Consider the following 230,686-nt stretch of genomic DNA (forward strand, 5'->3'; position numbering starts at 1 on the left):
CTGAATCAGCTGTAACCATGGCGGGTAGCCATCCTTTCTCAACAGGTATGGATCTGTGTCTGGTACATAACGGTTCTTTGTCAAACCACAACCGTCTGCGTCAGGAACTGAAACGTGAAGGCATTCACTTTGAAACTGAAAACGATTCAGAAGTGGCTGCAGGCTACCTGACATACCGCTTACAACAAGGCGATAGTCTGACTGAAGCCTTAGAGCATGCCTTGGACGACCTGGATGGTTTCTTCACGTTCACCATCGGTACTAAAGATGGCTTTGCTGTCGTTCGTGACCCAATTGCCTGCAAACCAGCAGTGATTGCAGAAACGGATGATTACGTGGCTATGGCCTCTGAATATCAGGCTCTAACAACATTACCTGGCATTGAAAACGCCAAAGTTTGGGAACCAGAGCCTTCAAAAGTCTATGTTTGGGAACGTACCACGCACTAAGCAATGGTGTATGAGGAGAATATAAATGAGTACTAAATCTGTAGCAGAATCAGTGACCACATCCGGCAAGCAAACGGTGGATTTGGCACAACAAACAGTTCGTGACTTGAATCAGGCTCTGCATGATCAAAACAAAGAACTGACCATTGCTGAATGGGAAGTATTAAACCCAAAAGGGGAGCATAACCTGGCTGTCGGTCTTGATCAGAAGCTTAAAGTCGATATCTTTGGCCCGGTTGGTTACTACTGTGCGGGTATGAATAAAGAAGCCGACATCACCGTTCATGGCCATGCTGGTCAAGGCATTGCTGAAAACATGATGTCAGGCAGCGTGCGTGTCAAAGGTAACGCTTCATCAGCAGCTGGTGCGACAGCGCATGGTGGCTTTTTGGTGATTGAAGGTGATGCCGGCTCACGTTGCGGTATCTCGATGAAAGGTATTGATATCGTTGTAAAAGGCAATGTCGGTCATATGAGCTGCTTTATGGGCCAAGCTGGTTCACTAGTGGTATGTGGTGATGCCGGTGATGCGCTGGGTGACTCGCTTTACGAAGTGCATATCTATGTAAAAGGTTCTGTGAAATCACTGGGTGCTGACTGCATCGAAAAAGAAATGCGTCAGGAACACCTGGATGAACTGTCGGCTTTACTAGAAAAAGCCGGTGTGGATGAAGATCCAAAAGCCTTCAAACGTTATGGTTCAGCTCGTCAGTTGTACAACTTCAAAGTTGATAACGCGAGTGCTTATTAATTGCTGATATTGCGAGGAAATAGAAATGACTGAAAAGAAAAAATACATGACCGTACCGCGCGAGTCAGCGACGTTTGATAAATTGACGATGGCTGAAATCCGTCGCGCTGCTGATACGGGTATTTATGATATCCGTGGTGCCGGTGCCAAACGTAAATTGCCACATTTTGACGATTTGCTGTTCTTGGGCGCAAGTATGTCTCGTTACCCATTGGAAGGTTATCGTGAAAAATGTAATACCTCTGTGACTTTAGGTACTCGTTTTGCGAAAAAGCCTATCACTATTGATACGCCTGTCACGATTGCCGGTATGAGCTTCGGCGCGTTGTCTGCCTATGCTAAAGAAGCCTTAGGCCGTGGCGCCTCTGCTGTAGGCACATCTACCACGACAGGTGATGGTGGTATGACGCCAGAAGAGCGTGGTCAATCAAGCAAACTGGTTTACCAATACCTGCCATCACGTTATGGCATGAACCCAGACGACTTACGAAAAGCGGATGCGATCGAAGTGGTACTAGGCCAAGGTGCAAAACCAGGTGGCGGCGGTATGTTACTGGGTCAAAAGATCACTGAACGTGTTGCCCAAATGCGTACATTGCCCATGGGCGTAGACCAACGTTCAGCATGTCGTCATCCTGACTGGACGGGTCCTGACGATCTGGAAATCAAGATCAAAGAACTACGTGAAATCACAGACTGGCAAGTGCCTATCTACATCAAAGTCGGTGCAACACGTACTTACTATGATGTGAAGCTGGCGGTGAAAGCCGGGGCTGACGTTATCGTGGTCGACGGTATGCAAGGTGGTACAGCGGCAACGCAAGACGTGTTTATCGAACATGTCGGTATCCCAACTATGGCAGCGATTCCTCAAGCGGTTCAAGCCTTACAAGAAATGGGCATGCACCGTAAGGTTCAGCTGATTGTGTCTGGTGGTATCCGTAATGGTGCTGACGTCGCGAAATGTATGGCTTTAGGTGCTGACGCTGTCGCTATCGGTACCGCTGCATTGGTGGCATTAGGTGATAACGATCCTAAATGGGAAGAAGAGTACCAAAAACTGGGTTCGACAGCTGGTGCCTACGATGACTGGCACGAAGGTCGTGACCCGGCTGGTATTTCTACTCAGGATCCAGAGCTCATGAAACGCTTTGATCCAGTTGAAGGTGGTCGTCGTCTGGCTAACTACTTGCGTGTTCTGACACTGGAAGCACAAACCTTAGCGCGTGCTTGCGGCAAAAATGACCTGCGTCATCTGGAACCAGAAGACTTAGTCGCTTTGACAGTGGAATCAGCGGCAATGGCACGTGTGCCATTAGCTGGTACAAGCTGGATTCCAGGTACACACACATTCTAAACAAATGGTGTAGTGCCATTGATAGTTAAAAACTGGTGTTACAAAGACAACGTGGCTTAGTGCGATCCTTACCCCGTCAAACTAAGTCACGTTGTCTGAGTAACATTGGTTTTATAACAAAAATCATATTTATTAAAACGCTGTTTTAATCAAAACGACGTATTTAAAACAACCAAGGGGTAATGCTCTAATCCCAAGGTAGTAACCCTTCTTTGGCATTTTTTTACCCTTTGAACTCAGTGATACTGAAACTGAATTTTGTTTTAGTTGAGCCATTTTTCAGTTGATTCAACCGGTGTGTGAATCATAAAAACTAAGGATACATAATGAATCTTCCACTAACGCATCGACTTGAAGATGTCCAAAATACGCCCGACAAACGTCAACTCATCATTGATAAAGTCGGTATCAAGTCACTGCGTTATCCGGTTTTATTCCAATCAACGACAGAAACACCGATTCGTGTTGTCGCCGAATTTAATATGTATGTGCATTTAGCGGCCGATGTAAAAGGTACGCATATGTCACGTTTCATCGAATTACTGGAACGCCCTGATTCCGTTTTCAGCCTAAGTAACATGCCTGTATTTATGACCGATATGCTGGAATTACTAGGCGCCAAACAGGGCCATGTCAGCCTGAGATTCCCTTATTTCATCAGCAAAGCTGCACCTGTATCAGGTGTGAAAAGCTTTATGGATTATGACATCACGCTGACAGCCGATTACAAAGACGAACTGGAACTGACCGTCAAAGCTGAAATCCCCGTGACCAGCCTTTGCCCATGTTCTAAGAAGATTTCAGACTACGGTGCGCATAACCAACGTTCACTGGTTACTGTTGAAGCACGCATCAATGAAAATATGACACTGGATGCCCTAATTCAACTGATTGAAGAACAAGCATCTAGTCAGCTCTATGGCTTGTTGAAACGTCCAGATGAAAAGTATGTCACCGAGTTTGCTTACGATAATCCTAAGTTTGTTGAGGATTTAGTCAGAGATATCGCTGTCGCATTAGCTCAGCAAAATGATGTGTCGGGCTTTAGAGTCGAATGTGAAAACTTCGAATCTATTCACAATCATTCTGCCTACGCCGTAATTGACCAGTTATAAGGAGTTTTAGACTCATGCCAGAATCCACGTTGAAATCTTATTCTCAAGTCTCTCCGCTCGCGACGACTGAGGAGATTATTGAGGACATTCGACAAGGCAAAATGGTCGTCTTGATGGATGATGAAGACCGTGAGAATGAAGGCGATCTGGTTATGGCGGCCAGTCATGTGACATCAGAAGCCATTAATTTTATGGCGATGCATGCGCGTGGTTTAATCTGCCTGACGTTGACTGAACAACGCTGTGAGCAATTAAATTTACCCTTAATGGTTAAGCAAAATAAAGCTGGGTTTGAAACCAACTTCACGCTGTCGATTGAAGCAGCTGAAGGCGTGACGACAGGTATTTCAACACAAGACCGAGCTGTGACTATTCAAGCGGCAGTCGCGGCTAATGCGACGGCTGATGATATCGTCAGTCCGGGTCATATTTTCCCTGTGATGGCGCGAAGTGGCGGCGTGTTAACACGTGCAGGTCATACTGAAGCAGGGTGTGACTTAGCCGCGATGGCAGGTGAAGAACCCGCTGCGGTTATCTGCGAAATCATGAATGACGATGGCACCATGGCGCGTTTACCCGACCTGATTGAGTTTGCTAAACAACATGATTTAAAGGTTGGCACCATTGCTGACCTTATCGAGTATCGTCATCAGCATGAGCAAAATGTGGTTCGTCTGAGCGAGCGTGATATGCACACCATGCTGGGTTCATTCCGTCGTCATGATTATCTGGACAAAACAACGGGCATGAAACATCTGGCACTGGTTTACGGTGCACCTGTCGCTGGTGAAGAAACCTTAGTTAGAGTTCACGCACCGTTTAACACGATGGATCTGCTGGATGATGATCGTCATGGTCACACTTGGAGCGTGGCGGAAGCCATGCAGCATATACAACAAGAGGGCGCAGGTGTTCTTGTGTTACTTCACGGTGATGAAGGTGAATGGGAGCGACTCATTCAGTCAGACCGAAATTATGCAGAAGAGTATGTGCTTAAACACTATGGTGTCGGTGCTCAGATATTAAGAGATTTAGGCGTCACAGAAATGCGCTTGATGACATGGCCAAGAAAATTACCCTCGATGAGTGGTTTTGGCTTGAGCGTGACTGATTATGTGTTGCCTGAAGATCTTGCTGAAAAATTAGCGACATCAGCTGCCGTCTGATGTCGGTGACTATCAGCTTCATAATTTTAAATTAACGAATGAAATACAAGGGCTGTTTATGGCTTGGCTAGCATTAGTAGTAGCGGGATTACTGGAAGTCGTCTGGGCGGCGGGATTGAAATACTCAGAAGGTCTGACCAAGTTAGGGCCCAGTCTGCTGGCTCTGGTCACCGTTGCGTTGAGTTTGTGGTTATTGGGGGTGGCCATGAAAACACTACCACTAGGCACTGCCTATGGCGTTTGGGTAGGCATCGGTGCGATTGGCACCGTGATTTTCGGTATTGTGTTTTTATCCGAGCCAGCCACGATAGCGCGTATATTCAGTATTTTATTAATTCTATCGGGCATCATTGGGCTAAAAATCTCTCATTAAAATAAGCCAATGGCCTTTTCCGACTTACATCAGTGTATTGCTGGGGGAATTCTGTCTGTTGTAGGTTCAACACAGTCTTGAACCCGCTAAGGCAACAAAACAGCAATCAGTGTGAGGCTGCGGGGTTATTCTTTGTTATCACGCTTATCGGCTACCGCTTCATCATGGAATAGTAGTGCGATAAATGTATTGTCGATGTGCCCGAATGAGGTTTTCCATTGCTGAGTATTAAAAGATTTAACATGCCGTGCATGAGCGATCTCTAACCCTTTTCGACATAAAACTACTTATCCAGTTTACCTAGCCCTTGATATCGCTGATTTCTAAGTACACCTATAAAAGCAATATATAGATTTCTTTTTGTAGAGAAATCGCTTTTCAATTAAAAAGAAACATATATATTGCTAATGTATAAAAAAGAAACTAATATGTTTCCTATAAATGGATAGAAATATATATGTTTCATTATGAATTCACTACTCGACCAGATCAAAAAGCGCCGTATTGCATTGGAACTCAAGCAACACGATATGATGCTGCGCGCTGGTATATCACGCCAGCAATATCAGCGACTGGAATCCAGAGGCAATCCGCGCCTTGATACGCTTGAACTTATTGCCAAGGGGCTTAAAAGTGAGTTATTGCTGATACCACAGGAAAAACTACAAGATGTGCTGGCGGTATTGGCTGACGATAACTCGTCATCAACTAAACCAAATACGACGGGCAAAGAAAAAAGTAGCTCATTGGCTGATGATCCATGGCAGGGATTGCTGGGAGAAAATGAATGAGCACAGACAGCAATGATGAAGTAAACGTATTACAACTCTCCATCCACGGTGTATTGGTCGGCTATCTCGCTGGATTTAAGAGTGGCCGTAATGTATTGAGCATTGCAGACTCATTTAAAAATGATCCTGAGCGCCCGACCTTCAGCCTCATCACTCAACCTTCATTTCCTAAAGCGGCCGAGATCATGGCCGAGCCATGGGCTAGGAATCAACGGTTACATCCTGTGCTTTCAAACCTGCTACCAGAAGGCTCTTTACGCGAGCTAATCGCACAAGGCTTGAAGGTGCACGTTGATAATGAATTTCACATTCTCTCGTATCTTGGTGAAGACTTGCCGGGTGCTATCGAAGCCACGCCGATGGAACCCGAAGATGTTCCTGGTTACATCCTCAGGGCTTATGGCAAGGCTAGAGCGGTTAAGCTCGATAAAGTTATCCAAGAAAACAAGTTTTCCTTAGCTGGCGTGCAAATGAAATTTTCCATGAAGGAAAAAGATGGGCGCTATAACTTATCGAAGGGCAATGTGCTGGGTGACTGGATTATCAAAACACCCTCAACCAAGCACAAGTTTGTGCCACTGAATGAATATACTGCCATGTCACTGGCAGGGATGGTCGGCATTGATATTCCTGAGATCAAACTGGTTGACCTGGATAAGCTTGATAATCTGCCACAAATTAACTTACCCGATGAAAAGCAAGCCTTTGCTATTAAGCGATTTGATCGTGACGATGACCAGCGTATTCACATGGAAGACTTTGCACAAATTCTGGTGAAGTATCCGCACGAAAAATACACTTCTGCCAATTATGAGAATATCGGCAAAGTCATTTATGACTTTTCTGGCGACGGCCTTGCGGACGCACAACAGTTCGCAAGACGATTACTGGTGAATATTCTTTTAGCTAATGGCGATGCCCATCTAAAAAACTGGAGCTTTTTGTATCCTGATAAGGTGACGCCGCGACTTTCTCCTGCATACGATATCGTCACAACGAGTGTGTATATCGAAAATGAAACCAAATATGCACTCAACCTCGGTAAAACCAAAGAATGGTATACAGTCACCATGGAGCATTTTCAATCATGGGCAGAGAAATCTGGCATTCCATGGCGAGCGATTAAACCTCACTTAGATGACACAATGGCAAAAGCTAGAGAGTTATGGCCTGAAGCGCTGAAAACACAAGCAATGGATGAAGCACATAAAGATCATCTCAGAACGCATTGGGCCAGGCTTCAGAACGATTTTAAGATTGAAGTCAAACAGTGACAGTTCTTAGCTAACGGATAAGTAAGATACACCGCACATTATTGATAGATATGAATTAATAGGGGGACGGGGTGTTTGACGCATTACTTAGGTGTCAATGCACGCCCTCAGTTTGAAATGCTGTAATTATCAAGTTGGCTATTTCCCTGAGCCCTACTGGGCTGACTCGTCAATTCTGTCAGCCTCCTTGATTCTACCTTGATTCCTGTAAGTCCTTTTTCAGTATGAAACCGCAAAGCCCAAAAATACAGAATACAGACAATAGTACAATCCCAAAATCAACAGAGCTGGCAGACTCTAGTAAGAAGCTGCTGGTGTACATCATCAATAAGAAGACAATGAATGAAAAAATAATGTATGTAGTAAATCCCCAATATTTTTTCCAGAGAATGCCAATGCCTGATAATGATGACAATCCAGCCATTGCGAATACGAGTATAGTTAACGGCAATGTATATTCGTTAATCATCATTGCGTAGAGACTATAAAAACCCCATGCTATTAAAAGCAGGCCAATAAGTACTGATGCGCATCTTCGAATGATCATATTTTTCTGTTGCTTTAACGCGTAATAAACCAATAGTGTCAGAGTGTTTGATTCCTGACCCTTTTTATTCTGAATTATTTATTTCGTAAGTTTCTTACTAAAAAAGAGTTATTGGGGCCACGTCTAAGTTCAAATAAGTCAATGGCTTTAAACAAGCTACTAAGATTTTTAAAGCCATAATTTCGGGTATCAAATGAGGTTTTATTAGAAATATTTGAGCCTACTGGGCCAAGCGCTGCCCAGCCTTCTTCGTCTTCTGTTGCCTCAATGGCCTGTCGCAGAAGATTAATTAACTTACTATCCGATTTAATATTTTTCGGTTTAACGATTGTTGTGGTTTTTTCTTTTTCTTCATCCAAGAAAAGAAACTTAGAACAAGCGTTCACAAATGCTGATGGTGTTTTTCGTTCACCAAATCCCAATACCACCTTCCCTTCAGATAATGCTCTGGTCACCATCGGCGTAAAATCACAATCCGATGATACAAAACACATCACATCAATTTGCTTGGTATACATTACATCCATTGCATCAATCACCAGTGCAATATCCGACGCATTTTTCCCCTTGGTTAAATCATATTGCTGTATGGGTTGAATGGCATATTCATGTAACAGATCTTCCCACGCCTTTAACGTAGGCGACTTCCAGTTACCATAAGCCTTACGAATAGTAACTACACCATAGTTGGCGACTTCGCTCAACACATCTTCAAACTTACTCGCGGGCGCATTATCAGCATCAATAAATAATGCTATTTTTTGTTTTAACTCATCCATGTTAGTACCTTAAGACGGTTCAGGTTTATAAAGAAATCAAACATTTTGACACTATTGAGCCAAGAGGTATTCAGTTTGCTTCTTGCTCGTTGCGTCTGAAGCTTTGCTTTGTTAAACATTGCTCCCTTCGCTGATTGCTGAACAGATACCATATGCACTAAGACCAAGAACAACCCAAAATAAAAAGCCTATAAATACAACAATAACCCCATCTGGATTAGGATCATTCTTGGTCAGTTGTTTGCAGATGAAATAACCTGGACCCTTTAGCAATAATTCTAAAATGATTTCTAGAAGCATGTAGCCCAAGAAGCGGGCAATAACTTTAAAAATACCACCAGCGACATCCTCTATCATGTTATTCCTTAATTACCAATTTGGTTACGCCATGATTTAGTCTTGAGTATCTATTTCAATCTCTTCCACAATAAACCCGAGGTTGCCTTTGAGTCCAAATAGCGTTGCTTTTAGGTTTCCTTCTGGAAATTTATTATACGAATGTTCAGAAATACTAAATCGGAAGAGAGTTATAGTAGGGCTACCTACAAGTCGTAACTCGAAATTATAACCATTAAAGTAGCTTCTTCTTCCATGGCGAGTCTTAGTTTTGTAAACCTGTTGCTGTTGTTCAAACTCTTGTCCTGTTAATTTGGTTAACTGATAAGGAATGACCGAGGCAAGAATCATCCAATACGTGCCAATTAGCAGGAGGGGGAATATCAATATAGAAGCTAACTTATTTGTTAGAGGCATAGTCTTTACATCTGTCCCGACACGTTGCTTGGCCTTTATTTTTATAATAATGATGGCTGCACAAAATAATAGGGAAATGGCAGTAGCTGTATAGAGTGAAAATAAGCTGATTGTTGGATCGACTATAAAATTATTCACACAGATTAATTGCAGGAGGGCAATACAAAATGAACAGAGTAAAACAATTCCCAGAATACGTAGCTCACGAGGAGTGTCTTTTTTCCAAAAACGTGCTTTAGTTTTCATCATCTATTAACTGAGATAGATGAATACGTCTAGACGTAATGAAGTGTCATTAATTTTTGAGATTAATATACAGAAATCCTTTTCAGTCCTAATCACGGTATTACCTCAATCCTTTGTTACTATTTAAATGCTAATCCATGTGTGCGATTTTAAAAATCAAATGCTCTGACCTTATTGATTTGGAAACAAGATAACAAAAGCTCGGCACTATTTTTCCCGCCTAGTTCAATTTTTTGCCTTATAACTTCAAGCTTTGAAATTAATTTATCTTATAGTCAATATGTTATGGTTGCCGAAAATGAATTATGAGGCCACCAGTTTAATATTTATTATGAGGCCAGTGGCCTTATAAAAAACACTGTTATGTCGAAGAAACCATATGAATACATCACTTGAAGACTTCTTTATAGTTCGTGAACAACAGCTGTTTCGAATTAGAAATGGTAAAGAAAAATTAATGTGTATAGCTTATCCAGAGCTTGTAGATATTACTAATGAAGGCAATAAATCTTCTCCTATAGCCATTTATCATTTTCATATTCACTCAAACACAGACTCAAACTTCGTGAGCATCTCTCTTCCTGGAAATAAGCTGGCAACTAAAGCCGCCTTGTCTAACCTCATGGCCAGTAAAATTCCATTTGCCAAATTTTGGGGCAATCAAAATGATTTTGATAATTTTTTAAGGCAATCTTTTAATGAATACTTTTCAAAAAATAAAGTCACATAACAAAAAAATTAAGTTTGCTCACTATCGTTCGCGGGACTGCGATATCGCGCAGCCCATTATTTAGGCCTTATGAGTAGGTACACCATTGATAAATAGTCTGCTATCACGATCTGCTGAACTCGAAAGCAGACTCTTGGAGTTTTTCGCGCTCGCTCCTTTTAATGATTCGGAAAGAGTCATGGCTAGTAGAGTCATGTGTAGTATTGCATTCGAGCATGCTGAAAGCGCGAAGATGCTGATTTCGGGTGGCAATCTCACCTCCGCGACGGGACTTGTTCGTCTTCAGTATGAGGCTTTGGTCAGGGCAATGTGGCTTCTCTACGCGGCTTCCGACACCGTCGTTTCTAAGTTGACCAGTGAGCTGACACAAGAGGCAGCAAATAAAGCGAATAGGCTTCCGATGCTCAGCGAAATGCTCGAGAAATTACAGGGTAAAGCACCCCAGGAGCTGGTGAATATGCTGCTGGAATTTAAAGAGCACTCTTGGAAGCCTCTAAGTTCGTTCATCCACGGCGGTATTCATGCAATCCACCGCCATAGTAAAGGCTATCCACTTCCTTTACTCGAGCAGATGGTCCGAATATCCAATGGTGTGTCAGTAATGGTAGGAATGCTACTGGTCATATTGCATGGCGGTGGTGCGCAGCGTGGCAAAATGCCACTTATTCAAAGAGAATTTGCTGACTGTCTACCTGACACCAAGTCGCAAATCTGATAACAAGGTGGTCAACGGGATGCCAACTACGCTGCGCTCCGTCGTCGCCCTTACCTAAATCGTTAGGCATAAATATTAATATCTATATTACAAGGCTTCTAATATTTGGGCTGAACGCAATTTTAGGTTTTGTGTTGGGTGTAAAACCATTTGATTGCTGAAACAGACTGGTTGCCAAAATTATGTTGGGTAGGGCAATCTGACAAGCTAATGAGCGCTTATTAATACTTTGTAGCGCTAAGGATTTCCAGCTCAATTCCATATATAGCAGGAATGAAACATGTACGAAGTATGTTGACGCATAGCTTTAAGATTGAAGAAGCATTGCGCACAGACTTTGAATAACGTTATTTTATCCAGCACCGGGTAGGTACTTGATTGACCCGATGCGATTTATTTACATGAGGAAACAGATTTGGCAGATATACATGGGGCAGGTGTTCGTGACGATATTGATGGTAATGGCTTTCGGGTTGGTATCGTTGTCTCGCGGTTTAATTCTGAGATTTGCACGGCGCTGTTAAATGCCTGCGTGGATCAGTTAAAAGCCAGCAACGTTCAGGAGCAGGACATTCAAGTGTTGTCAGTGCCGGGTGCATTGGAAATCCCGATGGTCATGCATGAACTGGCTTTAAAAGGTAACTGTGACGGTCTGGTGGCTTTAGGCTGCATCATCCGTGGTGATACTTATCATTTTGAAATAGTGGCCAATGAGTCAGCCCGTGCTTGCACAGATATTCAGATAGGGACTGGCATTCCTTTAGCCAATGCCATATTGACGACGGATACTGAGCAACAAGCTAAGGATCGCATGACCATTAAAGGTCGTGAAGCGGCATTAGTAATTATCGAAATGATTCAAACCTTAAAGACTTTGCATTCTGAGTAGTTTTTTTAGTGAGTTCATTTCTTTCAATTGAGTGAAGGTGTTGATACAGGGGCTTTAGTGGTTTTACCCACTATGGAGTACCCCATCATGAGAATTTTTATGACAGGCTGATTTCGGTAAGTTTTTTACATTGAATTCGTTCTATGTAACCGGAGTTAGTCCATGAACAATCCCTTACCCAAAGAAAGCATCACCCGAAACTCTGTGCTCAATGTTCGTCATAAGGAACTTGGGTCAACACTGGATGGCGAAATATGGAATGGCATGCCCATTCCATGGAGCTATCATTCAGATGTGAATGATGAGGTCGTTGCTGTCCGCACCCGGGCAGGATTATATGATGTGTCTGGTCTCAACATAGTTAATGTATCGGGGCCAGCCGCATTAAAAATTCTCGACAAGTTGGTGACCATTGATGTCACAAAGCTCGAACCTGGTACTTCTCGACTGGCTGGTGAAGTAAATGAAGAAGGCGCGCTAGTCGATGACATCATGGTCATCTGTGATGACAAAGAACATTACCGTTTATCGCATGGTAGCGGGGCTACTCAGCAAACATTAGCTGAACTTGCCAAAGGCGAAGGTGTTACGGTTGAGCAGGATTATGATGTACATATCCTGTCACTTCAGGGCCCACGCTCTATCGATATTCTTGATCCTGAGCTGGATTTCAATCTGGCCGAATTACCCTATTTCAAACATATCAAAACCACCTTATTTGGTCGTGAAGTGATTCTCGCTCGCGGCGGTTATTCCGGTGAGCGTGGTTACGAAGTCTATTGTTCCGCTGCTGACGCAGTGTATCTGTGGGACATGATTCTGGAAAAAGGTCAGCCATTCGGTGCCATCCCGGCATCATGGGATTCTCTCGATCTGACCCGCGTTGAAGCGGCCTTACTTTTCTTCCCGTTTGATATGCCTGAAGGCGACACCACTCCGTGGGAAGTCAATATGGACTGGTGTGTGGATTTAGATAAACCCGGTGATTACATCGGTAAAGAAGCGGTGCTTAAGTTAAAAGGCAGAGAACGCTTCAAACAAATCGGTCTGGAATGTCGGGCTAAACAAGCGGTAGAAGTCGGTGCGAAATTATTCATTGATGGCAAAGAAGTGGGTGTCGTGACCAGTGCCAGCTACAGCCAATATCTGATGAAGTCTTTGGCGATGGCCCATATCAAACCGGAATACAGCCAACTTGGCACCACAGTGACAGTGGCCGACGGTGATAAGGTTAAAGCGACCATCGTCAAAATGCCTTTTTATGATCCTATGCGTGTTCGCACTCACCCTGAGTAAATTGAGGAATAGATGATGGAAAAAGGTTACTCAATTACAACCAAACCGATATACGGCACCTTGGTCTGGCAAAAAAAGCGACACATCATGTGGTGGTAGTCGGTGGTGAAGGGGGCGGTAAAGCCTTGCTGAAATTATTCCAGCAAATGGTGCCGAAGCAACCGGTATCCGTGTTTTATCTAGCCGAGGATGATGCAAGTAAAAAATACGTCAGCACGGTTGAAGACATGTCTGGTGAGTCCATTACTGTTTGCGACTCGCTGGAAGCCTTAACAACATCGCTAAAGACTGAGCTGACCAATTGTTATATGGGCACACAGTTCTATGTGGCGGGTGAAGAAAAATTGATCTGGCCGGTCGCCAAGGTGCTGACTGAATATGGCGTCGATGACCGTAATATTTTCAAAGAACAGACAGGTTCTTTAGCCAGACGCGTGTTCTGCGTGCATTGCGAAACGATTAATGAGGATGTTCACCACAATATTCATCAATGTGTGAATTGTGGCCTTAATTTATTCGTTCGTGATCATTTCTCCCGTCATTGGGGTGCCTATATGGGCTTTATGGTCGATGGTGAAACACCCGGCGAGATTCCAGCAGCACAGGAGGTTTACCCATGAGTGCTTTAAAAGTCAAAGTCACGGCTGTTGAACAAGTGGCTGAGCAAATCAAACATTTTACAATGGTCGCTGAAGATGGCAGCCCATTACCGTACTTCTCGGGTGGCAGCCATGTGGTTGTGTCGATGGATATCGATGGCCGGACTCATCGTAACGCTTATTCTTTGATGGGCCCGACTAACGATAACAGCGCTTATCAGATCGCGGTGCGTAAACAGGAAAAATCACGCGGTGGCTCCGTGTTCATGCATGAGAAAGTCGAGCCCGGCACTTTATTAGAAATATCGATGCCGACCAACTTATTCTCGATTCATCGTCTGGCGAAAAAACACATTCTGGTGGCCGGTGGTATTGGTATTACGCCTTTCTTGTCACAGATCACTGATTTAAATCGTATCGGCCATGACTATGAGCTGCATTACGCTTATCGCAGTGCAGAACATGCGGCTTTCCGTGAGGAAATTGAAAAGTTATGCGGCGATAAAGCGTTTTTCTATCCTGAAAATGAAACTGGCCGACTCAATGTCACGGAGTTATTGAGCAAACAACCCTTGGGTTCACATGTGTATGTCTGTGGTCCTGATCCGATGGTAAATGGTCTGGAATTGATCGCCTCAGAACTCGGCTGGCCTGAAACGTCAGTACATAGCGAGAAGTTCTTAGCACCAGCCAGTGGTGCGCCATTCACTGTCAGCTTGTTGCAGTCTAATACCGAAGTGGTTGTGCCTAGTGACCTCAGTATGTTGGAAGCGATGGAAGAAGCCGGTATCGATGCGCCTTATATGTGTCGTGGTGGTGCCTGTGGTCGCTGTGAGGTGGAAGTCGTTGAATGTGATGGTGAGTTAGTTCATCACGATGAATATCTGTCCGATGCTGAGCGTGTCGCTGCTAAGAAAATTTTACCTTGTGTCTCGCGTGCAAACTGTTCACGCATGGTCATCAATTTGTGAGGAATGAACGATGAATATGGCATTTAATGAAGAAACATTTCGTGGTGATTTCACGTTTAGAAACTCGCCAGAATCAGTAAGACGTTTTCCTTATCCGTTTGAAGAAGACGAGTATATGTACAGCGTTAACATTGAACAGCACACATCTGGTGAGCCTGGTTCTGTGTTTGAACACCCGATTGATGTCGACGAACACTATGTGGCCGAATGTAAAGAACGTGCCATTGTATTAAGTGAAGATCACACACGCTGTGTGGCTTTACCTCATATGATGGATGCTCAGTGGGATACGCTGGAATTAGTGATGACATCACTATCAGAAAGCTATCCATCTGAGTTTCAGTTAACTATTGATGGTGATAACTGGCACTGGGTGAATAAGCCTCTAGGCATTGAAGATCACTTTGTATTTGGCGATGTGTCTACCTTACCGATGGAGCCATTTGAATATGTGATGCGTCAGGTTCAGGGTGACTGGGTGGTCATGGATCAACGTGATAATGATCTCTATGCTGACTTAGGTATGGTCACAGGTCAGGCCGACTGGTCAGTGGCTTTTGATGCCGGCATGTCATTTAAAGAATGGCACGCACCTGTGCCTCATGCGCCAGAGATGGGGATTTTTGATCGCGCACTGAAATATTTATTACACCTGCAATATGGCAGCCCGGTTCGTCGTACTAACTGGCGTATGTGTGTGAATCCACGACTTGATACTTCATCAGAAACCTATGATGTGTGGGGAACAGATAACGTGTCGGCTACCAAAGAAAACGCCGGTGACAAAGTCTTTTTACGTGTAGAGCTACAAGCACTATTCAGGCTGCCACGAAGTAATGCGATTGCCTTTAGTATCCGTACTTATATGGTGAGTTTGGCAGACTTGGCTACTTACCCACGTTGGGCGAAACGTTTGAACCGTGTTTTACGCAGTCTGCATCCGGACCTGGCGGAATACAAAGGTTTGAACAGCTTCAAACAACCGGTACTGGATTGGCTCGAACCATTGGATGATGGCGCCTTTTTGGAAAAAGGTGTTCATCCGGAGTAAGAGATAAAGCCAGTGTAGTCTTTTTTACTTGTTTCATAAGCGGCAGCAGAGAATCATGGACGACTCTCTGTTATTGCTTTTCTAAAAAATACTAGTTTTAAAACAATTTCTTAAGTTCTCTAAACTCCCAGGCTAAATAGATCAGATTATCTTTATTTGAGCATTCAGTGGATGCGCTTATTTGGTCTCTGGAAATAAGACTATTGGCTGATCAGCATGCCACTGTTCATATTTCACCATGACATTGGCAAACAAATCACTGTGTAAAAATTCACTCAGCCAGTCTCTGACCAGGGGATAGGGTGACTGTTCGAACCAGTCTTTATCAACAAAGGCGAACTGACGAATAAAAGGTAATAGAGCAATGTCTGCCATCGTCCATTTTTCAGTGAGCAGGCAACCATTTTTTGCTAATAAGGATTCCAATTTTTGTAAGGTCGCCTCACCTTGCTCACGGTAATACAGTTCTGGGTATTCTGGGTAACGATCGGCATATTTATAGCGATCAAGATAATACTTAAACTCACCATCATTATTAGCAATCAGTTCGTCACAGTGCTGTTTTTGTTGATGTGTGAGCGTTTGATACCACTCCTCGGGGTCTCGCTTTTCCAGTGCCCAACGCATAATGTCGATACTTTCGTCGATAACTTTTCCTGTTTCGGTCTGTAGAACAGGCACAGTCCCTTTTGGGGAAATAGCTAATAATTCTGCAGGTTTATCTTTTAATACCACTTCGCGAAGTTCGGTTTTAATACCGCTGGCAGCGAGCGCTAACCTGGCTCGCATAGCGTAAGGACAACGACGAAAGCTGTATAAAGTCGGGTACCGCATTGAGTAAGAATTCCGGTTTGAATAAAACGCCAGTATAGACAATCAAAGCAGATGACTGTAAATTAGCAAATTCTAATATAGTTATTGAGAACACCATGGAACAGTCATTATTAAGGTGGACCGCTTTTATCACATTGCTGTTGTCAGCCAGTTTTAATATTAACGCGGAGGGGCTGCCCCATACCGAAGCGGTCTATAAAAACTATGCTCGACAGTGGACTTATGATGGCAGTGTTGAAGCTATCAATCAGGCAACTGTTTCGTCGCGTGTTTCTGCGCAAGTGGCAGAGATTTTTTATGACGTGAATGACCGGGTAGAAAAGGGCGCGCTGATTTTACGTTTTAACGACGAAGAAATTAAAACCCGTTTATGGCAAGCAGAAGCGAACCTGCTGGCCGAACAAGCCCAGTTAAAAGAAGTACAGGCGAGATATACCGAGGCCGCAGCGGAAGCCAAACGAATCAGTGATTTATACCAACGCAAACAAGTGACACGTTCTGCGCTGGATAAAGCCGAAGCCGATAAAGCTGCGACAGCGGCGCGGGTCAATGTATTAAATGCTCAAATCAAAGCCCGCCAAGCGGAAGTCGAGCAGGCTAAAGTTGAGCTGTCATATACCGAAGTCCGGGCACCCTATGCTGGTGTGATGACCAAGCGCTGGATTGAAGTGGGTGAAATGGCAACGCCCGGTCAGCGCTTAATGTCAGGCCTGTCACTGAATGATTTGCGTGTGGTTTTTTCCGTGCCACAGAAACAATTAACAGAGGTGATGGCGGCCAAGCTGGATGTGCTTTTACCTTCAGGCGAGCATTTAACACAGCTTGATAAAACCTTCATTCCAGCTGCAGATCCACAGACTCACAGTTTCCATATCCGTTTGGATTTACCACAAAAAATCAATGATGTTTTCCCTGGCATGACGACTAAAGTCACCGCTTATGGCCGTGAGCAGCCGGTACTCGTGATTCCAAAACAGGCCTTGGTAAAACGGTCTGAAGTGGATGGGGTTTATGTGCTCGCGAAGCAACAGCTTGTATTCAGACAAGTCAGAGTTGGGATGGAATATGAAGATGGCTGGGTTGAAGTCTTATCCGGTATCGATGCCGGAGAACAAGTGATGACTCAGCCAGATAGGGCTTTAGTGTATTTGCAGCAGCAACATGACTGAATCTAAGCCAACATTGGGGATGTCCGGTCGTATCGCCGCATTATTTCAGGACAATGCCCTGACGCCGTTGATGGCATTGCTGGCCTTATTGCTGGGGATATTTGCGTTGATGGTGACGCCACGTGAAGAAGAGCCGCAGATTGATGTCACTATGGCAGATATTTTCATTGCTTACCCCGGTGCGTCAGCCAAGGAAGTAGAGAGTTTGATAGCGACACCAGCGGAGCAGGTGGTCAGTGAAATTGCTGGTCTGAAACACGTGTATTCAGTATCGAAGCCAGGGCTGGCTATCATCACTGCTCAGTTTGAAGTCGGTGAGAAACGTACCGATGCGATTGTACGTTTATACAATAAAATTTATTCCAATCTGGATTGGCTGCCTGAAAACTTGGGTGTGTCACAACCTATTATTAAACCCAAAGGCATTGATGATGTGCCGATTCTGACACTCACTCTATGGCGTGAAAGCCAGCAGGATTCCAGTCAGTTAAAACAGTTAGCTCAGTCCTTGGAAGTAGAACTGAAGCGGGTTGATGGAACACGGGATATTTATACTGTTGGCGGTGCTGATACCGTAGTGAATATCACCTTAGATCCAGAGGCTATGGCGGCATATCACATGGATAATCATCGCTTGAGTCAGGCGTTGGCAGCCGCTAATCAATCGGCTGAGGCCGGGACGACTGTACAAAATAATCAAATGACAAGTGTTCAGGCAGGTCAGTTTATCGTTTCCACTGACACGCTGAAATCACTCATTGTCGGTGTTTTTAATGACCAGCCAGTGTATTTAACGGATGTGGCTGATATTTATCTTGGTCCAGAGCAACCGCGTCAGTATGTGTGGTTTGGCACCGGACCTGCCGCAGCAGACAAACAGATTAAAGCTCAGGGTGAATATGATGCCGTCACCATTGCCATTGCCAAACAGCCCGGAACTAATGCCGCGGATATTGCTGAGCTGGTTCTGCAGCAGGTAACAGCATTAAAAGGCGTGATGATTGCGGATGATGTGCAGGTGACCGTCACGCGTAATTATGGTGAAACGGCGGATCAAAAGGCTGATACGCTGATCCATAAACTTATTTTTGTCACGGTGGCTGTGATTTTATTGGTGTTATTTGCACTGGGCTGGCGAGAGGCCATCATCGTTGGCGTAGCGGTGGTGATTACCTTATTACTGATGTTATTTGCTTCGTGGGCATGGGGTTTTACTTTAAATCGGGTGTCGTTGTTCGCCTTAATTTTTTCTATTGGCATTCTGGTAGATGATGCGATTGTGGTGGTGGAGAATATTCATCGTCATATTCAACAAGAAAAATTAAGCTTAAAACAAGCGATTCCAGTCGCTGTCGATGAGGTGGGGCAGCCAACAATATTGGCGACTTTAGCCGTGATCGCAGCCTTATTACCCATGGCCTTTGTCAGCGGTTTGATGGGCCCGTATATGAGCCCGATTCCGATTAATGCCAGCATGGGCATGCTGCTGTCATTAATGGTGGCCTATGTCGTGACACCATGGATGGTGTTGAAGATGCTTTCACATTCTCGTTCGGCCAAGCATGAGCAAGTTGCCGAGTCCCAATATGACGCGGTTTTTCAGCGTGTTTTGAGCCCCTTTCTATTACATGAACATGCTGCCCGCCGCCGAAAATTACTGTGGGGTGGACTTATTTTGCTGGTTATTGTGTCTGTTGGTCTGGCAGCAATGAAACTGGTCATTCTGAAAATGCTGCCGTTTGATAATAAGTCTGAAGTGCAGATTGTGATTGATATGCCTGAAGGCTCGCCATTAGAAAAAACAGCAGCAGTCACCCGTGCGTTGACAGATTATCTGTCGACCGTTGACGATGTGACTGATTATCAGGCCTATGTCGGCACAGCTTCGCCGATTAATTTTAATGGTCTGGTGCGTCAGTATTATTTACGTGAAGGCTGGCATCAGGCAGATATTCAAATCAACCTCAGAGATAAACATCAGCGTGATGAACATAGCCATTCTTTAGCACTGAAGCTAAGAGAACCACTAACAGTGATTGCTAGGAAATGGGACGCGCGTATCAAGGTCGTTGAAGTGCCGGCGGGGCCACCTGTGTTATCACCCATTGTGGCGGAGTTGTATGGCTTGAGTGAACAACAGCGACAAAATCAGGCATCACAACTTGTTAAGGTGTTTGAGCAAACTGATGGCATTGTCGATATTGATAGCAGCATTGAGGCGAAAGCCGACAGACAGATCATTAATGTGGATAGAAATAAAGCGAGCTTATTTGGCCTGAGTCAGCAACAGATTGTTGAAGCTATTCAGTTAGCGCTGACTGGCAAGGATGTAGGGTATCTACACGATGATAATGTGAAATACGCCATACCATTGCGATTGCAATGGCCAATCGAGGATAAAGCGAACCTTGATGCTGTATTGAATATGAAGCTCATCAATCAACAAGGTGATCTGATTCGTTTAGCTGACGTCGTTAATGTGGTGGAGGAGGAACATCAACAAACGCTTTACCACAAAGACTTACAAGCCGTGACTTACGTCACAGCGGATATGGCTGGCAAGGTCGATAGTCCCTTGTATGGCATGTTTTCGGTGTATCAGCAATTAGAGAACATACCGATTCAGCAATATTTGGTTTCAGTACCGAGTCTGGCCTTACAAGATTCATTGAAATGGGACGGGGAATGGCAAATTACCTATGAGACGTTTCGTGATATGGGATTAGCCTATGCCATAGGCATTATTCTGATTTATCTGCTGATTGTGGCGCAGTTTCGATCTTATTTATTGCCCTTGATTATTATGGTGCCGATTCCGCTGACCGTGATTGGTGTCATGCCCGGGCATGCTTTATTAGGCGCACCTTTTACAGCAACATCGATGATTGGCATGATTGCAATGGCAGGGATTATCGTGCGTAACTCTATTTTGTTAGTCGATTTTATCCGTCAGGCGATGGCTGAAGGCATCACGGCTGAGAAGGCAGTAATTGCCGCTGCTGCAACCCGTGCTAAGCCTATTATTCTGACTGCGCTGGCTGCGATGGTAGGGGCGGTATTTATTCTCGATGACCCTATATTTAATGGTTTGGCTATTGCCTTATTATTCGGAATTCTGGTGTCGACTTTATTAACCTTATTGGTCATTCCGTTGCTGTATTACAGCTATATCAAGACTCGATAAGGGTCATGGCGCCTGTGAGTTCACCTTCGCGTAGACGTTCTGCCTGACGTTTTAATGTATGACGAATGAGCACATTACGATCCATTTCATCCATATGAGTGAAGGCCATACGCAATAAATAAGGTGTTTCAGCAGGTGCTTGTTCGATTTTGTCACAGCCAATCACCGTTGCCAGAGTGTGAATAGTGCTGGCTGAGGGTTTTAGCTGCATAAAGAGTTCAACATAATCTCTTGGCTTGATAGGGGTAGCGACCAATAAGGCAACACCACCCCCACTCAAGTTTACGTCTGTCAGCTTGTCAGGATTGATAGGATTATTGTGACGTTCAATACGTTGTGCAATCAGGTTGACCTTGTCATCTAATAAGCGCAGTGCACGTGCAATTTCACGATCATGCTGACTGATTTGGTCTAATAAGTGTGAAAACACGTTTTGCATCGTACGAAGCTGAGCCCGTTCAGAATCACCATCACTTTCTGATGATTGTGAAATACGTTTGGCGACTTCACCGACGTGCGTTTTTTCCACAGGTTTGTACTCAATGACTACCGAGTCATTGATTCGAAAAAACTCACGTCTGTCTGAACCTGGATGTTGCATCACTCTCTACCATTATCCTTAAAAGCTTAATGTCACTTAATCGGCCTGAATATAAGATTCTTTATATCATGTTCAGACTAAGTTGCCAGCATTAAAGGTTTTCAGAGGCGTAATCAGCCAGTCTTGAACGCTCACCACGGAGCAGCGTAATGTGACCACTGTGCTGCCAATATTTAAAGTGATCAACCACATAGGTCAGGCCAGATGTTGTTTCGCTCAGGTACGGTGTATCAATTTGAGCGATGTTACCTAAACAGACAATTTTGGTACCTGGACCGGCACGCGTAATCAATGTTTTCATCTGTTTCGAGGTTAAGTTTTGCGCTTCATCGATGATTAAAAAGCGATTCAGGAAGGTGCGGCCGCGCATAAAGTTGAGCGAACGGATTTTAATCCATCGCTGTAATAAATCGTTAGTGGCCTGACGACCCCATTCGCCACCTTCTGTTTTATTTAATACCTCAAGGTTATCCATTAATGCGCCCATCCAAGGGGTCATTTTTTCTTCTTCGGTGCCTGGTAAGAAACCGATATCTTCACCGACAGGCACGGTAACCCGTGTCATGATAATTTCACTGTAGCGCTTGTGTTCGACAGTCTGCGTTAAGGCTGCTGCTAATGTCAGTAAGGTTTTACCAGTACCGGCCTGACCCAATAAGCTGACAAAATCCACTTCAGGATCCATTAATAAATTCAGTGCGAAATTCTGTTCGCGATTACGGGCGGTAATGCCCCAGATGGCATGATTATCTTTGCGGTAATCGTTAATGAGTTGAATATCTGCACTGGTTTCAGTGACGGAACGCACCACGGCTTCAATATTATGATCTTCACCTGGAGAGTAAATAAGCTGGTTCGGATACCAGTCTTTAACCACATCGCCTTCAACTTCATAGAAGGTCTGCCCATCCGCTGTCCATGATTCCAGACGATTCAAATCATCCCAGAAATCCGCATTGAGCTCGCTGGCACCGCGATAGAGCAGATCCACATCATCCAGCACTTTATCGTTGTAATAGTCTTCGGCACAGATACCTAAAACGGTGGCTTTAATCCGTAAGTTGATATCTTTTGAAACCAGAATAATGGTGTGATCTTTAATGGCTGCCTGTAAGGCAATCGCCACACTCAAAATAGCGTTATCGCCCTGATGGCTGGGGAGTTCTTTAGGTAATTCCTGCTCCATTTGGGTGGTCTGGAAAAACAGACGACCGCTGGCATTAGGCATATCACCACTGTTCACGCTGGGTAGAGGAATGCCTTTGGTAATGGCTTCATTATCTTCAGCCTGCAGTAATAAATCATCGAGGAACCGACTGACCTGGCGTACATTACGGGAGACTTCAGATAAGCCTTTTTTACCACGATCGAGTTCTTCTAATACAACCATGGGTAAGTAGATATCATGCTCATCAAAACGGAATAAAGCCGTTGGGTCATGCATCAATACATTGGTGTCCAGAATAAACAGACGTTTACCTTCGGCGGGACGTTTGATCATTGGTTCGAGATCCTCTTTGGTTAGTTGGAGACCTGAGGTTGATTATGGTGCAAGAAATCACTGATGCAAAGAGTGAATAAAGATTATTTTGCCAATGTCATCCCTATAAACGTACTACCACTTCACAACTGGATATTTAGTGTTAATATGAAAAGCCTTCCTCAAACAATTTATATCCGAATATTTAGCTATCACTCTGCTTTGATAGGCGGGATTCTTTTCTGAATGTATTTCCTATCTTATTGATTGTTAAGATCTCTATGTCTTTTTCCTTAGACATGCCTAAATTGCTCAGTCGGTAATGATTGACCGCTTTGCTCTGACTTGAAAGTCATTTCCATCTCCTGAAAAGACAGTAAAAAAGTTCTGTTTTTGCAGCAAGCTGATATTGAAAAACAGGGCTTTTGCGATAACGCTGCATTAACGATCTAGGAGTCAATCCCAATTATCACTAGGATGTCTTGTTCTGCATGAGCAGCGAGATTAGTGTTATCGGATGAGTTAGGTGGGTGTTCTGAATCTTGTTTGAGTAATGAGTCCTCCTATACCTATGTAGACATCTAAGGAGGTTGATTCCCATGAAATTAAAACCAATGTTGTATGCCGTGTTGGCTGGTTTATCCGTATCAAGTGTGGCTGTTGCAGATGTGACATTCGATGATTTAATTGGCACCTGGTATGCCGAAACCCAACATGATGGCGAAACCATGAAATGGTTAGTCAAACGTGAGCCTGATCAAAGTTATGCGGCATTATTTCTAGTCTGTGATGGTGAAAACCTGTCATGGGTTCAAAAAGAGCGTGGTCAATGGAAGATGGAAGGGGACGAAATGCACACGGTCATTGCTGCTTTTCAGGATATGAATGGTAGTCCTTCTGATCAGATCGGTAAGCAAATTCATTATGAGAATCTCGAGTTAGCTGATGACGAGCTGAACTATGAACAGAAAGGTAACGATAATACATACAGCTTTAACCGCGTGAAAGATGGCTATCAAGTCAGCTGTCAATAATCGAAAACAGGTCAGTCTGAATCAGGCTGACCTGTTTAGGTTTAAACACATGCAATATGTGTTTAAGCTAGTCATATTGTGGTTATCAGTATCGACGAAGACGTATCAAGCCGATGAAACCAGACAGTAATAACCAGAATGCAGCGGGTATGGGGACGGCTGAGATATTAGCGCCATAAAGGTATTGAATACCGGCGATATCGTCAGCTTGAAGGCCGTTCAGTGAAGGATTATAAAAAGGTCCCATTACTGATTTAGATGCCTCGGAGTGCCCCAGTCCAAGTGAGTGCCCGATTTCATGTAAGGCTACCCAGAAAATACTGATACCATCTATGAGGCTATCGATACTCCATGTTTCTGCACTATCAAAATGCAGATCACCACCTGCAGAGAAATACCAGTGGGTATCTGGATAAAAGGCATGCGCTAATACCCCGCTCGGGCCATCAATCGCTTCACCTCCAATTCGAATATCACCTGATGTTGTGAGTGTATTAAAGTTAGCACCATCATCTGCTATTTCAATAAAATTGAGGTTAGCGACACTACTCCAGGCATTAAAAGCTTTTTTAATTTCTTGCTGAAAACCCGTGGGCATAAAACTGTTTAGTGGAGAGCAAACCGCTTGGTCACATTCTTCACCACCCAGCATGAAGCTATAACTAATCGTTGCCCCGGTACCCAATGTGGGGTCGCCCCACTTTTTTATCGGACCGGGAGAGATGGTGTAAGCATTGGCTGTGGAAATAAAAAAGAATAAACAAAATAGGCTTAAAAAGAGTTTCACTGAAGTCATCCTTGTCTTAAGTTTGGTGTAAATTAGCTGTCCAGCTAATGTGAAATTTATCACATTTTTCGGCTTCATAGTCTAGCCATTAATATCACTTCCTGTCTGCTTGGATAAGCAAACGAATGAGGACAATCAAAAAATATTCTGATGGATGAGCTCGATAAAATGATATGGCAAACGGTTGATGCTATTCCTTATGGTCAAGTCATGACCTATGGGCAAATTGCAATCAGTTGTGGTTACCCGGGGTATGCCCGCTACGTAGGTACCGTTCTTAAAAAACTTCCACCAGACACACATTTGCCCTGGCACCGCGTTGTCAATGCTCAAGGACGATCTTCTTTTCCAGAGGGAAGTGAGAAATACCGGGAGCAGTTACAGAGGCTCCTCGCTGAAAATATTGTAGTGAATAACGGCAAGATAGCCTTATCGGTTTATCAGTATCAGTAAGGTCAGCCCTCATTTTGCCAATGAGGATGTGGATATATTAATAAGAGTATTTATGGTAACAAGCGCCACTGATACCATATGTGTTTAAATTTCTGAGAACATCATGCAAGGTTTAATCTTAGCCGTTCTGGCTTATACCATCTGGGGGCTTTTTCCTCTCTTTTTCAGTTTCCTGAGTCACGTGTCACCGATTGAAGTTACGGCGCATCGGATTATCTGGTCACTGGTAGCGACTTTGACCGTGGGCCTGGCCTTAAGACGTGGCAAGCATTTATGGGAAGCGTTACATAATAAAACGACCTTACTCTGGCTTGGTGGCTCAGCGGTGTTTATTGCGATTAACTGGCTGGTCTATATCTGGGCCGTTGGGCAGCATCGTGTGCTTGAAGCCAGTTTAGGTTACTTCATCATGCCTCTAGTGAGTTTATTGATGGGGAGGCTTTTGCTAAAAGAGTCGCTGCATCCTTTACAGGCCATAGCTGGGGGCATTGCTTTTCTAGCCGTGCTCTGGGAGTTGTGGTCGTTTGGCAGCTTACCGTGGGTAGGCGTGGTGCTCTCATTTGCTTTTGCATTCTATGGGCTGATACGTAAGGTGCACCCGATTGATGGGATAAATGGATTAACCATCGAAGCGTTGTGGTTAATGCCTTTTGTTTTGTTGTGGATTGGCTGGCAGTCAAATTCAACAGAATCGATATTACAATTCGGCGAAGATACAACGACGACCGTTTTGCTCATTAGCTCTGGTTTTCTGACGGCATTGCCTTTGGTTTTATTTGCCATGGCCACTCGTCGCATCAATTTATCTATTGTCGGTTTTATAATGTATATCAATCCGACCATACAATTTTTGATTGGTGTCTACGTGCTAGATGAGCATTTCCCCCAAGCCAGATTAGTCACGTTTATTCTTGTTTGGTCGGCTATGGTGCTGTTTATGATGGGGATGTGGCAGTTACAAAAACAGAAACGACCTGCGTCATAAGTTTTGGCTGATCTATTCACTACATCAACCAACCGGCAGCGCCGTTGTTTTGATAGGTGACTTCATGACAAACGAGGTATGAACTCCTGTCACACCCTCAATGCGCGTTAATTTATTGAGCAGGAATTGTTGATAGGCATCCATATCTTTCACAATCACCTTTAATAAATAATCGGCAGATTGGCCGGTAATGAGGTGACATTCGAGTACCTCAGGATAGCTGGCAAGTGTGGTCTCCAGTGCTTCAAAACGCTCCGGTGTGTGTTTATCCATACTGATACCAATAAAAGCCATCAGGGTTAGACCTAATTTTTTGGCATTCAATAAAGCCACGTAACCGTCAATTAAGCCTTTTTCTTCCATTTGTTTGACGCGACGTAAACAGGGGGACGGTGAGAGCTTGATAGCTTCGGCTAATTCCTGGTTGGTGATGCGTCCGTCAGCCTGTAATTTTTGCAGGATCATGATGTCGTATTTATCGAGGTTGTCAGACATGTAATTTCCAAATTAATTTTTATTGTGGTTATATATTTCAATATTTGTATTATTTAAGCAATATTATTCTTTTTTAAGTCGGTTTTATGCAAATATAGCAATTTAATTCCATAGTGACTTCTTTATACTATTTCACATGGCTGGAACTGATAGCCGATGCGTCAAAAGCGCAGCTGGCACGATGAACTGACATGATCAAAACTCATGAAAGGCCCATCGGAAAAGTATGAATTAACCCCGTTCATATGGTGAGTCAGGCAAATTTGTTTCAGCAACTTGTGTGTCATTAATAGTTATTGTCAGGAGTCAGACATGATTAGTCAGCCCGCTCAAAAATATCGTCGCTTTGATGCTATCCAATTGCCTGATCGGCAGTGGCCCAATGTGGTATTGGATAAAGCCCCAATCTGGATGAGTACAGATTTACGTGACGGTAATCAGGCTTTGATTGATCCGATGTCTGTTGATGCCAAAATGCGGTTTTTCCTGGCCTTGGTGGATATGGGCTTTAAAGAAATTGAGGTTGGTTTTCCATCAGCCTCAGAAACGGACTTTAATTTTGTACGTCGTCTGATTGACGAAAATCGTATTCCTGATGATGTCACGATTGAAGTGTTAACGCAGGCCAGAGAGGATTTAATTGCCCGAACCGTGGAATCCTTGAAAGGTGCCAAACGTGCTATTTTGCATATGTATAACCCGATTGCCCCTGCTTTTCGTGAAATTGTCTATCGCACTGATAAGGCTGGGGTGAAAGAGATCGCTGAGCGTGGAACGCGTTGGGTGAAAGAGATGACGGCAAAACAGCCAGAAACCGAATGGGTATACCAATATTCACCGGAGACCTTTTCCAGTGCGGAAATGGAGTTTGCGAAAGAGGTTTGTGACGCGGTGACGTCCATCTGGCAGCCAACACCAGAACATAAGATGATCATCAACTTGCCGGCAACAGTAGAAATGGCGACGCCGAATACCTATGCCGATCAGGTGGAATGGATGCATCGCCATTTAAATCAACGCGACAGCATTATTCTGAGTGTGCACCCACATAATGATCGCGGCACGGCGGTAGCAGCAGCTGAGTTAGCTGTCATGGCGGGTGCTGATCGTGTGGAAGGTTGTTTATTTGGTAATGGTGAACGCACGGGTAATGTGGACTTGATCACCTTGGCGATGAATTTATATTCGCAGGGAATTCATCCTGAGCTTGATTTCACTCAGATGGATCAGATCCGACAATTGTTTGAAGAAGCCACACAATTGCCCGTGCATCCGCGTCATCCTTATGCGGGTGAATTAGTGTTTACGGCTTTTTCTGGCTCGCATCAGGATGCGATTAAAAAAGGATTGGCCGTACAAAAAGCGGATGACTATTGGCAGGTACCTTATTTACCCATTGATCCAGCCGATGTAAATCGTAGTTACGATGCTGTGGTGAGGGTCAACAGTCAGTCTGGCAAAGGTGGCGTGAGTTTCTTGTTACAGCAACATGCCGGCTTTGAATTACCACGTCGTTTGCAGATTGAGTTCAGTAAAGTGGTTCAAAAGGTCAGTGACAGCAGTGGTCGTGAGATTAACGCTGAGAATATCGTCTCACTGTTTGATGATGAATACGTGCAAGTGAACAGTCCTTATCAATATATGGGAAGTCATATCGTCGATGAAGAAAGTCATCAAGTCATGAGCCATGTGGTGGTGAAATATGAGCAACAGCGTATTGAGTTAAAGGGACAAGGCAATGGACCATTGGATGCTGTGGCCAAAGCTATCTCAGAGCATATCGGTGAAACAGTGACTGTCGCGGATTATCATGAACACGGCATGACGGCCGGTTCTGACGCAACAGCGGTGAGCTATGTTGAAGTCAAGATGGGAGAGTATGCAACCGTGTTCGGTGTGGGGCAGGATAAAAACATCACTACTTCAGCGATAAAAGCATTATTAAACGGAGTCAATCGCTTTATGAATACTGGCACTTCTGTAGCCGTTGATAAAAAAGCAGTCAGTTAATCAGTGATATCCTGAGTCAGCTGTAAGGATTGTCTTGACTAGCGTTAAGAATAATCATTGAATAAATGATGTGAGTGTGAGTTGTTGATTATTAAGGTTATTTTGTTTCTTGGCGATTTGATCTCATATGAATAATTCGTTAGGGTAGGAATCAGTCCTGAATGATAAATTCAAAATTCAGGCTCTTTTTACCGATGTTTGATGGTTCAAACAAAGGAGAAAATAATGTTAAGCAAACAATTTACAACATTGTTATCAGTAGTATTCACGCTTCTATTCGCATCAAGTATGGCGTTTGCGAATGAGCATAAAGACTCTCATGAAGGAGCGAAACATCCCGCCCATGAAATGGGAGAGTCAGTCGACACTCATAAAGATAAAAAAATGAGTGAAGACTACAAAGAAAATATGAAAGAAGCTGAAGATGCAGCTAACGCTCCTCATCCTGCACATGAAATGGATGAAAACGAGGAGCTTCAGGAACGAGGTCAATAACCGTTTCTGAATGGGATTAAGTCCCATTAAAGCGATTAAACGCCGCATATTGATTGAAATATGCGGCGTTTTTTTATGTCACTAAAACAAGTCTCTATTGAATAAGCTTGAATTAAGGCGTTGCGTCTATATTAATACTTAACATTCTTATTGCATCAATGAACAACAACAGGACCGTGTTATGCGACAATTCCGCTTTATTTTTCTATTCACCATGGTTTATTTCTTGTCGGCATGTGCGAGCTTGTCGCCTGAATTTGAACAACCTCAAGTCAATATCACTTCGTTTAATCTGGCGCCGTCCTCAACTGCCTCAGCACCTACTTTCCTTATCGGTTTACAAGTGATTAATCCTAATCGACAAGCGCTACCATTGAAGGGGATGAGCTACTCCGTTGAGGTAGATGGTTATCGGATATTGAGTGGAGCGGAACCGGATTTACCGCGAGTTGCGGCATACGGCACCGAAGAATTTACAATCCAAGCAGTACCAGATTTGCTTGGTAGTGCGAAATTGATTAGTCAGTTAATGTCTCATCATCAGGATGCGGTTAAATATCGATTTAAGGCACGTTTGGATATCGGTAGTCTTTTTCCATTTATTGACATTGAAGAAGCTGGAGAGTTGAGTTTAAAACGGCCATCATCATCTCAATAAATTCACTGTCATTTCGTGCTCTTCAGAGCATTTGTTGCTATGTTTAGTCCATAGATCACTGATAAAAGCGCCTTTATGAATTCGATAAGTATGTTGTTTTTGTTAAGCGGAACCTTGATTGCTTTAAGCATTCTGGCCAGCCGCTTATCTTCTATTTTTGGTTTGCCATTGCTGATCATTTTCCTGGCACTAGGCATGCTGGCTGGAGAAGATGGCATATTAGGTATTCAGTTTGATAATTATTCCGTGGCATTCGTTATCGGTCATTTGGCACTCGCCATGATTTTGCTCGATGGCGGTATGCGTACTCGCCTCAAAACATTTCGTGTCGGCTTTAAACCTGCTTTATCCATGGCAACGATAGGTGTGTTTATCACCAGCGGTGTGGTGGGGTTAATAGCCATGTGGATATTTAATCTAACACTGGTTGAAGGCTTATTGATTGGTGCGATTGTAGGGTCGACAGATGCCGCTGCAGTCTTTTCTATGTTGCGTGGTCAGGGCATTAATATCAACGAACGAGTTGGGGCGACACTAGAAATCGAGTCTGGCACCAACGATCCGATGGCGATTTTTCTTACATTGATGTTCATCCAGTTATTGATTAGTGATGAAAACACTGTGCTAGGTAATGTACTGTTTTTCCTTCAACAATTCGGCTTTGGTATTGGTATTGGTCTCTTAGGTGGCTGGTTAGTTAAGCGTTTATTGGCAAGACTGGAGTTAATGCCAGGCTTGTACTCACTGTTGGCATTAGCATTGGGGTTTAGTATTTTTGGTTTAGCGTCCTGGATGGGGGGCAGTGGTTTTCTGGCTATCTATCTCTGTGGTTTGATGATAGGCAGTGAAAACACCCGTCAATTACAGCATATTTTGCCAGTGTATGATGGTCTGGCCTGGTTAAGCCAGATTGGTTTATTCCTGGTGCTGGGTTTGCTGGTCACTCCAAGCGAATTAATGGAATATGCTTTACCCTCACTCGTGATAGCCTTAGCCCTGATATTCATTGCAAGGCCACTGGCAGTTATTCTCTCCGTAAAACCGTTTTTTAAATTCCGCTGGCGTGAAATTGGTTTTATTTCCTGGGTGGGATTACGAGGAGCTGTGCCTATCGTGCTGGCGATCTTTCCTGTCATAGGTGGGGTAGATAATGCCCCGATGTATTTTAATGTGGCGTTTGCAGTTGTGTTGCTATCGCTACTCATTCAAGGCGGCACTCTATTACCCATGGCAAAATGGATGCGAGTGCAGATCCCCAAAAAAGCCAGCCCGAGACAACGTGGTTCTTTAGGTATTTTGCCTGAGCGCGATTTTGAAATGTTTGTCTATAAAGTAGAGAACCAACGTCTCGACGACCAACCTATTCGTTTACTTCGTTTTCCATCTGGCGCGATGATTTCTGCCTTATTCCGGCATGAGGAGATGATTCATCCTAAAGGCAGTACGCGTCTAAAACTAGGCGATATTCTATGCGTGATCAGCCGTGAGGAGGACTTAGATAATCTAAATGAATTATTTAATGGCGATACTCAGCTGAATCAGAAGCAATTAGCTTTTTTGGTTCTTTTGTTCTCAATGGTGAGGCAATGTTAGTGGATATCGCTAAAGCCTATGGTTTGACGATCAGTCCCCAGGAAGTGGGTGTGAGTTTAGGCGAGTTTATTGCACGGCGGGTGGGGGGCACCCTGTTGTAGGTGATGACATAGATTGGCACGGCATTCATTGGGTCGTGAATGAGGTTGATGGAGACACCGTGAAAAAGGTCGGAATGCGTTTATATTAGAAAAAATGGAAATAGTTCATGTTTCCTCTCATTAAACATTGTTTTCTAAGCCGCTTTCTGTCATATTTTGCGCATCATCATTTTTTGGTGCCCTGTTGTCATTCATAGAACATTTTCTGGCTGCTGTTTAATGAAGAACTATCTGCCTAGTGTATGCCTGTTTGAGTCTTTCACTGTAAAGGTTTAGCTTGATTTTTCAGCTGATAAACATGATGCGATGTTGACGGGGAACCGCTTTGTGTGGAGTCAGTATGAATTTATCTATTCAGCAACGGTTTAGCTTATGGGCTGGACTCAGTCTACTTTCTGTTGTGCTCGTGACCGCCTTGGTAGCGATGTATAACTTTGGCAAAATTAATCAATCACTCACAGAATACAATAGCGAACTGACAAAAAATCAGGCGGAATCTTATCTCGGACTACTCGCCAGTGATACCAGTGCCAGCCTGCTCGTCCCTCTGGAGAAAGCATTGAACGTGGCCACATCTACGTCGATGTCCATGCAATCGTTAGCCAGTGCTTCTAATACTATAGACAAACGTCAACTGGCTTTGGATACCCTAAAAAAGACCTTGAATCTGAGTCCTAATTTCTTGGGTACCTATGTTGCCTTTGAACCCAATAAGTTTGATTTTTCAGATGCTTTGTATCCATCAACCGTTGGTAGTGATGAGAGTGGCCGGTTTCTACCCTATGTGATTAATGGCGATAATGATGGTTTCACCGTCGAGAGTTTAGTTGGATTAGAAGACCAGACGCTTGACGATAATGGTGTGAGAGCCGGTGAATATTATTTATGTCCCAAAGAGTCCAACAAAAGCTGCGTCGTTGACCCTTATATCTATCCGATAAATGGGAAGGATGTATTGCTAACCAGTATGGTTGTACCAGTAACGAAGAATGGTAATTTTATTGGTATGACAGGGATTGATATCAGTGCTGACTTCCTACAGTCCAATATCGTGAAAGTCGATAAACAGCTCTATGACGGCGCTGGTGAGATTTTATTAGTTAGTCCAAAGGGCGTCATTGTTGCTGATAGTGAGAATCCAGAATTAGTCGGGAAAAATTTGAAGTCAATCGACGCTGATCTTGTGAGTAAAATTAAGAATCTATCCATGTCAGATGAGAGTACTATTTTTGCTGCTGATGATGCTTTGAAAGTGTTAAAACCTTTTAAGCTAGGTGATACGGGTGCTCACTGGACTGTTTATATCTCCGTGCCTGAGTCCGTTATTTATGCTGATCTTCAGCAACAACAAGCCTTTATGGATCAGCAACAATCACGCTTTATCAGTCAGACGACTCTGCTGGGCTTTTTGTTTGCGATGATTGGTGTGGTCATTGTCTGGTTTGTTGCCAAAAGCAGTGTCAAGCCCCTGCATGATATGACCGGTATTGTTGGTAAACTGGCCGGAGGCGAAGGGGATCTGACACAACAAATCACTGTCTCCCGCCAGGATGAAACCAGTAAGCTGGCAAATTTATTGAATACCTTTATTCAAAAACTACAGACTTTGATTAAGGGGATGTTGCCGATTGGTAACCGTATAAGCGCCTTATCTGCTCAAGGTAAGCAAATTAGCCAACAAACCAGTGATCAGATGAATGAACAGAGCAGTTTACTGGATCAGATGGTCTCTGCAGTCACTGAAATGTCGGCTTCAGCTCAGCAGATTGCTGGTAACGCAGAGCGCACCGCAACATTAGTCAGTGATGCGCATCAATCAACAGAAGCGGGTGCGGATCTGGTGAGTCAGAATGCCCAATCAATCAGTGATGTGAAAAATAGTGTTCAACTCTCTGAAGCTGCATTGGATCAACTAGTCAAGAATAGTGGCGCCATTGCAGAGATTCTGGTCGAAATTCAGGGCATTGCTGAACAAACAAACCTATTAGCTTTGAATGCTGCGATTGAAGCGGCCAGAGCCGGTGAAAAAGGTCGTGGTTTTGCCGTGGTGGCAGATGAGGTGAGAGCGTTGGCGAATCGTTCACAATCAGCGACTGTGGAGATTCAAAATCGTTTGGCCTTACTGAACCAAGGAAATAAAGAAGCCTCTGTCGCTATGAAGAAAAGTGGCGAGCAGGTTGAGCATAGCGTGGAATTAGCGCATTCTGCTGCCAGCGCTTTAATCAAAATTAGAACCGCGATTGATGAAGTCTCTGAGATGACCTTACAGATTGCATCAGCCACAGAAGAGCAAAGCAATGTTTGTGAAAATGTCAGTGAAAATCTAACCCGTATTTCGGATTTGGTTCAGCAGACAGCTGAGGGTGCAAAAGAACTCAGTCAGGTCGGTAGCGATTTGGATGCCACAGCCAATGAGTTACAAACAGGCTTATCGTCATTTAAGGTATAAATTCTAATGCTCAGCCAGTAGCGATGCTGGCTGAGTTAAATCTGTCACAGTTCAAAAGTCGTGATGAGTATCTGGTATAATCGTGCGATTTTTATAATCGCTTTACCAGATGGGAAATCTGCTTTAAATGACTGTGCATCAACAAATTAAATCCTTACTTGAGCAACGTATTCTGATTCTAGACGGTGGAATGGGGACGTTGATCCAAAGTTATAAACTGGAAGAAAAAGATTTTCGTGGTGCGCGATTTGCAGATCATCCCTGTGATGTAAAAGGCAATAACGATCTTTTGTCTTTGACCCAGCCGCAAATTATTCGCGATATCCATCGTGCCTATTTTGAAGCCGGTGCGGATATTGTTGAAACGAACACCTTTAATGGTACATCAATTGCCATGGCTGATTACCAGATGGAAGATCTGGTGTATGAGTTAAATAAAGTCTCAGCCGAATTAGCTAAAGAAGTGGCTGATGAATTTACGGCTAACAACCCAGACAAGCCACGTTTTGTCACCGGTGTATTGGGCCCAACTAACCGCACGGCCAGTATCTCTCCTGATGTGAATAATCCAGGCTTTCGAAATGTCAGTTTTGATGAACTGGTTGATGCATACATGGAAGCCATTCGTGGTTTGGTTGATGGCGGTGCTGATTTGTTGCTGGTCGAAACGGTGTTTGACACCTTAAATGCCAAAGCCGCCTTGTTTGCGATTGATCAGTTCTGCGAACGAAATGGTGTACATATCCCGGTCATGATTTCAGGCACGATTACTGATGCCAGTGGTCGTACACTTTCAGGCCAAACGGCCGAAGCATTCTGGAACTCGCTGGCGCATATCCAGCCTCTGAGTATTGGCCTGAACTGTGCACTGGGTGCGGAGCAGTTACGTCAGTACGTGGAAGAGTTAGCCAATGTAGTGACTTGTCATATCAGTGCTCACCCCAATGCAGGCTTACCTAATGAGTTCGGTGAGTATGATGAATCACCAGAAGTCATGGCAGCACAGATTAAAGAATGGGCTGAGTCTGGTTTCTTAAACATTGTCGGTGGCTGTTGCGGTACCGCCCCTGCTCATATCAAAGCGATTGCTGATGCAGTAGAGGGTATTCATCCTCGTCAGCCAAAGAAGAATCTACATCACTGCCGATTGAGTGGTTTAGAACCCCTGAATATCACCCCTGACAGTTTATTTGTGAATGTAGGCGAACGGACCAATGTCACGGGCTCGGCGCGTTTCGCCAAGCTAATCAAAGAAGGCGACTACGATACGGCACTGGAAGTGGCACGTCAGCAAGTAGAAAACGGTGCTCAAATCATTGACATCAATATGGATGAGGGCATGCTGGACTCGAAAGAGGCCATGGTCACCTTCCTTAACTTACTCGCTGCTGAACCAGATATCAGCCGTGTGCCTATCATGATTGACTCATCTAAATGGGACGTTATCGAGGCAGGTCTGAAATGTATTCAAGGTAAAGGCATTGTTAACTCCATCAGCCTGAAAGAGGGTGAAGATAAATTTATCGAACAGGCTAAATTGGTTCGCCGTTATGGTGCAGCGGTGATTGTAATGGCCTTTGATGAAGTCGGTCAGGCCGATACACGTGAACGTAAGCTGGAAATTTGTCGACGTTCCTATGAGGTGCTGACAGAGAAAGTTCATTTCCCACCAGAAGATATCATCTTCGATCCCAACATCTTTGCCGTCGCCACAGGTATTGAAGAGCATAATAATTACGCCGTCGATTTTATTGAGGCTGTTCACGATATTAAACAAAGTCTGCCACATGCGCTGATCAGTGGTGGTGTTTCCAACGTCTCATTCTCATTCCGTGGTAACAATCCGGTGCGTGAAGCGATTCATGCGGTTTTCCTCTACCACGCGATTAAAGCGGGCATGGATATGGGGATTGTTAATGCTGGCCAGCTGGCTATCTATGATGATCTGCCTGAAGAATTGCGTGAAGCCGTAGAAGATGTCGTGCAAAACCGCCGTGAAGATTCTACTGACCGATTGCTGGAACTCGCCGAAAAATACAAAGGCGAAGGTGGCAGTGTGGCTAAGCAGGAAGACTTGGCCTGGCGTGAGCTACCTGTCGTCAAGCGTCTTGAGCATGCTTTGGTAAAAGGCATTGCGGATTATGTTGAAGACGATACAGAAGAAGCACGCCAACAATTTGCCAAACCACTGGAAGTGATTGAAGGGCCGTTGATGGACGGTATGAACGTGGTCGGTGACTTGTTTGGTGAAGGTAAGATGTTTTTACCGCAAGTGGTCAAATCTGCCCGTGTAATGAAAAAAGCAGTCGCTTATCTGATGCCTTTCATTGAAGCGGCTAAAGAAGAAGGCGATACCAGCAAAAATAACGGCAAGATTTTGATGGCCACCGTCAAAGGTGACGTTCATGATATCGGTAAAAATATCGTGGGCGTGGTCCTGCAATGTAATAACTTTGAAGTTATAGATCTTGGCGTGATGGTGCCAGCGCAGAAAATTCTGGATACGGCACGCGAAGAAAAAGTCGATATTATCGGCTTGTCTGGTCTGATTACGCCATCACTTGATGAAATGGTGCATGTCGCGAAAGAAATGGAGCGACTAGGCATGGAAACTCCACTGATGATTGGTGGGGCTACCACTTCCTTAATCCATACCGCCGTGAAAATTGAACCGAACTATCATGGCTGCAGTATCTATGTAAAAGACGCGTCACGTGCTGTGGGTGTGGCTCAGCGTTTAGTCACCAAAGATACACGTGATGCCTTTATTGCTGATCTGAAAAAAGACTATGAAGAGAAGCGTTCAAGACATAAGGGACGTAAGAGCAGTCGACGTCAATTAAGTATTACTGAAGCACGAGCGAATAAAACCAAGATTGACTGGGCCGCTTATCAACCAACCAAACCTGCTAAATTGGGTCTGGAGGTGTTTGATGACTATCCTCTGGCTGAATTGGTGGATCGCATTGATTGGACGCCTTTTTTCCAATCCTGGGAGCTGGCTGGCAAGTACCCCCGTATTCTGACCGACGAAGTGGTTGGCGAGCACGCCACACATCTATTTGAAGATGCACAAAAAATGTTGCAGCAAATCGTCGATGAGAAATGGCTGACAGCCAAAGCGGTCATTGGCCTTTTTGCGGCGAATAGCGTGAATGACGATGATATTGAAGTGTATCGTGACGATAGCCGTGATGAGGTATTGATGACGTTGCATAGCTTGCGTCAACAAACCGAGCGTCCACCTGGTCGTCCAAATGCCGCTTTAGCCGATTTTATCGCGCCAAAAGATACGGGCGTCAATGATTATATTGGGGCGTTTGCCGTAACGGCAGGCATTGGCATTGATGAGCACGTTGCACGCTTTGAAGAAGATCATGACGACTATCACAGCATTATGCTGAAAGCGCTGGCGGATCGTCTGGCAGAAGCCTTTGCAGAACGCATGCATGAACGGGTTCGAAAAGAATTCTGGGGTTATGCTAAAGAAGAGCAATTAGACAATGATGCCTTGATTGATGAGAAATATCAGGGCATTCGTCCGGCACCAGGTTATCCTGCCTGTCCGGATCATACTGAGAAAGGTCTGTTATGGGAGCTGATTGATCCTGTTACCCATGCCGATATGACCATTACAGAAAGTTATGCCATGTTGCCAACTGCCGCTGTCAGTGGGTTCTATTTTGCCCACCCTGAGTCACGTTATTTTGGCTTGGGTAAAATCGACCAGGATCAGGTGGAAGACTATGCTGAGCGAAAAGGTTGGGATAAACAAACAGCTGAACGTTGGTTGGGACCGGCATTATCTTATGATGGAGATGACTAATGACGGTAAATGAGAATGACATTATTGATCTTCAAACGCGTTTAGCATTCCAGGATGGTTTGCTGGAAGACTTGAATCAAGTGATTATTGGCCAGCAAGATCAAATTTCTCGCTTAGAACTTGCCATTGAAACCTTAAAGGTGCAAATGCGTACTATGCAGACCTCAATGCATCAGAGTAATAATGGTCAGGAACATGAGATACCACCGCATTATTGAACCATAAAGTATGTCACTGCCACAGCGTCACTGTTGGATCATACAAGGCGATACCGAATGGCTTTATCAGCAGGCATACGCTTTGTACCAGTCTGTGTCGTCATCAAGCTGTTTTTGGTTAAGTGATGCTGAACACACCAATCAGGCAGTGCATGTTAAACAGGCTCACCAGCATTTAGGGCAAGAGTGTGAGTTATTACTTTTTGAGGTAAGCAATAAGTTTGATGCCGATGCCTTCGGCACAGTCGTTGGCTGTGTCAAAGCTGGTGGCACTGTCGTTATTTTATTAAACAGTACATTATCATCGACCCGATGGTTGAGACGATTTCTTCGAACTGCAACTGACTTTCCAGCAATTCAACAATTCCATCAGCCGCAGTCTTTACCCTCTATATCCAAATTACACGCTAAGAATATAACCACCACTATTATCGAGCCCACACAAGAGCAAGAGCAGGCGATAGCGTTGGTTCAGAGGGTAGTCACGGGGCATCGCCGTCGCCCGTTAGTGTTAACAGCGGATCGAGGTCGGGGGAAAAGTGCCTTATTGGGCATGGCTGCCGCTGAGTTGCTCAAAGCTGGAAAACAACATGTCCTGGTCACAGCACCAAGCTCGGCTAATATCCAGACGTTACTCTTTCATGCCCATCAGCAATTACCATCAAGTAAGTTAAGTGCAATATCAGTGACATGGCAGGATGCCATGATTGAATTTATGGCACCAGATGCCATTTTACAGGCACAACCGACTACTGATTTATTGATCATCGATGAAGCTGCTGCTATCCCAGCTAATATGTTGGAGCAATACCTGATTCAATATTCGCGTTTGGTGTTCAGCTCAACTATCCATGGTTATGAAGGCACCGGGCGAGGGTTTGCTTTACGGTTTTATAAAACACTGGATAAGTTAGCACCGGACTGGCGAGCTTTAAGCCTAAAACAGCCTATCCGCTGGGATGAGGGAGATATCGTTGAGCAGTTCTCTTTTGCGGCTTTATTACTGGATGCTGAGCCGATTGATAGGCAAGAGATTGACGATGCAACCCTAAATGAGCTGAACTATGTTCAGCTTGAACAAGGGCAGTTATTAAATGATGAAAGTCTGCTCAGGCAAGTCTTCGGTTTAATGGCTTTGGCGCATTATCGTACACGACCTTCTGATTTACAGATGTTATTGGACCAGCCTGATATACGAATAGGTGTTTTACGTTTTCAGGGTAAAGTCGTCGCCACACTGTGGACTATCGCAGAACCGCAGCTTGAGGACACGCTTGCTCAGGCTGTTTATGACGGTCAACGGCGGTTGAAAGGCCATTTGCTGCCACAATCTTTATTAGTGCATACGGGAATCATTGATGCGGCACAGTGTGACTATCAGCGTATTAGTCGTATAGCGGTACACCCTGACTTTCAGCAGAAAGGTTGGGGACAGTATTTATTAAAATGCGCTGTTGCCGAAATGACTGATGACACCGATGTGGTGGGAGTGAGTTTTGCGATGTCGGAGGATTTGTTACATTTCTGGCACAAAGCCGGATTTGAAGCTGTTCGGCTGGGTCAACATCGCGATGAAGTGTCCGGTAGTTTATCGGTGATGATGTTAAAAGCACTGACACCAAGTGGTCAGACTTTGGTTGAGAAGGCCCGTAAAATATTAGCTTGTCAGTGGTCGTTTTTATTAAGCAGACAATGGGATGAGCTGGATGCTGAGTCGGTAATTCAGATTAGCCAGACACTGCTTGATGATGAAACATTCAGTATTGATGTGTTGCCGCAGATACAGAGTTTTGCATTCAAGCAGCGTCCTTATGAGTCCTCGGAGTGGGCGTTATGGCAGTGGTTCAGGTCTCAACTATCCAGCCCAGGATTTGAACAGTTACATAAAGAGCAGCAACAATTATTAATTATGTTGATTCTGCAAGGTTTACCATTTGATAAAGCCGCTAAGCAACTCAAACTATCAGGTCGAAAACAGCTAATTACACAATTAAGAAAAGCGGTAAGTCAATTACTCGATATCGAAGCAGATATTAATTCATAAGCAGTTTGACTATCACCCCACCAACTAACCAGATACCTGATAAAGCAACAAGTGTATTCATTACAACTTTTCCTAAAGAAAGTGACGTCCGATGATGGTGACCTGATTGTGACTGTTTCCAGTTATAAAACAGATAGCTTGAGATAAGTAAAAAGCCAATATTTAAAAAGAAATTATAGTTGAGTTTGAAATGGTCTTGCTCAGCAGGTGATGACCAGTTTTCAGGATTAGGTAATACATCAAATAATTGAAAGCCATAATGAAGTAACAGTGATGTTATTACCAGGCAGATAAACAGCATCATAAGGATGAATAGGGCCATTTTCCAACCGTAATATTTGGCATTAATACGAAGTACTGGCAGAACGACCATATCAGAAAAAATAAAAGCCATCACACCAGCGAAAGCCACCCCTTGGCCGTACAAAACAGCAGCCAGAGGAATATTCCCCATTGAGCCAATGAAAGTGAAAAAAGCAGCAACTGGACCCACTAATGTTTGTTGTAAGACTGACCAGAAGTCTGGATTGTCTGTGCCTGCGCCGATGAACAGCCATTGAAAAAAGCATCAGGAACAAAAGCGGAGATAATACCGGCAACCGTAAAGCCAATCAGCACATCTTTCCATACCATTTGCCATTCCATGACATATTTCTGACTGATTTGTTGCCAGATATCTCGGCTAAACAGCCGTGACCAGGTATGTCCCTCAGATTCATTTGCCTGCATATCCTCAGATTGATTATCACGAGCCTGCTTTATCAGGGATTTAGGGTTGGTTAAGTAAATAAACAACCAAGCGATCAGAATTAATAGAATTGCGCCTAGGTATTCACCAATAACAAATTGCCAGCCTAGAAAAATGGCGATGACAAAACCCAGTTCAATAACCAGATTCGTTGAAGCCAGCATATAAGCCATAGAAGCGGCGAAAGTGGCGCCTTTTTGAAATAAGGCACGTGTGGTGGACAAAGCAGCAAAACTGCATGAGCTAGATATAAAGCCGAATAGTGTGCCTGTAGATATAGATTTAAGATCATCGCCTCCCATAAGCTTTCGCATTTCTTTTCGAGAGACCATGACTTGAATAATACTGCTGACGATGTAGCCAAATATAAATGCCCACAAGGCCATCCAGAAAAAACCAAGACTGGTTAGAGAGGCTTCAGACCATTTTTCCAATAGTTGCAAAATAATCTCCCCTAGAAGGTATAAATCTACCGTATCAGGAGATGGAAATAAGGTAAACCTCGCCCGATGCTAAAACCTTAATATTAAGCGGTGTGAGACTTTCCCCCGGCAGGGGCCTGAAAAGCAGTAACCGTCTTCCAGTTGAAACAAAGCACCGTGAGTTGAACATTGGATATGTGTTCCTTCCAGCGACATAAACTGATCGGGTTGCCAGTTCAGTGGGATACCTAAATGAGGACAAAAATTTAAATAAGCTCGCACCTCACCATCTTGTTTCAGTAAAAAACAGTCCAGTGTTTTATCGTCTTCCAGCTCAATGTTAAACCCCCGCGTTTGGTATTCCTTGAGCTCATTTTTATTACAAAGATAGATTTCTGTCATAACGGTAATAAATTCTCCAGTCCTTCCTGGCCACATTTTTTGCCTGCCAGGCGACAAGCAAATGAAAGTGTCTCTTCATCAGTTAGTTGTTTTATCATTCCAGAAATGATGCCGGCATTAAATGTATCTCCGGCGGCGAGCGTATCAATCACGTCGTTAGGAGGGAAAGCTGGACTAAAAATGAGCACATCATGGTTTTTTAACCAAGCCCCTGTTTCACCCCAGGTACAAGTCATAAGACTCGGCAGGGATAAACTCTGAAGAAACAGCTCAGCGGAGTCATATCCCTGACTAAGCACATAAGGTTTAGAGAATAACAGTACATCTGCCAGAGGAAACAGTTTTTCTATACCTTCACGTGGTTTCTCTATTTCCAGAGAACAAGGTAAGTGTGGGTAATGTGTTTTTAACCATCGCAGCATTTTGTCGAGCTCATCGACATTTCTACCTTCAAAATGAATCCAGTCAAAGCCAGCCAGATCTTGCTGTGAAAAAAGTGAAAATCCAGCTCGGGACAATCACGGTAGTGCACGATGGTGCGACTGCCTGTTGACTTGCTCACCGTGATGTAAGAGGTCGGTAACTTACCTGTAGAGAGTTGCTTACAGAATCGATAGCTGATCTGATGAACGTCTAGATCGTGTTTAACAATAGCGGCATCGCTTTCGTCAATCAACACGCCAGACCAGGCGCATTGATGGCCTAACTGACTGAGAACGACCAGTGTATTTGTCGCATTTCCACCACGTCGAATACTCTGGCTGATAGCTCTGATCTCATCATCTTCGTGAGGATAGCCGTTAACACGGTTGATGATATCTATGGTGGCGATACCGACAGCTAAAATATTTGCCATAAAGTGAAGCCGGCCCTTTAGGGCCGGTATCTGTGTTGATGGATTAGATGTTATCGAAAACAGCACCGACGGCATTGGTGATTTCATCAATATCACCTGTGCCAGGAATGGCGTGAAGCTTATGCTGTCTTTGATAGTAACCAATTAATGGCGCAGTCTGTTCTTCGTATACTTTCAGACGATTACCAATGGTTTCTTCATTATCATCAGCGCGCTGAAATAATTCGCCGCCACAGCTATCACATTGGTCTTCTTTTTTAGGTGGTGACAGGTGGATATTATAAATGGCACCACAGTCTTTACAGGTACGACGACCAGTTAAACGTTGCATTAACTCTTCAAAAGGCACGTCCAGTAACACAACACCCTGCAAAGGTTGGCCTAATTGCTCAAGCATGCTGTCTAAGGCTTCTGCCTGGGCAATATTGCGTGGGAATCCATCAAGAATGTAACCATCTTGAGCATCTTCTTCTGATAAACGCTCGCGAATCAGACCGATAACAATATCATCCGATACCAGAGCACCCGCATCCATCGCGCTTTTGGCTTGTTTGCCTAACTCTGATCCCGCTTTTACTGCCGCACGCAGTAAATCACCCGTAGAGATTTGTGGAATATTGAATTTCTTTGATAACACAACGCCTTGTGTGCCTTTACCGGAGCCTGGGGCACCGAGAAGAACCGTTCTCATTGTTAGCCTCTTAAATAGATTAATTTTATGTTGAACTCTAATGCTCAGTCATCATAACGGATTCCAAACGCTGGATTTGTTTGGCAACCTGCCTGAGTAAATCCGGAATTTGGTATTCATTCAAGCCCAGCAAATCCCAAGCTGCTGGGTCTAGCGGAGGAACATGGCTGTCGCCACTATGTCCGAAGGGCACGGAAGATACCAAGATGTCGGCAATATGTACAACTGCTGCATCAATCAAGAACTCATCCGCATCGGAAGGAGAGTGGTGATAACGTGCGACTTCCTGAAGTGATTTTGGCAGACGCCAGGCTTTAGTCAGTGCTTCACCTACGTGAGTATGATCAAACCCCATTGCCCGCTGCTCGGCTTCAAAAATAATTTCATGGCCAAACTCAGCACTGTTAATCGCTTCACGCGCTAGTTCGGGGACTGTCTGATAAATAACCAAACTACCAATATTGTGAAGCAGGCCGGCAATAAAAAAACGCTCACTCGAACGTTGGCCACATTCTTCAGCCAACAGCTTGCTGGCAATCGCACTGGCAAAACTATGGCGCCAAAACTCATTCATATTGATCAATGAGGTAGGAATGCCTCTGAATGAATTCAGTACCGATGTCGCTAGAATTAGATTAGTCAGCTCACGTGTACCTATAATGGTGATGGCTCGCGAGATTGTATTTATTTGAGAGGGAAAGCCATAAAAAGGGCTGTTCACGATTTTTAACAGACGTGTTGCTAATGCCGGATCGGTATTAATGACCGCACTGATATCATCGATACTACTATCGGGGTCTTCCATTAGCTCATTGAGCTGTGTGTAAGTAGTGGGTGGTGAAACGAGTTCCAGTGATTTGTTGACCAGTGATTCAGCTGTGAGGCTCATGTTTGCTCCTCCTGCTCATTTTCCAAGTCTAACTGCATTTCATACAGTGCTTTCATGAGGGGGTGACTCAGATCAACATAGCGAAAGCGTTCATCACGCTCTTCGCGTTGGGCTTCAGTTAATTCAATGGTGTCTGCCATATTATTTCACACTCCATGATGCCTTCTCACTGACGAATTGAGAGATAGATGCGCCGAGCTTGCCTGCAAACTGATCAAGGTAGTTTGGACGCGGGGTGTAATCAACAATATCTTCTGCGCCCAGAATATCACGTGCCACAGTACTGGTGTTTGCTAAACCATCAATCAAACCAAGATCGACAGCTTGCTCTCCCGACCAGAACAGTCCAGAGAATAAATCATCATTATTTGCCAATCTATCGCCACGACCTTCCTTTACTACGTCAATAAATTGCTGATGAATGGTGTCTAGCATATTGTGGGCATGTTCGAGATCAGCCTCTTTCATCGGCAGGAATGGGTCTAAGAATGCTTTGTGTTCACCAGCGGTTAAAGAACGTCTTTCGACACCCACCTTGTCAATCAAATCAGTAAAACCAAAACCATCCATTCTCACGCCAATTGAGCCGACTATACTGGCTTTATCTGCATAAATTTTGTCAGCTGCTACGGCGATGTAGTAACCGCCTGAGGCACAGACATCTTGAATAACAGCATAGACGGGAAAATCAGGGCGTGTTTTTTTGAGGCGCTGAATTTCATCATTGACGATACCTGACTGAACAGGGCTGCCGCCGGGGGTATTCATTCTCAGGATTAAACCTTTGGCTGATTGATCTTCAAAAGCGTTACGAATACCCGTAACAATACTGTCAGCATTCGCTTCGGATTCACTGGCGATAGGGCCACTGATTTCAACCATGGCCGTGTGGGGGCCAGTAGCAGAAGATAATTGTTTGGGTGAGTAACTTAGAATTAGAAAGGCGATAAGATATAAAAAAATCAGGCCTTTAAAGACATATCCCCAGCGGCGTTTGTTACGCTGTTCTCTTATGGCTGCAAACGCCAAATCTCTCAGAACATTGCGTTCCCAAGTCTGATCTTCCTTGCTGTTGCTTGTATTTTCCGAATTATTATTAGGTGGGAAATCGCCAAATGTTGCCATGTTTATCTATCCTGAAAAAAACATAAGTATGCCATCATATCAAAACTCTGTGTCAGGACGAGCTAACCACTTCTCAACTTGATATAGATCATGAACAATGGCTCTGGGGTTCGCTGCTTTAAGAGTGAGTTCTGGGTGTGCACCATGAGTGATTCCGAGACTGTCAGCACCGGCATTATGGGCCATCATTAAGTCGAACTCTGTATCACCTATCATCAGCGTTTGGTCAGAAGTGACACCAGCATAATCCATCAGTTCCATCAGCATTTGTGGGTGTGGCTTTGAATGGCATTCATCAGCGCAGCGGGTTGATACAAACAAGTCACCCAACCCTGTTTGTTGGAGGGCTCTATCCAAGCCTCTACGACTTTTTCCTGTGGCCACGCCTAACAGAATATTTTGTTCATTAAGTCGACCTAGCAAGGCTTCAGCATGGGCAAAAAGCGGTGTTGACTCCGGCGTGTTTACCCAGGTTTGACGATAGCAGTCAGCTAATGCTGTCCAGGTTGCCGCATCAGCATCTGGATAGAGTGTTTGCACTGCTTCATGTAATCCCAGCCCGATAATATGGCTGACTTGCGTATCTGACAGTGGTTCTAAAGATAAGGTTGAAATAGCTCGGTGCATACAATGAGTGATGTGTGCCGTTGAATCCATCAAGGTGCCGTCCCAATCAAATATGATGAGCTGGTAGTCCATTATGCATGCTCCATGTGTGAAACAACGCTCACCAGGTTGTCTGGAAGAGGGGCCTCCAATAGAAGTGGCTCATTGCTGATGGGATGTCTGATACCCAGACGCCAAGCGTGAAGAAATAAGCGTTTCAGGCCATAGCTTTTCATGGTTTTATTGAATTCGCGATCGCCATATTTGTCATCACCTGCAACAGGGTGACCAGACCAGGCTGAATGGACACGTATCTGATGAGTTCTGCCAGTAAAGAGTTTGACCTCAGTCAGCTGGGCAAGGCTAAAAGCTTGTTTTGTGATAAATAAGGTTTTGGCTTTTTTCCTGCAGAGTCGACTTTGACCATGCGTTCACCGGAAGAGACGGTATTTTTTTGAAGAGGTTGTTCGACGTAGAGTTCATCTTGCCTGATTTCACCTTTTAATAAGGTTAAATAACGTTTGTCGATTTCATCAGAAAGCATTTGTTGTTGTAGACTCAATAGACATTCACGAGTTTTTGCTATTAACAAACAACCTGATGTGTCACGATCGAGGCGGTGAACTAACTCGATAAATTCTAATTCAGGTTTTATCAGTCTGAAGGCTTCGATGACGCCCATTTGAATCTGAGTGCCTGCATGAACGGCCAGACCTGAGGGTTTATTCAACACCAGCATGGATTCGTCTTCAAAAATGATGCAAGCGAGTAACTGCTGTTTTAATGCGTCTGAAATCTCTGTTGGCTGATTTTTTTCAGATACCTGCAAGGGTGGCACACGAATAGAGTCACCAGCCTGGATTTTATAGGTTTGTTTAATACGGCCTTTATTGACACGCACTTCACCTTTCCGGATGGCACGATAGATCCGACTTTTTGGCACACCTTTTTCAAGTGTAAGCAAAAAATTATCGATACGCTGCCCAGCTTGAGATGCGCTTATTTCAATAAATTGTACTTTTTGTGACTGAGGTTTGTGAGCTGCCATAGAAATAGGTTAAATTTTGAGTTGCTGAGATGGCAATAGACTGCTATATTCGAACGTTGGTCCGTGCGTAAAATGAGGTCAGTATACCTACTTTTGTCCACGATGACTGAATTTTGCGTCGCGCCCTCGAAAAAGAGGTTGATGCGGCGCCCGGTAAACAAATATATATCTTCGCTGGACAGGGGTTCAGCGGGTGGGCTCATAGGGAGCCCTTGTAAGAATATCAGGTTCCCATGTCTTGATTGCCATCAAAACGAGTAGAAAGACGCATCAGACAGGACGACAATTAAGTAATTAATATAAACAAAAACGGTTCAGATTTTAGGCTTGAAGGTAAGCTAAGAAACCAATGAAAGTTGCAGAACACTATTGCAACCCGATGAAAGAAAAAGATGACTCATGTTCGCCTTGATGGGATGGCGCATGAAAGAAACGATACGATAGACAATTAATTACTGAACAACAGACATCGTCGCTCTGTAAAGCCCGACTGGCTAACGCGTCCCCTACGATGGTGGGCGGCAGGATATGCGAACCTCAACATTGAGGTTAGTGCATGAAACGAATTTTAATCAACGCAACACATGAAGAAGAGTTGCGTGTGGCAATGGTCGATGGCCAACGCCTATTTGATCTGGATATTGATACCCCATCCAGAGAACAGAAAAAAGGTAACATCTATAAAGGAAAAATCACTCGAGTAGAGCCGAGCTTGGAAGCTGTTTTTGTTGACTATGGTGCAGAAAGACAAGGCTTTTTGCCACTGAAAGAAATTTCAAAAACGTACTTTAAAAAACGTGATGATTCTGATGACAACAATGGGCGTCTCAACGTTCAGGATGTGCTTTCTGTTGGTCAGGAATTAGTTGTCCAAATCGAAAAAGAAGAGCGTGGCAATAAAGGTGCGGCTCTGACGACTTTTATCAGCTTGGCTGGTCGTTATTTAGTTCTGATGCCCAACAGTCCTCGTGCAGGCGGTATTTCTCGTCGGATTGAAGGGGATGACCGTGCAGAGTTGCAAGAAGCTTTACGCTCCTTAGAAGTCCCGGAAGGCATGGGCATGATAGTGCGAACTGCTGGTGTTGGAAAACAGCCAGAAGAGTTGCAGTGGGATCTTGAGTATCTTGTCCAGCTCTGGACGGCTATTGACGTGGCTGTCAAAGATCGCAACGCGCCATTTTTGGTTTACCAGGAAAGCAATATTATTATCCGTGCCTTACGTGATTACTTGCGTAAAGACATTGGTGAAATTCTGGTGGATTCGCCTGAAGTGTATCAAACAGGCTATGACTTTATGCGCATGGTTATGCCGCATGAACTCAGTAAATTTAAACTGTACCAGGATAGAGTGCCGCTATTCACTCGTTATCAAGTTGAAAGCCAGATTGAGAGCGCTTTTCGACATGAAGTGCGTTTACCATCCGGTGGCGCATTAGTTATCGATCCCACGGAAGCGTTGATCTCGATTGATGTTAACTCAGCACGCGCGAATAAAGGCGGTGATATAGAGGAAACAGCACTTAACACCAACCTGGAAGCTGCCGAAGAAATTGCACGTCAGTTAAGATTACGCGATCTGGGTGGTTTGGTCGTTATTGACTTTATCGATATGGGGCCTAGCCGTAATCAGCGCGAAGTTGAAAATCGCCTGCGTGAACATCTGAAAGCCGATCGTGCACGTGTTCAGGTTGGTCGGATATCTCGTTTCGGTTTGCTGGAAATGTCTCGCCAGCGTTTGCGTCCTGCTCTTGGTGACGCCCATCAGGAAATTTGCCCACGTTGTGCTGGTCTTGGCCATGTGCGTGGTGTGGAATCCTTGGGGCTGGCGGTATTACGCCTGATTGAGGAAGAAGCAACTAAGGATAAGGTCACGCAATTAATCGTTCAACTGCCTGTACCTGTTGCCACGTTCATTCTTAATGATAAACGCGAACAAGTCGATATTATTGAAAAGCGTCACGGTGTGAAAGTGGTGTTGATACCGAATCCACACCTTGAAACACCTCATTACGATATCGAACGTATCAAAGATGGCGGTGAGCGAAATGAAGTCAGTCACCAGCTTATCTCTCAACCAGAACAAGAGGTTCCGGTAGTATTACGCGATAAACCCGTCATGGAACAACCAGCAGTGAAGGGAATATCACCCGCAGCACCTGCACCGGTGATTGTTAAGGAAAAAGAGCCTGAACAAAAACCTAGCCTGCTGAAACGTTTGTTAAATGTGCTGACAGGAAAAAGTGAGCCAGAGAAGGAAGAAAAGCCTGTCGTGGATACAAAAAAAGAAAAAGCTCACCAGAACAACGCACACAGAATCGTCGAGGACGTGGTCGTTCTAAGAATAATTCAGCAAATAATCAGAATCAGGAATCTGCTGATAATAATGAACGTAAAAAACCACGCCGTAGAAATGATAAAAATACGGACAATACTGAGCAGAAGAAGACTGAATCAGCAAATCCAGTAAAAGAAGAGGCTGCTTCAGACAATAATGACGATAAGCAGACACGTAGCAGTAATGGTCGACGCTCACGTCGTGGAGGCCGTCGCCGTCGTCCTGCTCGCGCTGAAAATACATCACCTGAGAATAATAACTCAGCTGAAACTCAGAAAGGCAACATTGCTCCACCGCCGCCACCTGAGGTTAATGGCAATGCCGTTCCTGAGCCTGAGCCAGAAGTGAATGGTAATGTGATTAAGGCAGAAAAAGAGCCCGAAGTGGATGGCAACAAAGTACCTGCCTCAAAACCACGCAGACCACGTTCGTCAGGCCCGACAAATAGACGTCGACGTCCGAGTGATAAGGATAAAGCAGAAGCGGCTGCTGCTAATAATGCTTCTAGCAACGAGGATGCTGCAAAACCAGCTCCCAAGCCAGAAGCGACAGATAAGCCTGTTGATAAAAAGGTAGAAAAACCAGCTGAGGAAAAAAACCGGTGGTAGAAAAAATTCGTCTTCGGATGATAATGGCTCTGAAAAGAAAAATAAGGCCAAATCTGAAGCGAGTGAGACGAATGCCACGCAAGAGTAATATTCCGCATGAAGAACTGCTGGCCTTAATTGGCCAGCAGGTTTCGTATCAACAACAACGTTGTGAGATTATTGAGTTGTTGGATGGCGCTGAATTAATCCTGCAAGTGCTCGAATCGGGCCACAACATTCAGCCCAATCAATATGGCGAAGGACACCGACCGGTGCCAGTAACGTATACCCTACCTGTATTTGATGGTGAGGGAAATTTACACGCTGAGCTTATTGCCGCAGGTTTAGATAAGTTACTCTGCCAATAACTGCCTGACTTCAATTAAGTCTGCTTCTGTATCTACCCCATGTCCGGCACTAATAAGAGCTTCTGACATGTGGATTTTCTTCCCGTGGAATAATACACGTAACTGTTCCAATGATTCTTCCGTTTCAAGCAAACACGGCGTCATCCCTGCGTAGTTTTTCAAGAAGTGAGCGCGGTAACCATATAAGCCAATATGGCGATAATGAGGAAGTTTTGGTGGTAATTCCGTTTTGTGAAAGTGATCTCGCATCCACGGAATAGGAGCACGGCTGAAATATAAAGCATAGCCTTGATTATCCATTACCACTTTGACCACATTAGGATCGAATACTTGTTTATCTTGATGAATTCGACTAAATAGCGAAGCCATATCTGCTTCTTTGTGTTGAGCCAGGTCTGCAGCAACCTGATTAATCAGTAAGGCAGGTAAACAAGGCTCATCACCTTGTACATTAATCACTATTTCCTCATCATTGAACTGGCGTTTTTCAACAACTTCGGCCAGTCTGTCTGTTCCGGAGCGATGAGTCTCCGCCGTCAAACATACATCGGCATCAAAAGCGGTCACTGTGTCAGCAATACGTTCATCATCTGTTGCGATAATGACCTTGTCAGCATCACTCTCCAGAGCACGTTCATAGACATGTTGAATCATGGGTTTACCAGCAATATCCATTAGCGGTTTACCTGGCAGGCGACTTGATGCATAACGAGCTGGAATAATGATATTAAAGCTCATTCATTAGACCTCTTCATCTGCTGGCATTTGACGTGCTTCCTCTATCAACATGACGGGAATATCGTCTTTAACCGGATAAGCAAGACGGCAAGCTTTACAAATTAATTCCTGAGACTCTTTTTTATAATGCAATTTACCTTTACAAGCAGGGCAGGCGAGTATCTCTAAAAGCGCGTTATCCATTAGATCGTTCCTTTAATATTTGGTGAATAGCCGGAAATACAGGGCTATCGAGTGTGGCCTCAACCGGCAAATACCACATATTTTTGTGAGCAAAAGACTGACATTTTACGGCATCTTTCTCGGTCATTAGAATGGGGAGGTCATCATAAAATCTCAGGTCATCCGGTAAATACTGATGATGATCAGCAAAGTCGTGAGGGTGAACAATAATGTCATGAGCGGTTAAAGAATCAAAAAACCGCTTAGGATGACCAATTCCGGCGACCCCATGGACCTCTTTATGCTGGAAATAGCTTAATGGCACGGTCACGGTCTCATCATGTAAATTGATCCACTGCATAGGGGTTAGCTGCATGGAATGACCATGTTCATCACTAGAGCCATTATAGATAATCAAATCAACAGAATTTAAACGAGACAAGGGTTCCCGCAGTGGACCTACCGGCAGGCACTGTTTATTTCCAAAACGTCTTTTACCATCGATAATCACAATTTCCAGGTCACGTGCTAATGCATAGTGTTGCATACCATCATCAGAAATGATCACATTACAATGATGCTGGCTGAGCAGATGAATTGCTGCTTGTGGACGATCAGGATTAACGACGACCGGACATGCTGTGCGTTTTGCGATAAGTACGGGTTCATCACCACATTGTTTTGCATTGCTGTTTGCTGTGACTTCTAATGGATATTTTCTGCTGGCGCCACCATAACCACGACTGATAATCCCTGGCTTATAACCCGCTTGGCTAAGCTGTTGAGCCAACCATATAACAAAGGGTGTTTTACCGGTGCCGCCAACCGTAATATTGCCCACAACAATGACTGGTACAGGCATGGTGTGCTTGGTCAGCAAGTTTTGACGATAAGCCCACCGACGACAGAATATGACAAGCCGATATAACCAGCTAAGCGGTAATAAAAGCCAATATCTGGTGCCGGACTGATACCAACTGTCAGTTAACCAGCGCATGATGATCAGTCATCCTGAAATTGTAGACGATACAACTCGGCATAGTGTTTGCCATTAGCTAATAATTGCTGGTGAGTACCTGTTTCAAGAATTTCACCATCATGCATGACAATAATTTTATTGGCTTTTTCGATGGTAGATAGGCGATGAGCAATGACCAGCGTAGTGCGTTCACGCATAAGCTCTTCAAACGCCGCCTGGATATGGCGTTCAGCCTCAGTATCCAAGGCAGAGGTGGCTTCATCCAGAATCAGAATAGGTGAGTTTCGGAGCAGTGCCCTTGCAATAGCCAGACGTTGTCGTTGTCCGCCGGATAACAGTACCCCATTTTCACCAACTTCAGTGTGTAGTCCCTGAGGGAGTTTCTGAATGAATTCCCAGGCGTGAGCTGACTTAGCGGCTTGTATAATCGCTTCTTCACTAACGTCACCTGCCTGACCATAACTGATGTTGTTAGCTATCGTGTCGTTAAACAAGACAACTTGTTGGTTAACCAGAGACAATTGTTTACGCAAATCTTTTAATGTGAGCTGACTGATATCAACGCCATCAATCAGAATTTGTCCTTTTTCAATATTGTAAAACCGTGCCAGCAAGCTGACTAATGTGGTTTTACCACTGCCTGAATGGCCAACAAAAGCGATGGTTTGTCCAGGTTCTGCATGAAAAGAAATATCATTGAGTACGCTTCCTTTACCTTCATCGTAACTGAAGCTGACGTGACGGTATTCAATCTGCCCTTTGGCACGGTCCATGGTGAGTGTGCCATTGTCATGCTCAGGTTCTTCATCCAGTAAGGTGAAAATACTCTCGGCTGCTGCGATACCTGCCTGTAGTTTTGAGTTTATTTTTGTTAAACGCTTTAACGGTGTCAGCAGCATAAACATTGCCGTGATAAAGGAAATGAAGCTCCCGACTGTGATGGCTTCAAGTACTTCTGGCAGCGTGGCCAGATAAATGACGACAGCAAGGCCTAACACAGTAATTAACTGAATCACCGGCTCACTACAGGCATCCGTGGCTATCTTTTTCATTTGCTGGCCACGGTTTTTTCTGTTGATACGATCAAACCGTTCAGTTTCATACACTTGACTACCAAATGTTTTGACTTCGCGATGCGCTTCAATGATTTCTCCACAGACATGACTGACATTGCCCATAGAACCCTGAATTTCTTTACTGATTCGACGAAACCGTATGCTGACAAAATAAACCAGAACAGCCACAAAGGGGACGGTCACTAAAATGATCAGAGACAGGAAACCATTCAGATAAATCATCCAGGCAATCAGACCAATGATCGTTAATGTGTCACGTATAACAGTCAAAATAGCATCAGTAGCCGCGCCCGCAACTTGCTCGACATCGTAAAGCAGTTTGGACATAAGCTGACCAGAGTTATTTTTGTCGTAAAAACTCGCAGGTAGCGTAATGAGTTTTTCAAACATTTCTTCACGTAAGGTTTTAATGACATTACGTGCAATCCAGCCCAATCCATATGTCGTCAGAAAATTAGCCACACCCCGGATAAAGAACAAACCGATGAGCATCAGTGGCACGTACTTAATCGTAGTGGGATCTTTTTCTACAAAGCTGCCATCAAGTAGAGGTTTCATTAAGGCGGCCATGCCGGTTTCTGTGCCGGCAAAGACAATCATCGCCAATATCGATATCAGAAAAGCCAGCCAATAGGGTTTAACGTAGTTTAATAAACGCTTGTAAAGCTGGACGGCTGTCAGGGTGACAGGTGTTTGACTCATTGATTATTCCGCAGTTGTTTGACGTGTCGCCAGGGTCAATTTGGTGTAGCCGAGTTGTTGTGCTGTATCCATCGCTGTGACGATAAGTTGATATTCTGCTTTGGCATCAGCACTAATAATCACATGAGGATCATTTTGTTCACCAACAACGCGTTTTAACACCTCGGCTAGCCCAGCGGAGGTGACGTTAGTGACTGCCTGATCATTGATAAGGACTTTACCATCCGCTTGTATCACAATATCGATAGGATCGATCTGCTCAGCCATGGCTTCGCCCGTCGCCTCAGGTAGGTCTACTTTTAAAGAGCTTTCACGAATAAAACTGGTGGAGACCATAAAAAACAATAACAGCAGAAAAACGACGTCAATCATCGGGGTCAGATTGACATCGGGTTCCTCAGAGCGTTTTGGTGATAGATTCACGTCTTGCTTCCTCATCTGGATCATACTGACGGTCACCATGCAGAATCTCGATAAGCTGCATCGCTTGTTCTTCCATGCCTACCACTAACATATTAATTTTACCGCGGAAATAGCGATAAAAAATCAAACTAGGAATGGCGACAGCCAGGCCGGTAGCCGTGGTAATCAAAGCTTCTGAAATACCACCTGCCAGCACTTCAGGATTGCCCACTCCGGCGGTGGTAATAACGGCGAAGACTTTAATCATGCCTAAAACCGTACCCAATAAGCCCAGTAATGGAGAAATGGCTGCGATTGTTCCCAATGTGTTGAGATTGCGCTCTAGGGCCACGGTGACATGACGTCCAATGTCCTCAATACTTTCTTTCGTTATTTCACGTGAACTGTTGCGGTTGACGAGGCCAGCAGCCAGAATCTGGCCAAGAGGGGAGTTGCTTTGCAGTGCTTTGATGCGATGTTCATCAACCTGATTAAACTTTAACCATTGCCAAATTTGGGTAATGAGCTCCTTGGGGGCAATGCGTTTCTTTTGTAGGCTCCAAAAACGTTCTGCGATGATAGCAATGGCAATGACCGAGCAGATAAATAGCGGGATCATTAACCAACCGCCTGCTTTAAACAATTCCAGCATGATGTCAGTCTCAGTTGTTTAAATGAAAATAGCGCTCATGATACGTGAAAATTGACTTACTCAGTAGCTTTCGACGTCCACAATTGTTCTTGTTGTTGACGCCAGAATATTGGACTATCGCCTCTACCGAAGAGGATAGCGCCATTCAAGTCGGTTCTGAGAATGGTACTAGGAATGTTTCTGTAGCGATCAGCTACGTCAGTCACAGGAAAACCATACCGATTACGGAAACCAACAGAAAAAACAGCATACTTTGGAGATATGGACTCGATGAAATGACGGCTGGAAGATGTTTTACTACCGTGATGAGGTACAAGTAACACATCGGATTTAAGCGATTTTCCATAGCTGGATACTAATATTTGTTCGCCTTGTTTTTCAATATCACCGGGTAATAATACTGACAGATTTTTGCCTTTTATCTGGAGGACACAGGAACGTTCATTGTCCGAGCCTGATTGATTTTGAAACGGATGCAAAATTTTAAATTCAACCTGATCCCATTGCCAGTGTTGGCCCGCGGTACAGAAGGTGGTGACTTTATGCTCTAGGGGTTGGCTGGTCATGATTTGTGTGACGTTTATATGCTTGAGAATGCCAGATAAGCCACCGATATGATCATTGTCACCATGACTGATGATAACCATATCAACATCATCAATGTCTCGATAACGTAAAAAAGGCACCACAACAGCTTCACCAGTATTAAAGCTCTGACTGTATTTCGGTCCTGTATCAAAGATTAGAGTGTGATGTGTTGTTTCGATGACAGAAGCCAGGCCTTGTCCGACATCTAAAACGCTGACAAAAACATCCCCCGAAGCCGGGCGGTCAGTCTTGTAAAACAAAAGAGGCATTAACAACAAGATAGCGAGATATTTTCCTGGAAAGCCCCTAGGCAACAACATGAATAAAAGAGACAGCGCCAACATGACCAGTATTGGCCAGGGATAAACTGGTGTTTGCCAGCTGGCAAATGACAAGTGACTTAGCCAGGACAAAATAGACCAGAGACAGTTGAGTAAATAATCTGCCGCTGCTAACAATAATGATGAAAGCTTCATGCTGAGCGGCAAGAGCATCATAGCCAGGATAATCAGCGGCACAATCAATACACTCACCAGAGGGACTGCCATCAGATTGCCTATAGGGGATACGACAGATACATCGTTAAAGAAAATGATCAGTAGCGGTATCAGTGCCACAGCCATGAGGAAATGAATTTTCAGCCAGGCCAGTTTGATACCTGGGAAACGCTGAGTGCAACTCATCAAAATGATCGCAACGGCACCAAAGGATAACCAAAACCCTGCGTTTAACACGGCAAAAGGATCAAGGAATAAAACAATCATGCAGGCGAGTGACAACACATGTGAGGGATAGAATGCACGTTTAAAGAATACAGCTAGCATAGCCAGACTCACCATAATCAATGCACGTTGAGTGGGAATGGATAAGCCTGCCAGGCAAGCATAAAAAATAGCAGTGTACAGTCCGCCCAGTGCGCCTATTCTGTGCGCGGGGATTCGAACGGATGTCAACGGACAATAGCGCCAGAAAGCGCTTGTCAGTAAAAAACCTAAAGCGGAGGCCAGTCCGATATGCAAGCCTGAGATCGCCATCAGATGACTGGTGCCCGTGTCGCGTAATACTTGCCATTGGGTTTGATTGATATCGTCACGTTGGCCTATAGCTAAACCGAGTATTAAAGGTAATTGTTCCGCTTGAGGAATGAGTGACCGAATATGCTGTTCGAGCTCAGAGCGCCAGGCATTGATCTGCCATTGAGATGATGTGGCCAGTCGCTGATTATCTTCTGCTTTTTTTATATAACCCGTTGCGCCAATGCCTTTGCTGAATAACCATTTTTCATAATCAAAACCACCGGGATTCATCATGCCATAGGGTGGTTTGAGTTTGACAGTGAACTGCCAGTGCTCTCCAGCTTGGGGGATGTCTTCAGGTGGGTAATACCAGCTGAGTTTTATTTTTTGGGGAGGGATGAATCTTCTGGACAAAATTCAAAACTAATATGGTGATGACCTGTCTGAGGTATGGAGGCGATAAGCCCTTGTACTTGCGTTGTTTTTGCAGGCGTGTCTGCAGCTAGTTTGTTTTGAATAGCTGATTGAGCTTGAAATGCACACCACAATAGTCCGACAATAAAACCTAAAATCCATAGTTTTCGATAATAGGCTAATGCCACGAAAAACAATAATAGTAAGCTCCCTATTACCAGAGGACTGCTTACATATAGACCAAGCAATGTGCCGAGCAAAAATGCAATGGCAGTTTTATTCATATATCCCTATAATGACGCCCGACTTAGCATGTTACTGAGACGCTATGCCTCGTAAATTCCTAAAACGCATCATGCCAGATCACAACACGATGCGCGAACATCCACATCTGCGTAAGTTTGGTCAGCGACTAACTGAACCACGTTTATGGCATACCAATCGACGCTCTATTTCAGGTGGGGTGGCGTTAGGGCTGTTTGTTGGGTTTATGCCGATTCCTGGTCAAATGTTTATTGCAGCGGCATTAGCCATTTTATTCCGGGTGAATCTTCCTATTGCAGCGATGGGTGTTTGGATTACTAATCCTTTCACCATGGCACCTATTTTTTTCTACGCCTATAAACTCGGGGCTTGGGTATTGAGTATCCCCATGGGCGCCCCAGCTTTTAGTCTGACTTGGGAATGGTTTTCAAAAGAGTTTCTGGCCATATGGCAACCACTACTCTTAGGTTGCACAATTCTAGGACTGGTATCCGCCATAGCGGGGATTCTTTTTGTTCGAATAGGTTGGCGACTGGTTGTTATCCATACATGGACACAACGTCAGCGCCAACAAAAAGATAAATCAGGCTCCTGAAGCCAGACAGCCATCAATCAATGTCAGTTGTTGATCCATTTTAGCGGCAAGCCCTGTATCGTGAGTCACGATCACCAATGCCGTGCCAAAATCTTCATTTAATTTCAGAATCAGATCAAAAATCCCTTGAGCTGTTCGATGATCCAGATTGCCCGTTGGCTCATCCGCCAGTAAGCAGGCGGGTTCGGTGATTAATGCTCTGGCCAGGGCTGCCCGTTGGCGTTCACCACCCGATAATTCACTGGGTTTATGTTGAAAGCGATGGGCTAGTCCGACTTTATCAAGCAGTTCAGTCGCTTGTTCTTGAGCTGAGGTGGGTGACATGCCTCCAATCACTAATGGCATAGCGACATTTTCAACAGCCGTAAACTCTGGCAGCAAATGATGAAATTGATACACAAAACCCAACTGCTGATTACGTAATCGACTTGCCGCTTTATTTTTCATGGCGTGAATATCTTGACCTTGCACCAGTACCTGGCCCTCTGTGGGGGAGTCAAGTCCACCAAGGATATGTAATAAGGTGCTTTTACCAGAACCAGAACTGCCGATAATGGCAATACGATCAGAACGGTTTACAGTCAGGTTCACATTATTCAGCACATCGGTTTTTAACTGACCATCTGTAAAAGATTTTGATAATTGGCTGGCAGATAATACTGCTTGATTAGTCATAACGAAGCGCCTCGGCCGGTTTAATCTGTGATGCACGCCAGGAAGGGTAAAGCGTGGAAAGAATCGATAAGACAAAAGCCGTGATAGCAATGACGGTGACATCACTCCATTCTAGCTGTGATGGCAAACTACTGATGTAATACACATCTGCAGGCATGAATTGATACCCGAGCAGTTTTTCTAAACTGGCGATCAAAGACTCAATATTCCAGGCCAGCAGCACGCCACCAACAACACCCATGGCGGTACCGATTAAACCGATTAACGTGCCTTGCACCATAAAGATACCCATAACGCTGCGTGGACTCATACCCAAGGTACGCAATATAGCGATATCAGATTGTTTGTCGGTGACCATCATCACTAAGGTCGATACGATATTAAATGCTGCTACTGCCACGATAAGCATCAGGATGACAAACATCACTGTTTTTTCTGTTTTTAGGGCGCGGAAAAAATTGGCGTGCTGGAATGTCCAGTCAGCAGCTCGATAATTAACGGGAACATCCTGCATGACTTTGCGAAGTAGTTGTGGTGCCTTGAAGACATCATCAAACTTTAAGCGTAAGCCAGTGACGCGATCGGGAATTTTGAATAATTTAGCGGCATCGTTGATATTCATCACGGCTAGACCGCTGTCATATTCATACATACCTATTTCAAAAATACCGACAACGGTTAAACGTTTAAGACGAGGAATCACGCCTGCGGGTGTGGGACTAACGTGTGGTGTGATCATGGTGATTTTGTCACCGGTTGTCACGCCCATAGCGGAAGCTAAATCTTTACCTAAGACAATGCCAAAGCTACCGTCAGTTAAATCAGCTAATTTGCCTTGAATGATTTTCTCACCAATCGTAGAAACACTTTGTTCCATATCGGCATCAATACCGCGAACCAGCGTGCCTCTGACACGGCTTCCCTGACTGAGCATGGCCTGACCCTCTACAAATGGAGCTGAGGCAATCACGTCGGGATCATGCTTAATTAAATCCTGTAAATCTGGCCAGTCTCTCAGCGTGCCATCCTCGCCAGTGATGAACGCATGTGAGGTCATACCGAGAATGCGATCTTTCAGTTCTTTTTCAAACCCATTCATGACAGACAGCACGGTGATGAGAGCGGCTACACCTAATGCCACACCGAGCATGGAGGTTAATGAAATAAAAGAAATGAAGTGATTACGACGTTTGGCGCGTGTATAACGCATGCCGATATAGAGACTGAGCGGTCTGAACATAATGTCGCCAATAGTGATGAGAGAGAAAACTGATCCTGCTAAGCAGGATCAGTCCATGTTTCGCCTTTTATGATTTCGCGAAGACGGTTTTGGTTCCTTCTGGTGAACCCAGTAACAGGACATCTGCTGGGCGCATCGCAAATAAACCGTTGGTGACTACACCGACGATATCATTCAGTGTTTTTTCTAATTTAATAGGTTCCATGATATCTAAACCATGAACATCCAGAATTACGTTGCCATTATCTGTGATCACACCTTCACGATAGACAGGTTGACCACCCAGCTTGACGATTTCACGAGCAACGTAGCTGCGTGCCATTGGAATGACTTCCACAGGAAGAGGGAATTTACCCAGAACGTCGACAAGTTTAGATGCATCAGCAATACAAACAAATTGTTTACTGGCTGCGGCAATGATTTTTTCACGTGTCAGCGCACCGCCACCACCTTTGACCAATTCGAGTAAGTGGTTAGACTCGTCTGCGCCATCGACATACACTTCGATGTCGTTGCAATCATTTAAATCAAATACTTTGATGCCATTCGCTTCTAATTTTTGTGTTGAGGCTTCTGAGCTTGATACTGCGCCTTCAATACGATCTTTGATGGTGGCCAGCGCATCAATGAAGTGATTCACGGTAGAGCCTGTGCCAACACCGACAATTCCGTTACCTTTGATGTACTCAAGCGCTGCCCACGCAGCTTGTTTTTTCATTTCATCAGCATTCATATGCAGCTTCCTTTGTTTCAATACACTTAAAAATTATCCCGGCAATTATAGAGATAAATGGCGGTCAATGGTAACGTAAGCGATTGCTTAGAAAATGATGACAGGATTTAGCTGTTGATCACTGAGTCTTTTTTTCAACATAACTGACTGATTTGGGCTGAAATGCTGACTGGATACGTAGAAAAAATTCTTAAAGCGCGCGTTTATGATGTGGCAAATGAGACACCTCTTGAGGTTATGCCTCGTTTATCGAAGAGATTAAGCAACACGATTTTGCTTAAACGAGAAGATCTTCAACCGGTTTTTTCATTTAAATTACGCGGCGCTTACAATCGTATGAGTCAGTTATCTGCTGATGAGCGAGAACGTGGCGTTGTTTGTGCCTCAGCGGGCAATCATGCGCAAGGCGTAGCGCTGGCAGCGAATAAAATGAATATTCCTGCTTTGATTGTCATGCCCAAAACTACACCACCTATCAAGGTGGAGTCGGTGCGGGCTTATGGTGCGGAAATTAAACTGCACGGCAATAGTTATGACGATGCCAGTGCTTATGCCTTATCCGTTGCTGAGAAAGATGGTCGCACTTTTATTCACCCTTATGATGATCCTGAAGTCATTGCTGGACAAGGCACGATTGCGATGGAGATTATCCGTCAACACCCTGATCCTATTCATGCCGTATTTGTGCCTGTCGGTGGCGGTGGATTGATATCCGGTGTGTCGGCTTATATCAAGGCATTCTGGCCAGACATTAAAATCGTTGCGGTTGAACCGGCCGATGCAGCTAGCCTGAAAGCGGCGCTGGAGGCGGATGAGCGTGTCAAACTGGATCAAGTCGGATTGTTTGCTGATGGCACGGCGGTCAGACAAATTGGTGTCGAACCTTTCAGAATCTGTCGTGAAACAGTGGATGAGGTCGTGACTGTCAGTAGTGATGAGTTATGTGCAGCCATTATGGATATCTTTCAGGACACGCGCTCTATTGCTGAGCCATCTGGCGCACTCGCCGTGGCTGGCGTGAAGAAATACTTAGCCAACAACCCAATGGAAAATCAGCAACTCGTTGCCATCAATAGTGGTGCCAATATTAATTTTGATCGTCTACGTCATGTTGCTGAACGCTCTGAAATTGGTGAGCGTCGAGAAGTCTTGTTTGCCACTAAAATTGATGAACAACCAGGCAGCTTCCAAAAATTCTGTAAAACACTGGGTGAACGAGGGATTACCGAATTTAATTATCGTTACGCTGATGACAAACAAGCTCAGGTTTTTGTTGGTGTCAGAATGAACGGCCAGGAAGAAGAACGCCAACAATTATTTTCTCAGCTGGATCAAGCTGGGTATGACTGGGTTGATTTCACCGATAATGAAACTGCCAAGTTACATGTACGTTATATGGTCGGTGGTCATGCCCCTCAGGTAGATAATGAACGTCTAATTCGTTTTGAATTTCCAGAGCGCCCTGGCGCCTTACTACGGTTTCTAACGCGCATTGGTCAGCGCTGGAATATCAGCCTTTTCCATTACCGTAATCATGGGGCTGATTATGGTCGTGTGCTGGTGGGCATTCAGGTGGGTGATGATTATAAACAGGAGTTCCAAATCTTTTTGGATACGCTTGGATACACTTACTGGGAAGAGACCGACAATCCTGCTTACGATCTGTTTCTGAAGTAATAAGACAGCCACGGCAGTCATTTTATGCTGCCGTGGCTTTGGGCTTTATTGATTGAGTTTGATACTGCCGCGAATGTTCACTGAAATTTCGTTACTGCCGCCGGCTAATGCAGCTGGTGCAGCTTTGACTCTCATATCCGCTGACATCATATTGGCGCGTTCCATCATTGGCATTGGGGTAAATGAATTACCATCAATGGATATGGACACAATTTCATAACCACTGCGATCAAATTCAGTGCTGATGAGTTGTGCTTTATCTTTGAATTTGCTGATAGCTTGTTTAAGTAAATCTGTTTTGACTTTTTCAGCACGATCGTCTGAGACCATAAACTGCATAGATTGAATATTGGCTAGTGTATTGATGTCCGCAATAAACTGACTCATTTGATCAAACTGGCGGGTTTCAAGCGTCAATTGCTGACTAACGCGCCAGCTGGCAATTTTGCCCTCATCATAAACGGGCTGCGTGGTGTAATTGGATGTTTCAGCTTGAATCGCATTGAAGTTTTTCACCGCATCCAGAACCAGCGCTGTTTTTTTGTTGACCATATCAGTTAATTTGGCAGGGTCTTTTCCTTGTTCAAATACTTGTAAACGCGTAATTAGTTCGTCATTTTCAACATCCATGCTGGCGCTGGTATCGAGTGAGACTATACCCATTTGAGCAAGGTCTTCAGCAAAAGTGAGGGGGCTGATGGCTAAAAGCGAAATAAATGCCAAAGTGTGTTTCATAGGTCCTTCCTTAATTGAATAAAAATGCTGCGTCTTTTAAGACTAGCTCAAAAGCGTTAAGTTTTGATATATCATGCTGGCAATAATCAGTCGAAATTGATGGTGACGTTGTATAAAACTCACCGTTTGTATTTCAGCATAGTTTACATAATCAAAAATTGAGGAACACAATGAAAGCAGAACAAAAAATCCTGCCTGATGCGACGAGTTTAATTAAAGCAGCCGCAGAACATTTTGTCAGTACAGCTCGATCAGCGATTGCAAAAAGAGGTGTTTTTTATGTGGCCTTGGCGGGTGGTTCAACACCTAAAGGCTTGTATGAAAAATTAGCTACCTCACCTTATTTAGAACAGATTGACTGGGCTAGGGTACATTTGTTTTTTGGTGATGAGCGTTGTGTTCCCGCTACTCACGATGACAGCAATTTTAAAATGGCGCGTCAGGCCATGATCGATTTAATTCCTATTCCAACAGAGAATGTGCATCGCATGCCAACTGAGAGTGGGGATGCGGCTGATGTCGCTGTTCGTTATGCCGATACTATGAAATTTGTGATGAAAGATGCACCATTTGATTTAGTGCTGCTCGGATTGGGGCCTGATGGACATATTGCATCCTTATTTCCAGACACGCCTGCTTTAGATGTGACGGATACACTTACCACTCATCTTTATGTTGAGAAATTTGACTCATGGCGTGTGACTATCACCTATCCTGTTATTAATGCCGCACGTCAGGTGATTGTTTTCATCGCAGGAGAAGCAAAAGCGGCTATCGTAAGTGATATTACCAGCGATGCTGTATCAGGCTTACCTGTTCAGCGTTTGGCGCCTCAACACGATTATTATTGGTTTATGGATCAGGCGGCTGCAGGTTAGTAACCATGACACATGTGCTGGCTGTCGATGTAGGTGGGACTAAAACGCTATTTGAGTTATCCGATGCAAATGGCCAAGTGACCCATAAGCTGAAATTAGACAGTCAGCGCTTTGATACCTTCGATGCCATCCTGACGGCATTTATTGAACAGCTTCCTCAGTCGTGTGTTATCAACATTGCTTGTGTCGCACTGGCGGGTCCGGTGAGTGGACAATATGGCCAAGTCACTAAGTTGCCCTGGAAGTTAGATGCCCGTGTCATTGAAAAGCAGTTTTCAATTGAAAGGGTCATACTTTGTAACGATTTCGAAGCAGTGGGTTATGGTATTGCGGGTTTAGCTGATAGCGAGGTTGAGACGTTACAAGCGGGGGAACCGAATCAGTCATATCCCCGTGTTGTATTAGGTGCTGGTACCGGATTAGGACAAGCTATTTTGATTCCGCAGGAGAATCAGTGGCAAGTTTTTGCAACAGAAGGCGGGCATGTTGATTTTGCCCCCTTAGATCGAACCCAACAGCTTTTCCTGGAGCATCTCCAGCAGCGACATGGTCATGTTTCTTATGATCGTATTGTTTGTGGAAGCGGGCTTGTCAGTCTCTATCATTTCCTACGGGACTATAAGCAAATTGATGAAAATAACGCGTTACGTCTGGCGATGGTAAACGGTGATGCCGCATCGGCTATCAGCCAGTTCGCCATAGAAAAGAATGATATTTTGGCAAATGAAGCCTTAGATATGTTCGTACGTATTTACGCTGCTCAAGCTGGTAATTTAGCGCTGACCACATTGGCTCGAGGGGGCGTTTATCTGGTGGGTAATATTTTGCTGAAAAATATTGCCAAGTTCAGGTCGCCGTCATTTATCAACAGTTTTGTTGAAAAAGGCCGCATGACAATGTTGATGGAGCAGATACCGGTTCATATCGTGCTTGATGACGAAGTCGGGCTAAAAGGTGCTCGCTTCTTAGCACAAAAAGCCATGTATAATTAACATATGAATGAACATAATAACGATATTTTAGTTGATGTAGAAACCACCTACCTGGATGAAGAATCTGATCCAGAAAAAGCACGCTATTTGTTTGCTTATACGATCACCATTAAGAATCAGAGTCAGTCATCGGCCAGATTATTGTCCCGTTATTGGAAAATTACCGGTGGTGATGGTCATGAGCAGGAAGTGGAAGGGGATGGTGTGGTAGGCCTGCATCCTTATCTTGCACCTGAGCAGGAATTCACTTACACCAGCGCAGCAATGTTGGATACACCTGTCGGTATGATGCAAGGTCATTACAAGATGCTGGGAGATAATGGTGAGCGATTCGAAGTCAATATTCCGGCATTTACCCTAGCTGTTCCACGCACGCTACATTGATTGTCTTCTGAGCTTTTCAGAATGCTGACAAGCAATAAAGAGAAAGTCGTCTGGCTAAGTTTAGTTTCAATAGCTTTGCTTGTTTCTGCTATTGATCCTGTGGCAGACCGGTTGACCTGGTTTATGGAAACCGTGCCCGTGATGATAGCCATACCCACATTGCTTATCACTCACAGACAGTTTCCTCTGACGATTATTTCCGTTCGAGCGATCAGTCTCTTTGCTTTTATATTAATTGTGGGTGGTTATTACACTTACGCAGAAAATCCATTGTTTGAATGGATTCAACAAACGTTTGATCTAGCCCGCAATCATTATGATAGGTTGGGTCATTTTATCCAGGGCGTGGTACCGGCTCTGTTATCCCGTGAAATACTATTACGGACTTCACCACTGCAACGCGGCAAATGGTTATTTTTTATAGTGTGTTCCATCAGTCTTGCCATCAGTGCTTGTTATGAGTTTGTGGAGTGGGCGGCTGCAGTGATTAACGCCCAGGCTGCAGAAGCTTTTCTGGGAACACAAGGTGATAACTGGGATACACAATGGGATATGTTCTTGGCTTTAAACGGCAGCCTATTTGCTCAATGGTTTTTTGCTCGCATCCAAGATCGTCAATTGGGTGTGTTATTGCACTGACCGTCGGCACACTCCGGTAGAGTTTTTGCCACACACCGTGCCATCAATCCATATAGCGTTGTCTAATTTAGTCGTGAGAGTAATGGCACCGCTGATATTAGCATCAGTTAGATCAGCATACGATAAGTCCGCATTCGATAGATCTGCTTCGACTAAATCCGCTTCTCGCAGGTTAGCACCTTTAAGATCAGCATTATTTAATTGGCTATAACTCAAATTTGCTTTACGTAGGTCACTATACGCTAAATCTGCTCCTGATAACTGACTATTCATCATGTTGCTATCAGTGAGAATGCTACCCCGCATTTGGGCCATTGAGAGATCAGCATTTGTCAGAAGTTGACCAGAAAGCTGACAGTTATTCCAGTTAACATTGGGGGCGGCTGGTGATTGACAATCAGATTGCGGCGTTGGCAGTTTGGTTGGATAAAAAAGGCTAAACTGGCGACCACGCTGAGTATGATTAAAATGACTAAGCTGGGCCAAAGTATTTTCTGATGACGGTTGCGATGACGGTGCATTAAGGTGCGACGCAGAGCTCGTCTTTTTAGAGCAATGTCGGCTTCTTCCTCGCGTCTCTCGCCTTTGCGTTGTTGCAGAATAGTCTCGTCAACTTCTGTGGGTGGGTTATTGCGTCTGTCCTCACCAGTACGCTCATCCATATAACCCTTGATGGGTGAAGCCTTTTGTTGGGGGACAGTGAAATCGTCAGAATCAGCTAAAGTATGCCAATGTCGTCGATCTCTGGATACCTCATCATCTGAGGTAAGTCTCCCCACTTTTAAATGATTACTGATAACGGAAGCTGTAAAAGGGCCAGAAATTTTCCCTTGCTTACGAATATACCATTGTCCGTGTTTATGTCTCATTGCCATTGCTCTTAGCAATAACCAGATTGCTATACTAGCACCATGTCGACTTGTATAGTGGCTTTATGCAAATAAATAGATTCCAACAGCCTAACACGGAAGTGATTTCAAATGCCTCTGCAAAACTGGTAGACACGCTGCCTGCCGGACAAAAAATGGAGGCAACCGTCATCGCAAGAGTGAATGCCGAACAAGTCAAACTTCAGCTCGGAGATAAGGTTGTCCACGTCAACACACAACAAGATCTCTCTGCTGGACAGAAGGTCATATTGCAGAAGTCTATTGAGTCGGGCCAACCCGTGATTCAACTCACACCCGTAGTGTCAGCTAAGCCTGAAATACAAGCAGCAACATTAGCTACGCTATTAAAAGCCGGACAGGTCATCGCTGCCGATGTGGTGAAGCTACTCGCACAAAACCAGCTGTTAGTCATACCTAAATTTGTGACTGATCCGACAGTTAACTCTTCGCAAGCAGCTCAACTTAGTCAATTAAATGCGGCTTTACCCAAGCATATGGAAATTAATGTCAGTCACCTTAATCAAGGATTTAAGGTTGGCGATAAGCTGGCGCTTGAGATTCTAAAAACCTTACCTTTATCAGTCAAAATAATGCCAGATAATGCGACACGTGAAGAGCGTATTGTCAGTTACCAAAGAGCGTTATTACCGTTATTACAAAATTTCGTCACTAAGCCGGCGACAATGAATACCTCGGCCACAAATACACCCACCTTGCCTGAGCCTGTCAGGCAGGCATTGACCAATGTAATCCAAAATTTAGTCGATAAGCAGACATTACAACAGCCAGATAAATTACAACAAACTATCAACAATAGCGGTGTTTTTCTTGAAAGTCAGTTGAAACAAAATGTAGCACAACCAAATTTACAGCAGAATTTGAAAGCCAACTTAATGCGTCTAGCTGATACGCTGAAAGCACATATACAGTCACCATTACTACCTAAAATTCTGGATAATCCTGAGTTGGTTAAACAACTGCCTACGGAGGTTCAGACAGCAATCAAACAAGTGTTATCAGCCCCTCAGGAACTGCGTGCGCTACCTGCGCAAATTTCACCTGCTTTAGCCAATAGAGGACAGACACCAACGCAGCTCTTATTCAGTTTATTGGCGGGGTTAACAACAGCAACAACAGCTGAAAAAACACAATCCCCCCAAGCATCGCCCAATACGTCAACTGCTATGCCATTGCCAACCATGAATATGACAGCAAATGCTCAACAAGCTGTTACACGTGCTATTGAGTATCAGATGATGAGAGATTTGTTACAGGATGTGGAATCGGTCAGTGCAAAAATTCAATTCAATCAATTATCGATGGTGCAGGATAATGATTTGAATACCAATGCGAATGTCTGGTTGTTTGATTTACCTGTTAAAGAAAAGCAGCAACTTGAACTATTGCAAATGCGAGTTGAGCAACATTTTCCTAACAAAAATACAGATGACGACTCTGTGCTGTGGCAAGTGCAGTTGAACCTGGAAACGCAAAATTTAGGTCCGATGCAGGCTCGTATTAGTCTGCAAGACAAAAATGTGAGTGTGGTGATTTTGGCCGAACGCCAGCAGAGTGCAGACTTACTTTCAAGTCACTTAGATAACTTAGATGGACGACTCAATGAGATGGGGTTTTCCATTCATCACCTGAGTTGTAGACAGGCGCTTGTTACTCCGGTGACGCCCGTAAACACGACACGTTTGAACGATTATCTTGTGGATATTTCAGTATGAGTGAAAAGGATGTATTACAGGCGATTGCCCTGGAATATGATGGCGAGAATGCTCCTATTGTCACGGCGAGTGGTCAAGGGGATATTGCTGAAGAGATTATCCGGATTGCTCGGGAGCACAATATTCCTTTGCGTGAAGATGCGCTGTTGACCGAGATGTTAAGTGAACTGAATTTGGGTGAAGAAATTCCACCGATGCTTTATCGGGTGATAGCAGAAGTGATTGCTTACGCCTATCTGATATCGGGAAAAGTTCCTGTAAATAAAAGAGAAAATAAAAATGGAAACTGAGCTAAATACTTTTGAGGTATGAAGATTTCGTTCCGAGCGACTCATAAACTTTATAATTAGCATTACAAAATTAACATTAAGTGTTGATTTTAATATATATATCCGATATCGTCAGTGCATGTTTAATTTCCGGTCTACTGAATGTAGCTCCACTATCTGATGAAAAATAAAATCAAGGAAACGTTGATGCGTGACATAGCGCTTGATCAGAAATCTGATCTTCCTGCTAGCGTTGCCTCAGTCAAAGAACTCCTTGATGCAAAAATTATTATTGGTGGTCGACACCCAGCAGAGACCGCTTTCACCAAGACCCTGCTCGAGATTAGTGGTTTTACCCATATTGAAAGTGCAACAGATACTGATGGCGTCATGCTTTTGCTTCGTCAGAGTATCCACAATGATTTATGTGATATTGATCTGTTGATAATGGACGATGATTTACCGGGTATTTCTACCCAAGATATTCGTCTGGTGATGGATCAGTTTGATGAATGGCGTCTAATTCCAATTATTTCACTCTGTAGACAGTCAGTCTGGGATCATGCTCAGGTTTTGACGGATTTGGGGCATGGCGTGACCTCGCTGCTTTATCATCCTATGACTGCAGAATCATTACCTTCGGCTATCATGACGGCTCTGGCAGTGAAACGTGAGCGTGATAAAACGTTTAAGCGACAAACAGAACTTGAAGATGAGTTGGCCAATCTGAAAGTCATGGAAGCGCGCCTGCAGTTTTCAGTTAATCATGATGATTTAACAGGCTTAGCGAATCGACGTCGTCTTGAAAATGCACTGGATATGACTCTGAGTCAGGTGCGTAATTTTATGAGCGTGAGTGCGCTTTTTTACATCGATTTAGATAGCTTCAAAGTATTAAATGATGCTGAGGGCCATGAAGCAGGGGATACTCTGCTGGTACAAGTGGCTAATTCTCTGAGACGTTATTTTAATATCAACGATATCCTGGTACGAATTGGATCAGACGAGTTTGCGGTGCTGGTCAATAACACGGATAAACAAACTGCCATTGAGCTTGCAGAAGAGCTCCGAAATTTATTTGATGGTTATGATTTTGAACATCATGGTCACCATTACCATCTATCGGCTAGTATTGGTTTGAAGATTATTGATGCAGATAATGCAACCACCGTTGGTGAAGTGTTATCGCATTCTAACCAAGCCTGCTATACAGCCAAAAAGCGCGGGCGTAATCGAGTGCACCTGTACAGCCCTGAAGATCGCGAAATGCATACCTTGCGTCATAGTGTGGAATGGGCCCCTCGTATACGTGCTGCACTGAAGGAAGGTTTGTTCTTATTAGAGTTTCAACCGATTTATTCTCTCGATACTGAACAAGTCTCACACTACGAATGTTTAATCCGGATGCGTGGCGAAGGTAACGTCATTTTCTATCCGAAAGAATTTATCCCCGTTGCTGAATCGATGGGACTGATTCACCAGATTGATTTCTGGGTGGTGGCGAAAGTATTTGAACTTATCGTGAATATGCCAGAAAACCTGTCATTTGCCATTAATCTCTCAGGCAATGTATTTCTGGATGAGAACTTATTTAAGCTAGTCAGAGATAAACTTAATCAAACACAAATTGATCCCAATCGGATTGTGTTTGAGATTACTGAGACTTACGCTATCTCTAATTTTGAACAGACCAGAAAAATGGTATCGGATTTACGTGCCTTGGGTTGTCGATTTGCACTGGATGATTTTGGCGCAGGCTTTAATTCTTATAGTTATCTGAAACACTTCCCTGTTGATATCTTAAAAATTGATGGGGGATTCATTACTGATTTAGATAATGATCCCGTGGATCAGCAACTTGTGAAATCGATGATTGATATTGCACACAGCCTGGGTAAAAAAACGGTCGCAGAGTTTGTTGAGAGAAAAAGCACCTTAGAGCTGTTAAAAAGCTATGGTGTTGATATGGTTCAAGGATTTTTGGTGGGGAAACCAAACGCTAAGATTCCTAAACCAAAGGACTAATGTACGTGACGTTGTCCGTGTAACGTTGTAATCAGGTGAGCTTCTTCATCACTCAAATTGCAGTGATTAATCAGCTGTTGGATATCAGCACCTTTTTTGGCTAAACGAATGGCATGGTCATAACCGGGCTGATGATTGGCATTCAAATCGAGGCTATGTTGGTGATCTTTGAGTTTCACCAGGGTTTGCTCAAATTTGTGGATGCGTTCATCTGTACCAGCTGCGCCAGCACACAAGGCGGTAATTTGGTTCTGAAGGTCGTGAATACGCTTAGTTTGTAATTGATACAGTTTTAACAGACGCATAGTGGCAAGACCGATGACCAGAAATACGGCACTCATCACTGTAAATACGACAAAAATAGTCATTGTCTTTACTCCCCAGACATCCGTCTGAATTCATACATACTCATCAATAAATTCACCTTTATCATCCTCTTTAGGACGCGGCTTTTCTTCTTCAGGTGGTTCTTTGTCTTTTTTCTTCTTGTGCTGTTCCTGTGAGGCCGGTTTATCCTCATCAGACACAGGATGACTCACCGGCAGGGGCGTCGTGGGCTGAATTGGATTAATATCATCAGCCATGAACGTTACCCTTTAAAAACCTGAGATATCAGCAATCTCTTCATCATTTAACAACTTATTGACATCTACTAAGATCAATAAATATTTCTCACGTTTGCAGACACCTTGAATAAAACGTGAGCTATCATCACTGACATTCGGTGCGGTATCAATTTCAGATTGGCGTAAATACACCACCTCAGCTACACAATCGACGAGCATGCCGATCACATGACCGGAGACTTCTACGATAATGATGCGTGCACGGTCATCAGGCTCAATGGCACTTAAACCAAAACGCATCCGCGTATCAATGACAGTCACCACATTGCCGCGTAGATTAATGATGCCAAGTACATACGGTGGCGCACCAGGTACAGGCGCGATTTCTGTCATACGTAAGACTTCTTGCACCTGCATGACGTTGATACCGTAGTATTCGTCTTCAAGTTGATAAGTGACCCACTGTAGTATGGGATTTTCGTTACTGTTATCTTTCTCGCTCATTTTTATGACCTTCTGATATGGCTGTCATTTTTATGACAGCGAGCTGTTGATAAAGATTATGCAGGCTTCATGCCATTTTTATCACTCTAACGCCTTGATAATGGCTGATATATCCAAAACACTGTGCATTGTCTCGCTCAGTACCCCTGTAAACCATGGTCGCTGATGAGTATCATTGCGCCAGTTAATCTCATTATTGTTTTTATTGATAATTTGCTCAATCGTGTCACATGCAATACCGGTTCGACGATCATTGACCAGTAATATGTAATGGGCATTGAGTGGTGAAGTCTGTTCAGGTGAGTGCAAGAGCTTTCTTATGTCGATGACATTGGTATTTTGTCCATTGTCATTATATAAGGCGACTTCCCAGGATTTACGTCCTGGAATATAACTCAAATCTTTCTCTGGCCAACGGATAATATTGTCCAAAGCATCGACTTTGATCGCCACTTTTATTCCACCAATATCGCAGAGTAAGAGTTTGAGTACAGCATTCTCTGTTTGTATCTGGTCCGAGGCTATCGCATCAGTCGTGTCAATATCCGTGTCTTGTACCTGTTCAGTCGCGACTTTGTCATCAGTGACATTTAACGATGTTTCTACTTCACTTTGCGTGACTGAAGGTTGAGGTAAAGGTGTTGGCGCTGATATCTCTACATCAACAGGGACGGCCAACTCTTCAACTGGGAACACAATATTTTGTTTCAATGACGGCGAAACTGGAGGTGATTCAGTTTTGTTTTCAACAATTGGCTGGCGTGTATGTGAGTCAGCCAACATGTCATCAAAATAGGCTGACAGGGCGTCTTTCTGATCGTAAATAGGCTTCTTAGCCATTGGATACACTCACTTCTGGCTCGCTCAAGACAGTCAATAGCTGCCGATAGGCGCTTGCGCCAGGACTATCAGGGGCCATCTCAGGTAAGGGGAGTCCAAGTTTGCTGGCTTCACGAAAGCCTATATCAACTGGAACAAAGCCTTTCCAGACATTATCTTCATAACGTTTATGCAGTTCTGCAAGGCAATCTATTGCAGCTTTTGTTCGGCCATCATGCATGGTAGGCACAATAAAATAAGGCAAAGCACTACGTCGAGAATGATTAATCATCGACACGGTATGTAGCATGTGCTCCAGACCTTTGAGCGATAAAAATTCTGTTTGTACAGGAATAACCAACTTATCACAGGCGGCCAGAGCATTGATCATTAACACCCCAAGCATTGGGGGACAGTCAATCAGTACGTGTTTAAAGCGATCTTTGAAAAAGCTGAGAGTTTTTCGTATGACTAAGCCTTTACCTTGTTGCGCGCCAAGTTGTCTGTCTAGTGTGGCCATAGCTGTAGAGGCAGGTAACAAGAAAATATTGTCATGACGTGTTTTCTTCAGACTTTTTAAAATCGCTTCTTTAGGGGTGTTATCTAACTGCTGAAATAAGGTGTAAATACTGGTTTCAATAGCGTCTGGATCATAACCAAGGTAAGTCGTTAAGGAGCCATGTGGATCAAGATCCAGCATAAGCACTGGTTCGCCTTGTTGAGCAAGTAAGCTGGCAAGCGATACCACTGTCGTGGTTTTTGCTACTCCACCTTTTTGATTACACACTGCCCAAACGGCCATGATTATTGTCCCCCTCTATTATCAATGCCTAATTGGCTGCCATCATTACTGATGGCTGTGGGGGCCTGTGGAGTAGTCAAGGCATCAGTGTGTTCAAAAACAGTGATGTCACGGCGACTCATATCATTACCTAATACCACGAGCACAACACGACGGTTTTTTTGACGACCTGCTTCAGTATCATTACTGGCAATGGGTTTGTATTCACCATAACCAATAGCAGACATGCGATCAGGTTGGATACCGTATCTATCTAGTAGGTGAACAACGCTGGCAGCCCGTGCAGCAGATAATTCCCAATTGGAAGGGAAGCGGGGAGTATTGATCGGGTTGTTATCAGTAAAGCCCTCGACCTGGATAGGGTTAGCCGATGTTTGCAGAATACTGGCAATCTCGCCAAGTACCGGTATGGCGGGTCGGGCCAATCTGGCTTCACCACTTTCGAAGAGCACCCGTGATTTGATTTCGAGCTCTAACCAGTCCTCACCTTGTTTAATGGTTACATCTTCTGTGCCTATCCAGTCCGATAAAGCGGAGGTGAATTGCTGAGATAAATCGTTGATCGTTCGGATATCATTATCCGACGCAGTATGAGGCATCTCATTGCTCAGTTCAGGAAGAGGTGCTTCTTCAGGTATAACCGGCACAGGGGCTATAGGCTCAAGCTTAATTTCACCTTCACCTCGACTGATTTCACCAATTTGTATTGGATCTTTACTTCGAACAGACTCTGAAAATACGGCTTCAAGTGTGTCGGAAAGTACACGATATTTACCTTCATTCACTGATGAAATCGAATACATGACGACAAAAAAAGCAAATAGAAGGGTGATAAAGTCAGCATAAGAGACCAGCCAACGTTCGTGATTTTCATGTTCTTCATGTCTTTTTCGACGTGCCATAGAGCATCACTTAATTTAAATAGGCCTGAAGACGACTTTCAATATTTCTTGGGTTGTCTCCGTCTGCTACACCAATCAAACCTTCGATTAACATCATTTGAAGGCGACTACGTTTATTAATCAGGGCTTTTAACTTATTACCTATGGGTAAAAACAATAAATTAGCGAGACCAACGCCATAAATGGTAGCCACAAAAGCAACTGCAATTCCTGAGCCAAGTGAGGCCGGATCGGCGAGATTACCCATGACATGTATTAATCCCATTACTGCGCCAATAATACCGATAGTCGGCGAGTAGCCACCCATAGCTTCAAACACTTTTGCTGCCTGAAAATCATCCGACTCTTGAATATCCAGGTCGTTTTCTAATACTTCTCGCAGCACTTCTGGTTCAATGCCATCAGCAATCAATTGCAAACCTTTTTGAGTGAAAAGGTCAGATTCATCAATCGCCATAGACTCTAATCGGATTAAGCCTTCCCGACGAGCGACCTGATTCCATTCCAGTATTTTTTCTAGTTGCTGATGAGCCGATAATTTGGGGGGCTTAATAATCCATAAACACATACGCATCGCACGAAGAAAAGTGCTCATTGGGGTTTGCAGCATCACAGCACCGAGCGTACCTCCCATAACGATTAATAATGCAACGGCATTCAGTATGGTGTCGATATGACCGCCTTCGAGGTACTGGCCCACTAATATGGCACCAAAACCGACTATCAGACCGAGGATACTTAAAATATCCATATCAACTCAATTCCGCCAGTTGACGGCCAATTTCATTAATATCCAATATTTTGTCAGCTAATCCGGCTTTGGCCACTGCCATAGGCATGCCATAAATCGTGCTACTTTGCTGGTCTTGAGCCCAGATCTTGCCTGCTTTTTTCTTGATACTTTCACAGCCATTACGACCATCACTACCCATACCCGTTAAAATCACCGCTAAGGTTTTTGAACCACAGATGTGTGCAATAGAGTCAAATGTTAAATCGACACAGGGTTTATAGGTCTCCTTCACATCTCCCGGCTCAATACTGAGATAGAGATTATTCGGTCGGCCTTTAAGCAACATTTGTTCACCACCAGGGGCGAGATAAGCTGTTCCTGGCACTAAATGTTCACCATTTTCAGCCTGTTTTACTCGAATCGCACACTGTGTATTTAGACGTTCTGCAAATGATGGCGTAAAGGTGGCCGGCATATGCTGAATGAGTAAAATAGGGCAGGGAAAACTCGCTGGTAACTGCGTTAACACTTTTTGTAAAGCAACGGGCCCACCTGTTGAAGTGCCAATAGCAACAAGTTCAGGTGTGGTATTGAATGACTTTTCGGGTTTAGCGGCCGCCACTTGTGTTTGACTGTTAGTGGCTCTATTGGCAGGTATGTCTGATTGACTGGCCTGAAAACCACTGGCTAGTTGGTAAATACGTTGACAGAGCTTACGCTGAGCTTCAATTTTATCGCTTGATAGATCTTCAAAGCGTTTTGGTAAAAAGTCAGTGGCTCCGGCTTCCAATGCATCTAAAGTCGATTTGGCGCCTTCAGTTGTCCAGGTGGACAACATCAAAACCGGTGTATGGCGAATGGTTTTAATCTTTCGAACAGCTGTGATGCCATCCATCACCGGCATTTCTAAGTCCATAGTCACTACATCTGGGTGATGACGCTGTACTTCGCGAATGGCTTCTTCACCATTACTGGCCGTGGCAATAACCTGGAGTCGCGGATCAGTTGCTATGATTTCAGCAAGACGTTTACGGAAAAAACTTGAGTCATCGACTATCAGAACCTTAACCGTCACTTTTACTCCTAGTATCCACGGTTAGCATGGACTTTCATTAATTCTGGAAAATCCAAAATTAATGCAATGCGGCCGTCACCAGTAATAGTCGCGCCAGCAAACCCATGAGTTCCTTGTAACAAAGCTCCAAGTGGTTTAATTACAACTTCTTCTTGACCTAGCAATACATCAACAACGAAACCGACACGCTGAGTACCCACATTCACAATAACAACATGCTCGATCTCTGGTTTTTTTCCATCAGTTCGACCTTTGGTTAGCCACTTGCTGAGGTAGAATAAGGGTAAGGCTTTATTTCTCACCATAATGGTTTGTTGTCCATCAACGACATTGGTTTTAGAAAGATCGAGATGGAAAATTTCATTCACGTTCACCAATGGGAAAGCAAAAATCTGCTCACCGAGCATGACCATTAATGTCGGCATAATGGCTAACGTTAGGGGGACTTTGATGGATAAGGTTGTGCCCACACCCACTTCAGATTGAATATCTATGACACCATTGAGTTTAGATATGCTGGTTTTCACCACATCCATACCCACACCACGGCCAGAAATATCTGAAATCTCCTGCTTCATGGAAAAACCGGGAGAGAAGATTAGTGAAAAACACTCTGATTCGGTAAGTCTGGCGGCGGTGTCTTCATCCATCATGCCTTTTTCAACCGCCTTGCGACGCAGCGTTTCCGGGTTCATACCCGCACCATCATCTGCGATAGTGAGAAGAATATGATCACCTTCTTGAGCGGCAGACAGTACGACTTTACCTTGACGCGGTTTACCAGCAGCTTCGCGGACATCAGGCATTTCAACACCATGGTCAACAGCGTTTCTGACTAAATGCACAAGCGGATCTGCGAGAGCTTCGACTAAGTTTTTGTCGAGATCAGTTTCTTCACCACGGAGTTCAAGATCAATATCTTTTTTCAGGCTTCTGGCAATATCACGAACCACTCGCGGGAAGCGACCAAATACTTTTTTGATCGGTTGCATGCGCGTTTTCATTACAGCCGTTTGCAGGTCACCCGTGACAACACGAAGGTTATTGACCGCTTTTGCCATCTCTTCATTTTCAAATGAAGACTCGAGTGTGCTGATGCGGTTTCGTACCAGCACCAATTCACCCACCATGTTCATGATTTCATCGAGACGACTTGTATCAACACGTACACTGGTATCGGCAGCTTGTTTAGCTGGTGCTGCCTTGGCTTCGACCTTTTCAGAAGCTGCTTTTTCGGCTGGCTTTGGTGTAGGTGTAGGAGCCTTAGGTTCTGCTGCTTTATCAGTGCTAGGAGAGGGCGCAGCTTTAGCTGCTGCTGGTGGCGGCACTGGTTTTTCCGCTTCTGCTTTTTTTGCACCTTGTAATTCGTCAAGCAATGCTTCAAATTCTTCTTCAGTGATATCGTCACTGTTGGATGAGCTTGACGCGGAAGCCGCAGGAGCAGGCGGTTCTTTTGGTGCTTTTTCTGAGTCTTTTATGCCAGGTGCTGAATTACCATGTAACTGGTCTAGCAAGGCTTCGAATTCATCATCTGTGATTTCGTCATCTGCAGGCGCATCAGCTGAACTTGACTCAGTTGAAGCAGGGGGAGGAGTGACTTCTTCGACCACTTCTGGTTCGGGCTCAGGTGCAGAAGCGGGGGCTGAGTCGTTATTTAAATAAGCTGATAATGACTCAATGACTTCAGCATCAGCCGGGCTGGGGTATTGACCGGATTTGATTTCCGCAAACATGGTATTCAATATGTCGAGCACCTTAAGAAAGGTGTCCATCATATCGGCATCAACAAAGCGTTCGCCTTGTCTTAGCAGATTGAATAAATCTTCACTTTTGTGGCAAAGATTGACCATTGCTTCCAGGCTGAGAAAACCTGCCCCACCTTTAATGGTATGAAAACCACGAAAAATAGAGTTAAGGAGATCAGCATCTTGTGGGCTATTTTCGAGCTCTACAAGCTGTTCGTTCAGACCTTCTAATATTTCTTCTGCTTCAACAAGAAAGTCTTGCAGGATTTCATCATCTGTATCCAGCGCCATGAATCATTTCCTCAGAAGCCAAGGCTAGATAACAAGTCATCCACATCATCCTGGTTATTCACCACATTCGGATTATCTTGTGCGTTTATCTGTGGACCTTCAGCTTTAATTGGGTCAATTTCTTTTTTATTAGAAGACGGTTGAGGTTTGCCAGCCACTTTGACTAACTGCACCAAACTATCTTCCACTTCTTCTACCAAGCTAATCACCTGACGAATCACTTGTCCGGTCAAATCTTGGAAGCCCTGAGCTAACATCATTTCAGATAAATTATGATGAACTTGATCAGCATGTTGTTTCACTGTCGGTAAATAGTTTTCGATTTCTTTTACCAATATGCGGAACTCATCTGCATTCATTTCCTTTTTCCGAAAACGGTGCCAGCTCTCATCTATCTTTTCGGCAGTATTTCGGAGTTCTTGAGCCAAAGGTAGGGTGTTATCTATATAACCTAACGTTTTATGTGCTGCTTCTTCAGTCGTGGTGATGACATAGTTAAGTCGGTCACGTGTGTTAGGCATATCATTTTGAGTTAAATCAATGAGTCTGTCGTCGAGATTAAAATTATTTAAGGAGTCGTGTAATTCGCGAGTCAGTTTGCCAACTTCTTTGAATAACTGACTTTCCTGTGCTTTTGCAAGAATAGTCAATTGCTCCTCAGCCGCTTTCTCATCATTTTTTTCAAGCGCCTCAACGAGGGCTTTTGCTGCATCCAATTGGGTTGCCTGATTTACTAAAGCCATGAGCCGAGTGCTCCTTATTGTGCGTTAATGCGTTCAAAAATCTTTTCGATTTTTTCCTTGAGCGTCGCTGCAGTGAATGGTTTGACGATATAACCGTTGACACCCGCTTGTGCAGCTTCAATGATTTGTTCGCGTTTGGTCTCTGCGGTTACCATGAGTACTGGCAATGAGGCGAGTTTTTCATCAGCACGGACTGTTTTTAGTAGATCAATCCCTTGCATGCCGGGCATGTTCCAATCAGTGACCAGAAAATCAATTCCACCTGCTTGAAGTATGGGCAAAGCTGTTAAGCCATCATCGGCTTCTTGCGTGTTGTTGAATCCCAAATCCCGTAACAGATTTTTTATGATCCGACGCATAGTGGAAAAGTCATCCACGATCAGGATTTTCATATTTTTATCCAAAGCACACCTCCAAAATTACATAATCCAGTCACGAAGTTTGGCGCGAAGTCGAATCACAGTCTGACTATGAATTTGACTGACTCTGGACTCACTTACGCCCAGAACCTCGCCGATCTCCTTTAAATTTAATTCGTCATTATAATACAGGCTCATTAATAAGCGCTCACGCTCTGGGAGTGTGTCTATGGCTTGTGCCAATGCCTGTTGGAAATCATCATCCTGAACTTCATCATCTGGCCCACTGGGGCCGACAGATATAGGGTGAGCCTGGGTTTCATCATTATCAGTAAACTCATCCAGGCTAAAAACCTGATAACCACTTGAATCGTGCAGTTGTTGATAATACTCGTTGATATCGATACCAAGCGCCGCGGCTACCTCACTGTCTGAAGCATTCCGTCCTTTTTCCTGTTCGATTTTATGCATTTGTTCCGCGATTTCACGGGCTTTTCTGTGCACCGATCTGGGCGCCCAGTCATTGCGGCGGATTTCATCCAGCATGGAACCACGTATACGGATGCCTGCATAGGTTTCAAAACTTGCGCCCTGAGCGGAGTTGTACTGGTGAGAGGCATCGAGTAGGCCAATCATGCCTGCCTGAATTAAATCTTCAACATCAACTGACGCTGGTAATCTCGCAATCATGTGATAAGCGATTCGTTTGACCAGAGGCGCGTGTTGCTCAATCAACTCTGATTTACTTTGACCCGATGTATACATGACTGCTCTGTTACTCATGCCATTTCCATACTTGCCTGAATGAGTCGCTCAACAAAAAATTCCATATGGCCACGAGGTTGTTTCTGTACAGGCCAATATTCAATTTTTTTGGCTAAATGTGCAAATGCTGTAGCCGCTTTGCTACGTGGAAATGCTTCTACTACACTACGTTGTTTTTTCACTGACCGTCTTAAGTCTTCATCAAACGGTACTATACCCATAAAGTCCAGGGTCACGTCGAGAAAGCGATCACAGACTAAAGAAATCTTATCAAAAAGTTCACGACCTTCCTGCACGCTTCGGCACATGTTGGTCACGATATGGAAGCGTTCAACCTGATGCTCACGGCTGAGAAGCTTAATCAAAGCATAGGCGTCTGTGATTGAGGCTGGTTCGTCACAAACTACAACAATCACTTCCTGAGCCGCTTTACTAAAAGTGATAACACTGTCAGCGATACCTGCCGCACTGTCAATCAATAGCACGTCGATGTGTTGATCCATCTCACTAAATGCTTGGATCATGCCGGCATGTTCAGCCGTGCTGAGTTCAGCCATTTTTTTCACACCAGAAGCGGCTGGAATAATCTTCAGGCCAGATGGGCCTTCAACAATAATGTCTCTGAGTGATTTGGTTCCATCTAATACATGCAACAAGTTGTATTGGGGATGGAGCCCTAACATCACGTCAATATTTGCCAAGCCCAAATCCGCATCAAGCAGGACAACTTCTTTTCCTAAAGCAGCTAACGCGACGCCGAGATTAACCGTCACATTTGTTTTACCTACACCACCTTTGCCACTGGCAATAGCAATCACTTTAACGGGCCTGATGGCTTGCGTCATTTTGCGAAGGCCTGCAGCTTGATCATGGGGTTGGGTATTTTCAGCCATAAGCGGCAAAACCTCCGTAGCTGGATACTGTTTGGGGATCCAGTTGTTGCTCATCATTCATCAATTCGCTGGCCTGGTTAACTAATGTATTGGGTCGAGCGAGACTCAGATCTTCCGGCACTTGCTGACCATTTGCCACATAGGCTAGGGGTAAATGGTGACGTACTAAAGCCGATACTGCACCACCGAGACTGCTGGCTTCATCTGTTTTAGTTAAAACACAGCCACTCAAGTTCAAGTGAGAATAAGCATGAATAATATCATCCATCGCACTGGCTTGAGTGTTTGCTGACATGGTTAAGTATGTTTTGACACGAGGGGACTGCTGTTTTATCACAGCAAACTTCTCTGTCAGTTTTATATCACGTTGATTCATTCCCGCAGTATCTATCAGGATAAAGCGGCGATCAAGCAGGTCATTAAGAGTTTCAGTGAGTTCAGCATGGGTTCTGGCCACTCTCACAGGTACACCCAAAATTCGGGCATAGGTACGTAACTGCTCCTGACCTCCTATGCGATAGCAGTCGGTGGTGATCAAGGCAACTTGCCGTGCACCGTGCTTTAGAGCACACCGGGCGGCGAGTTTAGCTATGGTGGTCGTTTTTCCAACGCCTGTTGGACCGACCAAAGCATAGATGCCACCTTGAGTCAGAATGTCCTCTTCTGTGAGCTGAATTTGTGAAGCTAATGAGCCCAGACAATGCCGCCATGCTGTTTCCAAATCATCAATACCATGCATTTTTGCGGTGATAGATTTGGCGAGTTCCACGTCAATGCCCATCTGCATAAAACGTTTTAGTAGCTGTACCTGGGTTGGATTCTGACGCTCCATATCTTTCCAGGTCAGATCCGATAGCTGATTTTGTAGCATATTACGTAAGCCAGCAATTTCTTTACGCATCTGAACCAGAGTTGGTTCCTGAGACCAGATATTTTGTTTTGGCGCTGCTTGTGGTTGTTCGTGCGCATATGTGTCTGGAGTTGGATTTATTTCAACTCGAGGAGGTTGCTGTGCTTGTATAGAAGCTGTTTCGACTTGCGCCTGACGACGAAACTGTGATTCGTCATAGTCAGTAGCAGCCACAATTTCAATACCACCATCGACACGAGTATTGGACAGTATGACCGCATCCGGGCCCAGTACATCCCGAACCTCACGAATAGCTTGACGCACATCAGCTGCTTGGAAACGTTTGATTTTCATACATCAACCTCAAACTCTAAATTTATCGACCAATATTGGCCACTATTCTTATTTGTTTATCGTCCGGTATTTCGTTGTAGGACAATACATTCAATCCGGGAATAGAGTGGCGAATAAAGCGAGAAATCCAACTTCTCAAACCTGCTTGAACAACAAGAATCGCTGCATCACCTGTCATTTCCTGTCTTTGTGTCGCTTCTTGCAAGTTCTTGTGCATATTTTCTGCCAGACCTGGTTCCAGACTGGCTCCACCTTCACCGGATGCCTGTAAAGTTTTTAGCAATATCTGTTCCAGTTCTGGATCCAGTGTAATGATAGGGAGATCTGTACGTGTACCATTAATATGTTGAATGATGGAATGACTGAGCGACATACGGGTTGCTGCCGTGATCGCTTCCGGATCGGGATTACGGGCGGCCTGCTCTGATATGGATTCAGTAATGGTACGTATATCACGTACAGGAATATTCTCTTCCAGCAGATTCTGCAGAACCTTCTGTACCGTCCCAAGTGGTACCGTATCTGGCACCAGCCCCTCAACCAGTTTAGGCGCAGACTTGGCCAGGTTATCAAGTAAATGTTGAACCTCTTCACGGCCAAGCAGATCATGAGCATGATTGTTGAGAATCTTACTCAGATGAGTTGCAATGACCGTATCTACATCTACCACGGTATAACCTTGTGCTTGTGCATATTCACGCTGCCCAGTCTCAATCCAGATAGCGTCTAGCCCAAAAGCCGGATCTTGCGTTTTGATACCTTCGAGATCGCCAAAAACCTGTCCAGGATTAATGGCTAACATTCTGTCGGGATAAACTTCAGCTTCGCCAAAGGTCACACCAAACAGAGTGATTTGATAGGCTGTTGGTGCCAGATCGAGGTTGTCTCGAATATGCACGGGAGGGATTAAAAAGCCCATTTCCTGTGATATTTTTTTACGTATGCCTTTGATTCTATTCATTAACTGCCCACCCTGAGATTTATCTACCAGAGGAATTAGTCGGTAACCGACTTCCAGGCCGATAGGATCTACAGGGCTGAGATCGTCCCAACTCAATTCGCGCTGTTCTCTTGCTGCTTCTGAAGTGGGCTGTTGTGCCGCCGCTAATTCATTTTCCGTGGCAACTTTTTGACGCTTATGAATCAGGAAGGCACAGGTGCCACCAATGGCAGCCAGAATCAGGAAAGGGATATTAGGCATGCCCGGAATCAAGCCTAATCCACCGATAATGGTTGAGGTGACAGCCAGTGTTTTGGGATCGCTCAGCAACTGATTAACAATCTGCTGTCCCATGTCTTGTTCTTTTGTTGAGCGTGTAATCAGCAGGCCTGCTGCTGATGCTAATAAAAGTGAAGGTAACTGAGCGACCAAGCCATCACCAATGGTTAACAGTGTGTAGTTTTGAGCCGCTTGAGAAAAGCTTAAATCATGTTGGGCAACACCAATAATAAAGCCACCGATAATATTGATAAACAGGATCAATATCCCGGCTACGGCATCACCCCGAACAAATTTACTGGCACCATCCATGGAGCCGTAAAAGTCTGATTCCTGCATGATTTCTTCACGACGACGACGCGCTTCATCTTGGTCGATCAGACCGGCATTGAGATCGGCATCAATAGCCATTTGTTTACCGGGCATGGAGTCCAAGGTAAACCGAGCACTCACTTCAGCAATACGGGTGGCCCCTTTGGTGACAACAACAAAGTTAATAATAACCAGGATGGCAAAGACCACAAAACCCACAGCATAGTTACCACCAATAACAAACTCACCGAAGGCTTCAATGACGTTTCCTGCGGCTGCAGCACCAGTATGGCCTTCCATCAAAATAATACGGGTTGAAGCCACATTTAAGGCGAGCCTGAGTAAGGTCGCTATCAACAAAATACTGGGAAAGGCTGCAAAATGCAGTGGTTTTAGCATGTAAATACTGGCTAATACGATTACCAGTGATAAAGCAATATTAAAAGTGAAGAGCATGTCCAGCATAAACGCTGGTAAAGGCAGAATCACCATGGCCAGCAATGCCACCAGAAGCATTGGTGTGGCTAATTGACCGTTTACGACTGATTTAAAACGGGCCGCCAGTACATTATTTTCCATCTAACATTAATCTCGTCTGTATTCATCCGGTATGGGTAGATCTTCTGGATTCAGATGCGGTTTATTACCACCTTGTTTACGGTAGCGCCGCAACTGGAATACAAAAGCCAGTACTTGGGCTACTGCAATATATAGACCAGATGGGATTTCTTCGCCGATTTCTGTTGAGTAATAAACAGCACGAGTCAGAGGAGGGGCGGCAAGAATAGGGACATCGTTATTCTCTGCGACCAAACGGATTTGTTGTGAAATTAAATCAGCACCTTTAGCGACAACAATCGGAGCGCCAGAGCGAGATTGGTCATAACGCATTGCCACAGCATAGTGAGTTGGGTTGGTGATAACCACATCAGCGGAAGGAATATCCTGCATCATCCGCTGCTGAGACATTTGAATTTGCATACGTCTGATTCGGCCCTTGACCTCGGGGTTACCATCCGTCTGTTTCATTTCATCTTTGACTTCTTGCTTTGTCATCCGCAATTGTCGGCTGTGATTCCATAGCTGGAAAGGCACATCAATTAATGCAATTAAGATCAGACTCGCGGTAATTGCCAGAAATACCCATAAGGTTAAATACGCTAAATCTGTCATGGCAACGTTCACTTCCTGAGTGCCAAGTGTCAATAATTGGTCACGTATTCCCCATAAAATAGCCGTCGATATCGCACCGATAAGAATAAATTTCCCTAATGCTTTACCCAGCTCAACCAGACCTTGTGGCCCAAAGACACGTTTGAGCCCTTTGATGGGGTCCATTTTTTCTGGCTTAAATGCCATTGCTTGCGTAGAGAAATTCCAGCCACCAATTAAGGCTGGTGCAGCTAAAGCAGCAATGACAGTCACGGAGAGAAATAGACCTAAATCAAATGAGATGATTTCGATCATATGAATGAAATGATGCACCATTGCCACAGGATCAAACAGTTCTTTACGACTCAATACCAGCGACTCATTCATCACAGCAGCCATATCCTCAATCAGGCTACTGCCCATGATGAATAAGGCGATGGCACTGGCAATCAGGACCAAGACAGTTGTTAACTCTCTCGAGCGAGGTACTTGGCCTTTTTGCCGGGCGTCTTCTAAACGCTTACCCGTAGGCTGTTCTGTTTTTTCTTGTCCGGTTTGCTCAGCCATCCTGAACCACCATAAGCCTTGTCAATTGCAGTATATGATCTGTCATGTCCATTAAGTGATCGGCCACTAGAGGGAGCGTGACAAACATAATGATAAAACCCATCACAATGGTCATCGGAAAACCGATAGAAAATGGACTGATCTGTGGAGCCGCTCGCGATAAGATGCCAAACGCCAGATTAACCATCATGATAGAACCTATGGCAGGTAGAGCAATAATTACGCCAGCAGCAAACATCCAACTCGCTTGTGCAACGACATCACGAAGATCGGTAGGTGTTAGACCGCTACTGGATATTGGCATAGTGACAAAACTTTCTGATAACACCTTTATCAGAATCAGATGACCATCCACCGTAATGAATAACAAAGTGATGAAAATAAGATAAAACTGACTGATAACAGGGACTAATACGCCATTTTGTGGATCCACCATTGAAGCAAACCCCAACCCCATCTGCATGGCAATGATTTGCCCAGCCACAATAAAGGCGTTAAAAAGGAGTTGCAGCATAAAACCCATACAGGCCCCAATCAGAATCTGTTGAGCAATGATCAAAAAACCTTCCACACTCAACGGTTCGACGGTAGGCACATTCGCAGGAATATTGGGAACCAGTACGATACTAATGGCTAAAGCGATGATGATACGTGTGCGCGCGCTGAGAAAATTACTACTAAAAATGGGAGCGACCATAATCATGGCCGCAATACGGATAAAGGGCCACATGTATTGCCCTAATACTCCGGTAATCTCAGCGGTGCTGATTTCCATCATTAACCGATGAGAAACGGTATTTCTTCATACAAGCGACGAGTAAAACCCAGCACCATTTCTAACATCCAAGGCCCTGCCATCACCAAAACCAATAGCGTGATAAACAGTTTCGGAATAAAACTTAAGGTTTGTTCATTGATCGATGTCGCCGCCTGAAACATGCTCACCAACAAGCCAATCAGCAGAGCGGGAAGCAAGATGGCAGCAATCAAAATCGAAATGATCTGTAGGGTTTGCTGCATAACGGTGAGGACAGTTTCTGGCGTCATAATTACACGTAAAAACTCGAAGCTAAGGTACCCATGAGCAAGGCCCAACCATCAATCAACACAAACAACATTAATTTGAAGGGCAGGGAAATCAGCATAGGCGAAAGCATCATCATACCCATGGCCATCAAGACACTGGCTACGACAAGGTCGATGATTAAAAAAGGGATAAAAATCAAAAAGCCGATTTGGAAAGCTGTTTTTAATTCACTGGTGACAAATGAAGGTAGTAATAAGCTATATGGAATGTCTTGTGGTGTTTGCATTTCTTCATAGCCTCCAATAGAGGCAAACAAAGCAATATCACTTTCCCGTGTTTGAGCAAGCATAAATTCTTTAAACGGCTGTCCAGTTTGTTCTATAGCTTGGGTGAACTCAATATCACCATTCATGTACGGCACAACACCCGCATTGTAGGCATTATTAAATACCGGATGCATAATAAAAATAGTCAGAAATAATGCCAGACCAATTAATACTTGATTCGAGGGGGTGGATTGCACACCAATCGCCTGACGTAAAATCGACAATACGATAATTATGCGAGTGAAGGAGGTCATCATCATTAATGCCGCAGGCAATAATGTGAGTAAGGTCATTAATGCCAGAATTTGCAGGGTGACACTATAACTTTGTCCACCTTCACCATCCGTCACTGTTACGGCTGGAATTCCCGGCTCAGCGAGACTGACTAATGGAAATGCCAGTAAGAATAAACTGAAAAGCAGGCGAATCATGCGTCACCTCGCTGCATAAACTGACGGAGTTTATTGGCGAACTCATTCGGTGTTGAGGATTCCGACTCGCTTAATGGCGTTTCCAGTTTGTGTAAGGTATTGATTTGTTGTGCGGTAACGCCTAAAAGCAATTGCTCTTCACCCACCTGAACCAGAACTAATCGTTCTCTGGTGCCTAATGCAATGCCAGCAATGACTTTAAGTTTTCCATTGGCAGCAGTATGAAACCGGTTGGTGCGTTTCAATAACCAAGCCACTGCCACGATACAAGCTAAAACAAGAGCTAAGCCCAATATCGTTTGCAATAAGTTGACTGCTGACAGGGGCGACTGGTTGAGCGCATGTGCGCCCGATTCAGCTGCAGCAAAAACGGGGGCAGAGACAAAAATACTTGTTAACAGGCACCATGCGTTTTTCATTAGCGTAGTTTCTTGATGCGTTCTGAAGTACTGATGATGTCGGTGAGTCGAATACCAAATTTATCATTGACCACCACGACCTCACCGTGGGCGATAAGGGTATCGTTAACAAGCACGTCCATAGGTTCACCAGCTAATCTGTCGAGTTCAACTACAGACCCCTGACTCAGTTGAAGCAGGTTGCGAATACTGATTCTGGTACGGCCGATTTCCATTGATATAGTGACCGGAATATCCATCACCATATCCAGATCAACATCCGATTTTGGTTTGCCTTCATCATCCAGCTTGGCAACCGGAGCAGGGTTAGCTTGTTGAGTGGATTCTGATGATGCTTGTTCTTCTAAAGCGGCTGCCCAGGGATCTTCTTCTGTTTCAGCTGCATCACCTTGTTGTTCCAGTGCAGCCGCCCATTCGTCAGCCAGCGCCTGATCTTGTGTTTGGGTGTCTTCACTCATAGCTTTTTACCTTTTTTCAGGTGGATTGTAGAATTTGTATCATGAGGATGTTCAATAATCTCCATGATTTTTAACGCTGTTTTTTCATGATGCTCACCGAATGTGGCACGAAACATGGGGATATCTTCTACCATGGTCGTCACATGTTTGGGCATCTCAATCGGGATGATATCCCCCGGTTTTAACTTCAATATTTGTCCAAGCGATAATGTCGCTTGAGATAAGTTTGCCCAGAGATCTACATCGGCGAGCATAATCTCTTCCCGCATGGATTTTTCCCAGCGCCCATCATCCATGCTGCGATCACTTTGTAAACCGGTATCCAGTAATTCCCGAATAGGTTCCAACATGGAGTAGGGAAAAGTAATGTGTATATCGCCACTGCCACCATCTAAATCCACATGGAAAGTAGAGATGACCACGACCTCACTCGGGCTGACAATATTGGCAAATTGTGGGTTCACTTCATGGTTAACAAACTCAAATTCAACCGGCATGACGGGTGACCAGGCTTCTGTCAGATCTTTGAAGCACAGGTTGAGTACCATATTGATGACTCGAAGCTCGGTTGAGGTGAACTCTCTGCCTTCAATACGAGCCTGAAAGCGTCCATCTCCACCAAAGAAGTTATCCAGAAAAGTGAATACCAGTTTAGGCTCAAAAACAATTAACCCTGTGCCTCTCAGTGGATGCAGGTGAATCAGATTGAGACTGGTGGGCACAAAAAGAGTATGAATGTATTCAGAAAACTTCATCACCTGAACACCGCCGACAGAGATCTCGGCAGACCGCCGCAGCATGTTGAACAGACTAATTCTTAAATAACGACCGAATCGCTCATTAATCATTTCCAGGGTCGGCATTCGGCCGCGGATAATACGTTCTTCATTACCGAAGTCGTAGGGACGGGTACCAGCATTGTCACTATTCTCTGACCCATCTGTTTCAATATCGCCATCGCCCAAGCCATTGAGCAGCGCATCTACTTCATCTTGTGAGAGGATGTCATGAACGGCCATAGTTATTGCATTATGAAGCTGGTGAAGTAGACGGCTTCCAACTGTTCATCAACAGAAGACTCGTTTTTAAGAATCTCATTGATGGTATTCAAGCTGGACTGTTGAAGTGCTTTTGTTCCCTCGATAGTTTGTAATTCGTCATAATTTTGACTAAAGAACAGCATATTTAATTCATGTTGAATGGCTGGTAAGTTCAATGTCACAGCATCAATAACATCCTGAGAACGCGCTTTTACCTTGAGTTTGATCTGCATATATTTCACTTCCCCTTTGCTTTGTTCAGAGAAGTTGACGATAAACGGTTCTTCAATCGCGTAGTAGATAGGTGGCTGTTTGACTTCAGCTTTTTCTTCCTCGGGTTCATCACCGCCACTCATCATGAAAAAGGCGGCGACTCCACCACCTATCAATAGTAAAGCGACAACGATAATGATGATGAGTTTTTTCTTACCACCTTTGCCTTCTGTAATTTCAATATCTTCGCGTTCTTCTGCCATAGTGCTGTTTCCAATTTGTTAATTTCAAGATAGCAAGTACTGTGCCGACTATTGGATGATAAAGCTTGTGAAGTAAACTTTTTCGATTTTAGGGTTACCTGTTTCTTGCTCTAAAATGTTTCTCACTTGTTCTGTGGCTTTTTTATCTAACTCTTCTCGTCCCTGCAGCGTGTTGAGTGATTCATAGGTCTGCTGTGAAAACAATGTTCTGAGTTCATCCTGAATCATTGGCAGGTTTAACACTGCATTGTCGAGTGCTTTTTGATCTTTGGCCATCAGAGCAACTTTGATTTGAAGATAACGGGCCCGTTTCTGACTTTGATTCACAAAGTTGATAGTAAATGGCTCTTCAATTTTGTAATACACAGAGGGTGTTTTTTCACTCTCATCGTCATCAGCAAATGTTGGCGTCACTAAGGCATAAAAGAATAATAAAATGATTAGCGACAGCGATTTCTTCATTGCTTGATATACTCCATGATTTCTTATGAAAAAGGTTTACACAGAATTATGACAAGCTTAGGCAATTGGTTAAAGAGGCAGGCATGAGTAAAACGCAAAAACACCCACAAGCTTCTTGGTTTAGCAAAGTCTCTGATGTGATTTTGACGCTGCCACAATATGTGATTCCACAGCATGCCTTATCTGTTGTTATGCATGCCTTAACTCGTAGCCAGGTAAAGTGGTTTAAAAATGCATTCATTCGGTTTATTACCTGGAAGTTCAACGTTAATCTCAGCGAGGCCGCCGTTTCAGATCGCGCTTATTACGCCAGTTTTAATGCCTTTTTTACGCGTGAGTTGCGAGCAGGTATTCGTCCCATCGCTACAGGTGAAGAGGTTATCGTTTCTCCTGTTGATGGTGCCATTAGTCAGCTGGGTCCAATCATTGGACAAAGTATTGTGCAAGCAAAAGGACGAAGCTATACAGTAGAAGAATTGTTGGGAGGAGATAAGGCATTGGCTGAGCAGTATCAGCAAGGACAATTTGCCACTATTTATCTCTCGCCGCGTGATTACCATCGTATCCACATGCCAATGGCGGGAAAACTGAAGTCCATGCGTTATCTGCCGGGTAAACTATTCTCAGTGAATCCGCGGACGGCGAGAGCCGTGCCTAGACTCTTCGCCCGAAATGAACGCGTTATCTGTGTGTTTGATACCGACTTTGGCGAGGTGACTCTCGTGCTTGTTGGGGCTATTTTTGTTGGCAGTATGGAAACGGTATGGGCAGGTCAGATAACGCCTCCTTACGGTAAAAGCATACAAAACTGGACTTATGAAGGTGATGAAGCGTTGTCATTCGAAAAAGGTCAGGAAATGGGTCGGTTCAATATGGGCTCGACGGTAGTGATGTTACTACCTGCTGGCATGAAACCATTTAATCAAGCATGGCAGCCAGAGGAAAAAATTCAACTGGGACAGGCGATGAACTAAGTTTGTTTGCAGATGAAATAAAAAAGCCGGCTAGTAGCCGGCTTTTTTGTGAGCGTATCTGCTTAGATATTGTTACGCCATGCGTGACAGGAATTATCCTGTATACGGCTAACTTCTTCAGGACCCCATGTACCTGCAGGGTAGGTGTGAACAAAGCCTTTATCTTTTGCCCATTTCTCGATGACAGGATCGACCACTTTCCAGGCCAGATTAACTTCATCTGAACGCAAGAACAGCGAACGGTCACCTAAAATTGCATCCAGAATTAATGCTTCATAGGCATCCAAGCGATGCTTAGTATCTTCATTTTCAACAGTTTCAAGCGCCACAGTATGGTTGTTTAATTCCAGACCAGGCTGCTTGGCTTGCAATTCGATACGTAAGGTGTTGTCGGGTTGTAGACCCATCACAATCCAGTTGGCATGACTGTCACCAATTACAGTGTCTTTAAATAACTCTTGAGGTGGTTTCTTAAAGCGGATAGCAATCATCGCTTTAGATTCAGGCATACATTTACCCGTTCTTAAGTAGAACGGCACACCACGCCAGCGCCAGTTATCAATGTACAATTTCATAGCTGCGTAGGTTTCCGTCACGCTATCATTCGGTACTTCATCATCTTCCAGGTAACCCGGTTCTTTTTTACCGTTGACTTCACCAGCCGCATATTGCGCACGAAACGCATGATCATCAACGATATCTTCAGTGATAGGGCGGATGGCTTTTAAGACTTTTACTTTTTCATCACGTAGAGATTCATCACCTAAATCTGCTGGTGGTTCCATCGCGACTAATGCCATTACCTGCATCAAGTGACTCTGAATCATATCGCGAAGCGCACCAGAGGTATCATAGTAACCAGCACGACCGCCTACACCTTGTTGTTCAGCATGAGTAATTTGAACATGATCGATGTAGTTACGATTCCATAATGGCTCGAGTAACAAGTTAGCAAAACGGAATACAAAAATATTTTGAACGGTACCTTTACCCAAGTAGTGATCGATACGGTAAGTTTGTTGTTCGGTGAAGTTTTTGCGCAAGATGCCTTCTAATTCTTCAGCACTCTTCTGGTCATAACCAAATGGTTTTTCAACGACCAAGTGGCGCCAGCCGTTGTCTTCCTTATTTAAACCAACAGCGGCTAATTGATCACCTACGACGCCGAATAATGCTGGCGCAATTGAGAGATAGAAAACGATATTCTGAGAGAAATTATTCTCTTCTGAAGTGATCAGTTTGTTGAGTTCGTGATAGCTGAAAGCATCGTTGATATCACATTTGAAGTAGTGAATACGATCCAGAAATGTATTAAGAAGTTCGTTATTTACACCACCGCGTGCTTTAGGTGTGACAAACTCTGTTACTTGTGCTTTCCAGTCTTCCTGACTGGACTCACGACGACCCATGCAGATAATGCGCGTATCCGCTGTTAAGCGTTTTTCCGCATCAAGATGGTATAAAGCAGGCAATAACTTTTTCTTAGATAAGTCGCCTGTGGCGCCAAAAATAACAATGGTACAAGATTGCATGATTTCTCCCGTTGCAGGCTATTACTCAGCCGTTGACCGTATATAATTTGGAGAATTGTACAATTTTTGGGAGATAAGCGTGCGAAAAATTCTTTTTGCCAGTAGTGAAGTCCATCCGTTAATGAAAACCGGGGGCCTGGCAGATGTGTCTGCCAGCTTACCAGCGGCGCTGGCTGAACATGGACAAGATGTCAGAATTTTTATGCCTGCCTATCGTCAGTGCCTGCAAAGAATAGAAAGCTCGCACACCGTTGCTACGATTAAACTGGATGGTTACCACCTGCCTGTGGAAATTATTGAAACCACACTTCCTGGTACTGAGGTCATCGTCTGGCTATTGAATTCCCCTATCACTTTGATCGCAGTGGTGGACCCTACAGCCACCCTGGCGGACATGACTGGGAAGATAATGCCGCAAGGTTTGCATTGTTTTGTCGCGCTATTGTGGCTTTAGCCATGGATGAAGCTGAACTGAACTGGAAGCCAGATATTTTGCATTGCAACGATTGGCAGACCGGGCTTGCACCAGCATTGCTGACGTTGAGAGAGAATGCTCCCCATACCATTTTTACTATTCACAATATGGCCTATCAGGGACTGTTTGAGCGCCCGGTTTTTGACGCGCTGGACTTACCTGAGTCTCTTTGGTCAATTGATGGGCTAGAGTTTTATGGCTTGATGTCTTTTATGAAAGCCGGGCTCATATTTAGCGATCACATCACTACAGTTAGTCCTACCTATGCTAAAGAAATATGTGACGCTGAGTTTGGTTATGGCCTGGAGGGATTATTATCTTATCGAGCCGAACAAGGGCGCTTAAGTGGCATATTGAATGGCATTGATTATCAAGAATGGAACCCGGCTACGGATCCTTATCTAAGGCACCATTACTCAGTCAAAACACCAAACCGTAAAAAGAAAAACAAGCAGGCACTTCAGCAACAATTTTATTTACCCCAGTCTGAACAGACGCTCTTTATCGGCTTAATCAGTCGTCTGGTATCACAGAAAGGTATCGATTTATCCATCGAAGCGATAACACGCTTACTGGAAGAGGGGCAGGATATTCAGCTGATTTGTCTGGGCAGTGGTGAAGCAGATTTTGAGCAAGCTTTGCGTGTACTTCGTGCGCGGTTTCCTGATAAAGTGGCATTGACCATTGGCTATGATGAAAAACTCTCGCATCAGATTGAAGCGGGGGTGGATGTGTTTCTGATGCCCTCACGATTTGAGCCATGTGGCCTGAATCAGATGTATAGCCTGCGATATGGTACGCTACCGATTGTACGTAATACTGGCGGTTTAGCTGACACAGTTGTTGATGCTAACGACGAAAACCGTAAAATCGGTATTGCTAATGGATTTTGTTTTCATGAGGCTTCAGCAGAAGCATTATACGAAACACTGGAACGGGCGACCGCGCTGTTTCAGCATCCGCGGATATGGCGAAAACTGATGATCACCGCAATGGAGGGGGATTTCAGTTGGGAAAACAGCGCCAATATCTATATCGATCTCTATCACCATGTAAATGAACGTTAATACTATGACAGATTATGAACCTGTATTGAGTACTGTCGAGCAGCTATCTATGCTGGGCGATAAAGAGCTACGTCAACATGTTCGGTTTCTTGGCCATATTCTTGGTGAAGTAATTGATGAGCGTGCTGGTCGTGAGGTCTATGAGACGGTAGAGCGTTTGCGTAAGGGGTTTATTAATCTTCGCAAAGACGATAACGCTCTATTACGCACGGAGTTACTGAGTTTCCTGAATACGCTGGATGCCACCACATTACGTGAAGTCATTCGTGCGTTTAATTTGTATTTCAGTCTGCTGAATACGGCAGAAGAAGCCTTTAATTATCATAACCGTCTAATCCAGTTAAGAAATGGTCGTGATTTATGGCATGGATCGTACCTGGATACATTAAATCAGTTTAAACAAGAGGGCGTTACCCTCGAACAACTTCAGCATATGATGGATACGATGGTATACATGCCTGTATTCACCGCTCATCCGACTGAGTCAAAGCGTCGGACTTTGATGGAAATTCTGCGTCGTATTTTCTTATTAGACGAAAAGCTGACCAATGACCCTTTGACGGCATTTGAAGAAGAACGCACACGGTCTGAAATTAAAAAACAAGTGCAGTTGTTGTGGTCCACCGATGAAGTGAGGGCTGTTAAACCCACCGTTCGCGATGAAATCAAAAATGGTTTGTATTACTTTAACGTAAGTCTGTTTGATGCGGTGCCCAGAAGTTATCGCAATATGGAAAATGCCATTCGTCGCGTCTATAAAGACGAGATTGATGCAGGTGCGTCATTCAAAGTGCCAGGCTATATTCAATTCGGTTCCTGGATTGGCGGTGACCGAGATGGAAACCCTTATGTAACAGCTGAAACCACCGACATGGCGATTCAGTTACAAAAGCGCACAGTGATTCGCCGTTATCTGGAAGACGTGACTAAACTTAGCTACCAACTCACACACTCACAACCTTTGTGTGAAATAAGTGATGAATTAGCTGCCAATATTGATGAATCGGAACAACGTTACGCTGGGGCATTTCGTGCAAAACCAGACCGTTTTCTGAATGAACCTTACCGCCGAAAACTTTACATGATGCGGCATCGTTTGGAAGATAATCTACGACTATTGCAGCAATATTTTCGGCCTGATCTTGAGCCCACTGCATTGGGACTGGCTTATGACAACGAAGATGAATTACTGCAAGACTTACGCTTAATTCAACAGTCCCTGATCGTACACGGGGATGCCGAGTTGGCGGGCAGTGAACTGACCGATTTGATCCGACTGGTGGAGACCTTTGGCTTTTATTTATATCACTTGGATGTGCGCCAGGAATCGACATTACACACGGAAGCGGTGAGCGAGGTGCTTAGACAAACAGGCTTGTGTGACGATTATCAGCAATTAGATGAAACGCAACGTCAGTCAGTGTTGACGGATTTGTTAGCACGTCATGATTTACCCTCTTTGCCTGAATTAGAAGGGCAAAACAAAGAAATTCTGTCGGTATTTCAGTTGATGACACGACTACAACAGGAAGTCAGCACCAATGCTTTCGGCAGTTATGTCATCTCCATGACTCACCAGGCCAGCCATATTCTGGAAGTATTAACTTTGGGGCGGTTTGCTGGTTTATGTGGTTATACAGAAGATGGTAATACCTACTGTCACCTCCGAGTATCACCTTTATTCGAGACCATTGAAGATTTATCTCATATCGAACCGGTGATGTCGGCATTACTTGAGAATGAACATTATCGTCGTTTATTAAGTGCCTCAGGCAATTTACAGGAAGTCATGCTGGGTTACTCCGATTCTTGTAAAGATGGGGGTATTCTGGCGTCTGTATGGAATTTGTATCAAGCCCAACAGAGAATCAGTCACCTGGCCGAACAGCATGGTGTGCAATGTCGAATGTTCCACGGTCGTGGCGGTACGATTGGTCGCGGAGGTGGCCCAACTCATGATGCTATTCTGTCTCAGCCGGTTGGCACGGTGCAGGGACAAATCAAATTCACAGAGCAGGGCGAAGTATTGTCATTCAAATATGGCAATATCGAGACAGCTGCCTATGAATTGGGGATGGGGGTATCTGGTTTAATGAAGGCTTCACGAAGTCTGGTGGCTAAAACGCATCATGATGAGCCGGCCTTTATGGATGTAATGCATCAGCTCACGGCCTACGGCGAGCAGAGCTACCGTAAATTGACCGAAAACACCGCAGGCTTCCTCGATTATTTTTATGAGGTCTGTCCAGTGACTGAAATCGGTATGATGAACATCGGTTCCAGACCCTCACATCGTAAACAGGGTGATCGTTCCAAGGCATCGGTTCGTGCTATTGGCTGGGTCTTTTCCTGGGCACAGTCACGACACACCTTACCTGCATGGTATGGCATTGGTACGGCGTTAGAACAGTGGCATCAAAATGATCCTGAGAAAATTGAAACGTTACGTCGAATGGTCAAAGAATGGCGTTTTTTCAGTGCGCTTTTAAGTAATACGCAAATGTCCCTGTCAAAAGCCGATATGAATATCGCACGGCGCTATGCCGCTTTGTGTGAAAATGCGTTTCAAGGACAGCAAGTATTCGAAGTCATTTCAGCAGAATATCATCGCACGGTAGAACAAGTTCTGCTGGTGGTGGGTGAGGACAAGTTAATGTCAGAAACACCGGCATTACGATCTTCTTTACGCCGACGTGAACCGTATCTGGATCCCATTAACTATATTCAGATTCTTTTATTGCAACGATATCGAGAGAACGCCTTATCTGAAGATGAACGAGATAAGTGGCTGGATCCGTTGCTGAGAACGATCAGTGCGATTTCTGCCGGTATGCGGAATACAGGTTAACTCGTCTGAGTTCGCAAGGTGCTGACAGTGAGCTGTGTGATGAGCATAATCAGTAACACTGCAGCACCAAACACATATAAGCCCGGATGAATCTGAATACTGGCGATGGCACCAAGTTTGACAGTGACGATCAACATCGCCACTACCATGACATCAAGCATTGCCCAGCGGCCATAATCATGCATAAGATTCAACAAGGTCATCTTGAGTGGCGTAGGGTGGTTATCAGCGAATAACAATCGGAACAGTAAGGCTAACTTAGCGAAAGGCATGAGGATACTGAAACAACCGATAACAAAAAATAACACGTATTTTTCTGCTTTCCACAGTTCTGTAATACCGGAAATAACAGAGAAATCATCACGAATGACCAGAAATTGCGTGATGGTCAACATCGGCATGAAAAGTCCGGCAATCAATAACACGCTGCTGATTAACAATAAGCCGCGTAGAAAATAAGTGGATTTATTCTTGGGCACGGTCTTTTTTAGAAATGTATCTGGCTTTGGGCTCTTTTTTACTCTTTTGTTTATTGACTTTGCCTTTCGGTGCCAAGCCCTTCATTTTTACTACAGGTAATGACTGGCCAATATGATGTTCGATGCGCTCAAGGTTTTTTTGGTCATGGCTTTCCACCAGATTGACAGCAATACCTGATTGTCCAGCTCGCCCGGTTCTGCCAACACGATGAATATAAATATCACCACGAAACGGCACATCATAGTTAACGACGTGGCTCACTTGCGGTAAATCCAGTCCACGTGAAGCTACATCTGTTGCAACTAAGACTTTGATTTTTCCTTGACGGAATTTACGTGTTCGTTCTCGGCGATCTGCCTGAGAGAATTCACCATGCACTACCTGAGCAGAGATATTTTGTGATTGTAAGTAATCAGCCACTTCATCTGCACGTTCTTTTTTATTACAAAAGACCAAAGCACTTTTACACTCGTCCGATTGAATCATGGCTTTGAGTAGTGCCTGTTTATGTTCACGATTATCGGCTAAATAGACACGCTGCTCGACCTGTTCGGCATAGTGGTTTGAAGCATTCACATCCACTCGGGTAGCATCAGGCAGTAAAGTATTAGCAAAAATTTCCACACCGGCACCAGCCAGTGTGGCGGAGAACAAGCAGGTTTGGAATGCTGTTGTAATTGAAGCTAATAATGTCGCGACATCAGGACCTTGTCCCATATCCAGCATACGATCCGCTTCATCTATCACCACAAACTCAATCAGTGATAAATCGGCCTGCTCTTGTTCAACTAAGTTCAATAAACGGCCGGGTGTGGCAATGATGACATCACAGCCTTCATCTAAAACCTTTTGTTGGGCAGTGGGTGCCTGACCACCGGTAATCATGGCAATATCGATTGGATCTTCTTTACTGAAGGTTTTAAGCACATGTTGAATCTGGAAGGCCAGCTCACGTGTTGGAGCCAGAATGAGAGCGACAGGTTCATGTGAACGATGCTTTCTGTCCCAGAGCTTTTGTAATAAAGGCACAACAAATGCTGCGGTCTTGCCTGTCCCTGTGGCCGCACAGGCCAATACGTCCTGACCGGCTAAAATAAGCGGGATCGTTTCTTCTTGAATTGGCGTAGGGGTGGTGTAGCCGTGAGCAGCGATAGCGCTCAACAGGCTGTCTTCTAACATGAGATCTTCAAATGACATTTAGCGGTGTATCCGGAATGCAGTGATGACGTTATCCATCATCATTGGAACAATAACAAGGTCTTTCTCAGGCATAACTGTATGGTCAGCACTACCTGGATTAAATTCAATCAAAGTTTCACTTCTTCCTTCAGGTGTGATTTTTAATAATCGGCCTTTCATCCAATCGGTGACCAGGTAATTCCCCTGACCATCTGCTTCGATGCCATCCAGATTACCCACGGGTGATTGGTCACCCAGGCTTTTCATCTGTTGTGTAATCAGATCAATGATTTTTAAATGTCCCGGCGTCTCGGTTTCAAACCCTTTGGTCATATTGCCCCAGCTGGCGACAATCAGATTATTATGCTCAACCAAAAGACCGTTGGGGGATTCTAGAGCAGGGTCATCCATCCAGACATTAAAGTCATCACCAGACAAGCGATAGATGCGGTTTGTCATCATGTCGCTGACGTAAACATGTCCCTGTTTATCAATGGCCACATCATTCAGAAATTGGGCATTCTCCGCGGGATAACGCTTGATGATGCGTTGTTCAGCAATATCAATGACCACCAGTTCATCAATATCAGAAACATAGAGATGGTTACCACTGAGTGCCAATCCTTTTGGGGCATTGAGGCCATCCAGCCAATGCAGTTTTTCAATCTCACCTTTGACTGATAATTGGCTAATAAAGCCATTACCATCTGCATCTAGGGGATTGCCATTAACATTCGAGACATATAAATGTTTTGTGATGGGATCATAGATAACAGATTCAGGTGTTTTAAGTTCTGCCGGGCTGCTCCATACAGGTGACAGCACTGTGTTAGCACAGACCTGTACTGACATTAATAAGCCGGTCAGCAATAGCGTTAACCGTTTCATCATCTTCTCCAATAACAATCTGAGTGCATAATAACAGGCCAAGCCCTATCCCGCTCAAGCGTTTAGAACCAGTAAGCTGCCTGCCACCATTACCAGACAAGCTGATAAGCGTCGCCAGAGATGTTCTTCATTAAAAATGCGGTAGCCAAGGAATACCTGTAGCACCATACTTAGTTGAAATAATGCCAGAGAATAAGCGACCAAAAGCTGTGAAAATACCAGCATAGTCATGTATTGCATCAGAAAGATCAGACAGCCCAGATAAACAAAAGGGCGGATGTTATGTCGCGCTTTTGCGATATTGGTGGTGATATCTTTTTTGATAAAAAGCCATTGAGTTAAGGCTGCCAACGGCAAACCCAATAAACACCAGAACACGGTTGTAGCTAAGGCTCCACCTTCTATCACTGCTGTTTTCAGCGGTAGAGTGCCGATAGAAAAAAGCAAAATCGATAAAAACCGGTATTGAACGCCTTTGTCTTTGAACAAGGTCAACATGCGGCTTTGCGAAGTCGTTTTGGGCGGAAATAAAAAATAGCTCCCCACCACAATGACCGCGACACCAAAAAAGCCTTGAAGGCTGGGGATTTCTCCAATAAATATCATTGCCAGTATCATGGAGATAACGACTTTGTAGGCATTCAAAGGCCCAAACACAGATAGATCTGTTTTTGATAAAGACATGACCAGATAGGCTGTACCCGCCATATCCAGTAGGGCGGCAAAGAAAATATTTATCCAAAAATTGCTTGTCAGTGAAAACAGGTCAAGTAAAGAAAGTAGTGGTAGACAGATAACGGCTAGAACAAGATAAGAACTAAAAACAATAAACAGTGAGTCAAAGCCACGGTGAGTCAGTTGCTTTTGAAAAACATTAGAGAATGCCGAGAACAGTAACCTGCTCAGCACAACGAGGATTTCCATGGTTATTCCTCAGTTGTGCTGGCCTGGTAATGCTGATTTTCATCAAGCTGATAGGTAGTAAAAATGCTGTATTGTTGGTTTGGGGTAAACTCAATAACGGCAAAATTATCTTTGCGGGGGCCCATTTCCATGCCGGGCGTACCCACTGGCATTTGAGGAACAGCGAGCCCGGTGATAGTGGGTTTTTGTGTCAGTAAACGCATGATATCAGCAGCTGGTACGTGCCCTTCGATAACATAACCTTCGATCACGGCCGTGTGACAAGAGTGCATAGCATGAGGGACGCCTAACTTTTCTTTAACGGCATCAAGATTGTGTGTTAATTGATCGGTGACATTGAATCCGTGATGCTCAAGGTGACTGATCCACTTATGACAACACTGACAATTCGGGTTACGGTAAACCTTGATATCAAGTGGTTTATCTAAATTGATAGTCGACTCAGACCACTCTGAGTCTGCATAAGCAGTTGTATTCAACAAACAGACGAGTAAAAAAAGAAGCGTTTTCATTTATAAATATTCAACATAGATTTCAGTATCGTGACTGTGTTTTTCAACCTGACTCAAAGCATGGATGACTGATCTTTCATTAGTTGGGTCAGCCTGTTCGCTGAGAAAAAAACAGTCGCAGCCAGATTCGACTAATTTGGCATAATCATTGGTGTTTTTTAGATCCGGATTCAACCAGACAGTCGCTTGCTCTGCCTGTATTTCTGAAGCCGCTTCAGCTAAACCCTCGGCTGTAAAAATCAAGAAAATCATTGGGCCGGTTCAAGGTTTAAGTAAGTTCTTTCAGAAATTTGAGACCAATCAGCATCCTTTTGACGGAATGCCTGATATGCATCGAAGACACGTTTAAATTTCGGATTCTTCTCGGCTTCTTCAACTAAAGTTTCATCTGACAGGGCTTTTAAACGTTGCAACACATCATCTGGGAAGGGCGCTATAGTAATGTCATCACGTGCTTTCAGAATTTGTAATGCCTCAGCGTTTTTATGCTCCATCTCTGCCAGCATGGCCAGATTTTCTGCTTGAGCTGCATTCGCGACGATAGCTTGCAGATCAGGTGGTAGACTGTTCCACGCACGCTCATTCACAGTTAACTCCAGGACGGTGCCAGGTTCATGCCAACCTGGATAGTAATAATGCTCTGCAGCGCGATACAAACCTAAGCGCTCGTCATGATATGGCCCAATCCATTCAGTCGCATCAATCGTATTGCGTTCAAGCGCACTATAGACTTCACTGCCGGCCAATAAAACAGGGTTACCACCGGCTTTGGCTAATACCTTGCCACCTAAGCCTGGAATACGCATTTTTAATCCCTGCAGATCATCAACAGAATTGATTTCTTTATTAAACCAGCCGCCCATTTGGACACCAGTGTTACCCAGCGGGAAAGGGATAACATGGAACGGCTTATAAACTTCACGCCATAATTCGAGGCCGCCACCATCGTATAACCATGAGTTCATACCTAATGCTGTCATGCCAAAGGGGACGGTGGAAAAGAATTGCGCTTCAGGGACTTTACCGGCCCAGTAATAGGCACTGCCGTGCCCCATTTCTACCGTGCCCTGTGATACGGCTTCAAACACCTGTAAAGCAGGGATGAGTTCACCGCCGGCATATACTTTAATTTCCAGTCGTCCATTAGACATGGCCCTGATATTGGCAGCAAAACGTTCAGCACCTTCCTGTAATACAGGGAACCCCGGTGGCCAGGTTGTGACCATCTTCCATCGGTAACTCTTTTTATAGTCTGTATTATCAGTGACAGATTTTGATTGTTCACTTTGTCCACATGAGGCCAGCATGAAAGTCATTAGACCCACAATGACAGAACGTGAAAAACAAGATGCCAACATAGATGTATGTCCCTAATTAAAGTATGTCTAATTTAGCATAAGCCAGTACTAACCACTTACTACCAGCATGTTTGAAGTTGACTTGCACTCGCGCATTTTTGCCTGAACCTTCGGTATCAAGCACGATTCCCGGGCCAAACTTTTGATGATGCACCTGCTGTCCGGTTTTGATGCCTGTTTCGTTCATTGTCTGTGTGTCTCGACCGCGAACACCATTCAGGCTGGGAGTGATATGGTTTTTGCGAGCACGAACTTCTTCTGTACACTCGGTCGGAAGTTCACTCAGAAAACGTGACGGGCGTTGAATCATTTCTTGCCCATAGAGAAAGCGCGATTCTGTGTACATCAGATAGAGGGTTTTTCTCGCGCGTGTCATGCCGACATAACAAAGCCGTCTCTCTTCGGCAAGGCGGACAGGATCATCACTGGACTTTTGTCCGGGGAACAGACCTTCTTCCATGCCCACCATAAAGACGATTGGAAATTCGAGACCTTTGGCGGAATGTAATGTCATTAATTGCACGCAATCTTCCCAGCGGTCAGCCTGATTCTCACCGGCTTCGAGTGCAGCATGGGCAAGAAATGCATCCAGATCCGACATGTCTTCTGCTTCTTCAGGTTTGTGAAACTGTTTGGTCGCTGAGATTAATTCGTCCAGGTTATCAATCCGACCTTGCCCTTTTTCGGTCTTATCTTTGGCAAAGTGGGCTTTTAGGCCACTTTCATCAATGACTAACTGTGTCAGTTCATTTAAGCCCATCACGGTGTCTTGTTCAGGAGTCAGTGAATCAATCAGTGTGATAAAACCCGCTAGCGCATTACCTGCTCGTGCCGCAAAGGCTTTAGCATCGAGCATCTCTATGGCACTGTGCCACATCGAAATACCGCGTTCACGAGCATATTGGCGTACTTGTGTGAGAGTGGCAGCGCCGATACCGCGCGTAGGTGTGTTGACGATACGTTCAAAAGCGGCGTCATCGAGACGGTTTGATACCAGACGCAAATAAGACAGAACGTCTTTTATTTCAGCCCGCTCAAAAAAGCGTAAGCCACCATAAACCCGATATGGCATAGCAGCTTGTAGTAAGGCTTCCTCAATGACCCGTGATTGCGCATTCGAACGATAGAGCACGGCAGCATCACTTCTTTTCCCACCGTTTTCTACCCATTTACGGATTTGCTCGACAAGGTATGAGGCTTCGTCACGTTCGTTGTAAGCGTTATAAATCTGGATGGGATCGCCGTCATCATCCTCTGTCCATAATTCTTTGCCTAAGCGTTCACTATTATTGGCAATAACCGCATTAGCTGCTTTGAGAATATTGCCAGTAGAACGATAGTTTTGTTCTAGACGGATGGTGCTGGCACCCTGGTAGTCGGTGTCGAACTGTTGAATATTTTCTATACGTGCACCACGCCAGCCATAGATAGACTGATCATCATCCCCCACGATAAACAGGTGTCCGCTAGTTCCGGCGAGTAATCTTAGCCAAGCATATTGCAAGGTATTAGTATCCTGAAACTCGTCGACTAAAATTTGTTTAAACCGCTGCTGATAGTGCGCCAGAATATCGGGCCGTTTTAACCAGAGTTCATGGCTTCTTAATAAAATTTCACCGAAATCGATGACCCCAGCTCGTTGACAAGCTTGTTCATAGGCAAGGTAAATGGCCAGCATATTTTTTGAATAAGGGTCATGACCTGCCTGAATATCTTTGGCACGCAGGCCTTCATCTTTTTGTGCATTGATGTACCACTGGGCCTGTTTAGGTGGCCATTGTGCTTCATCCAGTTCCATCGCGCGGATGATGCGTTTCAGCATCCGAAGTTGATCATCGCTATCCAGAATCTGGAAATTTTGAGGCAGATCGGCTTCTTTCCAATGTGAGCGCAATAGGCGGTGAGCTAAGCCATGAAAGGTGCCTACCCACATGCCGCCTGGTGGATAACCCAGAATCTCTTCAATACGACCACGCATTTCTGCAGCCGCTTTATTGGTGAAGGTCACAGCTAAAATATTACCCGCTGAAAAACCTTCTGCTTGTATCAGCCAGGCTATTCTGTGGACTAATACCCGTGTTTTTCCACTACCGGCTCCCGCCAGAATCCTAGCGTGGCCTAGAGGTGCAGCAACCGCTTCACGTTGTGGTTTGTTTAGATCGTTTAAAAGCTCTGAGACATCCATTTTGTGATCATATCGTTCAGAAATAAATAAACCAGCACATTATCCGGTGTGATGGATATGAACTGGTCAATTGATGTTATGCCATATCAGTCGGGCGGGGGACTGATAGCGTATCTGCATAACGCTCATTGTAAAAATCAAACTCCCCGCAACGAGAATGCTTGCGGGGAGTATGTATTTTTTAGATGTTGCTATCTAAAAATGCAGCCAATTGTGATTTTGTTAAAGCACCTACTTTTGTGGCTTCAACTTCACCATCTTTAAACAACATTAATGTTGGGATACCACGGATACCGTAGCGTGGTGGAGTGTCCTGATTTTCGTCAATATTCAGCTTGCAAACTTTCAACTTACCAGCGTATTCGGTCGCGATTTCATCCAATACAGGGGCGATCATTTTGCATGGACCACACCATTCAGCCCAGTAATCGACCAACACAGGCAGGTCAGACTGTAGTACTTGGCTATCAAAGTCGCCATCGGTCACGTGGGTGACGTTTTCGCTCATGTTTTATCTCCAGTGGTATATAAAGTATCGTGGGTCTATACTCCCATACGATATAGCCTAACATTTTTTCCTATCACAAAAGGTAATGCAAGTATTCTATGAGTGCACATCTAACCGAGCAGGCCTTCTCATCCTTGCCACTCCACGCTTCACTAAAAGCCGGGCTGGCAAAGGCCGGATTCGAATTCTGTACCCCGATTCAAGCTTCTGCGCTGCCATTATTACTATCAGGCCGTGATGTTGCTGGTCAGGCACAGACAGGAACGGGCAAAACCATTGCTTTTTTACTTGCTACCTTTCAATGCCTGCTTGAAAAAAGCCTGCCGAAAATTGGGACGGAAAACAACCACGCGCACTGATTTTAGCTCCGACTCGCGAATTAGCCATTCAAATAGCGAAAGATGCAGAAAAACTTAATGCTGAATCAGGACTGCGTATTGGTATCGCACATGGAGGCAAAGATTACCAACGTCAGCGCGATATGATTACGGAGGGGCTGGATATTTTAATCGGCACGCCTGGGCGCTTGCTGGATTATCAGAAACAGCGCGTGTTCAGTTTAAAATTCATTGATGTCGTTGTACTTGATGAAGCCGATCGGATGTTTGATCTGGGCTTTATTAAAGATGTCCGTTATTTCCTGCGTCGTATCCCTAAACCCGAGCAACGTTTAGGGATGTTGTTTTCAGCGACATTGAGCTACAAAGTTAGCGAATTAGCTTACGAACATATGAATAACCCAGAAAAAGTTCAGGTCGAACCTGAAAAAATGATGGGGGATCGTATTGAAGAATGGGTGTACTACCCGGCGAATGATGAAAAAATTCCTCTGCTGCTGGCATTGATTAAACGTTTGAATCCTGAACGGGGCATTATTTTTGTCAATACAAAACAAGCTGCAGATGTTGTCTGGGGATATTTGGAGGGGAATGGCTACAAGGCTTCATTATTGTCTGGTGATGTGCCCCAGAAAAAACGTGAACGCTTATTGCAACATTTCCAAGATGGCGAATTTCCCTTCCTCGTCGCCACTGATGTTGCTGCGCGAGGATTACATATTCCTGAGGTGAGTCATGTATTTAATTATGATTTACCCCAAGATGTAGAGGACTACGTTCATCGCACGGGACGGACTGCTCGAGCAGGGGCTAGCGGTGTTGCCATCAGTTTAGCGTGTGAAGAATATGTATTTTCACTGCCAGATATTGAAGCTTATATCAAACATAAATTACCATTAGCATCAACCTCTGATGAGCAACTGGACACACCCAAGCCACGAGTAAAAAAGGAAAAAGAAGCCGCACCACAACGAAAAAGACACGACGCGAATAAATCATCAAAGCCACGACGCAGGCGTCCAAGGCAAGAAAAAAGTAATGATAGATGCAGATCAACAATAACAGACAAGCGAATTTTTACCCGCTGGTTCCTACTGAACCACGCAATAATACGCGTTTGCCTGTTACTTTTGATGCTGCCGCTGAATACACCGCCACCATCGTTGATAAAGAACAAGCTGATACAACGAATGTCGTTGTGCCAGTGGCCTCCACACAAGATAGTCAGCAAGCGCAATTTGTCAGGCAGTTTATCGGCACTGAACGTGACTCATCTTCGTCTGAACGACAAAACAATCTACTACCAAAGTCTGTACAGCAATATTTATATATCAAGGACATGAATAATGATTCAAAGCCGTCAGGAGGGCAGTTAGTGGATGAGATGGTTTAGCGTTTTATGGCTTGTTTTTTTCATTACGGGCTGTGCGGCAAGCGGAAATAATAGTCAGTCAAATAACGGTGTCTCCAGACTAGCCAAGAGTGACATCGATGAAGTGATAGAGCTTCACCAACAAGCGGTGATGGCGCAGTTAAAAAGATTAATGTTGAAGCTTTACAAACGTAATCCCAATCTTCGTCATGACAGGGATATCAGAACCATCAAAGAGAGTGTGGAGCGGACATTCTCCAGAGAGGTGGATTTCATCTACCCCGAATGGGCTATTATCAAGAGACCAACCGATATAATACGACTCTCTCTTGATGAACGTTTTCAGGGGGATCGTGTACTTGCCTATATTGTCGGCTTAAGAAAAATGCTGATGGCATCTTATGATAACCACAGCGAATTTTTTTACCTGACCTCAATCGATCAGCAAAAACTCTATAACAGTGCTCGTAATATAGAAATTGCGGCGTGGTTGTTGGCAAAGAAACGTGATCGTGACGGTAATCTACTGATGTTGAGCGATAGCTTATCAGGCGAGATACGTAATTTGAGTTATCAACGACTGTTTGGAAAAATGATTGCTACCCAAGATAATCTTGCCCAAATCATCGCGCAGAAAAATGGCCGTATTATTAAGACATTTGTCGTTCGAGCGGCCACGCTTGTTTTCTTACCTATTTAGGTTTTGTGTGACCAGCCACTCCAGCAGTTAATACAAAACGCAAGGCTTGTTCCATGCTCATATCAATCGGTTTTAACATGCGTCTTGGCATGATCACAGGATAGCCGCCGATGTTATAACTCATTGGTAAATACACCAGCACACGATCTTCATCATCTTTGGTTGGTAGATGCTCTGCACTGTCCAATGTGATAAAGCCAATCATCTCCATACCATTATCCAGTTTGACGGAAACAACCTGTTCAAACTCAGTTTCTCGTCCCGGTGTGAAGTAATGAAAAAGTCATGCATGCTGCCATAAATTGATTTGATGACTGGTAGGTGATAAAGCAAGCTTTCTGCACCCTTGAACAAGCGCTTGAAAACATAGAGGCGCATTAAAATACCGAGAGTAAAGATCAAGGCAATAGCAGCTAAAAAACCCATCCCTGGCCAATACATGTAATCCGGTAACAGAAACATGATGACTTGGCTTAATGCTTTTTCTGCAGAAGAAATGACCCAATAAATCAGATAGAGCGTAATGGTGATAGGCAGAATAGTGATTAAGCCGGTCAAAAACTGACGGGTTAGGAATCGAAACATACACTAGGCTCCGTGAAATAAAAGTATGGTCATCTGATCTGAGAAAGACGAAGGGGAGATAATTTAATCACGGCCATAGTGGCGCTGAGCCAGTTTAGGCGTGGCAAAAGAACGGCTTGCTGCTTGCTGCATAAACAGGTTTTTCAGTAAGCGACTTTGGTTGACATGACGCAAGCCAAATTGACGTAGCCATCTCACCGGAGCGGTGCGGTTAGTGAAGACACGCTTGAACATGTCCATGCTCATTTGCATCAGCAGATTATCAGCATGTCGTTGTCGTTGGTATTTTTGTAACGTATGTAGCTGACTAATATCACGATTATGCATGGCAGCATCGATAATAACTTCGGCTAGCGTTGCTGCATCCAACAAACCGATATTGACGCCTTGTCCTGCTAGTGGATGAATGGTGTGTGCGGCATCACCAACCAGAACAATGCCTGGTTTGATATATGTCTCGGCATGACGTAGTTGAAGCGGAAAAGCATCACGGTGGCTGATGTGGGTGACTTTTCCCAAACGTTCTTCAAATGTCACATTTAGTTCATCGATAAATTCATCATCGCTGAGCGATAACAGACGATCAGCATCGTCATTTTTAAGTGTCCAGACAATTGAGCATTGATGATTATCTTTTAGAGGTAAAAACGCAAGCGGACCATCAGCTAAGAAGCGCTGCCATGCGGTGTTTTGATGAGGATGTTCAGTGGTAACATTACACACCAGGCCTTTTTGATGGTATGACCAGCCTTTTGTCTGGATGTTAGCCAGCTCTTTAATAGCCGAATGAGCACCATCTGCCGCGATAATTAGCTGTGTTTTTACTATGCGTCCATCCTCGAGACGAAGTTGCTGGTTATCAATAGCTACTGGTTTGGCTGGGCAAATCACATCAATATTAGCTTGTTGCTGACAGAGGCTGAAACTGGTTTGTTGCAGTTGCCGATTCTCAATGATGTGACCTAAGTTGCTGGTACCCATATCAGCACTATTGAAATGTATCTGACTCTCACTGGTTTCCCAGACTTTCATGTCAGAAAATGCAGATAGCCGTGCTGGTGATAGCATTGACCATATTCCCAGATTTTTCAGAATGGCTTCACTACCTTTGGTCAATGCACTGACTCTGATGTCAAAGGAATCGTCAGCAGTTAATGGTTCAACATGACGAGCCTCTATTAAGGCAATGGTGAATTGGTCATAACGTGATAATGCCATCGCCAGACAGGCTCCCACCATGCCACCACCGACAATCGTAATATCATATTGCTGTTTCATGATAAGGGAACACCTCGAGCTAATTTAGGCTGTGCTTGTGCCAATCCCATACTTTTCTGTGCCAGCCAGTGTTTCATAACAGGCATCGTATCCATCAGCGTAAGTCCTGCCCCACGCAGATGACCTAATAGCGGAATATCATTACTGAATAATCGCACCAGTTGGTCTGTGGATTTAACAACCTGATCCTGATCTTGTTGACGCTGCTGCTGATAACGTTGCAACAACTCAGCGTGACCGCAATCTTTGGCATCAAAAATATGTTCAGCCAATACCGCGACATCACGTAAGCCAAGATTGAATCCCTGACCAGCAATGGGGTGCAGGCTGTGTGCGGCATTTCCAATAAATACGATTCGAGCTTGAACTGGCATGTCAGCTTGCATCAATATCAATGGGTAACTGTTACGCTCGCCAACACGAATAAACCGTCCGGCACGATAGCCGAAGTGATGTTGTAATTGCTTTAGAAATGCTTCCTCTGGAAGTGAGAGTAATGCACTTTCTTCACCCGCTTTGACTGTCCATACTAAGCTGCTTCTTTTATCCGTCATCGGCAATAAAGCCATGGGACCAGATGTAGTGAAACGCTCGTATGCCCAACCATAATGTGGTTTATCTGTAGAAATATTGGCGGTGATAGCGACCTGACTGTAATCTTGCTCCCAGGCACTTAAGTTCAAACAGTGACGGATAGTCGATTCACGTCCATCTGCGGCAACAATCAGTTTGGCAGTCAGAGTGTGATGGTTATCTAACGTGACTTTTACATGTTCATCTTCAGTGACTACTGCATTCACCGTTCTTGGGCAGAATAATGTCAAATTATCGAGTTGCTGCAATTGCTGGTTGAGTGCGTGGCCTAAATATTTGGCTGTAATGACTTGGCCGAGTGCCGGCACTTTTTCCTGTTCGGCCGATAAGCGTGTCACACCAAAGCGGCCTCGCTCAGACACGTGAATGTGTTGGATAGGACTCGCGTGCTTTACGATATGTGTCCAGACACCCATTGTTTCAAAGATACGTTGCGAACCATAGCTGAGTGCAATGCCACGATCATCGTAACTGGGCTGGGAATCTGTTTCTAATGATTTCGCTTCTATAAGACCAATCTTCAGTCGACTCTCTTTCAAAGCGATAGCCAGACTAGCACCAGCCATACCGCCTCCCACAATCAACACATCAAACAGGCTGTGATTCACGTTTTAGATTGCCTCTGCCATTAATGCTTCAATCTCATCGATTTCCTTGGGGGCCGCTTCAGTGAGTACTTCGCAACCGTCTTTTGTCACCAGTACGTCGTCTTCAATCCGAATACCGATAAAGTGCCACTTTTTATCGACATGTTCCTGATCGCGGATATAGAGACCAGGCTCTACCGTTAATACCATGCCGGGTTCTAATAAGCGCCACTCACCACCGACTTTGTAGTCACCGACATCATGTACATCCATTCCCAGCCAGTGTCCTGTTCGGTGCATATAAAACTCACGGTAAGCGCCTTCTTCGATGAGTTGATCGACATTGCCGTTAAGAATGCCTAATTCAACTAAGCCTTGCGTTAAGACCTCAACCGCTGCTTCGTGTGGTTGATTCCAATGATTGCCTGGCTTCACTGCAGCAATGGCGGCTTTTTGTGCATTCAAAACGATTTGATACACAGCTGCCTGCGCGGTAGTGAACTTACCATTAACAGGAAAAGTGCGAGTAATATCGCCCGCGTAACATTCGAATTCTGCACCGGCATCAATCAGCAATAACTCATTACTTTTCAACTTGGCACTGTTTTCAATGTAATGCAGGATACAGCCATTCTCACCGCCACCCACAATGGATGGGTAAGCAGGGGAGCGACAGCCATTTTTCATAAACTCATGAATAATTTCCGCTTCGACCTCATACTCCCATTTACCTGGTTTGGTAAATTGCATAGCACGAATATGAGCTTGGGCCGACACGCTTGCTGCCTGTTTCATGGCTTTGATTTCCTGACTGCTTTTAAATAATCTCAGCTCATTCAGGCAGTGCTCGAGTTCAATAATCTCTGTTGGCGAATGTTTACCAGAGCGTGCTGCCTGACGTAGGTGATTCAACCAAGACACCATGTGCTGATCAAAGCTCGGCTGATTTCCCATGGTGTAATAGACTTTTTCTTTACCTTCCAGCAAACCTGGCAGGATATCGTCAAGATCACTTATTGGATAAGAGTCATCGGCGCCAAATTCAGCGATGGCACCTTCCTGACCTGCGCGATAGCCATCCCAGATTTCTTTATCCAGGTCCCGTTCACGACAGAATAAAATATACTCGCCATGTTCTCTTCCTGGAATCAGCACCAGTACGGATTCAGGCTCATCAAACCCTGTCAGGTAGTGGAAACTACTATCACTTCGGTAGGGATAGTCGACATCACGGTTACGGTTAGCCACTGGCGCGTTGGGTAATACAGCGATCGTATCTGGTCCCATAATATCCATCAGATGTTGACGGCGTTTGGTGAATTCTTTCTTTTGCATTAGTGTTCAGTCGCTTCCTCAGTTGGGTCGGTAGGTTGCAATTCTCCGTAAAGTAAAAAAAGACCCATACGAATATATTCTACGAGTTCTTCAAAATTGGCACGTTCTTCTTCTGTGTCTTCTACATTGTCAAAATTAACCTGACTGATTTTGATGACATCAGTCACGTATTCCTGACAATCATCAGAGAGTTCTGTTTCATTGGTCATGCCTGATGTACCGAGACCGAATACAAGCCCTTGACACCAGTCTGCCATCGCCGATAAACGTGAGATAATCGGTGCATTGTCATCCGGGAGTTCCATCTGAAAGTCAAAATCCAGGCTATTTAGAGACTGAATCGTGTCATCAAACAGGTGTGTTAAATCTTGTTTCTCTTCTTCGGCAGGCGAGAAATCTTCAAATAATCGTGTGTACCAGCTTTTACGATCGGCCAGAGCGTCCATACAAAGCAAACCGCATAATGCGCCCTGAAGTTCAGCGAGACTGGCAGGCCCATCACCGTTTTGATTATCGGGCGATAGAGATGGAAAGTAGAGTTGTGACATAAACTTAAAACCTGAATAATGGCAAAAAAGATATCTTGTTCAATGTTATGCATTGGAACACAAATTGTTCCTATTATGACAGTTGTTGACCGAGTCGGCAGCGCACGTCTATAGTTAAGCTTTATTCTCGCACAGCGAAAGAACTCATATTAATGGATAAGAACGCGATACAACAATTGGAGCAACAAGTGGATGAGCTACTTCGTACCAGTCGTCGATTGCGGGAAGAGAACATGCTGTTGCGCTCTCAACAAACAGCGTGGCTCTCAGAACGTTCTCAACTGATCGAAAAAACCGATGTGGCTCGAAGCCGGATTGAGAAGATGGTGAGTCGTTTAAGAGAATTGGATAGCGAATTATGAGTTCACCGGTAACTGTGACGATTTTGGGCAAGGAATATCAAATTGCTTGTCCGGAAGAAGAAAAAGAGGCGCTGATTGCGTCTGCCAAGATGGTCCATGACAATATGGAAAAGATTCGTCAAAGTGGCAAAGTGGTAGGTGTCGATCGTATCGCGGTAATGGCAGCACTCAACTTAGCGCACGAGTTGCTTATTTTCAAACATGACGAAGGTCATGACATGGAAAAAGTAAACAACAAAATTATGCAGTTGAAAGAGCGTGTTAGCGCTTTTCTGGAAGAAGATAGACAATTGGAGCTCTGAAAAACTTGAGCTAAGCATAGTGAATTTGCGTATCATAGGTTATGTCCCTGCGGTGCTCGATAGCGACATGTGTGTCTTGAGCCGATAAGCAAATGCTTAAGGAAACTGACAATCCGAAGTTGAAAAACAGGCCCGCTTGACGGGAAGTTTGCCATCTTCATGAAGTTTCCCTCTTGAATCTCATGGTTCAAGAACCCCCGTCGCACCGACACTGTGGGGCTCAATTTCCCCCTTCATCCTCGCCTCGATCTTAATCATAATAAAGAAGCCGATCTCTTCGGTGGGGATGTTTTTCCTTGTTTGTTTTCACCTTCACCACCATTTCCCATGGTTCGCTTTTTTAGGCTTTTTTTCTGTGGCGGTTCCGTCTTGATCAATAGTTGTGATATGTTGCTGAAAAACATAAAAACTATATAAAAGAGAGGAATATTACTGATGTCATGGTTTGATAACTTAGCCAGTCGGCTGTCCAAGAAACATATCATCGCCAAACCTGGGTTTAATCGCTGGCTAATTGCCCCTGCTTCTGTCGCTATTCATTTGTGTATCGGTTCGGTCTATGCCTGGAGTATTTTTAATCCAGCCCTGACGAAACAGTTTGGTGTGGTGGCCAGTGCTGCTGATGACTGGAGCTTTTCATCTGTTGTCTGGATTTTTTCTACCGCGATTGTGTTTCTGGGATTAGCAGCAGCCATTGGGGGTAAATGGCTTGAAGAAGTAGGGCCAAGAGCGACCGGATTTCTCGCTGCTTGTTTATGGGGTGGTGGCTTTCTCGTTGGCAGTATCGGCATTGCCACACACGAGCTTTGGCTCATTTATTTGGGGTATGGTGCTATTGGTGGTTGTGGTTTAGGGCTTGCCTACGTCACGCCAGTCAGTACCTTGATTCGCTGGTTCCCTGATAGACGTGGTATGGCGACAGGTATCGCCATCATGGGGTTTGGTGGTGGTGCGATGATAGGCGCGCCATTAATCACTTACCTATTGAGTTTGTATTATCGAATGCCTGAATATTTAGGCAAAGTCACCGACGTTAACCTGATTACTGAATCGGGTAGGCGCTATGCTGAAGTGGCAGGTCAACAAGTTGAAGTTGTTATTGCTTCCGCAGCGGATATGTTAAAGACCCCTGTGCCTGGGCCAGAAGGGGTCTATGTCGTGGGCACAGGTGATACCGGAGCGACCAGTGTCTTCATCACGCTTGGTATTGTGTATTTTATTGTGATGACCATCGCGGCGTTTAGTTTCCGAGTCCCAGCAAAAGACTGGAAACCAGATAACTGGACGCCTCCAGCTAAAGATCAATCTACAAAAAACCGTCTGATTTCTGACAACCATGTTCATATTGATCAAGCGATAAAAACACCGCAGTTCTATCAACTATGGATTGTATTGTGTTTTAACGTGACGGCAGGTATTGGGGTGATCGGGGTGGCAAAAACCATGATTACTGATATTTTTAGTCCGAGCCTGCCAGGCATTGTTGATGCCAGCTTTGCTGCTACCTATGTATTGATGATTAGCGTGTTTAATATGTCAGGGCGTTTTTTATGGTCTACAGCATCTGATTACATCGGGCGAAAAAATACCTATCATTGCTTCTTCTTGTTGGGGGCATTGCTGTATTTATCTATTCCCTTTATAGCAACACAAGCTAGTGTAAGTCCGAGTGTGACAGCATTAGTCATGTTCTATGCCGTTACCATGATCATATTCACTATGTATGGCGGTGGTTTTGCCACTATTCCAGCTTATCTGGCTGATATTTTCGGTACGATGCATGTGGGTGGTATTCATGGGCGATTGTTAACAGCCTGGAGTACCGCTGGCATTTTAGGACCATATGTGATTACGCATCTACGTGAGCACTCGATGAATAAAGTATTACATGAGTTAGCAGCTAAAGTTGATCCGGCTGCATTCCTGCAAAAGTTTGGGGCGAGTATTGATAATCTTGATGAGCTGATTACGGCGAAAACAGTGTCCATTTCACAGCTGATGGAGATTGCACCGGCAGGGACTTTAGATCCTACTCCAAGCCTTTATAATTCAACTATGTATGCCATGGCAGGATTACTTCTTGTAGCATTCCTGGCAAATTTATCTATTCGTCCAGTTAGAGAAAAACATCATGTGCAAAACACACATCCTGAATTAGCTCAGGAACATAAATAAGGTCTGTATGTTCACAAAAAAGCCTGCTTTTAGCAGGCTTTTTTAGGCTAGGCTAGTCTGATTTAATGTTCTCACGAAGTTGCTGCAAAACAGCTTGGGTATCGGGCCTGATATGTCGCCAAAGATAAAAGGCTTCAGCAGCTTGCTCGACTAACATTCCCAGGCCATCAATGGTTTGACTGACTTTGTGTTGTTTTGCCCACTTGATAAATGCGGTATCCCTATCGGCATACATCATGTCATAGCAACATGATTTTTCAGTAAATATACTTTCTGGTAGGTCAGGTACTTCGTCTTGCAGGCTTGCTGCAGTCGCATTGATGATGATGTCGAAATGACCAGATACGTCAGTAAATCCACCGCCTTTAATAATACCTAAATCGGAGAACAAATCAGCCAGTTGAGTGGCTTTACTGGCTGTTCTGTTGGCAATAAATAATTCGGCTGGTTGATAAGTCATCAACGGGGCGATGACGCCTCGCGCCGCACCACCTGCACCTATTAACAAAATCCGCTTATCTTTAAGGCTGATATGGTGGTTTTCCAAATCTCGGCATAAGCCAATACCATCAGTATTGTCACCATAAATAGTACCGTCACTCTCAAAAATGACTGTGTTGATGGCACCAGCACGTTGAGCACGATCTGACAGACTATCTGCCAAGGCCCAGGCTTGTTCTTTAAAAGGAACAGTGATGTTAATCCCTTTAAGCTTGAGAATATCTCGCAGCTGTTGAAGACTTGAAGCCAGTGATTCCAATGGCACTTCAATAGCTGTGTATTCAATATCTTGCTGGCTCTGCTTGGCAAATTCGGCATGAATGAAGGGGGATTTACTGTGTTTAATTGGGTGGCCTATTACGGCGTATTTATCAGTCATAGAGTCATTGCAAACGTATTTTTAAAATTAGATGCCAGCTTTTAATTGCTGAGCGACTTCCTTAGCAAAGTAAGTCAAAATGCCATCAGCCCCAGCACGTTTGAAAGCCAGAAGACTTTCCATAATAACGGATTCAGTCAACCAGCCATTGTCGATAGCCGCTTTTAACATGGCATATTCACCACTGACTTGATAGACATAAGTGGGTTTTTTGAAAGTGTCTTTCACACGATATAAAACATCAAGATAAGGCATGCCTGGCTTCACCATCACCATATCCGCGCCTTCCTGAATATCTAATGCGACTTCATGGAGGGCTTCATCACTGTTAGCGGGGTCCATCTGATAAGTAAATTTGTTACCGCTACCTAGATTTCCTGAGCTACCAACAGCATCCCGGAATGGGCCATAAAAACTGGAAGCATATTTGGCTGAATAAGCCATGATGCGGGTGTGTATATGGCTGTTGAACTCCAGTGCATCACGAATAGCACCGATTCGGCCATCCATCATATCGGATGGTGCCACAATTTGGGCCCCAGCTTCGGCATGCGATAAGGCTTGTTTAATTAATACATCAACGGTGTGATCATTGACGATGTATCCATTGTCATCGAGAAGACCGTCCTGCCCATGCGTCGTGAAAGGGTCTAACGCCACATCGGTCATAATGCCTAGCTCAGGAAACTCCTGTCGTAGCGCTCGAACAGCTTGTTGAACAAGACCCTCTGGATTATAAGCCTCACTGGCATCTTCTGTTTTTTTCTCGACAGGCGTCACTGGAAATAAAGCCATCACGGGTACACCTAAACGATGAATAATTTCAGCTTCTTTAAGAAGCAGGTCGATACTCAATCTCTCTACGCCAGGCATAGAGCTAACCTGTTGACGTTGATTGCTTCCTTCAAGCACAAAACAGGGGTAAATTAAATCGTTGACTGTCAGGACATTTTCTTGCATCAAGCGTCGGGAAAAATCATCTTTACGCATTCTTCTTGGGCGCTGATTAGGGAAACCACTAGTGATAATTGATTGCGTCATGCCTGACCTCATTGATTACATAGTAAACACCCCAATATACCTAAGCATAGCTAATGTCACCAGTGATTTTCTGATGTGTTGCGTATGAGTTTGTATTGAACGATTTTTTGTTATATTTTCGTCAAACAGGAATAGGCACAAAAAATGTAAGGTGATGTGATGGTAATAGACGTCGGTATCGTGCAAATGAATTCATCGGAAAGCTATGAAGATAACCTGGCTTTTTCTGAGAACATGATCGCAGAGGCATCGGAACGTAAGCTTAATCTTTTAGCCTTTCCTGAAACCTTTCTCTATGTCGGCAAGGAGCACTCAGCTAAGCATAAAGTGGCAGAAAAACTGGAAACAGAGATATTGCCGCGCTTTAGCCAACTTGCAAAACAGAGTCATTGTGCCTTGTTACTGGGCAGTGTCTACGAGCTGACAGATGAAGATAGTGGGCGGTTATTCAATACCTCCATTTTCATTGACCGTGATGGCAAAGAAAAGGCTCGTTATCGAAAAATCCATATGTGTGATGCAGTGCCTTTGGGGTACATGGAATCTGCGGGTATTAAACCTGGAGACAAAACCGTGGTGATTGATCACGAACTAGGTCGGCTCGGATTTAGCGTTTGTTATGATCTTCGTTTTCCCGATCTGTTTCGTTCACTTTCTGACAAAGGGGCAGAAATCATTTTCGTGCCTGCTGCCTTTTTTCTTCATACCGGTAAACACCACTGGTTACCGCTATTAATTGCACGGGCTATTGAAAATCAGGTGTATATCGTTGCGCCGAATCAATGGGGGCATCACTACGGTGATCGAACTTCATACGGCAGCAGTGTCATTATTGATCCATGGGGAAGCATCCTCTGCTGTGCACCTGAAAGAGTGGGATTAACATTGAGTCGAATTGATATTGAGTACCTTCGACAAGTTCGTTCGAATATGCCGCTGCATACGCATCGCAGACCAGAACTCTACGTCTGACAGGCAGACTACTTTTCAGCAAATTGAAACAGTTATCACAAGCACTGAGGGATAATCGTTTTTAGCGTGGACTCGACCTGCTGTTTTGCGATAAAATTGCAAAGATTTTGTCTGGGGAGAACGTCATGTTAGCCCCATTATTTTTATCTGGTGGAGGTTTCCCTTGCGAACGAGTGCGTTACTTGCTCTTGAAGACGGCACGGTTTATCACGGCGAGTCGATTGGAGCCATTGGCCAGTCAGTCGGTGAAGTGGTGTTTAACACGTCAATGACTGGCTATCAGGAAATCCTGACTGATCCTTCTTATTGTCGACAAATAGTCACATTAACTTATCCTCATATCGGCAACACTGGTGTGAATGTGGAGGATGAAGAGTCTGACAATGTTTACGCAAGTGGACTCATTATTCGAGAGCTGTCCCCGGTTGTTAGTAGCTGGAGAAGTGAACAAGCACTAGATGAGTACTTGGTCAAACACAATATCGTCGGCTTGTCAGGTATTGATACTCGCTCGCTCACACGCTTGATTCGTGAAAAAGGTGCAATGAAAGGCTGCATCGTTGCTGGTGATGATATTGATGTCGAAGCAGCTATTGCTGCGGCTAAAGACTTTCAAGGCTTAAAAGGACTGGACCTAGCTAAAGAAGTCAGCACCAAACAAAGCTATGTTTGGGATGAGGGATGCTGGCATATTGATGGGCAAGCAAAAGCAGCTGAAGCGAAATACCATGTGGTCGCTTATGACTATGGCGCGAAAAAGAATATTCTTAGAATGCTGGTGGAACGTGGCTGCAAACTGACAGTTGTTCCTGCACAGACACCTGTAGAAGATGTTCTGGCGATGAATCCAGATGGCGTGTTTTTGTCTAATGGACCTGGCGATCCAGAACCTTGTGATTATGCCATCAGCGCTATTCAAACCTTACTGGAAAAAGATATCCCTACCTTTGGTATCTGTCTTGGCCACCAACTACTTGGGCTGGCCTGTGGTGCCAAAACGGTGAAAATGAAATTTGGTCATCATGGTGCTAACCATCCAGTACAAGAATCACTGGCTGGATTGGTGATGATTACCAGTCAGAACCACGGTTTTGCTGTTGATGAAGAAACGCTGCCAGAGACCTTAAGAGCAACGCACAGGTCCCTATTTGACGGCACCTTGCAAGGCATCCATCATGTCAGCAAGCCTGCATTTAGCTTTCAGGGACATCCAGAAGCAAGTCCTGGTCCGCAAGACGCAGCTCCTCTTTTTGATCACTTCATCGATCTACTTGAACAAGCAACGGGTAAATAACACACGATGGCTAAACGTACTGATATTCAAAGTATTCTGATTCTGGGTGCAGGACCGATTGTTATCGGTCAAGCCTGTGAGTTCGATTATTCTGGTGCACAAGCGTGTAAAGCGCTGAGAGAAGAAGGTTACCGTGTGATTCTGGTGAACTCGAATCCAGCCACGATAATGACCGATCCCAATATGGCCGACGCAACCTATATTGAGCCTGTTACCTGGCAAGCAGTAAGTAAAGTCATTGAAGCGGAACGCCCCGATGCTATCTTGCCTACTATGGGTGGTCAGACGGCATTGAACTGTGCATTAGATCTGGAAAAACACGGCATCTTAGAACAATTTGGTGTCGAAATGATCGGCGCTGACAGTGAAGCGATTAACAAAGCTGAAGACCGTGACTTATTCCGTGAAGCAATGCGTAAAATCGGTCTGGATATGCCGCAGTCTGATATTGCTCACACATTAGATGAAGCAATAAAAGTTCAAGAAAAATTTGGCTTTCCAGTGATTATTCGTCCATCTTTTACAATGGGTGGCAGTGGCGGTGGTATCGCATACAATAAACAAGATTTCATTGAAATCTGTCAGCGCGGTTTATACCTCAGCCCTACATCTGAGCTACTGATTGAAGAATCCATCATTGGTTGGAAAGAGTATGAAATGGAAGTGGTGCGCGATCGTAAAGATAACGCCATCATTATCTGCTCCATTGAAAACCTGGATCCAATGGGCGTGCATACCGGTGACTCAATCACGGTTGCGCCAGCACAAACTCTGACAGATAAAGAATATCAAATCATGCGTAATGCCTCTCTGGCAGTACTGCGTGAGATCGGTGTCGATACCGGTGGTTCAAATGTGCAGTTTGCCGTTAATCCCGAGACAGGACGTCTCATTATTATCGAGATGAACCCTCGTGTATCACGTTCTTCTGCGTTGGCCTCTAAAGCAACAGGTTTCCCTATCGCAAAAGTTGCTGCAAAACTGGCAGTGGGTTACACGCTGGATGAATTGCAAAACGAAATTACAGGTAATGCAACACCGGCCTCGTTTGAGCCAACAATTGACTATGTGGTAACAAAAGTACCGCGTTTTACCTTTGAAAAATTCCCACAAGCCGACAACCGTCTGAGCACACAGATGAAGTCTGTTGGTGAGGTGATGGCGATTGGCCGTAACTTTCAGGAATCATTACAAAAAGCCCTGCGTGGACTAGAAATTGATCGTGATGGTTTGACAGAAATCATTGAACTGACAGAAGAAAACACAGCGGAAACATTACGCCGTGAGTTGAGTCTGCCAGGTTCTGACCGTTTATGGTTTGTGGCAGATGCTTTCCGTTATGGCTTTAGTTTTGACGAAATTCAAAAGCTAACGCATATCGATCCATGGTTCTTGATCCAGATCGAAGAATTGGTGACATTAGAAAACCAACTCAAAGAGCGTTCGCTGAATGATATCGATCAGCAAGAGATGTATGCCTTAAAACGCAAAGGTTTCTCTGATTCACGTCTGGCTAAACTGTTACTGAAGACTGAAAAACAAGTCCGTGAATACCGTCAGGCGATGCAGGTCCGTCCTGTCTACAAACGTGTTGATACCTGTGGTGCTGAGTTTGCCACTGGCACAGCGTATATGTATTCAACCTATGATATGGAATGTGAAGCCAACCCAAGTGACCGTGACAAGATCATGATTTTGGGTGGTGGGCCTAACCGTATCGGTCAAGGGATTGAGTTTGACTATTGCTGTGTTCATGCTGCATTAGCCTTACGTGAAGATGGTTATGAAACCATTATGGTCAACTGTAACCCAGAAACTGTTTCCACTGATTACGACACATCTGACCGTTTATATTTTGAATCATTGACTTTAGAAGACGTATTAGAAATTGTCGAGTTAGAAAAGCCAAAAGGCGTCATCGTTCAGTTCGGTGGTCAAACACCTCTAAAATTAGCGCGTGCACTTGAAGCGGCAGGTGTGCCTATTATTGGTACTTCGCCAGATGCTATTGATCATGCTGAAGACCGCGAGCGTTTCCAGCAAATGGTTGAAAAACTGAACTTGCTGCAACCACCTAATAGATTGGCACACTCTGTTGATACTGCAGTGTCACTCGCTTCTGAAATTGGTTATCCATTAGTTGTTCGTCCGTCTTATGTTCTTGGTGGACGCGCGATGGAAATTGTTTACAACGAAGATGAGTTACAGCGTTACATGTTAAATGCTGTCAAAGTATCGAACGAATCACCAGTCTTACTGGATCGTTTCCTCGATGATGCGATAGAAGTTGACGTTGATGCTATCTGTGATGGTAAAGATGTGCTGATTGGTGGCATTATGGAACATATTGAGCAGGCTGGTGTTCACTCTGGTGACTCTGCTTGTGCATTACCTCCATACAGTTTAAGTCAGGCAACACAAGATCAACTTCGTGAACAAGTACGCCAAATGGCTTTAGAGCTTGGTGTAAAAGGCTTAATGAACACGCAGTTTGCTATCAAGGGTGAGCAAATATACATTCTTGAGGTCAACCCACGTGCGTCCAGAACGGTTCCTTATGTATCGAAATCAATTGGTGAACCGCTCGCTAAAATTGCTGCTAGGGCAATGGCTGGCCGATCACTAGTTGATCAAGGTGTCACTAAAGAAGTGATTCCATCTTACTATTCAGTTAAAGAAGCGGTATTCCCATTTATCAAATTCCAAGGTGTTGATCCGATCCTTGGGCCTGAGATGAAATCAACAGGCGAAGTCATGGGGGTTGGCAGAACGTTTGGTGAAGCCTTTGCAAAATCACAGTTAGCTGCCTCTGTCGTGTTACCGACAGGTGGTAAAGCCTTTATCAGCGTTCGTGAGGCTGATAAGGTAGCAGTTATTCAAATTGCAAAAGACCTGTCGTCACTTGGTTTTGCTTTACTAGCCACCAGAGGTACACAACGTGTGCTGGAAGAAGCTGGTGTGTCATGTGAACCCGTAAACAAGGTCGCAGAAGGTCAACCGCATATCGTTGATATGATTAAAAATGATGAAATCGACTTGATTGTGAATACCACAGAAGGTCGTCAGTCTGTCGCGGATTCAAGAGAAATCCGTCGCGCGGCCTTACAGCATCAAGTCAATTATACAACCACATTGGCAGCGGCAAGGGCCACTGTTCAAGCATTAAATAGTGAAGATGTTGGTTCTGTTAACAGACTGCAATCTTTGCATGGAGAGTTAAATTAATGGCTGTACCTATTACTTCACGTGGTGCTGAAGCACTTAAAGAAGAATTGAAACATCTGAAAACGGTAGCAAGACCTGAAGTCGTTGCTGCCATATCAGAAGCCCGTGCACATGGTGATTTAAAAGAAAATGCCGAATACCATGCAGCAAAAGAACAGCAAAGTTTTATCGAAGGCCGTATTCAAGAGCTTGAGTCTGTATTATCGAATGCACAGATTATTGACCCGGCAACATTGCCCCAAGAAGGTCGGGTGGTGTTTGGCGTTACCGTTACGTTATTGAATATCGATACAGACCAAGAAGTGAAATACCAAATCGTGGGTGATTATGAGTCTGATATTAAGTTAAATCGTATTTCAGTCTCGTCACCCATTGCTCGAGCTCTCATCGGTAAAGAAATTGATGATGTAGCGTCAGTGCAAGCGCCCGGCGGTAACATTGAATATGAAATCGTTGAGATAGGCTACGAGGCATAAGCATGCTGTCTGGCTATACAGGTGAACGGCTACTTCTGACTCTATGGATAGGGGCGTTATGGTCAATAGGTTATTTAGCTGTTCCCATGGCCTTTGCCAACTTAGATGTAACAATTGCCGGTGACTATGCCGGCAAATTGTTTTATGCCGTTAATATAATCAGCCTCATTAGTGCTTGTATATTATTAGTGAGTAGACTGTTTATTTTCGGTCTGAAGACATTTCATCGTTATTGGCGCAGCTGGCTTATTTTAGCCATGCTTATTATGAGTTTTATCTTTTTGGCATTTATTCAGCCAGAGATGACATCAATAAAGTTATTAGACTGGCGTGCAGATGCTGTTCTTAGTGAACGATTTAACACATTACATCAATTCAGTGAAAGCCTGTATATGCTGATGAGCTTGCTTGGTTTAATGTTAGTGTTAACCACCGATAAACGTGCAGAAGCAGAGCAAGTGTCCTGATATGGCAAGAAGTAAATCAAGTCAAAGCTGGTTAAAAGAACATTTTGATGATCAATATGTCAAACAGGCACAGAAAGAAGGTCATCGTTCGCGCGCCACGTTTAAGCTAAAAGAAATTGATGATAAAGATAAGCTCATCCGTCCTGGCATGAGTGTTGTTGATTTGGGCTCAGCCCCAGGTGGCTGGTCTGATTATGCTTTAGGTAAAGTCGGCGACAATGGTAAAGTCATCGCATTGGATATTTTAGAAATGACGCCACTGACGGGTGTACATTTTATTCAAGGTGACTTTCGTGAGGACGATGTACTAGATGATTTGAATAAAGTATTGGATGGCCGACAAATAGACCTTGTATTATCGGATATGGCCCCCAATATGACAGGAGTAGGGTCGATTGATCAGCCTTCAAGTATGCACTTGGTTGAGTTGGCTTTAGATTTTGCATTGAACAACTTAAGTAAAAGCGGTTGCTTTCTTGTCAAAGTATTTCAGGGCGAAGGATTTGACGCTTTTTTGAAAGAAATGAGAGACAATTTCACGAAAGTAGTGACCCGTAAACCGGGGGCTTCCAGAGCAAGAAGTCGTGAAGTTTATTTATTGGGACGTGGTCTCAAGTAACATTTAATGGTAACCAGAGGTACCTTACATTGAATGACATGATGAAAAATATTATTTTGTGGGTCGTCATCGCCGTAGTGCTGATGTCTGTCTTTAATAATTTTGGTCCGCAAAATAACGATTCAGGCAGCATGGACTACTCCAGCTTTATCAGCAATGTTAAAAACGGTGCAGTCTCCAGAGTCGATATTCAGGGCAGAACCATTTCAGGTGAACTGACTGACGGCAGTAAGTTTACAACTTACAGTCCTGACTACGATCCAGGCTTGATTGGTGATCTGCTAGACAATGGTGTGACGATAAAAGCAGAGCCTGCTGAAAAAACCAGTCTTCTTATGCAGATTTTTATTTCTTGGTTCCCAATGCTGTTGCTGATTGGTGTCTGGATATTCTTTATGCGACAAATGCAAGGTGGTGGTGGTAAAAACCCCATGTCATTTGGTAAAAGCAAAGCACGTATGCTGAATGAAGACCAAGTCAAAGTGACCTTCAAAGATGTGGCTGGTGTAGAAGAAGCAAAAGAAGAAGTCGCCGAGCTTGTCGACTTTCTTCGTGACCCAAGCAAATTCCAAAAATTAGGTGGTCGGATCCCACGCGGTATTTTGATGGCGGGTTCACCTGGTACGGGTAAAACATTACTGGCTAAAGCAATTGCTGGTGAAGCCAAAGTGCCATTCTTTTCTATCTCCGGCTCTGACTTCGTTGAAATGTTTGTTGGTGTTGGTGCTTCGCGTGTTCGTGATATGTTCGAACAAGCTAAAAAACATGCCCCATGCATCATCTTTATTGATGAGATTGATGCTGTTGGTCGTCACCGTGGTGCGGGCATGGGCGGTGGTAATGATGAGCGTGAACAAACGCTTAACCAGTTATTGGTCGAGATGGATGGTTTTGAAGGTAATGAAGGCGTCATTGTTATTGCTGCAACGAACCGTCCTGACGTACTTGACCCTGCACTATTACGCCCAGGTCGTTTCGATCGTCAAGTTGTCGTACCACTCCCTGATATCCGTGGTCGTGAACAAATTCTTAACGTCCACCTGCGAAAAGTCCCAGCATCAGATGATGTGGATGCAAGAGTGATTGCTCGTGGTACACCCGGCTTTTCAGGTGCTGACTTAGCTAACCTTGTAAACGAAGCGGCATTGTTCGCTGCTCGTGGTAACAAACGTCTGGTTGGCATGGAACAGCTCGAACTCGCCAAAGATAAAATCATGATGGGTGCAGAACGTCGCTCCATGGTCATGAACGAGAAAGAGAAAGAATTGACGGCTTATCATGAAGCCGGCCATGCCATTATTGGTCGTTTAGTGCCTGGACATGATCCTGTTTATAAAGTCAGCATCATTCCGAGAGGTAGGGCTCTTGGTGTGACTATGTTCTTACCGACGGAAGATAAGTACAGTTACAGTAAGCAGACTTTGGAAAGCCAAATCTCAAGTCTGTATGGTGGTCGTTTAGCCGAAGAACTTATTTTTGGTGAAGAAGCAGTAACTACTGGTGCATCGAACGATATTCAACGGGCTACAGAGTTGGCTCACAACATGGTTACCAAATGGGGCTTGTCTGACAATATGGGGCCTTTGTCTTATGGTGAAGATGAAGGCGAAGTCTTCTTGGGCCGAAGTGTTACTCAACATAAAGCCGTGTCTGATCTGACAGCTAAACAGATTGATGAAGACGTCAGACGCGTCATCAATCGTAACTATGAGCGTGCAAAACAATTGTTGATTGATAACATGGATAAATTACATACCATGTCAAAACTATTGATGAAGTATGAAACCATCGATAGTGATCAGATCGATGCCATCATGGAAGGTCGTGAACCCGGTGAACCTAAAGACTGGACTGACCGTTCTTCACCTCCACCAGCATCAGGTGATACTGAATCTGATTCGTCCGAAACGCCATCTGGCAAACCAGCTGATCAGTTACACTAAATATCAGGAAGTTATCACGTGATTTTTGACTGTGCGGGCAAGTCCTTGGACTTGTCCGTTCCTCGTATTATGGGCATCATTAATGTCACTCCAGATTCATTTTCTGACGGTGGCAAATTTTTTGATCGCGATGCTGCTTTAAAACAAGCTGAAAAGTTAATTTCAGACGGTGCTGATATCTTGGACATTGGTGGTGAGTCCACGCGACCTGGTTCAGATATCGTGGCTGAGCAGGAAGAAATCGAACGCGTCGCGCCTGTCATCGAAATGATAAGTGCTGAATTCGATATCCCCATTTCCATTGATACTATGAAGCCTGGCGTGATGACAGCAGCAGTCAAAGCGGGCGCGGGTCTTATCAATGATGTTAATGCCTTACGCATGGAAGGTGCACTCGAAGCTGCAGTGGAATTAAATGTCCCCGTCTGCCTGATGCATATGCAGGGCACTCCTCAAACTATGCAGCAAGAACCACACTACGATGATGTGGTGACAGAAGTAAAAACATTCTTACTGGAACGTGTAGATACTTGTCTAAAAGCAGGTATCAAAGCAGAACATATCATGCTTGATCCTGGGTTTGGTTTTGGTAAACGTGCCCGTCACAATCTTCGATTAATGAAGCACTTGTCTGTACTGACGGATTTACCATATCCAGTGCTCGTCGGGGTTTCCCGTAAATCTATTATCGGCGACATGTTGAAAGTATCGGTAGATGAGCGATTGGCAGGAAGTTTGTCGCTGGCTTCGATTGCCACATGGCAAGGAGCAAAGCTCATTAGAACTCATGATGTAAAAGAAACCTATCAAGCCGTAAAACTGAGTCAGGCTGTAATGCAGGTAGAAGATTTTGACTAAACAAAGACGTTATTTTGGTACGGATGGAATCCGTGGTCGTGTCGGTGATGGTGCTGTTACGCCAGACTTTGTATTAAAGCTGGGCTGGGCAGTTGGCCGTGTTCTGGCCAAAGAGCGTAATAGTCGCGTCATTATTGGTAAAGATACCCGCATTTCAGGTTATATGTTTGAGTCTGCCTTGCAAGCAGGTTTATCTGCCGCGGGTGTTGATATTTATTTATTAGGACCTATGCCGACACCTGCTGTCGCTTACCTGACTCGTACATTTCATGCACAAGCTGGTATCGTCATCAGCGCCTCCCACAACCCTTATCACGATAACGGCATTAAGTTTTTCTCTGCCCAAGGTACAAAACTACCTGATGCGATAGAGCTGGAAATTGAAGCCATGTTGGAGCAACCTTTAAAAACGGTTGATTCTACTCGCTTAGGTAAAGCTCATCGGATTGGTGACGCAGCGGGTCGTTATATTGAGTTTTGTAAGAGCACCATACCAAGTGGCGTGGATCTGCATGGACTCAAAATCGTGGTTGATTGTGCTCATGGTGCTACTTATCACGTTGCACCAGATGTCTTCAAAGAGTTAGGTGCTGACGTCATTGTGATGGGCGCTGAACCTGATGGCTTTAATATCAATTTAAATTGTGGCTCAACTGAACCTCGGCTATTACAGCAAGCGGTACTAGAAAACAAAGCAGATTTGGGGCTGGCACTAGATGGCGATGGTGATCGCATTATCATGGTTGATCATCGTGGTGAAATTGTTGATGGTGATGAGCTCTTATTTATTATCGCCAGAGCAAGGCAGCGTTTGGGTGCGAGCATGCCTGACGTGGTCGGTACGCAGATGTCTAACCTGGGCTTAGAGCATGCCTTGGCAAAATTTGATATGTCACTTCACAGAGCCAAAGTGGGTGATCGCTATGTGATGGAAAAACTACAACAGGTAGGCGGCCTGCTTGGTGGTGAAGCCTCAGGCCATATTATTTGTTTAGATAAAACCTCGACTGGTGATGGCATTGTGGCAGCGCTTCAAGTTGTCGCCGAAATTCAGCAAACCAATAATAGCCTGCATGATCTACGCTCAGTCGTTACAAAATATCCACAGCATTTAATCAATGTCAGGGTAGATAAAATGATCGATATCAGCAGTAATGCAGATATCAATAACGCCATTAGATCTGTAGAAAAAAGATTGGGTGATGAGGGACGCGTATTACTCAGAGCATCTGGAACGGAGCCTGTGATCAGAGTGATGGTGGAGGGCATTGATGCGACATTGACTAAACAACTAGCAGAAGAACTGGCATCGGTTATAGAACAGGTACTGAAAAATTAATTTCTATGTCTGTTGGCTCTGATGGCTCAACGAGACAATCCTTGTCACATTTCATACATTGCATTATTCATGGTGGGTATGTAGTCTGATGTTTCATTTTATATTCAGAGAGAGTCTTAGGTGCGTAAACCACTAGTCGCTGGCAACTGGAAAATGAACGGCTCTAGTGAGAGTAACAAAGCACTACTTGAGGGAATACTTTCAAAAGCCGATACATTCTCCGATATAGAAGTCGCATTATTTCCTCCTGCCGTTTATCTGGGCCAGGTGCAGTCAGCTCTTTCAGGAACAGACCTGGCGTGGGGTACACAAAATCTATCTCAATTTGAAAAAGGTGCTTACACCGGAGAAATTTCGGCAAGTATGCTGGCTGATTTTGGTTGCCAGTATGTGCTGATAGGGCACTCAGAGAGACGTTGTTTATATGCTGAGTTAGATTTAGACCAATGTCTGTTAGATCGTATTATCGCTGAGAAATATGAAATGGCAGTCAGGGCTGGTATCACCCCCATCATATGTATTGGTGAAAGTCCAGACGAGCATGCGGTCGGTCGCACAGAAGAAGTTGTATTGCGATTACTCGACACCGTGATTGCGCATCAAGGTGTTGAAGGTTTAGCGCATACCGTCTTAGCCTATGAACCTGTATGGGCTATTGGTACAGGACGCTCAGCCACGCCAGAGTGGGCGCAAGACGTACATAGCTTTATGCGTCAACGTGTAGCAAAACACGATAAACAGATAGCAGAAAATATAAGAATACTTTACGGAGGCAGCATAAAAGGTAATAATGCTGCGCCATTGTTTCTACAACCTGACATTGACGGTGGGCTCGTCGGCGGTGGATCGCTTGATGCCGATGAGTTTGTTAAAATATGTCAGGCCGCAGTTTTAAAATTAGGTTAACAACACATGCACGCGATTATTCTCACAGTTCATATTATTGCCTGTCTTATGCTGATTGGATTTGTTCTGATTCAGCACGGTAAAGGCGCTGATGCAGGCGCTGCATTCGGTGGTGGCGGTGGTGGTGCCTCAGGCAGCTTGTTTGGCAGCCAAGGCTCGGCTTCATTTTTAAGTCGTGCGAGTGCTGTGCTGGCAACAATCTTCTTTATCACCAGCCTGACATTAGCCTATTTTTCAGTCGATACACCAGGAAAAGCGAAAAGTGTGACAGAGTCTGTGCCTACAACAGAACAAAAAGTCGATAAAACACCTGCAGATTTGCCTGAATTACCGTAGAATACGCAACCTTGATTACCCTTGCCGACGTGGTGGAATTGGTAGACACGCTATCTTGAGGGGGTAGTGCCTTCGGGTGTGCCGGTTCGACTCCGGCCGTCGGTACCAAATTAAAACGCCTGACTTGTGTCAGGCTTTTTTTGCCTGATAACTTTGTCAAGACAAAGAAATAATTAACTTTTACATTAATAAGACTAGGAATAATTGCTGAAGTCGGTAATATCTATTTCAATAGATTATTTACTTACTCAGATAAGGACGTTTTTTTTACTATGAACAACATCGTCTGGCATAAACATAAAGTAGAAAAGTTAGACCGATCAAAACAAAAAAAACAAAAGCCATGTATTTTATGGTTTACAGGGCTCAGTGGCGCAGGCAAATCAACGGTTGCAGATGCTGTGGAACAAAAGCTATTTGAGCTAGGACATCACACTTATTTACTTGATGGTGACAACGTCAGACACGGCTTAAATAAAGATCTTGGGTTTTCTGACGCAGACCGTGTTGAAAACATCAGACGTATCGGTGAAATGGCAAAGCTATTTGCTGATGCTGGTCTCATTGTCATGAGTGCTTTCATTTCGCCTTTCCGCAGTGATAGAAAACTGGTTCGAGATCTCGTTGAAGAGAAAGAATTTGTTGAAGTCTATATATCCACCCCACTGAGTACTTGTGAACAACGTGATCCAAAAGGCTTATATAAAAAGGCAAGAAGTGGACAGATAAAAAATTTCACAGGTATAGATTCAGAATATGAAGCGCCAGTCTCCGCAGAAGTGACGCTAAACACTGCTGAACTCAATGTGGATGAGTGTGTGGCGAGAGTGATTACCTATCTAAAACAAAACGAGATAATTTAAAATCAAATCCATGACCAACTTTGATGTTTTTAATGGCGATGCTGACGGTATATGTGCCTTAGTTCAATTAAGACTGGCCAACCCGAGTAAGGCAGAACTGATTACAGGTGTTAAGCGAGATATAAAATTACTGAGCAGGGTAGATGTTGAAAAAGCATCAAAAGTCACTGTTTTAGACATATCAATGCAGAAAAATCATGATGCATTATTAAATTTGTTATCAAATAATGTTGATGTCTTTTATGCCGATCACCACAACCCCGGCGATCAAATCAGTCATCCTCGTTTAGAGGCATTGATTGATATGCATCCCAATAAATGCACAGCTTTAATTGTCAATGAGCACCTCAATCATGCCTATGAGCTCTGGGCAATCACGGCAGCTTTTGGTGATAATCTATCTAATGTTGCCGAGGAGTATGCAAAGGAACTACACCTCACTGAAACCCAGGCAATCAAACTTAAAACCTTAGGGCAGCATATTAATTACAATGGCTATGGTGCGAGTCTAGATGATTTGTTTTTTGCACCTGATGAACTCTATAGACAATGTGTAAACTATTCATCACCTTTGGATTTTATTAATGATAGTACAGAGATAATGGAGACTCTGGATTCTGGCTATAATTCAGATTTGTCTCAAGCTAAACAGCAAAAACTAAGTTATGAGAGTGATATGGTAGGGGTTATTACCTTACCTGATGATAAATGGGCGAGACGTATTAGTGGCACCTTCAGCAACTACTTGAGTAACCAGTTTCCTTCTCGAGCACATTTAATTCTTACTGAAATACCTGATTCAGGGGCTTATGTCGTTAGTATTAGAGCTCCTAAAATACGTCAAGAAGGAGCAGACTTTATTGCAGGTCAGTTCGACACAGGCGGCGGCAGAAAAGCAGCAGCAGGCATAAACTTATTACAAGAAGCAGAGCTTGCAAGACTAATTTCTACTGTTGAGGACTATTACAGTAGCAATATCAACTAATACAAAGTCATTTATACTTATAATCAAAAGACTAAAAAACGATAGGATAAATTAGCACAGATGGCTCAGGGCAGGATCAGACAATACGACGCAAAAATTAATGCCATATCAAGACTGATTGATAGCGGTATTATCCTGCTAACGTTTTTAGCTTTATTCGATATTTTCCATGCGACCTGGGATGTACTTTATATCTGGAGTCTTTTGTTCGCAATTGTATTGTTTAATTTCTTTGCTGAGTCACAGGATGCCTACCGCTCGTGGCGGGGTACGGCGTTAAGGGAAGAAGTCTCTGCCGTCATGTTTTCATGGTTTACCAGCGTTTTCATTCTGGTCATGATTGATATTTTCTTTATTCATTCTGGTACCTACCTCGATAGTTTTGTTTTCTTATGGTTTTTACTGACACCAATAGAGTTAATTTCCTGGCATGCCATTGTAAGAACGTCATTGGCCATACTTCGAGCTCGTGGTGTTAATACCAGAAATGTAGCCATTGTCGGTGAGACAACGTTAGGTAAGCGTTTGGAACGTGCATTCAACGAAATGGATTGGTCTGGGTTCAGACTGGTTGGATACTATGATGATCGTTCACAAAAACGGGTAGAAACAGAACCTAATCTGGTCGTCACAAATAAGAAAGTAGGTGATTTCAATCAACTCATTGAAGATTGTAAGGCAGGGAAGGTTGATACTGTTTACATCACCTTGGCTATGTCTGCTGAGCATAGAATCAGACATATTACTGAGCTATTAGCCGATAGTACGGCTTCTGTGTATCTTGTTCCTGACTTATTCACATTTAACTTGCTTAATTCCCGATGGGTCGATTACCAGGGAATCACCGCTATTTCAGTCTATGAAACCCCTTTTGCTGGTATCGACAGTATCCTTAAACGGCTGGAAGATATTATCCTAAGCAGCCTTATCCTGATGATGATTGCTATTCCTATGATGGTGATTGCCGCAGGGGTTAAATTGACATCGAAAGGGCCTGTGTTTTTCAAGCAAACTCGCTACGGCATGGACGGTGAAAAAATTAAGGTATGGAAATTCCGTACGATGACCGTAACAGAAGATGGAGATACCGTCACACAGGCACAAAAGAATGATAGCCGTATCACGCCATTTGGCGGTTTTTTGAGAAGAACATCATTGGATGAGTTGCCACAATTCTTTAATTCATTAGGCGGGAGCATGTCGATTGTAGGCCCACGGCCTCATGCTGTAGCACATAACGAACAATACCGCGCTCAGATTCAAGGGTATATGTTGAGACATAAAGTCAAACCAGGTATTACGGGCTTAGCCCAGATAAATGGCTTTAGGGGGAAACTGATACCTTGGACAAAATGCAGGGTCGTGTGCATTACGATTTAAAATATATCCAGAACTGGTCATTGTTATTAGATATTGAGATTATTTTCTTGACGATATTCAAAGGGTTTGTGGGTAAAAACGCCTATTGAATTCCATATTGCGTATCAGTAGTTTTACTTAGGAAAATAAACTTGTTGCCTGCCGTGAGACACGGTATTATATAACTCTATTGAAATAGAAGCATCAATCATTGATGTTAGATAACACTCGTTATCGTCATTATTTTCAATAGCAATCAGAACAATAGACATCAACGGTGATGGCTTTGTAGCAAGATCATAATCATATGATCTTACACAACGTCAGCGGGTTAGATGTTGTGTAATTAAAGCCAAACTCGCTGTGAGGCGGGGTCGGAAAGCCACAGATCTTTAAAACTTTTAAAGATGGCTGGGTTGCATTGCTTGTTTTTTCAACTTATGCATAAGGAAGTTTATTATGAAAAAAGCGATGCTATTTGTCGTAGCTATGATGTTCTCTGTTGCTGCCAACGCGGCGACATTCAACTTAACAACTTCAGACAGTGCTACTATTTTCGATAGTGGTACGAGCGCTGTTAGTGCTGCATTTGGTGATACTAATACCACTTTCTCATTGGAAGTGATTGGTGATGGTCCAGCAGCAATCGATTTTGATTTCTCGCCTGCTAGCAAGTTTTCTGCAGGGACTTTAACAATTGGCACGGAAGTGTTTGCAGTGACTCCAGATTTTACAACAATTCTGAACCTAGCTGCTGGTATCTACAGTGTCACATTTGATATTACTCCTGCATTAGGAAACATGTCATTTGGTGTTTCAGCTGTACCTGTTCCAGCTGCATTATTCTTGTTTGCCCCTGCCTTATTAGGTTTCTTAGGTATGCGTAGAAAAAATGCTGTTGCAGCGTAAGTAAGAGCTACACAAAAATAAAAAAGGGAGCATAGGCTCCCTTTTTTATTGGCATAATGCTAATTTTAATATCCTATAATCTTGAAAATTAAAACTAATTAGGCACATTGTACCAAGGTACAATAGACAGCAACCAAACCTTACTCGTAATATGAAATCATCTGAAAAAGTCAGATAGGTAATTATTAAATTAGTAATTTAATAATTGATTAAAGCCAAACTCGTCGTGAGGCGGGGTCGGAAAGCCACAGATCTTTAAAGCAAAGATGGCTGGGCTGCATTGCTTGTTTTTTCAATTTATGTGTAAGGAAATTTATTTATGAAAAAAGCGATGCTATTTGTAGTAGCTCTAATGTTCTCTGTTGCTGCTAACGCTGCCACATATAATTTATCAACAACAGATAGTGCTACTATCTTTGATAACGGTACAAGTGCTGTAAGTGCTTCATTTGGTGACACTACTACTACATTTTCACTTGAAGTGATTGGCGATGGTCCAGCAGCGATTGATTTTGATTTCTCTCCAACGTCAAAATTTACCTCAGGAACATTGACAATTGGTTCTGAGATCTTTGCTATAGCCCCTGATTTTACAACAATCTTGAATCTTGTATCAGGTATTTATACTGTATCTTTTGATGTGTTGCCTACTACCGGTAATATGTCATTTGGTGTTTCTGCAGTGCCTGTGCCAGCAGCATTATTCCTATTTGCCCCAGCTTTATTAGGCTTTTTAGGTATGCGTAGAAAAACTGCTGTTGCAGCATAGAAATAACAGTTTTAATAAAAAAGGGAGCTTATGCTCCCTTTTTTGTATTAATGGGGTAATTGGTTTTTGCTTCTGACATATAAAGTTGTACTAAGGTACAATAGACTTCAATTGAAAAAGTTTCGTATTATTTAATCAACTAGAAAAAGTCAGATAAGCGATTATCATACGATTGACGTGATAATTAATAAGCCAAACTCATCGTGAGGTGAGGGCGGAAAGCCACAGGTCTTCAATGCAGGAGATGGCTGGGTTGCATTGCTAATTTTTGCTTATACATAAGGAAAAATATAATGAAAAAAGTGATGCTATTTATTTTTGCTTTTACATTCTCTGTCGGCGTCAATGCCGCAACGTTGAATTTGTCTACAGAGGATTCTTTTTTAGCTACGCAAGTTGTTGATACTGCATCTGGTTCAACAGTATCAGGTTCGGGAGAAGTTAAGGAGCTTGGTGGAGTTGGTAAAGATAGATGGTACTCACAATACAATATAAAATCAGTCGATGCTAATACACCTGTCAAAATTGAATGGTCATTTGAGCCTCAAGCCAATCTGGAATCTGCTACCTTGGGTTTTGGTCTATTTGGTGGAGCTTACACAACGATAGATATCATTGGTAACACTAGCTTCATAGCTTTCTTAGAACAAGGCAAAGTGTATGCCCTCGATATATTCGATGCCAGCGGTAGTAAGCTAGAATACAAAGTATCAGTATCTGCAGTACCAGTACCAGCAGCATTATTCTTGTTTGCCCCAGCTTTACTAGGTTTCTTAGGGCTTAGAAGAAAATCAGCAGTTGCTGCATAAGAATTAAGATTTATATTAACAGTAAGTTACTGTGACAAATTGAAAGGGAGCAAAAGCTCCCTTTTTTTTGAAAAATAGAGTGTTAATATCAAATTTGAATGTCATTTATAGATAAGGATTTTCCCTCATGTCAAAACGCTTCATTTTCTTCTTTTTGATTCTCACTTCCCTATTTTCCTCAAGCGTCTTTGCAGACCAGCGTTATCTATTAAATTCGGGCGATATTCTAGATATTTCAGTATGGAATGAGGAAGCGTTACAAAAACAAGCCGTCGTGCTGCCAGACGGTATTATTACTTTCCCACTAGCCGGTGAAATTGTTGCTAAAGATAAAACAGTAGCTGACGTCGAAGAAGAATTAACCAAAAAACTCAGTGAATACTTAGCTGATCCTGTTGTCACAGTCTCTGTTACTAGCGTTGAAGGTAATAGGGTACACATTCTAGGCAAAGTCCTAAATCCAGGTTCGTTTGTAATGAATCAACCTCTGGATGCTATGCAAGCTTTAAGTTTAGCCGGTGGGTTATCGCCATACGCGGAAGAGAACAATATTATCGTGCTACGAAGAGCCGGCACAACTCAACAAGTCTTACCGGTTAAATTTGCTGAAATAAAAAAAGGTAAAGCTCTGAATACCAATATCACACTAGAAAGCGGTGACGTCATCATCGTACCTTAAGCAGAATAATAGCTGAGAAGCGTGTCAATGATAAAATATATTCCGCTACTGTTGCCTATGTTACTAAGCAACAATGCGTCGGCAGCTGAATGGGTATTTAATGCTCAGGCAGACCCTAAATTTAAATACGATGATAATGAATTACTTCGGGAAGATGAGTTAGATGACTTTAGCTTGAACATTGATCCAACCCTTTCACTAACTCGCTCATTAGAGAACTCGACATCTGAAATACGTCTCGGGTATAGAATTAGTCGATATCAAGACTTAAAAGAACTTGATAAAGAAAACCCATTTGCGAGTTTTAATACGACTTATGCCACCGAGCGAAGTACTTACGGACTGAAATTAGACTATGCTGAACGTGAGTCACGGGATATTGCTGAAGAGGATACGGCGGACTTTAGTAATATTTCTACAACGATTACAAAGAGTATCTCACCATCATTTAGTTACAGGCTGACGGAGCTGGACACTATAAGCACGAGTTTATCTTATCAAACGCGTAAACAATCTGATGACTCAAGCAACAGTAACTCAATTCTTGGTTCGTCATCTAACCTCACGGATAATGAAACAGCCAGTTTGAACTTAGCTTGGCAGCATCAATACACAGAAAGACTAAATGGTGGCTTATCGTTTACCTACGTTAATTATCAAGCTGAATCAGACAGGCTTGATAATCAATATGATTCTTATTCACTGGGCTTGACTAGTGAATATCAACTATCTGAGCTTTGGTCGGTCAATGGCTTGCTGGGTGCACGTTATCTGGATAGTGAAAATAGTCCGGTAATTGGTCCAGAAACATCGGATCAAAGTACAGGATTAGATTACTCAATCAGTACAACCCGAGAAGATGAGCTGAATAGTTATACTTTATCAGCAAGTAGATCGTTAACACCTTCAAGTGAGGGGGATGTTAATGAGCAAGATGCCTACACCATTACTTATCGTAGAAACTTCACAGAAAAGCTTACAGGTAACTTATCTGCGAGCTATCGTAAATATAGTAGTGCTGATGATTTAGATAGCACAGAAACAAAATATTTTGATTTTTCACCTAGTTTATCTTGGAAGTTAGATGAAGACTGGTCTCTTGTTTTTGGATACAGGTATCGAAGCGTCGATGAATCAGATGGAAAGAATGTAGATGGCAATGCGCTCACATTCAACATCGATTACAATTGGAATGGTATTCGTTTTTCTCGCTAAATCACAGCAAAGAGCAATAATAAATGGAAGAAGAAGTAAAGGGCTTAGGGGACTATCTTAATATTCTCTGGCGTAGAAAATATTGGGTTATTATTCCTGCTGTGCTGCTAGCCATAGCAACTGTAGTGGTAGTTTTTTCTTTACCTGCTACCTATAAATCTCAAGGCACAATACTGATTGAGTCACAAGAAATTCCCAATGACTTAGTCCGTTCAACAGTCACGAGTTATGCTGACCAGCGTATCGAAGTGATTAAGCAACGATTAATGACGACATCCAGAGTGATGGACATGGTCAGAAAATATGATCTTTATCGTGCTGAGCGTCAAAAAACAGCTGCCACATCAGGCATTGTCGATTTATTTAAATCTAATGTCAGTGTGGATTTGGTTCAAGCAAATGTGACTGATCCAGTTAGTGGGCGTGCAAAGCGAGCCAGTATCGCCTTTACCGTTTCATTCATGGATAAATCACCACAAAAAGCACAGCAAGTAGCGAACGAGCTTGTGACAGAGTTTCTCAATGAAAACGTCAAAGCCCGCACAGACCGTGCTGCAGAAACCAAAGACTTTCTTAAGGAGGAGGGCGATAAATTTCAAGCAAAAGTACGTGAGTTAGAAAAACAAATTGCCGAGTTTAAAGATCGTTATAGCGGTAGTCTCCCTGAATTATTACAGTACAATCTTTCGATGATACAGCGTTTGGGTGATGAACAAAGTACCAATCAAAATGAAATTTTATTATTGAAAGATCAAATCACCACATTAAGTCTACAGCTTTCTACTATTCCGATGTACTTACCCTTAGGTGTGACGGCAACTAGTGCAAATGAACCAAACACCTCTGAAGTGCGTCTGGAACAACTAAGAATTGAATACAGCACTTTATTATCAAAATACGAACCCACCCACCCAGATGTAGTCAGAGTTAAACGACAAATTGATGCATTAGAAAAAGAGCTGGGTGTTACAGGGAATGATGCTCAAATCATTCAAGCTGAATTAGACCAGGCAAAGACAGAATTAAATACGCTGAGTGAAAAATATGCCGATAATCACCCTGATATAAAAGCACAAAAAAATAAGATTGCCGGCCTGGAAAAACGCCTGGAAAACGCTGACAGTCAGCCAGCTGAAACAACGTCATCATCCGAACGATTGAATCCAGCTTATGTGCAACTTAAATCTAAGATAGACTCAACGGAAAATGAAGTCTCTCGCTTAAGAGTTCGCCAGGAAGAGATTAAAACAAAACTTGCTGAATTTGAACGCCGTGTTTCGGAAACATACCAAGTTCAGCGGGCATATGATGAGCTGACACGCGATCATGAAAACACTGTAGCCAAATATCGTGAATTACGTGCTAAGCAATTACAAGCTGAACTGGCTCAGAACTTAGAGTCAGAAAACAAAGGTGAAAGCTTTACGTTAATTGAACCTCCTGCAGTACCAACTAAGTCAGAAAAACCTAACAGGCCTAAATTACTCGTTCTTGGCTTAGGCGCATCTGTAGGTGCAGGCTTAGGCTTAGCACTTCTAGTTGAGATGTTTTTTGGTGGGGTAAGAGGGTATACACAAGTTACTCATATTGTTGGTAAATCACCACTGGTTGTTATCCCTATTATTACAACAACTCGAGAACTGGCTCGCAGAAAAACATTAAGAAACCGCTGGATCATTATTGCAATTCTGTTAGTTATCGCATCAGTGATAGCAGTACACTTTTATGTGATGAACCTCGAAGTGCTGTGGTATCGATTAATGCGAAAAGTCAGCTTGCTTTAACTGTCACCTGATTCTTCGAGTAGGAAATAAGAATGGATAGAATTCAAAAAGCCTTAGACAAAGCAAAGCAGAAGCATGCTGGGATCGAGGGTGAGCCAGAAAATACAATTGTGTCTACGGAAAATGATATAAACACTTCTTTTCCTGAAGATCCATTAGCTCCGCCTTTACAGAATATTGAATACACACAAACAAAAGTGGTTAAAACACCACCGAGTGTTCTGGAAAACAACCGGGTTATTGCCGGTCATTACAATAATCCGCAATCAGCAGTGTTCCGTATGTTGCGTACACAAGTGTTGCAAAAAATGCGGCAGAATGATTGGCAAACAATTGCCATTACCTCGCCAACAGCGGGGGAGGGTAAATCATTGGTCTCAGCTAATCTCGCCGTTGCCATTGCTATGGAACTCAATCAGACAGTGCTTTTAGTCGATATGGACTTGAGAAATCCTTCGATTGCCAGCTACTTTGGATTAAATGTGGAGGCGGGATTAAAAGAATATCTAGAAGATGATTTGTATCTTCACCATGTGCTAGTAAACCCTGGCGTAGAGAGGCTAGTTATATTACCAGGGAAGGGAAGAGCTGAAGATTCAGCCGAGTTACTATCAAGTCCAAAAATGGCATCTTTAGTGAAAGATATTAAATCGCAATACAACTCTCGATTAATTATTTTCGATGTACCGCCTTTGTTACAGACGGACGATGTTTTAATGTCTTCGAATTATTTTGACTGTACTTTACTTGTGCTGGAAGACGGGAAAAATAATGAAGAGAACATTAAAAAGTCATTACAGCTATTAGAAGGTTCACATCTTGTCGGGACTGTGCTTAACAAAGCAGAAAGACATCCAACCCATCAGAATTATTAATTCATGTATACAGAACATTTTGGTCTGAATTTCAAGCCGTTTAACCTGGTACCTGATCCTAAGTTTTTATATCTTAGCCCTGTACATAAAAAAGCCTTAACCATGCTCGAATATGGCTTAATGAGTCAGGCGGGTTTTACAGTCGTTACCGGAGAGATTGGTGCGGGTAAAACAACATTAATTCGGTCTCTGTTAAAAAAACTGGATGATGAATACCTGATCGGATTGATTAATAACACGAGTGAATCGTTCGGTGAATTGATGGAGTGGGTGCTTGATGCACTAGAAATACCATCTTCAGCCACTGATAATGCGGGTCGTTATCGTGATTATGTTGATTTTGTTGTTGAACAACATGCAAAAGGTAAAAAAATTGTTCTGATTGTAGATGAAGCTCAAAACTTATCAGTTAAGGCTTTGGAAGAGTTAAGGCTACTTTCAAACGTTAATATTGATGCAGATATCTTTATGCAGTTGGTATTAACTGGGCAGCCTGAACTCAGTGATAAACTTAATTTACCCGAGCTTGAACAGTTTGCTCAACGAATTGGCGTTGAATATCATCTAAAAGCATTGAGCTATCCAGAAACACAAAAATACATTGAACACCGAATGGAAATTGCCGGTGCAGACCATAAGATTTTTACCAATGAAGCCTGCGCTGCTATCTTCTGCTATAGCGAAGGCGTACCAAGGCGTATCAATAACCTATGTGACTTTGCTCTAGTATATGCTTTTGCTGATGATTCGAAAGAGGTCAATGTCAATACGGTAATTGATATGATTAAAGATAAACGTTCATCTACCATTATTAAAACAAAAGACAGCCAAAACCCAGATGTTAAACGTGTTCGTAGTTGGCTTCTTGAGTTATACAATGTCCATCTGGTCTGATTTCTTTCAAGTTAATTAAGATATTCTTTTGCACAAGAATATTTCTCTAAATGAGAAGTTCATCAACTATGGAGCTAGTATTAAGTGATGGATAGCGTTAGAGTTACGCATGACTCACACATATTGAGAGGTACATGTTATGTCAATCAAATATAATATATTTTTAGCAATTTTTGGCATGTTCCTGACAAGTACGCAAGTATTGGCTGATTGCATTGTAACTAATAATAATTTCAATAAATCTTCAAAGATTATTTTTGTTAACCAATACAACGGAAGTGATCAGCTCGCAAAAATATACTCCCTAGACAATGTTCGTAACCCATATGAAGCGAACAACGTGGCAGCTTTTCAGAGTATTGAAAAGGCAAAATCTTTGGCTGATACAGATAATGGTGATCTGATTTTGATAAAAGCTGGTCCCCAATGGACTAATTATCAGGCCTGGGAAGGCAATAAACTCTCTGAATTTAATAAAGAAGTCATGAAAGCTAAAGTGATGTCCCAAAGGCAGTGTCAAGAAGAGTCCTTAACTTGGGTTCCTCCAGCTGTTAATGATAACCAACCTGATCAACAACCCGTAACAACAGATTTTGTCAGCGATCCTGACGAAGTGACTCTGGCCAGAACACAAGAAACGTCCCCTATTAGCTTACCTGGTATCACTTCATCCAATACGAATGATACAACTCAGTCTTCAAATTCATCTGGAAGAACCAGCTCATCAAGCAGTTCTTCGGGAGGCTCAAGCAGAGGGGCAAACTCTAATAACTCTACTAACCAGACTTCTCAATCATCAAGTCAAATGGAGTCTAGTGAGTTACCAACTAACATGACTTCTAAAGCTAATGCCCGTAATACGACTTTTGGAGCCCCTGAAAACCTTATTGATGATCCTGATACTCAGTCAGTGTCGGATTCGAATGAGGATGTCATTAATGAAAGCCCTGAAGATGAACCACTTACTGAAAATAATCCTATTCAAGAAATACCTGACCAAAGTCATAGCTCTGCATGTTATAAAACAGCTGAATGGCAATATCAAATACACCAATACCAGCACGATAATGACGGTTGGTCGAAAATAACACCAGATAGTTCTTCAAGATTGATTTATGTGAGCTCATCGGAAGGTAATGATGACAAAGCAAGATATTATAGCCCTTCTGAAGTTGGGGATATCGATACACCAGTCAATATCATTCCTTTTCAATCAATTGCTAAAGCTTATAAGCACGTGAGAAAAGGACGTCCGGATTGGATTCTTTTGAAAAGAGGTGATTCCTTCGAGCTTCAATCAACACTATATCTACAATCTGGTGAATCAAAAAATGCACCAATGGTTCTTACTGCATATGGAAATGACAAAACAAGACCTGTAGTTGATTCTAAAAACTTTACAGCATTAATGATGGGGAGTAAGAGTCATATAGCTATTGTAGGTATAGAGTTATACCCTAGCAAGCTTGATCCTAATTCTACAGGGTTCTCAGGTTGGGGAAACATGAAACAAAATGCTATTGGCATAGCTAGTATTTCTGGTTCGCAATCGGACAACATACTAATTGAGAATGTTCGTGTGAGTTATTACAAAAATAATATTGTAATTGGTGGCGGTGGGGGACATAAAAATGTTGTTATAAGAAGAAATGAGATTCTAAATGCATATAGCGATACAGGTCATTCACAAGGTGCATCTATTGCATATGTCGATGGATTATTAATTGAGGAAAATTTGTTTGATCACAATGGATGGTATCAACAACGACCATTATCTGTTGCCCTCAATACCAAATCTTATGGCTATGCTACATGGTTTAACCATAATGCTTATATAATCGATTCGGCAAATATGATTCTGAGAGAGAATCTAATCTCAAGATCTTCAAGTATAGGTGTAAAATTCACAGCAAATTCTGATAAACAAACTAAGACTAATAGTATTCGAGCATATAATTATCTTATAACCGATAATATTGTAACTGAAGGTGAGGTTGGTTTCTCATTAGGTGGTAATACTGATTTTAATAATGGCTATAGATGGAAAAATATAAATGTAACACATAACATTTTTAGTAATATAGGAAGGACTAAACCTACCAATAGAGAGCTATCATGGAATATGCAAATCGATGATTGGGATACAGGAAGTGTATGTTTTAATTTGATGGCTGATCAAACAAATAATTCACTTACAAATATTAAAGGTATTGATGTTTATGGTGAGAATAGGGATGTTTCGATATTTATGAACAAATTCATTAATATTGGTCTTTCGGCTGAGAGTTATCAAAACAAATCTGAAGATTTTACTTCATATCAAAATTCATATTTACCTAAATATAATACTAATTTATTGAACTCATATACTGGTAGTGATAGCTATGACACTTATATAGAGGGAGTTCGGAGCAGACTAGAAGATAACTATTTAGAGTATCCTGATATAACTAATATGTTGGAGTATTTAAGGACTAGAGCACCATCATTTTAATGGTTGGCCTGTGTCAGATATTCATTAACTAACATTTACACTGATTTAATTATTTTATAATACGGTTTATTCCCTCTGGAGGTTATCATAAAAGACAAATATCATACTAGGCTGAAATTAGTATTAGCTGCGCCTTATGAGACCAATCTTTCAGATCCAAATGATCTGTGGGCTATAATAAAAAAAAATAACCCAGACTTGGATATTATTTTTGTCTCACCTCAATATCAACATGATAGAAGCCGTTCAAAGACGAGTTTATCTGATTGGTCTGATTACTGGTCGCACAGTAAACGAGTTATTAAGGCTGCAAAAGTTAACAATGCAGATATTATCGTTACAGCATTCCCGCCTTTAGCTGTATGTGTTGGAATAAGAAAAAAACTCAGTTTTCTTCGAATTCCTATTCTAGCTTGGGCTTTTAATCTAGGCACACTGCAGAAAGGCATAAAAAAAACGATTGCTAAGTTTAGTTTGAGTGCAGTAAATAAATTTATTGTTCCTTCCTCGGCAGAGACCGTTACATATAGCCATTTTTTGGCTAGAAAAAAAGATGACTTTGTATTTATTAGATTCAGAAAACAGCAGATTATTGAGTTTCAAAAAAAACATAGCTCCAAAAAATACATTTTAAGTATGGGAGCTGCAAATCGAGACTATGAAACTTTAGTAACAGTAGCAGAACAGACAGTCTACCCATTTATAATTGTGGCACCTGACAGATGCAAACCAAAAAGAGATATACCAAATAATATGAAATGGTTATCTTTCCTGAGCTTAGATGAGTGTCATCGACTTTATCAAGATGCGGCAATGAGTATTATTCCTATAAAAAATACTGAAATAGCATCAGGACAAATCACAATGATTGAGTCAATGATGCACCAAACACCTGTGTTGGTTACTGATAGCATCGGCGCAAGAGATTATATTGAAGATTCAATCAATGGCATCTTATTGGAACCTCAGTCAACTCAAGATATGGTCGAAAAAATAAAAATGATTTGGGAAAATAATACTTTAAGAATGCACTATGAAGAGGCAGGTATAAAATATGTTCATGAGTTTCTCTCAGGTGAGGCCATCTCTAATGATGTAATTAGCGTTATTAACTCAATTCTCAAAAATTAATTTCATTTTTATCATAGCTTTCAATACATAATTTTTACGAACTTAATATGCAATATTAATTTTATTACATCAAACAATGATGTTTCAGCTAGCCTATAAGTTTTAGTCTGCTTTTTTTAAGAAAGCTCTTCTCTAGTAAAGGATTTTGGTGTCTTCAGAAACTGGTTTGAGAAGTAGAATTATCCATGCTTTCTCATGGACTCTCTCTGGTCATTTAATAACCCAGGCAATTCGTTTATTCAGTAATTTAATAATGACACGTTTATTAATGCCTGAAATGTTCGGCATTATGGCAATCGCCAATATCATTATTATAGGATTAGCGATGTTCTCAGACTTGGGCCTGAAGCAAAATATTATTCAAAGTCAGCGTGGGCGTGATCCTCATTTTTTAAACACTATATGGGTAGTACAAATCATCAGGGGCTTTTTTCTATCCTCTTTTTGTTTGTTAGCCGCATACATTCTTGCATATGTGAATAATGTTGGATTAATAGATAATAGCAGCGTCTATGCATCTAAACTACTTCCTGAAGTATTAGTTATCTTATCCCTCTCTCCATTAATACAAGGTTTTGAGTCCACTAAAATTGCCACTGAAAACAGGGGACTTCAATTAAAACGGATAGTAAAATTAGAGTTAATAGCTCAACTGTGTGGGTTAGTATTTATGCTTGTTTGGGTGTCATATGATCGCTCTATATGGGCGCTGGTATACGGAGCATTAGTTGCAGGACTTACAAAAGTTTTTATGGGCCACATCTATCTCCCAGGAAGAAAAAATAAATTCGAATGGGATAAAAAAGCATTTGATGAAATATTCCATTTTGGTAAGTGGATGTTTCTATCATCAATACTTGGTTTTCTCATAAACCAAGGTGATAAGTTACTCTTGGGTGGAGTTATGTCATCAACATCATTCGGTTTGTACTCCATTGCCGCCCTACTTTTTTCTTCATTACAGGTTTTAGTTTCAAAAGTGATTAGTAGTGTGGTTTTTCCTGCGTTAGGAGAAATAAATAGAATATCGCCAGATAAAATCAAAGAGAAATACTATAAACTACGTCTGCCAATAGACATCTTTTGTTTGTTTATTGCTGGTTTTCTCTTTAAGTCAGGTGGTACCTTGGTCGATCTTCTATACGATGATAGGTACTCCGATTCAGGTTTTATGTTGCAAATATTATCATTAGTACTCATTGTTATTAGATTTGGAGTAGCGGGGCAATTCTACTTAGTAATGGGTAAACCTAAAATAATGAGTATTTTAATGTTGTCAAGACTCATTTTTATGGTAATTTTAGTTCCTGTAGGTTATCAACTAGATGGTGATATAGGTGCAGTATGGGGGCTTGCTGCCGCATACTTTCCAGGATTAATACTGACATTCTTCTATAAGATACAATATGGGCTTATGGATATAAAAAAAGAACTGTATGTTATTCCTGTATTCATTATCGGCTTAGTATTCGGCATGATATTTGACTAAACCATTGAGCTCACTACTCTCTCACATTGCTGCAATAGGTTGTTAGACATTGAAAATAGTTATTGATAATAGTGGTTACGGGTTAGATAATATAGGTGACCTTGCTATGTTACAGGCTGCTGTTGAAAGGTTATGTGAGTTATGGCCTAGGGCGACTATACATGTCATCTCAGCCGAAAAAAGCAAGTTGGCTTCTTGTGTACCTAGGGCTGAGTTTTTTAGCCAGAGTTCAAAAAAAGCTTGGTTGAGTGGGTATAACCTTATTGGTGGGCTCAGGCATTTTTTCCCAAAAAAATTCAGTTATCCTTGCTCAATTATGAATGCTATATTAAGACACGACATCCTAACCTGGCTTTAAAAATCATATCTTGGAGGTTTGGAGCTGAGAGTTCAAATTATCTAGCTTCGAAAAGTGTAATGGACTTAATCAAAGAGTCTGATATTGTAATTGCTACCGGAGGTGGATACGTAAATGATAGTTTTTCCGATCATGCATCGAAATTACTTGATGTGATACTTTTAGCTCAGTATTACAACAGACCTACAATCATGCTAGGGCAGGGCCTTGGACCTTTATCAAATAAAAACCTCGTTAAAAAATTCAAATGCGTGTTGAACGGATTGAAACTTATTTCTCTGAGGGAAGGTGAATTTTCACCTAAACTATTAAATTCTCTGATGTCTTCCCAAGGAAAACCATCTGTATTTGTAAGTGGTGACGATGCCGTAGAGATGTCTTATAGACTTCGTACAGAATCTCTAGGAAATAAACTCGGACTAAATATAAGGAATGCATCTTATGCAACTTTGCCGAGTGGAACGATTGAAAAACTAGGTGATGTTATTCAAGGTTATATTCATAAGAAAAAAACTTCTTATCAACTACTACCTATTTCTTTAGTCCCGGGAGATGAGTCTGATATAAGATCTTTGATAAGTCTAATGCGACTGAGTAGTCAACAGGACAATGAAACCGAAGAAGGCTTGTCAGTAGAAGATATTATTCAACGAGTGTCAGAATGCCGAGTTGTAATAACTGGTAGTTATCATGCTGCACTGTTTGCTTTGTCTCAAGGTATACAGGTGATAGGGCTGACTGCTTCAAACTATTATGATTACAAGTTTATGGGTTTATTGAAACAATTTGAAGTCGGTGTACAAATTCTATATTTAGACGATGGTATAGATAAGTTATCAGAATATTTAGATGTTGCATGGTCTAGAGCAGATGGTCAGAGAAGTAAGCTTTTAGAGCGTGCTAAACAGCAAGTCTGTGCCGGTAAAGATGCATATTTACAACTTAAAACATTTGTAAAATGAAAAAAGACAAAAACATAAAAGCTAGCGTAATCTTGCCAGTACACAATGCAGAAAAATATTTGAATAGTGCAATAGATTCAATACTGAATCAGACATTTAAAAATTTTGAATTATTACTTCTTAACGATGGTAGCAACGATAACTCAGAACAAATAATAGATAGTTACGTCAGTCGAGATAGGCGTTGCAAAAAGTTTTCTTGGTCAAACAAAGGCCTCATCAAAACACTTAACATAGGGATTGAACAGTCTGTAGGTGAGATTATTTTCAGAATGGATGCAGATGATATAAGTTATCCTGATAGGTTTGAGAAACAAATCCTTTACTTGGAACAACATCCAGATTGCGTTGCAGTTGGTTCCAGAGTTCTACTTATTGATGACGAGTCATTACCAATCAGAGTTTTGGATGTACCAACTGAGCATGAAGATATTGATAAAGAAAATTTAAAAGGTGCTGGCGCATCAATCGTTCATCCAACTGCTGCAATAAGAAAGAAAGCATTACTAAAAGTTAATGGGTACAGAGAAAGCTATCCTCATGCTGAAGATATAGATTTATTTCTTCGACTTGCTGAGCTTGGCGATCTTGCTAACATGGTCGATATACTTTTGAGTTACCGCCAACATGTATCAAGTGTTGGTTACAGCAAAAGAAAAGAACAACTCGATTCGATACTGAAAGCAATCAAAGATGCTAATTTCCGTAGGGGACTCTTTAATGATGTTAATATCCAAAATAACATAAACCATAGTCCAGGATTATATGATGTTTACATTAAGTGGTCTTGGTGGGCGCTGCGAGCAGGAAATAAAAAGACTGCGTGGAAATATCTTTTGAAGGCAGTGAGTTTAGAACCTTTTCATATGAGAAATTTAAACTTATTGATGTGTAATTTGAGGGGCAGGTAAGGTTTTAAATGAGTAGAAAAATAGAAGCTATCAATTTGTAAATTCTATTGTGTTTTAAGCGAAATGAATAGACATGATATTCATACGTCATTGAACTATATTTCCTGATTTTTTCCTCAAAATATGAAAAGTTAAATTTAAAATGCCGAATACTATTGCTAATGTTATTCTTATAATCTGGCCTCTAGCAGTAGTTTATCTGATAAACCGTTACCGGGTAGGAAAAGGTTCTTTACTATCACTGTTGCTAGCATATATGTTTCTTCCAGCACATATGTCAATAGACCTACCTATCTTACCTCCTCTTGATAAATTCACAATAACAACTATTACGATACTTTTTTTCTTGCTGCTGAAGAAAGTACCGATTGGGATCGGACTTCTACCTCTGAAATATAAAATAGTCTTTGCTGTTTTGCTGGTGTCTCCATTTATCACTGCAGTTACAAACACAGAGCCTTACTTATTTTTAAGACCTCTCAGTCTATACGATGGCCTAACAAACTCGATAGTGAGTTTTTTGTACTTTTTACCATTCTTTATTGGTCTAAAGTATTTTAGAGATACTGAAGCACATGAAAAATTAATTGCTTACTTTGCGTTAGCTGCTTTTGTCTATTCATTTTTTGCTCTATACGAAATAAGAATGAGTCCTCAACTACATCAACAAATTTATGGTTACTTTCCACATTCATGGGTTCAACAGAAGCGAAGCGGTGGTTTCAGAGCTATAGTTTTTATGGGGCATGGTCTATTGGTTGCCATGTTTTTAGCTATTGGTGTTGGCTTCTGGACATTGTTGAAAAAGAATAACCAGAAGATCTTTCGTTACAGTTTGAATTTTGGGTTATTAATCTGTTTGATCACTTTAATTCTCATGAAAAGTCTGGGAGCACTTTTGATGGGAACGTTGTTATTGCTGTCTATTTATTTTCTTAAACCGACGCAGCAGATATTATTGTCAGTAATCATTGCAATTGTATTCATCACCTACCCATTCACGTCTGCAACAGGATTATTTCCTCATGAAGATCTTTACGAGTTGGCAGCAACTTATAGCGAGGAGCGAGCTGGTTCGCTGAAATATAGGTTTGATAATGAAGAAATATTGCTAAATCATGCTAATGAGAAACCGCTTTTTGGTTGGGGGGATGGGCTCGCAGTAGAGTCTTTGACCCTGAAACTGGTAAAGATATTTCTGTGACAGATGGTTATTGGATCATTATTTTAGGAAAGTATGGTTGGGTCGGCTTTTTAAGTACATTTTTATTCATGATACTGCCAATATGGACTAGTTTTCGTAATCAGAAATTGTTGAGAGGTCAGGATATGTCTGTGCAGAGGTCGGTAGCAGCACATACCTTAATTTTATCTATCATTCTGATAGACCAACTCCTAACTCTTCACTAATTGATAATGGTTTATATTGGCTACTTGCTGGAAGTTTATTGGGGCGCCTAAACGAATTAGATAAGAATCGGGGCTCAACTATAAAGAATACTGAAATAGAGTGAAACTTATTGTATTCAATATGAAGTTCTAGAATTATCTTGTGTATCAGTATCCTGTATTTATTAATAAAGCCTAAAAATTATGAAAAAAATTTATTATTTAATTCCTGATATCAAGGTTAGGAGAAAGTGGTCTTTTATAGCTGCACTTAAATCTATATTCAAAGGCCAGCTTTTTCAATATACAAGTAGTTGTTTTACAAAAAAAGAAAAACCAGTTGGCGGTATTAAAGTAATTTATCAACATTGCCAAATGCTGAATGAGCTTGGCTATGATGCTTATCCTTTGATGATGGGAGATTACTCGGGTAACTTTTTTGACTATAACAATGAAATTAAAACATTTGTGAACGAAAAAGAAAATATTAAAAAAGGCGACGTTGTAGTCGCCACTGAGTTTGAACCGTATGAAGGTTTGGTATTTAGAGATGCATTGAAGGTAATCTTTGTTCAAAATTGGTGGGGTGTTATAAAAAGACTTAAACCAGAAGATAGGCATCTAGACTATATTCAACTGGGCTATGATCATGTGTTTACATGCAGTCAGTATTGTTCAGAATATGTTTCAGAGAAAATGAATATTCCAGCAGCGACGATAACAAATGGAATTGACCTAGATGTTTTTTGTGAATCAAATATACAAAGAATACCTAATAGAGTACTGGCGATGTCCAGAAAGAATCCAGCAGACCTAGAGCAATTAAAGAAATTGCTTTCGACTGCAGATATAGAACTACACGTTGTTGATGGATTATCACAGTCTGAACTTGTTCTGGAGTATCAATCTGCCGAAATATTCGTCACCTTAGGTTACCCTGAGGGATTTTCACTTCCTCCATTAGAGGCTATGGCCTGTGGTTGTGTTGTTATAGGATTTACTGGTGGTGGAGCAAATGAGTTTATGATAAATGAGCATACTGCCCTTGTGTCAAAGGATGGAGATTGTGAAAGTGTTTATAAGAACATAATTCGTATTCAAAAAGATTATGGTCTTAAAGAAAGGCTTAGACGTAATGGCCTTGAAATGGCTAGTAATTATGACTTGAAGAATACAAAAAAACAGCTTTCTGAGTACTATGAAATGATAATAGGAAAACCAGCTACACTAACTCCGGTTGCAACTGAGATTTCAAATGAACCATAATTCTAATATCAGAATTGTAATATCTATAGTTAATTACTGCTCGGCCAATCTCGTTTGTCAATTATTACCAGACCTTGTTAGTGAGCTAGAAGCGTTCAATGCTCGAGTTGTGATTGTTGATAATCACTCACCAGATAATTCAATATCATTACTTACTGATTTCATTCAAAATGAAAAACTTCACGATAGTGTTTCCTTGGTTAGCTCAGATATTAATGGCGGTTTTTCTTACGGTAATAACCTAGCGATTAACTACGCTATAGAAACTCTTGCTTTTCAACCTGATTATGTTTTTCTTCTAAACCCAGATACAAAAATATTAAAATCAGCCTTGTGTAAACTAATTGACTTTATGGAAACCCACCCGAAAGCAGGAGTAGCTGGCAGTCAACTGGTTTCTGAGGCTGGAGACATACAACGCTCAGCATTTAACTTCCACTCATTAATAAGCGAAGCATTGTCCAGCCTACGAATTGGCTTGCTTGATAAGTACTTTTCAAACTATCTCGTATCATCTGAGTTCATACCCAAAAACAGTTGTTTAGTTGACTGGGTAGCAGGCGCAAGTATGCTGGTGCGTTACTCAATGCTAGAAAATATTGGGTTGATGGACGAATCTTATTTTCTCTACTTTGAAGAAACTGATTTTTGTTTACAGGCTAAACGTGCTGGTTGGGAGTGTTGGTATGTGCCACAAAGCCAGGTTGTTCATTATGTAGGTCAAAGCACTGGCGTGGTTAGTGGTGATGTAAGTCGTCGAAGAAGACCTAAATATTGGTTTCAGTCACGTCAATATTATTTTAGAAAGAACCATGGTTTTTTCTATTGCTTAATTGCTGATCTTATATGGGGGCTAGGCTACTCTTTCACCAAACTTAGATACTTTATACAAGGTAAAAAGAGCTCTGATCCGGTTCATATGTGGAAGGACTTTTGGAGAAACTCAATACTATTTTCATGGATTAAATAGAGATTAGTAATGTTCGACAATATTATTCAAGATAGAATCGCAAACTCAAAATCAATAAACCATGCAGGCTTCCGTGTTCTTTTAGTTTATAGATTTGGCAGGTGGAGAATGGAGGTTAGAAATAAATTAATTAGAGCTCCATTGAGTTTTATCTATCGAATCATGGAAAAACACGTCCGCTTTAAATATGGTATCGAACTACCCTACAGTTGTTGTATTGGCCAACAGCTCACTATTGAACATCAACATGGAATTGTGATTCACGGAAATGCAAAGATTGGAAGTTTTTGTGTTATAAGGCAGGGAGTTACCATTGGGAATAAGACTACAACTTCTCCACATGAAGCACCAACAATAGGAGATCACGTCAACATAGGAGCGGGAGCTAAGTTGCTAGGTAACATAGTTATAGGTAACTATGTGACAATAGGAGCCAATGCTGTTGTTGTAACTGATTTACCTGATTATGCTGTAGCTGCTGGTATTCCCGCAAAGATTATCAAAATTAATTCTCATTTATAGCGATGTATATATTGGAAAATAAACACAACAATTAAGGATGAACTTGATTGTATTTCGCTCTTATTAGGACATATTTGTGGAAAAACAAAGACTGCCACAGTTAGATGGCTGGAGAGGAATTAGTATCCTTTTTGTTTTATCAGCCCATTTACTCCCTTTGGGACCATCATCATGGATGCTCAATAGTACGTCTGGCCGAATGGGTATGGCACTCTTTTTTACATTATCCGGTTTTCTGATAACACATTTTTTATACAACGGAATGCCAATAAGAACCTTCTTGATAAGAAGAGTTTTCCGAATAATACCCTTGGTCTGGCTATACATACTTATTGTGTATCTTATAGGGGAGGTAAAAACAGAATACTTAATCTCACATTTGCTTTTTTATGCGAATTGGCCTCCGATGACACTTGGTGGTATCACATCGCATCTTTGGAGCTTGTGTGTTGAAATGCAGTTTTATTTTTCAATAGCTCTTGTTTGTTTATTCTTTAAAAGAAAATACTTATGGTTTTTTATACCTATTTTATGTTTGTGTATCACATTGAATAGGGTGACACATGATGTTTACGCTGCTGTTAATACATATTACCGCGCGGACGAGATTTTATCTGGTGCTATTTTAGCGCTTATTTTTAACTCTAATCTTGATTTAATAAAAACGATATTGAGGAAAACTCCTCCATTAATACCACTATTATTACTAGCACTATCCAGTCATCCTGACACTGAAGCTTTAAATTATTTTAGGCCATATTTAGCGGCTTATTTAGTGGGTGCTACTATCTATAATGATGAGAGCTTAATATCAAGATGGCTCGATAACAAAGTTTTAGTTTATATTGCTTTTATTTCTTACGCGCTTTATGTCATTCACCCACTATTAGCTCATGCTACTTGGCTAGGTGATGGAGACGGTTTTGAAAAGTATTTAAAGAGGCCGCTACTGTTTATTGTTCTTTTCCTCTGTGCTCATGTATCTACTTTTTATTACGAGCAAAAATGGACACAGTTAGCTAGAAACTTGACTAGGAAATCAACGTGAAAGTAGATTTTATGATTATTGGGGCACAAAAGTGTGCTACTACAACGCTATTTGATATTTTAAACAAGCACCCTCAACTGGAGGGATGTGCAGAAAAAGAGCCTGGCTTTTTTGCAAAAAAAACTGGCAATCTAGTCTTAATTCATATCATCAGCTATACAAAGAAAGGGATGGTGCAATCTATTTTGAGGCATCTACCCAATATACATTTTATCCTCATATCGATAACAAAAATCTAATTGCTGATTTATATCAATACAACCCAAATTTGAAATTCATATATCTAGTTAGATCACCAATTGATAGGATAATTTCTAGCTATATTCATGGATATCAAAGAGAGTTTATTAAAAAGGATATAAATCAGGAGTTAATGAATAACCCTTTCTTTATCGATATCTCAATGTACGCTACTCAGATCAGACCTTATATCAAAATGTTTCAGAGAGAGAATGTGTTGGTAATTGATTTTGATGACTTCACATCAGATCAATACAAAGTTGTAAACCAAGTTTGTCAATTTCTAAATATTGAATTAGAAACATCAATGCTTACTCAGAATCAGCACAGTAATAAGTCACTGGGAAACGTTAAATTAAAGAAACAATATACCAAAACATTCAATCTCCTGAAAAAAATGAGTCATTCTTTACCCAGTTCCATCAATGACATACTAAAAAGGACAATACGAGATTCTGGCTTATTTACAGGTGAAAAAATTACAAAAAAACCATCATTGACGCCTGAAACAATCTCTTTCATTCAGGAGCAATTAAGAAGTGATATTGATGAATTAGAAGATATCATGGGAAGATCATTGGCAAGTTGGAAATGATAAATAAAAACAATCTCATTGGTGCTGTTGTAATTGGACGTAATGAGGGTGAGCGGCTTGTACGCTGTATTAAATCACTCCAAAATGATTTAGTTCACATAATCTATGTTGACTCTGGTTCTACTGATGGTAGTGTCCAAGCTGCAATGGAGTTGGATGTGTCTACAATCGAATTGGATTTGCAAAAGCCATTCACCGCTGCTAGAGCCAGAAATGAAGGTGCAAGAGTATTAACCACAGCGCATCCAGAGATTGAGTATATACAGTTTGTGGATGGAGATTGTGAGGTAATATCGGGCTGGATTCAAAGAGCACATACATTTCTTGAATCTTCGCCCGATTATGCAATCGCTTGTGGACGAAGGCGTGAACGTTTTCCAGAATACTCCGTATATAACCAGTTATGTGATATCGAGTGGAATACCCCTGTAGGAGATGCTAATGCATGCGGGGGAGATACATTAATACGTGTTTCTGCTTTTCAGAGTGTCAATGGGTATTCAGACTTTTTGATTGCGGGTGAAGAGCCTGAGATGTGCTTCCGTATGCGTCAACAAGGATGGAAGATTATGCGCCTTGATGCCGATATGACATTACATGATGCTGCTATGACAAAATTTACTCAATGGTGGAAACGTCATAAAAGAGCTGGCCATGCTTATGCTGAATCTTATTATCTCCATGGACAATCTCAGGAACGCTTCAGATTTAGAGAAGTTAGGAGCAATGTTTTTTGGTCTCTCATTTTGCCAACGTTACTTATACTATCGCTATTGCAGCCGTTGATGCTTTGGCTATTGCTTGTATATCCAATACAAATAATGAGAATGACAGCTCGTGACGCAAAGAAGTATTTTCCTCTTTCGATGTCATTGATAGTTGCCAGTTCAAACGTGCTATCTAAGTTTCCACAGACATTAGGTATCATGACTTTTTATAAAAACTTTTTAACAGGTAAACGACAGAAAATCATTGAATATAAGTAGCCCTTAATTCGACGAGTTTCCGATTGCTTAAATAAACGAGAATAACTTATGAGTTACTTACTGGTTTCACCTTGTCGCAACGAATCTGACTATATGCGAATAACGCTGGATAGTGTTGTGAATCAGACTATTAAGCCTGATCTATGGGTGGTTGTTGATGACGGTTCAACTGATGCTACGCCACAAGTTCTGGCTGAGTATGCTGAAAAATATCCTTTTATCAAAGTGATTACGCGTGAGAACCGAGGGCATCGTAGTGTAGGTCCCGGTGTTATTGAGGCTTTTTACTATGGCTATGACCAAGTGGACGTCAGTCAGTTTGATTTTATCTGTAAATTTGATTTGGATTTAGATTTACCCTCACGTTATTTTGAGATTTTGATTGATCGCATGAATAAGAACCCACGCATTGGTACATGCAGTGGTAAAGCCTATTTTAGAGATAAAAAATCAGGCCAGCTTATCAGTGAAAAGTGTGGCGATGAGATGTCGGTTGGGATGACAAAGTTTTATCGCCGTACGTGTTTTGAAGAAATTGGTGGTTTTGTCCGGCAAGTGATGTGGGATGGAATCGATTGTCATAAATGTCGCCAGCTAGGTTGGATTGCCGTTAGCTGGGATGAGCCTGATTTACAGTTTATCCACTTGAGACCGATGGGTTCGAGTCAGAAAGGTATATTTACAGGACGTATGCGTCACGGATTTGGCCAATACTTTATGGGTACCGGGCTGATTTACATGACGGCATCATCTGTATTCCGTATGCTACATCCTCCATACTTTCTCGGTGGTGCAGCTATGTGGTGGGGATATGTGAAAAGTATGCTGACACGTCAACCAAGATTTGCTGATAAAGCACTGGTTGCGTTTATTCGCCATTACCAATGGCAGTGTCTTGTTAAAGGGAAAGCTGACGCAACCCAGCAGTTAAATGAACAACAAGCTGTTGTTTGGCAACAATCACACAGCTAGTAGGAGCAACCTTTGAAACTGGCATATCTTGCACCAGAGATACCCGCGTTATCTGCCACTTTTGTGTATAACGAGATTTTGGCTCTAAGTGAGCTAGGGCACGAGATAATACCGTTCTCTGTTCATAAACCGATAATGCCTGCCACTGATAAACATCTTGACGCACTGCGCTCAAAGGTGAACTATCTTTACGCAACGCCAAAGAAGCATGTTTTTTTTAGTCACCTCAACTTACTTTCTAAAAAACCGATTCATTATTTAAAAGCATTTACTGAGTGTGTGGGGGATATGTTCAAGGTGAACATACTATCTCGGGATGCATTAGGCCTGTTTTATCGGTTTTTTTATGCCGCTAAGCTAGCTCAACAATTAAAAGATAATGCTATTCAACATCTACATGTGCATTTTGCGCATGTGCCTACTGATATTGCTATGTACGCCAGTATGATGTCGGGAATTTCTTTCAGTGTCACCGCACATGCAAACGATATATTCGAACGTGGTTTATTGTTAGATAAAAAGGTGGAAAGGTCTAGTTTCTTTGCCACAATATCGGATTTTAATCGCCAGTATATTCAGCAGACTTATCAAGTTGATCCTAATAAATTAGAAATTATTCGTTGTGGTGTAGATAGTCGCGTGTTCACTCGCAAGTCTTCAACAACAGTATCAAGCCCAGTACGTATAGGTCTTGTCGGTAGGCTTGTTGAGAAAAAAGGCATTGATACGCTTATTTCCGCCTTAGCTATTCTTAAGTCACAATATTCTGATTTTATTGTTGAGATAGCTGGATCAGGACCACTGCAAGAAGAGTTACAGCAGCAAGTTAAACGACTTGAATTAAACGATAAAGTCGTATTTCTGGGACCATTGCCTCATGATCAGGTGGTCAAATTTGTCAGAGCGTTGGATTTATTTGTCTTACCTTGTAAAAGAGATAAACAGGGCGATATGGATGGTATTCCTGTTGTATTGATGGAAGCGATGATGGTTGGGACTGCCGTCATCTCATCTAGAATTTCTGGTATCCCAGAGCTTGTGATTGATGAGAAAACTGGTAAATTAATTGAGCCAGGTAATAGTGAGCAATTGGCTGCGGCGATGCTCGAGCTGATAAAGGGCGAAGCTTTACGGGGAGCGCTCATCAGTCATGCTGAGAAGAAAGTGCAGCAAGAATTTGCACAAGATATTAATGCTAAGCGTTTAGAGACACTATTTGCTGAATCAATTGGTAATCAATAGATGCAGAAACAGGGATGGTTTTTCAGGCGACGCTTTATTCTTCTTCCCACCATATGGTCGGTCATCATTTTTATTTTGTTATTGTTGACCATCGCCATATTCTTTATAAACAATGTTGCGTTTTTTTTAGCTAAACAAGCACCTGTTGAGGCTAATATTCTGGTTGTGGAGGGCTGGCTTGAGTCTGATGCGCTCAGCCAGGCTTATATGGAATATAAATCTGGTCACTATGATTTAGTGATCACCACGGGTGGGCCTGAAGCGAGGAATTTTACTGATCAGTTTGATTCTTATGCTGAACAAGCTGCCCATCAACTGAAATTATTAGGTCTAAGTATGGACAACCTTAAGGTAATTCCAACACCTGCCTCTGCTCAAGATAGAACCTATCTCAGTGCAGTGATGGTGAGAAAGTTTATTGAAGCAGCACCTTCAATAGATGAGGTGAAAGGGATTAATGTGTTTTCAGGAAATGTGCATAGCCGCAGGACTTATTTTTTGTACAAACAGGCGTTTGATGCTTTAGCTATTCCTATCGGTATTATCAGCGCATCTCCAAAAGAATTTAGATTAGCCAATTGGTGGCAAACCAGTGCTGGAGCGAAAACGGTATTAGTTGAATTTATTGGCTGGGTGTATGCACATTGTTGTTTTGATTTACCTGCCAAGGGTTCTCACCAAGAAATGTGGGGCATGAGCAATGAAACAAAAAGATAATAGCATTGGGGATTTCTTTTATCTCCGAACCTTTGTGGAGGATACGTATGCTTAGCAAAATAATAAAAATCATTGCATTCAAAACAGGTAGGCTTAAAAGTCTATATCTAAAAATTTGCAAACCAAGTGCTGCTGAGTATTCAGAGTATATAAGGAAATGGGGCAATCTATATCACATGGGAAAAGATGTGGTGATATGGCCTTATACAAACATTACGGATCCAGAGTATACATCTCTTGGTGATAACGTAATGCTAACAAAATGTACAGTTTTGGGGCATGATGGGTCTATCGCTGTATTAAATAAGGCTTTCAACAAAAAGTTAGACTCAGTCGGTAAAGTAGATATCAGAAATAATGTTTTCGTCGGTCATGGAGCAATAATTTTACCTGGTGTTACTATTGGACCTAATGTTGTAGTCGGAGCAGGTGCTGTTGTAACTAAAGATATTGAAGAGGACTCTGTTGTAGTTGGTGTTCCAGCAAAAAAAATATCAACATTAGAGCAATTTGTAGAAAAGTTGGAGAAACAAACAGATAGCTATCCGTGGAATTATCTAATTCAGATGCGTGATGGAGATTATGACTCATCTATAGAACCAAAACTAAAAAAGATGAGACAGAAGTTCTTTTTTCCAGAACAACTGGATGAATAAGAATGAAAATAGAGGCTAAGTTAACTGAGAGTAGCCCTTCGATGAACCGTGAAAAGCAATTTGTTTTGATGGGCTTACCTTTCGACTTTGTAACTATTCCTGAATCCGCACAGTTAATCGAGCAAGCCATTTCATCTAACAAACGCTGTTTTCTTTCCACACCGAATATCAATTTCACGATTGCAGCACACGAGGATGACACTTTTTATCAATCTGTTGCTGTAAGTGATCTGTCTGTTATAGATGGCATGCCTTTAGTGTGGTTGGCCAAGATGATGGGGTTACCCGTCGAGGAACGCGTAGCTGGCTCTGACTTATTTCAATTTTTGTCTGACACTCATCGAGAAAAACCGATTCGCGTGTTTTTCTTCGGTGGCGAACCAGGTGTTGCTGAACAAGCTCATGAGCAACTCAACAGCTATTCTAAAGGTATGGTCAGTGTTGGATTTTATGATCCAGGATTTGTGAGCATTGAAGAGATGAGTCAAGATCACATTATTGAGCAAATCAACGCCTCTCAGGCAGATTTTGTCCTTGTTGCCTTGGGTGCCAAAAAAGGTCAGGCTTGGATTATGCATAATATGGCTAATCTGAATTCGCCTGTCATTAGCCATCTGGGGGCGGTGATTAACTTTGTTGCAGGTTCGGTGAAACGTGCACCAGAAAAGTGGCGAAAATTTGGCTTGGAATGGTTGTGGCGGATTAAACAAGAGCCGAATTTATGGAAGCGTTATCTCAAAGATGGTTGGAGCTTGGCACTGTTATTACTCACCAAGCAACTTCCTTATTATTTTGTTGATAAGAAATATAAAAAAAGTAAAAGTCACGAGAATACCGTTAACTGGCAACCTAATACGAAGACGCTACTTCTGACGGGGTGTTTCCATTCAACTAACCTTGAAAAACTGGACGCATTGATAAATACGACATTATTAGCCAATCGCTCTCAATTAAAAATTGATTTGGGTAGTGTCAGTTATATTGATAGTGCCTTTATGGCGAGACTACTGACGCTCCAAGGTAAGCTCAATTCGTATGGTTGTGAACTTCTCATATTGAATCCTGAGCAGAAAATTAAACGATTGTTGTCATTAGCTGGCGTTTTAAAACGATTCAAGGTAATCTCAGGTTAATTTATTTTAAGTAAAGGCAAGGAGCGGACACAGTGTTGAGCTATCAAAAAGCAAGTGTATTTATCGTCACGCTTGTGTTGGCTTGTATTACTTTTTGGGATGGTATTGCAAGAGCTTATTTAAGATGGGGGATAGAAGAAGAGTACAGCCATGGTTTTCTTATACCATTAGTTAGCCTCTACATCTTATGGGAGAAAAAAACCTGATTCTCTCATCGGTGACTCGTCCCATGTGGAGTGGTTATTTTTTAATTATTCTTTCACTTCTTGTATACATTCTCGGTGAGTTAAGCGCTTTATTCATCCTCATCCAATACTCATTTGTTGTGACGTTAGTAGGCTTGTCAATGATTTTCCTAGGCAAGGCTAGTCGATACACATTAGCTCCAATCTTATTATTATTATTTGCTATACCTTTACCCTATGTCATTGAAGTGGTACTGACAGCCAAGTTGCAATTAGTGTCATCATGGTTAGGTGTTCAAGTCATTCGTTTATTTGATATCCCTGTTTATCTTGAGGGTAATATCATTGATCTTGGGGTCTATAAACTTCAGGTAGTGGAAGCCTGCAGTGGATTACGTTACCTGTTCCCGCTAATGAGCTTGGGCTTTATTGCTGCATATTTCTACCGTGCCAGCTTTTGGAAAAAAGCCGTGATTTTTCTTGCTACGATTCCTATTACGATATTGATGAACAGCTTTCGCATTGGCGTGATTGGTGTATTGGTTGATAACTGGGGTATAGCTCAAGCAGAAGGTTTTTTGCATGATTTTGAAGGCTGGATCATTTTTATGGCTTGTGCGGGTCTACTTGCCTTACTGATTTGGTTAATGGAAAAACTCACTACAGGCAATTCATTTGCCGATGTGTTTGGCGTCGAGCAATACTCAAATACAAAATCCATACTCCAGGATGGTAGTACGTCATCATCACGGAATATGGTGATTTTTAGTCTAACTGTGTTAACCCTTGTTTCGAGCTATGGGGTGACACACTACATTGATAATCGCCAGGAAATTATTCCAGAGCACAACGCCTTAGTGAATTTCCCAATGAAACTGGATGAATGGACCGGTTACCAAATGCCACTCGGGAGTGATGTTGAGTCGAAGCTGGCCATGACGGATTATTTATTAGCCAACTATCAAAATGCACAAAAGCAAACCGTCAACTTCTATGTGGCTTATTACGAAACCCAACGGAAAGGCGAATCGCCGCATTCGCCTCGTGTCTGCATACCCGGCGGTGGCTGGGAGATTGCAGCATTTGACCGAATTGAAGCAAATGGTCATCCAGCTAACCGCGTCATTATCAAAAAAGGCACACAAGAACAGCTGGTCTATTATTGGTTTCAGGGACATGGTCGTATTGTCGCTAACGAATACATCAATAAGTGGTACTTATTACAAGATTCAATTATAAAAAACAGAACTGATGGCTCACTAGTAAGAATGGTAACAATGGTAGCGGATAATGAAACTGTCGCTCAGGCTGAACAACGTTTGTTGTCATTTATGCAGGTCGCCGAGCCGAAGTTAAAACAATATATTGCGGAATAAGGTAGGGATATGAAAGCGAGTAAACGTTTATTACTGGTGTTGATGTTGGGAATGGCAGCTGGCTGTGGCAGTTCAGCTGATACCGCAGCAGATTATGTAGAAAGTGGTAATGAGTTTTTTGATAATGGAAACTACGATAAGGCTCGACTGGAATACAAAAATGCTATTCAGATAGATCCTAGACAAGCAGAGCCCTACTATCGACTGGCATTGTTAGACGAGCAAAACAAAAACTGGAAACAAATGTTTGCCAACTTGACCACTGTTGAGCAGCTTGATCCCAATCACGTTGATGCTCAGATAAAGTTGGGGCGATTGTATCTGCTCGGTGGAAAACTTGACGAGGCGACCACACGAGCTGATAAAGCCTTATCAATAAAACCGGAAAGTTTTGATGGTCGAATTCTGAAAGCGTCTATTCTGGCGAAAGAAGAAAAATTTGATGAAGCATCAACACTGCTTGCTGAAGTTTCTAATGATTATCCAGAACATAAAGATATTCTCTCACTGCAAGTTCTCATTTTAAAAGATCAAGGTGAGCTTCCTGCTGCACTAGCAAAAGCAAAAGAGGCGGTTGAAAAGTATCCTGAAGATATGTCGCTGCGTTTAATCGAACTCAGTCTGTATAACGACATGAAAGATTATAGAGGCATGGCTGATGTCTACGAAGATATTTTGGCTCGTAAACCTGATGAACGTGAAGTGGTCATGTCTTATGCCAAATTGCTGGTATCAAAATTAGATAGTTATGATCAGGCTTTAACGCTTCTGCAAACCTTCCTAAAAAATCATCCAGAGGATGATGAAGCTCAGCAATTCTTATTAGGTTTAATTAACCAGAAAAACCCACAAGAAGCGTTATCAAAACTCGATGAGATGATTGAAGCTGATCCTGAGAATTATGAGTTACGCTTCGCAAAAGCCGCGTTGTTAGACAAGAACGGTGATGTTGAAGGTTCTGTCAAAGAGCTCAATGATATCATTAACGAAGATCCACAAGGGATCAATGGCAATGAGGCTCGAGTCATGCTTGCGTCATATTACGCATCACAGCAGGATTTCAAAAAAGCGCGTGAGCTGGCTCAAGCCGTTTTAGATGTCGCGCCAGAAGAAAGTGGGGCATTGCTGGTCAGAGCAAAACTGGACTTGATGGATGAAAAATATGATCAAGCGGTGACTGACCTGAGAACAGTATTAAGAAACTCACCTGATTCAGATGAAGCCATGATCTTGCTGGCTCAAGCGTATCAAAGACAGGGTTCTGATGCGCTCGCAGAAGATAGCTTCAGACAAGCTTTGGCAGCCAATCCACATAACGCCACTGCAGCATTAACGGTAGCAGGGTTGTTAGTTAACGAAAATAATTATGACAAAGCTGAGCAGGTACTAGTCACCGCTTTAGAGCAAAATCCTACAAATGCCACTTTACTCCAGCAACTGACTGAAGTCAGAATTCTGAAAAAAGACTGGCAGGCAGGTATTGAAACCATTGATCTACTTAAAGATCAGCAAGGGGATACCTTACTTTCTTATCTTCTGTCTGGACAATTATACGAAGGCCAAAGCGACTATGCTCTGGCAAAAGCTGAGTATCAAGCGGCGCTTGAATTAGCTCCAAATTCAAGTCGTGCGATGCAAGGTCTGGCAACCTCAATGGAAGCGTTGGGAGAAAATGAACAGTTAGAAACGTATCTGAACAATTTTAATCAACAAAATCCTAACTCGATGAATGGATTTGCAACACTGGCCATTCATTATTTCAGAGTAGAAAAAGCCGAACAGGCAATCGATATTCTTGAATCAAAGCTTGCCGAACAGAAAAAATGGACGCTGGGTTACTCTTTATTAATTGACTATTATTTGCGGAATGACAAGTTACCCGAAGCGGCAAATATACTGAAAAAAGCCGTTGATAATGTCGATGACAACATTCGATTCTCTTTACAGCTAGCTTCCATTGAAGAGTCACGTGGCAATTATGCTGAGGCACGTGATCTATATGAAGGCATTCTTGCAAAAAATAATAATGTCGATATTGCTGCCAATAATCTGGCCAGCTTATTAACGGATCGGTTTGAGTCGCCTGAGAATTTAAACCGCGCTTTGGAAATTACTCAACGGTTTAAAACGTCAACACAACCTTATTTTCTCGACAGCTATGGTTGGGCTAATGTGAAATTAAATAAGCTGGATGAAGCTAAGCCAGTACTTGAACAGGCGGTAGCATTAGAGCCCAATGTCGCTGTATTTAATTATCACCTAGGTGTGTTACATGTAAAACAAGGTAATAGTGAGCTAGCAAGACAATATCTGAACACGGCTAAACAACAAGCATCACAAAATAATGAAAGTGACTTAATAGTGGATATTGATTCAGCCATCAGCTCACTGAACAATTGATAACGGATAATAAGTTAAATCGGGAATTTCAATGATACCTGTCGTAATGTCGGGAGGAAGTGGTACGCGTTTGTGGCCACTTTCACGTAAGCATAAACCCAAACAATTTTTAAATTTGTTTGGTGATGACTCCATGTTTCAACAAACCATCCTTAGATTAGGTGGTTTGAATAATTCACCGCCTATAGTGGTGTGTAATGAGAACCACAGATTCATGGTGGCGGAACAATTACTCGAAATTGATATTGAGAAACCCAGCATTCTGTTGGAACCCGTAGGCAGAAATACGGCACCGGCAATTGTCAGTGCCGCTTTTCAGGCCTTGTCACGTGAAGAAGACCCCGTACTTTTAGTGTTGGCAGCTGATCATGTGATTGCCGATATTGACGCTTTTCATCAAGCAATAAAGTTCGCTGAACAACAAGCTATGGCCGGAAATTTAGTCACATTTGGTATCGTTCCAACTTGCGCTCATACTGGCTATGGCTATATTCAAGCTGAGGAAAAAGCCACGATTTCTGCTGTTCAGCAGTTTGTCGAAAAACCTGACTCTGCTACGGCTGAAGCGTATCTGTCCTCAGGTGATTATTACTGGAACAGTGGCATGTTTATGTTCAAAGCATCAGTATTAATTGAGGAAATGAGCAAGTTTCATCCCGACATCGTTGAACAGTGTCGTTTAGCGGTTGCCAACAGCGAACAGGATTTAGATTTTGTACGCTTGAGTAAAGAGGCTTTTGAGGCCTGTCCATCTGATTCCATCGACTATGCTTTAATGGAAAAAACACAAAAAGCGGTGGTGGTTCCTCTTGATGCTGGTTGGAACGATGTTGGATCCTGGTCATCTCTGTGGGAGTGTTCACAACAGGATGAGAATAATAATGTTCTCAAGGGTGATGTTGAAATACAGAATGTAAAGAACGCTTATATACACAGTGAGCACCGACTTGTCTCGGCTATAGGTGTTGAAAATCTGGTCATTGTGGAAACAGCTGATGCGGTCATGGTTGCCAGCAAAGACCAAGCACAAGACATTAAAGACATTGTCGCCAAGCTAAAAAAACAATCACGTTCTGAAGCCGAAAATCATCGGCTTTGTTATCGACCATGGGGTTATTATGATTCCATCGATCTTGGCGAACGTTTTCAGGTCAAACGTATCCGAGTAAAACCGGGGGCATCTCTTTCATTGCAAATGCATCATCATCGAGCTGAGCATTGGGTAGTAGTTCAAGGTACAGCAGAGGTGACCAGAGAAGATGAAGTCTTTTTACTGTCAGAAAATGAATCTACCTTTATTCCTGTTGGGCAAAAACATCGATTGCATAATCCTGGCAGAGTAGCTCTAGAAATTATCGAAATTCAATCCGGTGGCTATCTTGGTGAAGACGATATTGTTCGCTTCCAGGATAATTACCATCGACACTAAGCTATCTAAATGAACATTCATATTGAACAGTTGATGTCAGATTCTGGCGTCAAATTCGGTACAAGTGGTACCCGTGGTCTTGTCAAAGACATGACAGATTTAGTGTGTTTTGCTTATACCTCAGCATTTTTGCAGCATTTGATTCATGAGAATCAGATACAGAAAGGGGATCAAGTTGGTATCGGTGGTGACTTGAGGTCCAGCAGTCCACGAATTATGAATGCAGTCGCCAATGCTTGCCAGCATTATGGTCTTCAACCTGTTAATCTGGGTTTTATTCCCTCCCCAGCAGTCGCCCTTTACGGTATTCAACATCATATGGCGACCATTATGGTTACCGGAAGCCATATTCCTGATGATCGGAATGGTATGAAGTTTAATTTGCCAATAGGTGAAATACTTCAGGCTGATGAGCAAGCTATCAAACAACAATGGGTTGATATTCCGGATGAGCTGTTTGATGACCATGGTGCGTTTATCAAACAAGATGCTGTTTTAACTGAGCCATCTTTATCTGCTCAAAAACACTACATTGAGCGCTTTACTCAGTTTTTACCAGATAATTGTTTGGCAGGCATGACGGTGGGTGTATATCAGCATTCTGCTGTGGGTCGAGATGTGCTGCAACAAATCTTGTCTGCATTAGGAGCCAACACTATTAGTTTAGGCAGGAGTGAGCAGTTTGTCTCAGTAGACACTGAAGCCATTCGGCCTGAAGATGTCGAACTTGCTCAACAGTGGGCAAGTGAACATGCTCTGGATGCCATTGTGTCAACAGACGGGGATAGTGACCGACCTTTGAGCAGTGATGAACATGGACACTGGCTCAGAGGCGATATTGTCGGCTTATTAACCGCGCTCTACCTGAGGGCGGATATCGTGGTTACGCCTGTCAGTAGTAACTCTTGCGTGAACGCCGACTTTTTTGAACAGGTGTTGCGAACACGAATCGGCTCACCCTATGTGATAGCAGCCATGCAAACAGCGGCTACAAACTCGCCTGAAAAAGGTGTGGTGGGATATGAAGCGAATGGTGGATTTCTGCAGCAATCAGCCATTGAGCTATCAGGAAAAACTCTAAGTCCACTACCCACACGTGATGCCATCATTGTGATTTTAAGTGTCTTATTATTGGCAAAACAAAGGCAACAGACAGTCTCTGAACTAAATGCATCGATGCCTGCGATTTATACCAGCAGCGATCGCCTGAAAAACTTCGCATTGGAAAAAAGCCGTTTATTGCTGGATACGTTAATAGTGGATAAGCAGATTAATAGCATGCAAGTACAACAGTTGTTTCCTTTTATGGGCGAGATCAAAGCAGTGGATACAACTGATGGTGTCAGACTATGTTTTGCAGATGATGAAATCATTCATATCAGGCCTTCTGGTAATGCACCTGAATTACGTTGTTATACTGAAGCTAGTCGTGAAGAACGAGCCATAGAGCTGAATCAACTTGCTTTGAAAGCGATGAGTGACTGGTCTGAACCTGTTTAATAAAAGTCTGTATATCTAAATGTTGATGGTTCCAGGGTTAGATAGGTCTCTCCAATGCCCGGTTGATGGTCTCAATTAATAATTCAAAGTTGACTGGCTTAGTCAGATAATAATCGAAACCCGCCTTTAACCCCTTATCTATATCCTGTGGCATGGCGTTCGCGCTCAGTGCAATCGTTTTGATGTCACGGGTGATCGCCGAACGTTTGAGTGCTTCTAATGCCTCAAAGCCGTTCATCCCCGGTAAGTTAATATCCATCAGAATGACTTCTGGTTCATATTGTCTGGCTAATGCCAAGCCTGTTTCAGCATCGCTAGCAGCGATAAGGTCAAACTGAATATATTGTCTAAAGACACGTTTAATCAAATTGAGATTAGTTGGGTTATCTTCAATACATAAGATTTTGACGTGTTCCTTGGAGTCATCCTCCATTTGTTCTGGTTCGTGATGTTCTGATGATAATAGAGAGCCGTTTGTCGCCTTGGAACGTTGCAGTTCAATCCAAAATGTGGCGCCTTTGTCTTGCTCACTTTCAAAGCCAAAGCGTCCGTTCATAAGTTTAATCAGCTCTCGGCTGATGACTAAACCAATACCGGTGCCCTGTATACCTGAGTTATCTTTATCAAGACGATCGAAAGGTTCAAACAGGCGACGTTGTAATTTTTCATCAATGCCGTAGCCGGTATCCTGGATAGCAATACGAAGAGAGGATTTATAAGTACTGCTTATAATAATCTTAATTTTGCCATTCGGTTTGTTGTATTTGGCCGCGTTAGATAAAAGATTGAGTAACACCTGTTTGAGTTTAATGTGATCGGCTTTCACAAATAAAGATGAAATATTGGCTGGATATGACTCTTCAATATGCAGATTTAAAGACTGAATTTGAGTTTGAATAAAGGGAATAAGGTCATCAATAAGCGGTTTTAATTGCACATCTTCCACTGAGACTGACATATGGCCGCTTTCAATACGTGATAAGTCCAGTATGTCATTAATCAGTGAGAGTAGATGATTTCCTGAATTCTCGATCATGCTGACCGATTCACGCTGATCTTCATTTAGATCATCTAGCTGTAAGAGCTGCGAGAAACCAATGATGGCATTGAGTGGTGTGCGAAGTTCATGACTCATTTTTGCCAGAAATTCACTTTTTGCTTCATTAGCGTGCTTGGCCTGTTGCATGGCCTTGATTAACTCTTGCTGATATTGGTGACGTTCTGAAATATCCCGAATTACACCAATATAGAATTTCCGATGGCCAAATTGCATCGGACTGATGTTAAGTTCAATGGGAAATTCGGTGCCGTCTTTTCTGGTGGCAGATAAAGAACGCGTTCTGTGTATGATTTTAGGCTCATGAATATTGGCATGCTTAAGATAACTATCATGTTTATGTCGTTCATTTTTATCTATCAGAATAGAAACTGGTTGACCGATAAGTTCCGCTTCCTGATAACCAAATAACAGACAGACAGCGGGGTTCACCATGGTGATTTTTCCAACATCATCAATAGTGACAAAGCCATCATCAGTCTGTTTTATGATGGCATCACGTTGTTGTAGTGAGGCAATGCGTTGTTGCGTTGAGCGGCGATAGAAATAGGTACCAAATGCCGTCATGAAAATCACAAATACGATGCTGATAACCACACTGAATAATAGGGAACGATAGAGTTTATAAACTTCGGCGACTTCTGTTTCCGTCACGATTCCCATATTCAGATGGTCATCCCAGCGCCAGCTACCGATGACTTTGGCACCGCGATAATCACGATATCCTTTCAGGCTCACACCCGTCTGGTGTTGGGTCAATGATTTCGCCATCAGCGTAAGCGGAGCATTTGCAGCAACTGGTTTTTTCTCAGAGCTTAAGAGATTAACGCCGGGATCTCGCACTTCCAGTGCCAATTCGCTTAATGGATGAGCAGCATCAATTAATCCGGCTTGGATAAGCTGCTTAGTAAACTTACTTTGAGTGAGCATTCGCCCATGTTCATCTATCGCGTAGGCTTGGCCTGTTTGCCCCACTTGGTTTTCATGAAAAGCAGGGTTGAAAATCTTGTCGGGATCGATTTCGAAAGCAAAAAAAGCAACTGTTTTTCCAGCCCAATCATGAACGGGGGCAATAAAGAGCATGGTTGGCGTGGGGTAATTCTGCCCAAGTGTTTTCTGCCATGAGCTTGAAGGCATAAAAGGATGGGAAGTGTAGACTGTGTTTGTCGGTAAATCCGTACGGATGTTGAGGGGAAGTCGGACTTTATTGTCTTCGTTTGCAAAGCCACTCACTCCCGATAAAATCATGTCGCCATGCGTTGAGAACAGCTTGTAGTCAAGGTAACCTTCATTGCTCAATATCGCTTTGATGTTGCCATCAACAAGTCGATATAAATCTTGTTGCATCACTTTGTTATCCTGCTTATTCGCTAATAAAGAAATCTGTTGGATAACAGTGTTTTCTGCCCAGTAAAGGCTGTTACGTTGATGATTGGTGTAGGACTGTTTAACGCGATTGATGGAAGTGGTCAGTGCGGTATTGAGGCGTGTAGTCACGTCTTCCTGAATCAAGGAAAACAGGTGCGACGCAGCCACAGTGGCTGTTATCACTGCGACTAATAAAATAACGATGGCAACCACAACAGGTTTACTTAACCACTTACTCTTACTCACCTGAAATGATGTACCTTTTTATTTTTATTATGAAAGTGTGAATGCCATTTTGTTGGCATAATCAACACAAATTTAAAGCAGCGGCTATTCGAGCACAAACATTCCTATCCTGTCCAGTATTAAAGCCGTTCTCAAAATCATGATTTAACGCATATTGTGACTTCTCATTGACGTTTTTAGTGTGTAGTATCGAGGATGATGATTACATCAAATATTTAAGAATGTAGTCAGGGGCATGAGCAGAGACGCGAGTCCCTCATGCTGAATTGTCGAGACATCCGAAGGAAGCACAGCATGCTGGAGAATTATCTCCCGATTTTGTTGTTTATCATCATCGGCATCGGTTTTGGTGTTCTGCCATTGCTGGCCGGCTTTGTATTGGGACCTCGGCATCCTGACAGTGAAAAACGATCAGCCTATGAATGTGGATTCGAACCTTTTGAAGATGCCCACATGAAGTTTGATGTTCGTTATTATCTTGTTGCTATTCTTTTCATCATTTTCGATTTAGAAATTGCATTCCTTTTCCCATGGGCCATTGTTTTAGATGAGATCGGTGTGTTTGGTCTCTTGGCCATGTTTCTATTTTTAGCCATTTTGGTAATTGGGTTTGTATATGAATGGAAAAAAGGAGCGCTGGAGTGGGAATAGAAGGTGTTCTCGAAAAAGGCGTTGTCACCACATCGGCTGACAAACTCATTAACTGGGCAAGAACCGGATCTTTATGGCCAATGACATTTGGTCTGGCCTGTTGTGCAGTAGAAATGATGCATGCCGGGGCAGCTCGTTACGATTTGGATAGATTTGGCATTGTATTCAGAGGCAGTCCGCGTCAATCGGATGTGATGATTGTGGCTGGCACGCTGGTAAACAAAATGGCACCTGCTTTGCGTAAAGTCTATGACCAGATGTCCGAACCACGCTGGGTTATTTCAATGGGCTCCTGTGCCAACGGCGGTGGTTATTATCATTATTCTTATTCCGTTGTTCGTGGCTGCGATCGGATTGTCCCCGTCGATATCTATGTGCCAGGCTGTCCACCAACTGCTGAAGCTTTACTGTATGGCATATTACAGCTGCAGAAAAAATTCATCGTACTAACACCATAGCCAGACAAACCTGATAGCGACCTGTTTTTATGATGCAAACCTTAAAAGCCAAACTAGAACAGAATTTTTCAGATGTGTTACTGGATTGTGAGCTGGTTCGAGATGAAATTACTTTGCATGTGGCGGCTGAACACATTATTGAGGTTTGTACGACCTTACGAGATGACTATCAATTTGAACAGTTGATGGACTTGGCCGGTGTAGATTACTCAGAGTATGGCGGGAGTAGTTGGGAAACCAAACAGTCGACAGAGTTTGGTTTTAGCCGGGCTGTAGATGGCTTGGGACATGCAGAACCCGTGACAGACGGGTATCGTTTTGCCGTGGTCTATCAGTTGCAATCCATTACACATAATCAACGCTTACGATTAAAAGTCAGATTGGCAGCCGAGCAACCCATTATAGACAGCGTGACAAAGGTATGGACTGGTGCTGATTGGTATGAGCGTGAAGCCTTTGATATGTTCGGCATTCTCTTTGATGGACATCCTGACTTACGACGCATTTTGACAGACTATGGTTTTGTCGGTCATCCGTTTCGTAAAGATTTCCCGCTTATTGGTAATGTTGAGATGCGTTACGATGAAAACAAAAAACGTGTCGTATATGAACCGGTCAGTATCGAACCCAGAACCTTAGTACCCAGGGTGATTCGTGATGATAACCGTTATCTCAAGGATGAGAAATAATGGCTGAGATAAAAAATTTCACACTCAACTTTGGTCCTCAACATCCGGCTGCCCATGGTGTCCTTCGTCTTATTCTGGAAATGGATGGAGAGGTGATAGTCAGAGCCGACCCGCATATTGGGCTGCTGCATCGGGGTACAGAAAAACTGGCGGAATCGAAACCATTCAATCAGAGCATTGGGTATATGGACCGTCTCGATTATGTGTCGATGATGTGTAACGAACATGCCTATGTGATGGCCATCGAAAAACTGATTGGCATTGATGTACCCATAAGAGCCCAATACATTCGGGTCATGTTTGATGAGATTACCCGGGTATTAAACCATCTGATGTGGTTGGGGGCGCATGGTCTGGATATTGGTGCGATGACGGTCTTTCTTTACTGCTTCCGTGAGCGTGAAGACTTAATGGATTGTTACGAGGCGGTATCGGGCGCAAGAATGCATGCTACCTATTATCGACCTGGCGGCGTATATCGCGATTTGCCCGACAAAATGCCTCAATATCAGGCTTCCAAATGGCACAACGACAAAGAAATAAAGAAAAAGAATCAAAACCGAGAAGGCAGTCTGCTCGATTTTATTGAAGACTTTACCCAACGTTTTCCGCACTGTGTCGATGAGTATGAGACATTATTAACTGATAATCGTATCTGGAAACAACGCACTGTAGGCATTGGTGTGGTCAGTCCTGAGCGAGCACTTCAACTCGGTTTTTCAGGGCCGATGTTAAGAGGCTCGGGGATTGAGTGGGATTTACGCCGTAAACAGCCTTATGAAGTCTACGACCAATTGGACTTTGATATTCCGATAGGTAAGGAAGGTGACTGTTACGATCGCTATTTAGTCCGTGTCGCTGAGATGCGTGAATCTAATCGTATTATTAAGCAATGCGTTAATTGGCTCAGAGCGAATCCAGGGCCAGTGATTGTTGATGACACCAAAGTCGCCCCGCCTAAACGCAGCACCATGAAAAATGATATGGAAGCCTTAATTCATCACTTCAAACTATTTACCGAAGGTTATTGTGTGCCGGAAGGTGAAGTTTACAGTGCGATTGAACATCCCAAAGGCGAGTTTGGTATTTATATGATTTCGGATGGGGCTAATAAGCCTTATCGCGTGAAAATCAGAGCGCCGGGGTTTCCACATCTGGCAGCGATGGATGAAATGGCAAAAGGCCATATGCTGGCAGATGTCGTTGCCATTATCGGTACGATGGATATTGTGTTTGGTGAGATTGACCGATGACAGAGATGGTATTGACCGGACCTAAACAGACTTTATTCACTGAGCAACTGCGTGCAGCGCTGGATAAATGGATAGCTAAATATCCGATAGGTCGTGCTCAATCTGCCGTCATTCCATGCTTACATATCCTGCAGGAGGCTAATGGTGGCTGGCTTTCCAGAGCTATTATGGATGCCTTGGCAGAATATTTATCCATGTCGAATATCAGTGTTTATGAAGTGGCGACTTTTTACAGCATGTTTGAACTGGAACCCGTCGGTAAACATAAGATTAGCCTGTGCACCAATATCTCGTGCATGTTGTGTGGCTCTGAGGAAATACTCGAATATCTTCAGCAACGTTTAGCGATTAAGCCAGGTGAAACAACGGCCGATGGACTATTTACACTCAAAGAGGTCGAGTGTCTTGGCGCTTGTGTTGGTGCACCTATGTTGCTGATGGATAAGCAATACCACGAGTACCTGACCAAAGAAAAGATTGATGCCTTGATTGATGGGGTCCAATCATGAAGCTGGATCAAGTGTGTTTTCGTACCAACCACCTTTCACCATCCTGGACATTGGATGCCTACCGACAGGTCGGTGGCTATCAGGTACTTGAAGATATCTTGAGCAATAAACTCAAACCTGAGTCTATTATTGAGCAGATCAAAAACTCGGCATTACGTGGTCGCGGTGGCGCTGGTTTCCCTACCGGACTGAAATGGAGCTTTATGCCCAGACGTTTGCCCGGTGATAAATATATTGTCTGTAATTCGGATGAAGGCGAGCCGGGGACGTGTAAAGATCGCGATATTCTCAGGTTTAACCCGCATCAATTGATAGAAGGCATGATTATCGCCGGTTATACGATTGGAGCCCAGACTGGATATAACTACATCCGCGGTGAGTTTTTTGAACCTATAGAACGCTTTGAGGCAGCGCTGGAAGAAGCCAGAGAAGCCGGCTATTTGGGTAAAGATATTCTCGGCAGTGGCTTTCACTTTCAGCTTCATACTCATATCGGCGCGGGTGCTTATATATGTGGTGAAGAAACCGCCTTACTCGAATCCTTGGAGGGGAAAAAAGGGCAGCCACGTTATAAACCACCATTTCCAGCTGGCTATGGCTTATATGGCAGGCCGACAACGATTAACAATACAGAAAGTTTAGCCTCGATTCCGGTGATATTGCAGCATGGTGCGGACTGGTTTCATGAATTAGGCACGCCAAATAATGGCGGCAGTAAGATTTTTTGTATGACGGGGCATGTTAATAAACCCGGTAACTATGAAGTGCCGTTAGGTACGCCGTTTGCTGAGCTACTGGAGTTGGCAGGTGGTGTTCGGCACGGTCATCAGTTAAAAGCGGTTATTCCTGGTGGCTCATCCACGCCAGTGGTACCAGCTGAGATTATGATGGGACTCGATATGAGTTATGACGGGATTGCCAAAGGGCGTTCCATGCTGGGTGCCGGGTCAGTCATAGTTATGGATGATTCAACTTGTATGGTGAAAGCGCTGCAACGTATTGCCTATTTTTATTATGAAGAATCATGCGGTCAGTGCACTCCTTGTCGTGAGGGCACTGGATGGCTGTATCGGGTTGTGAAGCGCATTGAAGAGGGGCAGGGCAAGCAAGAAGATTTAGACCGGCTGGTGGATGTGGCTGAAAATATTAATGGCAATACCATTTGTGCTCTGGGAGATGCGGCGGCAGCACCTGTCGTCAGTTTTATCAAACATTTTCGTGAAGAATTTCAATACCACATCGATCATGGTCGGTGTATGGATAACACAGCGTGAAGGCTGAGTAGATATGGTTAATATCGAAATCGACGGTATTCCACTGAAAGTGGACTCAACAAAAATGATTATTCAGGCTGCTGATGAGGCAGGTATTGATATTCCACGTTTTTGTTACCACAAAAAACTGTCGATAGCAGCTAATTGTCGGATGTGTCTTGTTGAGGTTGATAAGTCCCGTAAAGCGCTGCCAGCCTGTGCGACGCCTGTGACTGAAGGCATGAAAGTATTCACTCATTCTAAAGTCGCGATTAATGCTCAACGCAGTGTGATGGAATTTTTATTGATTAATCATCCACTGGATTGTCCGATTTGTGATCAGGGCGGTGAATGTGAGTTGCAGGATTTGTCGATGGGATATGGCGAAGGTGTCAGTCGGTTTACAGAAGGTAAACGTGTTGTCAAAGACAAAGATATCGGACCTTTGATTCGTACTGATATGACACGCTGTATTCATTGCACAAGATGCGTGCGCTTTGGTGTGGAAATCGCTGGTGTTAAAGAACTGGGTGCAACCGGGCGTGGAGAACATATGGAGATTGGTACCTATGTTGAGCACAGCTTGGTTTCTGAGTTGTCGGGTAATATTATCGATCTCTGTCCTGTTGGAGCATTAACGTCTAAACCTTTCCGTTACAAAGCGCGTGCCTGGGAAATGAAAGCCCATCCCTCCATCGCACCTCATGATGCCATCGGTTCTAATATTGAGCTGCATGTCAGACAAAATGATGTGATGCGTGTGGTACCGAGAGATAATGAATCCATTAATGAGGCCTGGTTATCGGATAGAGACAGGTTCTCCTATCAAGGTTTGGCCCATCCTAAACGACTTTCTGAGCCTATGATTAAAGTAGAGGGTGACTGGCAGGTCGTTGACTGGCAAACCGCATTGGAAACAGCGGTAAAAGGTTTACAAACCGTTATCAATAAACATGGCACCGAAGAAGTGGGTGGCATGATTTCACCGACAGCGACGCTGGAAGAAGCCTTTCTGTTCCAGAAATGGTTACGTGGTTTAGGTGTTGAGAATATTGACCATCGCCTGCGTCAGCAAGATTTTTCTGACTCTCTCGAGCAGTACGCAATAGAGAGCTGGACATTGGCAGATGTACAGGACAGTGATGCGATTGTGCTTATCGGCAGTCATATTCGGGCTGAGCAACCTATTCTTGCTCATCGTATAAGACAAGCGGCGATAAATGGTGCTGTGGTAAGTAATATCAATTTCTTTCTGACAGACTTGCTGATGCCGGTTGAGTATGAAATGGCAGTGGATATCAAGGCCATGCTCTCCACCTTGGCGGGCATTGCCAAAGTATTATCGTCAATGACCAATGACGATGATGATGCATGGCAGGCTCTATATCCAGAACGTACGCCCACTGCGTTTGAACAAAATGTGGCTATGCAGTTATCGAACGCAGCGACCGCCACCTTGATCGTGGGAGACTTAGCTAATCATCACCCCGATGCTGCAAAAATACGCGCATTAGTCCAGAAAATTGCTGAGTTGTCAGGCAGTCGCTGTATGGTGATGCCATCCTCGAATAGCCAAGCTCATGTCTTTGCCAACACCTTACCTGGTAAGGAAGCGAAAAACAGTCTGCAAATGTGGCAACAGAGTCTCCGGGCGTACGTGTTGATGGGCTTAGACGCATTGCATGATACTGCTGTCCCAGCCATTGCCAAACAAGCACTAAAGCGCGCCAGTTTTGTGGTGGCACTACATAGTTTCGATAGTGAGTTTCTGAGACAAACGGCCGATGTGATTTTACCAATGGCTTGTTTTACTGAAACTTCTGGCACGTTTGTTGGCCTGGATAAACAATGGCAGCAGTTTGCTGGTGCGGTTGCTCCTAGAGGAGATAGTCGTCCTGGTTGGAAGATTCTGCGTGTGCTCGGTAATGTTAGCCAATTAGAAGGGTTTGACTATATTTCGTCACAGGACGTGGCAGATGAGGTTCGTCAGAAACAAGCTGAGAGACATACTGACTCGACTCCGCCATATATTCCCGATTCGCTTAACCTAGAGTCAGACTTGATGATGATTTCTGAGGTACCGATGTATCGGACGGATGCATTATTACGTCACAGTGAAGCGTTACAAAAAACACCGGAAACTCAACGAATACAGTTTGCACGCATCAATAGAAAAGAAGCCGCAAAACATGGTTTAAATCATCAAACGCCTTTGACGCTGACACAACAAGACAGCGTGATTCGTCTGCCCTTAGAGATGGATGACAGTATTGCAGATGGTTGTGTTTATGTTGCTGCTACGACAGAGGCCGCGAGCCGTCTAGTCAGCCTGTTTGGACAGATCACTGTTTCTCAAAGTGAGGCAGCCACATGATTGATATGTTTTTACAGGATATCCTGCCGAACCTATTCAAAATTTTACTCATCATTGTGCCTTTAATGCTGTCAGTTGCCTATTTGACTTACGCTGAACGCAAAGTCATTGGTTATATACAAACGCGTATTGGTCCTAACCGAGTTGGCCCATGGGGATTACTGCAACCAATAGCTGATGGTCTGAAATTGCTGCTGAAAGAAGTCATCTTTCCGGCAAAATCCAATTTATATTTGTTTCTGGTTGCACCTGTTTTGGCAATAGGGCCAGCATTGGCTGCCTGGGCGGTGATGCCTTTTGATGATGGCATGGTGTTGGCAGATATTGATGCCGGACTGTTATATATCCTGGCGATTACTTCCATGAGTGTGTATGGGGTAGTGGTGGCTGGTTGGGCGTCTAATTCCCGTTATGCTTTTTTAGGTGCATTGCGTAGTGCTGCACAAGTGGTCTCATACGAGATTGCGATGGGGTTTGCTTTGGTCGGTGTGCTGATTGCGGCCGGTAGCCTGAACCTTGGCGAAATTGTACTGGCTCAACAAGGAGGTTTCTGGCACTGGTACTTCATACCACTGTTTCCTTTATTTATTGTCTATTTTATTTCCGGGGTAGCGGAAACAAACCGGGCGCCGTTTGATATTGCAGAAGGCGAATCAGAAATTGTCGCTGGTTTCCATGTGGAATATTCCGGTATGGCGTTTGCCATTTTTTTCCTGGCCGAATACGCCGATATGATTTTGATCTCTATGCTGGCCGCGACCCTGTTTATGGGTGGCTGGTTGTCACCCTTTGATGGGATTCCAGTGCTGGAAAGTGCGTTTTCCTGGGTGCCTGGATTAGTCTGGCTGCTTGGGAAAACAGCTATCTTTTTGTTTATGTACCTATGGTTCCGAGCGACATTTCCTCGGTATCGTTATGATCAGATCATGCGTTTAGGCTGGAAAGTATTTATTCCTGTCACCTTGGTTTGGTTAGTTATTGTGTCGACGGCCCAGGTGTTTGATATAGGGCCTTGGTTTACAGAAAGTGCAGTCATCACTGCGGGAGGGGGATGATGTCAGGTCTCCGTCATTTTTTTAAAAGCTTTCTATTGTGGGAGCTGATTCAGGGGCTTCGTCTAACCGGGCGTTATTTGTTTGCCGGCAAAGTCACGGTGCAATATCCCGAGGAAAAAACACCACAGTCACCAAGATTCCGTGGACTGCATGCCTTAAGGCGCTATCCCAATGGGGAAGAGCGCTGTATTGGTTGTAAGTTATGTGAAGCGGTTTGTCCTGCACTTGCCATTACTATCGAAACTGAACCCAGAGATGATGGTAGTCGCCGTACTACTCGCTACGATATCGACTTATTTAAGTGTATTTATTGTGGCTTTTGTGAGGAGTCTTGTCCGGTCGACTCGATTGTTGAAACACGACATTTTGAGTTTCATTTTGAAAACCGAGGTGAACAAATCATTACAAAAGATAAATTACTGGCAATCGGGGATAAATATGAGCCAGAGATTGCTGCAGACCGTGCTGCTGATGAACCTTATCGTTAGGATGACAAACTAGTGGAAAAAATGATTTTTTACTTCTTTGCAGTCATTCTAGTGTTTGCCGCCACCATGGTTATCACTGTGCGTAACCCCGTGCGTGCCGCTTTATTCTTGGTACTAGCTTTTTTTACCAGTGCCGGTATCTGGTTAATGCTTGAGGCAGAATTTCTTGCTATCAGTTTGGTGCTGGTCTACGTGGGAGCTGTGTTAGTACTGTTTTTATTTGTGGTGATGATGCTGGATATTGATCTGGCCCCGCTGAAAGAAGGTTTTACACGCTATTTACCATTAGGGATTATTGTGGCTGCTGTGATTGTGGTGGAAATGATTGCCGTGCTGAATGCGCCTCAATTTGATATCAGTGATGCAGCAGCGACTGACGGCAGTAATACAAAAATGCTGGGTCGTTTGTTGTATACCGTTTATGTGTATCCATTTGAGATTGCTTCTGTGATCCTGACCGTCGCCATTGTTGCTGCTATCACGCTGACATTACGTGAGCACCATCGTAAATTGCAGGACCCAGCCAAACAGGTGGCCGTTAAATCGACAGACCGGGTGAGAATGGTTGATCTACGCAGCAAAAAACAAGATGGAGGTGGCTCTGAACCATGATTGTTTTATCTGACTATCTTATTCTCGCTGCCATATTGTTCAGCTTGTCTTTAGCGGGTATCTTTCTGAACCGTAAAAATATCATCATTTTATTGATGTGTATTGAGTTAATGCTGCTAGCAGTCAACCTAAACTTTATTGCTTTCTCACACTTTCTCGGCGACCCCGCTGGTCAGGTGTTTGTGTTTTTCATCTTGACAGTGGCAGCAGCGGAGGCGGCAATTGGGCTGGCCATTCTGGTGGTGTTATTCCGTAACCTCAGCACCATTAATGTGTCTGATCTGGATAGGTTAAAGGGGTAAGGGATGCCACAGAGCTTACTGCTTGCCATTGTTATCGCGCCATTATTTGGCAGTATTGCAGCAGGTTTGTTTGGTCGTCATTTAGGCCGTTGCTGGACGCATCGCATTACAATCTTTTCAGTCGGTGTGGCTTTTTTCTTATCCGCCTGGGTATTAAAACTGGTGACAGTCGATGGGCTGACATATAACGACACCGTCTATCAGTGGTTGCAAGCCGGTTCATTACAGCTTCAAGTCGGCTTTATGATTGATGCACTGAGTGCAGTGATGATGACGGTGGTGACCTTTGTGTCATTAATGGTGCATATCTATACCATTGGCTACATGCACGATGATGATGGCTACTGTCGTTTCTTCAGTTATATTTCTTTATTCACGTTTGCCATGTTGATGTTGGTGATGGCAAATAATTTCATGCAGTTATTCTTTGGCTGGGAAGCGGTGGGGCTAGTCTCTTACCTACTGATTGGTTTTTGGTATAAAAAGCCGACGGCGATTTATGCAAACCTCAAAGCTTTCTTAGTGAATAGAGTCGGGGACTTCGGCTTTTTATTGGGCATTGCTGCCGTGTTGATGTATGCAGGTAGTCTGGATTATCTGGCTGTGTTTCAACAAGCACCACAAATGGCAGAGCAAACAATCAGCGTTTTTCCAGATACGGCTTGGTCTGTCATGACGCTGACCTGCATCTTGTTATTTATCGGCGCCATGGGCAAATCAGCACAGGTGCCTTTACATGTTTGGTTGCCTGACTCGATGGAAGGGCCGACGCCTATTTCAGCCCTGATTCATGCCGCCACTATGGTTACCGCAGGCATTTTTATGGTGGCGCGTATGTCACCGTTATTCGAGCTTTCTGAAACAGCATTGTCATTTGTGTTGATTATCGGTGCCATCACAGCCTTATTTATGGGACTGCTCGGCTTGGTTCAAAATGATATCAAGCGTGTCATTGCTTATTCGACATTATCGCAGCTGGGTTACATGACTGTAGCGCTTGGTGTTTCTGCTTATGCGGCAGGTGTGTTTCATTTGTTGACTCATGCCTTTTTCAAAGCTTTACTCTTTTTAGCGGCGGGTTCAGTCATTATTGCCATGCACCATGAGCAGGATATGCGAAAAATGGGTGGACTGAAAAAGTATATGCCTATCACTTACTGGACAAGTCTGATTGGTTCGTTGGCTTTGATTGGCTTTCCTGGTCTGGCTGGATTTTTCTCTAAAGATGCCATTATTGAAGCGGTGCACGCTTCCGAATTAACCGGACATGGCTTTGCCTACTTTGCCGTGTTGTCGGGAGTATTGATCACGGCTCTGTATAGTTTCCGACTGTTTTTTATGGTGTTTCATGGCACACCCCGATTTAACACTGACCATGGGCATCAGCCTAAAGAATCACCTGGGGTCGTCACATTACCGCTGGTTCTGTTAGCGATTCCTTCTGTGATTGCCGGTTATTGGATAGGCAGTATGGTTTACGGTGAGTTTTTTGCTGAGGCCATCTACGTGTCTTCTGCACATGATGTGCTGGCTGAACAAGCAAAGGACTTCCATGGCATTGTCAGTTTTATCATTCATGGCCTGACTGCGCTGCCATTCTGGCTTGCCATGGCTGGTATAGTCATCGCCTGGTTTTTGTATCTGCGTCGTCCTGAGTTACCTGCTGTGATACAAGAAAAGGGACAGTTTATTTATCGTATTCTCATCAATAAATATGGCTTTGATGACTTTAATCAAACAGTCATTGCTGGCGGCTCCCGACATTTGGGGCAGGTTTTATGGCGAATTGGTGACCGCTTGTTGATAGATGGTACGTTGGTGAATGGTACAGCGAAGACGGTAGCTTGGTGCTCAAGATTAGCCAGACAGTTACAGACTGGCTATTTGTATCATTATGCATTTGCAATGATCATCGGGGTGGGACTACTTCTCACTTTTTTTGTAGTGTGACAAGGACGGACTAGGCATTCATGTTGGCTCAACTTCCTTTACTCAGTCTCATTATCTGGATACCTCTTCTGGCAGGGATGATTAGCTTATTCCTGAATGAACGTCCCTGTATGAGTAAGTGGCTGGCTTTAGCAGCTAGTAGCCTCACATTTGTCTTATCACTTGGGCTTTATCTAGGCTTTGATAACGCCTCTGCAAACATGCAATTCGTTGAGCTATATCCCTGGGTTGAGTCATTCAATATCAATTATCACCTGGGTATTGATGGTTTTTCTCTGCCCTTGATCATATTGACCACGATATCAACGATTTTAGTCGTTATCGCTGGTTGGCGCGTTATCGACTACCGCTTGAATCAGTATCTTGCCGCTTTCTTGATTATGGAAGGCTTGATGCTGGCGGTTTTTGCAGCGCTTGATGCCATTTTATTTTATGTGTTTTTTGAAGCGATGCTGATTCCGTTATTTTTGATTATTGGCATCTGGGGTGGACCGAATCGAGTTTATGCCACAATCAAGTTCTTTTTATATACCTTCTTTGGCTCAGTCTTTTTATTAATCGCGTTGCTGTATCTGCATCATGTTGCAGGCAGCTTTTCATTACTCGATTATCATTCGGTCGCGTTGTCTATGACAGAGCAAACGTGGCTATTTTTTGCTTTTCTGATCGCGTTCGCGGTCAAAGTGCCGATGTGGCCAGTGCATACCTGGCTACCTGATGCGCATGTGGAAGCACCGACGGGGGGTCCGTTATTCTGGCGGCCATCACGTTAAAAATTGGTGGCTATGGTTTTATTCGTTTTGCCTTACCTATCGCACCAGATGCCAGCATGGCCTTGGATTGGTTATTAATCAGTTTGTCTTTGATTGCTGTGGTGTATATCGGTTTTGTTGCTCTTGTACAGTCAGATTTAAAAAAGCTCATTGCTTATTCAAGTATTGCTCATATGGGGTTTGTGACCTTGGGCTTGTTTATTGTTTTTAGAATATTTTTTAATTCATCCACCGGGAGTGGAGCCGTCTTAGCTGTCGAAGGCGCGATGGTGCAGATGATTTCACATGGCTTTATTTCAGCGGCCATGTTTCTGTCCGTTGGCGTGTTGTATGACCGTATGCATACTCGCGAAATTAGTGCTTATGGCGGGGTGATTAATACCATGCCGACGTTTACTGCATTTGCCGTGTTTTTTGCGATGGCGAATGCTGGTTTGCCAGGCACATCGGGTTTTGTGGGTGAGTTTATGGTGATTTTAGCCGCTTTTCAGGCAAATTTCTGGTTTGCATTTTTGGCGGCAACGACCTTGATTCTGGGAGCGGCTTACACTTTATGGATGGTTAAGCGCGTATTTTTTGGTGAGGTCATGAATCAACAGGTGGCTCAGCTAGAAGATATTAATACGCGTGAATTTATGCTGTTAGCCAGTTTGGCTGTCATTATATTACTACTGGGTCTATGGCCTGATCCCTTACTAGACGTCATGCACGCTTCTGTTGAGAATTTATTAACGCAAGTGGCTCAATCCAAGCTATAAAAAGGACAGCGGATAATGAACTATCAAGTGCCAAATATGTTGTTTGCATTGCCGGAAATGGTCATGCTGGCAATGGCCTGTGTTGTCTTGTTGTTTGTGGCTTTTACCGGTAATAAAAAAATTAACTGGAGTTATGGTCTCAGCCAACTCAGTTTATTCCTTGTCCTGCTGACAGTCCTGCTGTCATGGGGAGAGTCAGGCACAACTTTCTCTGAGACCTATGTTAAAGATGGTCTCAGCGATATATTAAAAGTTGCTATCTGTCTGATTAATATGTGCGTTTTATTATATTCCGTTGAATATTTACGGGTACGCCAATTACTCCAGGGTGAGTTTTACGTTCTCGCTTTATTTGCCACTCTGGGTATGTTGATTTTGGTGTCAGCGAATCATTTTCTGACTTTATATCTAGGACTAGAGTTACTCTCTCTCTGTCTCTACGCGATGGTCGCCATGCATCGGGACTCTATGATGGCCACTGAGGCTGCAATGAAATATTTCATTTTGGGTGCGATCGCTTCAGGGATGCTTTTGTATGGCATGTCAATTATTTATGGCATCACGGGTAGCTTGATGTTGCAGGAGGTGGCAACAGCCATCTATGCTTCATCTAGTAGTGATACGATTCTGAGTTTTGCACTTGTTTTCGTCATTATTGGCATTGGCTTCAAATTTGGTGCTGTTCCATTTCATATGTGGCTACCGGATGTCTATCATGGGGCGCCTACCGCCATGACACTTTTCATTGCTGCCGCCCCTAAAGTGGCCGCCTTTGCTTTGTTGATTCGATTATTAGTGGATGGACTGATAGACTTACAAACCTATTGGCAACCGATGCTGATGTTGATGGCTGTTTTATCAATGATAATCGGTAACCTTGTCGCTATCGCACAAACCAATATTAAGCGTATGCTGGCTTATTCAACGATATCTCATGTTGGTTTTTTATTGATGGGTGTGTTGTCTGGGACTGAAGCTGGGTATGCGGCATCACTTTTTTATACGTTAATTTATGCATTGATGACCTTAGCGACTTTTGGTGTGGTTTTACTGATGAGTCGTTATGGGTTTGAGGCAGATAATATTGATGACTATAAAGGGCTGAGTTCTCAGCATCCATGGTTAGCCCTGTTAATGATGATTTTGATGTTTTCAATGGCGGGTATCCCACCCTTGGCTGGCTTTTACGCCAAATTAGGTGTGATAAAAGCCGTCGTTGATGCTGATATGCTGGCCGTAGCTTTAGTTGCCGTGGTGATGTCAGTCATTGGTGCTTTTTATTATTTACGGGTAATCAAAGTGATGTATTTCGATAAAACAGATGAGGTGCATGCATTTAGTTACTCTGGTTCAGCGGCATTTGTGTTGAGTGTCAACACACTATTGGTGCTGGCATTGGGGATATTCCCTGGCGTGTTAATGTCGATTTGTTCGACGGTTTTTTCTTGAGGAATAAGATGTCTATCTGGCTTATGTTAGGGCTGTTTCTTGTGTTGGCTAACTTACCGTGGATTGGCGATCGTGTGTTTTTTGTTTATGCACTGGAACGTAAATCGAACTGGATAAGACTGTTTGAGTTAATGGTGTATTTTTTCATCAGTCTAGGTATCGGTATCGCGTTTGAAATTCGCTTCTCTGGTGATGTGTATACACAAGGCTGGGAATTTTTTGTGACAGTCTTGAGTTTATTTCTGGTGTTGTCAGTGCCAGGGGTTATATATCGTTACCAATGGTTGCCTATGCAATATAAATTCAAATAGCACTTGTAAACTCCGCAAATGCTCTAACATCATGCTGACATTAACAGCGCGTAAATTTATCGAATGGCGACATATAGCACTTTGTCGCTTTTTTACTTATAAATGTGTGCATCTATAAACATTCTAGTTTAGAATTGGCGGGTTTAACTCCGTGTAAATGCACGAATTGTTCATTCAAATAATAGAGACAGGATTATGGCTTCTGATTTATCCAAGTACAGAAATATAGGTATCTTCGCCCACGTTGATGCGGGTAAAACCACAACAACTGAGCGTATCCTGAAACTGACCGGTAAAATTCATAAAACTGGTGAGGTTCACGAAGGTGAATCAACTATGGACTTCATGGATCAGGAAGCTGAACGTGGTATTACCATTCAGTCTGCTGCTACCACATGTGCATGGAAAGGTCACCGTTTAAACGTTATTGATACACCAGGACACGTTGACTTCACTATCGAAGTATATCGTTCTTTAAAAGTACTGGATGGTGGTATCGGTGTTTTCTGTGGTAGTGGTGGTGTTGAGCCTCAATCAGAAACCAACTGGCGTTATGCCAACGAATCAGAAGTATCACGTCTGATTTACGTCAACAAACTTGACCGTATGGGTGCGGATTTCTACCGTGTTGTTAAGCAAGTTGAAGACGTGCTTGCAGCTACACCGCTAGTTATGGTTCTGCCAATCGGTATCGAAGACGAGTTTAAGGGTGTGGTTGACCTGCTGACACGTAAAGCATGGTACTGGCCTGACGAAAAAGATCCTGAAAACTACAGCATTGAAGAGCCACCTGCAGAGATGGCTGATCAGATCGAAGAATGGCGTGAAAAACTCGTTGAGACGGCTGTAGAGCAAGACGACGACTTAATGGAAAAATATCTGGAAGGTGAAGAACCTTCAGTTGATGATCTGAAAAAATGTATCCGTAAAGGTACATTAGAACTAGCCTTCTTCCCTACATATTGCGGTAGCTCATTCAAAAACAAAGGTCTTCAGTTAATTCTGGACGCGGTTGTTGATTACCTGCCTGATCCAACTCAGGTTGATCCTCAGCCAGAAGTGGATTTAGAAGGTAACGAAACAGGTAAAGTAGCGACTGTTGATATTAATGGTCCATTACGTGCATTGGCATTCAAAATTATGGATGACCGCTTTGGTGCACTGACATTCGTTCGTATCTACTCTGGTGAAGTACGTAAAGGTGACACCATCCTGAACACGTTTACCGGTAAGACTGAACGTGTTGGTCGTATGGTGGAAATGCATGCGAACGACCGTAACGAGCTAGACTACGCTCATGCGGGTGATATCATCGCTATCGTTGGTATGAAAGACACGCAAACAGGTCACACTTTATGTGATCCGAAGAATGCGGCAACACTTGAGCCAATGGTCTTCCCTGATCCTGTTATTTCTATTGCTATCGCACCTAAAGATAAAGGTGCAGCAGAGAAATTAGGTATTGCTCTGGGTAAAATGATTAAAGAAGATCCCTCTTTCCGTGTTGAAACAGATCAAGATAGTGGCGAAACCATCATGAAAGGTATGGGTGAGCTGCACTTAGATATCAAAGTAGATATCCTGAAGCGTACTCACAACGTTGATGTTGTTGTAGGTGAGCCTCAAGTTGCTTACCGTGAAACAATTACACAACGTGTTGAAGATAGCTATACTCACAAAAAACAATCTGGTGGTTCTGGTCAGTTCGGTCGTATCGACTACATCATTGAGCCAGGTGAACCAGGTAGTGGCTTCACATTTGAATCTACGGTTACTGGTGGTACTGTTCCTCGTGAATTCTGGCCAGCTGTTGAAGGTGGCTTCAAGAAAATGATGAATAAAGGCGTGTTAGCTGGCTTCCCGTTACTTGACGTTAAAGTGAATTTATTTGATGGTGCATTCCACGCCGTTGACTCATCTGCTATCGCGTTTGAATTAGCAGCTATGGGTGGTTATCGTCAATCAATTCCTAAAGCGGGTCCTCAGTTACTTGAGCCAATCATGAAAGTTGACGTGTTCACACCTGAAGATAACGTGGGTGATGTTATTGGTGACTTAAACCGTCGTCGTGGCATGATCAAGTCACAGGACGCGGGTGCAACTGGTGTACGTATTAAAGCAGATGTACCATTGAGTGAAATGTTTGGTTACATCGGTTCACTGCGTACCATGACTTCAGGTCGTGGTCAGTTCTCAATGGAATTCCTTCAATATAGCCCATGCCCACGTAATGTGTCAGATGAAGTTATTAAGGAAGTGAAAGAGCGTGAAGCTGATAAGAAATAAGCGATTATTTCTATAGAAATAAAAAAGGGCTGATTTATCAGCCCTTTTTTTATGTCTAAAGTTTAGTTAACTAAACTTTGTATTGGTGAGGGGATTCGTCCACCCAGGCGAACAAAACGATTTTCATGGCTACCCATATTCACAGCCATGACTGGGCCTTCACCTAGCAGGCCACCATAAACCACATGATCACCTGCTTTTTTGCCTGGTGCAGGAATAAGACGAGCAGCAGTGGTTTTTTTGTTAATCACACCAATCGCCATTTCATCGGCAATGATGGCTGAGATCATTTCTGCAGAGGTATCTCCAGGGATAGCCACCATATCTAAGCCAACCGAACAGACAGCGGTCATGGCTTCCAGTTTTTCCAATGACAAAGTACCGTTTACGGCGGAATCAGCAATGGTCAGATCTTCACAAACGGGTATAAAGGCGCCGCTCAGTCCACCGACATGAGAGCTGGCAAATGCGCCACCTTTTTTAACGGCATCATTGAGCATAGATAAAAAGGCGGTACTGCCTGGCGCTCCAATTGCTGGAAGCCCAATAGCTTCAAAAATTTCACCGACACTATCATTTTTATTGGGGGTAGGGGCGAGTGAGAGATCAACGATACCAAATGGTAATCCCAATAATTGAGCGACTTCACGACCAACTAGCTCGCCAGCGCGTGTGAGCCTTGCTGCAGTTTGTTTGATGACATCCGCTGCACGGCTTAAGTCCATACCGTCTTCTTCTTCAAGGGCTCGTTCCAGAGCCGCTTTAACCACGCCTGGACCGCTAACACCGACACTGACTACAGCATCCGCTTCACCCACACCGAGATAAGCGCCAGCCATAAAAGGTACGTCTTGCGGGATATTAGCAAAAACAACGAGTTTAGCCGCTGCCAAGCCATCATCTTTGGCTGTCATTTCTGCCGCTTGTTTGATGATGACGCCCATATCTTTGATGGCATCCATATTAATACCAGCACGTGTACTCGCCACATTAACAGATGAGCAGACGCGTTGACTTTCAGTCAAAGCTTGCGGGATGGCATTAATGAGTGCTCTGTCACCATGGGTCATGCCTTTTTCCACCAGTGCAGTGAAGCCACCAATAAAGTCGATACCTAATTCTGCGGCAGCTTTATCAAGCGTGAGTGCGATTTCCACCATTTGATCAGAATTAAATGGGGCAGCGACAACGCCAATAGGGCTAATCGATATACGTTTATTAGCTACTTCAATGCCGTAGCGTCTTTCAATGCGATTACAGGTGCTAACAAGATTGCCTGCAATGCGGGTAATTTTGTCGTAGATTTTGCGTTTAAAGGTATTAATGTCATCACTGACACAATCAGCCAGACTGATCCCTACGGTCACAGTACGTAAATCCAGGTTCTCTTCACGTACCATTTGCAAGGTAGAAATAATATCTTTGGGATTAATCATTTTATGTCCTGATATGAACGAGTCGGAATATAGCGTATTTAGTTAAGTATATTGCTGACAGAATCAAAAATTTTACGATGTTGTACACTGACCTCGAGATCGAGACGTTGGGATATATCTGCCAGTGCATCGCGTAAATCATTCATGATGGTGGCTTTAGGCACATCAATTTCAAAGACCATTAAATTGTCCATTGGGTTTTTACCCCCTTTGAAAATGGCTTGCATATTGGTGATATTGACACCGTGTTTAAAGAGCTGCCCAGCCACTTCAGCGACAATGCCTTGTCGATCAGGGCCTATCACCGTGACGATATAGGGTTGTACTTCAGGTTTATTTTGATACCAATCTGAAGCTTGTTCATTCCAAGGATGAACACGGATAAATAAACCCATCTGTTTGCAGTTTGCTTCTAACGCGGATTGAAGATCATCACAATTTTCATCGTGTGGAACATCGACCAGCAGTAGGGCACCAAAAACCGAGTTTAAGAGTGTTTGACTTAAGTTTTCTATATTGCCGTTACGCTGATTTATCACATCTGCAATCACAGACATAATGCCAGGTTGATCACTACCCAGAACAGAAATTAATACTTTATTCATTTTTCACCTTAGAGATGTCGCTAAGAGCTAGCACTTTATATGATCGCAATATTGTCTGGTATAGACAAACACAAAAATGCCGGGAGAAGTCCCGGCATTATCGTAACATCTAATGTGGCTGTATTGATTAGAACAGCATCATCAGAGTACTAACGTTTGGCAATAATCCAGACTGCGTGAACAATACCCGGGATATAACCCAGAATAGTTAAAAGGATATTGAGCCAAAAAGCACCACCCAAACCAACTTGTAGAAATACACCAAGTGGTGGTAACAGAATGGCAATCAGAATTCGAATTAAGTCCATAATAACTCCCTTTTAATCATCGTTGTTTTAGTAGGATTGAAATAATGCCGTCCAGATTAAGCTGATAATCCAGACAGCAAAGCTTATCGCTAAGACAATTATGGTGATTAGAATCACAATAAAAGCGATATTTTCCAGCAACGTTTTGCGATACACCTGCTGGGGTTGTTGCTCATACTCATGGAGAAGAGCGACATTCTTCTGGTTGGCTTTCCAGATAAAATCAAACACATCACCAATGACCGGTATGGCGCCGATGGTGGTATCAATAAGCATGTTAATCACCATTTTGATGAGAATGGTTCTTGGTACACCCATTTGATGGGCCTGATAGATAATGACACTGGATAATAAGCCACCAATAAAATCACCTAATCCGGGTATCAGACCAAAAAAACCATCCGCACCAATTTTAAAGCCACCAGGTAAGGTGATGGATTCATCAAGAAACCAGCTTAACTTATGTATAAAACGTGTTTTCTTACTCATAGGGCCTCATCTGAAGCAGGTATGACAACATTCAAACTATCACGTTGAAAACGGTATTGTAGTGGCGGTTTCAGTTTTATTAACTCACCATCCACTGCTACAGTAAGCCATTTCTTACGTGAGTGCAGCGTGACGTTAAACTCGTCGAGAATGGTGGTTTCTATCATTTTTGCTTTTGATAGTGGATCCACACCCATTAACATCGCACTAAACGCCAGCTTAATAGCCGACCAGCTATTATTGCAGCGTACAACAATCAGGTGGAGACCGTCACGTCCCCCTGTTTTTATTTGTCCCATAGCGGGTATTTGTAGATCACGCTCACCCACCCCGACAAATAGAAGCGGCGTTTTAATTTTCTGCTGATTAAGAATGATATTGGCATGTCTGAAGTGATATAACCTTCTGATACCAGCCAAAAGGCTGGCCAACAAATATTGCATTTTTCGTTCAAGGTATTCACGTGTGCGAACGAAGGTCACATACGCACCAACCGAGCTGGTATTCAAAAATAAATAGTCATTCACATAAGCAACATGGGTACTGAAAGCTTGACCTTGTATCGCGAGCTCCAATGCTGCGTGAATGTCCGTCGGGATCAATAAACGTTTAGCAAAATGATTGAGTGTACCGCCGGGAATGATCGCAAGTTCTGTTTGACTGCCAATCGTTAAACCTGCGGCTAGAGCCAGTGTGCCATCACCACCGGACACGATAATCCGTTTTTGCTTGTTTGCAATAGCCTGTTTAATCGCCGTTTCTATTTCAGATGCTGAGAGCGTATGAAGTGAAATGGCTGAATGATGCGCGAGCATCTTGATGACTTCCGGTGCTGTTCCGGCATGTTTATTGACAAACGTCAGTATTTTTTCAGGCTGACCGGTGTTGTTATCATTGTTCATGCCAGCCGCCATTATCACGATAAAAAGTTTGTGTCGCTGATAATTGAAACTCATCCTGATGCCAGTGGTGGCGGGCAATGGTTAATGTGGATTTATCACCACGAATGATATTAAAACTATTGGCATGTTCGGGTAAGAGTCTGTCCGAAGTAGTTGTGCCAGCATGCGACACAATGATGCCATCCACCACACGACAATAATCAACATGCACGTGTCCACTTAGTATCAGATCCAACCCTGTATCTTTGAATGATGCCAATGCTTTGTCACGTCCACCAATTAAATGTCTGGCTTCATACTCACGTGGCAGCCAGAAAGGATGGTGAGCGACCAGTAATTGAAGTTGATATTCAGGCGCCTCCATCACTTGCTTTGTTATATGCTTGATTTGTGTCGAACTGATTCTTCCCCGGGACCAGTCCATATAGAAGCCTGCTTTTCTGGCAGTATTAATGCCAATCAGCTGATAGTTGTCATTTGCATACTGGGCCTCAAGTTCCCTCTGAACCCATTTATGCCATTTCCGCCAAGGCCAAAAGAAGCGTTCGATAATTCGGAAAGTACTTAGATCATGATTGCCGGGGATGATGAAATAAGGCGTGTTAATGTCGTTAAGGAAGTCAGCCGCCTGTTGGTATTCTTTTTTTGTCGCTCGCTGTGTGAGATCACCACTAATGATAATCATGTCAGGCTTTATAGACTTAATTTTCTGTTTTAAGCCTGCTAAGACATCAGTCAGAATGCGCCCAAAATGTAAGTCGGATATATGAACAAACGTGGTCATAGAGAGTTAACTTTCAGCCTGATTTTTAATCATGATGCCTGACCAGACCATGGGTTTTGAGTTGTTTCACAGCAACCTCTTGCGACAGCAATGCAATCATCTCCACAGGCTCCAGTGATTTTTCCAGCTGATGTAAAGATGGAGCATGACGAATTTTCCACTCAGCAGTGACAGTCGGAGCATGGAACTCATCTGGTTTAGGCGCATCGAGAAGTGGTAATTGGGCCAGATGCCATTTACACAGTTCGGCATGCTGATCCAAACACATAAGCGGAGAATCAACGGGGTCTTGTTGAGGCGTCTTTTTAATTTGCTCGATAAGGCTTTTCACGATGCTACTTGGCCGTTTTTCTTCTGGTGCTCGCAGCAGACCTAGAATCGTAAAAGGTCTGGCACGTTTTGCGCCACCACTTAACCACGAAAGGGGGATAGATAACATTAGTCCACCGGATATGGGTAACAACCAGTAGAACATTTCAATACTTAAGCTATAAGAAATGCCTGCCAGAATAAAACCGAATAGGGTATGACTGCGATGGGCTCGGGTCACTTGTCCCAGGCTTAAAGCACCATCATCACGTGATTGCGGGTTCCAGCCGCTATCTTTTCCCATAAGGATATGACAGACAACACCAAACTGAGCGACCATCAAAATAGGCGCATAAAGGGCTGACATAATGGTTTCAAACAGGACGCTAAAAGTGAGTAAAATCGGGCCTCCAAATTGTTTGCAACGGCGCCAGTTTACAAGTGCTGCAAACCAGCCAAACAATTTTGGTGCAAGCACAATTGCCATCGAGACGACAAACAAGTCCAGCGCCCGTTCAGCATCGAATACTGGCCAGAGAGGGAAGAGGGAGGGGTTTGCAAAATATTCGGGGCGAACAAACTGTGCCTGCACAGCAATGGCTAAACCGACCATAATAAGTGAAAGCCAAAGCACCGCGCTCAGATAAGACATCATGCCAGAGAAAATATGCAGTCTAGTGGGAAAGGCTAAATCATGTGCGAGAAGTATTCGTCCATGTTGTAAATTTCCCTGACACCAGCGTCTATCGCGTACGATCACGTCAGTTAGTGAAGGAGGTGCTTCTTCATAAGAATCCTGAATATCAGTATCAAATCTTACCCCCAGCCAACACGACGTAATAATGCTGCTTCTATAAAATCATGACTGAGGATATGTCCACCAAAAGGTGCTTTGCCTGGCAATATCGGTAGTGAGCATGATTCAGCAAAAGCCCGGGTACGAATAATGGCATTGTGTCCCCAGAAGTTAGATGAGAGGCCATGCCAGGCAGCCAGACCTTCGGCATAAATGGGGCCAAAACAGTGATTAGCAAACTGTTGTAGCTTGCCATATAGACTACTGGCGCTGATGAGGGTGGGTAATGTCTGAATTAAACCAACCCCAGGTGCTGCTGCCAATCTGCGCGATAGGGTCAGCATGCTTTGTGCGCTCATCAAACTGTCTGCATCCAGCACAATCATGGCTTCATATGCACCGCCCCAGTTGCTGACCCAATGTGCGATATTGCCTGCTTTACGTTCCTGATTATTGGCACGACGACGATAATAAACAGGGCAGTCTTCATTTTGTGTTTCGAAGAGTTCAATAAAGGCTTTTTCTTCTGCAAGCCAGGCATTGGCCTGATTGGTATCACTTAAGATAAAAAAAGCATACTTGCCTGGCGCTTGTTTTAATAAGTCTTCACGCATGGCTTTAATGGCCGCTACGATTCGACCGGGTTCTTCTTTATAGACGGGGAATAATATCGCGGTTTTAAAATTAGGTTCTGTCTCAGCTTTTTTAATGATTCTGGGTTTGAGGTTAATCAAAAAGCCTAACAAGGCTTGTGAAAAAGCAAAAGATATCCAGATAAAATTTAAACTGAATAAACATAAAAATACCCACTGTAATGAGGTAATGCTGTTGGTACTGAGGACACCATGCATCTCTCTAATCCCATAGACCGAAAGGCCAACTGTCACCAGCAAAATAAACAAGCGTGACAAGACGGTGCTAAAGGATGTGAAAAAGGGGATGGAATGTTGTCGTAACGCCTGACCAGGCTCGTTAACACGATGCCTTGGCATATCTAGTGGTGCGCGTTCCGGTAAAACTTTGTGTGCTTTCATTACTCGCCTGCAAATAGACTAGGTTTAATCCAACGGTAAAGCCATGTTTCACTGATAGGTGTGTCTTTATTCATCAACTGCAAACGTAACTCTGCCACATCAGCATCTTCAGGTTGGAATCGAAGAAATACGCGAGCACCATCAATGCTTGGATTTGCAATCAATTTAGTTGCAATGATTTTGCCGTGATTACTGGAGGCATTCATACTGATGGTATTCAATTGATTCACATCAATACGACTAAAATCGATGATCATTTCTCTGCTGCCATCTTCAAATAGTTTTCCTTTAGCACTACGGACAATCTTTGTTTTTGATGGCATTGGGTTAATATCATTTAGCCAGATCAAGCGATAGTTATAGCTGAAGGTCTGACCTTTCTTTAATCCACCTTCCGGTCGCCAATAAGCGACAATATTGTCATTGGTATCAGCATTTGACGGTATCTCAAACAATTGAACCTGCCCCTTACCCCAGTCTTCAATAGGTTCTACCCATAAAGAAGGACGAAGCTCGTAGTGGGCTTCTAAATCTTGATAGTTCACAAACTGTCTATCACGCTGGATAAGCCCAAATCCCTTGGTATGCTCATCCATGAATCCGCTTATTTGTAGTGAATTGGGATTATTCAAAGGCCGCCATAGATGTTCACCATTGCCTGTTTTTATGGCCAGAGCCTGTGAATTATGTACCTGTGGTCGATAGTCAGTGGATTTTGCAGGCACCATACTGCCATGCAAAAACATAGACGTTAACGGGGCGAGACCGATGTGAGGAATATCGATGCGTGGAAATAGGGTGACTTTAACATCCATTCGAGTTGGGTCATTAGGATAAATACCGAATCGATATGCTCCGGTCACACTTTTACTATCGAGAAGGGCATGGACAACAATGGCTGTTTGGTCTTTTCCCGGACGTTCTATCCAGAAATGAGTGAACGTGGGATGTTCTTCACCTTTTGGTTCGGCCACATCAATAGCCAACCCTCTGGCCGAAATACCGTATAACTGACCTTTGGATACCGCCCGAAAATAGCTGGCTCCTTGAAAAATGATGAATTCATTCTTTTCCTGCCCCTTACTAAGAGGATAGTGAAGCCGGAATCCAGCATATTTACCTACTTGAGCAAGCGCGTTGGCAATCTCAGGATTAGGGACCTTGAATGATGACTCGGTAACATTAATAGGAACACTTTTTCCACTTTCGACAATATCGATATCGACCAGGTTTTTATACAAGAAACCTGGAGCAAAAAGCTGGATGGAGAATGGGGTTGGACTGTTACCCCAGATAGCTGATTGTTGCTGAAACCGGATTTTTTGGTAAGTTTCAGCATCCAGTCGTGTGAGTGATATTGGCGCTTGTGTGGGGATTTTGAATGGTTTCTGAGCACGTTTTTTAGCTAAATCCAATACGGTCTGGTGACTGAAGGTCACCTCTTTTTTATCTTGTGGAGAAGCAATGACGCTTAAGCTCAGTAGTAACAGAAAAGGCATGCTTCCAGCTTTGAGCCAAGCCGATAAAAATGAACATCGATGATTAACAGTCATCACGCTGTATCTTCTCCTTGATTAGATAATCTGAAATACTTTTGGCGCATTAACTGATAAATGTAATGTACGCATGACGGATCTTTATTGTCCATGCCACAGCGTTCAATGCAATGTCACAGGTTAAAGTGAGTCAGTTATTTCTGCATCTGCTGCCAGCGCATCGACTAACTGTTGCATATCCTCAGGCAAATCGATTTGCCATGAGACTTCTTCGCCTGTTGTGGGATGCACAAAACCCAGCAAACCGGCATGTAAGGCTTGACGGCGGAAGTTATGAATAACCTCACGACACGTCTCGGTCATGCCTTTGGCTTGTTTTAAACGGCCGCCATAGACTGGGTCACCTAACAAAGGATGCCTGATGTGCGCCATATGCACGCGAATCTGATGCGTCCGTCCGGTTTCAAGCTTACATTTGATCAGAGTATGAGCCCGATAACGCTGCTCGACACGATAATGTGTGACGGAGGGTTTACCTGTCGCACTTACGGCCATTCTTTTCCTATCAATGTTATGTCGACCGATAGCCTCATCAACAGTTCCACCCGCGGTAAAAACATCGTACGCTACAGCGAGGTATTCACGTTTAACTGTGCGTGCCTGCAGTTGCGATACCAGTGAGTTATGGGCTGTTAAGGTCTTGGCTATCATCAGCAGGCCCGTGGTGGCTTTATCGATACGATGAACAATCCCCGCACGTGGGATGTTGGCTAATTGGGGAGCATGGGCTAATAAGGCATTGACGAGCGTGCCTTGGTGATTGCCTGCACCGGGATGAACGACCATGCCGGCAGGTTTGTTAATAATGATGACATCGACATCTTCATAGATAATGTCGAGCGCGATGGACTCTGCCTTCCAGCTTTCATCCTGTACTTGTAGCTCAGTGCCTATGGTGACTTTTTCTCCGCCCTGAATGCTTTCTTTAGGTTTGAGAAGTTGCCCGTTAACGAGGACATCACCCGCTTTCAGCCATTTTGTCAGTTGACCACGAGAATATTCGGGAAACATTTTGGCTAAAGCCTGATCGATACGCATACCCATCAAGTTTTCCGGAATAATATCTTCTAGTTGAATTTTTTCTGACATATAGACTTAGCTGGTGATTAAACCAGTATTATAACGTAGGCTTATAGCTGACGTTGGAATATGGAGCTAAAAATGCGTTTTTCTCATTTTGTCATCGCTGGGGTGGTATTGCTTTTATCTCTGGTGGTTCACGCCGAGCCACGCAATGTCGCATTACTCGCCTCAGCGTGTGCAGCGTGTCATGGTACAAATGGTCATAGTCAGGGTGGAACGCCTAGCCTTGCCGGCCTTAATAAACATTACTTTATTCAACAAATGCTGGCATTTAAAAATGGTCAGCGTGATGGTACCGTTATGATGCAGCATGCAGCGGGCTATTCTGAGGAAGAAATACGCGCTTTGGCTCACTATTTTTCTAATCAAAAATGATCAACGTGGCTGGCACTGACTACAGAAATAAGTGGCTCTTTGCGCCTGCTTAATCAGACTGATTGGGGTTTGGCAGCGTAAACAGGCTAAGCCTTCTCGTCCATATACATGAAGTTCTTGCGCAAAATAGCCTGGGTTTCCATCACTTTTTCTGAAATCGCGTAGGGTTGTTCCCCCGGCGAGTAGGGCTTTTTCCAAAACCTGCTTAATGGCCTCGACTAATCGAGATAGATTCTTTTTACTGACTTTTCCGGCAGGCGTACTTGGATGAATACCAGCCATAAACAGGGCTTCATTGGCGTATATATTACCTACACCTACTACGACTTCACCATTCATAATAAATGTTTTAATTGGGCTGGTCCGACCCTTAGCGCGTTGATGTAAGTAGTTGACATCAAACTGTTCTGATAGTGGCTCCGGACCTAGATGACTGATAAGCGCATGTTGCTCATAAGGCTCGTTCGTCCAGAGTATGGCGCCAAAACGGCGAGTGTCAGTAAATCTCAATACATAACCGTTATCAAAAAAGATATCGACATGATCATGTTTATTGATGTGGTCATCATTATCGAGTACGCGTAAACGTCCTGACATGCCCAAATGGATAATCAATGTGCCATTGTCACAGTGCAACAACAAGTATTTTGCCCGGCGCTCTATACTGTTTACCCGTTGATCTTTAACGATGGATTCTAATCCTTCTGGAATTGGCCAGCGTAATCCTCGGTGACGTACCACCATTTTTGTGATGGATTGATTCTCAATAAAGGGTTGAATACCACGTCGCGTGGTTTCTACTTCTGGCAGTTCAGGCATGTCTATTCGTTAGTTTGAGTGGGCGTATCAGGTAATAGCTGAGAGCTCATCGCCATAGGGAAAATATATTCTAAGCTTAAATCTTGATTGGTCAGAATAAGGTTGCTATCAGTGGTCTGCATGATCAATGAAACAGGCTGTTTTTGACCTTCCAGCCAAAGTGTAATTTGAGGACCAGGTTTTGCCATTAACTCGGCTGATGTGACTTTCCTGACCTGAGTTGCATAGGCAAATTGCCAGCTATCTATCAACACCTTTAACGCATCACTTGTTAAGTTTTTATCATCAGATTGCCATTGGCCATTTGAGAGAGTTAGTTGCAGCGGTTCTGGATTATTCAGAGAGCGGGGCAACGTGAGTTTTTCAATGGTTTTATGTTCAGCAATAAGCCTGTTATCAATAAAGCTATCAGCACTCGCGGTTAATAAGGGCATAACATCATCATCGATAAGATAAATGATGTGTTGATAAAGCACATAACGACGTTTACTAATAGGCTCTACATCACCCAAGGCAAAACTCTCATTGTTTAAGCTGACAATCACCGAGGGGGTATGGAGACCAAACTGAGCAAGCGACGAGGTATCCATGGGCTGAAACTCACCATGAACGGGTGTTTTTAACAAGCTGAGAATGAGATTGATGCGGGTTTGACTGACAGGGGCAGGGTAAGGTGACATCAATCGCCAGGATGCATTATCGCGGATTAGCTTGATATCATTTTTTTGTCGTTGTTGGATATCAATGGTATTGATATCAGCAGGATTTAGTGATGTTAATAATTGGACTGAATGATCAGTCTGCTGATTAGTGTTATGTTGAGAAAACCAGAATAAACCGACGACTAATAACAACAAAATAAAATTAGTGAAATAGCTGTTTTTCATCGACGTTTTCTCCGCCACCACAGAGTGAGTCCAACTGTAAGGAGAAGTAATGGCACAGCAAATAAAAAGCCAAAACCGATAATCATCGATTTCGTGTTGGATAAGGTCAGTTGTGTACCAACACTGGTTTTTATTGGAATCGTGATAAGACCATCGTCTTCTACTAACCAATTCAGAAGACCTAATCCCAAATCCAGATTGGCTGCGTTACCAATGTAGCTATTCGCGACAAAGTCGGCATCACCGATAACGGCAATCCTTTGTGATTTATCGATATTGCTGTCCGTATCGCGGGTAATGAGCATACCGAGTGAAACGGGGCCGGCCACATCAGCACCTTTATCGAATGTTTGCTGACTGAAGTTTGCTTGTGTAATGGCAGAGGTTTCCACCCAGGCATTTGGCTGGCTGTTCAAAAGATTGAGATAGCGCCATGGGGTTTCTGAGTTATCCTCAGCTATTTGGATGGCACTGGCTTCGGCCAGAATGGTGACACTTTTGGCGGCCTGACCGACAGGATGATTGGCATAGTCGGTAATCAGAACAAAGCGTGGGTCATCAATCCCCAGCATGCTGGAGTTAGGATCAAGTACCGTGCCTGGCACAAATTCAATGCCTAATTTTTCAGCCAAAGCTCCCAACGACTTAGTCTGAGTTGGGTCTGCTAACCAGAGTAGATTGCCACCTTTGTCTAAATAGTCGCGAACAATATTGATTTCACCAGGTAGCCATTCTTTTTCAGGGCTGGCAATGACTAAAGCCGCACTGTTGTCCGGGATGTCTGGTGTATCCAATAAGTTTTGTGAACGGACTTTTATGCCTTGATTGCCTAGATTTTGTACCAGTGTACTCAAGCCAAAGTCGCTTTTATCATACGGACTGCGTTCACCATGGCCTTCAACAAATATTAACCAGGGCTGTGATTGTCGGGAGACAGTGACCAAGGCATTGCTTAGTGATTGTTCGGACAGATCAAACACATGCTGTTTTTGTTCACCATGGCTGACTACCATTTCACCTTGCTGTTGGATATTAAATTGTCTGACGATGCCAGGTGAAAAACTTGGGTCCACAAACTGTATGGTTAACTTATCGCTATGCTGTTGATAGCGTTGTAATAATTCAACAATAGCAGCCCGGTATTCATAATCAGGACTCACAAAAACCTGAATAGTAATATCGTCTTTTAGATTATCGAGGATCGCTAAACTGGTTTCAGATAGCGTATGTCTATGATTTTGTGTCCAGTCAAACTGCTTATTGGTGGCAATTGACAGCTGACTCAGTAAGACAACGGCAGTTATCAGCAAAGCATAAAATATAACTTGCTGAAAGCGAATGAGGAGTTGTGCGCGTTTGGTGATTTTCATTGGTCTAGACGTTCTCTATCCAGTCGACGAACCGTCAGTAATAGAAAAGCAAAAATAATGAGGGCGAAGTAGCTTATATCCTGGGTATTGATTTGTCCCTGCATCATGGGTTCAAAGTGTTTTAACAACGACAGCCAACTCAGTAATGAGAATTCAGTTGTGCTGTGACTGGCCCAATCTATAATCCAAAACAAAAACAAAATGGCAAAGGTACTGATAGCAGCGATGGTAGGTTGTCTGGTTAAACTGGACATATAGATACCTACCGCGCTGAAGCTGGCGACTAACAAAATCAGACCAATAACACCTGCACTTAATTGATAAAAATCCAGAGTGGTACCAACGGCCAGGGAACAAATCATTAAAACGGTGAGTGATGCCATTATCAGGAAAAATGTCAGGGTACCGAAGAACTTACCAATAACGATATCAAACATGCTCAGCGGTGCAGATGAGAGTAAAGGAAGGGTCTCGTTTCTACGTTCTTCAGCAAAACTGCGCATGGTCAACAAGGGACTAATCAGCAGGGCAATGATCGCAGCATTACTTAAGAGTGGCATGGCTACCAGTTCAGTGACCCCCGGCGCACCAGGAATAGCAGAAATGCGACTTTGGATACTGTTGAAATAATCCATATGCGTTAAAAACAGATAAGCCAGCAATAATTGACTCAATGCCAAGATTACCCAAGCCAGAGGTGATAAGAACAAGCGATGTAATTCATTACGGGCGATATTAAACATGGGCATCTTCTTCACGAATGATTTTCATAAAGACATCTTCTAAAGAATGCTGTTCGGGCATTAATGATGTGAGTGGCCAGTTATGTTCAACAGCCTCTCTTAACAGGGCCTGTGTTGGATCATGATCTGGCAGATAAGAGAGTTTAAAATGCTGTTCATCCATCTTTACGACATCATTCACACCATTGATAGCACTCAAAGAACCTATATCAACACTGTGAGAGAAACCAACTACAATAGCGGTTGATTGCATTTGTTCGGTTAACTTTTGCAGACTGTCATTAAATAATAACTGGCCTTTAGAAATGATTTGCACTCTGTCACATAACATCTGCACTTCGGGCAGAATATGAGTAGACAGAATGACACTATGTTCATTGGCAATATCACGAATAAGTTGACGAATCTCCCGAATCTGGATGGGGTCGAGCCCAGAGGTCGGTTCATCTAAGATCACTACGGCTGGCGAGTGGATAATAGCCTGTGCGATACCAACACGCTGCTGAAAGCCTTTGGATAAATTCGCAATTAATCGTTTGCTCACTTCTGTCAGACCACAGCGTTCTATCACTGTGTCGACTGCAGATTTTTGCTGTTTTTTAGCTATGCCATTCAGCCGGGCACAAAACTGTAAAAACTCAGTGACGGTATGTTCTTTATAAAGTGGTGGCGTTTCAGGTAGGTAACCAATACAGGCTTTAGCCTGTTTAGGGTCATCCAGTAAATCAATACCATTGATTATTATCTGACCATTATCTGGAGCGAGATTGCCGGTCAACATGCGCATTGTCGTACTTTTGCCAGCACCATTCGGGCCTAAAAATCCAAGGACTTCACCTTGTTTAATATTAAAACTGACATTGTTCACGGCGGCAGTATCGCCGAAAAACCGAGATAGTTCTTTTGCTTCGAGTAAGAGTTTGGAATCAGTCATGAATACTAAATTGTATTAAGAGTCATAGTGGCCCACTCATTGGCTTCAATATAGGCATTGCTTAGCTTTTCCAATGAAGGCCCGTCTTCTGATGACTGAGACCAGCGGCCTTCACAGTAGTCGATAATGCAATTCAATAGTTGGCCTTTTATACCACCTCGACTAATTAGTGCAAGCTTTGATTCATTGCTTAGAGGGATCGAGTTAATAACCTCATTCATGGGCTTTGACAGCATCGTATCAATCGTTGAGAACAAGCCCAATAAAAAACCAGCCTCAGAATGACAGTCAAATTCAGGCGCTATCTTTTCTGCCATCTTGGCTCTGACCAACGTCACCTGAATTAGTTCTGCTGGTCCAGGACTCATCTCGCTCATAACAATTATTGTTGTCCATGTTTTTATCGCCTTTAGACCTAAAATAACAAGGCCTTCACGCAGCGAGTTTATTTGTCTGGGAAACCCAATAGCGGCTGAGTTAAGTAAACGTAGTAATTTTAGACTAAGGCCTGGGTCCTGGCGAATGATTGACTCGATCGTTTTAAATTCAATATCAGGATCTTGTAATTTGCTTAGCAGCTCCAGCAGTTTAAGCTTACTATCAGGAATAGGTTTATCTGAAATGATTTCTGGCCGACAGAAAAAGTAGCCTTGAAAATAATCGAATCCAAGTGCCATACATAGTTCAAATTCAGCTTTAGTCTCCACCTTCTCTGCCAGTAACTTAACCGGATATTCACGGAGTAGGGCAACATGTTGTCTTAACTCTGCTTCAGACAAGGCGAGAATATCCACTTTGATAATGGTGGCTAACTCGATAAGTGGACGTAAAGACTCATGGAAAATAAAATCTGGTAACCAGCTAATGCCAGCTTTTTTACGGCATGGATTAACTCGTCGTCAATATCAATATCTTCGAGGATTTCTAACACAACCCTTTCTCCACCAAATGGGATTGGGTCATCACTTAAAATGAAATTGCGGGTCAGATTAACAAATGCCAGATGTGTGCCGATTACCCGTTCTATCCCAAGCTCGAGAAAGCTGTAATTGATTACCCGGGTAGTCGCAATATCGCCGGAATAGCGCCCAATATCAGCAGATTGTTGGCTAGTGTTATTGCGAAATAATAATTCATAGGCATGAATATTATATTGACGATCAAAAATGGGTTGTCTGGCTAGAACGATGGAGGATAAATCAGCAACGTTGGTCATGAATTACAACTTAAAGAAATGAGTTGATATCATAGTGTTAATGCAAGCATAAAAAAACCCGCTAGTGCGGGTTTTTCCAAAATAATATTGTGGGCAATATTATTTGATTTTAGCTTCTTTATACATAACGTGTTTGCGCACAACAGGATCAAACTTTTTGATCTCTAATTTTTCAGGCATGGTACGTTTGTTTTTATCTGTGGTGTAGTAGTGACCAGTACCAGCAGATGAGACTAATTTAATTTTATCGCGCATGTCTTACTCTCCTAAATTTTTCGCCACGGGCGCGAATGTCAGTAAGGACGGAATCAATCCCTCTCTTATCGATGATGCGCAGACCATGGTTGCTGACACGCAGCTTGACCCAGCGATTTTCAGACTCAACCCAAAAACGGTGTGAGTGAAGGTTGGGTAAGAAACGACGTTTTGTTTTGTTATGAGCGTGTGAAACATTGTTACCGCTCATAGGGCGCTTGCCCGTTACCTGACATACTCTGGCCATTTTAAAACCTGCTCCTGATACACTTTTACCACAGGGCGCCGATTTTGGTCCCTGCCTGCATTTACAAAGCCGTACTTTATACCATACAAGACTATAGAAGTGTAGTGTAAATGTATTCGAATTTGCTACAGCCCCATACTGCTGAGTTTCTCGCTGAGCATCTCTTTTGAGACACTACCAATTTTGCGCATCACGACATCCCCTTCAGCGGAATATAAAAAATGCGTTGGAGTGACGCGTACATTACTAAATGCATTTGCCAGTTCACCTGTTTGATCCCAAGTGATGGTGTAGGGAATTTGTTTTTCTATGCGCATCGCTAATAAATGCTCAGGCTTGTCATGAGCCAACGCCACACTGATAACTTCTAAACCTTTGGGCACATATTCTTTATAAATGGCTTTGAGTTCCGGAAGTTCTTGCACACAAGCAGGACAGTCTGTCGCCCAGAAAATGACTAATAAAGGTTTGCCCTTGTAGTCCTGAAGTGAGTGGGTGTTTCCGTCTAAATCAGTGAAGGTCTTGTCCGGAAGGCCTTGTTGTCCTTGCACTGAATTAAAAATAAGTGCCGCGATAATGCCAAGAATAAGAATGCCAATGGCGGGTTTAATTATGTGTGTCATCAGTTATTTAAATCGTTAAAGTGAGTTGGCCTAATGCTTCTGTTAGTTTGAGGTTCTCTCGATAATCAACCGGGCAATCAATAACAGTCACGGTATTTCTGTCTAAAGCTTCTTTTAGAATGGGCATTAATTGCTCCGTCTCCTCAACTCTGACACCAACTGCACCAAAAGATTGCGCGTACTGAACAAAATCCGGGTTGGTGAATTGTACATGACTGGTCCGACCAAATTGGTTTTGTTGTTTCCACTCAATCAGGCCGTAACTGGCATCGTTCCATACCAGAATGACTATAGCGATATTCAGGCGCATCGCGGTTTCGATTTCTTGAGAGTTCATCAAAAATCCAGCATCCCCTGTCACGGCCACAACTTTACGTTGGGGATTGGCTAATTTAGCGGCGATAGCACCCGGTACGGCAATGCCCATACTGGCAAATCCGTTGGATATGATGCAGGTATTAGGGTATTCACAGCGGAACATCCGTGACATCCACATTTTATGAGCACCTACGTCGCAGATGACAATGTCTTGTAAATCCATGGCTGTGCGCAGATCCCAGATGATTTTTTGTGGTTTCACTGGAAATTCCAGATCATCACGATGCATATTCATCTCAGTAATCAAACTGTCTCTCAATGTACGCATCGCCTTGCCCTGGTGTGGGGTAGTGATGGCGGCTACACGATTGAGGCTATGACGAATATTACCGACTACAGCCAAACTGATACTGTAGTGTCCATCCACTTCAGCATGAGTGGTATCTATGTGAACAATAGTACGATCACGCGATGGGTGCCAAAGATATGGGTGGTACTCCACAATATCGTAACCAATACAGATAATGACATCGGCATTAGCGAAACCACAGTTGGCGTAGTCATTCGATTGCAGGCCCACACTGCCCAAGGCCATTGGATGACGGAAGGGTACGACGCCTTTTGCCATAAAGGTATTGGCAATAGGGATGCCCAGCTTTTCTGAAAATTCAGCTAGTTCATCACAGGCATTGGCACGAATAACCCCATTGCCTGCCAAAATAATCGGGCTTTTAGCATTTGAAATAACTTCTGCCGCACGTTCGATTTCTTCTGCTGCGGGTTCGGGAGCCGTTGCATTTTTGACACGTAACGGCACATCATCAATGTCCATTTCGGCAATATTTTCAGGAAACTCAATAAAGCAGGCCCCGGTTTTTTCTGTTTGAGCGACTTTAAACGCTTTACGAACCACTTCTGGAATAACTTCAGGGCTGACAATACGCGATGCGTATTTGGTTATTGGCCGAAACATCGCTTCCAAATCCAGCACTTGATGGGACTCTTTATGGAGTCGATGCGTAGACGCTTGTCCGGCAATAGCAATGAGTGGGGCGTGATCCATATTGGCATCCGCGACACCCGTGATGAGATTCGTTGCGCCTGGCCCCAGGGTAGCAATACAAACACCGGCATTACCTGTAAGTCGACCATAAACATCGGCCATAAAAGCCGCCCCCTGTTCATGGCGAGTGGTAATAAATTGGATAGATGAATCCAGCAATGCATCCATGACATCCAGATTTTCTTCACCTGGGATACCAAATATATATTCCACGCCTTCATTTTCGAGCGCTTTGACAAATAGCTCTGCTGCCTTCATCTGGCGGTTTCCTCATGCCCTGATTGATGTGTGCTGCAAGAATACCAGATAAGTGTCATATCTGACCCATAAAAAAGGGGCGGTGAGCCCCTTTAAAGTAGGATTATTTGAACGCATCAGGAATACGTTGATGCCAGTCTGTTTCTTGTTGATAACGATGACCGATATTTAATAATCTCGCTTCATCAAAGTAGTTACCAATAATTTGTAAACCGACAGGTAAGCCCTCAACGAAACCAGCTGGAATAGACATACCAGGCAAACCAGCCAGATTGGTATTGATGGTGTAAATATCTTCCAGATACATCGCAACCGGATCGTCTGTTTTCTCACCAAAACGGAAAGCAGGATTGGTGGCTGTTGGTCCCATAATCACATCGACTTCTTTAAATGCTTCCTGGAAGTCATTACTAATAAGACGACGGCATTGCTGTGCTTTTAAGTAGTAAGCATCGTAGTAACCAGCCGATAAGGCATAAGTACCAATCATGATGCGACGTTTGACTTCTTCGCCAAAACCTTCGCCACGTGAACGGGTGTAGAGATCCATTAAGTCTTTCGGATCTTCAGCGCGGTGACCGAAACGTACGCCATCCATTCTTGATAAGTTAGACGAACATTCTGCTGGCGCTACGACATAGTATGTCGGCACAGCTAGACCCGTGTTGGGTAAGGTGATTTCCTTTAATGTCGCGCCCATTTTTTCATATGTCTTGATGGCCGCTTCTACCGTAGCGGCTACACGCGGATCGAGACCTTCACCAAAATATTCTTTTGGCAGGCCGATAGTTAAGCCTTCAAGTGAATCATTCAAACTCGCTGTGTAATCTGGCACATCACGATCGACACTCGTAGAGTCTTTCTCATCAAACCCTGACATCACGTTCATCAGCCAGGCAGCATCTTCAGCACTGTTGGCCATGGGGCCAGCTTGATCCAGGCTTGAAGCGAAAGCAATCATTCCGTAGCGAGAAATACGGCCATAAGTGGGTTTCAAACCGGTCAGATTACACAGAGAAGAAGGTTGACGAATCGAACCACCGGTATCCGTACCTGTAGCAACGGGCGCTAAACGTGCCGCCATGGCTGCTGCTGAACCACCTGATGAACCACCAGGTACGCGGTCGGTATCCCACGGATTTTTTACAGGGCCATACCAGCTGGTTTCATTCGACGAACCCATAGCAAATTCGTCCATATTGGTTTTACCCAATGTGACCATGCCGGCCTGGTCAATCTTTTCGACGACAGTGGCATCATACGGTGCAATAAACTTATCCAGCATCTTGGAAGCGCAACTGGTGCGAACACCTTTGGTGCAGAAAATATCTTTGTGGGCGAGTGGTATACCCGTCAACACGCCCGCTTTTTTCTCTGCCAATAGCTTGTCTGCCGCTTTGGCCTGTTCCAGTGCTCGCTCTTCGGTCACAGTGATGAAGGCATTTAAAGTGCCGTTGTGCTGATTAATGCGGTCAAGATAATGCTGAGTAAGTTCAACACTGCTTATTTCACTGTTGTGCAGGGCTGCCGATAATTCTGAAAGTGATTTGTTATGCATGTGTTTGCCTGTGTTGCTTTATTCGATAACTTTAGGAACCAGATAGACACCGGCTTCAGTTTTAGGTGCAATCGCCTGAAATGCATCACGCTGATTGACTTCGGTCACACTGTCGGGGCGTAAACGCTGATGTGCATCAAGGGGGTGAGCCATAGGAAGTATGTCGTTAGTGTCAGCTGCGCTTAATTGGTCAACTAAATTAAGAATATTATTCAAATCCCGTGCATAATGAGGAATATCATCTTCCTGTATCGACAGGCGTGCGAGGTGCGCGATTTTTTCTACATCGTGTTTATCTAAACTCATCGACAGTTCCAAAGGTTAATTGCTTCAACAAAGCAGTAAGTTTAAATGATTAGTTGCTTGCCCAACAGCCCAGAGCATTGCTAAAGTATCTATTTTACCCCTTTCAGGTGTGGTTTCTTCAATGTTTGAACGTTTACGTGGAATTTTCTCCAACGATCTGTCGATCGATCTTGGAACAGCGAATACGCTGATTTATGTGCGCGGCAAAGGAATTGTCTTAGACGAGCCTTCTGTTGTTGCTATTCGTCAGGATAAAGGCCCTGGTGGTCCTCGTTCTATAGCTGCGGTCGGTGTCGAAGCCAAGCGCATGTTAGGACGAACGCCAGGTAATATCACCGCCATCAGGCCATTGAAAGATGGTGTTATCGCTGATTTCACCGTGACGGAAAAAATGTTGCAGCATTTTATTCGTAAAGTACACGAAGGACGTTTTCTCAAGCCGAGTCCGCGCGTTTTAGTTTGTGTTCCCTGTGGTTCAACGCAAGTTGAACGTCGTGCAATTCGCGAATCTGCTGCTGGCGCAGGGGCACGAGATGTGTTTCTGATTGAAGAGCCGATGGCAGCAGCCATTGGTGCCGGTATGCCTGTTGATGAAGCCAGTGGCTCGATGGTACTTGATATCGGTGGTGGTACAACAGAAGTCGCGGTTATCTCATTAAACGGTATTGTTTATTCTGCTTCAGTACGTATCGGTGGTGATTTATTTGATGAAGCCATCGTCAACTATGTGCGTCGAAACTACGGCACGTTAATTGGTGAATCAACCGCGGAAAAAATTAAAAAAGAAATTGGTTCAGCTTACCCCGGTAATGAAGTGCGTGAAATGGAAGTACGTGGACGGAATCTGGCTGAAGGTGTGCCAAGAAGCTTTACTCTAAACAGTAATGAGATTTTGGAAGCCTTGCAGGATCCACTTTCTGGTATTGTAGCAGCGGTTAAGACTGCTTTAGAGCAAACTCCGCCAGAACTAGGTGCTGACGTGGCCGAGCGCGGTATCGTATTAACCGGTGGCGGTGCATTGCTGCGTGATTTGGATCGCTTACTTATCGAAGAAACAGGCTTACCTGCAATTATTGCAGAAGATCCACTTACCTGTGTCGCTCGTGGCGGTGGTCGTGCGCTTGAAATGATTGATGAAAAAGGTACAGACGTTTTTACCTTTGAATAATGATTTTTAGTTAATAAGTCGTAAGACCTTTGCGAGTGTTTTGCATTTGCGAAGGTCTTTTAGTTTTGGACGTTGAGTTATTAAACCTTTATTTGCCCATACACCTTCTTTAAACACCCGGATGCTACTGGCGCTTGTAGCCTCTATCATGGTGTTTTTCCTTGATACGCGTCTGGATTACTTCAAACCTGTGCGTTCTTTGTTGTCAACGGCAGTCTATCCTGTGCAGGCGGCGGCATCGCTTCCTACAGATTTGAGTGAATGGGTCAGTGATTTTTTTCAGGATCGTAAACAATTACGAGAAAAAATTACCGTCATGGAAGCGAATAATATGTTGCAGAATATTCGCTTGCAGAAACTGCAGTCACTCGAACGAGAAAATATGCGACTCAAAGAGTTGTTAGGCTCATCATTTCGTCTGCAAGAACGTGTTCAAGTAGCAGAATTACTGACCATAGATCTTGATCCTTTTTCTCAACAAGTCGTGATTGATAAGGGCGAAAATTATGGTGTGTATATCGGGCAACCGGTGTTGGATGCTACAGGGGTAATGGGGCAGGTGACCGAAACCTCTGCCGTATCAAGTCGTGTTGTGTTATTGACAGACCCAAGTCATAGCATCCCTGTTCAAATCAATCGCAATGGTCTTCGGGCTGTGGTCACGGGCCGAGGTTTAGGCGAATTCCTGCAAATGGATTTTCTGCCACATAATGCGGATATTCGTGAAGGCGACTTATTAGTCACATCAGGGCTTGGTGGTCGGTTTCCTGTTGGCTATCCTGTAGGTAAAGTGGTATCCGTTGAGTTTCCTCAAGGTAAACCATTTGCTGATATCAAAGTAGAGCCAGCGGCCAAGTTATCCACGAGTCGTGAAGTGATGTTAGTTCTGCCAGGCGAAAAAATTCAAACAGAGCGTACAACAACGAAACCAGCTGAGGAATCGTCATCAACCACGGAGGTCGACAGTGGCGACGACAATTAGAACCCGTAATGGTTTTGTGATTGTTATCACGCTTATCATTTCTATTATGTTGATGCTGGTGCCGTTACCAGATTACGCGCGTTTTTTCCGTCCGGAATGGGTAGTGATGACACTCATTTACTGGGCGATGGCATTGCCTCATCGTGTCAGTATTGGTGTGGCCTGGTTTACAGGCTTTATCATGGATATCACCATGGGGGGTATTGGGGGTGATGGCTTTCAGCTATGCGCTCGCTATTTATTTGATAGCACGTTTCCATTTGCAGTTACGTCAATATCCACTTTGGCAACAAGCCTTAACCATTTTTTCTGTTGTGCTATTGGTGGAGTTTGTTGATGTTGTCGCTACTCGAGCAACGTTGCACTGGGAAAGCTGGATGCCCGTGCTGACAAGTACGCTGTTATGGCCGGTGATGTATGCGATTCTGCGTAAAATTCGCCGTACATTTCAGGTAACGTGAACGTTATATGGCTTCAAAGTTTACGCTTAAAGATCATTTTCGTGAGAGTCGCCTTGTAAACGGACGTTTGTTATTCGCTGGTCTACTGTCAGTGATTATTTTTGGCATCGTGATCTTCCGGTTAGTGTATTTGCAAGTGTTTGAATATGAACACTTTGATTCACTCTCAGACCGTAACCGTGTGGATATCGAGCCATTACCGCCCCAGCGGGGACTCATTTACGATCGTAACGGTGTCTTGCTGGCTGAAAATATTCCAACATTCAGTTTGGAAATGGTACCTGAAAAAGTCCCCAATCTTGATGAAACCCTGCATGAGTTGAGTCAATTACTCGCTTTGTCTGAGGAGGATATAGAGGCCTTTAAGGAACGTATGCAACGTCAGCGCCGTTTTCATCATGTCGTGATTCGGCAACGACTTACAGAAGAAGAGGTCGCTCGCTTCTCTGCTAACCGTTATCGTTTTCCTGGTGTGGATATCGAAGGTCGTCTGATACGACATTACCCACAGAATAACTTGTTTGCACATGCTGTTGGTTACGTTGGCCGTATCAACGAGCGTGATATGCAAATCATCGATCAGAAAGACTACAAAGGGACTTCTCAGATTGGTAAAACAGGCATTGAAAAGGAATACGAAGATAAACTACATGGGAGTGTTGGCTACCGTCAGGTAGAAACAAATGTTCAAGGCCGTATTGTACGTGAACTTCTGTCTGAACCCTCACAGTCAGGCGATGATTTATATTTAAACCTGGATATTAATCTGCAACGTGTCGCAGCGGCGTCATTGGGGGACTACAATGGCTCAGTAGTGGCGATTGACCCACGCAATGGTGGGGTTTTAGCGCTAGTGAGTAAACCCGACTACAATCCGAATTCATTCGTTTCAGGTATCAGTAGTAAAGAATATGGGGCGTTGAGGGATTCGCCTGAGAGACCGTTGTTTGATAGAGCGCTTCGTGGTCATTATCCGCCCGGTTCGACACTTAAGCCTTTTGTGGCCCTGGCAGGACTGGAACTGGGCGTTGTCAATGAACGCTCTAAAACCTATTGCCCTGGATGGTATAGCTTACCAGGCAGTAGTCATCGTTATCGCTGCTGGAAAAGTTATGGCCATGGTATGGTTAATATGAAAGATGCGGTAGCTCAGTCTTGCGACGTATATTTCTACGATTTGGCGCATGCGCTGGGCATCGACCGTTTGCATCATTTTCTTGATTATTTTGGCTTTGGCCATCGCAGTGGTATCGATTTACCTAATGAAAGTGAAGGTTTGTCACCCTCGAGTGAATGGAAGCGTGCCAGTCGAAATCAAGCGTGGTTTCCAGGTGAAACATTGATTTCAGGAATAGGCCAGGGCTTTAACCAAACTACACCCGTTCAGCTGGCTCATGCTACAGCGACACTGGCTATGCGAGGCATCTCAATGCAGCCACAGGTGGTGAGGGCAACTCGCCCGGCTGGGCAAGCAGATATGAATCTCAGGAACAGTGAGATTATGAACAATCTGCCAATGCAAAATAGTCAAAACTGGGAAGCCGTCGTTCAAGCCATGGTTGAAGTGATCCACGGAGAGCGGGGTACAGCCAGATCAGTGGGGAAAAACATGCCTTTTAAAGTGGCGGGTAAAACAGGGACAGCCCAGGTATTCGGCATAGCACAGGATGAAGAGTACGATGCTGAAACTCTGGAACGAAAGCTCCATGACCATGCTTTATTTATTGCCTTTGCTCCAGCCGATAAACCCGAGTTTGCTGTGGCTGTTGTGGTCGAAAATGGGGGAGTGGTAGTAAAGTAGCCGCACCTATCGCCAGAAAATTAATTCAACAGTATTTTGGATTTGAAGTCGATGAGTAGTAGCCTGCTAAGCGATAGAAGAAAACCGCATCAGTGGCAATTCTCCACCATGTTGCGGCGATTTCATATCGATCCTCTTTTGTTACTCGGCCTGCTTATTTTGTTGGGTGCAGGATTAATGATGCTGTTCAGCGCGGGTGGGCAGGATACTGGCATTATTATTCGTCAGCTGGTGAGAATCGGTATGGCAGTAACGGTTATGCTAGCGATAGCTCAGATTGATCCTGACCGACTTCGCGATAATGCTTATCTGCTTTATGGCTTCGGCTTGGTTTTACTTATTGCTGTGTTGTTGTTTGGGCATGAGGGAAAAGGCGCTCAGCGCTGGTTGAATTTAGGCTTTTTCCGGTTCCAGCCTTCAGAAATTATTAAGTTGGCTGTACCTATTCTGGTAGCAGCCTATATTGCTGAACGCCCATTGCCTCCATCCGCATGGCGTATTCTCGTTGGGTTAGTGTTAATTGGTCTGCCAGCGTTTCTTATTGCGAAACAGCCTGATTTAGGCACGGCTATTTTGATTGCCAGTTCAGGGCTGATTGTCTTATTTTTAGCCGGCATCAGTTGGAAAATTATTATTGGCTTTTTAGTCTCCTGTGCCTCTGCTGCCCCTGTGCTGTGGTATTTCATGCACGATTATCAACGCCGCCGCGTGCTGACTTTTCTCAATCCGGAAAATGATCCTTTAGGTGCCGGCTATCATATTATTCAGTCAAAAATTGCTATTGGCTCTGGAGGCTTATTCGGTCAAGGATGGCTACAGGGCACACAGTCGCATTTAGAGTTCTTACCTGAACGTTCTACAGATTTTATTTTTGCTGTGATCTCAGAAGAGTTCGGTTTGGTCGGTGTCGCAATTTTATTATTTGTTTATTTACTGGTCGCTAGCAGAGGACTATATATTGCCAGTCAGGCTCAAAGTAGTTTCGCCAGACTGCTGGCAGGAAGTATTTCTATTACTTTCCTTGTCTATGTGTTCGTTAATGTTGGGATGGTAACAGGATTGTTACCCGTTGTAGGTGCCGCTGCCCCTGATCAGTTATGGGGGCACGTCAATGGTGACCCTGCTGGCAGGCTTCGGTATCCTGATGTCTATTCATACTCACCGAAGGATGATGTCACCGTGAAAAAAACGCTATTCAGTTCTTTGCTGCTGCTTGCCAGTATCCATGTGCAAGCCAATGACCAATTACCAGGTGTCGATGCCTTTATCGATAAGATGGTAACTAAACACGGTTTCGATCGTGCTGAGTTAGACAATGTATTTGACCAGGTCGACGTCAAGGATGCCATTCTTAAGGCTATCTCAAGGCCGGCTGAAAAAAGTAAGTCTTGGTATGAATACCGAAATATATTTCTGACCGATTCACGTATCAATGGTGGCTACGAATTCTGGCAACATCATAAAGAAGCGCTGGAAGCCGCTGAAAAACAATATGGCGTGCCAGCAGAGATCATTATTTCAATATTGGGTGTGGAAACGCGTTATGGTCAGCATATGGGGGGCTATCGTGTCATTGATGCTTTATCCACACTGGCTTTCCGTTATCCACCACGCAGTCCTTTTTTTACCAGTGAACTGGAAAAGTTTTTAGTGCTAACAGAACAGGAAAAAATCTCTCGACTGGATCCTGTAGGTTCTTATGCAGGAGCGATGGGATTGGGACAGTTTATGCCAAGTAGCTATCTGGCGTATGCGGTGGATTTTGATGGTAATGGCTATCGTGATATCTGGACGAATCCGACCGATGCTATTGGTAGTATCGCCAATTACCTGAAGTTACATGGTTGGGTACCTGGTCAATCTATCGTGCATCGCACACAGGCGAGTAAACCACTTCCTGAAGCCATGTTAGCCAATGATCTCAAACCCGCATTCACTCGACAGCAGCTAAAAGAAGCTGGCTTTTCACTCTCCCAAGTGCCAGCGGGTGATGATGTGTTATCTGTGGTTGGTTTGACACAAGCTGACGGTGAGGAATACTGGTTAGGCAGACAGAATTTTTATGCGATCACTCGCTATAATCATAGTCGTATGTATGCCATGGCTGTATATCAGCTTGCACAAGCTATTCGAGAAAAAATGGATAAGACCAAATGAGTTTGAGTTCACACCGATTAGCGTTGTTATTGCTAATCGGTTTTTTGACTTCATGTGGAGGTAAAGTTGGCGTTGTCGAGCAGGATAGTGCGCCCACACGCGTTCCGAATTTAAGTAATATTCCTGATGCAGTACCTAAAAATGAACCATTAAGTAAATATGGTAATCCCCGTCAATATAAAGTTTTAGGCAAAAACTATTACACCTTAAGTAGTGCTGAAGGGTATCGTGAAAAAGGGATTGCATCTTGGTACGGCACGAAGTTTCACGGTCGCAGAACGTCGAGCGGTGAAATTTACGATATGTACAAAATGACCGCTGCGCACAAGACATTACCTTTACCGACTTATGTGGAAGTGACTAACCTTGAAAACGGTAAAAAAGCCATTGTGAAGGTGAATGACCGCGGTCCGTTTCACGAAAACCGTGTGATTGATCTATCATATAGCGCAGCAACTAAGCTCGGGATTATTGCTAAAGGAACTGGTTTAGTGGAAGTACGAGCGCTAACCACACCAGGTAAAGCCACTGTGGCGCCTACAATCAAGGAAGCCGCACCTAAGGTGACCGCTTCGGTAAAGCCACTGAGCTCAGCAGAAATGTTCCTGCAAGTGGGGGCTTTCAGCAGCTTGAGTCGCGCTGAGCAAATAAAACGAAAATTACAGCATGAAGTCACTGGCGTCATTATTATCACGCCATTTAAAAGTTCGCAGGGAACCCTATATCGTGTGCGTATAGGGCCAATAAGCAGCGTTGAACAAGGCGATAGCCTGGCGACGAAATTAGCTAATCTTGGTTATCCCAATTCGCACATTGTTATTGATTAAACATTTAGATTCAGAGAGTTCAATATGCTGAAACACACGAAAGTTGTTTTATTTCTGTCCTTTTTATTCGCATTTACCCAGGTTTTTGCTGGTGCTATCACACCTCAACCTTCCGCGCCGAGCGTCGCGGCAAAATCATACATTTTAATGGATTATGACAGTGGTCGAATTCTGGCTGAAGAAAACGCGGACCAAAAATTACCCCCTGCGAGTATCACTAAACTAATGACATCTTATGTGGTGTCGCATGAACTGCATGCTGGCAACATTAAACTCGAAGATGAAGTGTTGATCAGTGAAAAAGCTTGGCGTATGCAAGGTTCACGCAGCTTTATGGAAGTAAACACCAAAGTCAGCCTTGAGTCTTTGATGCGAGGCATGATTGTACAGTCAGGTAATGATGCTGCAGTTGCACTAGCTGAGCATATTGCGGGTAGTGAAGAAACCTTTGCACAGATGATGAATCAGTATGCGCAGCAGCTTGGTATGTACAACACAAACTACATGAACGCGACAGGCTTACCTGATCCTGATCACTACACAACCGCACATGATATTGCGATTTTGTCGGCCGCCTTAATCCGTGACTTTCCTGAGCACTATGAATGGTATTCAGAAAAAGAATACACCTACAACGGCATCACACAGCACAACCGTAACAAATTACTCTGGCGTGATAACAGTGTTGATGGTTTAAAAACAGGACATACGGAAGAAGCGGGATTCTGTCTTGCTGCCTCAGCAAAACGCGGCGATATGCGGTTGATTTCTGTGGTTTTAGGCACACGCAGCGAAAATGCACGTGCTCAAGAAACGCAAAAGTTGATGAACTACGGCTTCCGATTCTTTGAAACGCATCAGCTGTATAAAGCCAATACGGGTATTATCGATACCAAAGTATGGAAAGGGGCGACGGATCAACTCGCTTTAGGTCTGACTAAGCCATTGTCTGTAACAGTACCACGTGGTCAATACGATCAACTAGAGGCGACAACCAATATTCAGCAACCCGTCATTGCGCCTGTTACAGCCGGTACTGTGTTAGGTGAAGTGGAGATTCGTCTTGGTGATGAAGTGGTCGCTAAACAAGAATTAGTGGCACTGAATGATGTTGAGCAAGGTAGCTGGTGGCGCCGTCTGATTGATGAAATCATGCTATGGATCTGGGGCTAAGCAGTCATGGCGACTGTCTTTCTGAACGATACGTTTTTGCCTGCTGAGCAGGCAAAAGTATCTGTTTACGATCGCGGTTTTTTATTCGGTGATGGGGTTTATGAAGTCATCCCTGTATACGGTCGCCAGCCTTTTCGTTTAAAAGCGCATTTATCCCGGCTGCAAAATAGTCTGGATGGGATTCATTTAAGTAATCCCTTCGACGATGCGCACTGGACACAGCTCATCACTCAGTTAATTGAACATAACGAGGGTGAAAATCAGGCCGTTTATCTACAGGTAACTCGAGGTGTGGCACCGCGTGAGCATGTATTTCCGCAAGGGGTTAAGCCGACTGTCTTTATGATGAGCAATCCGCTTAATGCTGTCCCAAGCTTATATAAGACACAAGGAATTAAAGCAATCACGGTCGATGATATTCGTTGGCAGCGTTGCGATATCAAAGCCATTGCTTTGTTACCCAATACCATGCTGAGACAGCAAGCGCACGAGCAGGGTGCTGGAGAAGCCATTTTGATTCGTGATGGTGTGATGACTGAAGGCTCTGCCAGTAATAGTTATGCGGTTTTTGATGGCGTTATTTATACCGCAGCAAAAGACAATACAGTGCTGTCCGGTATTACTCGTGATTTTGTTCTCGAACTGGCGGCTATGACCGGTATTCCAGTTAGAGAAGAATCGGTGACTGCAGATAGACTCACCCAGGCGGACGAGATTTGGATTAGCAGCTCAACGCGAGAGTTATTACCGGTGACGACTCTGGATGATAAGCCTGTTGGCCAAGGTCTACCAGGCCCAATATGGCAGACAGTAAATGAACTATACCAACGTCATAAGTTGGAGATGAATGTATGAGTGAACAAGAACAATCTGAGACATTATTAGAGTTTCCCTGCGACTTTGCTATCAAGGCGATGGGAGAAGCGAGTGAGGAGCTCGATAGCATTGTTGTCGAAATTGTCCGGCGCCATGTCGATGATATTGCCGAGGGTGCAGTCAGTCAGAAGCATAGCTCCGGTGGTAAATTTACATCGGTCACGGTCACGATAAGAGCAACAAGTAAACCTCAGCTCGATGCTATTTACCAGGATTTGAGTGATCACGACGCTATCAAATACGTGCTTTAACGTTTATGCAAATTAAAGATCTGGGGCTGGTGGACTACCAGTCTACAGTTAATGCCATGCAGTCATTCACGCTTGAACGTGATGCTGAGACTGAAGATGAATTATGGTTGCTTGAACATCATCCCGTGTTTACCCAAGGCGCAAATGGTGACCCATCTCATATTTTGATGGACTCGACTATTCCCATTGTGACCACAGATCGTGGTGGACAAGTGACTTATCATGGTCCAGGACAATTAGTTGTGTATACCTTAGTGGATATACGGCGAGCCAAGATGGGTGTCAGACAGATGGTTACGCATCTCGAACAAACAGTGACCAGCATCCTTGCTCATTATGATATCGATGCCTATGCCAGACCTGACGCGCCTGGTGTCTATGTCGATGAACAAAAAATTGCCTCTCTGGGCTTACGTGTTAAACGTGGGGCTTGTTATCACGGCCTTAGCTTGAATATTGATATGGATCTCTTACCTTTCAGTTACATTAATCCATGTGGTTATGCGGGTATGGAAGTGATTGATATGAGGTCGCTCGGTATTGATATATCAATGTCAGAAGCGAAACAACAATTTGTGTCTGCTTTTCAGCAACAGACACAATTAGGAATAAATGCATGAGTGAATTAACAGACGGTAGACGTGACGTTCGCGCTTTAAAAGGCGAATCAAAGGTTTCCCGTATTCCCATTAAAATCGAGCCAAGCGAGCCAAAACGAAAACCAGAATGGATTCGGGCCAAATCGCATGGCAACCCTAAGGTTAAACATATTAAAGACATGCTTCGTGAGCACAAGCTGCACACGGTATGTGAAGAAGCGGCGTGCCCTAACTTAGGTGAATGTTTTTCCCATGGCACTGCGACATTTCTGATTATGGGGAATATCTGTACTCGACGCTGCCCGTTTTGTGATGTCGCTCATGGGCGTCCTGATGCTTTGGATGAAAACGAGCCAGCGCATCTGGCAAAAACCATCGCTGCCATGCAGCTAAAGCATGTTGTGGTGACCTCTGTCGATCGTGATGATTTACGTGATGGTGGTGCGGCACATTTTGTCCGTTGTATTGATGAAATTCGTCAACAATCACCGCAGACCAATATTGAAGTGCTGGTGCCAGATTTTCGCGGACGAATGGATGTCGCGCTCGATATTCTCAAACAAAGTCCGCCGGATATCTTCAATCACAATCTGGAAAGTATTCCCCGCTTATATAAAGCGGTCAGACCTGGCTCTGACTACCAGTGGTCTCTGGATTTAATCAAACGATTTCAAGAGATGCATCCCGATGTGCCGACCAAATCCGGTTTGATGCTGGGCTTGGGTGAAACCATCGATGAAGTCAAACAAGTGATGCAAGATCTGCGAGACCATGGTTGTCGCATGCTGACATTAGGCCAATACCTGCAACCGAGCAGGCATCACTTACCGGTCGAACGTTTTATCACGCCAGCCGAATTTGATGATCTTGCCGTGGCAGGCAAACAAATGGGCTTTGAACATGTCGCCAGTGGTCCGATGGTACGTTCTTCTTATCATGCCGATTTACAGGCACAGGGTGAGCATGTTTCCTGATTAGTGTGGAGAGTTATTATGGCCATTAACCGTCGGCAACTGATAAAGACAGGGATAACAGTCTCAGCTTTGGCTGCATTTCCCAACATGAGTTCGGCCATAATAACGCCTTCGAAAAAATCACAACGTGTTGTGGTGGTGGGTGGTGGCTTTGCGGGTGCCACGGCTGCCAAATACTTACGCATGTGGTCGCCGGATCTTGAAGTGATTCTGATTGAGAAAAAAACGGCTTTTGTTTCCTGCCCACAAAGTAATCTCGTGTTAAGTGGTCATCGAACCCTACAACAATTAACCTTTGATTATCACGGTTTGAGTTCTCACTACGATGTAAAGATGATTCAGGCCACAGTCAATGCGGTGGATGTTGATAACAAAAATGTGCGTCTTGATGATGGCACAGTGGTAGATTATGACCGCCTTATCATTGCGCCTGGCGTGGATTTTATTTATGACCAGCTGAGCATGCTGACACCTGAGATTGTTGAGACTAAAATTCCGCATGCCTGGAAAGCTGGACCGCAAACACAGTTGCTTCATGAACAATTAAAAGCGATGCCTAAAGGTGGTAAGGTGGTAATGACGATTCCGCAAGCTCCATTTCGTTGTCCCCCCGGCCCTTATGAACGTGCTTGCCAAATCGCTTTATTTTTAAAACAACATAATCCTACAGCCAAATTAATCATTCTGGATGCCAATGGCGATATTGTGTCCAAAAAAGCGTTATTTAAAGGCGTTTGGGATGATCGCTATGCCGACATCATTGATTATCAACCCAGTAATGGCATAGAAACAGTTGATGTTGATACGTTAACGGTTGAAGGTTTGTTCGATAAAGTCCAAGCTGACGTTCTGAATGTCATTCCACCGCAACGCGCAGGAAAAGTGGCTGAGTTGGCAGGTGTGATGAATGTCGATAAACGTTGGTGCGAGGTCGACTTCAGCACTTATGAGTCGACAGCTGTACCTGATGTACACGTGATAGGTGATGCCGTGGCATCCACCTTGCCCAAATCAGGCCATATTGCCAATGTGCAGGCAAAAGTCTGTGCCGCTGCAGTCATTGCTCTATTACACGAAGAGGAAGTTGAACCTGAACCGGTGTTTGGCAATACCTGTTATAGTTTTACTGACGGCGAAAAAGCAGGCTTTGTCGCGGCCGTATTCAGATATGATCCAAAGACGGAAAAAATGGCGGTGATGCCCGGCGGAGGAATAACCACCACCCCAACACTGCTGCAAGGGGAGTTTGCTGATGCCTGGGCACACAATATCTGGTCAGATATCTTGAGATAACTCCATAAAATCAGTAGCGAATAACATCGGAGATGCTGCTCTACCTGCAATGCAGTATAATGCCAGCTTTTCCGATAATCTCCACCATCAAGATAATTATGAGGTTGTAGATGAGTGATTTTTTACCAGGCCTGGAAGGTGTACCCGCAACAAAGTCAGCCATTTCATTTATTGATGGTGAAAAAGGCATACTGAGTTATCGAGGTTATCCTCTCGAAACTCTTGCTGAAAACAGTACATTCGAAGAGACCACACTGCTTTTGTTAGACGGTGAGTTACCGACTAAGAAAGCCTTAAATGATTTTTCCCAACAGTTAAAAGACAACTACCGCATCAAATATCATATTCGTCAGATGATGCGTCATTTCCCCCATACCGGTCATCCCATGGATATGCTGCAAACAGCGGTATCCAGTCTGGGCATGTTCTACCCGGGTACGGAGTGTCTGACAGATGCCAATAGCTGTGAAGACCTTGATTACGTGCGTAATATGACGGTGAATATCATTGCGCAAATGGCACCGCTGGTGGCGATGTGGGAACACATCCGCAATGGTTGGGACCCTATTAATCCAAAACATGATCTGTCGGTCGCGGAAAACTTGTTATACATGTTTAACGGTGAAGAACCGGATCCACTCATGGCTAAGATCATGGATGTATGTTTGATTTTGCATGCAGAACACACCTTGAATGCTTCAACGTTTGCAGCATTGGTCGCGGGTTCGACACTGGCCACACCTTATAGCGTGATTTCAGCTGCCATCGGTACCTTATCTGGCCCGTTACATGGCGGCGCAAATCAACGCGTCGTTGGCATGTTACAAGAGATTGGTTCTCCGAAAAATGTCGAAAGCTGGGTTGACCAGAAACTAAAAAATAAAGAAGTTATCTGGGGAATGGGGCATCGCGAGTACAAGGTTAAAGACCCTCGTGCCACTATTTTGCACAAACTGGTAGAACAGTTAGTTGCAGAACGTGGTGGTCATCTGGATGATATGTTCGTTACTGCCCTAAAACTGGAAGAAGTCTGTGCTGATCGCCTCGGCCATAAAGGCGTTTACCCGAATGTTGATTTCTATTCCGGCATTCTCTACAGCGAAATGGGTATTCCTGAAGACGAGTTCACCGCGTTGTTTGCTGTAGCTCGTTCAGCGGGTTGGTTAGCGCATTGGCGTGAACAAATTTGTGATAATCGCATTTACAGACCAACACAAATCTATGTCGGTAGCGATATGCGTGACTACACACCGATTGATCAACGGTAATTAGCTGATTACCGTTTTACTGGCTTCACCTTGTAGCTCACGCACCAGACGGGGCACAAGGTAGCCAGGCAATTGTTGTCTCAAGTTTTCAATCAAACTCACTGCAAGTTCTTCTTCCACATCAAAGTGATGTGCTCCGGCTACCTTGTCCAATAAATGCAGGTAATAAGGCTGCACATCCACTTCATTTAAACGCTCACTTAAACCCACAAGTGCGTCTACAGAATCGTTAATCCCTTTTAACAAAACGGTTTGATTCAGTAACTGCACACCAGCTTGCCTTAAGTCACTTAGCACTTGTGCTGCTTCTTCATCTATTTCATTGGCATGATTAGCATGAATGACCATCACCACTTTCAGATGGGTGTTTTGCAGGTAATTTAATAATGATTCGGTGATGCGTTCTGGCAATACAACGGGCAGCCGGGTATGAATTCTCAATCGTTTTAAATGTGTTATCTGATTAAGATCTTCAATAGCATTTGCCAGTTTCTCATCATTGAGGGATAAGGGATCTCCGCCGCTGAGAATAACTTCAGTAATGGATTTATCAGCGTTTAAAGCATCAAGTGACTGCTGCCATTGACCGGCGAGTGGATTACTTTCTGAATAAGGGAAGTGACGACGAAAACAATATCGGCAATGAATAGCACAGGCACCTGTCATTAATAACAGTGCTCGTCCTTGATATTTTTGTAAGATACCGGGCGACTTAATGGCTAAATGATCACCTACCGGATCAGCCTTATATCCATCGACTCTAAAACCCTCGTCAATGAGAGGGAATACCTGACGAAGCAGCGGATCTGAAGCATCGCCATAGCGCATTTTTTTAATGTAACTGCGTGGGACACGCACCGGAAACTGACGTATTTGTGCTTTATCGATTGCAGCTAACTGACCGGAAAGTCCCAATAAAGCTAATAATTCATCGGCACTATTTATAGCGTTGGCTAATGCGTGTTGCCAGTTTTGTTTTGTCTTTAGGCTAGTGGTTTGCGGTATCATAGTGGCTTTTATTTTGAAGCAAGCGAAGATCGTCCCCCAAAAGAGGTTAAGATGGCAAGTTATAGTACAAATGAATTCAAATCCGGCCTGAAGTTTATGCTTGATGGTGACCCATGCAGCATCATCGAAAATGAGTTTGTTAAACCGGGTAAAGGCCAAGCATTTAATCGTGTTAAGTTCCGTAACTTGAAAACTGGCCGAGTGAATGAGCGGACGTTTAAATCTGGTGATACGGTTGAAAGTGCTGACGTTATCGAAACCGATCTGGAATATTCATATACCGATGGTGAGTTTTGGTATTTCATGGATCCAACTTCGTTTGAACAATATGGTGCCGATGCCAATGCCATCAGCGAAAGTAAAGATTGGCTGAAAGAGCAATATGTTTACACCGTGACATTATGGAATGGCACACCGTTATTGGTGACTCCGCCTAACTTCGTTAATCTGGCAGTGGTTGAAACCGATCCGGGTGTACGTGGTGATACTTCAGGTGGTGGTGGTAAACCAGCCACACTGGAAACAGGTGCGGTTGTTCGTGTTCCTCTATTTATTGAAATCGGTGAAGTCCTGAGAGTCGATACCCGCTCTTCATCCTATGTTGAACGCGCAAAAGACTAATACCCACTATGTACGATAAAGACTGGCAACCCTCTGCAAGTCTGGAAAATCTAAAACGACGGGCTCAGTTTCTGACTGAGATCCGTCGTTTTTTTTATCAGCGAGAGGTGCTGGAAGTCGACACACCCATTCTTTCTCATGCGGCCCCTACAGCACCTTACCTTGATAGCTTTACCACTGATTATATTGCTGCTGGTGGGCAGAAAAGCTCCTGTTATTTGCACACTTCACCCGAGTTTGCGATGAAACGTCTGTTAGCTGCTGGTCTGGGGGATATGTATCAGATAGCAAAAGTATTTCGTAATGGTGAGCAGGGCAGGCATCATTCTCCTGAGTTTACGATGCTGGAATGGTATCGCCCCAGCCTGAGTTATCATCAGCTTATGGCGGAAGTGGATGATTTATTACAAACCGTGGTTGGCTTATCTCCCGCGGTCAAGATGAACTATCAAACACTGTTTTCACAGTACTTGTCGATTGATGTCACAGATGTTGAGCAAGATGAACTCAAACAATATGCGCTGTCCAGAATAAAAAGCCTCCCTCAAGACTGGCAAACAGACAAAGACGGTTGGCTGGAGCTATTGATGAGTGAGTTAATTGAACCGCAATTAGCCTTGTCTGTTCACCCATATATTATTTATGATTTTCCTGCCTCGCAGGCACAACTGGCAAAACTGCACCGTTCAGAGGAAGGCCATATTGTCTCTGCCAGATTTGAGGTCTATGCTCAAGGGCTTGAACTGGCAAATGGTTATGATGAATGCCTGGATGCAGATGAGTTAAGTCAACGATTTGTAGAAGATAATCTTATCCGACACCAGCAAGGTAAGTCTGCCATGCCGGTTGATAAACATTTACTAGCGGCTATGCAAGCTGGTTTGCCTGCCTGTTGCGGCGTAGCAATTGGGGTAGATAGATTACTGATGTTAAAACTCGGTGTGCAGCATATTGATGCTGTAAAAAGTTTTACATTTGAGCAGAGTTAACGCATGAATGTGAGTAACCCCATACTCAGAAATTAAACCTATTTTCGAATAGAGGGTCATTGAAATGGCTGACGATAGAATGACATCCCAAGATTCAGGTGTTTACAAAACATTATTAGAATCGACTAAAGCTATTCCCTGGCGCATTGACTGGAAAACCATGTGTTTTACTTACATCGGACCACAAATAGAGAAGTTATTGGGGTGGTCGGTAGAAAGCTGGCAAACAGTTAATGAGTGGGCTGAAAGAATGCATCCAGAAGATCAGCAATCGGTGGTGGATTTCTGTGTGGCGCAATCCAAAGCCGGTGTTGATCACGAAGCTGATTATCGGGCACTGACAAAAGATGGTCACTATGTATGGATTCGAGATGTGGTACATGTCGTCAGAGACCAACAAGGCGAAGTCGAAGCGCTAATCGGTTTTATGTTCGATATTACTGAACGTAAAGAAACTGAACAAAAGTTACTGGATTTGCAAAAAGAGCTGGAAGAGCTTTCTTTTAAAGATGGTCTGACTGGTGTACCTAACCGACGCATGTTAGACAAAGTATTCGAAGAAGAATGGATGACGGCCAGACGCCATCAGCAACCGCTTTCTTTGCTGGTCATGGATATTGATTTTTTTAAACAATACAACGACTGCTATGGTCATATTCAGGGAGATGATTGTTTAAAACAGGTCGCCCAGGCACTCTCCTCGGCGGCAACGCGTTCTAGAGACTTTTTTGCTCGTTTTGGCGGTGAGGAATTTGTGATGTTACTGCCAGAAACAGACGCTAGTGCCGCAATAAAAATTGCTGAACGCTGCCAGCAATTAATGATGAAATTACAAATCAGCCATCAGGATTCTGAGGTTTCACAACTGCTGACTATCAGTATAGGCCTAGGAACGATTGTTCCCAGCCCTAAAGATGAAATTGTCGACTTTGTAGAGCAAGTCGATCAGGCGCTTTATCGTGCAAAAGAGTGTGGTCGTAACCGTGTAAAGACAGCTTAAACAAGCTCATCATATAACGTGATTTTTAATTTGCTCAACAACTCCCCTAAAAAACATCAATCACATTTACTTTGACATCATCTCAGGCAACCACAGGCTAATTTGCGGAAAGGCAATGATTAAGCCTAAAACAATCACTTGTATCACGACAAATGGCACGATACCGCGATAGATGGATTCCAGTTTTAAAGTGGGTGGTGCGCTGGCTTTCAAGTAAAACAGTGAAAAGCCGAATGGCGGTGTCAAAAAAGAGGTTTGTAAGTTCAATGCTATCAATAAAGCAAACCACAATGGATCAATGCCCATATGTATGGCAACGGGGGCAATGACCGGGACGACAATAAAACAAATTTCAATAAAGTCCAGAAAAAAGCCTAAGAAGAAGATAAGCAACATACTGACTACAAGAAAGGTCCATTTCCCACCGGGTAACGCAGTAAAGAGGTCGAGAATGAGCTTATCACCACCCATACCGACAAAGACCAGACCGAATGCGGTCGCGCCTATAAAAATAATAAATACCATGCTGGTTAGGCGAGTCGTGCGTTGAAGTGCTTCGCGTAAGTTATTCAGGTTCATACGTCGATGGATGGCGGCCAGTACAATCGCGCCTAACGCACCCACAGCAGCGGACTCAGTCGGCGATGCAATACCAAAGAAAATAGAGCCCAGCACGGCTAGAATTAATAATAGTGGTGGTACAAGGCTTTTAATGACACTGAAAAGTAAGTCTGGTGATTGATTAGCGAGGCTTTTGATGGCGGGCGCAGATTCAGGGTGGCGCCAAGCTGTCCAGACAACATAAAGAATGTAGGCCAAAATCAGCATCGCTCCCGGTACAGCCGCTGCCATAAATAGTTCACCCTCAGGCACACCAACAACATCACCTAACAGGATAAGAATAATACTAGGAGGAATAATCTGACCTAAGGTACCAGAAGCGGCAATAGTGCCACTGGCAAGCGCTGGTGAATAACCACGTTTAAGCATGGATGGCAAAGCAATAACCGTCATGGTGACGACTGAAGCGCCCACCACGCCAGTGGTGGCTGCAAGCAAAGCACCGACCACAACCACCGAAATAGCCAGGCCACCACGCAAGCTGCCAAATAGCCTGCCCATAGTGTCCAGTAATTCTTCTGCTATACCTGATTTTTCCAGGATAACGCCCATGAATACGAATAACGGAACAGCCAATAAAGTGAAGTTCGTCATAATGCCCCAGATGCGGAGCGGTAGCAGGCTGAAAAATTCGATACCTAGGAAAACGGTACCAAAGCCAAGAGCAATGGCACCTAGAGTAAAAGCTACCGGGTAGCCGATTAACAGCAGTAAAAATAAAACCAGAAACATGGCCAGAGCCCAATATTCCATTATTTAGACTCCTTAAAGCAGATAAACTGTAAATTTTTCAATATTTCTGCAAGGCCTTGCATCATAATCAAGACAAACGCGGCTAATATCGCGCCTTTTAGAATAAACCGATAGGGTAGCCCTCCCGGGTCTGGTGAGCCTTCATTGTAAAAAAACGCATTCTCCGCAAAGGGCCATGCTGTCATCACAATCATGATGCTGAAGGGAAACAAAAATAGTAGGGTGCCGAGTAATGATATCCAAGCGCGGCCAGTGTCACTGATAAACCGGCTATGATAAAGAATATCGACGCGGACATGGGCGTCATGGCGAAGGGTATATGCACCACCCAGTAAAAAAACCAGAGCAAACAGATGCCACTCCAATTCTTGCAGTGCGACAGAGCCATAGTTGAACAAATAGCGCATGGCGACGTCATAACAGATGAGAATGACCATAGCTAACACCAGCCATGAAACCATCCGGCCGGTCAGATCAATAAAGTTTTCAATCGCGTTAATGACGGGCTCAATGAGTGTCTTCATGTTGATTTTATCTATCTTTGCCACAATTAAATAAGTGTCCCATAAATCACGTTTGAGCTCTAGTTGTCTCTAATAATGTGAAAATGCGTTCACCAGATAAAAGCGGAAGTGATAAAGTTAAATGTGAACTGATACCAAGGAGAGAAGATATGGATAATGAACAACTTAAAGAAAATATGAGTAACAAAAATCAATGGACACGCATCATTTACATGGTGCTGTTTGCCATTATTTTGTATTTAAGCATGATGGTTGTCTGGCTTGTTGTGCTGGTTCAGTTGCTGTTTGCCCTCATCACAGGTAAGCCGAATCAGGATATCGCTGATTTTGCAGCTGATCTATCTCAATATGTGTATCGTGTGGTGGCATTTTTAACCTACACCAGTGAACACCGTCCTTTTCCATTTAATGACTGGAAAAGTAATGCGTTTCAACCTGAGGTGAGACCTGATAAAGATGACACCCTCTAACTCGCTGACATTTTTAACTTAATTATTTGAATTGATCAGGAAAATTTATGCTGACCGTTATTTCTCCGGCAAAAACCTTAGATTTTGATACGCCACCCACAACACAAAAACACTCACAACCCCGATTTTTATCTCACTCACAAGAACTGATTGACACCTTGCGTCAAATGAGTACAGCAGATATTGCCAGTCTGATGAAACTCAGTGATAAGCTAGCCGGGTTGAATGTAGCAAGATATGAGACCTGGCAAACGCCTTTTAGTCTTGATAATGCAAAACAGGCCGTACTGGCTTTTCAAGGGGATGTTTATACCGGTCTCGATGCAGAAACGCTTGATGAAAAGCAGCTGACATTTGCACAAAAGCATCTCAGAATTTTGTCTGGTTTATACGGTGTATTGAAACCTTTGGACCTGATTCAGCCTTATCGTCTTGAGATGGGGACTAAATTAGACAATGCAAAAGGTAAAGATCTCTATGCTTTTTGGGGTAGTGACATTCGTCAATCATTACAAGCTGAAGATGCCATGCAGGATGAGGTGCTGATTAATCTCGCTTCGAATGAATACTTTAAAGCAGTTGAAGCAAAAAAATTAAAGGCTCGAATCATTACACCCGTGTTTAAAGACTGGAAAAATGGTCAGTACAAAATGATCAGTTTTTATGCAAAAAAAGCACGAGGTATGATGAGTCGTTACATCATTGAGCATGAGTTACAAGATCCTTATAGAATTAAGGATTTTGACACTGATGGCTATCGTTTCAGTGCCGATATGTCAAAAAAAGATGAATGGGTATTTATTCGACACCAAGAATAAATTGACATGTGAGTTAAATGATAGCGTCAAGGAAGATAAAAATGCGCTTGCAGTATGTATTGTTATTTGGGTGTTTCATATTACTGCAGGCGCCGGTTAATGCTCAGTCTGAACTCATATTAACGCAGACTGAGCAGAATTTTATTGACTCAATAGATGAAATTCATCTGTGCACCGACCCCGACTGGATGCCTTATGAGGGGATCGATAAAAACGGCCAGTACACAGGCATCATGTCCAGCTTTCATGAATTATGGTCTCAAATGATGGGCAAACCCGTTGTTTTGATTCACACAGATAGCTGGGAACAATCCCTCGCGTTTATTAAACAAAAAAAGTGTGATGTTTTATCCAGCGCTCAGGACTTGGCTGAAAGACGCGACTATCTAACCGTTACTAAACCTCATATTCAGTATTCACTAGCTCTAGCCACTCATCCTGATATTCCTTTCATCATTAACCTTGCTCAGGTCAAAGACAAAAAATTTGTCATGGTGAAAGATTATGCAGCGATTAAATTAATCGAAAATAATTATCCAGACTTAACTATTATTGAAGTCAATAATGCAGGTGAGGGGCTTAAATTAGTTGAGAAAGGTATGGCGTTTGCCTTTATCGATACTGTACCGAGTATCAATTATCAAATGCTGGCTTACGGCGTTTCACATTTAAAAATAAGTGGTGTGCTTGATGAGCACTACGATATGTCGGTGGGAATAAGACGCGATTTACCTGAACTGTTATCCATTTATAACAAAGCCATTGACGCAACAAATGAGTCTCAGCGTCAGCAGATTATGAATCAATGGTTATCTGTGACGGTGCAATATGATGCAGATTATAGTTTGGTGTGGAAGCTACTCGCTGGCTTGCTGATTATTCTGGCACTGTCCTTGTATCGCTACCGCGTCATTCACCGTCATAATCACGAGCTTCAAGCCGTAAATAAAAAACTGGTCCGTATGTCACAAAATGACCAGTTAACTGGCTTACCTAACCGATACTATTTACACGAAGCATTTGAAAAAGCCCTACAAACATATCACCGCTATCAGCATCAATTTTCTGTGATCATCATAGATATCGATCATTTCAAAAAAGTGAATGACACATATGGGCATACTGTTGGCGATGAAGTTATCAAGAAGATTGCTGATATGTTGTCTGATAATTTAAGAGATACTGATATTGTTGGCCGGTGGGGCGGTGAGGAATTTTTAATTGTCTGTCCTGAAACCGATAATGTGGGGGCAAGAGCGGTAGCGGAGCATATGAGAGAGTTTATTGCGGGTACCGACTTTGGTTTGGAGGCTATACACATCACGGCAAGCTTCGGTGTCACTGAATATAATGAAAATGAAGCGGTTGATGAATGTATTAAACGTGCCGATATGGCTTTATATCGAGCAAAAGAGCAAGGCAGAAATCAAACCATTGTGTTTTGATTGAACAATAGTGCGACGTTTATTTTTTGCATTATGGCCAGATGAGCTCACCAGAACGAGACTCAAGTTGTTATCTCAACAGTGTGATCAGCTTGGGTTGAGAAAATTAAAGCCAAGTAATTTTCACATGACATTGTTTTTTATTGGCAATGTCGAAGAACGACTTGTCACCATTTTGCTTGAGCGAGCCAAAAATATTCGAGTAACGCCAATATCACTTGAGTTTAACGAGCTGGATTATTGGCCGAAACCAAAAGTATTGTGCCTGACCTGTCAAAGACAACCCATGTCTTTATATAACTTGGTGAATGCATTAAATCTGATGATGGCAGATCTACCTATAAGACAGGAAGCTCGTCCATTTCGTGCCCACATCACGCTAGCAAGAAAAGCAAAAAAACGGCCTCGCATCACATTTAAACCCGTGTCATTAGCAGCTGAATCTTTTGCACTGGTTGAGTCTATATCCACTGAAGATGGTATCCAGTATCAGGTTATAGAGAGTTGGCCACTTCGTGAGGGATAATTTTATTTACTTAATGTCGGCTCAGATTGCCAGGTAGCCGATTCAGCAAACCAGAATTCTTCTTTCACCCCAAGTAAACGATACAAGCCCTCAGGCAGATCTTTTCTCACGGTCGAGATATCAGGCTGAAGATGAGAAAAACTCATCACACCGTGAATGTAGTTATACATCATCCGGCCTAAGCTTTCTGGTTCTGTTTTATAGTGTAAATAACCCGCAGAGTCCAGTGCTCTAACAAGTGCAATATCATAGTTAATAGCGGTTTGTGATAGAGAGCGTAAGGCCTCTAACACCATTTCATCATCTGTTCCAATTTGAGCACCCGCATTAAAAAAAGGGCAACCTGGTATGCGTTTGTTTGGAGTATTGATTTTAGATTTGAAAACGAATTCGATGAGATTTTCGAGTTGTTGAAGTGGGGTGTATAGAGGAGAAAAAACCGCGTCCAGATCAGCTCTTATCACTTGCCAGTAATAACTTGCTGCTTCACAAAACAAAGAGGCTTTAGACTCGAAGTGGTGATAGAACGCACCTTTAGTGACGCCTGCCTGACGACAGATATCATTGACGCCCACACAGTTGTAATTGCTTTGCCAGATCAGCTCCAGTGCTGTGGCTAATAGTCTTTCTCGAGTCTCTGTAACAGACATATATGTATAAACCGTTCGTTTAATTGGATAGTATAAATACCGCTTGGTTTGTGTGACAAGAAAAATGGCTGAATAAATCCCTCCTGTTTTTGTCATCAGACATATTACATCTACCTTTTTAAGGGGTATGTGGTTGTTTTATATAAAACTTAGTGAAAAGTTGACTATTTTTATCAGCCATATTGACTAGCATACCGGTCGGTATGTATTCTATTGCGATTTATCCTGCCAAGGATAGTTTTTATAGGGACCTGCCAGAGCTGTCTGGCTCACGGAGATTTTCATGTCTGAATTATCATCAAATCATCAAAACCGTGGCTGGTTAAAGCTGATTCTGTTTATTTTTGTTTGTATTGCTGCTGGCGCAGCGTATATGTCTTACGCAAATGAAGGTGAAGAGCCGGCTCAAGCGGCAGCGCCCAACACGCCGCCACCGCCTGTGGCAGAAGTCATTACACTTCAACCTGAAGAAGTCCGTATCTGGACACGCTTCTCAGGTCGTCTCAGTGCGGTTGATAAAGCGGATATCAAACCTTTGGTGGGTGGTGAACTTCAAAAAGTATTGTTTGATGATGGTCAATTAGTGGAGAAGAATGAACTGCTGTTTGTTATTGACCCACGTCCATATAAAGCCGCTTTAGCCAGCGC

The 230,686-nt window shown here is 43.4% G+C and carries 226 protein-coding genes, 1 tRNA gene, 1 other RNA gene, 8 pseudogenes and 3 riboswitches (2 of these 239 cut by a window edge); of the genes and pseudogenes, 134 read left to right on the forward strand and 102 right to left on the reverse strand.

The window, feature by feature from the left end; genetic code table 11:
- From QUE24_RS11010 to QUE24_RS11045, 8 genes are all read left to right on the forward strand, one after another.
- Nucleotides 1-449: the final stretch of a class II glutamine amidotransferase gene (locus QUE24_RS11010; RefSeq protein WP_286303882.1), read on the forward strand. Its footprint begins 454 nt before the window's first position; 449 of the gene's 903 nt are visible here — the last part of the coding sequence; its start codon lies beyond the left edge, outside the window; it ends in the stop codon at nucleotides 447-449.
- Between the two features lie 25 nt (nucleotides 450-474).
- Nucleotides 475-1,200: a GltB/FmdC/FwdC-like GXGXG domain-containing protein gene (locus QUE24_RS11015; protein ID WP_286303883.1), complete on the forward strand. Its 726-nt coding sequence runs from the start codon at nucleotides 475-477 to the stop codon at nucleotides 1,198-1,200.
- A gap of 25 nt (nucleotides 1,201-1,225) precedes the next feature.
- Nucleotides 1,226-2,557 (forward strand): FMN-binding glutamate synthase family protein, encoded by a 1,332-nt coding sequence (locus QUE24_RS11020; protein WP_286303884.1) that lies wholly within the window; start codon nucleotides 1,226-1,228, stop codon nucleotides 2,555-2,557.
- A gap of 326 nt (nucleotides 2,558-2,883) precedes the next feature.
- A complete protein-coding gene (gene folE2 / locus QUE24_RS11025) occupies nucleotides 2,884-3,672 on the forward strand; it encodes a GTP cyclohydrolase FolE2 (RefSeq protein ID WP_286303885.1) in 789 nt (262 codons plus the stop codon).
- A gap of 14 nt (nucleotides 3,673-3,686) precedes the next feature.
- Nucleotides 3,687-4,838 (forward strand): bifunctional 3,4-dihydroxy-2-butanone-4-phosphate synthase/GTP cyclohydrolase II, encoded by a 1,152-nt coding sequence (ribBA, locus tag QUE24_RS11030; protein WP_286303886.1) that lies wholly within the window; start codon nucleotides 3,687-3,689, stop codon nucleotides 4,836-4,838.
- 58 nt (nucleotides 4,839-4,896) lie between these two features.
- Nucleotides 4,897-5,211 (forward strand): quaternary ammonium compound efflux SMR transporter SugE, encoded by a 315-nt coding sequence (gene sugE, locus QUE24_RS11035; protein ID WP_273179659.1) that lies wholly within the window; start codon nucleotides 4,897-4,899, stop codon nucleotides 5,209-5,211.
- Nucleotides 5,212-5,678: 467 nt separating this feature from the next.
- A complete protein-coding gene (locus QUE24_RS11040) occupies nucleotides 5,679-6,002 on the forward strand; it encodes a helix-turn-helix transcriptional regulator (RefSeq protein ID WP_286303887.1) in 324 nt (107 codons plus the stop codon).
- Nucleotides 5,999-7,276 carry a type II toxin-antitoxin system HipA family toxin gene (locus QUE24_RS11045; RefSeq protein ID WP_286303888.1) on the forward strand — a complete coding sequence of 426 codons (1,278 nt, stop codon included), beginning with the start codon at nucleotides 5,999-6,001 and terminating at the stop codon, nucleotides 7,274-7,276. Before QUE24_RS11040 ends, QUE24_RS11045 begins: the two co-directional genes overlap by 4 nt.
- Nucleotides 7,277-7,897: 621 nt before the next feature.
- Here QUE24_RS11045 and QUE24_RS11050 read toward each other — a convergent pair.
- From QUE24_RS11050 to QUE24_RS11060, 3 genes are all read right to left on the reverse strand, one after another.
- Nucleotides 7,898-8,602, reverse strand: coding sequence for an NYN domain-containing protein (locus QUE24_RS11050; protein WP_286303889.1), 705 nt, complete (start codon nucleotides 8,600-8,602; stop codon nucleotides 7,898-7,900).
- A gap of 111 nt (nucleotides 8,603-8,713) precedes the next feature.
- On the reverse strand, nucleotides 8,714-8,959 hold the full coding sequence (locus tag QUE24_RS11055) for a hypothetical protein (RefSeq protein ID WP_286303890.1): 246 nt from the start codon (nucleotides 8,957-8,959) through the stop codon (nucleotides 8,714-8,716).
- 36 nt (nucleotides 8,960-8,995) lie between these two features.
- Nucleotides 8,996-9,604, reverse strand: coding sequence for a hypothetical protein (locus QUE24_RS11060; protein WP_286303891.1), 609 nt, complete (start codon nucleotides 9,602-9,604; stop codon nucleotides 8,996-8,998).
- Between the two features lie 376 nt (nucleotides 9,605-9,980).
- On the opposite strand from QUE24_RS11060, the gene QUE24_RS11065 reads away from it, so the two are divergent.
- The 7 genes from QUE24_RS11065 (at nucleotide 9,981) to QUE24_RS11095 (ending at nucleotide 15,852) form a co-directional block, all read left to right on the forward strand.
- Nucleotides 9,981-10,331, forward strand: a complete 351-nt coding sequence (locus tag QUE24_RS11065; protein WP_286303892.1) for a hypothetical protein — start codon at nucleotides 9,981-9,983, stop codon at nucleotides 10,329-10,331.
- A gap of 178 nt (nucleotides 10,332-10,509) precedes the next feature.
- Nucleotides 10,510-11,046 (forward strand): DUF6988 family protein, encoded by a 537-nt coding sequence (locus QUE24_RS11070; RefSeq protein ID WP_286303893.1) that lies wholly within the window; start codon nucleotides 10,510-10,512, stop codon nucleotides 11,044-11,046.
- Between the two features lie 415 nt (nucleotides 11,047-11,461).
- Nucleotides 11,462-11,935, forward strand: coding sequence for a 6,7-dimethyl-8-ribityllumazine synthase (gene ribH, locus QUE24_RS11075; RefSeq protein ID WP_286303894.1), 474 nt, complete (start codon nucleotides 11,462-11,464; stop codon nucleotides 11,933-11,935).
- Nucleotides 11,936-12,097: 162 nt separating this feature from the next.
- The gene (locus QUE24_RS11080) at nucleotides 12,098-13,231 is read left to right on the forward strand and encodes an aminomethyl transferase family protein (protein WP_286303895.1); all 1,134 of its coding nucleotides are present in this window, start codon (nucleotides 12,098-12,100) and stop codon (nucleotides 13,229-13,231) included.
- An 89-nt stretch (nucleotides 13,232-13,320) separates the two neighbouring features.
- Nucleotides 13,321-13,851 carry a dimethylamine monooxygenase subunit DmmA family protein gene (locus tag QUE24_RS11085; protein ID WP_286303896.1) on the forward strand — a complete coding sequence of 177 codons (531 nt, stop codon included), beginning with the start codon at nucleotides 13,321-13,323 and terminating at the stop codon, nucleotides 13,849-13,851.
- Entirely contained in the window at nucleotides 13,848-14,801 is a 954-nt protein-coding gene (locus QUE24_RS11090; protein ID WP_286303897.1) for a PDR/VanB family oxidoreductase, read from the forward strand. Before QUE24_RS11085 ends, QUE24_RS11090 begins: the two co-directional genes overlap by 4 nt.
- A gap of 10 nt (nucleotides 14,802-14,811) precedes the next feature.
- Entirely contained in the window at nucleotides 14,812-15,852 is a 1,041-nt protein-coding gene (locus QUE24_RS11095; RefSeq protein ID WP_286303898.1) for a heme-dependent oxidative N-demethylase family protein, read from the forward strand.
- Nucleotides 15,853-16,029: 177 nt separating this feature from the next.
- On the opposite strand, the gene QUE24_RS11100 is transcribed toward QUE24_RS11095, so the two are convergent.
- Nucleotides 16,030-16,686, reverse strand: a complete 657-nt coding sequence (locus QUE24_RS11100; RefSeq protein ID WP_286303899.1) for a glutathione S-transferase — start codon at nucleotides 16,684-16,686, stop codon at nucleotides 16,030-16,032.
- Between the two features lie 95 nt (nucleotides 16,687-16,781).
- Between QUE24_RS11100 and QUE24_RS11105 the strand changes: the two genes are divergently transcribed.
- Together QUE24_RS11105 and QUE24_RS11110 are read left to right on the forward strand one after the other, a co-directional pair.
- On the forward strand, nucleotides 16,782-17,855 hold the full coding sequence (locus QUE24_RS11105; RefSeq protein WP_286303900.1) for an efflux RND transporter periplasmic adaptor subunit: 1,074 nt from the start codon (nucleotides 16,782-16,784) through the stop codon (nucleotides 17,853-17,855).
- Nucleotides 17,848-21,039, forward strand: coding sequence for an efflux RND transporter permease subunit (locus QUE24_RS11110; protein ID WP_286303901.1), 3,192 nt, complete (start codon nucleotides 17,848-17,850; stop codon nucleotides 21,037-21,039). Before QUE24_RS11105 ends, QUE24_RS11110 begins: the two co-directional genes overlap by 8 nt.
- On the opposite strand, the gene QUE24_RS11115 is transcribed toward QUE24_RS11110, so the two are convergent.
- Both QUE24_RS11115 and QUE24_RS11120 read right to left on the reverse strand, forming a co-directional pair.
- A complete protein-coding gene (locus QUE24_RS11115) occupies nucleotides 21,026-21,640 on the reverse strand; it encodes a PilZ domain-containing protein (protein ID WP_286306111.1) in 615 nt (204 codons plus the stop codon). The two genes, QUE24_RS11110 and QUE24_RS11115, sit on opposite strands and share 14 nt — an antisense overlap.
- Before the next feature lie 91 nt (nucleotides 21,641-21,731).
- Nucleotides 21,732-23,141, reverse strand: a complete 1,410-nt coding sequence (locus tag QUE24_RS11120; protein ID WP_286303902.1) for a PhoH family protein — start codon at nucleotides 23,139-23,141, stop codon at nucleotides 21,732-21,734.
- Nucleotides 23,142-23,719: 578 nt separating this feature from the next.
- Between QUE24_RS11120 and QUE24_RS11125 the strand changes: the two genes are divergently transcribed.
- Entirely contained in the window at nucleotides 23,720-24,154 is a 435-nt protein-coding gene (locus QUE24_RS11125) for a hypothetical protein (protein WP_286303903.1), read from the forward strand.
- An 85-nt stretch (nucleotides 24,155-24,239) separates the two neighbouring features.
- On the opposite strand, the gene QUE24_RS11130 is transcribed toward QUE24_RS11125, so the two are convergent.
- Complete coding sequence (locus QUE24_RS11130) at nucleotides 24,240-24,941, reverse strand: matrixin family metalloprotease (protein WP_286303904.1); 702 nt, start codon at nucleotides 24,939-24,941, stop codon at nucleotides 24,240-24,242.
- A gap of 150 nt (nucleotides 24,942-25,091) precedes the next feature.
- Between QUE24_RS11130 and QUE24_RS11135 the strand changes: the two genes are divergently transcribed.
- Together QUE24_RS11135 and rarD are read left to right on the forward strand one after the other, a co-directional pair.
- Nucleotides 25,092-25,394 (forward strand): MGMT family protein, encoded by a 303-nt coding sequence (locus tag QUE24_RS11135; protein ID WP_286303905.1) that lies wholly within the window; start codon nucleotides 25,092-25,094, stop codon nucleotides 25,392-25,394.
- 103 nt (nucleotides 25,395-25,497) lie between these two features.
- On the forward strand, nucleotides 25,498-26,379 hold the full coding sequence (gene rarD, locus QUE24_RS11140; protein ID WP_286303906.1) for an EamA family transporter RarD: 882 nt from the start codon (nucleotides 25,498-25,500) through the stop codon (nucleotides 26,377-26,379).
- A 24-nt stretch (nucleotides 26,380-26,403) separates the two neighbouring features.
- Here the strand turns inward: rarD and QUE24_RS11145 are convergent, their stop codons facing one another.
- Nucleotides 26,404-26,874, reverse strand: a complete 471-nt coding sequence (locus QUE24_RS11145; protein ID WP_286303907.1) for an Lrp/AsnC family transcriptional regulator — start codon at nucleotides 26,872-26,874, stop codon at nucleotides 26,404-26,406.
- A gap of 312 nt (nucleotides 26,875-27,186) precedes the next feature.
- Here QUE24_RS11145 and leuA point away from each other — a divergent pair, with 312 nt between their 5' ends.
- The 8 genes from leuA (at nucleotide 27,187) to QUE24_RS11185 (ending at nucleotide 40,268) form a co-directional block, all read left to right on the forward strand.
- Nucleotides 27,187-28,884: a 2-isopropylmalate synthase gene (gene leuA / locus QUE24_RS11150; RefSeq protein WP_286303908.1), complete on the forward strand. Its 1,698-nt coding sequence runs from the start codon at nucleotides 27,187-27,189 to the stop codon at nucleotides 28,882-28,884.
- A 225-nt stretch (nucleotides 28,885-29,109) separates the two neighbouring features.
- Nucleotides 29,110-29,379, forward strand: coding sequence for a hypothetical protein (locus QUE24_RS11155; RefSeq protein ID WP_286303909.1), 270 nt, complete (start codon nucleotides 29,110-29,112; stop codon nucleotides 29,377-29,379).
- Between the two features lie 181 nt (nucleotides 29,380-29,560).
- Complete coding sequence (locus QUE24_RS11160; protein WP_286303910.1) at nucleotides 29,561-30,037, forward strand: LEA/WHy family protein; 477 nt, start codon at nucleotides 29,561-29,563, stop codon at nucleotides 30,035-30,037.
- Nucleotides 30,038-30,112: 75 nt separating this feature from the next.
- The gene (locus tag QUE24_RS11165; protein ID WP_286303911.1) at nucleotides 30,113-31,630 is read left to right on the forward strand and encodes a potassium/proton antiporter; all 1,518 of its coding nucleotides are present in this window, start codon (nucleotides 30,113-30,115) and stop codon (nucleotides 31,628-31,630) included.
- A gap of 441 nt (nucleotides 31,631-32,071) precedes the next feature.
- Nucleotides 32,072-34,180, forward strand: coding sequence for a methyl-accepting chemotaxis protein (locus QUE24_RS11170; RefSeq protein WP_286303912.1), 2,109 nt, complete (start codon nucleotides 32,072-32,074; stop codon nucleotides 34,178-34,180).
- Between the two features lie 127 nt (nucleotides 34,181-34,307).
- Nucleotides 34,308-38,006 carry a methionine synthase gene (metH, locus tag QUE24_RS11175; protein WP_286303913.1) on the forward strand — a complete coding sequence of 1,233 codons (3,699 nt, stop codon included), beginning with the start codon at nucleotides 34,308-34,310 and terminating at the stop codon, nucleotides 38,004-38,006.
- On the forward strand, nucleotides 38,006-38,224 hold the full coding sequence (locus tag QUE24_RS11180) for a SlyX family protein (RefSeq protein WP_286303914.1): 219 nt from the start codon (nucleotides 38,006-38,008) through the stop codon (nucleotides 38,222-38,224). Before metH ends, QUE24_RS11180 begins: the two co-directional genes overlap by 1 nt.
- 10 nt (nucleotides 38,225-38,234) lie before the next feature.
- A complete protein-coding gene (locus QUE24_RS11185) occupies nucleotides 38,235-40,268 on the forward strand; it encodes a tRNA(Met) cytidine acetyltransferase TmcA (protein WP_286303915.1) in 2,034 nt (677 codons plus the stop codon).
- On the opposite strand, the gene QUE24_RS11190 is transcribed toward QUE24_RS11185, so the two are convergent.
- The 11 genes from QUE24_RS11190 to QUE24_RS11240 all read right to left on the reverse strand — a co-directional run bounded on the left by QUE24_RS11190 (nucleotide 40,258) and on the right by QUE24_RS11240 (nucleotide 47,055).
- Complete coding sequence (locus QUE24_RS11190; RefSeq protein WP_286303916.1) at nucleotides 40,258-40,761, reverse strand: permease; 504 nt, start codon at nucleotides 40,759-40,761, stop codon at nucleotides 40,258-40,260. The two genes, QUE24_RS11185 and QUE24_RS11190, sit on opposite strands and share 11 nt — an antisense overlap.
- Nucleotides 40,761-41,459, reverse strand: a complete 699-nt coding sequence (locus QUE24_RS11195; protein ID WP_286303917.1) for a permease — start codon at nucleotides 41,457-41,459, stop codon at nucleotides 40,761-40,763. Before QUE24_RS11195 ends, QUE24_RS11190 begins: the two co-directional genes overlap by 1 nt.
- A gap of 69 nt (nucleotides 41,460-41,528) precedes the next feature.
- On the reverse strand, nucleotides 41,529-41,840 hold the full coding sequence (locus QUE24_RS11200; RefSeq protein WP_286303918.1) for a Rieske (2Fe-2S) protein: 312 nt from the start codon (nucleotides 41,838-41,840) through the stop codon (nucleotides 41,529-41,531).
- A complete protein-coding gene (locus tag QUE24_RS11205) occupies nucleotides 41,837-42,262 on the reverse strand; it encodes a PfkB family carbohydrate kinase (RefSeq protein ID WP_286303919.1) in 426 nt (141 codons plus the stop codon). The genes QUE24_RS11200 and QUE24_RS11205 overlap by 4 nt, the downstream gene beginning before the upstream one ends.
- A complete protein-coding gene (locus QUE24_RS11210) occupies nucleotides 42,247-42,696 on the reverse strand; it encodes a PfkB family carbohydrate kinase (RefSeq protein ID WP_286303920.1) in 450 nt (149 codons plus the stop codon). Before QUE24_RS11210 ends, QUE24_RS11205 begins: the two co-directional genes overlap by 16 nt.
- Before the next feature lie 43 nt (nucleotides 42,697-42,739).
- On the reverse strand, nucleotides 42,740-43,387 hold the full coding sequence (locus tag QUE24_RS11215) for an adenylate kinase (protein ID WP_286303921.1): 648 nt from the start codon (nucleotides 43,385-43,387) through the stop codon (nucleotides 42,740-42,742).
- 37 nt (nucleotides 43,388-43,424) lie between these two features.
- The gene (locus tag QUE24_RS11220; RefSeq protein ID WP_286303922.1) at nucleotides 43,425-44,276 is read right to left on the reverse strand and encodes an HDOD domain-containing protein; all 852 of its coding nucleotides are present in this window, start codon (nucleotides 44,274-44,276) and stop codon (nucleotides 43,425-43,427) included.
- Nucleotides 44,273-44,416, reverse strand: coding sequence for a hypothetical protein (locus QUE24_RS11225; RefSeq protein ID WP_286303923.1), 144 nt, complete (start codon nucleotides 44,414-44,416; stop codon nucleotides 44,273-44,275). Before QUE24_RS11225 ends, QUE24_RS11220 begins: the two co-directional genes overlap by 4 nt.
- Nucleotide 44,417: 1 nt before the next feature.
- Nucleotides 44,418-45,401: a S49 family peptidase gene (locus QUE24_RS11230; protein ID WP_286303924.1), complete on the reverse strand. Its 984-nt coding sequence runs from the start codon at nucleotides 45,399-45,401 to the stop codon at nucleotides 44,418-44,420.
- A gap of 39 nt (nucleotides 45,402-45,440) precedes the next feature.
- The gene (locus QUE24_RS11235) at nucleotides 45,441-46,100 is read right to left on the reverse strand and encodes an HAD family hydrolase (RefSeq protein WP_286303925.1); all 660 of its coding nucleotides are present in this window, start codon (nucleotides 46,098-46,100) and stop codon (nucleotides 45,441-45,443) included.
- A 256-nt stretch (nucleotides 46,101-46,356) separates the two neighbouring features.
- A complete protein-coding gene (locus QUE24_RS11240; RefSeq protein ID WP_286303926.1) occupies nucleotides 46,357-47,055 on the reverse strand; it encodes a pseudouridine synthase in 699 nt (232 codons plus the stop codon).
- A gap of 556 nt (nucleotides 47,056-47,611) precedes the next feature.
- Between QUE24_RS11240 and QUE24_RS11245 the strand changes: the two are divergent.
- Together QUE24_RS11245 and QUE24_RS11255 are read left to right on the forward strand one after the other, a co-directional pair.
- A pseudogene (locus tag QUE24_RS11245) lies at nucleotides 47,612-50,086 on the forward strand (Rne/Rng family ribonuclease).
- Complete coding sequence (locus tag QUE24_RS11255) at nucleotides 50,070-50,345, forward strand: hypothetical protein (RefSeq protein ID WP_286303929.1); 276 nt, start codon at nucleotides 50,070-50,072, stop codon at nucleotides 50,343-50,345. The pseudogene QUE24_RS11245 and the gene QUE24_RS11255 overlap by 17 nt, the downstream one beginning before the upstream one ends.
- Here the strand turns inward: QUE24_RS11255 and kdsB are convergent.
- From kdsB to QUE24_RS11295, 8 genes are read right to left on the reverse strand one after another with little or no spacing between them, the layout of a single operon-like run.
- Nucleotides 50,331-51,083 carry a 3-deoxy-manno-octulosonate cytidylyltransferase gene (gene kdsB / locus QUE24_RS11260; RefSeq protein ID WP_286303930.1) on the reverse strand — a complete coding sequence of 251 codons (753 nt, stop codon included), beginning with the start codon at nucleotides 51,081-51,083 and terminating at the stop codon, nucleotides 50,331-50,333. The genes QUE24_RS11255 and kdsB overlap by 15 nt on opposite strands.
- 3 nt (nucleotides 51,084-51,086) lie before the next feature.
- On the reverse strand, nucleotides 51,087-51,266 hold the full coding sequence (locus tag QUE24_RS11265; RefSeq protein ID WP_091712526.1) for a Trm112 family protein: 180 nt from the start codon (nucleotides 51,264-51,266) through the stop codon (nucleotides 51,087-51,089).
- Nucleotides 51,259-52,242 carry a tetraacyldisaccharide 4'-kinase gene (lpxK, locus tag QUE24_RS11270; protein WP_286303931.1) on the reverse strand — a complete coding sequence of 328 codons (984 nt, stop codon included), beginning with the start codon at nucleotides 52,240-52,242 and terminating at the stop codon, nucleotides 51,259-51,261. Before lpxK ends, QUE24_RS11265 begins: the two co-directional genes overlap by 8 nt.
- A 5-nt stretch (nucleotides 52,243-52,247) precedes the next feature.
- Entirely contained in the window at nucleotides 52,248-54,002 is a 1,755-nt protein-coding gene (gene msbA / locus QUE24_RS11275) for a lipid A export permease/ATP-binding protein MsbA (protein ID WP_286303932.1), read from the reverse strand.
- Between the two features lie 3 nt (nucleotides 54,003-54,005).
- A complete protein-coding gene (locus QUE24_RS11280) occupies nucleotides 54,006-54,425 on the reverse strand; it encodes an ExbD/TolR family protein (protein WP_286303933.1) in 420 nt (139 codons plus the stop codon).
- Nucleotides 54,400-55,056, reverse strand: a complete 657-nt coding sequence (locus tag QUE24_RS11285) for a MotA/TolQ/ExbB proton channel family protein (protein ID WP_286303934.1) — start codon at nucleotides 55,054-55,056, stop codon at nucleotides 54,400-54,402. The genes QUE24_RS11280 and QUE24_RS11285 overlap by 26 nt, the downstream gene beginning before the upstream one ends.
- A gap of 56 nt (nucleotides 55,057-55,112) precedes the next feature.
- Nucleotides 55,113-57,074 carry a DNA internalization-related competence protein ComEC/Rec2 gene (locus QUE24_RS11290; protein ID WP_286303935.1) on the reverse strand — a complete coding sequence of 654 codons (1,962 nt, stop codon included), beginning with the start codon at nucleotides 57,072-57,074 and terminating at the stop codon, nucleotides 55,113-55,115.
- Nucleotides 57,041-57,358 (reverse strand): hypothetical protein, encoded by a 318-nt coding sequence (locus QUE24_RS11295; protein WP_286303936.1) that lies wholly within the window; start codon nucleotides 57,356-57,358, stop codon nucleotides 57,041-57,043. Before QUE24_RS11295 ends, QUE24_RS11290 begins: the two co-directional genes overlap by 34 nt.
- A gap of 44 nt (nucleotides 57,359-57,402) precedes the next feature.
- Here QUE24_RS11295 and QUE24_RS11300 point away from each other — a divergent pair, with 44 nt between their 5' ends.
- Entirely contained in the window at nucleotides 57,403-57,933 is a 531-nt protein-coding gene (locus QUE24_RS11300) for a DUF2062 domain-containing protein (RefSeq protein ID WP_286303937.1), read from the forward strand.
- On the opposite strand, the gene lolD is transcribed toward QUE24_RS11300, so the two are convergent.
- The 3 genes from lolD to rpiA form a co-directional block, all read right to left on the reverse strand.
- Nucleotides 57,922-58,608: a lipoprotein-releasing ABC transporter ATP-binding protein LolD gene (gene lolD / locus QUE24_RS11305; protein ID WP_286303938.1), complete on the reverse strand. Its 687-nt coding sequence runs from the start codon at nucleotides 58,606-58,608 to the stop codon at nucleotides 57,922-57,924. The genes QUE24_RS11300 and lolD overlap by 12 nt on opposite strands.
- On the reverse strand, nucleotides 58,601-59,848 hold the full coding sequence (locus QUE24_RS11310; RefSeq protein WP_286303939.1) for a lipoprotein-releasing ABC transporter permease subunit: 1,248 nt from the start codon (nucleotides 59,846-59,848) through the stop codon (nucleotides 58,601-58,603). The genes lolD and QUE24_RS11310 overlap by 8 nt, the downstream gene beginning before the upstream one ends.
- A 67-nt stretch (nucleotides 59,849-59,915) precedes the next feature.
- Nucleotides 59,916-60,581, reverse strand: coding sequence for a ribose-5-phosphate isomerase RpiA (gene rpiA / locus QUE24_RS11315; RefSeq protein WP_286303940.1), 666 nt, complete (start codon nucleotides 60,579-60,581; stop codon nucleotides 59,916-59,918).
- A 162-nt stretch (nucleotides 60,582-60,743) separates the two neighbouring features.
- On the opposite strand from rpiA, the gene ilvA reads away from it, so the two are divergent.
- Entirely contained in the window at nucleotides 60,744-62,258 is a 1,515-nt protein-coding gene (gene ilvA / locus QUE24_RS11320) for a threonine ammonia-lyase, biosynthetic (protein ID WP_286303941.1), read from the forward strand.
- Between the two features lie 45 nt (nucleotides 62,259-62,303).
- Here the strand turns inward: ilvA and QUE24_RS11325 are convergent, their stop codons facing one another.
- Nucleotides 62,304-62,993 (reverse strand): SIMPL domain-containing protein, encoded by a 690-nt coding sequence (locus tag QUE24_RS11325; protein ID WP_286303942.1) that lies wholly within the window; start codon nucleotides 62,991-62,993, stop codon nucleotides 62,304-62,306.
- A 170-nt stretch (nucleotides 62,994-63,163) separates the two neighbouring features.
- Between QUE24_RS11325 and pgl the strand changes: the two genes are divergently transcribed.
- From pgl to QUE24_RS11345, 4 genes are read left to right on the forward strand one after another with little or no spacing between them, the layout of a single operon-like run.
- On the forward strand, nucleotides 63,164-63,871 hold the full coding sequence (gene pgl / locus QUE24_RS11330; protein WP_286303943.1) for a 6-phosphogluconolactonase: 708 nt from the start codon (nucleotides 63,164-63,166) through the stop codon (nucleotides 63,869-63,871).
- Between the two features lie 5 nt (nucleotides 63,872-63,876).
- Complete coding sequence (gene glk, locus QUE24_RS11335) at nucleotides 63,877-64,863, forward strand: glucokinase (RefSeq protein ID WP_286303944.1); 987 nt, start codon at nucleotides 63,877-63,879, stop codon at nucleotides 64,861-64,863.
- A gap of 3 nt (nucleotides 64,864-64,866) precedes the next feature.
- On the forward strand, nucleotides 64,867-65,247 hold the full coding sequence (apaG, locus tag QUE24_RS11340; protein WP_286303945.1) for a Co2+/Mg2+ efflux protein ApaG: 381 nt from the start codon (nucleotides 64,867-64,869) through the stop codon (nucleotides 65,245-65,247).
- 21 nt (nucleotides 65,248-65,268) lie between these two features.
- Nucleotides 65,269-65,886: a DUF2238 domain-containing protein gene (locus tag QUE24_RS11345; RefSeq protein WP_286303946.1), complete on the forward strand. Its 618-nt coding sequence runs from the start codon at nucleotides 65,269-65,271 to the stop codon at nucleotides 65,884-65,886.
- Here QUE24_RS11345 and QUE24_RS11350 read toward each other — a convergent pair.
- Nucleotides 65,875-66,162 carry a pentapeptide repeat-containing protein gene (locus QUE24_RS11350; RefSeq protein ID WP_434013674.1) on the reverse strand — a complete coding sequence of 96 codons (288 nt, stop codon included), beginning with the start codon at nucleotides 66,160-66,162 and terminating at the stop codon, nucleotides 65,875-65,877. The genes QUE24_RS11345 and QUE24_RS11350 overlap by 12 nt on opposite strands.
- A 56-nt stretch (nucleotides 66,163-66,218) precedes the next feature.
- Nucleotides 66,219-66,755 carry a hypothetical protein gene (locus QUE24_RS11355; protein WP_286303948.1) on the reverse strand — a complete coding sequence of 179 codons (537 nt, stop codon included), beginning with the start codon at nucleotides 66,753-66,755 and terminating at the stop codon, nucleotides 66,219-66,221.
- A gap of 65 nt (nucleotides 66,756-66,820) precedes the next feature.
- Here QUE24_RS11355 and fliK point away from each other — a divergent pair, with 65 nt between their 5' ends.
- The 3 genes from fliK to QUE24_RS11370 all read left to right on the forward strand — a co-directional run bounded on the left by fliK (nucleotide 66,821) and on the right by QUE24_RS11370 (nucleotide 70,803).
- On the forward strand, nucleotides 66,821-68,509 hold the full coding sequence (gene fliK, locus QUE24_RS11360; protein ID WP_286303949.1) for a flagellar hook-length control protein FliK: 1,689 nt from the start codon (nucleotides 66,821-66,823) through the stop codon (nucleotides 68,507-68,509).
- Entirely contained in the window at nucleotides 68,506-68,799 is a 294-nt protein-coding gene (locus tag QUE24_RS11365) for an EscU/YscU/HrcU family type III secretion system export apparatus switch protein (protein WP_286303950.1), read from the forward strand. The genes fliK and QUE24_RS11365 overlap by 4 nt, the downstream gene beginning before the upstream one ends.
- A 186-nt stretch (nucleotides 68,800-68,985) precedes the next feature.
- Nucleotides 68,986-70,803 (forward strand): putative bifunctional diguanylate cyclase/phosphodiesterase, encoded by a 1,818-nt coding sequence (locus QUE24_RS11370; protein WP_286303951.1) that lies wholly within the window; start codon nucleotides 68,986-68,988, stop codon nucleotides 70,801-70,803.
- Here QUE24_RS11370 and QUE24_RS11375 read toward each other — a convergent pair.
- The 24 genes from QUE24_RS11375 to QUE24_RS11490 all read right to left on the reverse strand — a co-directional run bounded on the left by QUE24_RS11375 (nucleotide 70,800) and on the right by QUE24_RS11490 (nucleotide 90,093).
- The gene (locus QUE24_RS11375; protein ID WP_286303952.1) at nucleotides 70,800-71,171 is read right to left on the reverse strand and encodes a DUF2802 domain-containing protein; all 372 of its coding nucleotides are present in this window, start codon (nucleotides 71,169-71,171) and stop codon (nucleotides 70,800-70,802) included. The genes QUE24_RS11370 and QUE24_RS11375 overlap by 4 nt on opposite strands.
- Before the next feature lie 30 nt (nucleotides 71,172-71,201).
- A complete protein-coding gene (locus QUE24_RS11380; RefSeq protein ID WP_286303953.1) occupies nucleotides 71,202-71,387 on the reverse strand; it encodes a hypothetical protein in 186 nt (61 codons plus the stop codon).
- Nucleotides 71,388-71,399: 12 nt separating this feature from the next.
- Nucleotides 71,400-71,873 (reverse strand): chemotaxis protein CheW, encoded by a 474-nt coding sequence (locus tag QUE24_RS11385; RefSeq protein ID WP_286303954.1) that lies wholly within the window; start codon nucleotides 71,871-71,873, stop codon nucleotides 71,400-71,402.
- Between the two features lie 81 nt (nucleotides 71,874-71,954).
- A complete protein-coding gene (locus tag QUE24_RS11390) occupies nucleotides 71,955-72,713 on the reverse strand; it encodes a chemotaxis protein CheW (RefSeq protein WP_286303955.1) in 759 nt (252 codons plus the stop codon).
- Nucleotides 72,706-73,494 (reverse strand): ParA family protein, encoded by a 789-nt coding sequence (locus QUE24_RS11395; protein WP_286303956.1) that lies wholly within the window; start codon nucleotides 73,492-73,494, stop codon nucleotides 72,706-72,708. Before QUE24_RS11395 ends, QUE24_RS11390 begins: the two co-directional genes overlap by 8 nt.
- 2 nt (nucleotides 73,495-73,496) lie before the next feature.
- Nucleotides 73,497-74,396 (reverse strand): flagellar motor protein MotD, encoded by a 900-nt coding sequence (gene motD / locus QUE24_RS11400; protein WP_286303957.1) that lies wholly within the window; start codon nucleotides 74,394-74,396, stop codon nucleotides 73,497-73,499.
- Between the two features lie 10 nt (nucleotides 74,397-74,406).
- Nucleotides 74,407-75,147, reverse strand: a complete 741-nt coding sequence (locus QUE24_RS11405; protein ID WP_286303958.1) for a flagellar motor protein — start codon at nucleotides 75,145-75,147, stop codon at nucleotides 74,407-74,409.
- A gap of 1 nt (nucleotide 75,148) precedes the next feature.
- Complete coding sequence (locus QUE24_RS11410) at nucleotides 75,149-76,204, reverse strand: protein-glutamate methylesterase/protein-glutamine glutaminase (protein WP_286303959.1); 1,056 nt, start codon at nucleotides 76,202-76,204, stop codon at nucleotides 75,149-75,151.
- Nucleotides 76,205-76,212: 8 nt separating this feature from the next.
- The gene (locus QUE24_RS11415; protein ID WP_286303960.1) at nucleotides 76,213-78,240 is read right to left on the reverse strand and encodes a chemotaxis protein CheA; all 2,028 of its coding nucleotides are present in this window, start codon (nucleotides 78,238-78,240) and stop codon (nucleotides 76,213-76,215) included.
- Between the two features lie 11 nt (nucleotides 78,241-78,251).
- Nucleotides 78,252-78,983 carry a protein phosphatase CheZ gene (locus tag QUE24_RS11420; RefSeq protein WP_286303961.1) on the reverse strand — a complete coding sequence of 244 codons (732 nt, stop codon included), beginning with the start codon at nucleotides 78,981-78,983 and terminating at the stop codon, nucleotides 78,252-78,254.
- 14 nt (nucleotides 78,984-78,997) lie between these two features.
- Nucleotides 78,998-79,375: a chemotaxis response regulator CheY gene (gene cheY / locus QUE24_RS11425; protein WP_425541719.1), complete on the reverse strand. Its 378-nt coding sequence runs from the start codon at nucleotides 79,373-79,375 to the stop codon at nucleotides 78,998-79,000.
- Nucleotides 79,376-79,402: 27 nt separating this feature from the next.
- Nucleotides 79,403-80,125, reverse strand: a complete 723-nt coding sequence (locus QUE24_RS11430; RefSeq protein WP_286303963.1) for an RNA polymerase sigma factor FliA — start codon at nucleotides 80,123-80,125, stop codon at nucleotides 79,403-79,405.
- Entirely contained in the window at nucleotides 80,122-81,000 is an 879-nt protein-coding gene (locus QUE24_RS11435; protein WP_286303964.1) for a MinD/ParA family protein, read from the reverse strand. The genes QUE24_RS11430 and QUE24_RS11435 overlap by 4 nt, the downstream gene beginning before the upstream one ends.
- Nucleotides 80,993-82,204, reverse strand: coding sequence for a flagellar biosynthesis GTPase FlhF (flhF, locus tag QUE24_RS11440; protein ID WP_286303965.1), 1,212 nt, complete (start codon nucleotides 82,202-82,204; stop codon nucleotides 80,993-80,995). Before flhF ends, QUE24_RS11435 begins: the two co-directional genes overlap by 8 nt.
- Nucleotides 82,205-82,226: 22 nt before the next feature.
- Entirely contained in the window at nucleotides 82,227-84,314 is a 2,088-nt protein-coding gene (flhA, locus tag QUE24_RS11445; protein ID WP_286303966.1) for a flagellar biosynthesis protein FlhA, read from the reverse strand.
- A 6-nt stretch (nucleotides 84,315-84,320) separates the two neighbouring features.
- Complete coding sequence (gene flhB, locus QUE24_RS11450) at nucleotides 84,321-85,454, reverse strand: flagellar biosynthesis protein FlhB (protein WP_286303967.1); 1,134 nt, start codon at nucleotides 85,452-85,454, stop codon at nucleotides 84,321-84,323.
- On the reverse strand, nucleotides 85,447-86,232 hold the full coding sequence (gene fliR / locus QUE24_RS11455; protein WP_286303968.1) for a flagellar biosynthetic protein FliR: 786 nt from the start codon (nucleotides 86,230-86,232) through the stop codon (nucleotides 85,447-85,449). Before fliR ends, flhB begins: the two co-directional genes overlap by 8 nt.
- On the reverse strand, nucleotides 86,232-86,501 hold the full coding sequence (fliQ, locus tag QUE24_RS11460; protein WP_007146641.1) for a flagellar biosynthesis protein FliQ: 270 nt from the start codon (nucleotides 86,499-86,501) through the stop codon (nucleotides 86,232-86,234). Before fliQ ends, fliR begins: the two co-directional genes overlap by 1 nt.
- 2 nt (nucleotides 86,502-86,503) lie before the next feature.
- Complete coding sequence (gene fliP / locus QUE24_RS11465; protein ID WP_286303969.1) at nucleotides 86,504-87,238, reverse strand: flagellar type III secretion system pore protein FliP; 735 nt, start codon at nucleotides 87,236-87,238, stop codon at nucleotides 86,504-86,506.
- A complete protein-coding gene (gene fliO, locus QUE24_RS11470) occupies nucleotides 87,235-87,657 on the reverse strand; it encodes a flagellar biosynthetic protein FliO (protein ID WP_286303970.1) in 423 nt (140 codons plus the stop codon). Before fliO ends, fliP begins: the two co-directional genes overlap by 4 nt.
- The gene (gene fliN, locus QUE24_RS11475) at nucleotides 87,657-88,115 is read right to left on the reverse strand and encodes a flagellar motor switch protein FliN (protein WP_286303971.1); all 459 of its coding nucleotides are present in this window, start codon (nucleotides 88,113-88,115) and stop codon (nucleotides 87,657-87,659) included. The genes fliO and fliN overlap by 1 nt, the downstream gene beginning before the upstream one ends.
- Nucleotides 88,112-89,134 carry a flagellar motor switch protein FliM gene (fliM, locus tag QUE24_RS11480; protein WP_286303972.1) on the reverse strand — a complete coding sequence of 341 codons (1,023 nt, stop codon included), beginning with the start codon at nucleotides 89,132-89,134 and terminating at the stop codon, nucleotides 88,112-88,114. The genes fliN and fliM overlap by 4 nt, the downstream gene beginning before the upstream one ends.
- Nucleotides 89,135-89,136: 2 nt before the next feature.
- Nucleotides 89,137-89,631 carry a flagellar basal body-associated FliL family protein gene (locus QUE24_RS11485; RefSeq protein WP_286303973.1) on the reverse strand — a complete coding sequence of 165 codons (495 nt, stop codon included), beginning with the start codon at nucleotides 89,629-89,631 and terminating at the stop codon, nucleotides 89,137-89,139.
- A 48-nt stretch (nucleotides 89,632-89,679) separates the two neighbouring features.
- Nucleotides 89,680-90,093 (reverse strand): flagellar basal body-associated FliL family protein, encoded by a 414-nt coding sequence (locus tag QUE24_RS11490; RefSeq protein WP_286303974.1) that lies wholly within the window; start codon nucleotides 90,091-90,093, stop codon nucleotides 89,680-89,682.
- A gap of 83 nt (nucleotides 90,094-90,176) precedes the next feature.
- Between QUE24_RS11490 and asd the strand changes: the two genes are divergently transcribed.
- Nucleotides 90,177-91,067: an archaetidylserine decarboxylase gene (asd, locus tag QUE24_RS11495; protein ID WP_286303975.1), complete on the forward strand. Its 891-nt coding sequence runs from the start codon at nucleotides 90,177-90,179 to the stop codon at nucleotides 91,065-91,067.
- A 62-nt stretch (nucleotides 91,068-91,129) separates the two neighbouring features.
- Here asd and zwf read toward each other — a convergent pair whose 3' ends face one another.
- The gene (gene zwf, locus QUE24_RS11500; protein ID WP_286303976.1) at nucleotides 91,130-92,599 is read right to left on the reverse strand and encodes a glucose-6-phosphate dehydrogenase; all 1,470 of its coding nucleotides are present in this window, start codon (nucleotides 92,597-92,599) and stop codon (nucleotides 91,130-91,132) included.
- 121 nt (nucleotides 92,600-92,720) lie between these two features.
- On the opposite strand from zwf, the pseudogene glgA reads away from it, so the two are divergent.
- Nucleotides 92,721-94,141, forward strand: a pseudogene (gene glgA, locus QUE24_RS11505) (glycogen synthase GlgA).
- Nucleotides 94,142-94,145: 4 nt separating this feature from the next.
- Nucleotides 94,146-96,989 carry a phosphoenolpyruvate carboxylase gene (gene ppc / locus QUE24_RS11510; RefSeq protein WP_286303977.1) on the forward strand — a complete coding sequence of 948 codons (2,844 nt, stop codon included), beginning with the start codon at nucleotides 94,146-94,148 and terminating at the stop codon, nucleotides 96,987-96,989.
- Here ppc and QUE24_RS11515 read toward each other — a convergent pair.
- From QUE24_RS11515 to trxA, 9 genes are all read right to left on the reverse strand, one after another.
- Complete coding sequence (locus QUE24_RS11515; RefSeq protein ID WP_286303978.1) at nucleotides 96,986-97,468, reverse strand: paraquat-inducible protein A; 483 nt, start codon at nucleotides 97,466-97,468, stop codon at nucleotides 96,986-96,988. The two genes, ppc and QUE24_RS11515, sit on opposite strands and share 4 nt — an antisense overlap.
- Nucleotides 97,455-98,666, reverse strand: a complete 1,212-nt coding sequence (locus QUE24_RS11520; protein WP_286303979.1) for a DEAD/DEAH box helicase — start codon at nucleotides 98,664-98,666, stop codon at nucleotides 97,455-97,457. The genes QUE24_RS11515 and QUE24_RS11520 overlap by 14 nt, the downstream gene beginning before the upstream one ends.
- The gene (locus QUE24_RS11525; RefSeq protein WP_286303980.1) at nucleotides 98,667-99,539 is read right to left on the reverse strand and encodes an SMP-30/gluconolactonase/LRE family protein; all 873 of its coding nucleotides are present in this window, start codon (nucleotides 99,537-99,539) and stop codon (nucleotides 98,667-98,669) included.
- Between the two features lie 51 nt (nucleotides 99,540-99,590).
- Nucleotides 99,591-100,460, reverse strand: a complete 870-nt coding sequence (locus QUE24_RS11530; RefSeq protein ID WP_286303981.1) for an EamA family transporter — start codon at nucleotides 100,458-100,460, stop codon at nucleotides 99,591-99,593.
- A gap of 2 nt (nucleotides 100,461-100,462) precedes the next feature.
- Entirely contained in the window at nucleotides 100,463-100,972 is a 510-nt protein-coding gene (locus QUE24_RS11535) for a DUF411 domain-containing protein (protein WP_286303982.1), read from the reverse strand.
- Entirely contained in the window at nucleotides 100,973-101,224 is a 252-nt protein-coding gene (locus tag QUE24_RS11540; protein ID WP_286303983.1) for a Rossmann-fold NAD(P)-binding domain-containing protein, read from the reverse strand.
- Nucleotides 101,221-102,330 (reverse strand): TRAP transporter substrate-binding protein, encoded by a 1,110-nt coding sequence (locus tag QUE24_RS11545; RefSeq protein WP_286303984.1) that lies wholly within the window; start codon nucleotides 102,328-102,330, stop codon nucleotides 101,221-101,223. The genes QUE24_RS11540 and QUE24_RS11545 overlap by 4 nt, the downstream gene beginning before the upstream one ends.
- A 16-nt stretch (nucleotides 102,331-102,346) precedes the next feature.
- The gene (gene uvrD / locus QUE24_RS11550; RefSeq protein ID WP_286303985.1) at nucleotides 102,347-104,515 is read right to left on the reverse strand and encodes a DNA helicase II; all 2,169 of its coding nucleotides are present in this window, start codon (nucleotides 104,513-104,515) and stop codon (nucleotides 102,347-102,349) included.
- A 181-nt stretch (nucleotides 104,516-104,696) separates the two neighbouring features.
- Nucleotides 104,697-105,023 carry a thioredoxin TrxA gene (gene trxA / locus QUE24_RS11555; protein WP_007146622.1) on the reverse strand — a complete coding sequence of 109 codons (327 nt, stop codon included), beginning with the start codon at nucleotides 105,021-105,023 and terminating at the stop codon, nucleotides 104,697-104,699.
- A gap of 98 nt (nucleotides 105,024-105,121) precedes the next feature.
- On the opposite strand from trxA, the gene QUE24_RS15830 reads away from it, so the two are divergent.
- Genes QUE24_RS15830 through QUE24_RS11565 form a run of 3 tightly spaced genes read left to right on the forward strand, consistent with a single transcriptional unit; the run spans nucleotide 105,122 to nucleotide 107,433 of the window.
- Entirely contained in the window at nucleotides 105,122-105,382 is a 261-nt protein-coding gene (locus tag QUE24_RS15830; RefSeq protein WP_350226583.1) for a DEAD/DEAH box helicase, read from the forward strand.
- Nucleotides 105,383-105,414: 32 nt separating this feature from the next.
- Nucleotides 105,415-106,704 (forward strand): helicase-related protein, encoded by a 1,290-nt coding sequence (locus QUE24_RS15835; RefSeq protein WP_350226616.1) that lies wholly within the window; start codon nucleotides 105,415-105,417, stop codon nucleotides 106,702-106,704.
- A gap of 36 nt (nucleotides 106,705-106,740) precedes the next feature.
- Nucleotides 106,741-107,433 carry a hypothetical protein gene (locus QUE24_RS11565; RefSeq protein ID WP_286303986.1) on the forward strand — a complete coding sequence of 231 codons (693 nt, stop codon included), beginning with the start codon at nucleotides 106,741-106,743 and terminating at the stop codon, nucleotides 107,431-107,433.
- On the opposite strand, the pseudogene QUE24_RS15840 reads toward QUE24_RS11565, so the two are convergent.
- The 5 genes and pseudogenes from QUE24_RS15840 to QUE24_RS11595 form a co-directional block, all read right to left on the reverse strand.
- Nucleotides 107,426-108,018, reverse strand: a pseudogene (locus QUE24_RS15840) (DUF502 domain-containing protein). The gene QUE24_RS11565 and the pseudogene QUE24_RS15840 sit on opposite strands and share 8 nt — an antisense overlap.
- A 63-nt stretch (nucleotides 108,019-108,081) precedes the next feature.
- Entirely contained in the window at nucleotides 108,082-109,296 is a 1,215-nt protein-coding gene (locus tag QUE24_RS11580; protein ID WP_286303988.1) for a UbiH/UbiF/VisC/COQ6 family ubiquinone biosynthesis hydroxylase, read from the reverse strand.
- Nucleotides 109,293-110,498: a 2-octaprenyl-6-methoxyphenyl hydroxylase gene (gene ubiH, locus QUE24_RS11585; RefSeq protein WP_286303989.1), complete on the reverse strand. Its 1,206-nt coding sequence runs from the start codon at nucleotides 110,496-110,498 to the stop codon at nucleotides 109,293-109,295. The genes QUE24_RS11580 and ubiH overlap by 4 nt, the downstream gene beginning before the upstream one ends.
- A gap of 3 nt (nucleotides 110,499-110,501) precedes the next feature.
- Nucleotides 110,502-111,812, reverse strand: coding sequence for a Xaa-Pro aminopeptidase (pepP, locus tag QUE24_RS11590; protein ID WP_286303990.1), 1,311 nt, complete (start codon nucleotides 111,810-111,812; stop codon nucleotides 110,502-110,504).
- On the reverse strand, nucleotides 111,812-112,360 hold the full coding sequence (locus tag QUE24_RS11595; protein WP_286303991.1) for a UPF0149 family protein: 549 nt from the start codon (nucleotides 112,358-112,360) through the stop codon (nucleotides 111,812-111,814). The genes pepP and QUE24_RS11595 overlap by 1 nt, the downstream gene beginning before the upstream one ends.
- Before the next feature lie 152 nt (nucleotides 112,361-112,512).
- On the opposite strand from QUE24_RS11595, the gene QUE24_RS11600 reads away from it, so the two are divergent.
- The 4 genes from QUE24_RS11600 to QUE24_RS11615 all read left to right on the forward strand — a co-directional run bounded on the left by QUE24_RS11600 (nucleotide 112,513) and on the right by QUE24_RS11615 (nucleotide 115,199).
- Complete coding sequence (locus QUE24_RS11600) at nucleotides 112,513-112,722, forward strand: TIGR02449 family protein (RefSeq protein WP_286303992.1); 210 nt, start codon at nucleotides 112,513-112,515, stop codon at nucleotides 112,720-112,722.
- Nucleotides 112,719-113,024 (forward strand): cell division protein ZapA, encoded by a 306-nt coding sequence (locus QUE24_RS11605; protein WP_286303993.1) that lies wholly within the window; start codon nucleotides 112,719-112,721, stop codon nucleotides 113,022-113,024. Before QUE24_RS11600 ends, QUE24_RS11605 begins: the two co-directional genes overlap by 4 nt.
- A gap of 41 nt (nucleotides 113,025-113,065) precedes the next feature.
- Nucleotides 113,066-113,248: non-coding RNA, 6S RNA (gene ssrS / locus QUE24_RS11610), on the forward strand.
- A 211-nt stretch (nucleotides 113,249-113,459) separates the two neighbouring features.
- A complete protein-coding gene (locus QUE24_RS11615; protein ID WP_286303994.1) occupies nucleotides 113,460-115,199 on the forward strand; it encodes an OFA family MFS transporter in 1,740 nt (579 codons plus the stop codon).
- A gap of 52 nt (nucleotides 115,200-115,251) precedes the next feature.
- Here QUE24_RS11615 and aroE read toward each other — a convergent pair whose 3' ends face one another.
- Together aroE and hemB are read right to left on the reverse strand one after the other, a co-directional pair.
- The gene (gene aroE, locus QUE24_RS11620; RefSeq protein ID WP_286303995.1) at nucleotides 115,252-116,079 is read right to left on the reverse strand and encodes a shikimate dehydrogenase; all 828 of its coding nucleotides are present in this window, start codon (nucleotides 116,077-116,079) and stop codon (nucleotides 115,252-115,254) included.
- Nucleotides 116,080-116,106: 27 nt separating this feature from the next.
- Complete coding sequence (gene hemB, locus QUE24_RS11625; protein WP_286303996.1) at nucleotides 116,107-117,120, reverse strand: porphobilinogen synthase; 1,014 nt, start codon at nucleotides 117,118-117,120, stop codon at nucleotides 116,107-116,109.
- Between the two features lie 159 nt (nucleotides 117,121-117,279).
- On the opposite strand from hemB, the gene QUE24_RS11630 reads away from it, so the two are divergent.
- From QUE24_RS11630 to QUE24_RS11855, 46 genes are all read left to right on the forward strand, one after another.
- Nucleotides 117,280-118,092, forward strand: a complete 813-nt coding sequence (locus QUE24_RS11630) for a carbon-nitrogen hydrolase family protein (protein ID WP_286303997.1) — start codon at nucleotides 117,280-117,282, stop codon at nucleotides 118,090-118,092.
- A 163-nt stretch (nucleotides 118,093-118,255) separates the two neighbouring features.
- The gene (carA, locus tag QUE24_RS11635) at nucleotides 118,256-119,386 is read left to right on the forward strand and encodes a glutamine-hydrolyzing carbamoyl-phosphate synthase small subunit (protein WP_286303998.1); all 1,131 of its coding nucleotides are present in this window, start codon (nucleotides 118,256-118,258) and stop codon (nucleotides 119,384-119,386) included.
- Between the two features lie 6 nt (nucleotides 119,387-119,392).
- Nucleotides 119,393-122,611: a carbamoyl-phosphate synthase large subunit gene (carB, locus tag QUE24_RS11640; protein WP_286303999.1), complete on the forward strand. Its 3,219-nt coding sequence runs from the start codon at nucleotides 119,393-119,395 to the stop codon at nucleotides 122,609-122,611.
- The gene (gene greA, locus QUE24_RS11645) at nucleotides 122,611-123,087 is read left to right on the forward strand and encodes a transcription elongation factor GreA (protein ID WP_286304000.1); all 477 of its coding nucleotides are present in this window, start codon (nucleotides 122,611-122,613) and stop codon (nucleotides 123,085-123,087) included. The genes carB and greA overlap by 1 nt, the downstream gene beginning before the upstream one ends.
- Before the next feature lie 2 nt (nucleotides 123,088-123,089).
- Complete coding sequence (locus QUE24_RS11650) at nucleotides 123,090-123,554, forward strand: DUF4149 domain-containing protein (protein WP_286304001.1); 465 nt, start codon at nucleotides 123,090-123,092, stop codon at nucleotides 123,552-123,554.
- A 1-nt stretch (nucleotide 123,555) separates the two neighbouring features.
- Nucleotides 123,556-124,173, forward strand: coding sequence for a 23S rRNA (uridine(2552)-2'-O)-methyltransferase RlmE (gene rlmE / locus QUE24_RS11655; protein ID WP_286304002.1), 618 nt, complete (start codon nucleotides 123,556-123,558; stop codon nucleotides 124,171-124,173).
- Nucleotides 124,174-124,211: 38 nt separating this feature from the next.
- The gene (gene ftsH, locus QUE24_RS11660; RefSeq protein WP_286304003.1) at nucleotides 124,212-126,116 is read left to right on the forward strand and encodes an ATP-dependent zinc metalloprotease FtsH; all 1,905 of its coding nucleotides are present in this window, start codon (nucleotides 124,212-124,214) and stop codon (nucleotides 126,114-126,116) included.
- An 18-nt stretch (nucleotides 126,117-126,134) separates the two neighbouring features.
- Nucleotides 126,135-126,974 carry a dihydropteroate synthase gene (gene folP, locus QUE24_RS11665; RefSeq protein WP_486196030.1) on the forward strand — a complete coding sequence of 280 codons (840 nt, stop codon included), beginning with the start codon at nucleotides 126,135-126,137 and terminating at the stop codon, nucleotides 126,972-126,974.
- Nucleotides 126,967-128,313 (forward strand): phosphoglucosamine mutase, encoded by a 1,347-nt coding sequence (glmM, locus tag QUE24_RS11670; protein ID WP_286304004.1) that lies wholly within the window; start codon nucleotides 126,967-126,969, stop codon nucleotides 128,311-128,313. The genes folP and glmM overlap by 8 nt, the downstream gene beginning before the upstream one ends.
- 120 nt (nucleotides 128,314-128,433) lie before the next feature.
- Nucleotides 128,434-129,219 carry a triose-phosphate isomerase gene (gene tpiA, locus QUE24_RS11675; protein WP_286304005.1) on the forward strand — a complete coding sequence of 262 codons (786 nt, stop codon included), beginning with the start codon at nucleotides 128,434-128,436 and terminating at the stop codon, nucleotides 129,217-129,219.
- A gap of 6 nt (nucleotides 129,220-129,225) precedes the next feature.
- A complete protein-coding gene (gene secG / locus QUE24_RS11680) occupies nucleotides 129,226-129,555 on the forward strand; it encodes a preprotein translocase subunit SecG (protein WP_286304006.1) in 330 nt (109 codons plus the stop codon).
- A 23-nt stretch (nucleotides 129,556-129,578) separates the two neighbouring features.
- A tRNA-Leu gene (locus tag QUE24_RS11685) sits at nucleotides 129,579-129,663 on the forward strand.
- A 164-nt stretch (nucleotides 129,664-129,827) separates the two neighbouring features.
- A complete protein-coding gene (gene cysC, locus QUE24_RS11690; RefSeq protein ID WP_286304007.1) occupies nucleotides 129,828-130,418 on the forward strand; it encodes an adenylyl-sulfate kinase in 591 nt (196 codons plus the stop codon).
- A gap of 10 nt (nucleotides 130,419-130,428) precedes the next feature.
- Entirely contained in the window at nucleotides 130,429-131,403 is a 975-nt protein-coding gene (locus QUE24_RS11695) for a DHH family phosphoesterase (protein WP_286304008.1), read from the forward strand.
- Nucleotides 131,404-131,463: 60 nt separating this feature from the next.
- Nucleotides 131,464-132,783: an undecaprenyl-phosphate glucose phosphotransferase gene (locus QUE24_RS11700; protein WP_286304009.1), complete on the forward strand. Its 1,320-nt coding sequence runs from the start codon at nucleotides 131,464-131,466 to the stop codon at nucleotides 132,781-132,783.
- A complete protein-coding gene (locus QUE24_RS11705; RefSeq protein ID WP_286306114.1) occupies nucleotides 132,756-132,872 on the forward strand; it encodes a sugar transferase in 117 nt (38 codons plus the stop codon). Before QUE24_RS11700 ends, QUE24_RS11705 begins: the two co-directional genes overlap by 28 nt.
- 231 nt (nucleotides 132,873-133,103) lie before the next feature.
- Nucleotides 133,104-133,186: riboswitch (cyclic di-GMP riboswitch) on the forward strand.
- A gap of 35 nt (nucleotides 133,187-133,221) precedes the next feature.
- Entirely contained in the window at nucleotides 133,222-133,671 is a 450-nt protein-coding gene (locus tag QUE24_RS11710) for a hypothetical protein (RefSeq protein WP_286304010.1), read from the forward strand.
- A gap of 204 nt (nucleotides 133,672-133,875) precedes the next feature.
- Nucleotides 133,876-133,954, forward strand: a riboswitch (cyclic di-GMP riboswitch).
- Between the two features lie 36 nt (nucleotides 133,955-133,990).
- Nucleotides 133,991-134,440 carry a hypothetical protein gene (locus QUE24_RS11715; RefSeq protein WP_286304011.1) on the forward strand — a complete coding sequence of 150 codons (450 nt, stop codon included), beginning with the start codon at nucleotides 133,991-133,993 and terminating at the stop codon, nucleotides 134,438-134,440.
- Between the two features lie 181 nt (nucleotides 134,441-134,621).
- A riboswitch (cyclic di-GMP riboswitch) is annotated at nucleotides 134,622-134,701 on the forward strand.
- 32 nt (nucleotides 134,702-134,733) lie between these two features.
- Nucleotides 134,734-135,249 carry a hypothetical protein gene (locus QUE24_RS11720; protein ID WP_286304013.1) on the forward strand — a complete coding sequence of 172 codons (516 nt, stop codon included), beginning with the start codon at nucleotides 134,734-134,736 and terminating at the stop codon, nucleotides 135,247-135,249.
- A 127-nt stretch (nucleotides 135,250-135,376) separates the two neighbouring features.
- Complete coding sequence (locus tag QUE24_RS11725; protein ID WP_286304014.1) at nucleotides 135,377-135,928, forward strand: polysaccharide biosynthesis/export family protein; 552 nt, start codon at nucleotides 135,377-135,379, stop codon at nucleotides 135,926-135,928.
- Between the two features lie 27 nt (nucleotides 135,929-135,955).
- Nucleotides 135,956-137,143: a porin family protein gene (locus tag QUE24_RS11730; RefSeq protein WP_286304015.1), complete on the forward strand. Its 1,188-nt coding sequence runs from the start codon at nucleotides 135,956-135,958 to the stop codon at nucleotides 137,141-137,143.
- A gap of 23 nt (nucleotides 137,144-137,166) precedes the next feature.
- Nucleotides 137,167-138,927, forward strand: coding sequence for a Wzz/FepE/Etk N-terminal domain-containing protein (locus QUE24_RS11735; RefSeq protein WP_286304016.1), 1,761 nt, complete (start codon nucleotides 137,167-137,169; stop codon nucleotides 138,925-138,927).
- A 32-nt stretch (nucleotides 138,928-138,959) separates the two neighbouring features.
- Nucleotides 138,960-139,802, forward strand: a complete 843-nt coding sequence (locus QUE24_RS11740; RefSeq protein WP_286304017.1) for a CpsD/CapB family tyrosine-protein kinase — start codon at nucleotides 138,960-138,962, stop codon at nucleotides 139,800-139,802.
- 3 nt (nucleotides 139,803-139,805) lie between these two features.
- Entirely contained in the window at nucleotides 139,806-140,696 is an 891-nt protein-coding gene (locus QUE24_RS11745) for an ExeA family protein (RefSeq protein WP_286304018.1), read from the forward strand.
- Between the two features lie 139 nt (nucleotides 140,697-140,835).
- Nucleotides 140,836-143,190, forward strand: a complete 2,355-nt coding sequence (locus QUE24_RS11750; RefSeq protein WP_286304019.1) for a hypothetical protein — start codon at nucleotides 140,836-140,838, stop codon at nucleotides 143,188-143,190.
- Between the two features lie 198 nt (nucleotides 143,191-143,388).
- Nucleotides 143,389-144,321 (forward strand): glycosyltransferase, encoded by a 933-nt coding sequence (locus QUE24_RS11755; RefSeq protein ID WP_286304020.1) that lies wholly within the window; start codon nucleotides 143,389-143,391, stop codon nucleotides 144,319-144,321.
- Between the two features lie 148 nt (nucleotides 144,322-144,469).
- Nucleotides 144,470-145,810, forward strand: coding sequence for an oligosaccharide flippase family protein (locus QUE24_RS11760; RefSeq protein WP_286304021.1), 1,341 nt, complete (start codon nucleotides 144,470-144,472; stop codon nucleotides 145,808-145,810).
- A 306-nt stretch (nucleotides 145,811-146,116) separates the two neighbouring features.
- Nucleotides 146,117-147,130, forward strand: a complete 1,014-nt coding sequence (locus QUE24_RS11765; protein WP_286304022.1) for a polysaccharide pyruvyl transferase family protein — start codon at nucleotides 146,117-146,119, stop codon at nucleotides 147,128-147,130.
- Nucleotides 147,127-148,041 (forward strand): glycosyltransferase family 2 protein, encoded by a 915-nt coding sequence (locus tag QUE24_RS11770; RefSeq protein WP_286304023.1) that lies wholly within the window; start codon nucleotides 147,127-147,129, stop codon nucleotides 148,039-148,041. The genes QUE24_RS11765 and QUE24_RS11770 overlap by 4 nt, the downstream gene beginning before the upstream one ends.
- Before the next feature lie 142 nt (nucleotides 148,042-148,183).
- Nucleotides 148,184-149,245 carry a hypothetical protein gene (locus tag QUE24_RS11775; protein WP_286304024.1) on the forward strand — a complete coding sequence of 354 codons (1,062 nt, stop codon included), beginning with the start codon at nucleotides 148,184-148,186 and terminating at the stop codon, nucleotides 149,243-149,245.
- A gap of 389 nt (nucleotides 149,246-149,634) precedes the next feature.
- Nucleotides 149,635-150,696 (forward strand): glycosyltransferase family 4 protein, encoded by a 1,062-nt coding sequence (locus tag QUE24_RS11780; protein WP_286304025.1) that lies wholly within the window; start codon nucleotides 149,635-149,637, stop codon nucleotides 150,694-150,696.
- Complete coding sequence (locus QUE24_RS11785; RefSeq protein WP_286304026.1) at nucleotides 150,686-151,666, forward strand: glycosyltransferase family 2 protein; 981 nt, start codon at nucleotides 150,686-150,688, stop codon at nucleotides 151,664-151,666. Before QUE24_RS11780 ends, QUE24_RS11785 begins: the two co-directional genes overlap by 11 nt.
- Nucleotides 151,667-151,675: 9 nt before the next feature.
- A complete protein-coding gene (locus QUE24_RS11790) occupies nucleotides 151,676-152,188 on the forward strand; it encodes a serine O-acetyltransferase (protein WP_286304027.1) in 513 nt (170 codons plus the stop codon).
- 76 nt (nucleotides 152,189-152,264) lie between these two features.
- On the forward strand, nucleotides 152,265-153,236 hold the full coding sequence (locus QUE24_RS11795; RefSeq protein ID WP_286304028.1) for an acyltransferase family protein: 972 nt from the start codon (nucleotides 152,265-152,267) through the stop codon (nucleotides 153,234-153,236).
- Between the two features lie 85 nt (nucleotides 153,237-153,321).
- A complete protein-coding gene (locus QUE24_RS11800; RefSeq protein WP_286304029.1) occupies nucleotides 153,322-154,071 on the forward strand; it encodes a sulfotransferase domain-containing protein in 750 nt (249 codons plus the stop codon).
- The gene (locus QUE24_RS11805) at nucleotides 154,068-155,057 is read left to right on the forward strand and encodes a glycosyltransferase family 2 protein (protein WP_286304030.1); all 990 of its coding nucleotides are present in this window, start codon (nucleotides 154,068-154,070) and stop codon (nucleotides 155,055-155,057) included. The genes QUE24_RS11800 and QUE24_RS11805 overlap by 4 nt, the downstream gene beginning before the upstream one ends.
- A 48-nt stretch (nucleotides 155,058-155,105) precedes the next feature.
- Nucleotides 155,106-156,029 (forward strand): glycosyltransferase family 2 protein, encoded by a 924-nt coding sequence (locus QUE24_RS11810; protein WP_286304031.1) that lies wholly within the window; start codon nucleotides 155,106-155,108, stop codon nucleotides 156,027-156,029.
- Between the two features lie 12 nt (nucleotides 156,030-156,041).
- The gene (locus QUE24_RS11815) at nucleotides 156,042-157,271 is read left to right on the forward strand and encodes a glycosyltransferase family 4 protein (protein ID WP_286304032.1); all 1,230 of its coding nucleotides are present in this window, start codon (nucleotides 156,042-156,044) and stop codon (nucleotides 157,269-157,271) included.
- Nucleotides 157,272-157,988, forward strand: coding sequence for a hypothetical protein (locus tag QUE24_RS11820; RefSeq protein WP_286304033.1), 717 nt, complete (start codon nucleotides 157,272-157,274; stop codon nucleotides 157,986-157,988).
- 47 nt (nucleotides 157,989-158,035) lie between these two features.
- Nucleotides 158,036-158,644 carry an acyltransferase gene (locus tag QUE24_RS11825; RefSeq protein ID WP_286304034.1) on the forward strand — a complete coding sequence of 203 codons (609 nt, stop codon included), beginning with the start codon at nucleotides 158,036-158,038 and terminating at the stop codon, nucleotides 158,642-158,644.
- Nucleotides 158,645-158,646: 2 nt separating this feature from the next.
- Entirely contained in the window at nucleotides 158,647-159,777 is a 1,131-nt protein-coding gene (locus tag QUE24_RS11830) for a WecB/TagA/CpsF family glycosyltransferase (protein ID WP_286304035.1), read from the forward strand.
- 32 nt (nucleotides 159,778-159,809) lie between these two features.
- Nucleotides 159,810-159,983 (forward strand): archaeosortase/exosortase family protein, encoded by a 174-nt coding sequence (locus QUE24_RS11835; protein WP_286304036.1) that lies wholly within the window; start codon nucleotides 159,810-159,812, stop codon nucleotides 159,981-159,983.
- Nucleotides 159,965-161,338 carry a VPLPA-CTERM-specific exosortase XrtD gene (gene xrtD / locus QUE24_RS11840; RefSeq protein ID WP_286304037.1) on the forward strand — a complete coding sequence of 458 codons (1,374 nt, stop codon included), beginning with the start codon at nucleotides 159,965-159,967 and terminating at the stop codon, nucleotides 161,336-161,338. The genes QUE24_RS11835 and xrtD overlap by 19 nt, the downstream gene beginning before the upstream one ends.
- A 9-nt stretch (nucleotides 161,339-161,347) precedes the next feature.
- Nucleotides 161,348-163,738: a tetratricopeptide repeat protein gene (locus tag QUE24_RS11845; protein ID WP_286304038.1), complete on the forward strand. Its 2,391-nt coding sequence runs from the start codon at nucleotides 161,348-161,350 to the stop codon at nucleotides 163,736-163,738.
- A gap of 31 nt (nucleotides 163,739-163,769) precedes the next feature.
- Nucleotides 163,770-165,167, forward strand: a complete 1,398-nt coding sequence (locus tag QUE24_RS11850; RefSeq protein WP_286304039.1) for a mannose-1-phosphate guanylyltransferase/mannose-6-phosphate isomerase — start codon at nucleotides 163,770-163,772, stop codon at nucleotides 165,165-165,167.
- Between the two features lie 9 nt (nucleotides 165,168-165,176).
- Nucleotides 165,177-166,667 (forward strand): phosphomannomutase, encoded by a 1,491-nt coding sequence (locus tag QUE24_RS11855; RefSeq protein ID WP_286304040.1) that lies wholly within the window; start codon nucleotides 165,177-165,179, stop codon nucleotides 166,665-166,667.
- Nucleotides 166,668-166,704: 37 nt separating this feature from the next.
- Here the strand turns inward: QUE24_RS11855 and QUE24_RS11860 are convergent, their stop codons facing one another.
- A complete protein-coding gene (locus tag QUE24_RS11860) occupies nucleotides 166,705-169,338 on the reverse strand; it encodes a hybrid sensor histidine kinase/response regulator (protein WP_286304041.1) in 2,634 nt (877 codons plus the stop codon).
- 294 nt (nucleotides 169,339-169,632) lie between these two features.
- Here QUE24_RS11860 and ndhC point away from each other — a divergent pair, with 294 nt between their 5' ends.
- The 16 genes and pseudogenes from ndhC to fusA all read left to right on the forward strand — a co-directional run bounded on the left by ndhC (nucleotide 169,633) and on the right by fusA (nucleotide 186,509).
- Nucleotides 169,633-169,989, forward strand: coding sequence for an NADH-quinone oxidoreductase subunit A (gene ndhC, locus QUE24_RS11865; RefSeq protein WP_286304042.1), 357 nt, complete (start codon nucleotides 169,633-169,635; stop codon nucleotides 169,987-169,989).
- Nucleotides 169,980-170,461: pseudogene (locus QUE24_RS11870) on the forward strand (NuoB/complex I 20 kDa subunit family protein). Before ndhC ends, QUE24_RS11870 begins: the two are co-directional and overlap by 10 nt.
- A 15-nt stretch (nucleotides 170,462-170,476) precedes the next feature.
- A complete protein-coding gene (locus tag QUE24_RS11875; RefSeq protein ID WP_286304043.1) occupies nucleotides 170,477-171,136 on the forward strand; it encodes an NADH-quinone oxidoreductase subunit C in 660 nt (219 codons plus the stop codon).
- Complete coding sequence (locus tag QUE24_RS11880) at nucleotides 171,136-172,389, forward strand: NADH-quinone oxidoreductase subunit D (protein WP_286304044.1); 1,254 nt, start codon at nucleotides 171,136-171,138, stop codon at nucleotides 172,387-172,389. The genes QUE24_RS11875 and QUE24_RS11880 overlap by 1 nt, the downstream gene beginning before the upstream one ends.
- Complete coding sequence (gene nuoE / locus QUE24_RS11885; protein ID WP_425541718.1) at nucleotides 172,386-172,898, forward strand: NADH-quinone oxidoreductase subunit NuoE; 513 nt, start codon at nucleotides 172,386-172,388, stop codon at nucleotides 172,896-172,898. The genes QUE24_RS11880 and nuoE overlap by 4 nt, the downstream gene beginning before the upstream one ends.
- Entirely contained in the window at nucleotides 172,895-174,172 is a 1,278-nt protein-coding gene (gene nuoF / locus QUE24_RS11890) for an NADH-quinone oxidoreductase subunit NuoF (protein ID WP_286304045.1), read from the forward strand. Before nuoE ends, nuoF begins: the two co-directional genes overlap by 4 nt.
- Before the next feature lie 13 nt (nucleotides 174,173-174,185).
- Nucleotides 174,186-176,525 (forward strand): NADH-quinone oxidoreductase subunit NuoG, encoded by a 2,340-nt coding sequence (nuoG, locus tag QUE24_RS11895; RefSeq protein WP_286304046.1) that lies wholly within the window; start codon nucleotides 174,186-174,188, stop codon nucleotides 176,523-176,525.
- A complete protein-coding gene (gene nuoH, locus QUE24_RS11900) occupies nucleotides 176,522-177,580 on the forward strand; it encodes an NADH-quinone oxidoreductase subunit NuoH (RefSeq protein WP_286304047.1) in 1,059 nt (352 codons plus the stop codon). Before nuoG ends, nuoH begins: the two co-directional genes overlap by 4 nt.
- Nucleotides 177,577-178,068 carry an NADH-quinone oxidoreductase subunit NuoI gene (nuoI, locus tag QUE24_RS11905; protein ID WP_286304048.1) on the forward strand — a complete coding sequence of 164 codons (492 nt, stop codon included), beginning with the start codon at nucleotides 177,577-177,579 and terminating at the stop codon, nucleotides 178,066-178,068. The genes nuoH and nuoI overlap by 4 nt, the downstream gene beginning before the upstream one ends.
- A gap of 12 nt (nucleotides 178,069-178,080) precedes the next feature.
- Nucleotides 178,081-178,680, forward strand: coding sequence for an NADH-quinone oxidoreductase subunit J (locus tag QUE24_RS11910; RefSeq protein ID WP_286304049.1), 600 nt, complete (start codon nucleotides 178,081-178,083; stop codon nucleotides 178,678-178,680).
- Nucleotides 178,677-178,982, forward strand: coding sequence for an NADH-quinone oxidoreductase subunit NuoK (gene nuoK, locus QUE24_RS11915; RefSeq protein ID WP_091712823.1), 306 nt, complete (start codon nucleotides 178,677-178,679; stop codon nucleotides 178,980-178,982). Before QUE24_RS11910 ends, nuoK begins: the two co-directional genes overlap by 4 nt.
- Nucleotides 178,983-178,985: 3 nt before the next feature.
- On the forward strand, nucleotides 178,986-180,932 hold the full coding sequence (gene nuoL / locus QUE24_RS11920) for an NADH-quinone oxidoreductase subunit L (protein ID WP_286304050.1): 1,947 nt from the start codon (nucleotides 178,986-178,988) through the stop codon (nucleotides 180,930-180,932).
- Nucleotides 180,933-180,952: 20 nt separating this feature from the next.
- Nucleotides 180,953-182,463, forward strand: a pseudogene (locus tag QUE24_RS11925) (NADH-quinone oxidoreductase subunit M).
- A gap of 15 nt (nucleotides 182,464-182,478) precedes the next feature.
- Nucleotides 182,479-183,912 (forward strand): NADH-quinone oxidoreductase subunit NuoN, encoded by a 1,434-nt coding sequence (nuoN, locus tag QUE24_RS11930; protein ID WP_286304051.1) that lies wholly within the window; start codon nucleotides 182,479-182,481, stop codon nucleotides 183,910-183,912.
- Nucleotides 183,913-183,920: 8 nt separating this feature from the next.
- A complete protein-coding gene (locus tag QUE24_RS11935; protein WP_286304052.1) occupies nucleotides 183,921-184,223 on the forward strand; it encodes a DUF2818 family protein in 303 nt (100 codons plus the stop codon).
- Between the two features lie 195 nt (nucleotides 184,224-184,418).
- Nucleotides 184,419-186,509, forward strand: a complete 2,091-nt coding sequence (fusA, locus tag QUE24_RS11940; RefSeq protein ID WP_286304053.1) for an elongation factor G — start codon at nucleotides 184,419-184,421, stop codon at nucleotides 186,507-186,509.
- Between the two features lie 62 nt (nucleotides 186,510-186,571).
- On the opposite strand, the gene QUE24_RS11945 is transcribed toward fusA, so the two are convergent.
- From QUE24_RS11945 to rluD, 10 genes are all read right to left on the reverse strand, one after another.
- Nucleotides 186,572-187,945, reverse strand: coding sequence for a PFL family protein (locus QUE24_RS11945; RefSeq protein ID WP_286304054.1), 1,374 nt, complete (start codon nucleotides 187,943-187,945; stop codon nucleotides 186,572-186,574).
- 38 nt (nucleotides 187,946-187,983) lie between these two features.
- Nucleotides 187,984-188,550, reverse strand: coding sequence for a glycine cleavage system transcriptional repressor (locus QUE24_RS11950; protein WP_286304055.1), 567 nt, complete (start codon nucleotides 188,548-188,550; stop codon nucleotides 187,984-187,986).
- Nucleotides 188,551-188,699: 149 nt separating this feature from the next.
- The gene (locus QUE24_RS11955) at nucleotides 188,700-188,858 is read right to left on the reverse strand and encodes a YqaE/Pmp3 family membrane protein (protein ID WP_286304056.1); all 159 of its coding nucleotides are present in this window, start codon (nucleotides 188,856-188,858) and stop codon (nucleotides 188,700-188,702) included.
- Between the two features lie 27 nt (nucleotides 188,859-188,885).
- Entirely contained in the window at nucleotides 188,886-189,347 is a 462-nt protein-coding gene (locus tag QUE24_RS11960) for a DUF4112 domain-containing protein (protein WP_286304057.1), read from the reverse strand.
- A complete protein-coding gene (locus QUE24_RS11965; protein WP_286304058.1) occupies nucleotides 189,344-190,249 on the reverse strand; it encodes a diacylglycerol/lipid kinase family protein in 906 nt (301 codons plus the stop codon). The genes QUE24_RS11960 and QUE24_RS11965 overlap by 4 nt, the downstream gene beginning before the upstream one ends.
- On the reverse strand, nucleotides 190,239-191,033 hold the full coding sequence (locus QUE24_RS11970) for a metallophosphoesterase family protein (RefSeq protein WP_286304059.1): 795 nt from the start codon (nucleotides 191,031-191,033) through the stop codon (nucleotides 190,239-190,241). Before QUE24_RS11970 ends, QUE24_RS11965 begins: the two co-directional genes overlap by 11 nt.
- A gap of 25 nt (nucleotides 191,034-191,058) precedes the next feature.
- A complete protein-coding gene (locus QUE24_RS11975; protein ID WP_286304060.1) occupies nucleotides 191,059-192,102 on the reverse strand; it encodes a glycosyltransferase family protein in 1,044 nt (347 codons plus the stop codon).
- 56 nt (nucleotides 192,103-192,158) lie between these two features.
- Nucleotides 192,159-193,172 (reverse strand): glucans biosynthesis glucosyltransferase MdoH, encoded by a 1,014-nt coding sequence (gene mdoH, locus QUE24_RS11980; protein WP_286304061.1) that lies wholly within the window; start codon nucleotides 193,170-193,172, stop codon nucleotides 192,159-192,161.
- Complete coding sequence (locus QUE24_RS11985) at nucleotides 193,172-194,671, reverse strand: glucan biosynthesis protein G (protein WP_286304062.1); 1,500 nt, start codon at nucleotides 194,669-194,671, stop codon at nucleotides 193,172-193,174. Before QUE24_RS11985 ends, mdoH begins: the two co-directional genes overlap by 1 nt.
- Before the next feature lie 177 nt (nucleotides 194,672-194,848).
- Entirely contained in the window at nucleotides 194,849-195,817 is a 969-nt protein-coding gene (gene rluD / locus QUE24_RS11990) for a 23S rRNA pseudouridine(1911/1915/1917) synthase RluD (RefSeq protein WP_286304063.1), read from the reverse strand.
- Nucleotides 195,818-195,889: 72 nt separating this feature from the next.
- Between rluD and QUE24_RS11995 the strand changes: the two genes are divergently transcribed.
- Nucleotides 195,890-196,186 (forward strand): c-type cytochrome, encoded by a 297-nt coding sequence (locus QUE24_RS11995; protein ID WP_286304064.1) that lies wholly within the window; start codon nucleotides 195,890-195,892, stop codon nucleotides 196,184-196,186.
- Here the strand turns inward: QUE24_RS11995 and mutM are convergent, their stop codons facing one another.
- The 13 genes from mutM to gatC form a co-directional block, all read right to left on the reverse strand.
- Nucleotides 196,187-197,005 carry a bifunctional DNA-formamidopyrimidine glycosylase/DNA-(apurinic or apyrimidinic site) lyase gene (mutM, locus tag QUE24_RS12000; RefSeq protein ID WP_286304065.1) on the reverse strand — a complete coding sequence of 273 codons (819 nt, stop codon included), beginning with the start codon at nucleotides 197,003-197,005 and terminating at the stop codon, nucleotides 196,187-196,189.
- Nucleotides 197,006-197,007: 2 nt separating this feature from the next.
- The gene (locus tag QUE24_RS12005; RefSeq protein ID WP_286304066.1) at nucleotides 197,008-197,892 is read right to left on the reverse strand and encodes a DUF4340 domain-containing protein; all 885 of its coding nucleotides are present in this window, start codon (nucleotides 197,890-197,892) and stop codon (nucleotides 197,008-197,010) included.
- Nucleotides 197,889-199,262 (reverse strand): GldG family protein, encoded by a 1,374-nt coding sequence (locus QUE24_RS12010; protein ID WP_286304067.1) that lies wholly within the window; start codon nucleotides 199,260-199,262, stop codon nucleotides 197,889-197,891. Before QUE24_RS12010 ends, QUE24_RS12005 begins: the two co-directional genes overlap by 4 nt.
- A complete protein-coding gene (locus QUE24_RS12015) occupies nucleotides 199,259-200,005 on the reverse strand; it encodes an ABC transporter permease (RefSeq protein WP_286304068.1) in 747 nt (248 codons plus the stop codon). The genes QUE24_RS12010 and QUE24_RS12015 overlap by 4 nt, the downstream gene beginning before the upstream one ends.
- Complete coding sequence (locus QUE24_RS12020) at nucleotides 199,998-200,939, reverse strand: ABC transporter ATP-binding protein (protein ID WP_286304069.1); 942 nt, start codon at nucleotides 200,937-200,939, stop codon at nucleotides 199,998-200,000. The genes QUE24_RS12015 and QUE24_RS12020 overlap by 8 nt, the downstream gene beginning before the upstream one ends.
- Before the next feature lie 5 nt (nucleotides 200,940-200,944).
- Nucleotides 200,945-201,718, reverse strand: coding sequence for an EAL and HDOD domain-containing protein (locus QUE24_RS12025; protein WP_286304070.1), 774 nt, complete (start codon nucleotides 201,716-201,718; stop codon nucleotides 200,945-200,947).
- A gap of 29 nt (nucleotides 201,719-201,747) precedes the next feature.
- Entirely contained in the window at nucleotides 201,748-202,155 is a 408-nt protein-coding gene (locus tag QUE24_RS12030; protein WP_286304071.1) for a YuxH family protein, read from the reverse strand.
- A gap of 99 nt (nucleotides 202,156-202,254) precedes the next feature.
- Nucleotides 202,255-202,410 (reverse strand): 50S ribosomal protein L33, encoded by a 156-nt coding sequence (gene rpmG, locus QUE24_RS12035; protein WP_007146528.1) that lies wholly within the window; start codon nucleotides 202,408-202,410, stop codon nucleotides 202,255-202,257.
- Nucleotides 202,400-202,657, reverse strand: coding sequence for a 50S ribosomal protein L28 (gene rpmB / locus QUE24_RS12040; protein ID WP_286304073.1), 258 nt, complete (start codon nucleotides 202,655-202,657; stop codon nucleotides 202,400-202,402). Before rpmB ends, rpmG begins: the two co-directional genes overlap by 11 nt.
- A gap of 125 nt (nucleotides 202,658-202,782) precedes the next feature.
- Nucleotides 202,783-203,280 (reverse strand): TlpA family protein disulfide reductase, encoded by a 498-nt coding sequence (locus QUE24_RS12045; protein ID WP_286304074.1) that lies wholly within the window; start codon nucleotides 203,278-203,280, stop codon nucleotides 202,783-202,785.
- A 7-nt stretch (nucleotides 203,281-203,287) separates the two neighbouring features.
- Nucleotides 203,288-204,919 (reverse strand): acetolactate synthase large subunit, encoded by a 1,632-nt coding sequence (locus QUE24_RS12050; RefSeq protein ID WP_286304075.1) that lies wholly within the window; start codon nucleotides 204,917-204,919, stop codon nucleotides 203,288-203,290.
- Between the two features lie 103 nt (nucleotides 204,920-205,022).
- On the reverse strand, nucleotides 205,023-206,477 hold the full coding sequence (gene gatA / locus QUE24_RS12055) for an Asp-tRNA(Asn)/Glu-tRNA(Gln) amidotransferase subunit GatA (protein ID WP_286304076.1): 1,455 nt from the start codon (nucleotides 206,475-206,477) through the stop codon (nucleotides 205,023-205,025).
- 18 nt (nucleotides 206,478-206,495) lie between these two features.
- Nucleotides 206,496-206,783 carry an Asp-tRNA(Asn)/Glu-tRNA(Gln) amidotransferase subunit GatC gene (gene gatC, locus QUE24_RS12060; protein ID WP_286304077.1) on the reverse strand — a complete coding sequence of 96 codons (288 nt, stop codon included), beginning with the start codon at nucleotides 206,781-206,783 and terminating at the stop codon, nucleotides 206,496-206,498.
- Between the two features lie 121 nt (nucleotides 206,784-206,904).
- On the opposite strand from gatC, the gene QUE24_RS12065 reads away from it, so the two are divergent.
- The 14 genes and pseudogenes from QUE24_RS12065 (at nucleotide 206,905) to QUE24_RS12130 (ending at nucleotide 220,613) form a co-directional block, all read left to right on the forward strand.
- Nucleotides 206,905-207,951 (forward strand): rod shape-determining protein, encoded by a 1,047-nt coding sequence (locus QUE24_RS12065; RefSeq protein ID WP_091715336.1) that lies wholly within the window; start codon nucleotides 206,905-206,907, stop codon nucleotides 207,949-207,951.
- A gap of 79 nt (nucleotides 207,952-208,030) precedes the next feature.
- On the forward strand, nucleotides 208,031-208,933 hold the full coding sequence (gene mreC, locus QUE24_RS12070; protein ID WP_286306116.1) for a rod shape-determining protein MreC: 903 nt from the start codon (nucleotides 208,031-208,033) through the stop codon (nucleotides 208,931-208,933).
- A gap of 52 nt (nucleotides 208,934-208,985) precedes the next feature.
- Nucleotides 208,986-209,394: pseudogene (mreD, locus tag QUE24_RS12075) on the forward strand (rod shape-determining protein MreD).
- Nucleotides 209,395-209,401: 7 nt separating this feature from the next.
- The gene (mrdA, locus tag QUE24_RS12080) at nucleotides 209,402-211,195 is read left to right on the forward strand and encodes a penicillin-binding protein 2 (protein ID WP_350226584.1); all 1,794 of its coding nucleotides are present in this window, start codon (nucleotides 209,402-209,404) and stop codon (nucleotides 211,193-211,195) included.
- Between the two features lie 108 nt (nucleotides 211,196-211,303).
- Nucleotides 211,304-212,378: pseudogene (rodA, locus tag QUE24_RS12085) on the forward strand (rod shape-determining protein RodA).
- An 83-nt stretch (nucleotides 212,379-212,461) separates the two neighbouring features.
- A pseudogene (mltB, locus tag QUE24_RS12090) lies at nucleotides 212,462-213,352 on the forward strand (lytic murein transglycosylase B); the annotation flags it as partial.
- A complete protein-coding gene (locus QUE24_RS12095; RefSeq protein ID WP_286304078.1) occupies nucleotides 213,349-214,179 on the forward strand; it encodes a septal ring lytic transglycosylase RlpA family protein in 831 nt (276 codons plus the stop codon). The pseudogene mltB and the gene QUE24_RS12095, both read left to right, overlap by 4 nt.
- 24 nt (nucleotides 214,180-214,203) lie before the next feature.
- Nucleotides 214,204-215,352: a D-alanyl-D-alanine carboxypeptidase family protein gene (locus QUE24_RS12100; protein ID WP_286304079.1), complete on the forward strand. Its 1,149-nt coding sequence runs from the start codon at nucleotides 214,204-214,206 to the stop codon at nucleotides 215,350-215,352.
- Nucleotides 215,353-215,358: 6 nt separating this feature from the next.
- Entirely contained in the window at nucleotides 215,359-216,207 is an 849-nt protein-coding gene (gene dat / locus QUE24_RS12105; RefSeq protein WP_286304080.1) for a D-amino-acid transaminase, read from the forward strand.
- A complete protein-coding gene (locus tag QUE24_RS12110; protein WP_286304081.1) occupies nucleotides 216,204-216,479 on the forward strand; it encodes an HP0495 family protein in 276 nt (91 codons plus the stop codon). Before dat ends, QUE24_RS12110 begins: the two co-directional genes overlap by 4 nt.
- 5 nt (nucleotides 216,480-216,484) lie before the next feature.
- On the forward strand, nucleotides 216,485-217,099 hold the full coding sequence (gene lipB, locus QUE24_RS12115) for a lipoyl(octanoyl) transferase LipB (protein ID WP_286304082.1): 615 nt from the start codon (nucleotides 216,485-216,487) through the stop codon (nucleotides 217,097-217,099).
- Nucleotides 217,096-218,052: a lipoyl synthase gene (gene lipA / locus QUE24_RS12120; protein ID WP_286304083.1), complete on the forward strand. Its 957-nt coding sequence runs from the start codon at nucleotides 217,096-217,098 to the stop codon at nucleotides 218,050-218,052. Before lipB ends, lipA begins: the two co-directional genes overlap by 4 nt.
- Before the next feature lie 18 nt (nucleotides 218,053-218,070).
- The gene (locus QUE24_RS12125; RefSeq protein WP_286304084.1) at nucleotides 218,071-219,345 is read left to right on the forward strand and encodes an NAD(P)/FAD-dependent oxidoreductase; all 1,275 of its coding nucleotides are present in this window, start codon (nucleotides 218,071-218,073) and stop codon (nucleotides 219,343-219,345) included.
- 110 nt (nucleotides 219,346-219,455) lie between these two features.
- On the forward strand, nucleotides 219,456-220,613 hold the full coding sequence (locus QUE24_RS12130; RefSeq protein WP_286304085.1) for a citrate synthase: 1,158 nt from the start codon (nucleotides 219,456-219,458) through the stop codon (nucleotides 220,611-220,613).
- Here QUE24_RS12130 and epmB read toward each other — a convergent pair whose 3' ends face one another.
- Entirely contained in the window at nucleotides 220,614-221,621 is a 1,008-nt protein-coding gene (gene epmB / locus QUE24_RS12135; RefSeq protein ID WP_286304086.1) for an EF-P beta-lysylation protein EpmB, read from the reverse strand. It lies immediately after the preceding gene.
- Between the two features lie 51 nt (nucleotides 221,622-221,672).
- On the opposite strand from epmB, the gene efp reads away from it, so the two are divergent.
- The 3 genes from efp (at nucleotide 221,673) to QUE24_RS12150 (ending at nucleotide 224,231) form a co-directional block, all read left to right on the forward strand.
- The gene (gene efp / locus QUE24_RS12140; RefSeq protein ID WP_091715374.1) at nucleotides 221,673-222,242 is read left to right on the forward strand and encodes an elongation factor P; all 570 of its coding nucleotides are present in this window, start codon (nucleotides 221,673-221,675) and stop codon (nucleotides 222,240-222,242) included.
- 8 nt (nucleotides 222,243-222,250) lie between these two features.
- On the forward strand, nucleotides 222,251-223,231 hold the full coding sequence (gene epmA, locus QUE24_RS12145) for an EF-P lysine aminoacylase EpmA (RefSeq protein WP_286304087.1): 981 nt from the start codon (nucleotides 222,251-222,253) through the stop codon (nucleotides 223,229-223,231).
- A 64-nt stretch (nucleotides 223,232-223,295) separates the two neighbouring features.
- Nucleotides 223,296-224,231: a GGDEF domain-containing protein gene (locus QUE24_RS12150; RefSeq protein ID WP_286304088.1), complete on the forward strand. Its 936-nt coding sequence runs from the start codon at nucleotides 223,296-223,298 to the stop codon at nucleotides 224,229-224,231.
- A 66-nt stretch (nucleotides 224,232-224,297) separates the two neighbouring features.
- On the opposite strand, the gene QUE24_RS12155 is transcribed toward QUE24_RS12150, so the two are convergent.
- Both QUE24_RS12155 and QUE24_RS12160 read right to left on the reverse strand, forming a co-directional pair.
- A complete protein-coding gene (locus QUE24_RS12155; RefSeq protein ID WP_286304089.1) occupies nucleotides 224,298-225,605 on the reverse strand; it encodes a TRAP transporter large permease in 1,308 nt (435 codons plus the stop codon).
- On the reverse strand, nucleotides 225,605-226,129 hold the full coding sequence (locus tag QUE24_RS12160) for a TRAP transporter small permease subunit (RefSeq protein WP_286304090.1): 525 nt from the start codon (nucleotides 226,127-226,129) through the stop codon (nucleotides 225,605-225,607). The genes QUE24_RS12155 and QUE24_RS12160 overlap by 1 nt, the downstream gene beginning before the upstream one ends.
- A 149-nt stretch (nucleotides 226,130-226,278) precedes the next feature.
- Here QUE24_RS12160 and QUE24_RS12165 point away from each other — a divergent pair, with 149 nt between their 5' ends.
- The 4 genes from QUE24_RS12165 to thpR are packed head-to-tail and all read left to right on the forward strand — an operon-like array spanning nucleotide 226,279 to nucleotide 229,388.
- On the forward strand, nucleotides 226,279-226,599 hold the full coding sequence (locus tag QUE24_RS12165) for a DUF4389 domain-containing protein (RefSeq protein ID WP_286304091.1): 321 nt from the start codon (nucleotides 226,279-226,281) through the stop codon (nucleotides 226,597-226,599).
- A gap of 47 nt (nucleotides 226,600-226,646) precedes the next feature.
- Entirely contained in the window at nucleotides 226,647-227,417 is a 771-nt protein-coding gene (gene yaaA / locus QUE24_RS12170) for a peroxide stress protein YaaA (RefSeq protein WP_286304092.1), read from the forward strand.
- Between the two features lie 41 nt (nucleotides 227,418-227,458).
- Entirely contained in the window at nucleotides 227,459-228,862 is a 1,404-nt protein-coding gene (locus tag QUE24_RS12175) for a diguanylate cyclase (protein WP_286304093.1), read from the forward strand.
- A gap of 10 nt (nucleotides 228,863-228,872) precedes the next feature.
- A complete protein-coding gene (gene thpR, locus QUE24_RS12180; protein WP_286304094.1) occupies nucleotides 228,873-229,388 on the forward strand; it encodes an RNA 2',3'-cyclic phosphodiesterase in 516 nt (171 codons plus the stop codon).
- A 2-nt stretch (nucleotides 229,389-229,390) separates the two neighbouring features.
- Here thpR and QUE24_RS12185 read toward each other — a convergent pair whose 3' ends face one another.
- Nucleotides 229,391-230,038, reverse strand: a complete 648-nt coding sequence (locus QUE24_RS12185; protein ID WP_286304095.1) for a TetR/AcrR family transcriptional regulator — start codon at nucleotides 230,036-230,038, stop codon at nucleotides 229,391-229,393.
- 283 nt (nucleotides 230,039-230,321) lie between these two features.
- Here QUE24_RS12185 and QUE24_RS12190 point away from each other — a divergent pair, with 283 nt between their 5' ends.
- On the forward strand, nucleotides 230,322-230,686 hold the start of the coding sequence (locus tag QUE24_RS12190; RefSeq protein WP_286304096.1) for an efflux RND transporter periplasmic adaptor subunit. It continues 826 nt past the right edge of the window; 365 of the gene's 1,191 nt are visible here — the first part of the coding sequence; its start codon is at nucleotides 230,322-230,324; the stop codon falls past the right edge of the window.

The sequence above is a fragment of the Methylophaga marina genome (assembly GCF_030296755.1).
GTDB classification, from domain to species: Bacteria; Pseudomonadota; Gammaproteobacteria; order Nitrosococcales; family Methylophagaceae; genus Methylophaga; species Methylophaga marina.

Coding starts and splice junctions, on each gene's coding strand:
- QUE24_RS11015 (WP_286303883.1), top strand. CDS start 475: ATGAGTACTAAATCTGTAGCAGAATCAGTGACCACATCCGGCAAGCAA.
- QUE24_RS11020 (WP_286303884.1), top strand. CDS start 1,226: ATGACTGAAAAGAAAAAATACATGACCGTACCGCGCGAGTCAGCGACG.
- folE2 (WP_286303885.1), top strand. CDS start 2,884: ATGAATCTTCCACTAACGCATCGACTTGAAGATGTCCAAAATACGCCC.
- ribBA (WP_286303886.1), top strand. CDS start 3,687: ATGCCAGAATCCACGTTGAAATCTTATTCTCAAGTCTCTCCGCTCGCG.
- sugE (WP_273179659.1), top strand. CDS start 4,897: ATGGCTTGGCTAGCATTAGTAGTAGCGGGATTACTGGAAGTCGTCTGG.
- QUE24_RS11040 (WP_286303887.1), top strand. CDS start 5,679: ATGAATTCACTACTCGACCAGATCAAAAAGCGCCGTATTGCATTGGAA.
- QUE24_RS11045 (WP_286303888.1), top strand. CDS start 5,999: ATGAGCACAGACAGCAATGATGAAGTAAACGTATTACAACTCTCCATC.
- QUE24_RS11050 (WP_286303889.1), bottom strand. CDS start 8,602: ATGGATGAGTTAAAACAAAAAATAGCATTATTTATTGATGCTGATAAT.
- QUE24_RS11055 (WP_286303890.1), bottom strand. CDS start 8,959: ATGATAGAGGATGTCGCTGGTGGTATTTTTAAAGTTATTGCCCGCTTC.
- QUE24_RS11060 (WP_286303891.1), bottom strand. CDS start 9,604: ATGATGAAAACTAAAGCACGTTTTTGGAAAAAAGACACTCCTCGTGAG.
- QUE24_RS11065 (WP_286303892.1), top strand. CDS start 9,981: ATGAATACATCACTTGAAGACTTCTTTATAGTTCGTGAACAACAGCTG.
- QUE24_RS11070 (WP_286303893.1), top strand. CDS start 10,510: ATGGCTAGTAGAGTCATGTGTAGTATTGCATTCGAGCATGCTGAAAGC.
- QUE24_RS11080 (WP_286303895.1), top strand. CDS start 12,098: ATGAACAATCCCTTACCCAAAGAAAGCATCACCCGAAACTCTGTGCTC.
- QUE24_RS11090 (WP_286303897.1), top strand. CDS start 13,848: ATGAGTGCTTTAAAAGTCAAAGTCACGGCTGTTGAACAAGTGGCTGAG.
- QUE24_RS11095 (WP_286303898.1), top strand. CDS start 14,812: ATGAATATGGCATTTAATGAAGAAACATTTCGTGGTGATTTCACGTTT.
- QUE24_RS11100 (WP_286303899.1), bottom strand. CDS start 16,686: ATGCGGTACCCGACTTTATACAGCTTTCGTCGTTGTCCTTACGCTATG.
- QUE24_RS11105 (WP_286303900.1), top strand. CDS start 16,782: ATGGAACAGTCATTATTAAGGTGGACCGCTTTTATCACATTGCTGTTG.
- QUE24_RS11110 (WP_286303901.1), top strand. CDS start 17,848: ATGACTGAATCTAAGCCAACATTGGGGATGTCCGGTCGTATCGCCGCA.
- QUE24_RS11115 (WP_286306111.1), bottom strand. CDS start 21,640: ATGCAACATCCAGGTTCAGACAGACGTGAGTTTTTTCGAATCAATGAC.
- QUE24_RS11120 (WP_286303902.1), bottom strand. CDS start 23,141: ATGATCAAACGTCCCGCCGAAGGTAAACGTCTGTTTATTCTGGACACC.
- QUE24_RS11125 (WP_286303903.1), top strand. CDS start 23,720: ATGAAATTAAAACCAATGTTGTATGCCGTGTTGGCTGGTTTATCCGTA.
- QUE24_RS11135 (WP_286303905.1), top strand. CDS start 25,092: ATGGATGAGCTCGATAAAATGATATGGCAAACGGTTGATGCTATTCCT.
- rarD (WP_286303906.1), top strand. CDS start 25,498: ATGCAAGGTTTAATCTTAGCCGTTCTGGCTTATACCATCTGGGGGCTT.
- QUE24_RS11145 (WP_286303907.1), bottom strand. CDS start 26,874: ATGTCTGACAACCTCGATAAATACGACATCATGATCCTGCAAAAATTA.
- leuA (WP_286303908.1), top strand. CDS start 27,187: ATGATTAGTCAGCCCGCTCAAAAATATCGTCGCTTTGATGCTATCCAA.
- QUE24_RS11155 (WP_286303909.1), top strand. CDS start 29,110: ATGTTAAGCAAACAATTTACAACATTGTTATCAGTAGTATTCACGCTT.
- QUE24_RS11160 (WP_286303910.1), top strand. CDS start 29,561: ATGCGACAATTCCGCTTTATTTTTCTATTCACCATGGTTTATTTCTTG.
- QUE24_RS11165 (WP_286303911.1), top strand. CDS start 30,113: ATGAATTCGATAAGTATGTTGTTTTTGTTAAGCGGAACCTTGATTGCT.
- QUE24_RS11170 (WP_286303912.1), top strand. CDS start 32,072: ATGAATTTATCTATTCAGCAACGGTTTAGCTTATGGGCTGGACTCAGT.
- metH (WP_286303913.1), top strand. CDS start 34,308: ATGACTGTGCATCAACAAATTAAATCCTTACTTGAGCAACGTATTCTG.
- QUE24_RS11180 (WP_286303914.1), top strand. CDS start 38,006: ATGACGGTAAATGAGAATGACATTATTGATCTTCAAACGCGTTTAGCA.
- QUE24_RS11185 (WP_286303915.1), top strand. CDS start 38,235: ATGTCACTGCCACAGCGTCACTGTTGGATCATACAAGGCGATACCGAA.
- QUE24_RS11200 (WP_286303918.1), bottom strand. CDS start 41,840: ATGACAGAAATCTATCTTTGTAATAAAAATGAGCTCAAGGAATACCAA.
- QUE24_RS11205 (WP_286303919.1), bottom strand. CDS start 42,262: ATGCTGCGATGGTTAAAAACACATTACCCACACTTACCTTGTTCTCTG.
- QUE24_RS11210 (WP_286303920.1), bottom strand. CDS start 42,696: ATGGCAAATATTTTAGCTGTCGGTATCGCCACCATAGATATCATCAAC.
- QUE24_RS11215 (WP_286303921.1), bottom strand. CDS start 43,387: ATGAGAACGGTTCTTCTCGGTGCCCCAGGCTCCGGTAAAGGCACACAA.
- QUE24_RS11220 (WP_286303922.1), bottom strand. CDS start 44,276: ATGAGCCTCACAGCTGAATCACTGGTCAACAAATCACTGGAACTCGTT.
- QUE24_RS11225 (WP_286303923.1), bottom strand. CDS start 44,416: ATGGCAGACACCATTGAATTAACTGAAGCCCAACGCGAAGAGCGTGAT.
- QUE24_RS11230 (WP_286303924.1), bottom strand. CDS start 45,401: ATGGCAACATTTGGCGATTTCCCACCTAATAATAATTCGGAAAATACA.
- QUE24_RS11235 (WP_286303925.1), bottom strand. CDS start 46,100: ATGGACTACCAGCTCATCATATTTGATTGGGACGGCACCTTGATGGAT.
- QUE24_RS11240 (WP_286303926.1), bottom strand. CDS start 47,055: ATGGCAGCTCACAAACCTCAGTCACAAAAAGTACAATTTATTGAAATA.
- QUE24_RS11255 (WP_286303929.1), top strand. CDS start 50,070: ATGCCACGCAAGAGTAATATTCCGCATGAAGAACTGCTGGCCTTAATT.
- kdsB (WP_286303930.1), bottom strand. CDS start 51,083: ATGAGCTTTAATATCATTATTCCAGCTCGTTATGCATCAAGTCGCCTG.
- QUE24_RS11265 (WP_091712526.1), bottom strand. CDS start 51,266: ATGGATAACGCGCTTTTAGAGATACTCGCCTGCCCTGCTTGTAAAGGT.
- lpxK (WP_286303931.1), bottom strand. CDS start 52,242: ATGCGCTGGTTAACTGACAGTTGGTATCAGTCCGGCACCAGATATTGG.
- msbA (WP_286303932.1), bottom strand. CDS start 54,002: ATGAGTCAAACACCTGTCACCCTGACAGCCGTCCAGCTTTACAAGCGT.
- QUE24_RS11285 (WP_286303934.1), bottom strand. CDS start 55,056: ATGCTGGAATTGTTTAAAGCAGGCGGTTGGTTAATGATCCCGCTATTT.
- QUE24_RS11295 (WP_286303936.1), bottom strand. CDS start 57,358: ATGAATAAAACTGCCATTGCATTTTTGCTCGGCACATTGCTTGGTCTA.
- QUE24_RS11300 (WP_286303937.1), top strand. CDS start 57,403: ATGCCTCGTAAATTCCTAAAACGCATCATGCCAGATCACAACACGATG.
- lolD (WP_286303938.1), bottom strand. CDS start 58,608: ATGACTAATCAAGCAGTATTATCTGCCAGCCAATTATCAAAATCTTTT.
- QUE24_RS11310 (WP_286303939.1), bottom strand. CDS start 59,848: ATGTTCAGACCGCTCAGTCTCTATATCGGCATGCGTTATACACGCGCC.
- rpiA (WP_286303940.1), bottom strand. CDS start 60,581: ATGAATGCTGATGAAATGAAAAAACAAGCTGCGTGGGCAGCGCTTGAG.
- ilvA (WP_286303941.1), top strand. CDS start 60,744: ATGCTGACTGGATACGTAGAAAAAATTCTTAAAGCGCGCGTTTATGAT.
- QUE24_RS11325 (WP_286303942.1), bottom strand. CDS start 62,993: ATGAAACACACTTTGGCATTTATTTCGCTTTTAGCCATCAGCCCCCTC.
- pgl (WP_286303943.1), top strand. CDS start 63,164: ATGAAAGCAGAACAAAAAATCCTGCCTGATGCGACGAGTTTAATTAAA.
- glk (WP_286303944.1), top strand. CDS start 63,877: ATGACACATGTGCTGGCTGTCGATGTAGGTGGGACTAAAACGCTATTT.
- apaG (WP_286303945.1), top strand. CDS start 64,867: ATGAATGAACATAATAACGATATTTTAGTTGATGTAGAAACCACCTAC.
- QUE24_RS11345 (WP_286303946.1), top strand. CDS start 65,269: ATGCTGACAAGCAATAAAGAGAAAGTCGTCTGGCTAAGTTTAGTTTCA.
- QUE24_RS11350 (WP_434013674.1), bottom strand. CDS start 66,162: ATGATGAATAGTCAGTTATCAGGAGCAGATTTAGCGTATAGTGACCTA.
- QUE24_RS11355 (WP_286303948.1), bottom strand. CDS start 66,755: ATGAGACATAAACACGGACAATGGTATATTCGTAAGCAAGGGAAAATT.
- fliK (WP_286303949.1), top strand. CDS start 66,821: ATGCAAATAAATAGATTCCAACAGCCTAACACGGAAGTGATTTCAAAT.
- QUE24_RS11365 (WP_286303950.1), top strand. CDS start 68,506: ATGAGTGAAAAGGATGTATTACAGGCGATTGCCCTGGAATATGATGGC.
- QUE24_RS11370 (WP_286303951.1), top strand. CDS start 68,986: ATGCGTGACATAGCGCTTGATCAGAAATCTGATCTTCCTGCTAGCGTT.
- QUE24_RS11375 (WP_286303952.1), bottom strand. CDS start 71,171: ATGACTATTTTTGTCGTATTTACAGTGATGAGTGCCGTATTTCTGGTC.
- QUE24_RS11380 (WP_286303953.1), bottom strand. CDS start 71,387: ATGGCTGATGATATTAATCCAATTCAGCCCACGACGCCCCTGCCGGTG.
- QUE24_RS11385 (WP_286303954.1), bottom strand. CDS start 71,873: ATGAGCGAGAAAGATAACAGTAACGAAAATCCCATACTACAGTGGGTC.
- QUE24_RS11390 (WP_286303955.1), bottom strand. CDS start 72,713: ATGGCTAAGAAGCCTATTTACGATCAGAAAGACGCCCTGTCAGCCTAT.
- QUE24_RS11395 (WP_286303956.1), bottom strand. CDS start 73,494: ATGGCCGTTTGGGCAGTGTGTAATCAAAAAGGTGGAGTAGCAAAAACC.
- motD (WP_286303957.1), bottom strand. CDS start 74,396: ATGGCACGTCGAAAAAGACATGAAGAACATGAAAATCACGAACGTTGG.
- QUE24_RS11405 (WP_286303958.1), bottom strand. CDS start 75,147: ATGGATATTTTAAGTATCCTCGGTCTGATAGTCGGTTTTGGTGCCATA.
- QUE24_RS11415 (WP_286303960.1), bottom strand. CDS start 78,240: ATGGCGCTGGATACAGATGATGAAATCCTGCAAGACTTTCTTGTTGAA.
- QUE24_RS11420 (WP_286303961.1), bottom strand. CDS start 78,983: ATGGCTTTAGTAAATCAGGCAACCCAATTGGATGCAGCAAAAGCCCTC.
- cheY (WP_425541719.1), bottom strand. CDS start 79,375: ATGAAAATCCTGATCGTGGATGACTTTTCCACTATGCGTCGGATCATA.
- QUE24_RS11430 (WP_286303963.1), bottom strand. CDS start 80,125: ATGAGTAACAGAGCAGTCATGTATACATCGGGTCAAAGTAAATCAGAG.
- QUE24_RS11435 (WP_286303964.1), bottom strand. CDS start 81,000: ATGGCTGAAAATACCCAACCCCATGATCAAGCTGCAGGCCTTCGCAAA.
- flhF (WP_286303965.1), bottom strand. CDS start 82,204: ATGAAAATCAAACGTTTCCAAGCAGCTGATGTGCGTCAAGCTATTCGT.
- flhA (WP_286303966.1), bottom strand. CDS start 84,314: ATGGAAAATAATGTACTGGCGGCCCGTTTTAAATCAGTCGTAAACGGT.
- flhB (WP_286303967.1), bottom strand. CDS start 85,454: ATGGCTGAGCAAACCGGACAAGAAAAAACAGAACAGCCTACGGGTAAG.
- fliR (WP_286303968.1), bottom strand. CDS start 86,232: ATGATGGAAATCAGCACCGCTGAGATTACCGGAGTATTAGGGCAATAC.
- fliQ (WP_007146641.1), bottom strand. CDS start 86,501: ATGACGCCAGAAACTGTCCTCACCGTTATGCAGCAAACCCTACAGATC.
- fliP (WP_286303969.1), bottom strand. CDS start 87,238: ATGATTCGCCTGCTTTTCAGTTTATTCTTACTGGCATTTCCATTAGTC.
- fliO (WP_286303970.1), bottom strand. CDS start 87,657: ATGAAAAACGCATGGTGCCTGTTAACAAGTATTTTTGTCTCTGCCCCC.
- fliN (WP_286303971.1), bottom strand. CDS start 88,115: ATGAGTGAAGACACCCAAACACAAGATCAGGCGCTGGCTGACGAATGG.
- fliM (WP_286303972.1), bottom strand. CDS start 89,134: ATGGCCGTTCATGACATCCTCTCACAAGATGAAGTAGATGCGCTGCTC.
- QUE24_RS11485 (WP_286303973.1), bottom strand. CDS start 89,631: ATGGCAGAAGAACGCGAAGATATTGAAATTACAGAAGGCAAAGGTGGT.
- QUE24_RS11490 (WP_286303974.1), bottom strand. CDS start 90,093: ATGAAGAAATCGCTGTCGCTAATCATTTTATTATTCTTTTATGCCTTA.
- asd (WP_286303975.1), top strand. CDS start 90,177: ATGAGTAAAACGCAAAAACACCCACAAGCTTCTTGGTTTAGCAAAGTC.
- zwf (WP_286303976.1), bottom strand. CDS start 92,599: ATGCAATCTTGTACCATTGTTATTTTTGGCGCCACAGGCGACTTATCT.
- ppc (WP_286303977.1), top strand. CDS start 94,146: ATGACAGATTATGAACCTGTATTGAGTACTGTCGAGCAGCTATCTATG.
- QUE24_RS11520 (WP_286303979.1), bottom strand. CDS start 98,666: ATGTCATTTGAAGATCTCATGTTAGAAGACAGCCTGTTGAGCGCTATC.
- QUE24_RS11525 (WP_286303980.1), bottom strand. CDS start 99,539: ATGATGAAACGGTTAACGCTATTGCTGACCGGCTTATTAATGTCAGTA.
- QUE24_RS11530 (WP_286303981.1), bottom strand. CDS start 100,460: ATGGAAATCCTCGTTGTGCTGAGCAGGTTACTGTTCTCGGCATTCTCT.
- QUE24_RS11535 (WP_286303982.1), bottom strand. CDS start 100,972: ATGAAAACGCTTCTTTTTTTACTCGTCTGTTTGTTGAATACAACTGCT.
- QUE24_RS11540 (WP_286303983.1), bottom strand. CDS start 101,224: ATGATTTTCTTGATTTTTACAGCCGAGGGTTTAGCTGAAGCGGCTTCA.
- QUE24_RS11545 (WP_286303984.1), bottom strand. CDS start 102,330: ATGTTGGCATCTTGTTTTTCACGTTCTGTCATTGTGGGTCTAATGACT.
- uvrD (WP_286303985.1), bottom strand. CDS start 104,515: ATGGATGTCTCAGAGCTTTTAAACGATCTAAACAAACCACAACGTGAA.
- trxA (WP_007146622.1), bottom strand. CDS start 105,023: ATGAGCGAAAACGTCACCCACGTGACCGATGGCGACTTTGATAGCCAA.
- QUE24_RS15830 (WP_350226583.1), top strand. CDS start 105,122: ATGAGTGCACATCTAACCGAGCAGGCCTTCTCATCCTTGCCACTCCAC.
- QUE24_RS11565 (WP_286303986.1), top strand. CDS start 106,741: ATGAGATGGTTTAGCGTTTTATGGCTTGTTTTTTTCATTACGGGCTGT.
- QUE24_RS11580 (WP_286303988.1), bottom strand. CDS start 109,296: ATGAAACAGCAATATGATATTACGATTGTCGGTGGTGGCATGGTGGGA.
- pepP (WP_286303990.1), bottom strand. CDS start 111,812: ATGCAAAAGAAAGAATTCACCAAACGCCGTCAACATCTGATGGATATT.
- QUE24_RS11595 (WP_286303991.1), bottom strand. CDS start 112,360: ATGTCACAACTCTACTTTCCATCTCTATCGCCCGATAATCAAAACGGT.
- QUE24_RS11600 (WP_286303992.1), top strand. CDS start 112,513: ATGGATAAGAACGCGATACAACAATTGGAGCAACAAGTGGATGAGCTA.
- QUE24_RS11605 (WP_286303993.1), top strand. CDS start 112,719: ATGAGTTCACCGGTAACTGTGACGATTTTGGGCAAGGAATATCAAATT.
- QUE24_RS11615 (WP_286303994.1), top strand. CDS start 113,460: ATGTCATGGTTTGATAACTTAGCCAGTCGGCTGTCCAAGAAACATATC.
- aroE (WP_286303995.1), bottom strand. CDS start 116,079: ATGACTGATAAATACGCCGTAATAGGCCACCCAATTAAACACAGTAAA.
- hemB (WP_286303996.1), bottom strand. CDS start 117,120: ATGACGCAATCAATTATCACTAGTGGTTTCCCTAATCAGCGCCCAAGA.
- QUE24_RS11630 (WP_286303997.1), top strand. CDS start 117,280: ATGGTAATAGACGTCGGTATCGTGCAAATGAATTCATCGGAAAGCTAT.
- carB (WP_286303999.1), top strand. CDS start 119,393: ATGGCTAAACGTACTGATATTCAAAGTATTCTGATTCTGGGTGCAGGA.
- greA (WP_286304000.1), top strand. CDS start 122,611: ATGGCTGTACCTATTACTTCACGTGGTGCTGAAGCACTTAAAGAAGAA.
- QUE24_RS11650 (WP_286304001.1), top strand. CDS start 123,090: ATGCTGTCTGGCTATACAGGTGAACGGCTACTTCTGACTCTATGGATA.
- rlmE (WP_286304002.1), top strand. CDS start 123,556: ATGGCAAGAAGTAAATCAAGTCAAAGCTGGTTAAAAGAACATTTTGAT.
- ftsH (WP_286304003.1), top strand. CDS start 124,212: ATGATGAAAAATATTATTTTGTGGGTCGTCATCGCCGTAGTGCTGATG.
- secG (WP_286304006.1), top strand. CDS start 129,226: ATGCACGCGATTATTCTCACAGTTCATATTATTGCCTGTCTTATGCTG.
- cysC (WP_286304007.1), top strand. CDS start 129,828: ATGAACAACATCGTCTGGCATAAACATAAAGTAGAAAAGTTAGACCGA.
- QUE24_RS11695 (WP_286304008.1), top strand. CDS start 130,429: ATGACCAACTTTGATGTTTTTAATGGCGATGCTGACGGTATATGTGCC.
- QUE24_RS11700 (WP_286304009.1), top strand. CDS start 131,464: ATGGCTCAGGGCAGGATCAGACAATACGACGCAAAAATTAATGCCATA.
- QUE24_RS11705 (WP_286306114.1), top strand. CDS start 132,756: ATGCAGGGTCGTGTGCATTACGATTTAAAATATATCCAGAACTGGTCA.
- QUE24_RS11710 (WP_286304010.1), top strand. CDS start 133,222: ATGAAAAAAGCGATGCTATTTGTCGTAGCTATGATGTTCTCTGTTGCT.
- QUE24_RS11715 (WP_286304011.1), top strand. CDS start 133,991: ATGAAAAAAGCGATGCTATTTGTAGTAGCTCTAATGTTCTCTGTTGCT.
- QUE24_RS11720 (WP_286304013.1), top strand. CDS start 134,734: ATGAAAAAAGTGATGCTATTTATTTTTGCTTTTACATTCTCTGTCGGC.
- QUE24_RS11725 (WP_286304014.1), top strand. CDS start 135,377: ATGTCAAAACGCTTCATTTTCTTCTTTTTGATTCTCACTTCCCTATTT.
- QUE24_RS11730 (WP_286304015.1), top strand. CDS start 135,956: ATGATAAAATATATTCCGCTACTGTTGCCTATGTTACTAAGCAACAAT.
- QUE24_RS11735 (WP_286304016.1), top strand. CDS start 137,167: ATGGAAGAAGAAGTAAAGGGCTTAGGGGACTATCTTAATATTCTCTGG.
- QUE24_RS11740 (WP_286304017.1), top strand. CDS start 138,960: ATGGATAGAATTCAAAAAGCCTTAGACAAAGCAAAGCAGAAGCATGCT.
- QUE24_RS11745 (WP_286304018.1), top strand. CDS start 139,806: ATGTATACAGAACATTTTGGTCTGAATTTCAAGCCGTTTAACCTGGTA.
- QUE24_RS11750 (WP_286304019.1), top strand. CDS start 140,836: ATGTCAATCAAATATAATATATTTTTAGCAATTTTTGGCATGTTCCTG.
- QUE24_RS11770 (WP_286304023.1), top strand. CDS start 147,127: ATGAAAAAAGACAAAAACATAAAAGCTAGCGTAATCTTGCCAGTACAC.
- QUE24_RS11775 (WP_286304024.1), top strand. CDS start 148,184: ATGCCGAATACTATTGCTAATGTTATTCTTATAATCTGGCCTCTAGCA.
- QUE24_RS11780 (WP_286304025.1), top strand. CDS start 149,635: ATGAAAAAAATTTATTATTTAATTCCTGATATCAAGGTTAGGAGAAAG.
- QUE24_RS11785 (WP_286304026.1), top strand. CDS start 150,686: ATGAACCATAATTCTAATATCAGAATTGTAATATCTATAGTTAATTAC.
- QUE24_RS11790 (WP_286304027.1), top strand. CDS start 151,676: ATGTTCGACAATATTATTCAAGATAGAATCGCAAACTCAAAATCAATA.
- QUE24_RS11800 (WP_286304029.1), top strand. CDS start 153,322: ATGTGCAGAAAAAGAGCCTGGCTTTTTTGCAAAAAAAACTGGCAATCT.
- QUE24_RS11805 (WP_286304030.1), top strand. CDS start 154,068: ATGATAAATAAAAACAATCTCATTGGTGCTGTTGTAATTGGACGTAAT.
- QUE24_RS11810 (WP_286304031.1), top strand. CDS start 155,106: ATGAGTTACTTACTGGTTTCACCTTGTCGCAACGAATCTGACTATATG.
- QUE24_RS11820 (WP_286304033.1), top strand. CDS start 157,272: ATGCAGAAACAGGGATGGTTTTTCAGGCGACGCTTTATTCTTCTTCCC.
- QUE24_RS11825 (WP_286304034.1), top strand. CDS start 158,036: ATGCTTAGCAAAATAATAAAAATCATTGCATTCAAAACAGGTAGGCTT.
- QUE24_RS11830 (WP_286304035.1), top strand. CDS start 158,647: ATGAAAATAGAGGCTAAGTTAACTGAGAGTAGCCCTTCGATGAACCGT.
- xrtD (WP_286304037.1), top strand. CDS start 159,965: ATGGGAGAAAAAAACCTGATTCTCTCATCGGTGACTCGTCCCATGTGG.
- QUE24_RS11845 (WP_286304038.1), top strand. CDS start 161,348: ATGAAAGCGAGTAAACGTTTATTACTGGTGTTGATGTTGGGAATGGCA.
- QUE24_RS11850 (WP_286304039.1), top strand. CDS start 163,770: ATGATACCTGTCGTAATGTCGGGAGGAAGTGGTACGCGTTTGTGGCCA.
- QUE24_RS11855 (WP_286304040.1), top strand. CDS start 165,177: ATGAACATTCATATTGAACAGTTGATGTCAGATTCTGGCGTCAAATTC.
- ndhC (WP_286304042.1), top strand. CDS start 169,633: ATGCTGGAGAATTATCTCCCGATTTTGTTGTTTATCATCATCGGCATC.
- QUE24_RS11875 (WP_286304043.1), top strand. CDS start 170,477: ATGATGCAAACCTTAAAAGCCAAACTAGAACAGAATTTTTCAGATGTG.
- QUE24_RS11880 (WP_286304044.1), top strand. CDS start 171,136: ATGGCTGAGATAAAAAATTTCACACTCAACTTTGGTCCTCAACATCCG.
- nuoE (WP_425541718.1), top strand. CDS start 172,386: ATGACAGAGATGGTATTGACCGGACCTAAACAGACTTTATTCACTGAG.
- nuoF (WP_286304045.1), top strand. CDS start 172,895: ATGAAGCTGGATCAAGTGTGTTTTCGTACCAACCACCTTTCACCATCC.
- nuoG (WP_286304046.1), top strand. CDS start 174,186: ATGGTTAATATCGAAATCGACGGTATTCCACTGAAAGTGGACTCAACA.
- nuoH (WP_286304047.1), top strand. CDS start 176,522: ATGATTGATATGTTTTTACAGGATATCCTGCCGAACCTATTCAAAATT.
- nuoI (WP_286304048.1), top strand. CDS start 177,577: ATGATGTCAGGTCTCCGTCATTTTTTTAAAAGCTTTCTATTGTGGGAG.
- nuoK (WP_091712823.1), top strand. CDS start 178,677: ATGATTGTTTTATCTGACTATCTTATTCTCGCTGCCATATTGTTCAGC.
- nuoL (WP_286304050.1), top strand. CDS start 178,986: ATGCCACAGAGCTTACTGCTTGCCATTGTTATCGCGCCATTATTTGGC.
- nuoN (WP_286304051.1), top strand. CDS start 182,479: ATGAACTATCAAGTGCCAAATATGTTGTTTGCATTGCCGGAAATGGTC.
- QUE24_RS11935 (WP_286304052.1), top strand. CDS start 183,921: ATGTCTATCTGGCTTATGTTAGGGCTGTTTCTTGTGTTGGCTAACTTA.
- fusA (WP_286304053.1), top strand. CDS start 184,419: ATGGCTTCTGATTTATCCAAGTACAGAAATATAGGTATCTTCGCCCAC.
- QUE24_RS11945 (WP_286304054.1), bottom strand. CDS start 187,945: ATGATTAATCCCAAAGATATTATTTCTACCTTGCAAATGGTACGTGAA.
- QUE24_RS11950 (WP_286304055.1), bottom strand. CDS start 188,550: ATGAATAAAGTATTAATTTCTGTTCTGGGTAGTGATCAACCTGGCATT.
- QUE24_RS11955 (WP_286304056.1), bottom strand. CDS start 188,858: ATGGACTTAATTCGAATTCTGATTGCCATTCTGTTACCACCACTTGGT.
- QUE24_RS11960 (WP_286304057.1), bottom strand. CDS start 189,347: ATGAGTAAGAAAACACGTTTTATACATAAGTTAAGCTGGTTTCTTGAT.
- QUE24_RS11965 (WP_286304058.1), bottom strand. CDS start 190,249: ATGAACAATGATAACAACACCGGTCAGCCTGAAAAAATACTGACGTTT.
- QUE24_RS11970 (WP_286304059.1), bottom strand. CDS start 191,033: ATGACCACGTTTGTTCATATATCCGACTTACATTTTGGGCGCATTCTG.
- mdoH (WP_286304061.1), bottom strand. CDS start 193,172: ATGAAAGCACACAAAGTTTTACCGGAACGCGCACCACTAGATATGCCA.
- QUE24_RS11985 (WP_286304062.1), bottom strand. CDS start 194,671: ATGCCTTTTCTGTTACTACTGAGCTTAAGCGTCATTGCTTCTCCACAA.
- rluD (WP_286304063.1), bottom strand. CDS start 195,817: ATGTCAGAAAAAATTCAACTAGAAGATATTATTCCGGAAAACTTGATG.
- QUE24_RS11995 (WP_286304064.1), top strand. CDS start 195,890: ATGCGTTTTTCTCATTTTGTCATCGCTGGGGTGGTATTGCTTTTATCT.
- mutM (WP_286304065.1), bottom strand. CDS start 197,005: ATGCCTGAACTGCCAGAAGTAGAAACCACGCGACGTGGTATTCAACCC.
- QUE24_RS12005 (WP_286304066.1), bottom strand. CDS start 197,892: ATGAAAAACAGCTATTTCACTAATTTTATTTTGTTGTTATTAGTCGTC.
- QUE24_RS12010 (WP_286304067.1), bottom strand. CDS start 199,262: ATGAAAATCACCAAACGCGCACAACTCCTCATTCGCTTTCAGCAAGTT.
- QUE24_RS12015 (WP_286304068.1), bottom strand. CDS start 200,005: ATGTTTAATATCGCCCGTAATGAATTACATCGCTTGTTCTTATCACCT.
- QUE24_RS12020 (WP_286304069.1), bottom strand. CDS start 200,939: ATGACTGATTCCAAACTCTTACTCGAAGCAAAAGAACTATCTCGGTTT.
- QUE24_RS12030 (WP_286304071.1), bottom strand. CDS start 202,155: ATGACCAACGTTGCTGATTTATCCTCCATCGTTCTAGCCAGACAACCC.
- rpmG (WP_007146528.1), bottom strand. CDS start 202,410: ATGCGCGATAAAATTAAATTAGTCTCATCTGCTGGTACTGGTCACTAC.
- rpmB (WP_286304073.1), bottom strand. CDS start 202,657: ATGGCCAGAGTATGTCAGGTAACGGGCAAGCGCCCTATGAGCGGTAAC.
- QUE24_RS12045 (WP_286304074.1), bottom strand. CDS start 203,280: ATGACACACATAATTAAACCCGCCATTGGCATTCTTATTCTTGGCATT.
- QUE24_RS12050 (WP_286304075.1), bottom strand. CDS start 204,919: ATGAAGGCAGCAGAGCTATTTGTCAAAGCGCTCGAAAATGAAGGCGTG.
- gatA (WP_286304076.1), bottom strand. CDS start 206,477: ATGCATAACAAATCACTTTCAGAATTATCGGCAGCCCTGCACAACAGT.
- gatC (WP_286304077.1), bottom strand. CDS start 206,783: ATGAGTTTAGATAAACACGATGTAGAAAAAATCGCGCACCTCGCACGC.
- QUE24_RS12065 (WP_091715336.1), top strand. CDS start 206,905: ATGTTTGAACGTTTACGTGGAATTTTCTCCAACGATCTGTCGATCGAT.
- mrdA (WP_350226584.1), top strand. CDS start 209,402: ATGGCTTCAAAGTTTACGCTTAAAGATCATTTTCGTGAGAGTCGCCTT.
- QUE24_RS12095 (WP_286304078.1), top strand. CDS start 213,349: ATGAGTTTGAGTTCACACCGATTAGCGTTGTTATTGCTAATCGGTTTT.
- QUE24_RS12100 (WP_286304079.1), top strand. CDS start 214,204: ATGCTGAAACACACGAAAGTTGTTTTATTTCTGTCCTTTTTATTCGCA.
- dat (WP_286304080.1), top strand. CDS start 215,359: ATGGCGACTGTCTTTCTGAACGATACGTTTTTGCCTGCTGAGCAGGCA.
- QUE24_RS12110 (WP_286304081.1), top strand. CDS start 216,204: ATGAGTGAACAAGAACAATCTGAGACATTATTAGAGTTTCCCTGCGAC.
- lipB (WP_286304082.1), top strand. CDS start 216,485: ATGCAAATTAAAGATCTGGGGCTGGTGGACTACCAGTCTACAGTTAAT.
- lipA (WP_286304083.1), top strand. CDS start 217,096: ATGAGTGAATTAACAGACGGTAGACGTGACGTTCGCGCTTTAAAAGGC.
- QUE24_RS12125 (WP_286304084.1), top strand. CDS start 218,071: ATGGCCATTAACCGTCGGCAACTGATAAAGACAGGGATAACAGTCTCA.
- QUE24_RS12130 (WP_286304085.1), top strand. CDS start 219,456: ATGAGTGATTTTTTACCAGGCCTGGAAGGTGTACCCGCAACAAAGTCA.
- epmB (WP_286304086.1), bottom strand. CDS start 221,621: ATGATACCGCAAACCACTAGCCTAAAGACAAAACAAAACTGGCAACAC.
- efp (WP_091715374.1), top strand. CDS start 221,673: ATGGCAAGTTATAGTACAAATGAATTCAAATCCGGCCTGAAGTTTATG.
- epmA (WP_286304087.1), top strand. CDS start 222,251: ATGTACGATAAAGACTGGCAACCCTCTGCAAGTCTGGAAAATCTAAAA.
- QUE24_RS12150 (WP_286304088.1), top strand. CDS start 223,296: ATGGCTGACGATAGAATGACATCCCAAGATTCAGGTGTTTACAAAACA.
- QUE24_RS12155 (WP_286304089.1), bottom strand. CDS start 225,605: ATGGAATATTGGGCTCTGGCCATGTTTCTGGTTTTATTTTTACTGCTG.
- QUE24_RS12160 (WP_286304090.1), bottom strand. CDS start 226,129: ATGAAGACACTCATTGAGCCCGTCATTAACGCGATTGAAAACTTTATT.
- QUE24_RS12165 (WP_286304091.1), top strand. CDS start 226,279: ATGGATAATGAACAACTTAAAGAAAATATGAGTAACAAAAATCAATGG.
- yaaA (WP_286304092.1), top strand. CDS start 226,647: ATGCTGACCGTTATTTCTCCGGCAAAAACCTTAGATTTTGATACGCCA.
- QUE24_RS12175 (WP_286304093.1), top strand. CDS start 227,459: ATGCGCTTGCAGTATGTATTGTTATTTGGGTGTTTCATATTACTGCAG.
- QUE24_RS12185 (WP_286304095.1), bottom strand. CDS start 230,038: ATGTCTGTTACAGAGACTCGAGAAAGACTATTAGCCACAGCACTGGAG.